Annotated in this window: 207 protein-coding genes, 7 tRNA genes, 6 pseudogenes and 1 riboswitch (1 of these 221 running past the window's edge); of the genes and pseudogenes, 154 read left to right on the top strand and 66 right to left on the bottom strand. The window is 45.7% G+C overall.

What is annotated here, in order from left to right; translation table 11 throughout:
- The first annotated feature begins 41 nt into the window (after window positions 1–41).
- Window positions 42–1,403 carry a YcdB/YcdC domain-containing protein gene (locus AC07VD_RS16970; protein ID WP_494721864.1) on the top strand — a complete coding sequence of 454 codons (1,362 nt, stop codon included), beginning with the start codon at window positions 42–44 and terminating at the stop codon, window positions 1,401–1,403.
- A 7-nt stretch (window positions 1,404–1,410) separates the two neighbouring features.
- Here the strand turns inward: AC07VD_RS16970 and cwlK are convergent, their stop codons facing one another.
- Window positions 1,411–1,914 carry a peptidoglycan L-alanyl-D-glutamate endopeptidase CwlK gene (cwlK, locus tag AC07VD_RS16975; protein WP_042977282.1) on the bottom strand — a complete coding sequence of 168 codons (504 nt, stop codon included), beginning with the start codon at window positions 1,912–1,914 and terminating at the stop codon, window positions 1,411–1,413.
- Between the two features lie 122 nt (window positions 1,915–2,036).
- Here cwlK and rapJ point away from each other — a divergent pair, with 122 nt between their 5' ends.
- The 6 genes from rapJ (at window position 2,037) to znuB (ending at window position 8,445) form a co-directional block, all read left to right on the top strand.
- A complete protein-coding gene (gene rapJ / locus AC07VD_RS16980) occupies window positions 2,037–3,158 on the top strand; it encodes a response regulator aspartate phosphatase RapJ (RefSeq protein WP_185184481.1) in 1,122 nt (373 codons plus the stop codon).
- A 106-nt stretch (window positions 3,159–3,264) separates the two neighbouring features.
- On the top strand, window positions 3,265–4,041 hold the full coding sequence (locus AC07VD_RS16985) for an SDR family oxidoreductase (protein WP_119898971.1): 777 nt from the start codon (window positions 3,265–3,267) through the stop codon (window positions 4,039–4,041).
- A 24-nt stretch (window positions 4,042–4,065) separates the two neighbouring features.
- Complete coding sequence (locus tag AC07VD_RS16990) at window positions 4,066–5,751, top strand: glycoside hydrolase family 13 protein (RefSeq protein ID WP_327826124.1); 1,686 nt, start codon at window positions 4,066–4,068, stop codon at window positions 5,749–5,751.
- A gap of 187 nt (window positions 5,752–5,938) precedes the next feature.
- Complete coding sequence (locus tag AC07VD_RS16995) at window positions 5,939–6,898, top strand: metal ABC transporter substrate-binding protein (RefSeq protein WP_494721865.1); 960 nt, start codon at window positions 5,939–5,941, stop codon at window positions 6,896–6,898.
- 54 nt (window positions 6,899–6,952) lie between these two features.
- Complete coding sequence (gene znuC / locus AC07VD_RS17000; protein WP_014475714.1) at window positions 6,953–7,648, top strand: zinc ABC transporter ATP-binding protein ZnuC; 696 nt, start codon at window positions 6,953–6,955, stop codon at window positions 7,646–7,648.
- The gene (gene znuB, locus AC07VD_RS17005; protein ID WP_101169860.1) at window positions 7,606–8,445 is read left to right on the top strand and encodes a zinc ABC transporter permease ZnuB; all 840 of its coding nucleotides are present in this window, start codon (window positions 7,606–7,608) and stop codon (window positions 8,443–8,445) included. The genes znuC and znuB overlap by 43 nt, the downstream gene beginning before the upstream one ends.
- 40 nt (window positions 8,446–8,485) lie before the next feature.
- Here znuB and AC07VD_RS17010 read toward each other — a convergent pair whose 3' ends face one another.
- Window positions 8,486–9,481, bottom strand: coding sequence for an LLM class flavin-dependent oxidoreductase (locus tag AC07VD_RS17010; RefSeq protein WP_494721866.1), 996 nt, complete (start codon window positions 9,479–9,481; stop codon window positions 8,486–8,488).
- A gap of 283 nt (window positions 9,482–9,764) precedes the next feature.
- Here AC07VD_RS17010 and AC07VD_RS17015 point away from each other — a divergent pair, with 283 nt between their 5' ends.
- The 7 genes from AC07VD_RS17015 to niaP all read left to right on the top strand — a co-directional run bounded on the left by AC07VD_RS17015 (window position 9,765) and on the right by niaP (window position 16,533).
- On the top strand, window positions 9,765–10,364 hold the full coding sequence (locus tag AC07VD_RS17015; protein WP_003234725.1) for a TerD family protein: 600 nt from the start codon (window positions 9,765–9,767) through the stop codon (window positions 10,362–10,364).
- A gap of 21 nt (window positions 10,365–10,385) precedes the next feature.
- Entirely contained in the window at window positions 10,386–10,967 is a 582-nt protein-coding gene (locus AC07VD_RS17020) for a TerD family protein (RefSeq protein WP_003234723.1), read from the top strand.
- A 34-nt stretch (window positions 10,968–11,001) separates the two neighbouring features.
- Window positions 11,002–11,580, top strand: a complete 579-nt coding sequence (locus tag AC07VD_RS17025) for a TerD family protein (protein ID WP_003241242.1) — start codon at window positions 11,002–11,004, stop codon at window positions 11,578–11,580.
- Window positions 11,581–11,631: 51 nt separating this feature from the next.
- Window positions 11,632–12,405: a TerC family protein gene (locus AC07VD_RS17030; RefSeq protein WP_003246458.1), complete on the top strand. Its 774-nt coding sequence runs from the start codon at window positions 11,632–11,634 to the stop codon at window positions 12,403–12,405.
- 83 nt (window positions 12,406–12,488) lie between these two features.
- Complete coding sequence (locus AC07VD_RS17035; RefSeq protein ID WP_494721914.1) at window positions 12,489–14,102, top strand: YceG family protein; 1,614 nt, start codon at window positions 12,489–12,491, stop codon at window positions 14,100–14,102.
- 15 nt (window positions 14,103–14,117) lie between these two features.
- The gene (locus AC07VD_RS17040) at window positions 14,118–15,209 is read left to right on the top strand and encodes a toxic anion resistance protein (RefSeq protein WP_003234715.1); all 1,092 of its coding nucleotides are present in this window, start codon (window positions 14,118–14,120) and stop codon (window positions 15,207–15,209) included.
- A 121-nt stretch (window positions 15,210–15,330) separates the two neighbouring features.
- Window positions 15,331–16,533, top strand: coding sequence for a niacin permease NiaP (gene niaP / locus AC07VD_RS17045; RefSeq protein WP_167559160.1), 1,203 nt, complete (start codon window positions 15,331–15,333; stop codon window positions 16,531–16,533).
- Between the two features lie 286 nt (window positions 16,534–16,819).
- On the opposite strand, the gene AC07VD_RS17050 is transcribed toward niaP, so the two are convergent.
- Window positions 16,820–17,992 carry an MFS transporter gene (locus AC07VD_RS17050; RefSeq protein WP_217018637.1) on the bottom strand — a complete coding sequence of 391 codons (1,173 nt, stop codon included), beginning with the start codon at window positions 17,990–17,992 and terminating at the stop codon, window positions 16,820–16,822.
- Between the two features lie 68 nt (window positions 17,993–18,060).
- Window positions 18,061–18,363 (bottom strand): ArsR/SmtB family transcription factor, encoded by a 303-nt coding sequence (locus AC07VD_RS17055; RefSeq protein WP_076458377.1) that lies wholly within the window; start codon window positions 18,361–18,363, stop codon window positions 18,061–18,063.
- A 289-nt stretch (window positions 18,364–18,652) separates the two neighbouring features.
- Here AC07VD_RS17055 and opuAA point away from each other — a divergent pair, with 289 nt between their 5' ends.
- Genes opuAA through opuAC form a run of 3 tightly spaced genes read left to right on the top strand, consistent with a single transcriptional unit; the run spans window position 18,653 to window position 21,640 of the window.
- On the top strand, window positions 18,653–19,909 hold the full coding sequence (gene opuAA, locus AC07VD_RS17060) for a glycine/proline betaine ABC transporter ATP-binding protein OpuAA (RefSeq protein ID WP_024571578.1): 1,257 nt from the start codon (window positions 18,653–18,655) through the stop codon (window positions 19,907–19,909).
- 1 nt (window position 19,910) lies between these two features.
- Window positions 19,911–20,759: a glycine/proline betaine ABC transporter permease subunit OpuAB gene (gene opuAB / locus AC07VD_RS17065; RefSeq protein WP_003234703.1), complete on the top strand. Its 849-nt coding sequence runs from the start codon at window positions 19,911–19,913 to the stop codon at window positions 20,757–20,759.
- Window positions 20,759–21,640 (top strand): glycine/proline betaine ABC transporter substrate-binding protein OpuAC, encoded by an 882-nt coding sequence (gene opuAC / locus AC07VD_RS17070; protein ID WP_003246462.1) that lies wholly within the window; start codon window positions 20,759–20,761, stop codon window positions 21,638–21,640. Before opuAB ends, opuAC begins: the two co-directional genes overlap by 1 nt.
- Window positions 21,641–21,677: 37 nt before the next feature.
- On the opposite strand, the gene AC07VD_RS17075 is transcribed toward opuAC, so the two are convergent.
- Window positions 21,678–22,829: a M20 peptidase aminoacylase family protein gene (locus AC07VD_RS17075; protein ID WP_032724871.1), complete on the bottom strand. Its 1,152-nt coding sequence runs from the start codon at window positions 22,827–22,829 to the stop codon at window positions 21,678–21,680.
- A 149-nt stretch (window positions 22,830–22,978) separates the two neighbouring features.
- Here AC07VD_RS17075 and AC07VD_RS17080 point away from each other — a divergent pair, with 149 nt between their 5' ends.
- From AC07VD_RS17080 to AC07VD_RS17100, 5 genes and pseudogenes are all read left to right on the top strand, one after another.
- Window positions 22,979–24,412 carry a YfcC family protein gene (locus tag AC07VD_RS17080; RefSeq protein ID WP_217018635.1) on the top strand — a complete coding sequence of 478 codons (1,434 nt, stop codon included), beginning with the start codon at window positions 22,979–22,981 and terminating at the stop codon, window positions 24,410–24,412.
- Between the two features lie 115 nt (window positions 24,413–24,527).
- Window positions 24,528–25,069: pseudogene (locus tag AC07VD_RS17085) on the top strand (DUF6773 family protein).
- 208 nt (window positions 25,070–25,277) lie between these two features.
- Window positions 25,278–27,257 carry an alpha-amylase gene (amyE, locus tag AC07VD_RS17090; RefSeq protein ID WP_494721867.1) on the top strand — a complete coding sequence of 660 codons (1,980 nt, stop codon included), beginning with the start codon at window positions 25,278–25,280 and terminating at the stop codon, window positions 27,255–27,257.
- A 176-nt stretch (window positions 27,258–27,433) separates the two neighbouring features.
- Window positions 27,434–28,399, top strand: coding sequence for an L-lactate dehydrogenase (locus AC07VD_RS17095; protein ID WP_029727056.1), 966 nt, complete (start codon window positions 27,434–27,436; stop codon window positions 28,397–28,399).
- 31 nt (window positions 28,400–28,430) lie between these two features.
- Window positions 28,431–30,056 (top strand): L-lactate permease, encoded by a 1,626-nt coding sequence (locus AC07VD_RS17100; protein WP_003246465.1) that lies wholly within the window; start codon window positions 28,431–28,433, stop codon window positions 30,054–30,056.
- A gap of 44 nt (window positions 30,057–30,100) precedes the next feature.
- Here the strand turns inward: AC07VD_RS17100 and bmr3 are convergent, their stop codons facing one another.
- Window positions 30,101–31,639 (bottom strand): multidrug efflux MFS transporter Bmr3, encoded by a 1,539-nt coding sequence (gene bmr3, locus AC07VD_RS17105; RefSeq protein ID WP_130573387.1) that lies wholly within the window; start codon window positions 31,637–31,639, stop codon window positions 30,101–30,103.
- Between the two features lie 112 nt (window positions 31,640–31,751).
- Here bmr3 and AC07VD_RS17110 point away from each other — a divergent pair, with 112 nt between their 5' ends.
- The 3 genes from AC07VD_RS17110 (at window position 31,752) to AC07VD_RS17120 (ending at window position 33,750) form a co-directional block, all read left to right on the top strand.
- Complete coding sequence (locus tag AC07VD_RS17110; RefSeq protein ID WP_046664293.1) at window positions 31,752–32,216, top strand: MarR family transcriptional regulator; 465 nt, start codon at window positions 31,752–31,754, stop codon at window positions 32,214–32,216.
- Window positions 32,217–32,289: 73 nt separating this feature from the next.
- On the top strand, window positions 32,290–32,919 hold the full coding sequence (locus tag AC07VD_RS17115; protein WP_003246469.1) for a LysE family translocator: 630 nt from the start codon (window positions 32,290–32,292) through the stop codon (window positions 32,917–32,919).
- A 69-nt stretch (window positions 32,920–32,988) separates the two neighbouring features.
- Window positions 32,989–33,750 (top strand): YqcI/YcgG family protein, encoded by a 762-nt coding sequence (locus tag AC07VD_RS17120; protein WP_494721868.1) that lies wholly within the window; start codon window positions 32,989–32,991, stop codon window positions 33,748–33,750.
- Between the two features lies 1 nt (window position 33,751).
- On the opposite strand, the gene AC07VD_RS17125 is transcribed toward AC07VD_RS17120, so the two are convergent.
- Window positions 33,752–35,092, bottom strand: a complete 1,341-nt coding sequence (locus tag AC07VD_RS17125; RefSeq protein ID WP_494721869.1) for an amino acid permease — start codon at window positions 35,090–35,092, stop codon at window positions 33,752–33,754.
- A gap of 129 nt (window positions 35,093–35,221) precedes the next feature.
- Here AC07VD_RS17125 and AC07VD_RS17130 point away from each other — a divergent pair, with 129 nt between their 5' ends.
- A complete protein-coding gene (locus tag AC07VD_RS17130; RefSeq protein ID WP_003246345.1) occupies window positions 35,222–35,818 on the top strand; it encodes a DUF1989 domain-containing protein in 597 nt (198 codons plus the stop codon).
- Window positions 35,819–35,947: 129 nt separating this feature from the next.
- Entirely contained in the window at window positions 35,948–36,766 is an 819-nt protein-coding gene (gene nadE / locus AC07VD_RS17135; protein WP_003246440.1) for an NAD(+) synthase, read from the top strand.
- A 49-nt stretch (window positions 36,767–36,815) separates the two neighbouring features.
- Here the strand turns inward: nadE and tmrB are convergent, their stop codons facing one another.
- Window positions 36,816–37,409 (bottom strand): AAA family ATPase, encoded by a 594-nt coding sequence (gene tmrB, locus AC07VD_RS17140; protein WP_213407958.1) that lies wholly within the window; start codon window positions 37,407–37,409, stop codon window positions 36,816–36,818.
- Between the two features lie 277 nt (window positions 37,410–37,686).
- Here tmrB and AC07VD_RS17145 point away from each other — a divergent pair, with 277 nt between their 5' ends.
- On the top strand, window positions 37,687–38,247 hold the full coding sequence (locus tag AC07VD_RS17145) for a shikimate kinase (RefSeq protein ID WP_019712415.1): 561 nt from the start codon (window positions 37,687–37,689) through the stop codon (window positions 38,245–38,247).
- 27 nt (window positions 38,248–38,274) lie between these two features.
- Here AC07VD_RS17145 and AC07VD_RS17150 read toward each other — a convergent pair whose 3' ends face one another.
- Window positions 38,275–39,036: a class I SAM-dependent methyltransferase gene (locus AC07VD_RS17150; protein ID WP_494721870.1), complete on the bottom strand. Its 762-nt coding sequence runs from the start codon at window positions 39,034–39,036 to the stop codon at window positions 38,275–38,277.
- A 117-nt stretch (window positions 39,037–39,153) separates the two neighbouring features.
- Here AC07VD_RS17150 and AC07VD_RS17155 point away from each other — a divergent pair, with 117 nt between their 5' ends.
- The 7 genes from AC07VD_RS17155 (at window position 39,154) to putR (ending at window position 47,620) form a co-directional block, all read left to right on the top strand.
- Window positions 39,154–40,128, top strand: a complete 975-nt coding sequence (locus tag AC07VD_RS17155) for a LysR family transcriptional regulator (RefSeq protein ID WP_128737481.1) — start codon at window positions 39,154–39,156, stop codon at window positions 40,126–40,128.
- Between the two features lie 71 nt (window positions 40,129–40,199).
- A complete protein-coding gene (gene cah / locus AC07VD_RS17160; protein WP_217018627.1) occupies window positions 40,200–41,156 on the top strand; it encodes a cephalosporin C deacetylase in 957 nt (318 codons plus the stop codon).
- A gap of 83 nt (window positions 41,157–41,239) precedes the next feature.
- Window positions 41,240–42,022: a nucleotidyltransferase domain-containing protein gene (locus tag AC07VD_RS17165; protein WP_015252861.1), complete on the top strand. Its 783-nt coding sequence runs from the start codon at window positions 41,240–41,242 to the stop codon at window positions 42,020–42,022.
- Between the two features lie 189 nt (window positions 42,023–42,211).
- Window positions 42,212–43,123 (top strand): proline dehydrogenase PutB, encoded by a 912-nt coding sequence (gene putB, locus AC07VD_RS17170; protein WP_494721915.1) that lies wholly within the window; start codon window positions 42,212–42,214, stop codon window positions 43,121–43,123.
- Between the two features lie 16 nt (window positions 43,124–43,139).
- Window positions 43,140–44,687, top strand: coding sequence for an L-glutamate gamma-semialdehyde dehydrogenase (gene pruA / locus AC07VD_RS17175; protein ID WP_086343429.1), 1,548 nt, complete (start codon window positions 43,140–43,142; stop codon window positions 44,685–44,687).
- A gap of 90 nt (window positions 44,688–44,777) precedes the next feature.
- On the top strand, window positions 44,778–46,232 hold the full coding sequence (putP, locus tag AC07VD_RS17180) for a sodium/proline symporter PutP (RefSeq protein WP_072173908.1): 1,455 nt from the start codon (window positions 44,778–44,780) through the stop codon (window positions 46,230–46,232).
- 152 nt (window positions 46,233–46,384) lie between these two features.
- Complete coding sequence (gene putR / locus AC07VD_RS17185; protein ID WP_003234651.1) at window positions 46,385–47,620, top strand: proline utilization transcriptional regulator PutR; 1,236 nt, start codon at window positions 46,385–46,387, stop codon at window positions 47,618–47,620.
- A gap of 36 nt (window positions 47,621–47,656) precedes the next feature.
- Here putR and AC07VD_RS17190 read toward each other — a convergent pair whose 3' ends face one another.
- From AC07VD_RS17190 to AC07VD_RS17200, 3 genes are all read right to left on the bottom strand, one after another.
- Complete coding sequence (locus AC07VD_RS17190; protein WP_024572105.1) at window positions 47,657–48,514, bottom strand: TIGR03943 family putative permease subunit; 858 nt, start codon at window positions 48,512–48,514, stop codon at window positions 47,657–47,659.
- 4 nt (window positions 48,515–48,518) lie between these two features.
- Window positions 48,519–49,403 carry a permease gene (locus AC07VD_RS17195; RefSeq protein WP_163189219.1) on the bottom strand — a complete coding sequence of 295 codons (885 nt, stop codon included), beginning with the start codon at window positions 49,401–49,403 and terminating at the stop codon, window positions 48,519–48,521.
- A 99-nt stretch (window positions 49,404–49,502) separates the two neighbouring features.
- On the bottom strand, window positions 49,503–50,357 hold the full coding sequence (locus tag AC07VD_RS17200; protein WP_086343430.1) for an alpha/beta fold hydrolase: 855 nt from the start codon (window positions 50,355–50,357) through the stop codon (window positions 49,503–49,505).
- A 161-nt stretch (window positions 50,358–50,518) separates the two neighbouring features.
- Between AC07VD_RS17200 and ffoR the strand changes: the two genes are divergently transcribed.
- Window positions 50,519–51,529, top strand: coding sequence for a ferredoxin--NADP(+) reductase (gene ffoR, locus AC07VD_RS17205; protein ID WP_217018619.1), 1,011 nt, complete (start codon window positions 50,519–50,521; stop codon window positions 51,527–51,529).
- Window positions 51,530–51,560: 31 nt separating this feature from the next.
- Here the strand turns inward: ffoR and cobA are convergent, their stop codons facing one another.
- From cobA to nasB, 5 genes are all read right to left on the bottom strand, one after another.
- A complete protein-coding gene (gene cobA / locus AC07VD_RS17210) occupies window positions 51,561–53,012 on the bottom strand; it encodes a uroporphyrinogen-III C-methyltransferase (protein ID WP_130573381.1) in 1,452 nt (483 codons plus the stop codon).
- 60 nt (window positions 53,013–53,072) lie between these two features.
- On the bottom strand, window positions 53,073–53,393 hold the full coding sequence (gene nirD / locus AC07VD_RS17215; RefSeq protein WP_003246252.1) for a nitrite reductase small subunit NirD: 321 nt from the start codon (window positions 53,391–53,393) through the stop codon (window positions 53,073–53,075).
- A 31-nt stretch (window positions 53,394–53,424) separates the two neighbouring features.
- Window positions 53,425–55,842 carry an NADPH-nitrite reductase gene (gene nasD / locus AC07VD_RS17220; protein WP_029946275.1) on the bottom strand — a complete coding sequence of 806 codons (2,418 nt, stop codon included), beginning with the start codon at window positions 55,840–55,842 and terminating at the stop codon, window positions 53,425–53,427.
- 120 nt (window positions 55,843–55,962) lie between these two features.
- Window positions 55,963–58,095, bottom strand: a complete 2,133-nt coding sequence (gene nasC / locus AC07VD_RS17225; RefSeq protein WP_494721871.1) for an assimilatory nitrate reductase catalytic subunit NasC — start codon at window positions 58,093–58,095, stop codon at window positions 55,963–55,965.
- Between the two features lie 6 nt (window positions 58,096–58,101).
- A complete protein-coding gene (gene nasB / locus AC07VD_RS17230; protein WP_494721872.1) occupies window positions 58,102–60,417 on the bottom strand; it encodes an assimilatory nitrate reductase electron transfer subunit NasB in 2,316 nt (771 codons plus the stop codon).
- 179 nt (window positions 60,418–60,596) lie between these two features.
- Between nasB and AC07VD_RS17235 the strand changes: the two genes are divergently transcribed.
- The 5 genes and pseudogenes from AC07VD_RS17235 to zinU all read left to right on the top strand — a co-directional run bounded on the left by AC07VD_RS17235 (window position 60,597) and on the right by zinU (window position 64,916).
- Window positions 60,597–61,802 (top strand): MFS transporter, encoded by a 1,206-nt coding sequence (locus tag AC07VD_RS17235; protein ID WP_003246358.1) that lies wholly within the window; start codon window positions 60,597–60,599, stop codon window positions 61,800–61,802.
- A gap of 116 nt (window positions 61,803–61,918) precedes the next feature.
- Window positions 61,919–62,833 carry a GTP cyclohydrolase FolE2 gene (folE2, locus tag AC07VD_RS17240; protein ID WP_086343436.1) on the top strand — a complete coding sequence of 305 codons (915 nt, stop codon included), beginning with the start codon at window positions 61,919–61,921 and terminating at the stop codon, window positions 62,831–62,833.
- Window positions 62,830–63,414, top strand: a complete 585-nt coding sequence (locus AC07VD_RS17245) for a L,D-transpeptidase (RefSeq protein WP_086343437.1) — start codon at window positions 62,830–62,832, stop codon at window positions 63,412–63,414. Before folE2 ends, AC07VD_RS17245 begins: the two co-directional genes overlap by 4 nt.
- Window positions 63,415–63,509: 95 nt before the next feature.
- Window positions 63,510–63,695, top strand: a pseudogene (locus AC07VD_RS17250) (hypothetical protein).
- A gap of 27 nt (window positions 63,696–63,722) precedes the next feature.
- Window positions 63,723–64,916, top strand: a complete 1,194-nt coding sequence (zinU, locus tag AC07VD_RS17255; RefSeq protein ID WP_024572175.1) for a zinc metallochaperone ZinU — start codon at window positions 63,723–63,725, stop codon at window positions 64,914–64,916.
- A 48-nt stretch (window positions 64,917–64,964) separates the two neighbouring features.
- On the opposite strand, the gene AC07VD_RS17260 is transcribed toward zinU, so the two are convergent.
- Both AC07VD_RS17260 and AC07VD_RS17265 read right to left on the bottom strand, forming a co-directional pair.
- The gene (locus AC07VD_RS17260; protein ID WP_024572176.1) at window positions 64,965–65,645 is read right to left on the bottom strand and encodes an amino acid ABC transporter permease; all 681 of its coding nucleotides are present in this window, start codon (window positions 65,643–65,645) and stop codon (window positions 64,965–64,967) included.
- A gap of 9 nt (window positions 65,646–65,654) precedes the next feature.
- On the bottom strand, window positions 65,655–66,518 hold the full coding sequence (locus AC07VD_RS17265) for a transporter substrate-binding domain-containing protein (protein ID WP_494721873.1): 864 nt from the start codon (window positions 66,516–66,518) through the stop codon (window positions 65,655–65,657).
- Window positions 66,519–66,678: 160 nt separating this feature from the next.
- Between AC07VD_RS17265 and AC07VD_RS17270 the strand changes: the two are divergent.
- The 4 genes and pseudogenes from AC07VD_RS17270 (at window position 66,679) to bglC (ending at window position 69,347) form a co-directional block, all read left to right on the top strand.
- Window positions 66,679–66,875 (top strand): annotated as a pseudogene (locus AC07VD_RS17270) (hypothetical protein).
- 18 nt (window positions 66,876–66,893) lie between these two features.
- Window positions 66,894–67,347 (top strand): annotated as a pseudogene (locus tag AC07VD_RS17275) (RDD family protein).
- 81 nt (window positions 67,348–67,428) lie between these two features.
- A complete protein-coding gene (locus AC07VD_RS17280; protein ID WP_494721874.1) occupies window positions 67,429–67,761 on the top strand; it encodes a YckD family protein in 333 nt (110 codons plus the stop codon).
- Between the two features lie 152 nt (window positions 67,762–67,913).
- A complete protein-coding gene (gene bglC / locus AC07VD_RS17285; RefSeq protein ID WP_494721875.1) occupies window positions 67,914–69,347 on the top strand; it encodes a 6-phospho-beta-glucosidase in 1,434 nt (477 codons plus the stop codon).
- A 36-nt stretch (window positions 69,348–69,383) separates the two neighbouring features.
- Here the strand turns inward: bglC and nin are convergent, their stop codons facing one another.
- From nin to hxlA, 5 genes are all read right to left on the bottom strand, one after another.
- Window positions 69,384–69,782, bottom strand: a complete 399-nt coding sequence (nin, locus tag AC07VD_RS17290) for a DNA-entry nuclease inhibitor (RefSeq protein ID WP_015252845.1) — start codon at window positions 69,780–69,782, stop codon at window positions 69,384–69,386.
- 26 nt (window positions 69,783–69,808) lie between these two features.
- A complete protein-coding gene (gene nucA, locus AC07VD_RS17295) occupies window positions 69,809–70,258 on the bottom strand; it encodes a DNA-entry nuclease (protein WP_124060108.1) in 450 nt (149 codons plus the stop codon).
- 167 nt (window positions 70,259–70,425) lie between these two features.
- Complete coding sequence (tlpC, locus tag AC07VD_RS17300) at window positions 70,426–72,147, bottom strand: methyl-accepting chemotaxis protein TlpC (protein WP_494721876.1); 1,722 nt, start codon at window positions 72,145–72,147, stop codon at window positions 70,426–70,428.
- 110 nt (window positions 72,148–72,257) lie between these two features.
- A complete protein-coding gene (hxlB, locus tag AC07VD_RS17305; protein ID WP_338732238.1) occupies window positions 72,258–72,815 on the bottom strand; it encodes a 6-phospho-3-hexuloisomerase in 558 nt (185 codons plus the stop codon).
- Between the two features lie 5 nt (window positions 72,816–72,820).
- Window positions 72,821–73,453 (bottom strand): 3-hexulose-6-phosphate synthase, encoded by a 633-nt coding sequence (gene hxlA / locus AC07VD_RS17310; protein ID WP_003234604.1) that lies wholly within the window; start codon window positions 73,451–73,453, stop codon window positions 72,821–72,823.
- A gap of 231 nt (window positions 73,454–73,684) precedes the next feature.
- Between hxlA and hxlR the strand changes: the two genes are divergently transcribed.
- The 6 genes from hxlR to AC07VD_RS17340 all read left to right on the top strand — a co-directional run bounded on the left by hxlR (window position 73,685) and on the right by AC07VD_RS17340 (window position 102,097).
- Window positions 73,685–74,047: a transcriptional activator HxlR gene (gene hxlR, locus AC07VD_RS17315; RefSeq protein ID WP_003246265.1), complete on the top strand. Its 363-nt coding sequence runs from the start codon at window positions 73,685–73,687 to the stop codon at window positions 74,045–74,047.
- 574 nt (window positions 74,048–74,621) lie between these two features.
- Window positions 74,622–85,385 carry a surfactin non-ribosomal peptide synthetase SrfAA gene (gene srfAA / locus AC07VD_RS17320; protein ID WP_494721877.1) on the top strand — a complete coding sequence of 3,588 codons (10,764 nt, stop codon included), beginning with the start codon at window positions 74,622–74,624 and terminating at the stop codon, window positions 85,383–85,385.
- Between the two features lie 12 nt (window positions 85,386–85,397).
- Window positions 85,398–96,149 carry a surfactin non-ribosomal peptide synthetase SrfAB gene (srfAB, locus tag AC07VD_RS17325; protein ID WP_494721878.1) on the top strand — a complete coding sequence of 3,584 codons (10,752 nt, stop codon included), beginning with the start codon at window positions 85,398–85,400 and terminating at the stop codon, window positions 96,147–96,149.
- Window positions 96,150–96,185: 36 nt separating this feature from the next.
- Complete coding sequence (srfAC, locus tag AC07VD_RS17330) at window positions 96,186–100,013, top strand: surfactin non-ribosomal peptide synthetase SrfAC (protein ID WP_494721879.1); 3,828 nt, start codon at window positions 96,186–96,188, stop codon at window positions 100,011–100,013.
- A 28-nt stretch (window positions 100,014–100,041) separates the two neighbouring features.
- On the top strand, window positions 100,042–100,770 hold the full coding sequence (gene srfAD / locus AC07VD_RS17335; protein WP_185184456.1) for a surfactin biosynthesis thioesterase SrfAD: 729 nt from the start codon (window positions 100,042–100,044) through the stop codon (window positions 100,768–100,770).
- A 100-nt stretch (window positions 100,771–100,870) separates the two neighbouring features.
- Window positions 100,871–102,097 (top strand): MFS transporter, encoded by a 1,227-nt coding sequence (locus AC07VD_RS17340; protein ID WP_494721880.1) that lies wholly within the window; start codon window positions 100,871–100,873, stop codon window positions 102,095–102,097.
- 14 nt (window positions 102,098–102,111) lie between these two features.
- Here AC07VD_RS17340 and AC07VD_RS17345 read toward each other — a convergent pair whose 3' ends face one another.
- Window positions 102,112–102,669 carry a YcxB family protein gene (locus AC07VD_RS17345; protein WP_124060097.1) on the bottom strand — a complete coding sequence of 186 codons (558 nt, stop codon included), beginning with the start codon at window positions 102,667–102,669 and terminating at the stop codon, window positions 102,112–102,114.
- A 53-nt stretch (window positions 102,670–102,722) separates the two neighbouring features.
- A complete protein-coding gene (locus tag AC07VD_RS17350) occupies window positions 102,723–103,661 on the bottom strand; it encodes a DMT family transporter (protein ID WP_494721881.1) in 939 nt (312 codons plus the stop codon).
- 123 nt (window positions 103,662–103,784) lie between these two features.
- Between AC07VD_RS17350 and AC07VD_RS17355 the strand changes: the two genes are divergently transcribed.
- On the top strand, window positions 103,785–105,119 hold the full coding sequence (locus tag AC07VD_RS17355; protein WP_217020458.1) for an aminotransferase-like domain-containing protein: 1,335 nt from the start codon (window positions 103,785–103,787) through the stop codon (window positions 105,117–105,119).
- Here the strand turns inward: AC07VD_RS17355 and AC07VD_RS17360 are convergent.
- The 6 genes from AC07VD_RS17360 to bsdA all read right to left on the bottom strand — a co-directional run bounded on the left by AC07VD_RS17360 (window position 105,114) and on the right by bsdA (window position 110,103).
- Window positions 105,114–105,788, bottom strand: a complete 675-nt coding sequence (locus AC07VD_RS17360) for a 4'-phosphopantetheinyl transferase (protein WP_494721882.1) — start codon at window positions 105,786–105,788, stop codon at window positions 105,114–105,116. The two genes, AC07VD_RS17355 and AC07VD_RS17360, sit on opposite strands and share 6 nt — an antisense overlap.
- A gap of 104 nt (window positions 105,789–105,892) precedes the next feature.
- Entirely contained in the window at window positions 105,893–106,540 is a 648-nt protein-coding gene (locus tag AC07VD_RS17365; protein ID WP_003234545.1) for a YczE/YyaS/YitT family protein, read from the bottom strand.
- 320 nt (window positions 106,541–106,860) lie between these two features.
- Window positions 106,861–107,604: a cystine ABC transporter ATP-binding protein TcyC gene (tcyC, locus tag AC07VD_RS17370; protein ID WP_003234543.1), complete on the bottom strand. Its 744-nt coding sequence runs from the start codon at window positions 107,602–107,604 to the stop codon at window positions 106,861–106,863.
- Window positions 107,605–107,617: 13 nt separating this feature from the next.
- Entirely contained in the window at window positions 107,618–108,322 is a 705-nt protein-coding gene (gene tcyB, locus AC07VD_RS17375) for a cystine ABC transporter permease TcyB (protein WP_003234541.1), read from the bottom strand.
- Window positions 108,309–109,115, bottom strand: a complete 807-nt coding sequence (tcyA, locus tag AC07VD_RS17380) for a cystine ABC transporter substrate-binding lipoprotein TcyA (RefSeq protein ID WP_014475786.1) — start codon at window positions 109,113–109,115, stop codon at window positions 108,309–108,311. Before tcyA ends, tcyB begins: the two co-directional genes overlap by 14 nt.
- Before the next feature lie 115 nt (window positions 109,116–109,230).
- Complete coding sequence (gene bsdA, locus AC07VD_RS17385) at window positions 109,231–110,103, bottom strand: transcriptional regulator BsdA (protein ID WP_003234533.1); 873 nt, start codon at window positions 110,101–110,103, stop codon at window positions 109,231–109,233.
- A gap of 89 nt (window positions 110,104–110,192) precedes the next feature.
- Here bsdA and AC07VD_RS17390 point away from each other — a divergent pair, with 89 nt between their 5' ends.
- From AC07VD_RS17390 to AC07VD_RS17410, 5 genes and pseudogenes are all read left to right on the top strand, one after another.
- Complete coding sequence (locus AC07VD_RS17390; RefSeq protein WP_014478815.1) at window positions 110,193–110,807, top strand: non-oxidative hydroxyarylic acid decarboxylases subunit B; 615 nt, start codon at window positions 110,193–110,195, stop codon at window positions 110,805–110,807.
- Window positions 110,808–110,809: 2 nt separating this feature from the next.
- Window positions 110,810–112,231, top strand: coding sequence for a phenolic acid decarboxylase BsdC (gene bsdC / locus AC07VD_RS17395; RefSeq protein WP_024571633.1), 1,422 nt, complete (start codon window positions 110,810–110,812; stop codon window positions 112,229–112,231).
- 16 nt (window positions 112,232–112,247) lie between these two features.
- On the top strand, window positions 112,248–112,475 hold the full coding sequence (gene bsdD / locus AC07VD_RS17400) for a phenolic acid decarboxylase subunit BsdD (protein WP_024571634.1): 228 nt from the start codon (window positions 112,248–112,250) through the stop codon (window positions 112,473–112,475).
- Window positions 112,472–112,936, top strand: a complete 465-nt coding sequence (locus tag AC07VD_RS17405) for a pyridoxamine 5'-phosphate oxidase family protein (RefSeq protein WP_015715237.1) — start codon at window positions 112,472–112,474, stop codon at window positions 112,934–112,936. Before bsdD ends, AC07VD_RS17405 begins: the two co-directional genes overlap by 4 nt.
- 66 nt (window positions 112,937–113,002) lie before the next feature.
- A pseudogene (locus AC07VD_RS17410) lies at window positions 113,003–113,847 on the top strand (alpha/beta fold hydrolase).
- Window positions 113,848–113,887: 40 nt separating this feature from the next.
- Here AC07VD_RS17410 and AC07VD_RS17415 read toward each other — a convergent pair.
- Window positions 113,888–115,366 carry a peptide MFS transporter gene (locus AC07VD_RS17415; RefSeq protein ID WP_113713029.1) on the bottom strand — a complete coding sequence of 493 codons (1,479 nt, stop codon included), beginning with the start codon at window positions 115,364–115,366 and terminating at the stop codon, window positions 113,888–113,890.
- 279 nt (window positions 115,367–115,645) lie between these two features.
- Here AC07VD_RS17415 and AC07VD_RS17420 point away from each other — a divergent pair, with 279 nt between their 5' ends.
- Entirely contained in the window at window positions 115,646–117,400 is a 1,755-nt protein-coding gene (locus AC07VD_RS17420) for a right-handed parallel beta-helix repeat-containing protein (protein ID WP_124060090.1), read from the top strand.
- A gap of 14 nt (window positions 117,401–117,414) precedes the next feature.
- Here AC07VD_RS17420 and AC07VD_RS17425 read toward each other — a convergent pair whose 3' ends face one another.
- Window positions 117,415–117,636 carry a YczF family membrane protein gene (locus AC07VD_RS17425; protein WP_015715241.1) on the bottom strand — a complete coding sequence of 74 codons (222 nt, stop codon included), beginning with the start codon at window positions 117,634–117,636 and terminating at the stop codon, window positions 117,415–117,417.
- 125 nt (window positions 117,637–117,761) lie between these two features.
- Here AC07VD_RS17425 and gerKA point away from each other — a divergent pair, with 125 nt between their 5' ends.
- From gerKA to gerKB, 3 genes are read left to right on the top strand one after another with little or no spacing between them, the layout of a single operon-like run.
- On the top strand, window positions 117,762–119,396 hold the full coding sequence (gerKA, locus tag AC07VD_RS17430; RefSeq protein ID WP_185184449.1) for a spore germination protein GerKA: 1,635 nt from the start codon (window positions 117,762–117,764) through the stop codon (window positions 119,394–119,396).
- Window positions 119,386–120,609 (top strand): spore germination protein GerKC, encoded by a 1,224-nt coding sequence (gene gerKC, locus AC07VD_RS17435; protein ID WP_032726537.1) that lies wholly within the window; start codon window positions 119,386–119,388, stop codon window positions 120,607–120,609. Before gerKA ends, gerKC begins: the two co-directional genes overlap by 11 nt.
- Window positions 120,610–120,633: 24 nt before the next feature.
- On the top strand, window positions 120,634–121,755 hold the full coding sequence (gene gerKB / locus AC07VD_RS17440) for an endospore germination permease GerKB (RefSeq protein WP_085186764.1): 1,122 nt from the start codon (window positions 120,634–120,636) through the stop codon (window positions 121,753–121,755).
- A 104-nt stretch (window positions 121,756–121,859) separates the two neighbouring features.
- Here the strand turns inward: gerKB and AC07VD_RS17445 are convergent, their stop codons facing one another.
- Together AC07VD_RS17445 and AC07VD_RS17450 are read right to left on the bottom strand one after the other, a co-directional pair.
- Window positions 121,860–122,540, bottom strand: coding sequence for an ABC transporter ATP-binding protein (locus tag AC07VD_RS17445; RefSeq protein ID WP_014662766.1), 681 nt, complete (start codon window positions 122,538–122,540; stop codon window positions 121,860–121,862).
- Window positions 122,541–122,555: 15 nt separating this feature from the next.
- The gene (locus AC07VD_RS17450) at window positions 122,556–124,022 is read right to left on the bottom strand and encodes an ABC transporter permease (protein WP_042977174.1); all 1,467 of its coding nucleotides are present in this window, start codon (window positions 124,020–124,022) and stop codon (window positions 122,556–122,558) included.
- A gap of 212 nt (window positions 124,023–124,234) precedes the next feature.
- Here AC07VD_RS17450 and yclJ point away from each other — a divergent pair, with 212 nt between their 5' ends.
- The 4 genes from yclJ (at window position 124,235) to phrC (ending at window position 127,744) form a co-directional block, all read left to right on the top strand.
- Entirely contained in the window at window positions 124,235–124,918 is a 684-nt protein-coding gene (gene yclJ / locus AC07VD_RS17455) for a two-component system response regulator YclJ (RefSeq protein WP_003246532.1), read from the top strand.
- The gene (gene yclK / locus AC07VD_RS17460) at window positions 124,905–126,326 is read left to right on the top strand and encodes a two-component system sensor histidine kinase YclK (RefSeq protein WP_086343454.1); all 1,422 of its coding nucleotides are present in this window, start codon (window positions 124,905–124,907) and stop codon (window positions 126,324–126,326) included. The genes yclJ and yclK overlap by 14 nt, the downstream gene beginning before the upstream one ends.
- A gap of 163 nt (window positions 126,327–126,489) precedes the next feature.
- A complete protein-coding gene (gene rapC / locus AC07VD_RS17465) occupies window positions 126,490–127,638 on the top strand; it encodes a response regulator aspartate phosphatase RapC (RefSeq protein WP_077671292.1) in 1,149 nt (382 codons plus the stop codon).
- Complete coding sequence (phrC, locus tag AC07VD_RS17470) at window positions 127,622–127,744, top strand: phosphatase RapC inhibitor PhrC (protein ID WP_003224994.1); 123 nt, start codon at window positions 127,622–127,624, stop codon at window positions 127,742–127,744. The genes rapC and phrC overlap by 17 nt, the downstream gene beginning before the upstream one ends.
- Before the next feature lie 97 nt (window positions 127,745–127,841).
- Here phrC and AC07VD_RS17475 read toward each other — a convergent pair whose 3' ends face one another.
- From AC07VD_RS17475 to AC07VD_RS17485, 3 genes are all read right to left on the bottom strand, one after another.
- Window positions 127,842–127,931: a YjcZ family sporulation protein gene (locus tag AC07VD_RS17475; RefSeq protein WP_015482794.1), complete on the bottom strand. Its 90-nt coding sequence runs from the start codon at window positions 127,929–127,931 to the stop codon at window positions 127,842–127,844.
- An 81-nt stretch (window positions 127,932–128,012) separates the two neighbouring features.
- Entirely contained in the window at window positions 128,013–128,126 is a 114-nt protein-coding gene (locus AC07VD_RS17480) for a YjcZ family sporulation protein (protein WP_014478831.1), read from the bottom strand.
- A 152-nt stretch (window positions 128,127–128,278) separates the two neighbouring features.
- A complete protein-coding gene (locus tag AC07VD_RS17485; protein ID WP_124060086.1) occupies window positions 128,279–129,643 on the bottom strand; it encodes an aspartate kinase in 1,365 nt (454 codons plus the stop codon).
- 384 nt (window positions 129,644–130,027) lie between these two features.
- Here AC07VD_RS17485 and yclN point away from each other — a divergent pair, with 384 nt between their 5' ends.
- The 4 genes from yclN to yclQ are packed head-to-tail and all read left to right on the top strand — an operon-like array spanning window position 130,028 to window position 133,645.
- Complete coding sequence (gene yclN, locus AC07VD_RS17490; protein ID WP_014475804.1) at window positions 130,028–130,978, top strand: petrobactin ABC transporter permease YclN; 951 nt, start codon at window positions 130,028–130,030, stop codon at window positions 130,976–130,978.
- A complete protein-coding gene (yclO, locus tag AC07VD_RS17495; protein ID WP_003246705.1) occupies window positions 130,971–131,918 on the top strand; it encodes a petrobactin ABC transporter permease YclO in 948 nt (315 codons plus the stop codon). Before yclN ends, yclO begins: the two co-directional genes overlap by 8 nt.
- Window positions 131,912–132,670 carry a petrobactin ABC transporter ATP-binding protein YclP gene (gene yclP / locus AC07VD_RS17500; protein WP_003234487.1) on the top strand — a complete coding sequence of 253 codons (759 nt, stop codon included), beginning with the start codon at window positions 131,912–131,914 and terminating at the stop codon, window positions 132,668–132,670. Before yclO ends, yclP begins: the two co-directional genes overlap by 7 nt.
- Window positions 132,671–132,691: 21 nt before the next feature.
- Window positions 132,692–133,645: a petrobactin ABC transporter substrate-binding protein YclQ gene (yclQ, locus tag AC07VD_RS17505; RefSeq protein WP_494721883.1), complete on the top strand. Its 954-nt coding sequence runs from the start codon at window positions 132,692–132,694 to the stop codon at window positions 133,643–133,645.
- Between the two features lie 46 nt (window positions 133,646–133,691).
- On the opposite strand, the gene AC07VD_RS17510 is transcribed toward yclQ, so the two are convergent.
- The 4 genes from AC07VD_RS17510 to AC07VD_RS17525 form a co-directional block, all read right to left on the bottom strand.
- Window positions 133,692–135,110: an MDR family MFS transporter gene (locus AC07VD_RS17510; protein ID WP_015382772.1), complete on the bottom strand. Its 1,419-nt coding sequence runs from the start codon at window positions 135,108–135,110 to the stop codon at window positions 133,692–133,694.
- A gap of 19 nt (window positions 135,111–135,129) precedes the next feature.
- Entirely contained in the window at window positions 135,130–136,008 is an 879-nt protein-coding gene (locus tag AC07VD_RS17515; RefSeq protein WP_494721884.1) for a TetR/AcrR family transcriptional regulator, read from the bottom strand.
- Window positions 136,009–136,171: 163 nt separating this feature from the next.
- Entirely contained in the window at window positions 136,172–136,921 is a 750-nt protein-coding gene (gene nfsA, locus AC07VD_RS17520; RefSeq protein ID WP_003234479.1) for an oxygen-insensitive NADPH nitroreductase, read from the bottom strand.
- 16 nt (window positions 136,922–136,937) lie between these two features.
- Window positions 136,938–137,225 (bottom strand): putative quinol monooxygenase, encoded by a 288-nt coding sequence (locus AC07VD_RS17525; RefSeq protein ID WP_003234477.1) that lies wholly within the window; start codon window positions 137,223–137,225, stop codon window positions 136,938–136,940.
- A 139-nt stretch (window positions 137,226–137,364) separates the two neighbouring features.
- Between AC07VD_RS17525 and AC07VD_RS17530 the strand changes: the two genes are divergently transcribed.
- The gene (locus AC07VD_RS17530) at window positions 137,365–137,679 is read left to right on the top strand and encodes an ArsR/SmtB family transcription factor (RefSeq protein WP_003234476.1); all 315 of its coding nucleotides are present in this window, start codon (window positions 137,365–137,367) and stop codon (window positions 137,677–137,679) included.
- 1 nt (window position 137,680) lies between these two features.
- Here the strand turns inward: AC07VD_RS17530 and gabR are convergent, their stop codons facing one another.
- The gene (gene gabR, locus AC07VD_RS17535; protein WP_494721885.1) at window positions 137,681–139,120 is read right to left on the bottom strand and encodes a MocR-like transcriptional regulator GabR; all 1,440 of its coding nucleotides are present in this window, start codon (window positions 139,118–139,120) and stop codon (window positions 137,681–137,683) included.
- A gap of 106 nt (window positions 139,121–139,226) precedes the next feature.
- Here gabR and gabT point away from each other — a divergent pair, with 106 nt between their 5' ends.
- From gabT to gdh, 4 genes are all read left to right on the top strand, one after another.
- Window positions 139,227–140,537 carry a 4-aminobutyrate--2-oxoglutarate transaminase gene (gene gabT / locus AC07VD_RS17540; RefSeq protein WP_494721886.1) on the top strand — a complete coding sequence of 437 codons (1,311 nt, stop codon included), beginning with the start codon at window positions 139,227–139,229 and terminating at the stop codon, window positions 140,535–140,537.
- A 68-nt stretch (window positions 140,538–140,605) separates the two neighbouring features.
- Entirely contained in the window at window positions 140,606–141,994 is a 1,389-nt protein-coding gene (gabD, locus tag AC07VD_RS17545; RefSeq protein ID WP_015382777.1) for a succinate-semialdehyde dehydrogenase, read from the top strand.
- A gap of 122 nt (window positions 141,995–142,116) precedes the next feature.
- Entirely contained in the window at window positions 142,117–142,980 is an 864-nt protein-coding gene (gene glcU, locus AC07VD_RS17550; protein WP_003234455.1) for a glucose uptake protein GlcU, read from the top strand.
- A gap of 19 nt (window positions 142,981–142,999) precedes the next feature.
- Window positions 143,000–143,785: a glucose 1-dehydrogenase gene (gdh, locus tag AC07VD_RS17555; protein ID WP_003246720.1), complete on the top strand. Its 786-nt coding sequence runs from the start codon at window positions 143,000–143,002 to the stop codon at window positions 143,783–143,785.
- A 43-nt stretch (window positions 143,786–143,828) separates the two neighbouring features.
- On the opposite strand, the gene AC07VD_RS17560 is transcribed toward gdh, so the two are convergent.
- From AC07VD_RS17560 to cutR, 3 genes are read right to left on the bottom strand one after another with little or no spacing between them, the layout of a single operon-like run.
- Window positions 143,829–144,443 (bottom strand): YcnI family copper-binding membrane protein, encoded by a 615-nt coding sequence (locus AC07VD_RS17560; RefSeq protein ID WP_494721887.1) that lies wholly within the window; start codon window positions 144,441–144,443, stop codon window positions 143,829–143,831.
- A 12-nt stretch (window positions 144,444–144,455) separates the two neighbouring features.
- Window positions 144,456–146,081: a copper transporter YcnJ gene (gene ycnJ / locus AC07VD_RS17565; RefSeq protein WP_003246637.1), complete on the bottom strand. Its 1,626-nt coding sequence runs from the start codon at window positions 146,079–146,081 to the stop codon at window positions 144,456–144,458.
- A 34-nt stretch (window positions 146,082–146,115) separates the two neighbouring features.
- The gene (gene cutR, locus AC07VD_RS17570) at window positions 146,116–146,688 is read right to left on the bottom strand and encodes a copper uptake transcriptional regulator CutR (RefSeq protein WP_033883689.1); all 573 of its coding nucleotides are present in this window, start codon (window positions 146,686–146,688) and stop codon (window positions 146,116–146,118) included.
- A 164-nt stretch (window positions 146,689–146,852) separates the two neighbouring features.
- On the opposite strand from cutR, the gene AC07VD_RS17575 reads away from it, so the two are divergent.
- The 6 genes from AC07VD_RS17575 (at window position 146,853) to sipU (ending at window position 152,246) form a co-directional block, all read left to right on the top strand.
- Window positions 146,853–147,206: a YcnL family membrane protein gene (locus tag AC07VD_RS17575; protein ID WP_003234445.1), complete on the top strand. Its 354-nt coding sequence runs from the start codon at window positions 146,853–146,855 to the stop codon at window positions 147,204–147,206.
- A gap of 172 nt (window positions 147,207–147,378) precedes the next feature.
- Entirely contained in the window at window positions 147,379–148,815 is a 1,437-nt protein-coding gene (locus AC07VD_RS17580) for a PTS mannitol transporter subunit IIBC (protein WP_124060081.1), read from the top strand.
- 24 nt (window positions 148,816–148,839) lie between these two features.
- Entirely contained in the window at window positions 148,840–149,271 is a 432-nt protein-coding gene (locus AC07VD_RS17585) for a PTS mannitol transporter subunit IIA (RefSeq protein WP_021481745.1), read from the top strand.
- A 1-nt stretch (window position 149,272) separates the two neighbouring features.
- Complete coding sequence (locus AC07VD_RS17590; RefSeq protein ID WP_015252810.1) at window positions 149,273–150,394, top strand: mannitol-1-phosphate 5-dehydrogenase; 1,122 nt, start codon at window positions 149,273–149,275, stop codon at window positions 150,392–150,394.
- A 90-nt stretch (window positions 150,395–150,484) separates the two neighbouring features.
- A complete protein-coding gene (locus AC07VD_RS17595; RefSeq protein WP_494721888.1) occupies window positions 150,485–151,549 on the top strand; it encodes a tartrate dehydrogenase in 1,065 nt (354 codons plus the stop codon).
- 133 nt (window positions 151,550–151,682) lie between these two features.
- Window positions 151,683–152,246: a signal peptidase I sipU gene (gene sipU, locus AC07VD_RS17600; protein ID WP_088467527.1), complete on the top strand. Its 564-nt coding sequence runs from the start codon at window positions 151,683–151,685 to the stop codon at window positions 152,244–152,246.
- Window positions 152,247–152,314: 68 nt separating this feature from the next.
- On the opposite strand, the gene AC07VD_RS17605 is transcribed toward sipU, so the two are convergent.
- A complete protein-coding gene (locus AC07VD_RS17605; RefSeq protein ID WP_494721889.1) occupies window positions 152,315–152,923 on the bottom strand; it encodes a dienelactone hydrolase family protein in 609 nt (202 codons plus the stop codon).
- An 85-nt stretch (window positions 152,924–153,008) separates the two neighbouring features.
- Between AC07VD_RS17605 and AC07VD_RS17610 the strand changes: the two genes are divergently transcribed.
- A complete protein-coding gene (locus tag AC07VD_RS17610; protein WP_003246580.1) occupies window positions 153,009–153,401 on the top strand; it encodes a 3-hydroxyacyl-ACP dehydratase FabZ family protein in 393 nt (130 codons plus the stop codon).
- A gap of 32 nt (window positions 153,402–153,433) precedes the next feature.
- Here AC07VD_RS17610 and AC07VD_RS17615 read toward each other — a convergent pair whose 3' ends face one another.
- Window positions 153,434–153,598, bottom strand: coding sequence for a YczO family protein (locus tag AC07VD_RS17615; RefSeq protein ID WP_032678934.1), 165 nt, complete (start codon window positions 153,596–153,598; stop codon window positions 153,434–153,436).
- A 132-nt stretch (window positions 153,599–153,730) separates the two neighbouring features.
- On the opposite strand from AC07VD_RS17615, the gene AC07VD_RS17620 reads away from it, so the two are divergent.
- The 9 genes from AC07VD_RS17620 to AC07VD_RS17660 all read left to right on the top strand — a co-directional run bounded on the left by AC07VD_RS17620 (window position 153,731) and on the right by AC07VD_RS17660 (window position 161,153).
- Window positions 153,731–154,480, top strand: coding sequence for a phosphoglycolate phosphatase (locus AC07VD_RS17620; protein ID WP_003234424.1), 750 nt, complete (start codon window positions 153,731–153,733; stop codon window positions 154,478–154,480).
- 205 nt (window positions 154,481–154,685) lie between these two features.
- On the top strand, window positions 154,686–155,459 hold the full coding sequence (gene pxpA / locus AC07VD_RS17625; protein ID WP_130573341.1) for a 5-oxoprolinase subunit PpxA: 774 nt from the start codon (window positions 154,686–154,688) through the stop codon (window positions 155,457–155,459).
- A gap of 14 nt (window positions 155,460–155,473) precedes the next feature.
- Window positions 155,474–156,688, top strand: a complete 1,215-nt coding sequence (locus AC07VD_RS17630) for an NRAMP family divalent metal transporter (protein ID WP_024573240.1) — start codon at window positions 155,474–155,476, stop codon at window positions 156,686–156,688.
- Between the two features lie 23 nt (window positions 156,689–156,711).
- The gene (locus AC07VD_RS17635) at window positions 156,712–157,485 is read left to right on the top strand and encodes a putative hydro-lyase (RefSeq protein ID WP_494721916.1); all 774 of its coding nucleotides are present in this window, start codon (window positions 156,712–156,714) and stop codon (window positions 157,483–157,485) included.
- Between the two features lie 44 nt (window positions 157,486–157,529).
- Entirely contained in the window at window positions 157,530–158,252 is a 723-nt protein-coding gene (gene pxpB, locus AC07VD_RS17640) for a 5-oxoprolinase subunit PxpB (RefSeq protein ID WP_086343463.1), read from the top strand.
- Window positions 158,253–158,254: 2 nt separating this feature from the next.
- A complete protein-coding gene (gene pxpC, locus AC07VD_RS17645; RefSeq protein WP_080332310.1) occupies window positions 158,255–159,262 on the top strand; it encodes a 5-oxoprolinase subunit PxpC in 1,008 nt (335 codons plus the stop codon).
- 15 nt (window positions 159,263–159,277) lie between these two features.
- Window positions 159,278–160,030, top strand: coding sequence for an IclR family transcriptional regulator (locus AC07VD_RS17650; protein ID WP_014478857.1), 753 nt, complete (start codon window positions 159,278–159,280; stop codon window positions 160,028–160,030).
- 63 nt (window positions 160,031–160,093) lie between these two features.
- On the top strand, window positions 160,094–160,735 hold the full coding sequence (lipC, locus tag AC07VD_RS17655; RefSeq protein ID WP_024572562.1) for a spore germination lipase LipC: 642 nt from the start codon (window positions 160,094–160,096) through the stop codon (window positions 160,733–160,735).
- Window positions 160,736–160,907: 172 nt separating this feature from the next.
- Window positions 160,908–161,153 (top strand): YczI family protein, encoded by a 246-nt coding sequence (locus AC07VD_RS17660; RefSeq protein WP_003240256.1) that lies wholly within the window; start codon window positions 160,908–160,910, stop codon window positions 161,151–161,153.
- Window positions 161,154–161,158: 5 nt separating this feature from the next.
- Here the strand turns inward: AC07VD_RS17660 and AC07VD_RS17665 are convergent, their stop codons facing one another.
- Window positions 161,159–161,446, bottom strand: coding sequence for an antibiotic biosynthesis monooxygenase family protein (locus AC07VD_RS17665; protein WP_003234413.1), 288 nt, complete (start codon window positions 161,444–161,446; stop codon window positions 161,159–161,161).
- Between the two features lie 150 nt (window positions 161,447–161,596).
- Here AC07VD_RS17665 and pbpC point away from each other — a divergent pair, with 150 nt between their 5' ends.
- The 4 genes from pbpC to AC07VD_RS17685 all read left to right on the top strand — a co-directional run bounded on the left by pbpC (window position 161,597) and on the right by AC07VD_RS17685 (window position 168,599).
- Window positions 161,597–163,603, top strand: a complete 2,007-nt coding sequence (gene pbpC / locus AC07VD_RS17670; RefSeq protein WP_494721890.1) for a penicillin-binding protein 3 — start codon at window positions 161,597–161,599, stop codon at window positions 163,601–163,603.
- Between the two features lie 100 nt (window positions 163,604–163,703).
- Window positions 163,704–164,606, top strand: a complete 903-nt coding sequence (locus AC07VD_RS17675) for an aldo/keto reductase (RefSeq protein ID WP_494721891.1) — start codon at window positions 163,704–163,706, stop codon at window positions 164,604–164,606.
- A gap of 185 nt (window positions 164,607–164,791) precedes the next feature.
- The gene (gene mtlR, locus AC07VD_RS17680; protein WP_101169821.1) at window positions 164,792–166,876 is read left to right on the top strand and encodes a mannitol operon transcriptional activator MtlR; all 2,085 of its coding nucleotides are present in this window, start codon (window positions 164,792–164,794) and stop codon (window positions 166,874–166,876) included.
- 211 nt (window positions 166,877–167,087) lie between these two features.
- The gene (locus AC07VD_RS17685) at window positions 167,088–168,599 is read left to right on the top strand and encodes a class I adenylate-forming enzyme family protein (protein ID WP_494721892.1); all 1,512 of its coding nucleotides are present in this window, start codon (window positions 167,088–167,090) and stop codon (window positions 168,597–168,599) included.
- A gap of 19 nt (window positions 168,600–168,618) precedes the next feature.
- Here the strand turns inward: AC07VD_RS17685 and AC07VD_RS17690 are convergent, their stop codons facing one another.
- A complete protein-coding gene (locus tag AC07VD_RS17690; RefSeq protein WP_216996211.1) occupies window positions 168,619–169,215 on the bottom strand; it encodes a class I SAM-dependent methyltransferase in 597 nt (198 codons plus the stop codon).
- Window positions 169,216–169,369: 154 nt separating this feature from the next.
- Between AC07VD_RS17690 and AC07VD_RS17695 the strand changes: the two genes are divergently transcribed.
- The 5 genes from AC07VD_RS17695 (at window position 169,370) to amj (ending at window position 173,203) form a co-directional block, all read left to right on the top strand.
- Window positions 169,370–170,230, top strand: coding sequence for an SDR family oxidoreductase (locus AC07VD_RS17695; RefSeq protein ID WP_494721893.1), 861 nt, complete (start codon window positions 169,370–169,372; stop codon window positions 170,228–170,230).
- A gap of 15 nt (window positions 170,231–170,245) precedes the next feature.
- Window positions 170,246–170,749, top strand: a complete 504-nt coding sequence (lyxE, locus tag AC07VD_RS17700; RefSeq protein ID WP_003234400.1) for a D-lyxose ketol-isomerase — start codon at window positions 170,246–170,248, stop codon at window positions 170,747–170,749.
- 87 nt (window positions 170,750–170,836) lie between these two features.
- Entirely contained in the window at window positions 170,837–171,388 is a 552-nt protein-coding gene (locus AC07VD_RS17705) for a GNAT family N-acetyltransferase (RefSeq protein WP_326248107.1), read from the top strand.
- 77 nt (window positions 171,389–171,465) lie between these two features.
- Window positions 171,466–171,888, top strand: coding sequence for a pyridoxamine 5'-phosphate oxidase family protein (locus AC07VD_RS17710; RefSeq protein WP_003234396.1), 423 nt, complete (start codon window positions 171,466–171,468; stop codon window positions 171,886–171,888).
- 505 nt (window positions 171,889–172,393) lie between these two features.
- Complete coding sequence (gene amj, locus AC07VD_RS17715) at window positions 172,394–173,203, top strand: lipid II flippase Amj (RefSeq protein ID WP_003234394.1); 810 nt, start codon at window positions 172,394–172,396, stop codon at window positions 173,201–173,203.
- A gap of 44 nt (window positions 173,204–173,247) precedes the next feature.
- Here amj and AC07VD_RS17720 read toward each other — a convergent pair whose 3' ends face one another.
- Window positions 173,248–173,538, bottom strand: coding sequence for a DUF3817 domain-containing protein (locus tag AC07VD_RS17720; RefSeq protein WP_014478869.1), 291 nt, complete (start codon window positions 173,536–173,538; stop codon window positions 173,248–173,250).
- Window positions 173,539–173,722: 184 nt separating this feature from the next.
- On the opposite strand from AC07VD_RS17720, the gene lrpC reads away from it, so the two are divergent.
- The 13 genes from lrpC (at window position 173,723) to AC07VD_RS17785 (ending at window position 190,418) form a co-directional block, all read left to right on the top strand.
- Window positions 173,723–174,157 carry a transcriptional regulator LrpC gene (gene lrpC / locus AC07VD_RS17725; protein ID WP_003246585.1) on the top strand — a complete coding sequence of 145 codons (435 nt, stop codon included), beginning with the start codon at window positions 173,723–173,725 and terminating at the stop codon, window positions 174,155–174,157.
- 64 nt (window positions 174,158–174,221) lie between these two features.
- A complete protein-coding gene (locus AC07VD_RS17730; protein ID WP_494721894.1) occupies window positions 174,222–176,405 on the top strand; it encodes a DNA topoisomerase III in 2,184 nt (727 codons plus the stop codon).
- A gap of 201 nt (window positions 176,406–176,606) precedes the next feature.
- Entirely contained in the window at window positions 176,607–177,695 is a 1,089-nt protein-coding gene (locus AC07VD_RS17735) for a hypothetical protein (RefSeq protein ID WP_029317314.1), read from the top strand.
- Window positions 177,676–178,527 carry a cyclic-di-GMP receptor EpsK gene (gene epsK, locus AC07VD_RS17740; RefSeq protein ID WP_131227128.1) on the top strand — a complete coding sequence of 284 codons (852 nt, stop codon included), beginning with the start codon at window positions 177,676–177,678 and terminating at the stop codon, window positions 178,525–178,527. The genes AC07VD_RS17735 and epsK overlap by 20 nt, the downstream gene beginning before the upstream one ends.
- A gap of 10 nt (window positions 178,528–178,537) precedes the next feature.
- Window positions 178,538–180,244: a DUF2334 domain-containing protein gene (locus tag AC07VD_RS17745; protein WP_494721917.1), complete on the top strand. Its 1,707-nt coding sequence runs from the start codon at window positions 178,538–178,540 to the stop codon at window positions 180,242–180,244.
- Window positions 180,237–181,499: a glycosyltransferase family 2 protein gene (locus AC07VD_RS17750; RefSeq protein ID WP_003246697.1), complete on the top strand. Its 1,263-nt coding sequence runs from the start codon at window positions 180,237–180,239 to the stop codon at window positions 181,497–181,499. Before AC07VD_RS17745 ends, AC07VD_RS17750 begins: the two co-directional genes overlap by 8 nt.
- Window positions 181,500–181,504: 5 nt before the next feature.
- Window positions 181,505–183,616: a cellulose biosynthesis cyclic di-GMP-binding regulatory protein BcsB gene (locus tag AC07VD_RS17755; RefSeq protein WP_494721895.1), complete on the top strand. Its 2,112-nt coding sequence runs from the start codon at window positions 181,505–181,507 to the stop codon at window positions 183,614–183,616.
- A gap of 134 nt (window positions 183,617–183,750) precedes the next feature.
- Window positions 183,751–183,894, top strand: a riboswitch (cyclic di-AMP (ydaO/yuaA leader).
- A gap of 192 nt (window positions 183,895–184,086) precedes the next feature.
- Window positions 184,087–185,910: a potassium transporter KimA gene (kimA, locus tag AC07VD_RS17760; protein ID WP_494721896.1), complete on the top strand. Its 1,824-nt coding sequence runs from the start codon at window positions 184,087–184,089 to the stop codon at window positions 185,908–185,910.
- Window positions 185,911–185,968: 58 nt separating this feature from the next.
- A complete protein-coding gene (locus tag AC07VD_RS17765; protein ID WP_129092251.1) occupies window positions 185,969–186,421 on the top strand; it encodes an NUDIX hydrolase in 453 nt (150 codons plus the stop codon).
- A 63-nt stretch (window positions 186,422–186,484) separates the two neighbouring features.
- On the top strand, window positions 186,485–188,209 hold the full coding sequence (locus AC07VD_RS17770) for a pyruvate oxidase (protein ID WP_494721897.1): 1,725 nt from the start codon (window positions 186,485–186,487) through the stop codon (window positions 188,207–188,209).
- Between the two features lie 234 nt (window positions 188,210–188,443).
- Window positions 188,444–188,809, top strand: coding sequence for a hypothetical protein (locus AC07VD_RS17775; RefSeq protein ID WP_014478873.1), 366 nt, complete (start codon window positions 188,444–188,446; stop codon window positions 188,807–188,809).
- A 44-nt stretch (window positions 188,810–188,853) separates the two neighbouring features.
- Complete coding sequence (locus AC07VD_RS17780; protein WP_014478874.1) at window positions 188,854–189,447, top strand: DUF5819 family protein; 594 nt, start codon at window positions 188,854–188,856, stop codon at window positions 189,445–189,447.
- An 8-nt stretch (window positions 189,448–189,455) separates the two neighbouring features.
- Window positions 189,456–190,418, top strand: coding sequence for an HTTM domain-containing protein (locus tag AC07VD_RS17785; protein ID WP_217018578.1), 963 nt, complete (start codon window positions 189,456–189,458; stop codon window positions 190,416–190,418).
- Between the two features lie 415 nt (window positions 190,419–190,833).
- Here the strand turns inward: AC07VD_RS17785 and AC07VD_RS17790 are convergent, their stop codons facing one another.
- The 4 genes from AC07VD_RS17790 to AC07VD_RS17805 form a co-directional block, all read right to left on the bottom strand.
- Window positions 190,834–191,100, bottom strand: a complete 267-nt coding sequence (locus AC07VD_RS17790; RefSeq protein ID WP_021481716.1) for a hypothetical protein — start codon at window positions 191,098–191,100, stop codon at window positions 190,834–190,836.
- A 103-nt stretch (window positions 191,101–191,203) separates the two neighbouring features.
- Window positions 191,204–192,481, bottom strand: coding sequence for an Nramp family divalent metal transporter (locus AC07VD_RS17795; RefSeq protein WP_217018577.1), 1,278 nt, complete (start codon window positions 192,479–192,481; stop codon window positions 191,204–191,206).
- A 234-nt stretch (window positions 192,482–192,715) separates the two neighbouring features.
- Window positions 192,716–192,973 carry a GlsB/YeaQ/YmgE family stress response membrane protein gene (locus AC07VD_RS17800; RefSeq protein ID WP_003246519.1) on the bottom strand — a complete coding sequence of 86 codons (258 nt, stop codon included), beginning with the start codon at window positions 192,971–192,973 and terminating at the stop codon, window positions 192,716–192,718.
- A gap of 78 nt (window positions 192,974–193,051) precedes the next feature.
- Window positions 193,052–193,504: a DUF2188 domain-containing protein gene (locus AC07VD_RS17805; RefSeq protein WP_003246574.1), complete on the bottom strand. Its 453-nt coding sequence runs from the start codon at window positions 193,502–193,504 to the stop codon at window positions 193,052–193,054.
- Window positions 193,505–193,621: 117 nt separating this feature from the next.
- Between AC07VD_RS17805 and AC07VD_RS17810 the strand changes: the two genes are divergently transcribed.
- From AC07VD_RS17810 to AC07VD_RS17825, 4 genes are all read left to right on the top strand, one after another.
- Window positions 193,622–194,440: an EcsC family protein gene (locus tag AC07VD_RS17810; RefSeq protein WP_494721898.1), complete on the top strand. Its 819-nt coding sequence runs from the start codon at window positions 193,622–193,624 to the stop codon at window positions 194,438–194,440.
- 128 nt (window positions 194,441–194,568) lie between these two features.
- Window positions 194,569–194,940, top strand: a complete 372-nt coding sequence (gene gsiB, locus AC07VD_RS17815; protein WP_003246542.1) for a glucose starvation-inducible protein GsiB — start codon at window positions 194,569–194,571, stop codon at window positions 194,938–194,940.
- Between the two features lie 131 nt (window positions 194,941–195,071).
- Window positions 195,072–195,413, top strand: a complete 342-nt coding sequence (locus AC07VD_RS17820) for a cupin domain-containing protein (protein WP_003246564.1) — start codon at window positions 195,072–195,074, stop codon at window positions 195,411–195,413.
- Window positions 195,407–195,766 (top strand): YdbC family protein, encoded by a 360-nt coding sequence (locus AC07VD_RS17825; protein ID WP_003246730.1) that lies wholly within the window; start codon window positions 195,407–195,409, stop codon window positions 195,764–195,766. The genes AC07VD_RS17820 and AC07VD_RS17825 overlap by 7 nt, the downstream gene beginning before the upstream one ends.
- 36 nt (window positions 195,767–195,802) lie before the next feature.
- Here AC07VD_RS17825 and AC07VD_RS17830 read toward each other — a convergent pair whose 3' ends face one another.
- Both AC07VD_RS17830 and dctB read right to left on the bottom strand, forming a co-directional pair.
- The gene (locus AC07VD_RS17830) at window positions 195,803–196,624 is read right to left on the bottom strand and encodes a manganese catalase (RefSeq protein ID WP_024572055.1); all 822 of its coding nucleotides are present in this window, start codon (window positions 196,622–196,624) and stop codon (window positions 195,803–195,805) included.
- Window positions 196,625–196,707: 83 nt separating this feature from the next.
- A complete protein-coding gene (gene dctB, locus AC07VD_RS17835; protein ID WP_217018574.1) occupies window positions 196,708–197,760 on the bottom strand; it encodes a C4-dicarboxylate TRAP transporter substrate-binding protein DctB in 1,053 nt (350 codons plus the stop codon).
- Between the two features lie 69 nt (window positions 197,761–197,829).
- Between dctB and dctS the strand changes: the two genes are divergently transcribed.
- The 8 genes from dctS (at window position 197,830) to AC07VD_RS17875 (ending at window position 206,362) form a co-directional block, all read left to right on the top strand.
- A complete protein-coding gene (gene dctS, locus AC07VD_RS17840) occupies window positions 197,830–199,437 on the top strand; it encodes a two-component system sensor histidine kinase DctS (RefSeq protein WP_116316429.1) in 1,608 nt (535 codons plus the stop codon).
- Entirely contained in the window at window positions 199,427–200,107 is a 681-nt protein-coding gene (dctR, locus tag AC07VD_RS17845; protein WP_003234347.1) for a two-component system response regulator DctR, read from the top strand. The genes dctS and dctR overlap by 11 nt, the downstream gene beginning before the upstream one ends.
- Before the next feature lie 120 nt (window positions 200,108–200,227).
- On the top strand, window positions 200,228–201,493 hold the full coding sequence (dctP, locus tag AC07VD_RS17850) for a C4-dicarboxylate transporter DctP (protein WP_080478161.1): 1,266 nt from the start codon (window positions 200,228–200,230) through the stop codon (window positions 201,491–201,493).
- Between the two features lie 148 nt (window positions 201,494–201,641).
- Window positions 201,642–202,694, top strand: a complete 1,053-nt coding sequence (locus AC07VD_RS17855; RefSeq protein WP_003246523.1) for an AI-2E family transporter — start codon at window positions 201,642–201,644, stop codon at window positions 202,692–202,694.
- 276 nt (window positions 202,695–202,970) lie between these two features.
- Window positions 202,971–203,897, top strand: coding sequence for an ABC transporter ATP-binding protein (locus AC07VD_RS17860; protein WP_217018571.1), 927 nt, complete (start codon window positions 202,971–202,973; stop codon window positions 203,895–203,897).
- Window positions 203,890–204,657, top strand: a complete 768-nt coding sequence (locus tag AC07VD_RS17865) for a DUF2705 family protein (RefSeq protein ID WP_217018569.1) — start codon at window positions 203,890–203,892, stop codon at window positions 204,655–204,657. The genes AC07VD_RS17860 and AC07VD_RS17865 overlap by 8 nt, the downstream gene beginning before the upstream one ends.
- Before the next feature lie 94 nt (window positions 204,658–204,751).
- Window positions 204,752–205,087, top strand: a complete 336-nt coding sequence (locus AC07VD_RS17870; RefSeq protein ID WP_003225151.1) for a hypothetical protein — start codon at window positions 204,752–204,754, stop codon at window positions 205,085–205,087.
- Window positions 205,088–205,216: 129 nt separating this feature from the next.
- A complete protein-coding gene (locus AC07VD_RS17875; RefSeq protein WP_217018567.1) occupies window positions 205,217–206,362 on the top strand; it encodes an acyl-CoA dehydrogenase family protein in 1,146 nt (381 codons plus the stop codon).
- 24 nt (window positions 206,363–206,386) lie between these two features.
- Here the strand turns inward: AC07VD_RS17875 and fbpB are convergent, their stop codons facing one another.
- On the bottom strand, window positions 206,387–206,566 hold the full coding sequence (gene fbpB / locus AC07VD_RS17880) for a Fur-regulated basic protein FbpB (protein WP_080262603.1): 180 nt from the start codon (window positions 206,564–206,566) through the stop codon (window positions 206,387–206,389).
- On the bottom strand, window positions 206,520–206,684 hold the full coding sequence (locus AC07VD_RS17885; RefSeq protein ID WP_014478893.1) for a Fur-regulated basic protein FbpA: 165 nt from the start codon (window positions 206,682–206,684) through the stop codon (window positions 206,520–206,522). The genes fbpB and AC07VD_RS17885 overlap by 47 nt, the downstream gene beginning before the upstream one ends.
- 247 nt (window positions 206,685–206,931) lie before the next feature.
- On the opposite strand from AC07VD_RS17885, the gene AC07VD_RS17890 reads away from it, so the two are divergent.
- Entirely contained in the window at window positions 206,932–207,804 is an 873-nt protein-coding gene (locus AC07VD_RS17890) for a cation diffusion facilitator family transporter (protein ID WP_014475869.1), read from the top strand.
- A gap of 14 nt (window positions 207,805–207,818) precedes the next feature.
- Here AC07VD_RS17890 and AC07VD_RS17895 read toward each other — a convergent pair whose 3' ends face one another.
- Window positions 207,819–208,139: a thioredoxin family protein gene (locus tag AC07VD_RS17895; RefSeq protein ID WP_003234326.1), complete on the bottom strand. Its 321-nt coding sequence runs from the start codon at window positions 208,137–208,139 to the stop codon at window positions 207,819–207,821.
- Window positions 208,140–208,292: 153 nt separating this feature from the next.
- On the opposite strand from AC07VD_RS17895, the gene AC07VD_RS17900 reads away from it, so the two are divergent.
- The 5 genes from AC07VD_RS17900 (at window position 208,293) to AC07VD_RS17920 (ending at window position 214,830) form a co-directional block, all read left to right on the top strand.
- Window positions 208,293–209,378: a D-alanine--D-alanine ligase gene (locus tag AC07VD_RS17900; RefSeq protein ID WP_014475870.1), complete on the top strand. Its 1,086-nt coding sequence runs from the start codon at window positions 208,293–208,295 to the stop codon at window positions 209,376–209,378.
- A 71-nt stretch (window positions 209,379–209,449) separates the two neighbouring features.
- The gene (locus AC07VD_RS17905; RefSeq protein WP_494721899.1) at window positions 209,450–210,823 is read left to right on the top strand and encodes a UDP-N-acetylmuramoyl-tripeptide--D-alanyl-D-alanine ligase; all 1,374 of its coding nucleotides are present in this window, start codon (window positions 209,450–209,452) and stop codon (window positions 210,821–210,823) included.
- A gap of 399 nt (window positions 210,824–211,222) precedes the next feature.
- Window positions 211,223–212,707 (top strand): degradosome RNA helicase CshA, encoded by a 1,485-nt coding sequence (cshA, locus tag AC07VD_RS17910; RefSeq protein WP_003246685.1) that lies wholly within the window; start codon window positions 211,223–211,225, stop codon window positions 212,705–212,707.
- 172 nt (window positions 212,708–212,879) lie between these two features.
- Complete coding sequence (locus AC07VD_RS17915; protein ID WP_003234318.1) at window positions 212,880–213,359, top strand: PH domain-containing protein; 480 nt, start codon at window positions 212,880–212,882, stop codon at window positions 213,357–213,359.
- Window positions 213,349–214,830: a PH domain-containing protein gene (locus tag AC07VD_RS17920; protein ID WP_041340222.1), complete on the top strand. Its 1,482-nt coding sequence runs from the start codon at window positions 213,349–213,351 to the stop codon at window positions 214,828–214,830. Before AC07VD_RS17915 ends, AC07VD_RS17920 begins: the two co-directional genes overlap by 11 nt.
- Before the next feature lie 196 nt (window positions 214,831–215,026).
- Here the strand turns inward: AC07VD_RS17920 and AC07VD_RS17925 are convergent, their stop codons facing one another.
- Window positions 215,027–215,626, bottom strand: coding sequence for a rhomboid family intramembrane serine protease (locus AC07VD_RS17925; protein ID WP_124060063.1), 600 nt, complete (start codon window positions 215,624–215,626; stop codon window positions 215,027–215,029).
- Window positions 215,627–215,720: 94 nt separating this feature from the next.
- Between AC07VD_RS17925 and acpS the strand changes: the two genes are divergently transcribed.
- From acpS to AC07VD_RS17995, 14 genes are all read left to right on the top strand, one after another.
- The gene (acpS, locus tag AC07VD_RS17930; protein WP_014475874.1) at window positions 215,721–216,086 is read left to right on the top strand and encodes a holo-ACP synthase; all 366 of its coding nucleotides are present in this window, start codon (window positions 215,721–215,723) and stop codon (window positions 216,084–216,086) included.
- A gap of 165 nt (window positions 216,087–216,251) precedes the next feature.
- Complete coding sequence (locus tag AC07VD_RS17935; protein ID WP_003234282.1) at window positions 216,252–217,268, top strand: LolA family protein; 1,017 nt, start codon at window positions 216,252–216,254, stop codon at window positions 217,266–217,268.
- A 114-nt stretch (window positions 217,269–217,382) separates the two neighbouring features.
- On the top strand, window positions 217,383–218,552 hold the full coding sequence (gene alr / locus AC07VD_RS17940) for an alanine racemase (protein WP_015252766.1): 1,170 nt from the start codon (window positions 217,383–217,385) through the stop codon (window positions 218,550–218,552).
- Window positions 218,553–218,667: 115 nt separating this feature from the next.
- Entirely contained in the window at window positions 218,668–218,949 is a 282-nt protein-coding gene (endB, locus tag AC07VD_RS17945; RefSeq protein ID WP_003225183.1) for a type II toxin-antitoxin system antitoxin EndoAI, read from the top strand.
- Between the two features lie 4 nt (window positions 218,950–218,953).
- Window positions 218,954–219,304 carry a type II toxin-antitoxin system endoribonuclease NdoA gene (gene ndoA / locus AC07VD_RS17950; RefSeq protein WP_003156187.1) on the top strand — a complete coding sequence of 117 codons (351 nt, stop codon included), beginning with the start codon at window positions 218,954–218,956 and terminating at the stop codon, window positions 219,302–219,304.
- A gap of 114 nt (window positions 219,305–219,418) precedes the next feature.
- Complete coding sequence (gene rsbRA / locus AC07VD_RS17955; protein WP_009966610.1) at window positions 219,419–220,243, top strand: RsbT co-antagonist protein RsbRA; 825 nt, start codon at window positions 219,419–219,421, stop codon at window positions 220,241–220,243.
- Window positions 220,244–220,247: 4 nt separating this feature from the next.
- Window positions 220,248–220,613 carry an RsbT antagonist protein RsbS gene (gene rsbS, locus AC07VD_RS17960; protein WP_003225190.1) on the top strand — a complete coding sequence of 122 codons (366 nt, stop codon included), beginning with the start codon at window positions 220,248–220,250 and terminating at the stop codon, window positions 220,611–220,613.
- Between the two features lie 3 nt (window positions 220,614–220,616).
- On the top strand, window positions 220,617–221,018 hold the full coding sequence (gene rsbT / locus AC07VD_RS17965) for a serine/threonine-protein kinase RsbT (protein WP_003246640.1): 402 nt from the start codon (window positions 220,617–220,619) through the stop codon (window positions 221,016–221,018).
- Between the two features lie 11 nt (window positions 221,019–221,029).
- On the top strand, window positions 221,030–222,037 hold the full coding sequence (gene rsbU / locus AC07VD_RS17970) for a phosphoserine phosphatase RsbU (RefSeq protein WP_003234295.1): 1,008 nt from the start codon (window positions 221,030–221,032) through the stop codon (window positions 222,035–222,037).
- A gap of 61 nt (window positions 222,038–222,098) precedes the next feature.
- The gene (gene rsbV / locus AC07VD_RS17975; protein WP_003234298.1) at window positions 222,099–222,428 is read left to right on the top strand and encodes an anti-sigma factor antagonist RsbV; all 330 of its coding nucleotides are present in this window, start codon (window positions 222,099–222,101) and stop codon (window positions 222,426–222,428) included.
- Complete coding sequence (gene rsbW, locus AC07VD_RS17980; RefSeq protein ID WP_003234299.1) at window positions 222,425–222,907, top strand: anti-sigma B factor RsbW; 483 nt, start codon at window positions 222,425–222,427, stop codon at window positions 222,905–222,907. The genes rsbV and rsbW overlap by 4 nt, the downstream gene beginning before the upstream one ends.
- The gene (sigB, locus tag AC07VD_RS17985; protein WP_003246715.1) at window positions 222,873–223,661 is read left to right on the top strand and encodes an RNA polymerase sigma factor SigB; all 789 of its coding nucleotides are present in this window, start codon (window positions 222,873–222,875) and stop codon (window positions 223,659–223,661) included. The genes rsbW and sigB overlap by 35 nt, the downstream gene beginning before the upstream one ends.
- Complete coding sequence (gene rsbX, locus AC07VD_RS17990) at window positions 223,661–224,260, top strand: phosphoserine phosphatase RsbX (RefSeq protein WP_003234303.1); 600 nt, start codon at window positions 223,661–223,663, stop codon at window positions 224,258–224,260. Before sigB ends, rsbX begins: the two co-directional genes overlap by 1 nt.
- Before the next feature lie 106 nt (window positions 224,261–224,366).
- The gene (locus AC07VD_RS17995) at window positions 224,367–226,526 is read left to right on the top strand and encodes a Tex family protein (protein WP_124060062.1); all 2,160 of its coding nucleotides are present in this window, start codon (window positions 224,367–224,369) and stop codon (window positions 226,524–226,526) included.
- Window positions 226,527–226,535: 9 nt separating this feature from the next.
- Here the strand turns inward: AC07VD_RS17995 and cmpA are convergent, their stop codons facing one another.
- On the bottom strand, window positions 226,536–226,649 hold the full coding sequence (gene cmpA / locus AC07VD_RS18000) for a cortex morphogenetic protein CmpA (protein ID WP_003225207.1): 114 nt from the start codon (window positions 226,647–226,649) through the stop codon (window positions 226,536–226,538).
- 103 nt (window positions 226,650–226,752) lie between these two features.
- On the opposite strand from cmpA, the gene AC07VD_RS18005 reads away from it, so the two are divergent.
- The 8 genes from AC07VD_RS18005 to AC07VD_RS18040 all read left to right on the top strand — a co-directional run bounded on the left by AC07VD_RS18005 (window position 226,753) and on the right by AC07VD_RS18040 (window position 228,046).
- Window positions 226,753–227,205: a SprT family protein gene (locus AC07VD_RS18005; RefSeq protein WP_003234309.1), complete on the top strand. Its 453-nt coding sequence runs from the start codon at window positions 226,753–226,755 to the stop codon at window positions 227,203–227,205.
- A gap of 122 nt (window positions 227,206–227,327) precedes the next feature.
- Window positions 227,328–227,402 (top strand) — tRNA-Asn (locus tag AC07VD_RS18010).
- A gap of 4 nt (window positions 227,403–227,406) precedes the next feature.
- Window positions 227,407–227,497: transfer RNA gene (locus tag AC07VD_RS18015), tRNA-Ser, on the top strand.
- A 29-nt stretch (window positions 227,498–227,526) separates the two neighbouring features.
- A tRNA-Glu gene (locus AC07VD_RS18020) sits at window positions 227,527–227,598 on the top strand.
- A gap of 11 nt (window positions 227,599–227,609) precedes the next feature.
- Window positions 227,610–227,684, top strand: a tRNA-Gln gene (locus AC07VD_RS18025).
- A 28-nt stretch (window positions 227,685–227,712) separates the two neighbouring features.
- Window positions 227,713–227,788 (top strand) — tRNA-Lys (locus AC07VD_RS18030).
- An 11-nt stretch (window positions 227,789–227,799) separates the two neighbouring features.
- Window positions 227,800–227,881 (top strand) — tRNA-Leu (locus AC07VD_RS18035).
- 81 nt (window positions 227,882–227,962) lie between these two features.
- Window positions 227,963–228,046: transfer RNA gene (locus tag AC07VD_RS18040), tRNA-Leu, on the top strand.
- Window positions 228,047–228,129: 83 nt separating this feature from the next.
- Here AC07VD_RS18040 and AC07VD_RS18045 read toward each other — a convergent pair.
- The 3 genes and pseudogenes from AC07VD_RS18045 to AC07VD_RS18055 form a co-directional block, all read right to left on the bottom strand.
- Window positions 228,130–228,290, bottom strand: a pseudogene (locus AC07VD_RS18045) (tyrosine-type recombinase/integrase); the annotation flags it as partial.
- Window positions 228,291–229,099: 809 nt separating this feature from the next.
- Entirely contained in the window at window positions 229,100–229,222 is a 123-nt protein-coding gene (locus tag AC07VD_RS18050) for a class III lanthipeptide (protein ID WP_187290709.1), read from the bottom strand.
- A 62-nt stretch (window positions 229,223–229,284) separates the two neighbouring features.
- Complete coding sequence (locus tag AC07VD_RS18055; protein ID WP_154304909.1) at window positions 229,285–229,434, bottom strand: hypothetical protein; 150 nt, start codon at window positions 229,432–229,434, stop codon at window positions 229,285–229,287.
- A 182-nt stretch (window positions 229,435–229,616) separates the two neighbouring features.
- On the opposite strand from AC07VD_RS18055, the gene AC07VD_RS18060 reads away from it, so the two are divergent.
- Together AC07VD_RS18060 and lanKC are read left to right on the top strand one after the other, a co-directional pair.
- Window positions 229,617–230,231: a trypsin-like serine peptidase gene (locus tag AC07VD_RS18060; RefSeq protein ID WP_236822440.1), complete on the top strand. Its 615-nt coding sequence runs from the start codon at window positions 229,617–229,619 to the stop codon at window positions 230,229–230,231.
- Between the two features lie 14 nt (window positions 230,232–230,245).
- On the top strand, window positions 230,246–230,686 hold the 5' portion of the coding sequence (lanKC, locus tag AC07VD_RS18065) for a class III lanthionine synthetase LanKC (protein WP_494721900.1). The gene runs 2,247 nt beyond the window's last position; 441 of the gene's 2,688 nt are visible here — the first part of the coding sequence; the start codon lies at window positions 230,246–230,248; its stop codon lies off the right edge, out of view.

Consider the following 230,686-nt stretch of genomic DNA (forward strand, 5'->3'; position numbering starts at 1 on the left):
GGATTCTCTTTGTCGTAGACTCTTTGAAAGGGATGACTTCATTGGTTAATAAACAGCTGAAAAAGAAGGCGCAGGAGATCGGAAATGTACCGACGCATTATGAGCTTGAGATAGAAGATTACGACCAAAAGCAAAAGAAGAACGGGCAGGCATATTTTATCTGGAAGGACCCTAAAGATCCGGAAAAGCACATTACAGTTGAACTTAGAAATGACGGCGCTTTGCTCACCTTTTCAACAACTGTCCGCTCCGAGACAGACAAACAACTTCCAGATGCCGAGCTGAAGCTGACGGCTCTTCAGTTTGCCGCTGCCCATCATCCCGGCACATTTATGAATTTTCATTTTCAAGGCAAGGAAGAACGGGGGCAGCACATCCGGTTTGTCTATACCAAAATGGAGCTGGGGCTTCCGATTCCCAATTCAGGATTTTTAATTGATATGACACGCAGCGGTCAGATTGTCCACTTTCTATATTACGGGGAAGGGCATAAAGCCGAAGTTCCGACGGAATTTGTAGCAAAAGAGAAGGTTGTGTCCCATTACTTAAACACAATGTCTTTTGAGCTGATGTACGATGTCATTGATGGCGAACAGGAACCAAGGCTTGTTTATGAACCGATTCTCCCGGGATACAGCTATCCCGCAGATGTAGACGAAATTGTGCCCGACCAGCATATCGCAGATGAAAGAATAGAAAACACGGCGCCACTGCCGCCGCTTCAGTACAAGGAAGAAGTTGATATATTTGCCTTGCTGGGTTTTACCTCTGATATGCAGAAAGTCAGTGAAAGAGACTTTGGAGAACAAATTGGAAGCACGTGGCGCAGGGGCGCTGCGCCGGAGCGTAAGGATTTAAGCATAGGAAGCTATTTTGAAACGAGAAATAAAAACACAATCAAAATGAAGACGGATAAAAGAACAGGAAAATTAAAAGCAACGCTTTCTTTTATGGAGCGGCCGAACAACCGCCAACGCTCCACGGAAGAATGCCAAGAGATAGCGCTTCAATTTTTGTATGCCCTCTATCCGAGAGCGGCTGAGTTTTTCAGGGTGAATCCCGTCCGAATTGATGAAAGAGGGAGAGTCCGCAACCATTTTTCTGTCTGGTATAAAGGAGTGCCGCTGCGGTTCGGCGCTGCCCGCATCATTGTCAATCCGGAAACTGGGTTGATTGACGCTTTTATGGCGCCTGATATTGAACCTGAACAATTGGAAGCGATAAATCACAGGCCGGATGTTTCCGCTGAAGAAGCGAGAGAAGCGTTTTTAGCCGCTTTTGATGTGAAGCTGGAATGGCAGCCTGACTTTACTGCAGGCAGTGACCAGCACTACAAACTTGTCTATAAGCCGGTTTACCCTTCCTATATTGATGCGCACATAAGGAAAAAGAAAAGGCTGTGAGGGGTGTCTAGTTAGGAATCATCTCCAAGTGGGGGTAGTCCTTGAATCGTTTCCAATCCCCGCCCCATTCAAAACCGAGTGTCTTAGCGATCTCGACAACCTCCAGCCAATCTGATTTTCCGTTTTGATTGCCGTCATATTCCATATCCCATATGATGCTTCCATCCTTTTTTTGAAGGGCGAAATCAATCGCTAAACCATAGTTATGATACGATTCCCCTCCTCTTGCATAGGTGACAATATTCCCTTTTTTTGTACGTCCCTGTTTATATAATTCATCTTGTTCCTTAAAGGACCTGAATCCTTCAGTAATGACGACGGTAATGCCTTTATTCGCTGCAGCGCCTTTGAGTGCATCGGCATTCTGCTTCACAATCGGATGAAGATCCGAGGGGACAGGCATGTCCTGCAGAGCGTTTTGAGAATGCCATTCATGCCGAATATAACTAAAACAAAGATCTAGAAGAAATAGAATACATAAGATAACAAATGTTTTTGCGGGTAACTTCATATCGGTCTCACTTTCTCAAGATGTGCTGAATGTTAACGCTTTTAAGTGATTGACTCTCTCTAAAAGCGAACAGCTATGATAAAATATAACATAAATAGTAGCAGGAGGAAGGAGGCAGACCGATGAGAGCAAAGATTCCATCAGAAGAAGTAGCAGTAAAGCTGAATGAATGGTACAAGCTCATTCGCGCATTTGAAGCAGATCAAGCAGAAGCGTTAAAGCAGGAGATTGAATACGATTTAGAAGATATGGAAGAGAACCAGGACTTGCTTTTATATTTTTCTTTGATGGAATTCCGGCATCGAATCATGCTTGATAAGCTGATGCCGGTGAAAGACAGCGACACCAAGCCTCCGTTCTCTGATATGCTGAACGAAATTGAAAGCAATCAGCAAAAACTCACGGGCTTATTGGAATACTACTTTTATTATTTCAGAGGAATGTACGAATTCAAGCAGAAAAATTTCATATTAGCGATCGACCATTATAAACATGCCGAGGAAAAGCTCGAGTATGTCGAAGATGAGATCGAAAAAGCTGAGTTTCTATTTAAAGTCGCAGAAGTGTATTATCACATCAAACAAACGTATTTTTCCATGAATTATGCGAGCCAGGCGCTTGATATCTATACGAAATATGAACTGTACGGTCGCCGCCGGGTTCAGTGTGAATTTATCATCGCCGGAAATTTGACCGATGTGTATCATCATGAAAAAGCACTGACCCACTTGTGCAGCGCTTTAGATCATGCCAGGCAGCTTGAAGAAGCATACATGATCGCCGCTGCCTATTATAATGTCGGACACTGTAAGTACAGTCTGGGTGATTACAAAGAAGCGGAGGGCTATTTCAAAACAGCCGCCGCCATTTTTGAGGAGCAAAACTTTCAGCAAGCTGTTCAAGCTGTATTTTCACTGACCCATATCTACTGTAAAGAGGGAAAATACGACAAGGCAGTAGAGGCGTATGACCGTGGGATAAAGAGCGCGGCTGAATGGGAGGATGACATGTACTTGACGAAATTCCGCCTCATTCATGAGCTGTATCTTGGAAGCGGCGACCTGAACGTGCTTACAGAATGCTTTGACCTGCTGGAATCAAGGCAGCTTCTTGCCGACGCCGAAGATCTGCTGCATGATACAGCGGAACGTTTCAATCAGCTGGAACATTACGAGTCCGCCGCTTTCTTTTACCGCAGGCTGCTGAATATTAAAAAGAAGCTTGCCGAGCAGCGTTTTCAATAGGAAATGGCAGAGAACTACAGGTTCTCTGCTTTTTTTGTGCTGTTTTCAACTCGGAAAAACAGGGTATTTTCCACTGCATAGTGAGAAACAGAGGAGGATATCAAGTATGTACAAAGATTTAACCGGAAAAACAGCGATTGTGACAGGGTCTTCAAAAGGAATCGGGAAAGCCATTGCGGAACGGTTCGGACAGGAGAAAATGAATGTTGTTGTAAATTACCACAGCGACCCGTCTGGAGCAGATGAAACTCTGGAAATCATTAAGCAGAACGGAGGGAAAGCCGTCTCAGTTGAGGCGGACGTGTCAAAAGAAGAGGGGATTCAGGCGCTCTTGGACACAGCTTTAGAGCATTTCGGCACGCTCGATGTGATGGTAAACAACTCCGGTTTTAACGGCGTTGAGGCGATGCCGCATGAGATGAGTCTTGAAGATTGGCAGAGAGTGATTGATGTCAATGTTACCGGAACCTTTCTGGGAGCGAAAGCAGCACTTAACCACATGATGAAAAACAATATCAAGGGCAATGTGCTGAATATCTCAAGTGTTCATCAGCAGATTCCGCGCCCTGTCAACGTTCAGTATTCCACATCCAAAGGCGGCATCAAGATGATGACGGAAACGCTGGCGCTCAATTATGCGGATAAGGGAATCCGCGTCAATGCGATAGCGCCCGGCACCATTGCCACAGAATCAAATGTTGATACGAAAAAGGAAGAGAGCAGGCAAAAACAATTGAAAAAAATCCCGATGAAAGCCTTCGGAAAGCCTGAAGAAGTGGCGGCAGCAGCGGCTTGGCTCGTATCTGAGGAAGCAAGCTATGTGACCGGCACAACACTTTTCGTCGATGGCGGGATGACACTTTATCCGTCTCAGCTTGAATAGAACACAAAACAGGGGGATTGCGGGATGAAAACAGACTGGTGGAAGGATGCAGTGGTGTACCAAATTTACCCGAGAAGCTTTCAGGACAGCGATGGAGACGGAATTGGGGATTTGCGGGGGATTATTTCCCGTCTTGACTACATAAAGGAGCTCGGGGCAGATGTGATTTGGATTTGCCCGATCTATCCTTCTCCGAATGTTGATTACGGCTATGATGTGACAAACCATAAGGCGATTATGGATTCTTACGGAACAATGGACGATTTTCACGAGCTGCTGGACCAGGTGCATCAGCGGGGATTAAAGCTGGTGATGGACTTTGTGTTAAATCACACCTCGGTCGAGCATCCGTGGTTTAAAGAAGCGGAGCTGGACAAAAACAGCAAATACCGCAGCTATTATTATTGGCGTCCCGGCACAAAGAACGGCCCGCCGACGGACTGGCTTTCAAACTATGGGTGCCCGGTCTGGCAATACGAGGAGCACACCGGAGAATACTATCTCCATATGAATGCCGTCAAACAAGCTGATTTAAACTGGGAAAATCCCGAAGTTCGCCAGGCGGTGTATGACATGATGAAATTTTGGCTCGATAAAGGGGTCGACGGTTTGCGAATTGATCAGCTCCATCTCATTTCTAAGAAAGAATATCTTCCTTCGTATGAGGACTATATCAATCAGCAGGCAGAGCCGAAGCCCTTTCAGCCAAATGGCGAACGAATCCATGACTATTTAAAAGAAATGACAGATGAAGTGTTTTCCCAATATGATGTCATGTCTGTCGGAGAGGTCGGCAGTGTCACACCGGAAGAAGGCCTGAAATATACGGGAACAGATAAGCATGAGCTGAATATGATTTTTCACTTTCAGCATATGGAGCTTGATCAGCAGCCCGGAAAAGAACATTGGGATTTGAAGCCCCTTGAGCTTTCTGATTTAAAATCGGTTTTGACAAAATGGCAAAAGAAGCTTGAACATCAAGGCTGGAATACATTGTTTTGGTGCAACCATGACCAGCCCCGGATTGTGTCCAGATTCGGAGACGATGGGGAATACCGCAAAACATCAGCGAAAATGCTGGCAACCGTACTTTATTTTATGAAGGGCACACCGTATATTTATCAGGGAGAAGAAATCGGGATGACAAACGCGCCGTTTACCCGGATTGAAGACTACAAAGATATCCAAACGATCAATATGTATCATAAACGGGTGTTTGAAAAAGGCTATGATCCAAATGATGTGATGAGATCGATCTTAGCCAAAAGCCGGGATCACGCCCGGACCCCGATGCAGTGGAACAGCGGCAAAAATGCCGGATTTACTGACGGCACGCCTTGGCTGAAGGTCAATCCAAACTTCACCGCAATCAATGTGGAGGAAGCGCAGGGAGATCCTGATTCGGTCTTAATCTATTACAAAAAGCTGATCAGCCTGAGAAAGCAGTACGCTGACCTCATGAAAGGGAGCTTTGATCTTTTGCTTCCGGATGATCCGCAGTTGTTTGTATACATGAGAGAAAACAGTAAACAGCAGCTTTTGTCGGTCAATAATTTTTCAAAAGAGCAGGCTGTTTTTCAGTGGCCCAAGAACTGCGGCAAAGCTCAGGCCTCTCTGCTTCTCAGCAATTATAACAACGATGATCTTGCTGACGAAATGGTGTTCCGGCCTTATGAGAGCAGGGTCTATCTTCTGGACAAAACAAACTAATGATTGAAGTAGCCCGGCATTTTTAGCCGGGTTTTTTTAGTACATATATTCGCTCTGCAGGCGGGAAGAATAAATGAAAATGAAATTTATTCTTGCAAAACGTAATGACTTCGGTTTATTATGATATAGGATTACAAAATCGTTATCATTTTGATTTAAAGTTTCTGAAAAAGAGGGGATATACGATATGTTTAAAAAATGGAGCGGTTTGTTTGTGATTGCAGCGTGCTTTTTATTGGTTGCAGCATGCGGCAACTCATCAACAAAAGGGTCGGCGGATTCAAAGGGTGATAAACTGCACGTTGTCACAACGTTCTACCCGATGTATGAATTCACAAAACAAATTGTAAAAGACAAAGGCGATGTGGATCTGTTAATCCCATCTTCCGTTGAACCGCATGATTGGGAACCGACGCCGAAAGACATTGTCAACATTCAGGATGCTGATTTGTTTGTTTATAATAGTGAATACATGGAGACATGGGTTCCGTCAGCTGAAAAAAGCATGGGCCAAGGCCATGCCGTTTTCGTTAATGCAAGCAAAGGCATTGATTTAATGGAAGGCTCTGAAGAAGAACACGAAGAGCATGATCATGGGGAACATGAGCACAGTCATGCAATGGACCCTCACGTATGGCTCAGCCCTGTTCTGGCACAGAAGGAAGTTAAAAATATTACGGCGCAAATCGTGAAGCAGGACCCGGATAACAAAGAATACTATGAGAAAAATAGTAAAGAATATATTGCAAAACTGCAGGATCTTGATAAACTATATCGTACAACCGCAAAAAAAGCGGAGAAAAAAGAATTTATCACGCAGCATACAGCTTTTGGCTATCTGGCAAAAGAATACGGCTTGAAGCAGGTTCCGATTGCAGGGCTTTCACCTGACCAAGAACCGAGCGCAGCCAGCTTGGCAAAGCTGAAAACATATGCCAAAGAACATAATGTAAAAGTCATTTACTTTGAAGAAATTGCATCCTCAAAGGTCGCAGATACGCTCGCCAGTGAAATCGGCGCGAAGACAGAAGTGCTGAATACACTGGAAGGCTTGAGCAAAGAAAAACAGGATAAAGGTTTAGGGTATATCGACATTATGAAACAAAACCTCGATGCCCTGAAAGATTCACTATTGGTTAAATCATAAGATAGTGTGCGCCGGAGGGTGCACACTATTTCTTTGTGAGAAAGGAAGATTAACATGAATCTCGTCTCATTGAAAGATATCGTTTTCGGCTATTCCCATACGCCTGTTTTAGATAAAGTATCACTTGATATTGAAAGCGGTGAGTTCGTCGGCATCACTGGACCAAACGGCGCCTCTAAATCGACGCTCATAAAGGTAATGCTCGGCATGCTGAAACCGTGGGAAGGCACAGTGACGATCAGTAAAAGGAATACAGAAGGGAAACGCCTGACCATAGGGTACGTCCCGCAGCAAATTTCTTCATTTAATGCCGGCTTTCCGAGCACGGTGCTGGAGCTTGTTCAGTCAGGCCGCTATACAAAAGGGAAATGGTTTAAACGTTTAAATGAAGAAGATCATCTTGAAGTAGAAAAAGCACTGAAAATGGTGGAAATGTGGGAGCTCCGTCATCGTAAAATCGGTGATTTATCAGGCGGACAGAAACAGAAAATCTGTATCGCCAGAATGCTCGCCAGCAACCCGGATCTGCTGATGCTGGACGAACCGACGACAGCTGTTGATTACGACAGCAGAAAAGGATTTTACGAATTTATGCATCACCTCGTGAAAAATCACAACCGCACAGTTGTGATGGTTACTCACGAACAAAACGAAGTACAGCAATTTTTAGATAAAGTGATTCGATTAGAGAGAGGAGAAAAAGGCGGATGGAAATGTTTGACTTGGAATTCATGCGACGAGCTTTTTTAGCAGGCGGCATGATCGCCGTCATGGCTCCGATACTAGGAGTGTATCTCGTTCTCAGAAGACAGGCCTTAATGGCTGACACACTTTCACATATCTCATTGTCAGGTGTTGCCATCGGCTTTTTTCTCAGCACCAATATAACCGCAGCGAGCATAGTCGTCGTGACCATCGGCGCGATCGGAATTGAATACATGCGGCGGGCGTATCGGACTTATTCAGAAGTGTCCATTGCCATCTTAATGGCAGCTGGTTTGTCCTTCGCGATGTTTTTAATCAGCCTTTCCAAAGGCACAGCCAATATGAGCATCGATCAATACCTATTTGGATCGCTTGTGACAGTAAACCAGCAGCAGGTCTATATTATCAGTATTATCACACTGCTGATCCTGCTTTATTTTATCGTACTGAGAAGGCCGCTCTACCTGCTGACGTTTGATGAAGCAACAGCCAAAACGTCGGGAATCAATACAAACGTTCTCTCGTTGTCATTCAGTATTGTCACAGGCCTTGCGATTTCAGTCATTATTCCGATCATCGGGGTCCTTCTTGTATCGGCCCTGCTCGTATTGCCGGCAGCATTCGCCATCAGAATTGCAAAAGGCTTTAACATGGTTTTCATTACAGCCATACTCATTTCGTTATTCAGCGTATTTACGGGACTGACATCATCCTATCAGCTCGGGACGCCGCCAGGTCCGTCTATTACCCTGCTATTGATCGTTTTGCTATTAATCGGATTTGCAGTTCAGGGAGTTTGGACGTTTATCAAAAAAGAAGCTCAGCGCAAAAAAAGGCGCTGATAACATAAAAAGCAGTTTTCCCTAGGAAAAACTGCTTTTTTTATAGAAACAATCCGGCAAGGCGCTCATACGATTCTTTTTTCGCCTCAAAATTAAACACATTGCACAGAACCATGATTTCATTTGTTTCATAGCGGTCTATGAGGTCTAACAGCTGTTGTTTGACAGTGGTTGGAGAACCGATCACCATCCGCTTTCTGTTTTCTTCTATGAGTTTTTTATCGGACGCTGTATAGGGATGGGCTTTAGCCTCCTCGATGCTTGGCACGCGGCTGTCCAAGCCTTTTCCGACGCGAAGAAGCCACAAATCCTGGCTTAATGCGAGTTCTTCTGCCTCTTCATCTGTTTTCGCGCAAATGACAAAAATCGTAAAAAGTGCGGACGGATTCGAAAAATGGGCTGAGGGCCGAAAGCTTTCCCGGTAGATGCGGAATGCATTTTCTCCTCGCTCGGGATTAATGAAATGCCCAAACACATATCCAATCCCCTGGTGCGCCGCGCGTCTTGCGCTGTTTTCACCAAGACCAAGCACCCATAGCTCGGGTGCCGTGCCAATAAGGGGCGCCGCTTTGATTCCGGCATACGGATGGTCGGGAGGAAGGGAATCTGTTAGAAAATAAGAGACATCCTGCAGCTGTCTGTTAAATTCGGTTAAGCTTTTTTTCACCCCGTCCGTTAATGCTAGCCTGGTTTTTGTCGTGCCGCCGGGGGAGCGACCGACGCCGAGGTCAATCCGGTTTGGATACAGGGCCTCAAGCTGGCGAAAGGTTTCAGCCACTTTAAATGGGCTGTATTGGGGCAGAAGCACGCCGCCTGATCCGATACGAATGGTGTTTGTCTGTGCTGCGATGCGGGCGATCATGATTTCAGGCGCTGTGCTTGCCAGTCCTTTCGTGCTGTGATGCTCGGCAAACCAATAACGCTTATAGCCCCACTGTTCGCTTAATTGGGCAAGCTCAACCGAATGCTGAAGAGTTGTCACAGGGCTTTCTCCTTTAGAAACAGGTGCCTGATCAAGTATGCTTAAATGAATCAAAAGGCCGCTTCCTTTCTGTCTGTTTTTAGATGGTGACACAAGAATAGGCAAAATGACTTGCCCGCGTCAAATGGTTTGTTTAAGAAGCGCACTTTATAGCATTTGCAAATCATATATCAAATATGGAAGTTTTTTTTCGAGGTTTTTCGTCAATTATTCTTAACTTTTACGAAACTTTGATATAATAACAAACGTATATATTAGTAATTTACGGCTTATTTTCCTTGTGAGCGTAAAAATAAATGTGACTATCTTCACATTTCGATGAGTAGGAGTGAATCGTGTGGCAATTTCTTTAGAAAAAGGTCAACGAATTGATTTAACAAAAGGAAAAGCCGGTCTGTCAAAATTGATGGTCGGTCTCGGCTGGGACCCAGTGTCCTCAGGCGGAGGATTCTTCAGCAAACTGCTTGGCGGAGGCGGTCCGAATATCGACTGTGACGCTTCAGTGCTGATGCTGGAAAACGGAAAATTCACCGATAAGAAAAACCTGATTTATTTCGGCAACCTGAAAAGCCGCTGCGGCGGTGTACAGCATACAGGCGACAACCTGACGGGTGACGGTGCGGGCGATGACGAGCAAATTATGATAGATTTAGATAAAGTGCCTGGAAACATCGATAAGCTTGTATTTGTAGTGAACATTTACGATTGTGTCAGAAGAAAACAAGATTTCGGCATGATTCAAAATGCGTTTATCCGCGTAGTTGATCAATCTAATCACGAGGAAATGCTCAAGTACAATTTGAGAGACAATTACGCCGGCAGAACAAGCCTGATTACAGCAGAAATCTACCGCAGCGGCAGTGAGTGGAAGTTTGCGGCGATCGGTGAAGGCACAAACGATACGAGATTAGAAGATATTATCAGCCGATACGTATAAAAGAAAAGGAGTGGATGAAACATGACAATTTCATTGGCAAAAGGACAAAAAGTAGATTTAACAAAAACAAATCCGGGTCTTTCAAAGGTTGTTGTCGGTTTAGGCTGGGATACGAACAAGTATGACGGCGGGCACGACTTTGATCTTGACTCAAGTGTGTTTCTGTTAGACGCTGCAGGCAAATGCGCATCTCCAAACGACTTTATTTTCTACAACCAGCTTGAAGGCGGCAACGGTTCAGTCGTTCATTCAGGCGACAACCTGACTGGTGCTGGCGAAGGCGATGATGAGAATGTAAAAGTAAATCTCAGCGCTGTACCGGCAAACATTGATAAAATCTCATTTGTTATTACCATTCACGATGCAGAGGCGCGCAGCCAAAACTTTGGACAAGTATCAAACGCGTTTGTCCGCATCGTAAATGAAGAAACAAATGAAGAGCTCATCCGTTACGATCTTGCAGAAGATTTCTCTATTGAAACGGCAATCATTGCAGGGGAGCTTTACAGACATAACGGCGAGTGGAAATTCTCCGCAATCGGCTCAGGCTACCAAGGGGGCCTTGCCCGCATTGCAACAGACTACGGTTTGCAAGTCGGTTAAGACAAATACGAAGAGCAGAAAGGAGAGAGGCAGTATGGCCATTCAATTATCAAAAGGACAGCGCATTGATTTAACGAAAACAAATCCGGGACTGACAAAAGCGGTGATCGGCTTAGGCTGGGATACAAACAAGTATTCCGGCGGACACGATTTTGACCTGGATGCTTCGGCCTTTTTAGTTGATGCGCATGATAACTGCGTAAATGATCTCGATTTCGTCTTCTATAATAACCTTGAACATCCGAGCGGCGGTGTCATCCATACGGGTGACAACCGCACGGGTGAGGGCGACGGAGATGATGAGCAGATTATCGTTGATTTCTCAAAAATCCCTGCTCACATTGAGAAAATCGGCATCACAGTGACCATTCACGACGCTGAAGCACGCAGCCAAAACTTTGGACAAGTTTCCAATGCATTTGTCCGCGTTGTGGATGAAGAAACGCAGAATGAGCTTCTTCGCTTCGATTTGGGAGAAGACTTCTCCATTGAAACAGCTGTTGTCGTTTGTGAGCTTTACAGACACGGCGGCGAGTGGAAATTCAATGCGATCGGCAGCGGATTTTCCGGCGGGCTGGCTGCATTGTGCCGGAATTACGGTTTGCAAGTGTAAGCGAGTGACAAATAGAGGAGTCACCGTTTCAAATTAATAGGAGGAAAAAACTTGGACTTTTTACATCATATTTTGTCTACGTATGCTTCATTTTTCGATTGGAAAATGTGGGGGGAAGTTCTGACCGATCCTGTTTCCTGGGGTTTGATCGGTTCCCTTGTTGTTTTGGAAGGCCTTTTATCGGCCGATAACGCGCTTGTTCTTGCGGTCATGGTTAAACACCTGCCGGAAAAACAGCGGAAAAAAGCGTTAACGTATGGTTTGTTTGGAGCTTATATTTTCAGGTTTATTTTCATCGGGCTCGGTATGCTTCTCATTAAATTCTGGTGGATCAAGGTGCTTGGCGCGCTTTACCTGGCTTGGCTCGTCATTAAGCACTTCTGGATAGGCGAAAAAGAAGAGGAAGCGGACGGCATGAAGAAAAACTCTTGGATGGTCCGTACGTTCGGGATCTTCTGGGCGACTGTCATTTCAGTAGAATTAATGGATCTTGCCTTCTCTGTGGACAGCATCCTGGCCGCGTTTGCAGTATCTGAAAAAGTATGGGTGCTTCTGATTGGCGGTATGCTTGGTATTTTAATGATGCGTACAGTGGCAAAAGTGTTCCTTGTGCTGATTGATAAAATTCCTGAGCTGGAAAACACAGCATTCGTCTTAATCGGCATTATCGCGCTGAAAATGGCGGGGAGCGCTTTCCATTACGAAATGCCGCACTCTGTATTCTTCATCATCATTATCGCTGCATTTGCGGTAACATTGATCATTCACTACATCAATAAACAAAAGCAGGTGCGCGAACAAACAGCCGCTTCAAAAGAAGAATAAAACAAAACAAGGAGGGAGGTTCAATGTCCTTCCTTTTTTGTTACCGAAATATCGTTCAATGACAAACCGGAAAGGAGGATATGATGAGACAAGAAGAACTAACCATTCATAAAGCACTTCCGGCTGATGGCGATTGGAAAAGCCTGCTGTTTCAGCCATTGCCGGAGCGGGATCACTATAAAACTGCACAAGGCCTTTCTTTTTCTCGTCTTGCCGGACAGATATTGGGCACGCCTATTGATGAGACGGACTACTATAACGAGCTGTATGAGCTGTCTGTAAACGACCGCATAACGATTTTGAGTGAAACGCTTGATAAAACAATCGAACCGGAAACATTTCAAAAGCTTCAGCATATTCATTCCATCAATCAGAAAGAAAAAGGGCTGTCAGTCAGCCGCTTTGTTGCCTTTCTGGACGGGGAAAAGCTGATTGCGAAGCACTCAAATCCCTTGATGCACCGCCATTTAAGAAAAGCGCTGATGACGCTTTTACATACCTTTGCGGACAGTCATGAAAAGGGGCTGAATCATCCTGATTTTCGCAGAGTGCTGCTTGATGTCTCGAAGTTTTCCTTAAACCATCTGAACCCTTGGCTGGAAAAAACCGATATAGAGCGGGAGATGCCGAAGGTTGTTTGGTATGGAGATGCGACGAAAAGCCAGCTCTATTTCTTATATTATCTGATGCTAGTCGGCTGTGATGTACTACTGTTCCATCCGGCGGGAACGGATCAGCTGGCGCTTGTCGACCCGAAGCAGGAGCTCGGTTTTACGGAAAAGCTCCCGGATGTTTCTGAGCTTCAGCCGTTTCCGAAAGAAAAACCTGACCGGAAATCAACAGTGGCTTACCGCTCAACAAAGGAAATTGAACATGTGCTGAATCACGAGGAATCCATGCTGTATAAGCCGTGGCAGTTCAGAGATCACACACCGGTGCCTGTTACGCTGAAAACGACCTATGATGAATTGTTTTTAATCACGAAAGAACGCGCCTTTATTCGGCCGAATTTCAAAGCAGATAAATATTCCATTGAGATTCCGAATGTATTCGCCAAAATTATGGGCGTGTCGAAAGACAATAAGGAATATTGGAACAGGCTTCATACTCTAGCGGATTATCAGGAAACAGAAATTGTCAGAAGCTTTCCATTTACAGAAGAAATAAAGTCGAACTATCAATTTCACTACAGCCACGCACTTGATCAAGAAGGGAACATTGATCCGGACAAGCTGATGGCAAGCAATGTGTGGCAGTACAAACAGCTGCCGGCAGGCGTTCAGACTGCCATTGCCAAAACGATTTCGAGAATGTGCAGGCACCCGCGGCTTAAGGCTTTGCATCAGGAACAAGTCAAGGATGTTCAAATCTATTTGTTTAAACAAACAACAAACCTGCCTGCTAATCTGCTGAAATTGATTCAAATGTTCGACTATGCGCAAACCGTTCCGAAACTCGTTTTATATCATACGGAAATGAGCGGCGGACTCGCGCGTTCGGATGCTGCCGCCCTGCTGTTCCTGAATGAAATCGGAATCGATATCATCATTTATAATCCGCCCGGACACCAAGATATTGAGCAGTTTATTGAAGAGGACCAGTATGATATCCACTGGCTGGATGACATGGTGTTTCAGCAGGACTACAAAGAGCCTTCGCTTGTGAAAAGGCTCTTCAGAACCATTACCCAAAAATAAGGAGAGAAGAAAAGCATGACAACAGAAAATCAAAATCCGCTTGTTCTCGATAAAAATGAAGAGATTTCCCAGCAAAAAGCTGACGATATCCGTCTTCAGCTCCGTCAGGAACCAGAAGTGAAGCGGCTTGCTCAACAAATTGACGTCAAAAACCAAATGGAGCTGCTTGAGTACGGCAAGGAGCCGGCCGTTGAAATATCCAAGTTCTCTGACCGCATCTTAGGGATGATGAAAACAACAAGCGTGACAGACTCCGGCACAATGCTGACTCAGCTTGGGAAAATCATGGACCGCTTCGACAAAAATGATTTTGATGAGCCAAAGGGATTAATGGCGAAAATTTTTAAACGCGGCGGCAGCATGATTGAAAAAATCTTTAAAAAGTATCAGACACTTGGCGGAGAGATTGAAAAAATCCACGTTGAGATTTCAAAATACAAAGATGAGATGACGAAGACGAACTACACGCTCGATGAAATGTATGAAAACAATATCAAATACTATATGGAGCTTGAAAAATACGTCGTTGCCGGGCAGATGAAACTGGAAGAGATGCAGTCGATCCTTCCTTCATATGAGGAAAAAGCGGCAAGCGGAAACCAGCTGGCGCAAATGCAGCTCGATACATTGCGCAACGGCATTCAGGCGCTTGAGGAACGGGTGTATGATCTGGACATGGCACGGATGGTGGCGCTTCAAACCGCACCTCAAATCCGTCTCCTGCAGCGAGGAAATGCAAAGCTGATCGGGAAAATCAACTCCGCGTTTATCATTACCATTCCGATTTTCAAAAACGGCATTATTCAGGCTGTTACGGTAAAGCGGCAAAAGCTTGTGGCTGATTCCATGAGCGAGCTTGACCGCCGGACAAACGAGATGCTGAAACGAAATGCTGAAAACATCTCGAGCCAAAGTGTTGAAATTGCCAGAATGGCCGGCAGACCGAGCATAGATATTGAAACGATCGAATCGTCTTGGAACACGATTGTCAGCGGCATGCAGGAAACAAAACAAATCGAAGAAGAAAACAAGCGCCTCCGCGAAGACGGCGCGAGACGAATTGCACAGCTTCAGGATAATATTAAAAAAGCAGCATTGCAGCAATAATAAAAACCCCGCTTGTGGACCATAAGCGGGGTTTTTCAATTACATCATTTAGTTAATGACAATGTGTAAAGACAGGTGTAAACTTAAACGGTAATCATTTTGCATATCAGAGGTGTTGGCAATGGGAAAACAACAGCCTATATCCCAGCGTAAACTGCTGGGCATCGCCGGTTTGGGGTGGCTGTTTGATGCAATGGATGTCGGAATATTATCGTTTATTATCGCCGCGCTCCATGTAGAGTGGAATCTGTCGCCCGAGGAAATGAAATGGATCGGAAGCGTCAATTCCATCGGCATGGCTGCGGGTGCGTTTTTGTTTGGTTTGCTTGCTGATCGAATTGGCCGCAAAAAAGTGTTTATCATCACCCTTTTATGCTTTTCCATCGGAAGCGGCATTTCCGCTTTTGTGACGAGCTTATCGGCATTTCTAATCCTTCGTTTCGTGATTGGTATGGGACTTGGCGGCGAGCTTCCAGTCGCTTCAACACTCGTTTCGGAAGCGGTTGTGCCTGAAAAGCGAGGCAGAGTGATTGTGCTTTTGGAAAGCTTTTGGGCCGTGGGCTGGCTCGCAGCAGCCTTGATTTCTTACTTTGTGATACCAAGCTTCGGCTGGCAGGCTGCCCTTCTGTTAACTGCGCTGACTGCTTTTTATGCGCTGTACCTGCGGACGAGTCTGCCTGATTCGCCGAAATATGAATCGCTTTCTGCCAAAAAGAGGTCGGTGTGGGAGAATGTAAAAAGCGTCTGGGCAAGACAGTATATACGGCCGACCGTGATGCTGTCGATCGTTTGGTTCTGTGTGGTGTTTTCTTATTACGGCATGTTCCTATGGCTCCCGAGTGTCATGCTGCTGAAAGGCTTCAGCATGATTCAAAGCTTTGAATATGTCCTGCTGATGACGCTTGCTCAGCTACCTGGCTATTTCTCTGCCGCATGGCTGATTGAAAAAGCGGGCCGGAAGTGGATACTCGTCATTTACTTGATTGGCACAGCAGGAAGCGCCTATTTCTTCGGAACGGCGGATTCCTTAAGTCTTCTGCTTACGGCTGGAATGCTGTTATCGTTTTTCAATCTCGGTGCATGGGGCGTGCTGTATGCTTATACCCCGGAGCAATACCCGACTGCGATTCGAGCAACAGGTTCAGGAACGACAGCAGCGTTTGGAAGAATCGGCGGCATCTTCGGGCCTTTGCTCGTCGGAACTCTGGCAGCCCGTCATATTTCGTTTTCGGTCATCTTTTCAATCTTTTGCATTGCAATCTTACTCGCGGTTGCTTGTATTTTGATTATGGGGAAAGAAACGAAACAAACTGAGCTAGAATAGGAAAAGCACCTCTTGAAAGAGGTGCTTTCAGCGTGTCGACAAACCCTCGCATTCGTTGTCAGGACTGCGCTTCGGTGCTCAATGCGAAGTGGATCAACGGCTAAATTCTCAGGCGTCCTGCCTAAACGCCGTCGTCATCACATCCTGTGAATGTCCGCTCCTATGCTCGTCCTTCCTAGACTTCAAGGGTTTTCAATCACGCTGAAAAGATGACAAAATCCTAAAATGAAAACCATTTTAGGATTTTGTCAACAATCTGAGGCACCTCTTGAATGAGGTGCTTTTTTTACAATTGCGCCCGGGCTGCGGATTGGCGTTTCCCGGTTTTACTGATTGCCTGGTAGAGCGTCATAGAAAGTATGAACAAAATGGCAGTAAATCCTGTGACAGCTCCGAAATGCTGTGTGCTTTGATATAAAAAACCTGCAATACTTGTACCGACAGTGGTTCCGGCATACATAGCGGCATTGGAAAGGGAAGCGATGGTTCCTCGCGCATTCGGTGCAATGGATTGAAAGACACCCATCATTAACGGAAAGATGATGCCAGCTGTAAAGAACGTGAGAAAAAAGCCGGCTTCTACTAAAAACAAGTTTGGAAAGAACGGAAGAGCGAAATAGAGAGCGCCCATTAGCAGCATCCCGCTGATCAGTGTTTTAAACATGCCCAGCTTTTCTGAAACCCGGCTGCCGATAAGGCTCCCGAGCATATTTCCCAGTCCGAGTACAAGCATAGCTGCGCCAATTTGTGACACGGTTAAATGATAATCCGCGGAAAGCCAAGTACCCAGAAAGCTGAACGAAGCGAAGTTTCCGGTTTGAAACAGAAAATAGGCAAGCAGAATGACCGATGTTTTCGGCAATGAAAAAAGCTCCCGGTAGGGGTTGACAATTGATGGTCGCGCCAATGGTTCAGAAGGCAGGATATCAGGCATGACCGCCGCCAGGATCAATAGAAGAATAAGCGAGCACGCTGACAAAACGAAAAATGGCGTATGCCATGTAAAGGAAGCGAGAAACCCTCCAATAGGAAGTCCGAGCATTTGTGAAGCGGCCAAACCTGCTGTCGCAATCCCCATGCCTTTTATGATCTGAGAAGGCCGGACAATGACTGGGATGGACGCCCAAATTTGAGGCGTCACAAACGCAGCGCTAACGCCTGCGGCAAAACGGAACAGGCACATGGCGGCAAAAGAGGGAGCGATGCCGCATAAAAACGTGGATACGATAAAGCCTGCAAGTCCCCACAGCATGACTGTTTTCCTGTTCAGCCGGTCTGAGATTGGGCCTGCAATGAAAGCGAAGAGCGCATAACCGAGTGCATAAGCACTGACCATCCAGCCTGACAAATCAGTAGAGACATGAAACTGATTCTGTAAAAGGGGGAGAAGCGGCGAAAGCAAAAAGGTATCCGTGCCAATGACAAACATGACACTGAAGAAAAGCCAAATGCGATTCAAATTTTATCACTCCTATTGTTTTATAACTTTGAAACTATGAAACAGATATGTATAGAGAAAACCCTTTGTTAGAGGGTTTCCAAAAAGCCAGGCAGGTATGTGTGAAAGGTGTCTTCACGCAGACTGACGTATTTTGTCCGCGAATCTTTCCGGGTTGCCGTCAATCCCGCTTCACGCAGCGTTTTAAAATGATAAGATGCCGTGGTTTTGACAATATTGCACTTTTCACCTACTTCACCGCAGCTGAGTTCTTTTCCGCTGACATAAAGCGTACGAATAATGGCAAGCCTTGATTCATCAGACAGTGCTTTAAAAATTTGCGCTCTGATTTGATCATCTGATTGTTTCATAGTCATGAAACTATAATACATAATTGATGTTGAAAAAGCAACTTATTTTTCCAGTAAAGGAGAGGGAAGTCATAAGAGCAAGAAGGAATTCAATTCCAATTAAAGCGTTTTCAACTAAAGATAGGCGAAAAATCACCCGTAAAATACAATCATATAGGAGGATTACAGAGCATTTAGAAGCATAAATAAGATCATGTGGTCACATGGATGTTTATAAAGAAATGGTACAGAATAAAAGAGAATATGCTGTTTGTGTGGGAAGTTACATAAATGTTACGGTAATAAAGATTGCTTAATATGGAGGGAAAATATGAGTGTAGATGAGAAACCAATTAAGATAAAAGTCGAGAAAGTCTCTAAGATTTTTGGGAAACAAACAAAGAAGGCAGTTCAAATGCTTGCCAACGGAAAGACAAAAAAAGAGATCCTGAAAGCAACCGGATCAACCGTTGGGGTTAATCAGGCAGATTTTGAAGTATATGATGGTGAGATATTTGTCATCATGGGTCTATCAGGGAGCGGTAAATCAACTTTAGTACGGATGTTAAACCGGCTTATTGAACCGACTGCCGGAAATATTTACATTGATGGTGACATGATAACAAATATGTCTAAAGACCAGCTCCGGGAAGTCCGCCGGAAGAAAATCAGCATGGTCTTCCAAAAGTTCGCTCTGTTCCCGCACAGAACGATACTTGAAAACACAGAATACGGACTGGAACTTCAAGGTGTAGACAAACAAGAGCGGCAGCAAAAAGCGCTTGAGTCTCTTAAGCTCGTCGGGCTCGAAGGGTTTGAACACCAATATCCAGACCAGCTTTCCGGCGGGATGCAGCAGCGTGTCGGCCTTGCCCGCGCGTTGACAAATGATCCGGACATCCTTCTGATGGACGAAGCGTTCAGTGCGCTTGATCCACTGATTCGTAAAGATATGCAGGATGAGCTTCTTGATCTTCACGATAATGTCGGAAAAACAATTATCTTTATTACGCATGACTTGGACGAAGCGTTGCGGATCGGCGACAGAATTGTCCTAATGAAGGACGGCAATATCGTTCAAATCGGCACACCTGAAGAAATCCTGATGAATCCATCTAACGAATATGTTGAGAAATTCGTCGAAGATGTTGATTTGTCTAAAGTCCTCACAGCAGGCCACATTATGAAACGCGCTGAAACAGTGCGGATTGATAAAGGGCCTCGCGTAGCATTGACACTGATGAAAAACCTTGGAATTTCTTCAATTTATGCAGTGGATAAACAAAAGAAATTATTAGGTGTTATCTATGCGTCTGATGCGAAAAAAGCGGCTGAGTCTGATTTGTCACTTCAAGACATCTTGAATACAGAATTTACGACTGTACCAGAGAATACGTATCTGACTGAGATTTTTGACGTTGTGTCCGATGCGAATATTCCAATTGCGGTTGTGGATGAGAAGCAAAGAATGAAAGGAATTGTCGTAAGAGGCGCGCTGATTGGCGCACTTGCCGGCAATAACGAGTATATCAACGCTGAAGGCACTGGCGAACAAACACAAGATCCTTCTGTACAGGAGGTGAAGTAAGATGGATAGACTGCCTAGAATACCTTTAGCAGATATCATTGACCGTTTTGTTGACTGGATTACGATGACGTTTGGCGGATTCTTCGACGGTATCGCTAACGGATTGGCCGCTTTTGTAAATGGAATTGTCACCGGTCTTGGATTTATTCCATCTATTTTGTTAACGATTATTTTCGCCGCACTTGCGTGGTGGATCAGTACAAGGGGAATTGCGTTATTTACGTTGATTGGATTCCTCCTGATCGATTATTTAGGATATTGGGACCCAATGCTGCAAACATTGGCGCTTGTTTTGACATCTGTGATTATTTCGATTGTGGTCGGGGTTCCGATCGGAATTTGGGCGTCTCAGAAAGAAACGGTTCGCCGTATTGTAACGCCAATTCTTGATTTAATGCAGACAATGCCTGCTTTCGTATATCTATTGCCGGCGATTTTCTTCTTTAACATCGGTGTTGTGCCGGGTGTTGTTGCATCTGTTATCTTCGCGATGCCGCCGACAATCCGCATGACTGTTCTCGGTATTAAACAAGTGCCGGCGGATTTGATTGAAGCGACTGAGGCATTCGGTTCTACAACAGCTCAGCGTTTGTTTAAAGTTCAGCTTCCGCTTGCGACAAAAACGATTTTGGCCGGAATTAACCAGAGCATCATGCTTGCGTTATCAATGGTTGTTATCGCCGCAATGGTCGGTGCACCGGGACTTGGTTCTGAAGTATACAGTGCCGTTACACAGCTGAAAACCGGGGTCGGAGTAGAGGCCGGTATCGCCATCGTTATCGTTGCCATTACCCTGGACCGTATTACTCAAAATATTAAAGTGAAGAAGAAAAGCAGGGGGAATGCCTGATGCTTAAAAAAATCATCGGCATCGGCGTTTCCGCCATGCTGGCGCTCTCACTTGCGGCTTGCGGTTCAGAAAACGATGAAAATGCATCCGCAGCAGAACAGGTGAATAAGACCATCATCGGGATTGACCCCGGTTCAGGGATTATGTCCCTGACTGACAAAGCGATGAAGGATTATGACCTGAATGACTGGACATTGATTTCAGCGTCAAGTGCTGCGATGACCGCTACGCTTAAAAAGTCATACGACCGTAAGAAACCGATTATCATTACAGGATGGACACCGCACTGGATGTTCTCCAGATATAAGCTGAAATATCTCGATGATCCGAAACAATCTTATGGCAGCGCAGAGGAAATCCATACGATCACACGCAAAGGCTTCAGCAAAGAACAGCCGAATGCCGCAAAGCTTCTGAGCCAGTTTAAATGGACGCAAGACGAAATGGGCGAAATCATGATCAAGGTGGAAGAAGGCGAGAAACCTGCCAAAGTTGCTGCCGAGTACGTCAATAAACACAAGGATCAGATTGCCGAATGGACAAAAGGCGTTCAAAAGGTAAAGGGAGACAAAATCAACCTTGCCTATGTGGCGTGGGACAGTGAGATTGCAAGTACAAACGTCATAGGCAAAGTCTTAGAAGACTTGGGCTATGAGGTAACACTTACTCAGGTAGAGGCTGGGCCGATGTGGACTGCAATTGCGACGGGAAGTGCGGATGCATCACTTTCCGCATGGCTGCCGAATACCCATAAAGCATACGCCGCTAAATATAAAGGCAAATATGATGATATTGGCACCAGTATGACTGGTGTGAAGATGGGGCTTGTTGTTCCTCAATATATGAAAAATGTCAACTCAATTGAAGATTTGAAGAAGTAATCTAAAAAGCAGCCTGTGACAGGCTGCTTTTTTTGCGTTATTTTACGTAAGCGGCAGCGGGTGAATCAGCCTTTTGAAAAGTTTTTAATACGGCATTCGCTAAAATGTGAATGCCGTTGAACATCGCATTTCTGTCAAAGGTCATGTGCGGATGATGGAGCCCCGGCTGGAGCCCGCAGCCTAGTCCGAGCATCGTTGTTTTCAGATTCGGCACCTTCACGGCGTAAAAATGGAAATCCTCTCCGCCGGTGGTGACAAGCGGATCATCAAGCCGCTCAGCCCCGATGATATCCGTAATGGCTTCTGCCATGATCGCTTCAGCTTCTTTGTTTTGTGTTGCCGCAGGAAGGCTGTGTTCTTTTTGCAGCTCGATTTTTGCGCCGAATGCAGCGGCGGCCGCTTCACAGGCTCTTTCTGTTTCGGCGATTAACGCCTCCATGGCTTCATTGGTCTGTGCGCGCAAATCAAGGCTGAACGATGCTTTTCCTGGAATGATGTTAGAGCTTTCACCGCCGGCTTGAAGTTTTGTCATTTTGACGGTATGCGGGATTTGCGGGTCAATATGAATGAGTCCGAGCTTATGTACAAGAAATGCCGCAATTTCAATGCTGTTTTTCCCGAGGTGCGGACGGGCGCCATGAGCCTCTTCCCCGATGATCGTTCCCTCAATGTGCTGGCTTGATCCGTGCAGAATAGACGGAGCGCAGCGGCCGTTCTGTGTTTCCTGGATCGGACGGACGTGAACGCCATACAAATAGTCGATATCATCAAGCACGCCTTCTTCTATCATTTTCAAGGCGCCGCCGCCTTTTTCTTCTGCCGGCTGAAAGATAAAACGGATTGTGCCCTTCGGAAGCTCAGGTTGTTTTTTGAGCAGCATTAACGTGCCCAATGCCATTGTCATATGTGAATCGTGTCCGCAGGAATGGTTGGCGCGAAATGTGCCGTTAACCTCCTGCCACAGCGCGTCAATATCAGCGCGTACCGCTACAACAGGTGAGCCTGAGCCGATTTCGCCGACAACCCCGGTGCAGTCTGAAAACGTGCGCGTCCGGCACCCTAAATCCTCAAGCTTTTGTTTCAAAAATGAAGTTGTCTCATATTCCTTCCAGCTGACTTCAGGGTTCGCGTGCAGATGCTCGAAGATGTCCATAATGGTTTGTTTCATGTCTTCTGAAAGCTTTTGCATGGTAAGAAATACCTCCTTCTATCAGAATGAATTTTTACCTTCTTTACTTTATTTATATTGAAACAGGAAGATAGGCTGTATATAATATAGCACATATTGCTACTATTCAGAATAATTAATATTTTCAAACAGAGGGGATGGATCGAAATATGAGTATGCCAGCAGCCGAAACACAGCCTAAGAAAAAACGTATGACATTTAAAATGCCTGACGCCTATGTCCTCTTATTTATGATTGCTTTCATTTGCGCAATCGCTTCATATATTGTGCCGGCAGGTGAATTTGACCGCGTGACAAAGGGGGATGTCACGACCGCTGTTCCGGGAAGCTATCATTCCATTGAACAGTCTCCGGTCAGCTTGATCAGCTTTTTTACTTCTCTACAGGATGGAATGGTTGGATCAGCACCCATCATCTTTCTGATCTTATTCACAGGCGGCACCATTGCTATTCTAGAAAAAACGGGTGCCATCAACGGCCTGATTTACAATGTCATCAGCAAATTCCGCACAAAGCAATTATTATTTATTTGTATTGTCGGCGCATTGTTCTCCATTCTCGGAACAACCGGGATTGTCGTGAATTCAGTTATCGGTTTTATCCCCATCGGCCTCATTGTGGCACGATCCTTAAAATGGGACGCAGTCGCGGGAGCCGCTGTTATTTACATCGGCTGCTACGCTGGATTTAACTCCACCATATTATCACCGTCACCGCTCGGTTTATCACAATCAATCGCGGAGCTCCCTCTTTTTTCTGGAATCGGCCTGCGAGTTGTGATATACATATGCTTTTTGCTGTCTTCTATTATTTATATCTATTTGTATACGAGAAAATTAAAAAAATCCATAGATGCCAGTGTGTTAGGAACAGATTGGTTCCCTGCGGCAGGAATGGGCGAAGCCGGTAAAGAAGAAGATCAGTCAGTGCCGTTTACCGTTCGCCATAAGCTGATTTTGGCTGTGGCGGGACTCTCACTTGTCGGATTTTTATACGGCGCTTTGAAGCTTGGCTGGTCAGATTCCCAAATGGCTGCGACATTTATTTTTATTTCTGTCCTTGCCGGTTTAATAGGCAGGCTTGCGGCGAACGATATTGCCAAAACCTTCATTACGGGCTGCCAAAGTCTTGTATACGGGGCGCTGATTGTCGGGATGGCACGAAGCATTTCCGTTATCCTTGAAAATGGAAAGCTCCTCGATACTGTCGTCAATGCTTTGGCTTCACTTTTGGATGGATTCAGCCCGATTGCCGGGGCAATCGGCATGTATATCGCCAGTGCGCTGCTTCATTTTCTCATCTCTTCAGGGTCTGGCGAAGCCGTTGTATTTATTCCAATCCTGGCACCGCTCGCTGATTTGATGGGAATCACGAGACAGGTTGCGGTGGAGGCAGTTATGCTTGGAGAAGGGGTCGTCAACTGTGTGAATCCGACATCCGGCGTTCTCATGGCGGTGCTTGCCGCCAGCGGTATTCCGTATGTCAAGTGGCTGCGGTTTATGGTGCCGCTTGCTCTGATTTGGTTCTTGATCGGGCTTGTCTTTATCGTGATCGGCGTCATGATCAATTGGGGGCCGTTTTAACGATTGCTGCCCGCCGGCTTGTACGGCGGGCTTTTGAGTTATTCATTGCAGAAGCGCAGGCTGTTATTGTAACATGTAAGCCATAAGCCATTCGTAAAAGTGCGGGAGGAAGGTCATGAATAATCTGCGTAATAGACTTTCAGGCGTGAATGGGAAAAATAAGAGAGTAAAAGAAAAAGAACAAAAAATCTGGTCGGAGATTGGGATGATAGCGGGAGCATTTGCGCTGCTTGATGTGATCATCCGCGGGATTATGTTTGCATTTCCGTTTAAAGAATGGGCTGCAAGCCTTGTGTTTTTGTTCATCATTATCTTATATTACTGCATCAGGGCTGCGGCATCCGGAATGCTCATGCCGAGAATAGACACCAAAGAAGAACTGCAAAAACGGGTGAAGCAGCAGCGAATAGAATCAATTGCGGTCGCCTTTGCGGTAGTGGTGCTTACGATGTACGACAGGGGGATTCCCCATACATTCTTCGCTTGGCTGAAAATGATTCTTCTTTTTATCGTCTGCGGCGGCGTTCTGTTTCTGCTTCGGTATGTGATTGTGAAGCTGGCTTACAGAAGAGCGGTAAAAGAAGAAATAAAAAAGAAATCATCTTGAAAAATAGATGGTTTCTTTTTTTGTTTGGAAAGCGAGGGAAGCGTTCATAGTTTCGGGCAGCTTTTTTTATAGGAACATTGATTTGTATTCACTCTGCCAAGTTGTTTTGATAGAGTGATTGTGATAATTTAAAATGTAAGCGTTGACAAAATTCTCCAGTCTTCACATCGGTTTGAAAGGAGGAAGCGGAAGAATGAAGTAAGAGGGATTTTTGACTCCGAAGTAAGTCTTCAAAAAATCAAATAAGGAGTGTCAAGAATGTTTGCAAAACGATTCAAAACCTCTTTACTGCCGTTATTCGCTGGATTTTTATTGCTGTTTCATTTGGTTCTGGCAGGACCGGCGGCTGCGAGTGCTGAAACGGCGAACAAATCGAATGAGCTTACAGCACCGTCGATCAAAAGCGGAACCATTCTTCATGCATGGAATTGGTCGTTCAATACGTTAAAACACAATATGAAGGATATTCATGATGCAGGATATACAGCCATTCAGACATCTCCGATTAACCAAGTAAAGGAAGGGAATCAAGGAGATAAAAACATGTCGAACTGGTACTGGCTGTATCAGCCGACATCGTACCAAATTGGCAACCGTTACTTAGGTACTGAACAAGAATTTAAAGAAATGTGTGCAGCCGCTGAAGAATATGGCATAAAGGTCATTGTTGACGCGGTCATCAATCATACCACCAGTGATTATGCCGCGATTTCCAATGAGGTTAAGAGTATTCCAAACTGGACACATGGAAACACACAAATTAAAAACTGGTCTGATCGATGGGATGTCACGCAGAATTCATTGCTCGGGCTGTATGACTGGAATACACAAAATACACAAGTACAGTCCTATCTGAAACGGTTCTTAGAAAGGGCATTGAATGACGGGGCAGACGGTTTTCGATTTGATGCCGCCAAACATATAGAGCTTCCGGATGATGGGAGTTACGGCAGTCAATTTTGGCCGAATATCACAAATACATCTGCAGAGTTCCAATACGGAGAAATCCTGCAGGATAGTGCCTCCAGAGATGCTGCATATGCGAATTATATGGATGTGACAGCGTCTAACTATGGGCATTCCATAAGGTCCGCTTTAAAGAATCGTAATCTGGGCGTGTCGAATATCTCCCACTATGCATCTGATGTGTCTGCGGACAAGCTAGTGACATGGGTAGAGTCGCATGATACGTATGCCAATGATGATGAAGAGTCGACATGGATGAGCGATGATGATATCCGTTTAGGCTGGGCGGTGATAGCTTCTCGTTCAGGCAGTACGCCTCTTTTCTTTTCCAGACCTGAGGGAGGCGGAAATGGTGTGAGATTCCCGGGGAAAAGCCAAATAGGCGATCGCGGGAGTGCTTTATTTGAAGATCAGGCTATCACTGCGGTCAATAGATTTCACAATGTGATGGCTGGACAGCCTGAGGAACTCTCGAACCCGAATGGAAACAACCAGATATTTATGAATCAGCGCGGCTCACATGGCGTTGTGCTGGCAAATGCAGGTTCATCCTCTGTCTCTATCAATACGGCAACAAAATTGCCTGATGGCAGGTATGACAATAAAGCTGGAGCGGGTTCATTTCAAGTGAACGATGGTAAACTGACAGGCACGATCAATGCCAGGTCTGTAGCTGTGCTTTATCCTGATGATATTGCAAAAGCGCCTCATGTTTTCCTTGAGAATTACAAAACAGGTGTAACACATTCTTTCAATGATCAACTGACGATTACCTTGCGTGCAGATGCGAATACAACAAAAGCCGTTTATCAAATCAATAATGGACCAGAGACAGCGTTTAAGGATGGAGATCAATTCACAATCGGAAAAGGAGATCCATTTGGCAAAACATACACCATCATGTTAAAAGGAACGAACAGTGATGGTGTAACGAGGACCGAGGAATACAGCTTTGTTAAAAGAGATCCAGCTTCGGCCAAAACCATCGGCTATCAAAATCCGAATCATTGGAGCCAGGTAAATGCTTATATCTATAAACATGATGGGGGCGGGGCAATTGAATTGACCGGACCTTGGCCTGGAAAACCAATGACTAAAAATGCAGATGGAATTTACACGCTGACGCTGCCTGCGGATACGGATACAACCAACGCCAAAGTGATTTTTAATAATGGCAGCGCCCAAGTGCCCGGCCAGAATCAGCCTGGCTTTGATTACGTGCAAAATGGTTTATATAATGACTCGGGCTTAAGCGGTTCTCTTCCCCATTGAGGACAATGCTAGACGGGACTTACCGAAAGAAACCATCTATGATGGTTTCTTTTTTGTTCATAAATCAGACAAAACTTTTCCCTTGCAAAAGTTTGTGAAGTGTTGCACAATATAAATGTGAAATACTTCACAAACAAAAAGACATCAAAGAGAAACATACCCTGGAAGGATGATTAATGATGAACAAACATGTAAATAAAGTAGCTTTAATCGGAGCGGGTTTTGTTGGAAGCAGTTATGCATTTGCGTTAATTAACCAAGGGATCACAGATGAGCTTGTGGTCATTGATGTAAATAAAGAAAAAGCAATGGGCGATGTGATGGATTTAAACCACGGAAAGGCGTTTGCGCCACAACCGGTCAAAACATCTTACGGAACATATGAAGACTGCAAGGATGCTGATATTGTCTGCATTTGCGCCGGAGCAAACCAAAAACCTGGTGAGACACGCCTTGAATTAGTAGAAAAGAACTTGAAGATTTTCAAAGGCATCGTTAGTGAAGTCATGGAGAGCGGATTTGACGGTATTTTCTTAATCGCGACAAATCCGGTTGATATCCTGACTTACGCAACATGGAAATTCAGCGGCCTGCCAAAAGAGCGGGTGATCGGAAGCGGCACAACACTAGATTCTGCGAGATTCCGTTTCATGCTGAGCGAATACTTTGGCGCAGCGCCTCAAAACGTGCACGCGCATATTATCGGAGAGCACGGCGACACAGAGCTTCCTGTTTGGAGCCACGCGAATGTCGGCGGTGTGCCGGTCAGTGAACTCGTTGAGAAAAACGATGCATACAAACAAGAGGAGCTGGACCAAATTGTAGATGATGTGAAAAACGCAGCTTACCATATCATTGAGAAAAAAGGCGCGACTTATTATGGGGTTGCGATGAGTCTTGCTCGCATTACAAAAGCCATTCTTCATAATGAAAACAGCATATTAACTGTCAGCACATATTTGGACGGGCAATACGGTGCAGATGACGTGTACATCGGTGTGCCGGCTGTCGTGAACCGCGGAGGGATCGCAGGTATCACTGAGCTGAACTTAAATGAGAAAGAAAAAGAACAGTTCCTTCACAGCGCCGGCGTCCTTAAAAACATTTTAAAACCTCATTTTGCAGAACAAAAAGTCAACTAACCGCAACTTTAGAGTAAAGGGCTGATTGTCAATGTGGGAGCAGTTGTATGATCCGTTTGGAAACGAGTATGTGAGCGCACTTGTGGCGCTCACTCCGATTCTCTTTTTTCTTTTGGCTTTAACTGTTTTGAAAATGAAAGGCATTCTTGCGGCATTTCTTACCCTAGCCGTCAGTTTCTTCGTCTCCGTTTGGGCATTTCATATGCCGGTTGAAAAAGCGATTTCTTCTGTTTTGTTAGGAATCGGGAGCGGGCTGTGGCCCATTGGCTACATCGTCCTGATGGCGGTGTGGCTGTATAAAATCGCAGTGAAAACCGGGAAATTTACCATTATTCGGTCCAGCATTGCCGGCATTTCGCCTGACCAACGATTACAGCTATTATTAATTGGTTTTTGTTTTAACGCGTTTTTAGAAGGCGCGGCCGGTTTTGGTGTTCCGATTGCGATTAGCGCGGCGCTGCTCGTCGAACTTGGTTTTAAACCGTTAAAAGCGGCAGCGCTCTGCTTGATTGCAAACGCCGCCTCCGGAGCCTTTGGGGCGATCGGGATTCCTGTCATCACAGGGGCGCAGATTGGTGATTTGTCTGCTCTTGAGCTGTCTCGGACATTAATGTGGACACTGCCGATGATCTCATTTTTAATACCATTCCTGCTTGTATTCTTATTAGACCGAATGAAAGGAATCAAACAGACATGGCCCGCTCTTCTGGTTGTGAGCGGTGGGTATACAGCGGTTCAGACACTGACAATGGCGGTGCTCGGGCCGGAATTAGCAAACATTTTGGCGGCCTTATTCAGCATGGGCGGGCTTGCCCTCTTCCTCCGCAAATGGCAGCCGAAAGAGATTTACCGCGAGGAAGGGGCCGGCGATGCTGGTGAGAAAAAGGCATACCGTGCCGCTGACATTGCGAAAGCGTGGTCTCCATTCTACATTTTAACTGCGGCGATCACCATCTGGAGCCTTCCAGCCTTCAAAGCGCTTTTCCAAGAAGGCGGGCTGTTATATCAATCAACGCTCCTGTTCAAAATGCCTTTTCTGCATCAGCAAATTATGAAAATGCCGCCGATTGCGCCATCTGCCATGCCGTTAGATGCAGTCTTTAAAGTTGATCTGCTGTCAGCGACTGGTACAGCGATTTTAGCGGCGGTCATCGTGACAGGGCTGTTCAGCAAAAAGTTCTCCTCTCGGGATGCCTTTGCTTCCCTGAAGGAGACAGGAAAAGAGCTGTGGGTGCCGATTATGACGATCTGCTTCGTGATGGGGTTTGCCAATCTGGCCAACTTCGCAGGGCTCAGCTCTTCAATTGGATTAGCATTGGCGAAAACAGGAGACCTGTTCCCGTTTGTCAGTCCTGTTCTTGGCTGGATTGGCGTGTTCATTACTGGTTCTGTTGTCAGCAATAACGCTTTGTTCGGTCATTTGCAGGTTGTCACCGGAGCGCAGATCGGTGCGGGTTCAGACTTGCTGTTAGCCGCAAATACGGCGGGCGGTGTCATGGCGAAACTTGTTTCTCCTCAATCTATCGCCATCGCTGCCGCAGCGGTCGGCCAAACAGGCAAGGAATCTAAACTGTTTAAAAGGACAGTGGCGTACAGCCTGATTCTGTTATTGATCATTTGTATATGGACGTTTATTCTTGCAAGATTAGGAGTGTAATAGAAAAAAGCAGTACATGCCCAGCATGTACTGCTTTTTTTATGTTAATTTGCTTTCTTTGTCATTTCGGCTGTTGTTTTCACTCTGGCTTTTCCCATAAATAAAATGGTAACCGCCGCGAGGACAATTGGAATCAAAGCGAGCAAAAAGACATACGTAATACTTGATGACATCGCGTCAATAATGCGATTCAGGATCGCATCAGGAATCTGGGAACGTGTTCCCGCTTGGAATATCTCTTGCGGGTCGCCAATTTTTTGCGTAGCACCTGATCCCGCTGAGCCTTTCATACCGCTGAAGGCGTCGCTCAGCTTGTTCGTGAATACGTTTGTTTGCACCGTTCCGAAAATGGTGACGCCTAAGGTCATGCCAAATGATCGCAAAAATGAATTTGTAGAGTTTGCCGTTCCCCGAAAGCGAGGTTCAAGATCATTCATCGATGCCGCCGGCAGCAGGGAGAAGTTAAAGCCTACACCAAAGCCTGAAATCATCATAAAGACTGTCAGCCATACCCGTGCTGTGTCAGGCGTCATATTGGAAAGAAGCAGCATGCCGATAAAGAAAGCTATAACAGATATCAGCATCAAATTGCGGAAGCTTGCCTTCGTTTGGAAGATCCCGCCGATCATGCTTCCGATGACTGATCCAATCATCATCGGCGTCAGAATGAAGCCCGCGCTTGTCGCCGAGCTGCCGTAGACCGCCTGAACGAAAATCGGAATAAATACCGCTAAAATAATAAATGTTCCGCCATACAGGAAAGCGAGAATCTGTGCTGTGGCAAACAAGCGGTTCTTAAACATCCAGAAAGAAATAATCGGCTCTTCTGCTTTTCTCTCCACAATAAAAAAGGCAATGAAGAAAACGGCGAATACAATAAACAGCCCGATGATCTGAATGGAATTCCAATCGTATGTTTTGCCGCCAAGCTCAAGGGCGAACATCAGGCATACAATAGATACGACTAAGGTAATCGCGCCGCCCCAGTCTATTTTCTGCTTTCTGTGCTCCAGAGATTCTTTGTAGTAGCGAATAATGAAAAACAATGACAATGCGCCGATCGGCACATTGATGTAAAACACCCAGTGCCAGCTGATCGAATCTGTAATGATCGCGCCTAAGAGCGGACCAAGAACACTGGATAATCCAAATACAGCACCGAACATGCCGGACATTTTTCCGCGTTTTTCCGGCGGAAACAAATCGAAGATAATGGTAAAGGCAATCGGCAGGAGCGCGCCGCCTCCGATCCCTTGAATGGCCCGGAAGATGATCAGCTGATTCATCGTCTGGGCAATCCCGCATAAAGCAGAACCGATTAAGAAAAAAATAAGTCCAAACAGGAAAAAACGTTTTCGGCCGTACATATCGGAAAGCTTGCCGTAAATCGGCATGCCAGCCATAACCGCCACCATATAGGATGCCGTCACCCAGGCAAATTTATCGAAGCTTCCAAGATCGGCTACGATATTGCCCATCGCGGTGGCAACAATCGTATTGTCCATTGCAGACATCAAGATGCCCAGCAGGAGACCGAGGACCACAAATTTGGTGGAAGCCTGTTTTGCTGTTGTTGTGTCCATTTGTTCTACCTCCTCTTACTTTTCTATGTAAGTTCTGATATCATGATAATAGTTTGATCGTTGAATATCTCGATTATCAAGATAAACTCGATTTTATAGGGAGGACTGTCAGTTGTCAACAAGAAATTCCAGAAGTGAGTTGGAAAGGACTGCTGTTCAGCTTTTTCGAAAACTGGGCACAAGAACGGTCCTGTTTCATCAGGCAGCCGCTCAAGCTCTCGGTCTGTTTCCCACCGATTTGAAATCAGCTGACATCTTAAATGAAGCAGGTCCGATGACGGCCGGAGAGCTGGGGAAAAAAACCGGCCTCAGCACGGGTTCCGTCACGGCGCTTGTTGACCGGCTGGAAAAAGCGGGGTATGTGGCTCGTGAAAAGGACCCGAACGATCGCAGGAGAGTCGTAATCGTCCCTTTGACTGCTTCGAAAAAACATATAAAGGATTTGTTCCGTCCTCTGTCTGAGTCAACGATGGATTTGTGCCGCGAATATACGGAAGAGGAGCTGGAACTCATTTTCAGTTTTGTAGGCAAAGCCGCCGATATTATGGAGGAAGAGCTTGAACGTCTGAAACAGTAAGTGAATTTGTGCATAGCTTGGCCCGTTCCCGAATAAATTGTACAAGTTACATAAGAGAAGGGAGTACGGGCCGGTGAACATTTTTTTGAGCTATATTGTGCTGGGACTGTCCTTGTCTGCGCCTGTGGGGCCAGTGAATGCGGCGCAAATAGACAAAGGAATTAAAAACGGTTTTTGGCATGCATGGATTTTCGGTTTAGGCGCCATGACAGCGGATGGGCTGTACATGCTTTTTATCTATTTCGGGCTATCGCAGTTCTTGACCGCTCCATTTGTGAAAACGTTTTTGTGGCTGTTCGGCTTTTTTGTCCTGACCTATACCGGAATTGAAACGCTGAAAAACGTCAGAGAACCGATGGATGTGCGAAGCTCGCGGGGGAAACCGTCATACAGGAAAACATTCGCATCGGGTTTTCTCATTTCATTGTCAAACCCATTGAGCATCCTTTTTTGGCTTGGAATTTACGGAAGCATTCTTGCGAAAACAGCAGAGGCCTACAATATGAATCAGCTTCTAATCTATAGCTCCGGCATCATGATCGGCATTTTAATCTGGGATTTCTGCATGGCTATCACAGCCAGTACGTTCAGAAACCTGCTTCATGAAAAGCTATTGAGAGGATTGACCGGAATCGCCGGTGTATCCCTCCTCGTGTTTGGCTTTTACTTTGGTTATCAGGGCATCAAACAGTTATTGGGCTGATTCATGAAGGACAGTCACCTGCCGCTTCCAGTTTTAATATAGTATCCAGATGATACTGGAGGTGGATCAATGGTGAATGGGATTTACACCAAAAGTTTTCTGGAACGTATTCAGGAAGAGCTTCCTGAATGGCAAAGAATCGCTTTTGAGCTGCTGGCAGAAACTCTGGCGGACGACGCGGATACGTTTCCGTGCATTCCCGGACGCCAGGCGTTTCTGACTGATCATCTTCGGATTGCTTTTGCCGGAGATCCGCGGGAAAACCGTACAGCGGAGGAACTGGCTCCGTTGCTTGCGGAGTACGGCAAGATATCGCGGGACACGGGAAAATACGCATCCCTCGTTGTGTTGTTTGATACACCGGAAGATTTGGCGGAGCATTATTCGATTGAAGCGTATGAAGAGCTGTTTTGGCGCTTTTTAAATAGACTGAGTCATCAAGACGAAAAAGAATGGCCGGAAGACATTCCGGCCGATCCTGAGCATTATAAATGGGAGTTTTGTTTTGACGGCGAGCCGTATTTCATTCTGTGCGCTACACCGGGGCACGAGGCAAGAAGAAGCCGGAGCTTTCCTTTTTTTATGGTCACGTTTCAGCCAAGGTGGGTGTTTGATGACCTAAATGGATCAACTGCATTTGGCCGTAACATGAGCAGGCTGATCCGATCTCGTTTAGAGGCCTATGATCAGGCTCCGATTCACCCGCAATTAGGCTGGTACGGAGGAAAGGATAATCGTGAATGGAAGCAGTATTTCCTCCGTGATGACGAAAAACAGGTATCGAAGTGCCCGTTTTCTTATTTAAAGAACATGTTCAACAAAATGAAATAAATCAAGGACTGGCAGGGCGATCTTTATGACCCTGCTTTTTTTGATAGATCATGGTCACGATGGCGATGATCACGAGAAAACCTATGCTGACGAAAAAACCGGGCCGGCTTGATTTTTCAAACAATGTACCGGACACAGCCGCAGCAATCAGAACCATCGCTAAATAAATTTGCGTTTTTCCCATGCCCTCGGGATCAGTCAGCTTTTTGCTGGAGAACAGGATAAACAGCCAAGTGTATAAAAGCATAAGCCCCGCAGCTGTTGTCATATGCTCATAAATGTTTTTAGGCAGCACTAACGACAGAATAATGGAGAGGACAAGCCCCGCAAACGTCAGCCCAAGTGCCGGCCAGCATATTTTTTTGCCTTCCTTTAGAGTAAAGCATTTCGGCGCGTCGCCGTCATCAGCCATTGTACAAAGCAATGTCGTAACGGCAAAAAGCGAAGCGACAAGGGTCGAGAACCCGGCGATGATGAAAATCCCGTTAAATATATCAAGGATGATCTCAAGGTTATATCCTTTTAATGATGTAATGAACGGACTGTCCTGTTCAGTAAACGCGTGTAACGGAACCAAAAGCAGAGCAAGCCCGATTGAAATGATATAAATAATCGCCAGCGTCGCCAGCATCAGTTTCCCTGATTTAGACGCTTCCTCAGGTTGTTTTAAGTGAACCGCCATCAGCCCCATGACCTCAATTCCGCCAAAAGCGTAAAACGCGTAGATTAAACCTGTCCACAGCCCCATGGCGCCGTATGGGAAAAACTCACTTGTCTTATTTGGAACATGTATGCCGTGATTTCCGCCGGACAGGATACCGCATAAAGCCAGGATGGCAATGACAATAAACATAAAAATAGCAGCTGTTTTAATGACTGCCAGCACGTTTTCTGTTTTTTCAAAGACGGACAGGCCGGTGAAAATAATAAGGAGCCCCAGTACTGCGTAGATTGAGGCGAACACCCATAGCGGCACTTGAGGAAACCAATGCTTCGTAAATAGCGAAATGGCTGTCAGCTGGCTTCCGGTAATCAGCATTTCTGATGACCAGTACACCCAGCCGTTGCTGAAGCCTGCCCATTTGCCGAATGCTTTTCGGGCATACGCACAAAACGAACCTTTTTCCGGCTGCTTCGCCGATAGCTTGGCGAGCTGTTCAAAGACAAAATACGTACCGATCCCTGCGATCAGAAATGAAAGGAGAACGGAAAAACCGCTTTTTACAATTGCGATGCTGGAACCGAGAAAGAAGCCTGTTCCAATCGTGCAGCCGACTCCGATCAGTGACAGCTGCCACCAAGCCAGATTCCCTTTTGGCTGGTCTTTTTTTGTTTGGCTCATTATTTATTCAACCCCTTTTATCTAAGGTTAGATTGTGATCTGTCCGAAGCTTATATACATCGGATTTTTGCCTCTTTTTACATGGAGAAGGAAGCGGACGCTCATACTAATGAAAAAAGGAGCAAACCAATGACACAGCAATATATTGTGGAGCCTAAAAAAGGGCTGGGGCTGAAGCTGAAAAAGGGGCAGATTTTAAAAGTGGTTGATGTAGAAGGGCAGCAGGTGGCTGATTTTGTCGCATACCATGCCAAGGATTTTTATGAACACCTTGATCAGGGAGCGACGATAGACGCCAATCACTCCATTCATGTGAAGGTCAACGACCATCTCTACTCCAACCTGTATAAGCCGATGTTAACCCTGATTGAAGATACGGTCGGCAAGCATGATCTGCTGCTGCCCGCCTGCCGTCCTGATATGAACAGGCTCTTATATGGGAAGCAAAAGGATGAGTTTCAGGATACGTGCTATGACAATATGAACCGTGCGCTTGAGCAGTTTGGCGTACCGAAGCCTCACATGCATTACCCATTTGCGATTTTTATGAATACTGTCCTTGATGAGAAAGGGAATCTGTCTGTGGAAACGCCGCTTTCGAATGCCGGAGATTATGTAAGGCTCAGGGCGGAGATGGATTTAATTGTCGCGTTTTCTTCCTGCCCGATTGAAAAAGGGAAATGCAATGGCGACAGTGTGACATCCATACGGGTTGAAGTCAGCTGATCTCTCTTGTTCACTGTGAATGAAGACCTGTGCTATATTTAATAGGGATACATAACAGTCATGATTCATTTTCATTGATTTGGGGAAATGATCAGTAATAAGGGAAAATGTACAGGAGGAATGATTGGGATGAGCATGCAGGAAAAGATTATGCGTGAGTTACATGTGAAGCCCTCAATTGATCCAAAGCAAGAAATTGAGGACCGAGTCAATTTTTTAAAACAATATGTAAAGAAAACCGGTGCTAAAGGCTTTGTATTGGGAATCAGCGGGGGCCAGGATTCAACACTTGCGGGAAGACTCGCTCAGCTTGCGGTGGAGAGCATTCGCGAAGAGGGCGGAGACGCTCAATTTATCGCGGTCCGTCTTCCGCATGGCACACAGCAGGATGAAGACGATGCCCAGCTTGCTTTGAAGTTTATTAAGCCGGATAAATCATGGAAGTTTGATATTAAATCGACAGTCAGCGCTTTTTCTGATCAGTATCAGCAGGAAACAGGCGATCAGCTGACTGACTTTAATAAAGGAAACGTAAAAGCAAGAACAAGAATGATCGCGCAATACGCGATCGGCGGCCAGGAAGGCCTGCTTGTGTTAGGAACAGACCATGCTGCTGAAGCAGTGACTGGTTTCTTTACGAAGTACGGTGACGGCGGAGCAGACCTCCTGCCGCTGACAGGCTTGACGAAGCGCCAGGGAAGAACCCTGCTGAAAGAGCTGGGTGCACCGGAACGCTTATACTTAAAAGAACCGACTGCCGATCTGCTCGACGAAAAACCGCAGCAGTCGGATGAAACAGAGCTTGGCATTTCCTACGACGAGATTGACGATTATCTCGAAGGAAAAGAAGTATCAGCGAAAGTATCAGAAGCGCTGGAAAAACGCTACAGCATGACTGAACATAAACGCCAGGTTCCGGCGTCTATGTTTGATGACTGGTGGAAATAAGTTGAAGAAAGCCCGCTCTCGGAGCGGGCTTTTGTCGTGTACAGAAGCTTTATTTGATGCGGATATGATTCAGCTTTACCATTAATCTGTCGGCGAACCTTCGGAGGCTGCCTCTTGTATCAGGATCTAATGGGAGTTCGGCTCTCGCGGCAATGTTCTCTGCCACATCCTGAATCGACAGGTTGTCTGTTTGAATGTGGTCCTCAAAAATAGGTGATGATAAGCCTTCAACGCAGCGGTCAATTTGTTTGGCGGCCCAGGAGTTTTTTCCTTCTGCTCTGGTGCGCAGCCTTTTTAACAAGGTTTCCTTTGAAGCCATTAATGTAAAGTGGTGAACGATCCTCCCTTCATGTCTGAGCCTGCCGATGATCTCATTGAAGTATTCAGGATGTACAATCGTCATGGGCACAATAATGATGCCGCGGTATGTATCTGTCAGAGAAGCTAGCAAACTGTAATTGAACGCCCGCCATAAGGGATAGCTTTGAAAATCGTCCTTTGCGATCTCCTGCGGCACCATGGAGCGCAGCGCAAAACCCATTTTCTCGGGATCATACACGTAAGATGGGTTCAGCCTTCTGTGCAGTTCGAAGGCTGTTTGTGTTTTTCCGGAACCGAATGCCCCGTTTATCCAAATGATCATCGCCATTTCTCCCTTCCTATTTATCATACAGAAAAAGACCCTTCCATCGAAGAGTCAGCTGGAAAAACAATAAAGGCGGAAGGTTTTAATGCTTTTTTGCGTCGAAGTATTAAAATACCTGCAGAAATGTTGTACAATGAATGTCATTCAGGCAAAAATGGCTAAACAACAAAGCGCACTATAAGCTTGACCGGTAAAGCCGGTATCTATATAAATATTCGCTAAATAAGCATATAATGAATATAAAATTTCATTCCTTAGGAGGATTTCGCCGAAGATGAACGCTAAACGAGCCATCCCAGTAAGAGAAAGAAATATCGTCCTGATCGGATTCATGGGTGTAGGAAAAACAACAATCGGCCAATTGGTCGCTAAAAAATTATATAGAGATTTTATTGATATTGACCAAGAGATCGAAAAGGATTTCAATATGACAATTCCTGAGATATTTGAGAAAAAGGGAGAAGACTTTTTCCGGAAAACGGAGAAGGAATATATTTTAGACATCTGCCATCATAAACGATTCAAAATCGTATCTCTGGGCGGGGGCTCTTTTAAACAAGAAGAAATCAGAAATTGCTGTCTGGAAAACTGTCTCGTGCTTCATCTGGACCTGTCATGGGAGAACTGGAAGCAGCGCGCGGATTTATTGATCGAAAGCCGCCCTGTACTGCATAACCGTTCAATGGATGAAATGGAACAGCTGTTTAACGAAAGAAAAGTCATTTATGACAAGCACAATTCAAAAGTGGCAACAGACAACCTTTCCCCGGAAGAGGTTGCCGATTACATTGTTGAGACATTAAAAATTGGCTGGGATCTTTATCAGCCGATGTAAAAAGCCGTGCGCAGCGCACGGCTTTTTTTATCGTTTTATCCCTTGTATCAAAATCGCTTTTAAACAAAAGGAGATGGGCTGTCCGTTTTGGTTCAATGTAATACAGAACGTGTCGCGTGCTTCGTCTGATGCGTGGTTCAAGTGGGCAATGATTTGTTTTTCTCGGTCAGCGGGGGTTCCGCCTCGTTTGATCCAGCTATCGTATTGAATCGGCAAGTTCCACTTTTGGATGTCTTGATAGGCCAGTTGATTGGCGCTGAACATCGACTGCCATTCTGATAATGAGCTTTCTCGAACATGGGAAGGGTCTCGAAGCCGGTTCAAATGATTGACAAACTCATCAAGAATGGGATCTTCAGGCGCGTAATGATCAACTAAGAGAAAACGTCCGTCCTGTTTTAGTACGCGTGCAACCTCGCTGACAGCTTTGCGGACATCTGAAAAATGGTGGGCTGCGTATCGGCAGGTGATGATGTCAAATGAATCGTCGGGGAAGGGGAGTGACTCTGCCGTTCCTTGCTGAAAGCGTACGTTTTCAGCTCCTTTTTCTTGCGCGAAGGAGGACGCAACCTCAACCATCTCTTTCGTCGCATCAACACCGATGCACTCCTGTACATAAGGAGAAAATGCCAGGGCCGTATGGCCGGCGCCCGCTCCTATATCCAGCACTCGATGCTCTGCCCGGCATTCCGCTGTTTTGATCATCAACCCCAAATCTTCCCCCTCGGCAAATACCTTTTCATCCCGATACATCTCGGCGTTTTTAGAAAACGGTGTTTCATTTGTCATTTGAACCAGCTCCTTCTTTTCGTAAATGATGATATGGATTATGTTAGCAATTTCTGTTATGATTCGTCCAAGATATAAAAATGATGAAAATGATAGGTTCAACCTATGGAGGCTGAAATGGATATTAAAGTGATGGAATATGCAGCTGAAATTGCCCGGCGCCAAAGCTTTACAAAGGCGGCGGAACATCTTCATATCGCACAGCCGTCTCTCAGCCAGCAAATCAAAAAGCTTGAGGCTGAGCTGGGGCTTACCCTTTTTCACAGATCCCATAGCTCTGTTACACTGACACCTCACGGCAGGCGTTTCATTGAAAAAGCCGAGGACATCATTCGTTCCAGAGATGATTTGCTTCGGGAAATGCAGGAGCGATCACAGGGAATCGGTCATAAATTATCCATCGGGATTCCTGCTGTAACAGGGAGATATCTCTTTCCCCCGCTGCTGAAGCAGTTTTTGGCGCGCTATCCTCATGTGGAGGTTCAGCTTGTTGAAAAAGATCCGGTTTCATTAGAGGAGATGACGGCAAAGGGAGAAGTTGACCTTTCTGTTTTATCCTTGCCCATCGAGGATGAACGGCTCTCCATTACACCCTTGCTCACGGAACCGGTTGTTCTCGCGGTGCCGAAGGAAAAACAAAGGTGGATGCCGCCGGAATTGGTCGCGCTGATTGAGAAAGCGCTGGAAGAAGATGAGGGACGCCAGCCGTGTGTGCCGATTGACATGGTAAGGAACGTGCCCTTTATTCTGTTAAAAGAAGGCTTCGGCTTTCGCAGGACAGTTCTCGATCTCTGTGCGGAAAGCGGCTTTAAGCCGAATGCTGCCTTTAAGACGAGCCATATTGAAACCGCCCAATCTCTTGTGGCTAATGGATTAGGTGTGACTATGGCACCGAATATGGTCAGAAGGGATAAAGATCCGGGTGTGATCTATTTATCGATTCAATCCGCGCCATCACGAACCCTCGTCTTTGTCTTTTTAAAGAACCGCTATGTCAGTCTGACGGCCCAGGCCTTTATGGAACTAAGCCGGGAAAGTCTTAAACAAACGTTTGATGAAGGCTGTCTGGGAAACAAAGATGAAAATATTTAGAAAACAAAGACGAAACGTGGTAGTATAGGAATACAAACTAAATCTTATAAAACAAAGGGGAATAATCGGAAATGCAACTATTCGATCTGCCGCTCGACCAATTGCAAACATATAAGCCTGAAAAAACAGCACCGCAAGATTTTTCTGAGTTTTGGAAATTGTCTTTGGAGGAACTTGCAAAAGTCCAAGCAGAACCTGATTTACAGCCGGTTGACTATCCTGCTGACGGAGTAAAAGTGTACCGTCTCACATATAAAAGCTTCGGAAACGCCCGCATTACCGGATGGTACGCGGTGCCTGACAAGGAAGGCCCGCATCCGGCGATCGTAAAATATCATGGCTACAATGCAAGCTATGATGGTGAGATTCATGAAATGGTAAACTGGGCACTCCATGGCTACGCCGCATTCGGCATGCTTGTCCGCGGCCAGCAGAGCAGTGAGGATACGAGTATTTCACCGCACGGTCACGCTTTGGGCTGGATGACGAAAGGAATTCTTGATAAAGATACATACTATTACCGCGGTGTTTATTTGGACGCCGTCCGCGCGCTTGAGGTCATCAGCAGCTTCGACGAGGTTGACGAAACAAGGATCGGTGTGACAGGAGGAAGCCAAGGCGGAGGTTTAACCATTGCCGCAGCGGCGCTGTCAGACATTCCAAAAGCCGCGGTTGCCGATTATCCTTATTTAAGCAACTTCGAACGGGCCATTGATGTGGCGCTTGAACAGCCGTATCTTGAAATCAATTCCTTCTTCAGAAGAAATGGCAGTCCGGAAACAGAAGTGCAGGCGATGAAGACACTTTCATATTTCGATATTATGAATCTCGCTGACCGAGTGAAGGTGCCTGTCCTGATGTCAATCGGCCTGATTGACAAGGTCACGCCGCCGTCGACCGTGTTTGCCGCCTACAATCATTTGGAAACAGAGAAAGAGCTGAAGGTGTACCGCTACTTCGGACATGAGTATATCCCTGCTTTTCAAACGGAAAAACTTGCTTTCTTTAAGCAGCATCTTAAAGGCTGATAAATGTGAAAAGCCGCCGCATATCATCAGGCGGTTTTTTTCTGCAAACTGCCGGAATGAGAACAGACTGGAGACGAATAGATATGAAACAAAGAATCATTGATGAATTAAAACGGATCGAGCAGTCATACGGAGTCAAAATCGTGTATGCCGTCGAGTCAGGAAGCCGCGCATGGGGATTTCCCTCGCAGGATAGTGATTACGACGTCCGCTTTATTTATGTGCCGAAAAAGGAGTGGTATTTTTCAATTGAGCAGGAGCGTGATGTCATTGAGGAACCGATTCACGATTTGCTGGATATCAGCGGCTGGGAGCTGAGAAAAACGCTTCGGCTTTTCAAAAAGTCAAACCCTCCGCTCCTCGAATGGCTGTCCTCAGACATTGTGTATTATGAAGCATTTACGACCGCAGAGCAGTTAAGAAAACTGCGCACGGAGGCATTTAAGCCTGAAGCAAGCGTGTATCACTATATCAATATGGCGAGAAGGAACGTCAAGGATTATCTACAAGGACAAGAGGTCAAAATTAAAAAGTACTTCTACGTTCTTCGGCCTATTTTGGCCTGCCAATGGATTGAAAAACACGGAACCATACCGCCAATGGACTTTACTGTTTTGATGAATGAACTTGTTGCTGAACCCGAGCTGAAGGCTGAAATGGAAACCTTGCTTGAACGGAAAAGAAGAGGAGAAGAGCTTGACCTCGAAGCAAGAATCAATGTTATTCACCAATTCATTGAAACGGAAATCGAAAGAATCATGGAAGCGGCAAAAGAACTGAAAGCAGAGAAAAAAGATATGACACCTGAGTTGAACCGTTTGCTTTTGAATACGGTTGAAGAAGTGTGGAAGGATGGAGGAAGCTGATGTTTTTTGTCGCTTCCTTTTCTCCTTTATTCGACAGAATCCCCCCCGACTTTCTAACTATCTGATTGTGGCAAACCCACAAAAATAATCAGAATCTTTGTATTTTGAGAATATTGTGAACGTCGGTTTTGTCCATTTACAATAAACTCATACAAATACTTCTTAGATTGCGGGGTGTTGAGGTTGGAAGTGATCACAAGAGATTTTTTCTTATTTTTATCCAAAAGCGGCTTTCTCAATAAAATGGCGAGGAACTGGGGAAGCCGGGTAGCAGCGGGTAAAATTATCGGCGGGAATGACTTTAACAGTTCAATCCCGACCATTCGACAGCTTAACAGCCAAGGCTTGTCAGTTACTGTCGATCATTTAGGCGAGTTTGTGAACAGCGCCGAGGTCGCACGGGAGCGTACGGAAGAGTGCATTCAAACCATTGCGACCATCGCGGATCAGGAGCTGAACTCACACGTTTCTTTAAAAATGACGTCTTTAGGTTTGGATATAGATATGGATTTGGTGTATGAAAATATGACAAAAATCCTTCAGACGGCCGAGAAACATAAAATCATGGTCACCATTGACATGGAGGACGAAGTCAGATGCCAGAAAACGCTTAATATTTTCAAAGATTTCAGAAAGAAATACGAGCATGTGAGCACAGTGCTGCAAGCCTATCTGTACCGGACGGAAAAAGACATTGACGATTTGGATTCTTTAAACCCGTTCCTTCGCCTTGTAAAAGGAGCTTATAAAGAATCAGAAAAAGTAGCTTTCCCGGAGAAAAGCGATGTCGATGAAAATTACAAAAAAATCATCCGAAAGCAGCTCTTAAACGGTCACTATACAGCGATTGCCACACATGACGACAAAATGATCGACTTTACAAAGCAGCTTGCCAAGGAACATGGCATTGCCAATGACAAGTTTGAATTTCAGATGCTGTACGGCATGCGGTCGCAAACCCAGCTCAGCCTCGTAAAAGAAGGTTATAACATGAGAGTCTACCTGCCATACGGCGAGGATTGGTACGGCTATTTTATGAGACGCCTTGCAGAACGTCCGTCAAACATTGCATTTGCTTTCAAAGGAATGACAAAGAAGTAAAAAAGGAGAGATTATCATGACAACACCTTACAAACACGAGCCATTCACAAATTTCCAAGATCAAAACAACGTGGAAGCGTTTAAAAAAGCGCTTGCGACAGTAAGCGAATATTTAGGAAAAGACTATCCGCTTGTCATTAACGGCGAGAGAGTGGAAACGGAAGCGAAAATCGTTTCAATCAACCCGGCTGATAAAGAAGAAGTCGTCGGCCGAGTGTCAAAAGCGTCTCAAGAGCACGCTGAGCAAGCGATTCAAGCGGCTGCAAAAGCATTTGAAGAGTGGAGATATACGTCTCCTGAAGAGAGAGCGGCTGTCCTGTTCCGCGCTGCTGCCAAAGTCCGCAGAAGAAAACATGAATTCTCAGCTTTGCTTGTGAAAGAAGCAGGAAAGCCTTGGAACGAGGCGGATGCCGATACGGCTGAAGCGATTGACTTCATGGAGTATTATGCACGCCAAATGATCGAACTGGCAAAAGGCAAACCGGTCAACAGCCGTGAAGGCGAGAAAAACCAATATGTATACACGCCGACTGGAGTGACAGTCGTTATCCCGCCTTGGAACTTCTTGTTTGCGATCATGGCAGGCACAACAGTGGCGCCGATCGTTACTGGAAACACAGTGGTTCTGAAACCTGCGAGTGCTACACCTGTTATTGCAGCAAAATTTGTTGAGGTGCTTGAAGAGTCCGGATTGCCAAAAGGCGTAGTCAACTTTGTTCCGGGAAGCGGAGCGGAAGTAGGCGACTATCTTGTTGACCATCCGAAAACAAGCCTTATCACATTTACGGGATCAAGAGAAGTTGGTACGAGAATTTTCGAACGCGCGGCGAAGGTTCAGCAGGGCCAGCAGCATTTAAAGCGTGTCATCGCTGAAATGGGCGGTAAAGATACGGTTGTTGTTGATGAGGATGCGGACATTGAATTAGCGGCTCAATCGATCTTTACTTCAGCATTCGGCTTTGCGGGACAAAAATGCTCTGCAGGTTCACGTGCAGTTGTTCATGAAAAAGTGTATGATCAAGTATTAGAGCGTGTCATTGAAATTACGGAATCAAAAGTAACAGCTAAACCTGACAGTGCAGATGTTTATATGGGACCTGTCATTGACCAAGGTTCTTATGATAAAATTATGAGCTATATTGAGATTGGAAAACAGGAAGGGCGTTTAGTAAGCGGCGGTACTGGTGATGATTCGAAAGGATACTTCATCAAACCGACGATCTTCGCTGACCTTGATCCGAAAGCAAGACTCATGCAGGAAGAAATTTTCGGACCTGTCGTTGCATTTTGTAAAGTGTCAGACTTTGATGAAGCTTTAGAAGTGGCAAACAATACTGAATATGGTTTGACAGGCGCGGTTATCACAAACAACCGCAAGCACATCGAGCGTGCGAAGCAGGAATTCCATGTCGGAAACCTATACTTCAACCGCAACTGTACAGGTGCTATCGTCGGCTACCATCCGTTTGGCGGCTTCAAAATGTCGGGAACGGATTCAAAAGCAGGCGGGCCGGATTACTTGGCTCTGCATATGCAAGCAAAAACAATCAGTGAAATGTTCTAAGCGGGACTAAATGGGCATCCTCCCTGCGGGGGTGTCCATTTCATCCATATACTATAAAAAAGAGGAGGAAGTGCCATAGAAAACACACAGCTGATTATTTCGATTTGTATTTATATGGCGGGAATGCTGCTAATCGGCTACTTTGCTTACAAGCGTACGTCGAATCTGACGGATTACATGCTGGGAGGACGCTCTTTAGGTCCGGCAGTAACCGCTCTCAGTGCCGGCGCTGCCGATATGAGCGGCTGGCTGCTGATGGGGCTTCCGGGTGCCATGTTTTCTACTGGTCTGAGCGGAGTTTGGATTGTGTTCGGACTTTGTCTTGGAGCGTGGGCGAACTGGCTTTACGTCGCACCGCGGCTGAGAACCTATACTGAAAAAGCGGGGAATTCCATTACAATTCCCGGATTCCTGGAAAATCGCTTCGGAGATCAAACAAAGCTTCTCAGACTGTTTTCGGGAATTGTCATTTTAGTCTTTTTCACGTTTTATGTATCGTCCGGCATGGTGTCCGGCGGCGTTTTATTCAACAGCATCTTGGGGATGGATTATCACACCGGCCTGTGGATTGTGACAGGTGTTGTTGTGGCATATACCCTGTTTGGCGGCTTTTTGGCAGTCAGCTGGACAGATTTTGTTCAGGGGATCATTATGTTTGCCGCACTCATTCTTGTGCCGATCGTTACGTTTTTCCACACGGGAGGAGCAGGTGATACAGTTGCTGAAATCCGCTCTGTAGATCCTGATATGTTTAATATTTTCAAAGGAACGAGCGTCCTTGGCATTATTTCTTTGTTTGCCTGGGGGCTGGGATACTTTGGCCAGCCGCATATTATTGTGCGTTTTATGGCGATCACGTCTGTCAAAGAGATCAAAAGAGCGCGCAGAATCGGGATGGGCTGGATGATTTTGTCTGCAGTAGGCGCAGTGCTGACCGGTTTGGGCGGAATCGCTTATTACCATCAGCGGGGCATGACACTGAAGGACCCTGAGACGATTTTTATTCAGTTAGGGAATATCTTGTTCCATCCGATTATCACGGGTTTTCTGATTTCAGCGATTTTGGCCGCGATTATGAGTACAATTTCTTCTCAGCTGCTTGTGACATCAAGCTCTCTGGTAGAAGATTTGTATAAGTCGATGTTCAGACGCTCAGCTTCAGATAAAGAACTGGTGTTTTTAGGCCGTCTGGCTGTTCTGGCTGTTTCAATTGTCGCGTTGGTTCTGGCTTGGGAGAAAAATAACACCATCCTTGGATTGGTCAGCTACGCGTGGGCGGGCTTCGGTGCATCATTCGGGCCGGTTGTACTGCTCAGTCTGTTTTGGAAACGAATGACCAAATGGGGGGCACTCGCCGGCATGATTGTGGGAGCAGCGACTGTAATCATTTGGGCGAATGCCGGTCTTTCGGACTTTCTGTATGAAATGATACCTGGTTTTGCTGCGAGTCTATTATCTGTCTTTTTTGTCAGCATATTGACGCAGGCTCCGTCACAAGCTGTCACAGACCAGTTCAACGACTACCAAGATACAATGTCGCAATAAAGATCGAAAGGAGGAGGAAGGGGCTGTCCCTTTTTCCTCTTTTCTCCTTTTAAGCGGCCATTTTTTTCTTTTGGAAACAAACGTATTTTTTTCTATACAAAAAGACCCCGTATGGATATGATTAAAGTAAAAAAAGTATAGGAGAAAAAGGTATGGAAGAGCTTTTAGAGAGAGTTTTTTCATTTTCAGATGTTGATAAGCTAATTGATTTTATTAGCTATGAACTGCAAAAGCCAGTGATACTGGAAAGCGCGGATTTCTTTTTGTTAGCCTATAATTCTTACTATATTAACCATTTTGATTCTGCCAACCAGCAGACTATTTTTTCGAAAAAGTGTCCGGTCCAGATTTTTGAGAGGTTTCTGAAGGACGGAATTATTGAAAAATTGAAAACAGAGCCTGAGCCTTTTCGCGTCAATAAAATTGAAAGCATCGGGTTAAACCAGAGGGTGGTCGTGAGTGCAAAGCACAAAGGGGAAGTCATGGGCTACATCTGGATTCAGGAGCTGGACCAAAATCTGACGGATGAAGAGCTCGACTTTTTGTACGAGACCTCCTTCCATGTCGGGAAAATCATTTATAAAACGAATAAATTGAAACAGGAAAAGGAAGAAAAAGCAGAGGATCTCATCAAACGGGCGATTTATCAGCAATTTACCTCTGAGAAGGAACTCAGACGGGAAGCTGAAAGGATCAACACCGTGCTGCCTTCCATGTTTTCAGTTGTTATCCTGCACGCCGCAAATGGGGATGGGGAAGCGGTTGAGGATCTAAAGGAAAATATCAGGTCGTACCTGAATTTACGGGATAAGGTCAGTCATGTCTTAACGATCGAATCAAACATTGTCATCGTCGTAGCGAGTTTTTCCCAAAAAAGCTCCGTCTCCTCAGCAGCTTCTGAGTTTATTAACAAGCTGTTAACACATTTTCACTTTCAAAAAATACCTACCCCTATTTATATCGGTATCGGAAACGAATATAATCACCTATTAAAACTTGGCAAGAGCTACACAGAAGCACTTGAAGTCATCAAAGCCGCAGAAATCACCGGCAATCAGGAAAACATTCCATATGAATATGCTAAACTCGGCATTTACCGTTATTTAGAAAGCATCGAACAGAAAAATGAATTTTTAGAATACGAGAATAAAGATTTAGCTTTATTAAAAGCGAAAGACGAAGAAAGCAGCACTGAGCTGCTCAAAACCTTGGAAATCTATCTCCTCAACAACTGCAAAACAAAACCAGCGGCAGAACAGCTGTTTATTCACCAAAATACATTGAATTACCGCATCAAACAGATTACTGAGATGACGTCGATCGATTTAAGCGATTTCAGAACGCGGTGCCAACTCTATCTCGATTTGATGCTGATGAAAAAGAAATAAAAAAGAAACCAGTACTTGTACTGGTTTCGTCTTCACTTAAAATCCTCTGTAAACATACGGATCATCAGGTTTTTTAATGGTATTCCAGTCAGTTACTTTGACGACAGGGAGAGTTGACTTGAATGGCTGGTAATATTCTGAGGCCAGAGTGCCCTTAATGTGAATCCATTCATCATCCTTGATGTCCATGTCCTTCGGAAATTCCACAAGCATCCCGTACACGCCGGAATCAGCGATACAGTGAATGATGCCAAACCTTAATACGAACAGCTGATTTTTGTTAATTGCGTTTCCTTTGTAAGCAAATCCATGGAAATCTATCGTCCGTCCGAGAAATTCACCCGGATAGTTATAGATGGTTTCCATTCCTTTTAGGAAATCGTCATCGGTCAGAGAAATCTCTTTTTTGCTGGAATACTTATTAAACAGCTGTTTCATTTGTTTGTCATAGCTGTCTTGCGCGTAATAAAGGCTGGCATCAGGCCGCAAATACTGTGTTTGGGAGTAGTGATCTCCGCTCTCCATCGCCTTAAACGAGAACCCTTTTGTTTTGACAATGGATGAGTCAAGCGTTGCAATCGGGAAGAAGATGCCTGACACCAAAGGAAAAAGAAAAACAACATAAATCAAATAACGCTGATAAAATGGCTTGTTTTGTTCATGGTCATGCTCGTGATCATGACCGCACCCGCAATCATGGTCATGGTGATGCCCGCTTTTTTCAGGCGACTTGATAAATAGGTACGCTTGGACGGCGGTCAAAATGGCCAGCAGGAAGATCGCAATAAAGGAAAGATAGGAATATTTCATATTGATATATTTTGTTAGATTTCCTGAGGCATGCAGATGATAAAAGAAAAACGTAAATCCCATCAGCACCAATAGACGAAACACCCAATCACCCCTTTACCAGTAGTGATCCCGCTAAAACAATCACGACAATGTATGTAATCAGCAGGAAAACAAATCGTTTTTTGAAGGCCGCAAGCATCATCAATAGATTCTTAATATCCACCATTGCGCCAAAGACGAGAAAGGCGATTAACGATCCTAATGAAAATGTGCTGCTGAAGGAAGACGCGATGAACGCATCAACTTCTGAACAAAGCGACAGGACAAACGCCAGACCCATCATCACGAGGGAAGAGGATACATCATTCTGCCCGATCGCAAGCAGAGTGGATGTTTTGACATACGTCTGCATAGCGGCTGCGATAAAGGCGCCGATGATTAAATATTTCCCCACGGAGAAAAATTCATCAATGGCATGCCGCAAGGTCCCGCCCAGTTTTTGGAGCAAGGTGCCGTGATAATGATGGTGGTGCCCGGGTTCATCAGGCTTTAAAAGCTGGTTATCCTTAAATTGATAGGATAAGATGACCCCGATGATCAGCGAAACGGCGAGAGCCAGTCCGCCTCTGTAAAAGACAACGCTCCATCTATTCCCGAACGCAATATAAGTAGAAAATAAAACGATAGGATTAATGATAGGCGCGGTCAGCATGAAAGCAACCCCCGCATGCAGAGGAACTCCCTTTAACAGAAGCCGCCTCGTAATCGGGATGATGCCGCATTCGCAGGCGGGAAATAAAACGCCGGCCAGCGCACCGAATAAAACGGCGAGAAAACGGTTTTTCGGCATGATTCTTGCAATCATTTCTTCAGAAACAAACATTTGAATGATTCCGGAAAGTATGACGCCAATCAGAATAAACGGAATGGCTTCTATTAAAATGCTGATAAAAATAGAATTCAGCTGAAGAAAAGATGATTGTGCTGTCACAATAAAACCTCCGCTCATGTTAAGCTGCCTTTCTTATGATACCAGAAAAAAAGGCACTGCTTGTTTGACGGAGGAGGGGAAAGGATCGTTTCACTTTGGTTAGGATTCCAAAAAGCCGAGTAAGATACTGTCTGTTTCTGCAGCTTCTTTTCCGAGCCAAATCAGGTGTCCCCATGAGTGAAGCAAACAGAGAGCAGCGCCACGAATGTGCTCTTTTGCATGATGTGCATGTGACAAGTCAACCAATCCATCATAAACACTTTGCATAATCAGCACGGGAGATATGATGGCTTGCAGGTCTTTTAAAGAGACAGCGGCGGTTTGTGACAAGTCAATCAGAAATCCTTCACCCGAGCGCTGCCGGCTGTTCATTTTCCGAAATGCTTCTATGTCTTTTTCATCCATTAAGGACTTGATTCGCTGAAACGGAATCGTGCTGAATTGGGGGCTCATAGCTCGAAACATCAAACGCGGGAAAGCGTTATTCAAAGAAGAAATCAGCTTCCATATCCACTTTTCCACCGGCGGGCGGAAGAGAATTCTCCCCAATTTATATTCAGTGTCTTTTGGGGTGAGCCATTCTTTGGTGACCGCGGATTGCAGGGTCAATGTATTTACTCTTTCTGGATAATGTGAGGCAAAGCATATGCCGCTCGGCCCTCCTGCTGAGATGGCGATCACATGGACACTGTCGATTTGTAAATGATCTAATAATTTCACATAGAAACGGCAGGCGTTGGCAAGACTTTTTCCAATTTCTTTTGACGTTCGTCCATAGCCGGGCCTTGAAGGCGTAATGATGGAATACCCTTGCTCAATCAACGCTGTGTATCCGAATTCCTCGTAACAATTTGAATGCCCGCCATGCATGACAAGGATCGGAGTTCCCTTGCCTGTCACAGAATATTCTAGTGTACTGCCATCGAAGGTGATCGTTTCGACTCGTCTTTTCATCTGTTTCACCCAATTGGTTTTTGCCTATTATAGAGTTTTGAGCAATTGACCACAAGGTAAAAGAAATGAATAAACAAAGGTCCTTGAAATATGATATACTTTGTATTGATATTCATTCTCAATTAAAACTTTGATATAGATGTGAACGGGAGGCAGGACGGATGGCTGAGAATCAAGAGGTATATGACGTTACGATTATAGGCGGGGGGCCGATTGGGCTGTTTACTGCTTTTTACTGCGGGATGCGGGAGCTAAAAACAAAGGTAATCGAATTTTTGCCGAAGCTCGGAGGGAAGGTGTCTTTATTCTTTCCTGAGAAAATCATTCGCGATATCGGCGGCATACCGGGGATTGCGGGAAAGCAGCTGATCGAGCAGCTGAAGGAGCAGGTGGCAACGTTTGATCCTGATATCGTATTGAATCAGCGTGTGACCGGGTTTGAACACCTGGATGACGGCACCATTGTACTGACGGGTTCTGAAGGGGAAAAGCACTATACAAGAACTGTGATTTTGGCTTGCGGCATGGGTACACTTGAGGTCAATGAGTTTGACAGCGAGGATGCGGCCCGTTATGCGGGCAAAAATCTTCATTACGGAGTGGAGAAGCTCGATGCGTTTAAAGATAAGCGCGTGGTGATATCAGGCGGCGGAGATACTGCGGTTGATTGGGCTAATGAGCTTGAACCGATTGCGGCGTCTGTGACTGTCGTTCATCGGCGTGAGGAATTCGGCGGAATGGAAAGCAGCGTGACGAAAATGAAGCAATCATCGGTGCGGGTGCTTACTCCTTATTGTCTAGAGCAGCTGAGCGGAGATGAAGAGCGCATCAAAAGCGTGACGATTTGTCATACTGAATCAGGCCAAAGGGAAGATATAGAGGTTGATGAGCTGATCATTAATCATGGCTTCAAAATTGATCTAGGGCCGATGATGGAGTGGGGGCTGGAGATTGAAGAAGGAAGGGTGAAAGCTGACAGACATATGCGAACGAATCTTCCGGGCGTGTTTGTGGCGGGCGATGCGGCTTTTTATGAAAGCAAGCTGAGATTAATTGCCGGCGGCTTTACCGAAGGCCCGACAGCAGTCAACAGCGCAAAGGCTTATTTGGATCCTAAGGCTGAGAATATGGCGATGTATTCAACCCATCATAAAAAATTGGTACATAAATAAAACAGCCCTTGGGGGAAAGGGCTGTTTGCCATCAGCTGTGAAGGAGTTTTCTTTCCGCTTGTTGATTTTGGATGAAAGCAAACAATTCATCTTGTTCTTGGACGACTGTGAATCCATAAGCTTCGGCAGCTGAGTCATCGCCTATACAGACGATAGGGGGCCGGCTTGCTGACGGTTCCGGCGAAATGCCAATTTGTTCGCCACCATTGATCAATTGCTGAACGGACAGCTTGTTCGGGCAAATGACCATGTGCAGCGGGGATTCACTGATGGTACGCTGAATCATGTGGGTGAACCGATCATCTATGACGTTTTCATGAGTGATATAAAACGAACAGGATTCATGCTTTTGCATGTTTTCCACTGCATGGCGGCTCCCGACAACAAGACGTTTCTCTGAATCAGGCTGAATGGCGGTGACAAGAAAGCCCCGTTTCTCAAGCTCTGTCTTTGCTTGCTCAGATGCTGCACTCAGTTTGGCTGTCAGCTGGCGGATGTCGATTTTCTGAGAAGCCAGTGCTCTGAAAAATTCACAAACCGCCCGGCGCGATGTGAAAAAAATGTCTTCAAAGGTGCCAATCTTTCGAAGAATTTCTTCATTGACAGGCATGTTTTCGGTCCGCCATTTCGGCCACTCGATGACATCGGCGCCGGAATCGCGCAGCTTGTCTGCAAGCTGGTCTTCATCTTCGCCATGAGTCACAACCATCAAATGCCGGCCGATGAGCGGTTTGCTTTCAAACCAGCTGTGTGTTTGAAAGTTGACGATGTCTCCAATGACGATAATCGCAGGGTTTGTAATCTGGTGTTCCTGCACTTTTTGCTGAATGTTCTCAAGTGTTCCTTTCACACTCCGCTGGCGGCCCCACGTTCCCCATTGGATGACAATGACAGGGACAGAAGGCGATTTCCCGTATGAAATAAGCTGCTGGCAAATATAAGACAAGTTCTTGACACCCATGTAAAAAACAAGGGTTTGAACGCTTCGGGCCAGCCCTTCCCAGTCAAGGTTCGGCGTGCCTTTTAATGATTTATCATGCGCTGTAATCATGGCAAAAGACGATGCAAAATCCCGATGCGTGACGGGGATGCCCGCATATAGCGGCGCTGCAATTCCAGAGGTGATTCCCGGCACCATTTCATAGCGAATGCCGTGCTCATGAAGAGCATCTGCTTCCTCGCCGACTCTGCCGAATACGCTCGGATCTCCGCCCTTCAAGCGAACGACGGTTAACCCATTTAATGCTTTTTCAACCAGCAGGGCGTTAATTTCTTTTTGTTTCATAAAATGGCGGTCTGGCAGTTTTCCGCAATAAATAAACTGGCAGTCCGGTGATGCAAATTCGAGCAGCTTCGGGTTGGCGAGCCGGTCATATAAAATCACATCTGCTTCCTCGAGCGCCTGTTTTCCTTTGATGGTGAGCAGGCCTGGGTCGCCGGGTCCGGCTCCCACGAAATATACGATTCCGTTCTTCATGATCATGTCATCCTTCCGTCACTGTAAAAAATGAAGGACCACTAGAAAAGTGATCCGGTCTTTTGATCAATATACGAGATAAACATGTTCTCCTTCGATCAGCGTTTCATATGTTTTGACGCATCCGTGGTCAGGTTCTTGGACGATTCCGTCTTCTAAGGAAATTTTCCAGTCGTGCATCGGGCAGAAAACATATTGACCGCTGACGATGCCTTCTGCCAGGACGCCGCCCTTATGCGGACAGCGGTTTTCAATGGCGCGGATGCTTCCGTCTGAAAGCTTGAAAACCGCGAGCTCCTTATCTTCAATATACACTGTTTTGCCTAATTGTTCAGGCAATTCTTCAATTTTTCCGATACATACTTTTGTTACGTCTTTGTTTACCATGTCCATTCCTCCTCAATGATTGTTTTTGTCATTATGATGTGGTCACGACATTTTCAAATAATTCTTTAGAGGTTTGTTTATCCTCTAAAAAGTCTTTCCACGGATCCTTGTGGACAGAGAGTGTTTCATTCATTCGGCCGTTCAGCTCCTGTCGCTTTTCCGGATCGTTTAACACGGATTGGACATGGGATAAACCGACGCGCTCAAGCCATGCGGACGTACGCTCCAGATAGTTTGCGGTTTCCCTGTAATATTGCAGGTAAGCGCCTGCGTATTCTAAGACTTCTTCATTTGTTTTCACCTTCATCAGCAAATCGCCGGCACGCAAATGGGTTCCGCCGTTTCCGCCGACATAAAGCTCCCAGCCTCCGTCGATGCCGACAACGCCAAGGTCCTTAATGCCGGATTCCGCACAGTTTCGCGGGCAGGCAGACACGGCCATTTTGACTTTGTGAGGCGTGTTCAGCCCTTCGAATTTTTTCTCAAGCGCAATGCCCAGTGCCATGGAGTCTTGTGTGCCGAAGCGGCAGAATTGCTCGCCTACACATGTTTTCACTGTGCGGAGCGTTTTTCCGTACGCGTAGCCCGATGGCATATCAAGATCTTCCCATACCTTCGGAAGGTCTTCTTTTTTCACGCCGATAAGATCAATTCGCTGGCCGCCTGTCATTTTCACGAGCGGGATCTCATATTTGTCAACGACATCGGCGATCTTGCGCAAATCTGTGGAGTTGGTCACGCCGCCGTACATCCGAGGAACGACTGAGTATGTTCCGTCTTTTTGAATATTGGCGTGCATTCGTTCATTAACAAAGCGGGATGTCCGGTCATCCTCGTATTTGGTTGGATTGATCATGCCTAAGTAGTAGTTCAGAGCGGGCCGGCATTTAGAACAGCCTTCTGGCGTTTTCCAGCCGAGCACATTCATGACTTCTCTTGTATGTGACAGCCCTTTGGCTTTGATTTCTTCTACGACTTCATCTCTCGACAATGTGGTGCAGCCGCAAATGGCTTCTTTTTGCGCTGACGCATCAAAGTCTGATCCGAGCGTATGCTGGAGGATTTCTTCTACGAGCGGCTTACAGCCTCCGCATGAGCGGGATGCACCGGTGCATGCTTTGATTTCGTCCGTTGACGAGCAGCCCTTTTCCTGTATGGCTTGAATAATCGCACCTTTTGACACGCCGTTGCAGCCGCAGATGATTTCATCGTCGCTCATCGCTGCGGTTATGCTTGTGCCTGCTTCTTGATTGAGAGGCTGTAAGATTGATATTTTAGAGGTTTCAGAGATATCGGCTTCTTTTTGAATCATAGAAAACAGGCGATTGCCTTCGCTGCTGTCGCCGAATAAAACAGCACCGACAATTTGATTGCCTCTCAGGACGATTTTTTTATAGATGCCGTCCTGCTCATCGAAGACTTTAATCGCTTTTTTCTCCTCTGATTCGTTAAAGTCACCGGCAGAGAAGACCTCGACGCCTGATACCTTTAACTGTGTGGAGAGAACGGAGCCCTCATACGGTTTTGTTTCGATGCCGCAAATATGCTTTGCCAGCACTTTTGCCTGTTCATACAGCGGCGCCACAAGCCCGTAGGCGATTCCTCGGTGCTCGGCACATTCGCCGACCGCGTAAATGTGCGGGATTTCAGTCTGCATATAATCGTTGACGATGATGCCGCGGTTAACCGGAATGCCGCTCTCGGCCCCGAGCGTTGTATTTGGGCGGATGCCGACAGCCATGACGACTAAATCAGCTTCAATGCTTGTGCCATCCTTGAATCGGAGGCCTTCGACACGGTCGTCACCGACAATTTCTTCTGTTTGCTTTTCAAGTAAAAAGGTCATACCTTGTTTTTCTAACTCGTTTTGCAGCAGGCGTCCTGCCGTTGCATCAAGCTGGCGCTCCATCAGGAATGGGGCAAGGTGGATGACGGACACATCCATGCCAAGATTCAGCAGTCCGCGAGCTGCTTCCAAACCAAGAAGTCCTCCGCCAATGACGGCAGCTTTTTTATATTGTTTTGACGCGGCGAGCATTGTGTCTGTATCTTTTATGTCCCGAAAAGCTGTGACGCCTTTTTTGTCTGCGCCCGGAATCGGAAGGATAAAAGGGACCGAGCCTGTCGCCAGGATCAATTCATCGTAAGGCTGGATTCTGTCTGCATCTGTGATGACTGTTTTGTTTTCCGTGTCCACTTTGATGACTGTTTCATTTGTATACAATTGAATGTTGTTTTCTTCGTACCAGTCCCAATCGTTTAACGTAATATCTTTAATATCTGTATCGCCTTGAAGCACTTTTGACAAAAGGATTCGGTTGTAATTGGGATGCGGTTCGGCACCGAAAATTGTGATCTGAAACTCGTCTTTAGCAACACTCAGTATCTCTTCAATGGCCCTTACCCCGGCCATTCCATTACCAACAAGAACTAGCTGTTTTTTTCCCATCAGATGATCCGCTCCTTATCAATGTTTTTTCCAGCGTAGCACAGCAAAAAGGAATATTTAAGATACATGTTATAAAATGTAACAAAATATACGAAAAGTTCTAAAAATTTTATGAAAAATTTAAATAGGTCTGATTCGGACAGCGCATACCTTAAAACCGGGCATTTTACAGGCTGGATCTAAGGCTTCTCCGATTAAATCATTCACATTTTGAGCGTCTGCCCAATGGATGGGAACAAAAACAGTATCTTTTCTGATTTGTTCTGATAATTTGCTGCGGACGGTGATGCTTCCCCGCGGCGATTCTATTTTTACCAGTACACGGTCCTCGATATTGTAGGTCGCTGCTGTTTGCGGATGGATTTCCATAAACGATTCAAAATGTCTCGCGGCAAGGGCGGCGCTTTTTCTTGTTTGGACGCCTGTTAAGTAGTGAGACATGACTCTGCCTGTCGTTAAATAAAGCGGATAATCGGCTGTCGGCTTCTCTTTTGGAACAGATGGTTCGTTTGGAATCACACTTAATGCCGCTTTTTGATCCGGATGAGCAAATGATTCTGTAAACAAGCGCCCAGTTCCGGGATGATCAGATTCCGGACACGGCCAATGAATGCCGCCTTCACGTCTGAGCCTGTCGTATGAGATGCCTGAATAATCGGCAATCCCGCCTCGGCTCGCTTCTCTCAATTCATTAAAAATATCCTCCGCTGACGTATAAGAAAAGTAGCGGCCCTTGCCGAGAGCGGATGCGAGATCACAAATGATCTGCCAATCATGCTTTGCTTCGCCGGGACATGGCCGGCTTGCTTCTCTTAATGTCACGCGTCCTTCTACATTTGTCATGGTGCCTTCATCTTCTAAGTAAGAGGAGGCGGGTAAAATCACATCTGCGTATTTCGCAGTCTCAGAAATAAACAAATCGATTGCAACAAAGAATGTCAGTTTACGTAAAGCCTTTTTTACGAGATTCGCATTTGGACTGGAGACAGCAGGATTGGAGCACATGAGGAACAATCCTTTGAAGTCGCCGTCATTGATTTTTTCCATCATTTCATAGGCTGAGACACCTTTTCGCGGCAGATCATCCTGATGGATTCCCCACACTTGCGCAACATGTGCCCGGTGTTGTTCGTTTTCAATAGATCGATAGCCCGGAAGCTGATCGGCTTTTTGGCCATGCTCTCTTGCACCTTGCCCGTTGCCTTGTCCGGTGATCGCCCCGTAACCTGAGTAAGGCTTGCCGATTTTTCCTGTGATCAGCACCATGTTTAAGAAGCCTTTCACAGCCGCTGTTCCATCGGTTTGCTGTTCAATCCCGCGGGCTGTAAACAGCATGCCGGACGTTTCCTTGGCAAACTTTACAGCCGCTTTTCTTATATCCGCCAGCGGGACACTCGTCTGTTCGGCGATGTCATTCAGGTCCAACGAGTCAGTATGCTGCTTCAGCTCTTCGAATCCATTTGTTCGTGATTGAATGAAATCCTCGTTTATAAGCTGTTCGTCAATGATGATTTTGACGAGGCCGTTGGAAAGGGCGGCGTCTGTGCCGGGTTTGATTTTCAGATGAAGATCGGCGATTTTTGTTGTTGCTGTTTCACGCGGATCAATGGCAATGATGTAAGCTCCGTTTTCTTTCGCTTTTTCAAAATACGGCATAATCGTAGGCTGGCATTCCGCGATATTGGTGCCGGCCAGAATGATCACACGGGTGTGGGGAATGTCTGATAAGGGATTCGTTAAGCCTCTATCGGCTCCGAATGTTTGGTTGGCTGCGGTTGCTGCGGCGGACATACAAAGCCTCCCGTTATAGTCGATGTATTTTGTCTGTAAGCCCACCCGTGCGAATTTCCCTAACAAATACGCCTCTTCATTTGTAATCGAGGCGCTTCCGTATACCGCCATGGCGTCATGGCCGTGTTCTGCTTGGATCATTGTCACTTGGTCTTTAATGTAATTCAATGCTTCTTCCCAGGAAACAGGGATAAACTCGCCGTTTTTCTTCAGCAGAGGGCGGGTGATGCGAGAGGAGTTCAAGGCATGCTGGTGAGCATTCATGCCCTTCATGCATAGCCGACCCTGTGTCGTAGGATTATCAATCCCGATCGCAGTGTACTTTTTGCGCGTGACGATGGTTTGTTCCACGAGCTGCATTTTGCACTGCATGCTGCAAAACGGGCATTGAGTGTCATATGTTTTTTCTGATTGGACGTCTTGCTGTTTATCACGGAAATATCTAAGCAGTCGTTCAGTCAAAATGCCTCATCCTTTCTTATATGCGCCCGTCTCTACAGTCGGGTTTTGAATCAGTGACAGATCTGTTTGGAGGCTTTCCAGAAGCTGTGCCCTTAGGTCTTCTTCGAATAGCACTTCTCTGATATGAACGATCCCGAGACGGTCTATCCACTGATGAACAGCTTCTAAGTAATGAGCCGTTTCCCGATAATACTGGATCAGTCCTTTGATCATGCCGGCAGTGCTGTCTTTGTTCTCAGTCACGCAAAACAGAGCTCCTGAACGGGCATGAGTTCCCCGGACGCCGCCGATGTGAATGTCCCAGCCAGCTTGTGTCCGAATTGCGCCGACATCTTGCAGGGCGGCATCGGTGCAGTCAGTTTCACATGATAAGCTGATAGAAATGGGAGCGGGTAAGGGAAGCGTCTCAAGTTGTCTTTCGATTTGGGCTGCCAGCTGCTGAATCGATCGATTTTGCCCGCATGTACATGCTTTGATGGTTTGCAGCGTGTGTCGGTGTTCATTAGTGTAAACGGGCATTTTCAGGTCTTTTTTCATGTTCGGGAGATCCGCAGGCTTGATCCCGGAAAGCTTCAGCCTTTGGCCGTGAGTGATGGATACGTCGGAAATGCTGTATGCCTCAATGATGTTAGCGATGGTTCTTAGCTGATCCGCGTTTGTCCGCCCCCCGTACATTTGCGGAATCAGGATGCATGTCTCTTCAGTGGCTGGCTCAGGCTGTACAAACCCGGGGTACAGCATTTCCAGATAGTATTGAATCGCAGGAACACAAGTACTGCATCCTTTTTTTGTTTTCCAGTCAAGCTGGTTCATCACTTCTGCCGGATTAGTGAATGGCCTGCGCTGAAGCTCAGCGATGATGTCGTCTTCTGTAAAATCAGTACAGCCGCAAAACGAAAGTGTGCCGGCGGGCTTCGTATATTCGCTGTTGGTCATGTACCTCAAAAGGTCTTCAACGAGCGGTTTGCATCCTCCGCAGGACCCAGAGGCTTTGGTGCAGTGCTTGACTTCCTCAACAGTTGTTAAGCTTTTCGTGTTCACCGCATCTTCAATCGCGCCTTTCGTCACTGTGTTGCATTGGCAAATCGTTTCACTGGAAGGCATGGATTCAAATAAAGTGCTGCTTGTCTCCGGTTCGATGATCTGCTTTTTGACAATGGAGATGTCTCGTTGTTTAAGCAGGCTGTCGAGAAGCCGCTGCTTGTCACGGGTGTCTCCGAATAAAATAACGCCGGCCAGTTTGTCATCTACAAAAAGCGCTTTTTTATAAACGCCTGCTTGTTCGTCGTAGATTTTGATGCTCGTCGTGCGTTCATCCTCTTGGATCTTTCCTGCTGACCACACATCGATTCCAGCTATTTTTAACGCCGCAGATGGTGCTGAGCCTTGATATTCCTCACATGGAACGCCGCAAATATGACTGGCGAGAACTTTTCCCTGCTCATAAAGCGGAGCCACCAATCCGTACACCGTTCCGTTATGCTCAGCGCATTCACCAACGGCGTAGATATTCGGTTCGCTTGTCTGCATGAAGTCATTCACGATGATCCCGCGGTTCACTTTGATTCCAGCAGATACAGCCAATTCAATATTCGGTTTGACGCCGGCCGCCATCACAATCAAGTCTGCTTTTAATGAAGAGCCATCTTTAAAATGGATTCGGTCTGCTTTCGTGGTGCCGGAAATGGAGACGGTGTCTTTCTCCAAAAGAAAGGTTAGGCCTTTTTGTTCCAGCTCTGTTTGCAGCAGCCGCGCCGCTGTTTGATCGAGCTGTTTTTGCATAATGCCGGCGGAGTGGTGAATGACGCTGACATCCATACCGAGATGCTGTAAACCGACTGCAGCTTCCAGTCCTAATAAGCCGGCTCCGATTACCGCAGCCTTTTGAAAGTGCTGGGCCATCCTCATCAGCGCTTGGCAGTCTTCTATTGTCCGAAATCCATAGACACCTTTTTTGTCTGCCCCGGGGATAGGGAGAATATGAGGGGAGGAGCCTGTTGCCACTATTAATTTGTCATACGACAGAGTGCGTTTCCGATCTGTGATGACCTGCTGCTGATCTGTATCAATTTGAATAACCGTTTCGCCTGTGTAAAGCGTGATCCCGTGCTTGTCGTACCAATCCTTGCTGTTCAGTGTAATATCATCGAGTGACGCTTCACCCTGCAATACAGAGGATAAGAGAATGCGATTGTAATTGGGATGCGGCTCGCTTCCGAAAATGACAATCTCAAACATGTGGCGATTCAGCTTTAATACTTCTTCAATACAGCGGATTCCGGCCATGCCGTTTCCCGCTAACACCAATCTTTGTTTCTTCATGTATCAGACCTCCTTTGGCGAAGCTCGTAAGTTTTCTCCTATTAAAAATTATGTCACAATGCACTGTTAACGCATTAAACGTGTCACAAAAACTTACACATGTCTTTTCCAGAAAATAATGGTCCTATATCCTTGATTCAGAAAATGTAAAATAATGAGGGGCTAGAAAGGGGAATCTTATGAAGCTGTCGGAACTGAAAACTAGCGGTCATCCACTCACTTTGCTCTGTTCCTTTTTATACTTTGATGTCAGTTTTATGATATGGGTTATGCTTGGGGCGCTGGGTGTTTATATTTCTCAGGATTTTGGCCTGTCTCCTTTTGAGAAAGGGCTTGTCGTAGCTGTGCCGATTTTATCTGGATCAGTGTTTCGTATCATTCTTGGTATTTTAACGGACAGAATCGGACCGAAAAAAACGGCAGTGATCGGGATGCTGGTGACGATGATTCCGCTGCTTTGGGGGACATTCGGCGGCCGTTCCCTGACTGAGCTGTATGCCATCGGGATTCTGCTTGGCGTGGCGGGGGCAAGCTTTGCTGTAGCGCTGCCTATGGCCAGCCGATGGTATCCGCCTCATTTGCAGGGGCTTGCGATGGGGATTGCCGGAGCGGGGAACAGCGGCACGTTGTTTGCAACCCTGTTTGGCCCTCGTCTGGCAGAGCAGTTCGGCTGGCACATTGTCATGGGAATTGCGCTAATTCCATTATTGATCGTCTTTATTCTTTTTGTATCCATGGCAAAGGATTCTCCTGCACAGCCGTCTCCCCAGCCGCTCAAAAGCTATCTGCATGTGTTCGGGCAAAAGGAAACATGGTTTTTCTGCCTGCTGTACAGCGTCACATTTGGCGGATTTGTCGGGCTCTCAAGCTTTTTATCTATTTTCTTTGTTGATCAATACCAGCTGTCAAAAATTCATGCGGGGGACTTCGTTACATTATGTGTGGCGGCGGGGAGCTTTTTCCGGCCTGTCGGGGGCTTGATTTCGGATCGTGTCGGCGGCACGAAAGTTCTTTCTGTACTGTTTGTCATCGTGGCACTGTGTATGGCCGGAGTCAGCAGCCTGCCATCTCTCTCAATGGTTATTGTTCTATTGTTTGTCGGAATGATGGGGCTCGGAATGGGTAACGGTGCAGTATTCCAGCTCGTGCCGCAGCGTTTTCGCAAAGAAATTGGCATGGTGACGGGAATTGTCGGTGCGGCCGGAGGAATCGGTGGGTTTTTCCTGCCGAACATCTTAGGATCTCTTAAACAGATGACAGGCACATATGCTATCGGTTTTATCACGTTTTCCTGTATCGCCCTACTGGCATTTGCACTTGTGCTTGCCGCAGGCTATTACTGGAGAAAAAGCTGGAGCGCGGAAAGCAGCCCGGCGGATGTTTAGGGTTTTGACGGACACGCGTTTGTGCGTGTCTTTTTTATTTTCTCTTGATTTTCAACAGTGAACCGATCAAAATAAATAGTAATTATTACGATTTGTTAGCGAGAGGAGTTTTCTGAATGAATCAACATACGCTGCTCCCGAAAAAAACGGAGCGTCTTCAATACTTTGGATCGGTCAGTCCGATCAAAGGCGAGAAACCAGTGGAAAAAGAGAAAATGAAGGACCTGCAAAATATCAGGAAGGATTATTTTTTTGACATTCAGCATGTAGGTGTAGCTAATGTGTCCCATCCAGTCACAATCACTTCTGCCATGATGCCTGCCGAGCAAACAACGGCTGCGAACTTTACAATGACTTGTAATTTGCCGAGAAATCAGAAGGGGATTAACATGAGCCGGTTAACAGAGCTGCTGCAAGTCTATCATCAAAATGGCTGGGTTCTCTCATTTTCCTCTCTTCAGCAATTTACGAAAGAGCTTGCAGAAAACATGGACATATCATCTGCCACAGTTGAAGTGAGGTTTCCGTGGTTTTTCGAACGGAAAAGCCCGAAGCTTGAGAAAGCGGGTTTGATGCATGCTGATATATTCATGTCTGTCACCTATCGCAAAGATCAGCCGTTTAAACAGCGTGCCGGCATCTCAGCAAAAGTAACGACTCTGTGCCCTTGCTCCAAGGAAATCAGCGAATACAGTGCCCATAATCAGAGGGGAACGGTCAGCATTTGGGCGGATATTCACCCGGCCGCATCGCTGCCAAGTGATGTTAAAGCTGATTTGCTTCACGCCGCAGAATCAAATGCTTCTGCGAGACTGCATCCGGTATTGAAGCGGCCTGATGAAAAAGCCGTGACAGAAACGGCCTATGAAAACCCGAGATTTGTTGAGGATCTCGTCCGGCTGATTGCTGCTGATTTGTTTGAGCTTGAATGGGTGTCAGCCTTTGAGATTGAATGCCGAAATGAAGAATCGATCCATCTCCACGATGCCTATGCGAAGCTGTGTTTTTCGAAGGAAGTGGATAGAATATGAAACTCTCATTATTCATTGTTGCAGTTCTTATGCCAGCCAGCCTGCTGTCAGCCTGCTCCGATCATGCAGAAGAACACGCAAGTATCAATACAAAGAAAACGGTCGAAAACATAACGGACGTTCGAAAAACAGCAAAAACAAGCATTGATTGGACGAAGCCTTCGGGCGGAGAATACCCGGATATTAAACAGAAGCATGTCTGGATTGATGTGAATGTGAAGGAGCAGAAGGCTTACATCAAGGAAGGAAGCAACACTATCTATACAATGATGATCTCTTCTGGTCTTGATCAAACAAAAGATGATGCTACGCCAAAGGGCACCTTTTATGTAGAGCCTGAACGGGGAGAATGGTTTTTCTCCGAAGGATACCAGGAAGGCGCAGAATACTGGGTATCATGGAAAAACCACGGCGAATTTCTATTTCATAGTGTGCCAATGACAAAGGATCAAAAAGTCATCAAAACGGAAGCAGAAAAACTAGGAACGAAAGCATCTCACGGTTGTATCAGGCTGATCATTCCAGATGCAAAATGGATATATGAAAATATCCCTGAACATACAAAAGTGGTGATCAGCTGAATTGAAAACCGTTGACAAAAAGGAAAAAAGACCATACAATTTAAATCGTAACAATTACGTTTTATGATAAATGGCTTATCATTGTCTGTGCATCTGTGAAAAGCGGAAAGGCATCGATTAAGGATCTTGCTGTCGGCAAGGGCAGGGATTTGCGATGGGGAAAAGGATTAAACGCGGTTGGAGCCTTTACTGATTTATAAATCGGGCGGCAGCGAGAAATGAGCGCGAAAAGCTGCTCTACACCATTGTACATATGGCAAAGTATACAATTTAAATCGTAATCATTCTATTTTAATGGAGGCATTATTATGAAAAAAATTCCGGTTACCGTACTGAGCGGTTATCTCGGTGCGGGAAAAACAACATTGCTGAACAGCATTCTGCAAAATCGCGAAGGCTTGAAAATAGCGGTTATCGTAAACGATATGAGCGAGGTGAACATTGACGCGGGCTTGGTTAAGCAGGAAGGGGGCCTTTCCAGAACAGATGAAAAGCTTGTGGAAATGTCAAACGGCTGCATTTGCTGCACGCTTCGCGAAGACTTATTAATTGAAGTTGAGAAGCTGGCAAAAGACGGACGGTTTGATTATATCGTCATCGAATCGACAGGAATCAGTGAACCGATCCCGGTGGCCCAGACTTTCTCTTATATCGATGAAGAAATGGGAATCGATCTTACAAAATTCTGTCAGCTGGATACGATGGTGACAGTGGTTGATGCCAACCGTTTTTGGCATGATTATCAGTCAGGCGAAAGCCTTCTGGACCGCAAAGAAGCATTGGGGGAAGAGGATGAAAGAGAAATCGCCGACCTCTTGATCGATCAAATTGAGTTTTGCGATGTACTGATCTTAAATAAATGTGATTTGGTCAGCGAGCAAGAGCTCGAACAGCTTGAAAAAGTTCTTCGTAAACTGCAGCCAAGAGCCAAGTTCATTCGTTCCGTCAAAGGAAATGTAAAACCGCAGGAGATTTTGCATACAGGGTTATTTAACTTCGAGGAAGCGAGCGGATCGGCGGGCTGGATTCAAGAGCTGACGGCAGGCCATGCGGAACACACCCCGGAAACAGAAGAATACGGTATCTCTTCATTTGTATATAAGAGACGTTTGCCGTTTCATTCTACACGGTTTTATCAATGGATAGATCAAATGCCAAAGAACGTGGTTCGTGCCAAAGGAATCGTCTGGTGCGCATCTCATAACAACCTCGCTTTGCTGATGTCGCAAGCAGGTCCGTCGGTTACGATTGAGCCTGTATCTTATTGGGTGGCGGCGCTGCCGAAGCTTGAGCAGGAGCAAGTCAAACAGCAGGAGCCGGAAATCCTGGAGGAGTGGGACCCGGAGTTCGGCGACCGCCTAACGCAGCTAGTTTTTATCGGAACTGACCTGGATGAAGAAACGATCACGAAAGAGCTTGATCAATGCCTGTTGACTGAGTATGAATTTGATTCCGACTGGTCGCTGTTTGAGGACCCGTTTAAATGGAAGCTGAATCAATAGAAAAAAAGCCGTCCCATGGGGAACGGCTTTTTTTAATGAAACGTTTGTTTAAACATAATGAGCGTATTTTTTCTCAAGGATATTCTGAAAGACCGCGGCAATGGAGCAGATGGCCCAATAAATGAGAGCGGTCAGAATATACATGGTCATATAATCAAACTCTCTGCCCCCGATGATTTTCGCATGCTGGAGCAATTCCGGCACTGTAATCATCGCAGCGAGAGATGACGCCTTGATTAAGTCGAGCAATACATTGGCAAGCGGAGGCAGCGCAATACGTATCGATTGCGGCAAAATGATGCCCCTCATCGTCTGCCAATAGGAAAGACCCAGCGAGGATGCGGCTTCCCACTGTCCTTTTTCGACGGATGAAATGGCTGAACGGTTAATTTCCGCAATGTAGGCGGCGCTGTTAAGGCTAAAACCGATTAAAGCAGCCGTGACAGCGGAAAATTGAATGCCGATATAAGGAAACCCGAAATAAAGGATAAACAAAATCACTAAAATCGGAACGCCCCGCATAAATGAGATATAGAGCTTCGCCGGCCATCTTAACAAAGCAAGCTTAGACATTCTGGCGAGTGATATGAACAGGCCGATCACAGTTCCTGCAAACATGCTTACAAAAGAGATGAGCAGTGTATACCCAATGCCTTTTATGACATAAGGGAACGATTCAATGGCCAGCTTCGTGTTGAAAATATATTCCCATTGAATGCTATTGATCATGGCGTCCGATTACAAATCAACGTCCTGAACGTCGGCATCAATTTTTTTTGATACATCTGCTTTATTGAAGAATTGTTTCGACAGTTTAGTCAAAGAGCCATCCTTGCTCATCTCTTTCAATGCTTCGTTCATCTTTTTCTGAAGTGCCTCATTGCTTTTTTTCATGACAAGGGCCTGTTTGTTCGGCATGTACTTGATGTCAGGATGAATTGTAATGTTGAGATCCGGGAATGCCGCGAGCGCAAGTGTCTGCAGGTAATAGTCGTTTAAAATGACGTCAGTGCGTCCGTTGGCAACATCTTTTAAATATTGCTCATTCGTCGCATTATCATAAATCACTTCTTTGGCGTCGTATTTTCTCGCGACCTCCATGTAGACGGTTGTAGCCGCGCCAGCCGCTTTCTTCCCTTTTAAATCCTTAAGCGTTTTAATCCCTGATAAATTGTCTTTTCGGACAATTGCCGTACCGTATGAATATTTATATGGAGTAGAAAATGCGAACTTCTTCTCGCGGTCCTTCGTCACATCGATGTCATTCGCGGCTGCGTCAACCTGTCCGCTGTTCACCGCTGTCAGCATCCCGTCAATGCCCATCTCCTTGAACTCAACCTTCAGTCCCAGGCGTTTTGCCGCTTCACGAACGACTTCAACCTCGTAGCCCGTCAGCTTATCGGAGCCAGAGTCGGTATCATGATAAGAAGTGGGATAAAGCGTACCTGATGTAGCGACTACGATTTTCCCTTTGTCCTTGATTTGCTCCCAGCCTGTATCCTTGGAATCGGCTTCATTTTTGCCGGAACAGGCTGCCAATATAAGAAAGAAAGCCATTGTGAAACTGAATATAACGGCTTTGGATTGCTTGAATGATTTCACCTATATTTCCCCCAATCTGTTAATCAACTAAAAAGATAGCATTGAACATAAGGGGTTGCAATATGTTGATCGCGTTTTCAAAAAGTTCGAATTGTGTATACAAAAGGCATAGTGGGTGTTTAATAGCGGCTATGAAGGGAATTGGTGATGAACAAAGGAGTTGTCCAAGGATGAATGCCCGACGTACCAAGGAAACACATGTGGACGTGAAGGATGCAGTAGATCCGTTATTCCTCTATGCCAATACCGTAAGAAATGGTCAGAAGCATGAAATCGATCTTCAGAATAAATTTAAGTCTTGCTGATGCCCCTAAGACATATGATATATCCGATGAGAAAGAAAATGGAAACATTTAAACCATAATGGGGAGTCAAATGAATATTTACAAACCAGCCGGATTTTGGATCAGACTTGGAGCTGCATTGTTAGACTATATTATAGTCTCCGTGCCGCTTTTGCTGATCTATTGGCTGATTACAGGAAAAGACCCAAACGACAGCATGTTCATCAGTTTGGTTGTTCTGCTGTATTCTATTTTGCTGCCGGTGTTTTGGCGCGGTTATCTTATCGGAAAAAGGATCTGCGGAATCAGAATCGTAAAAAAAGACGGATCACAGGTCAGTCTGTTAACAATGTTTTTACGGGTTATTGTAGCCGGCCTGGTTTACGTTATAACCTTCGGACTCGGCTTGATCGCCAGCTTGATTCTGATTGCCGTACGAGAAGACAAACGGACCCTGCATGATTTAATCGCGGGAACATATGTCACTTATGCGACCAGGTGAAGAAGAACTTAATGCTGACGAAGAGATTAGAAAGAGCGAATAATGGTTCGCTCTTTTTATTTTTATGCATAAAAAATACAAGGCAGCAAAACATATGAAAAATAGGATTGGAGGAATAAACTGGATGAAACGAATAACCATCAACATTATCACAATGTTCATTGCAGCGGCTGTCATTTCTCTGACCGGTACAGCTGAGGCCGCTGAAAAACAGCAGCAGTCTCCCGCAAATGTTACACTGACAGATCAGCAAAAGAAAGAGATTGAACAACTGGAAGCAGAGATTCTTAAAAAGCGCAAAGACATGATCTCAAAGTATGTACAATACGGTATCCTGCCTAAAGAAAGAGGAGAACACATCAAAAATCACTTGGACAAACACTTTGAAATGATGAAACAAAACGGCTTTGTTCCAAAGCACCATCCTCATCCGCATAAATTTGAAAAAAGACATTAAGATGGAAAGCATCCAATGGGAATTGGGTGCTTTTGCGTTATTTACAGGTAGGCAATATTAGCTGAGCTGTTCCGCGACTAACATCGAGTTGATATGAAACGCGTTTCATAGCCTATGATAGGTTTATCAATAATTCAGGAGTGATAAACACTATGATCCACCAGCATCCAGAATCTTTTCCGAAACATTTTTTGTGGGGCTCTGCTTCTGCAGCGTACCAGATTGAAGGCGCTTGGAATGAAGATGGCAAAGGCCCTTCTGTTTGGGATGTGTTTACGAAAATACCGGGCAAAACGTTTAAAGGAACCAATGGCGAGATTGCGGTTGACCATTATCACCGATTTAAAGAAGATGTCGCTCTGATGGCTGAGATGGGGTTAAAAGCATATCGATTTTCCGTCAGCTGGCCACGGGTTTTTCCAAAAGGAAAAGGAGAGATCAATGAAGCAGGTCTAGCGTTTTACGATAGTCTGATTGATGAATTGCTTTCTCATCACATCGAGCCGGTTCTGACTATATATCACTGGGATTTGCCTCAAGCGCTTATGGACGAATACGGCGGGTTTGAATCCAGAAACATCATAGAGGATTTTAATCACTACTGTATTACTCTTTATAAACGTTTTGGAGACAGGGTGAAATATTGGGTTACGTTAAACGAACAGAACTACAATTTTAATCACGGATTTATTACAGCCATGCATCCGCCTGGAGTGAAAGACAGAAAACGATTTTACGAAGCAAATCATATTGCGTTTCTGGCTAATGCAAAAGCCATCGAATCATTTAGAGAATATGTGCCTGAAGGCAAAATAGGTCCTAGCTTTGCTTATTCTCCGGCTTACCCTTTATCAAGCCATCCAGAGGATATACTGGCATTTGAAAACGCCGAAGAATTTATGAACAATTGGTGGCTTGACATGTATTGCTGGGGAACCTACCCGCAAATTCCATTCCGCTACTTGGAAAAACAGGGATGGGCGCCGACAATCGAAGCAGGAGATATGGAGCTGCTTGCCAAAGGGAAGCCTGATTTTGTAGGTGTCAATTATTATCAGACGATCACCTATGAACGAAATCCGCTTGATGGTGTGTCTGAAGGGAAAATGAATACGACAGGCCAAAAGGGAACCAATCAGGAGACGGGGATACCCGGAGTGTTCAAAACGAAAAAAAATCCGTATCTGACAACGAGCAACTGGGATTGGACAATTGACCCAATTGGGCTGCGTATCGGTCTTCGCCGAATTACAAGCCGCTATCAGCTTCCAGTGTTTATAACAGAGAACGGTTTGGGTGAATTTGATAAAGTTGAGGACGGCACTGTACAGGATGATTATCGAATTGATTATTTGCGTTCGCATCTTGAGCAATGCAGACAAGCCATCAGTGACGGTGTCGATTTAATCGGCTATTGCAGCTGGTCGTTTACTGATCTGTTAAGCTGGCTGAACGGCTACCAAAAAAGATACGGATTTGTATATGTCAATCGTGATGAAGAAAGCACATACGATTTAAAACGCTTGAAGAAAAAAAGCTTTTATTGGTATCAAGATGTCATCAAGACAAACGGAGAAAGTTTATAAAGAGTCCCTGAGAGTTATTCTCTCAGGGGTTTTTCATTACACAGAAACAGCATCAATAATATAAGTGTCGGCGTGCAAATCTGACATTTCAGCCGGCACAGTCCAGCATGTCAATTGATAGTCTCCTTTAGGCAGATCAAAGGACAGTCTTTTAGACATGATGCTTTCAATATGAATTCCGTTTTCTGTGACATGAAAAGGAACAGTCACTTTTGTTTCGTAGGAGTTTACTGTTTCTGAACTGTTCAGGCGCAAAAGAATAAAGGCCTTTGTATTTCGCTGTGCCTCAAAGGAAATGGCTCCGTCTGCCGCAGCATATCCTTTTTCAATCGCTTCGTCAGTCCAATCCATTACAGGAGGTGTAGAATCCTTTTGAAATACAGTAAATTGATGATATGAAATCGAAAGTTCTTGCGGCTTCCATGATTTGATCAATGTGCTGTTCCTCCTCTATGTACTGTTTACTGAATTGTGAATAAAACCTTTGTGCCGTCTGGGTAATCGGTAAGCTGATGCCCGACCCAAGAGCCTGCTCCGCGGTTGTCAGCGGGAGAAATGTATTCTACAGAAGCTCCCTCACCGCCTTCTTTGCACATGGCCATTGGCCATTCATCTCTGTCATACCCCTTTTTGGAAGGTACGTCCTTTAATGATTGCTCGCGGCGTTCCTCAGCTCCGTCTCTGTCGATAGTGCACACCTCTGAGTGCCCCTCATTTATCGCATCCTTAATATGCTTGGCCGTTTCGGGATAACGGTCAGAAGGGAAGGAGATTGTTTCATCATATTCTTTCGTTTGAGACGTTTTTTGATCAGCTGAGAAAAAGTCTCCTTTTATCAGGCCGACAGCTGCAGCTGCTATTATGACGATGACGAGAAGTATCGTTTTTATGATGTCCGTCGTGATGTTCACCTCCCGCTTTTAAAACTGACACAAGAGTAATCCAGAAAGCATTTGGTGTAAAGGTTTAAATTTTATGTTTTACGCTCAGTTTATTGCAGAAATCGTAATTTTAGCAGATCGAAATATTTGTTTTCAGCAAAATACGATTGCCAATTTACAATAATGATAGTAAGTCATCAGCCGTTTTCGGCTTGATTAATCATTTTAAATTGGCTTATGATACCGGTAAGCTCCTCAGCTAATTGAGACAGCGTTTCAGAAGCTGCGGTAATCTCCTCCATTGCAGCAAATTGCTCCTCTGTTAATGCAGCCGCTTGCCGGGTATTTTTAGTAGATTCTTTAATGTCGGCCGTATTGGCTGCAAAGGAATCATTTATTTGATGTGCACTGGCTGAAATGTTTGTTACAGATGCTGATAAATCACTAATCTCGGCACTGATTTCACCTGTTGCAGCTGCAATTTCCTTAAATGCATCTCTGGTGCGCTGGATCATGGTGACTCCTTCTGCAGCTTCTGTTTTCACATGCTCAACAGATCTTGCAGACCGGTTCATATCCTTTTGTATTTCTATGATCAGTTTTGAAATCTGCCCCGCAGACTGTTGAGACTCTTCTGCTAATTTCCGTACTTCATCAGCAACAACAGCAAAGCCTTTTCCTTGTTCACCGGCTCTGGCAGCTTCAATTGCTGCATTCAGCGCAAGCAGGTTTGTCTGATCGGCAATTTGGGTGATGACCGATAAAATTTGCTCAATTTGTTTAGAGCGGCCGTCTAACTGGTGTATGATTTCTCCGCTTTTCTGAATTGACTGGTGAATCGCATCCATTTGCGCCTGTACATTTGCAATTTCCTTTTGCCCAATGTCTGCTTTTGATTGCGCGAGCTGCCCTTTGTCAGCGATAGCGGCAGTATTTGCAGAAATATCCCGGATGTCTGCTGAAGCTTGTTTTAATGAGCTTTCACTGTTTTCAATTCGGGTGATCTGATCTTGGGCTCCATTTGCAATCTGCTGTACAGCTTCTGTGATCTTTTCTGAAGCTTGATTTGTTTCCTCTGCTCCGGCTGAGAGCTGCTGAGAGGCTGACGCAAGCTGAAGGGCTGATTGTTGTACGGTTTGTATGGTATCGTTCAGCTTCATTCTCATCTTATTATAATAGACGCTTAGTTCTGATAGCTCGTCACCGGTTTTGTCTGACACCTCTATTGTCATATCTCCGTTTCCGGCACTTTCAAAGGCGCTTTTTAAAGCGTTCAGCCGCTTGTTGATTTTTCTGGTGAAAACCAAGACAAGGATGACTGATACCATAATGACGATAACAAGAACGGTAGCGAATTGAGTGAAAAGTGATTGTGTAAGTGATGCTAAAATACTTTGATTAGCTCCGGTATACAGCATGCCGATGATGTTCCCATTTTGATCTTTTAACGGCATGTATGCAGTCTGATAAGAAGAACCTGCTACATCTGCTTGTCCGTAAAAACGCTTTCCTTTCTTTAAAACAGCGGCAATAACTTCAGAAGAAGCCTGGGTGCCGACAGCTCTTTCGCCATTCTTCATGACATTGGTTGCAACACGAGTATCGCCTTGGAAAATGGTAATGGTATCACCTGTTTTTTCGCCAAGCAGATCAACGATATCTTCATTTCCATTGATTTGTGTTTGCCCTTTATAGAGCTTATTGTTTTTCACCTGCCAGTCGCCTGTCATGACATCATCAATATAAGCGCTGCTTAAAGCGAGATCACCTTTCGCTTTTTCAGTTGCCATTTGTTTCATGCTTTCTGTAATTTCCTTAAGCATCACAGTGCCAACTGATGCGGAAAACAAAAGAATCACCACGAAAACCAGGCAAAGAATTTTAGTTCCTAGCTTCATCTCAAGTCGTTTTATCAACATAATTCCTCCCTTTATGATTTGTAGGTCATATTACTTATCGGGTTTTTGGGTTTAAAGTTTTATTTTAGAAAAAATAAAACCGGCCTGATCTTCAGGCCGGTTGTGTGATGCTATTCAAGGTTTGCGTGGTGAGTGAACATAGTTTCAGAATCGAGTCCTTTTTTCTCCATGAGTTTTAAAATCACTGCATCATAGAATAGCAGCAAAGTTTGTTCAAATAATGATCCCATTGGCTGAATGGTTTTATAGCTTCCGTTTGACTGGTCTTTAGGAGAACCAGGCATTCTGATGATGAGGTCCGCTTGTTTTCCGATGCTTGATTCCGGATTGATGGTTAAAGCGGCAACAATTCCGTGTAAGCTTTTTGCTTTTGCTGCGGTATGAATCAAGCTTTTTGTCTCGCCTGATCCTGAGCCGATAATAACTAGATCTCCTTTGGCGAGCGGCGGAGTGAGAATCTCACCTACAATATGGGCGTTGAAGCCCATGTGCATCAATCTCATCGCGAAGGATTTTGTCATCAGGCCAGACCGCCCCGCACCCGCGGTGAAAATTTGGTGGGATGAAAGAATGTGATCGGCAAGCTGGTCAGCCTCTTCATTAGAAATATAAGCTGCTGAACGGTGTAACTCATTGAGAATTTCCGCTACGTATTCAGTCGTTTTCATCGGAGTTATCCTTGGACAATCAGCTGCTTCATTTTTGAAGCTGTTTCCGCCTTATCAGCTGCGCTTGTAATTCCGCCCCCAACAATGACAAGGTCAGGGTTTTGCTTGATCACTTCTGGCAGTGTATCAAGTTTGATGCCGCCCGCGATTGCGGTTTTTGCGTTTTTTACGGTATTTTTGATTGTCGTTAATTCTTCGAAAGAGTTTTTGCCCTCTGCTTGAAGATCATAGCCAGTGTGGACGCAGATGTAGTCAACGCCTAGTGCGTCAATTTCTTTCGCACGGGATTCGATATCTTTCACGTTAATCATGTCCACTAAGATTTTCTTCTTTTGTTTTTTGGCTTCTTCTACTGCGCCTTTAATCGTTGCATCGTCTGTAGCCCCTAAAACGGTGATGATGTCAGCGCCTGCTTCCGACGCTTTCATAATTTCGTAGCCTCCGGCATCCATGATTTTCAGGTCTGCAAGAACCTTCAATTGAGGAAATGCTTCTTTTATTTCTTTAACGGCTCTTAGGCCTTCATTAATGACGACCGGTGTTCCGATTTCAACTACGTCGATGTATTGTTCTACCTCTTTGACGAGCTCAATGGCTTCCGGGATGTTGACGAGGTCTAATGCAAGCTGTAATTCCATTGTTGATCCACTCCCTTTTTCGAATTATTTTTCATTCTATAGGTTCTCTTATTTGATGAGAAGTAGGCACTTTGAAGTCAACAAGTTACTTGGAGGATACTGTGAGGAGAGACAATCAGATTTCTTTCGCTTGATTTTATGAGTGAGTATAATGAAAAAAGAGTCTGCAAAAAAGTAAGTAAGTGATGATACGTATCTAACATACAAAAAGGTTACTAAGGGGGGATTCAATTGAGCCGGATGGACGACAAAAGGTTTAATTGTGAGAAGGAATTAACGCTTGCAGTGATTGGTGGTAAATGGAAGATGCTCATTTTATGGCATTTAGGAAAAGAAGGCACAAAACGGTTCAATGAATTAAAAACATTGATTCCTGATATTACGCAGAAGATCCTCGTGAATCAGCTGAGAGAGCTTGAGCAGGATATGATTGTTCACAGGGAAGTGTATCCGGTTGTCCCGCCGAAGGTTGAGTATTCTCTGACCCCGCATGGAGAAAGCCTCATGCCTATTCTTGAAGCCATGTATGAGTGGGGGAAAGGCTATATGGAATTGATTGATATCGACAAAAATGTCATGAAAGAATCGTTGTAAGACGCTCTTCGCAAGGGTGTCTTTTTTTTGCCTTTTTTCGGTTTTTGCGCGGTACACATAGTCATGTAAAGATTGTAAATTGCATTCAGCAATAAAAAAAAATTGAAAGCAGCAGTTTGGTTTAAAAATTTTTATTTTTCTGTAAATAATGTTTAGTGGAAATGATTGCGGCATCCCGCAAAAATATCCCTGTAAATAAACTGGAATCTTTCGGCATCCCGCATGAAACTTTTCACCCATTTTTCGGTGATAAAAACATTTTTTTCATTTAAAGTGAACGGTAGTAAGATAAAAAATATTGAAAACAATGAATAAATAGCCAAAATTGTTTCCTATTAGGATAGGGGATCTTGCGGTCTTTATCCACTTATGTTAAACGCCGCAATGCTGACTGACGGCTGCCCGTTTTAATAGCGGCAATCTGTTTTTTTGTTTGGAAGCTCTGCTTTTTAAGTGTAGTACTTTGGGCTATTTCGGCTGTTAGTTCATAAGAATTAAAAGCTGATATGGATAAGAAAGAGAAAATGCGTTGCACATGTTCACTGCTTATAAAGATTAGGGGAGGTATGACAATATGGAAATAACTTTTTACCCTTTAACGGATGCACAAAAACGAATTTGGTATACAGAAAAATTTTATCCTCACACGAGCATTTCAAATCTTGCGGGGATTGGTAAGCTGGTTTCAGCTGATGCGATTGATTATGTACTTGTTGAGCAGGCGATTCAAGAGTTTATTCGCAGAAATGAAGCCATGCGCCTTCGGTTGCGGCTAGATGAAAACGGGGAGCCTGTTCAATATATTAGCGAGTATCGGCCTGTTGATATAAAACATACTGACACTACTGAAGATCCGAATGCGATAGAGTTTATTTCACAATGGAGCCGGGAGGAAACGAAGAAACCGTTGCCGCTGTACGATTGTGATTTATTTCGTTTTTCCTTGTTCACCATAAAGGAAAATGAAGTGTGGTTTTACGCAAATGTTCATCACGTGATTTCTGATGGTATCTCCATGAATATTCTCGGGAATGCGATCATGCACATTTATTTAGAATTAGCCAGCGGCTCAGAGACAAAAGAAGGAATCTCGCATTCATTTATCGATCATGTTTTATCTGAACAGGACTATGCTCAATCGAAGCGGTTTGAAAAGGACAAGACGTTTTGGAACAAACAATTTGAATCGGTGCCTGAACTTGTTTCCTTGAAACGGAATGCTTCCGCAGGAGGAAGTTTAGATGCTGAGAGGTTCTCTAAAGATGTGCCTGAAGCGCTTCATCAGCAGATTCTGTCATTTTGTGAGGCGAATAAAGTCAGTGTTCTTTCGGTATTTCAATCGTTGCTCGCCGCCTATTTGTACAGGGTCAGCGGCCAGAATGATGTTGTGACGGGAACCTTTATGGGCAACCGGACAAATGCGAAAGAGAAGCAGATGCTTGGCATGTTTGTTTCTACGGTTCCGCTTCGGACAAACATTGACGGCGGGCAGGCGTTTTTAGAATTTGTCAAAGACCGGATGAAGGATCTCATGAAGACACTCCGCCACCAAAAGTACCCGTATAATCTCCTGATCAACGATTTGCGTGAAACAAAGAGCTCTCTGACCAAGCTGTTTACTGTTTCTCTTGAATATCAGGTGATGCAGTGGCAGAAAGAAGAGGATCTTGCCTTTTTGACTGAGCCGATTTTCAGCGGCAGCGGATTAAATGATGTCTCGATCCATGTGAAGGATCGATGGGATACTGGGAAACTCACCATAGATTTTGATTACCGCACTGATTTATTTTCACGTGAAGAAATCAACATTATTTGTGAGCGCATGATTACAATGCTGGAGAACGCGTTAACGCATCCAGAACATACAATTGATGAATTAACGATGATTTCTGATGCGGAGAAAGAAAAGCTGCTTGCGAGGGCCGGCGGTAAATCTGTGAGCTACCGTAAGGACATGACGATCCCGGAACTGTTCCAAGAAAAGGCTGAGCAGCTTTCAGATCATCCGGCGGTTGTATTTGAAGATCGTACATTGTCCTATCGAACGTTACATGAACAATCGGCACGCATCGCCAATGTGCTGAAACAGAAAGGGGTTGGCCCGGACAGTCCTGTCGCGGTTTTGATTGAACGCTCTGAACGGATGATTACAGCTATCATGGGGATTTTAAAAGCCGGCGGAGCCTATGTGCCGATTGATCCGGGTTTTCCTGCTGAGCGCATTCAATATATTTTGGAGGACTGCGGGGCGGACTTCATCCTAACTGAATCGAAGGTTGCGGCGCCTGAAGCCGGTGCTGAGCTGATTGATTTAGATCAGGCAATTGCAGAAGGTGCAGAAGAAAGCCTGAATGCAGATGTGAACGCACGGAACCTTGCCTACATTATTTACACATCGGGAACAACCGGACGTCCGAAAGGCGTTATGATCGAGCATCGCCAAGTTCATCATTTGGTTGAATCTCTGCAGCAGACGATTTATCAAAGCGGCAGCCAAACCCTGCGGATGGCATTGCTTGCGCCGTTCCACTTCGATGCGTCAGTGAAGCAGATCTTCGCGTCGCTTCTTTTGGGACAAACCCTTTATATCGTACCGAAGAAAACAGTGACGAACGGGGCCGCCCTTGCTGCATATTATCGGAGAAACAGCATTGAGGCGACGGATGGAACACCGGCTCATTTGCAAATGCTGGTAGCAGCGGGCGATTTTGAAGGCCTAACACTGAAACACATGCTGATCGGAGGAGAAGGCCTGTCATCTGTTGTTGCGGACAAGCTGCTGAAGCTGTTTAAAGAAGCCGGCACAGCGCCGCGTTTGACCAATGTGTACGGACCGACTGAAACATGCGTTGACGCGTCTGTTCATCCGGTTATCCCTGAGAATGCAGTTCAATCAGCGTATGTGCCGATCGGGAAAGCGCTGGGGAATAACCGCTTATATATTTTGGATCAAAAAGGCCGGCTGCAGCCTGAAGGCGTGGCGGGCGAGCTTTATATCGCGGGAGACGGTGTGGGCCGAGGCTATTTACATTTGCCTGAATTAACGGAAGAGAAGTTTTTACAAGATCCATTCGTGCCGGGCGATCGCATGTACCGGACCGGGGATGTGGTACGCTGGCTTCCAGATGGAACAATCGAATATTTAGGCAGAGAGGATGACCAGGTCAAAGTCCGCGGATACCGGATTGAGCTTGGGGAAATTGAAGCCGTGATTCAGCAGGCGCCAGACGTTGCAAAAGCCGTTGTTTTGGCACGCCCTGACGAACAGGGAAATCTTGAGGTTTGCGCATATGTTGTGCAGAAGCCTGAAAGCGAATTTGCGCCAGCCGACTTGAGGGCGTATGCGGCCAGACAGCTTCCTGACTATATGGTGCCGGCTTACTTTACAGAAGTGACAGAAATTCCGCTTACGCCAAGCGGCAAAGTCGACCGCCGCAAGCTGTTTGCACTAGAGGTGAAGGCTGTCAGCGGCACCGCCTATACAGCGCCGCGAAATGAGACTGAAAAAGCAATCGCAGCCATTTGGCAGGACGTACTGAATGTTGAGAAGGCGGGGATCTTTGACAATTTCTTTGAAACTGGCGGGCATTCATTGAAAGCCATGACCCTTTTAACAAAGATTCATAAGCAAACAGGCGTCGAGATTCCGCTTCAATATTTGTTTGAGCATCCGACGATTGCGGCTCTTGCAGAGGAGGCTGATCACAGAGAAAGCCGGGCATTTTCGGTGATTGAACCTGCTGAAAAACAGGAGCATTACCCGCTTTCCCTGGCACAGCAGCGAACATATATCGTCAGCCAGTTCGAGGATGCGGGAGTCGGCTACAACATGCCGGCAGCAGCAATTCTGGAAGGGCCTTTAGATATTCAAAAGCTGGAGTGCGCATTTCAGGCGTTAATCCGACGCCACGAGTCATTGAGAACATCATTTGTTCTTGAAAACAGCACGCCGAGACAGAACATTCACGATAGCGTTGATTTCAACATCGAAATGATTGAAAGAGGCGGCCGCTCAGATGAGGCAATTATGGCTTCATTCGTTCGGAAATTTGATTTGGCGAAAGCTCCGCTATTCAGAATCGGTTTGCTGGGGCTTGAAGAGAACCGTCATATGCTGCTGTTTGACATGCACCATTTGATTTCTGATGGTGTATCCATTGGCATTATGCTGGAGGAGTTAGCACGCATTTATAAAGGCGAACAGCTTCCTGAACTTCGTCTCCAGTATAAGGACTACGCTGTATGGCAAAGCAGGCAGGCTGCTGAAGGGTACAAGAAGGACCAGGCTTATTGGAAGGAAGTCTTTGCAGGCGAGCTCCCGGTGCTTCAACTTCTGTCCGATTACCCAAGACCGCCTGTTCAAAGCTTTGAAGGGGATCGGGTGTCAATCAAGCTGGATGCGGGGGTAAAGGATCGCCTCAATCGTTTGGCTGAACAAAACGGCGCCACTTTATATATGGTGATGCTGTCCGCTTACTATACGCTTTTGTCAAAGTATACGGGACAGGATGACATCATTGTCGGGACACCGTCAGCCGGCAGAAATCATTCCGATACAGAGGGCATTGTCGGGATGTTCGTCAATACGCTTGCGATTCGCAGTGAGGTCAAGCAGGATGAGACGTTTACCCAATTGATCTCGCGTGTTCGTAAACAGGTGCTGAATGCCTTTTCTCATCAGGACTATCCGTTTGAGTGGCTTGTTGAAGATTTGAACATCCCGCGTGATGTTAGCAGGCATCCGCTGTTTGACACGATGTTCAGCCTTCAAAACGCGACAGAGGGTATTCCGGCTGTCGGCGATCTGTCCTTGTCTGTTCATGAGACCAATTTCAAGATTGCCAAATTTGATTTGACGGTGCAGGCGAGAGAAATCGATGAAGGCATTGAGCTTGATTTGGATTATAGCACGAAGCTGTTTAAACAAAGCACGGCAAACAGGCTGCTTACGCATTTTGCGCGTTTGCTTGAAGATGCTGCGGCTGATCCGGAGAAGCCGATTTCTGAGTATAAGCTTCTTTCTGAAGAGGCGGCTGCTTCGCAAATTCAGCAGTTTAACCCGGGCAGAACACCTTATCCGAAAGACAAAACAATTGTTCAGCTGTTTGAGGAGCAAGCGGCGAATACGCCAGACCATACTGCGCTTCAATATGAAGGCGAATCACTCACTTATCGTGAGCTGAATGAACGGGCCAATCGTTTAGCCCGCGGCATTCTTTCTCTTGGAGCTGGCGAAGGCAGGACAGCGGCTGTCTTATGTGAGCGGTCAATAGATATGATTGTGTCGATCTTGGCAGTATTAAAATCAGGTTCGGCTTATGTTCCGATTGATCCGGAACATCCGATGCAGCGGATGCAGCATTTCTTCCGTGACAGCGGAGCAAAGGTGCTTCTCACTCAGAGAAAATTAAAGGCTTTAGCGGAAGAAGCGGAATTTAAGGGCGTTATCGTGCTAGCCGATGAGGAAGAGAGCTATCATGCCGATGCGCGCAATCTCGCACTGCCTCTTGATTCTGAAGCAATGGCCAACCTGACGTATACCTCTGGAACGACTGGAACACCTAAGGGGAATATCGTGACACATGCCAATATTCTCCGCACGGTGAAGGAAACGAATTATCTCAGCATTACAGAACAGGATACGATTCTCGGTCTTTCCAATTACGTGTTTGACGCGTTTATGTTCGATATGTTCGGCTCTTTGTTAAACGGAGCCAAGCTGGTGCTGATACCGAAGGAAACCGTTTTGGACATGGCTCGCCTGTCCCGCGTCATTGAACGGGAGAACATCAGCATTCTCATGATTACAACCGCTTTGTTCCACTTGCTTGTGGACTTGAATCCGGCGTGCTTGTCAACGCTTCGCAAGATTATGTTTGGCGGGGAACGGGCTTCGGTTGAGCATGTCAGAAAAGCTTTGCAAACGGTTGGAAAGGGCAAGCTCCTTCACATGTATGGGCCGTCTGAAAGCACGGTTTTCGCGACGTATCATCCGGTTGATGAATTGGAGGAGCACACGCTGTCTGTTCCGATTGGAAAACCGGTTAGCAATACGGAAGTATACATTCTTGACCGTACGGGACACGTGCAGCCTGCCGGGATTGCCGGAGAGCTTTGCGTCAGCGGCGAAGGACTCGTGAAAGGCTATTACAACCGTCCAGAACTGACTGAGGAGAAATTTGTTCCCCATCCGTTTACATCCGGCGAACGCATGTATAAAACGGGAGACCTTGCGAGATGGCTGCCGAATGGCGACATCGAATTTATCGGGCGAATCGACCATCAGGTGAAGATTCGCGGACAGCGCATCGAGCTTGGAGAAATCGAACATCAGCTGCAAACCCATGATCGTGTTCAGGAGAGTGTTGTGCTTGCCGTTGATCAAGGAGCGGGAGATAAACTGCTTTGCGCTTACTATGTCGGAGCGGGAGACATCTCATCACAAGAGATGAGAGAGCATGCTGCGAAGGACTTGCCGGCATATATGGTTCCTGCGGTGTTTATCCAAATGGACGAGCTGCCGCTGACAGGGAACGGAAAAATTGACCGGAGAGCGCTGCCGATTCCTGATGCCAACGTTTCAAGAGGTGTTTCATATGTTGCGCCACGCAATGAAACGGAACAAAAAGTCGCAGACATTTGGGCACAGGTGCTTCAGGCTGAACAAGTCGGCGCTTATGACCACTTCTTTGACATTGGCGGACATTCATTAGCAGGCATGAAGATGCTTGCCTTGGTTCATCAGGAACTGGGCGTTGAGCTGTCACTCAAGGATCTCTTCCAGTCACCGACGGTTGAGGGCTTAGCACAGGTGATTGCCTCTGCTGAAAAAGGGACAGCCGCAAGTATCAGCCCGGCAGAGAAACAAGATACGTATCCTGTTTCTTCACCGCAAAAACGGATGTACGTGCTTCAGCAGCTTGAGGATGCGCAAACGAGCTATAACATGCCGGCGGTTCTGCGCCTGACAGGTGAGCTTGATGTTGAAAGGCTTAACAGCGTCATGCAGCAGTTAATGCAGCGTCATGAAGCCTTGAGAACCACGTTTGAAATAAAAGATGGAGAAACGGTGCAGCGGATCTGGGAAGAGGCTGAGTGTGAGATAGCCTATTTCGAAGCCCCGGAAGAAGAGAGAGAGCGGATCGTTTCTGAGTTTATTAAGCCTTTCAAAATCGACCAACTTCCACTGTTCAGAATAGGGCTTATCAAGCATTCAGACACTGAGCATGTGCTGCTGTTCGATATGCATCACATTATTTCTGACGGTGCGTCTGTCGGTGTGCTGATTGAAGAACTTTCAAAGCTGTATGACGGAGAAACCCTTGAGCCGCTCCGTATTCAATATAAGGATTATGCCGTGTGGCAGCAGCAGTTCATTCAGTCTGAGCTTTACAAGAAGCAAGAAGAGCATTGGCTGAAGGAGCTGGACGGAGAGCTGCCGGTGCTGACGCTTCCGACTGATTACAGTCGGCCTGCCGTTCAAACATTTGAGGGAGACCGCATTGCATTTTCATTAGAAGCAGGCAAAGCTGATGCTCTGCGCAGGCTTGCAAAAGAAACGGATTCCACGCTTTACATGGTGCTTCTGGCTTCATACAGTGCATTTTTATCAAAACTTAGCGGGCAAGACGATATCATCGTCGGTTCACCTGTCGCCGGACGATCTCAAGCGGACGTCAGCCGCGTCATCGGAATGTTCGTCAATACATTGGCGCTTCGCACGTATCCGAAGGGTGAAAAGACCTTTGCTGACTATCTTAACGAAGTGAAAGAAACGGCACTCAGCGCTTTTGATGCGCAGGATTACCCGCTTGAGGATTTGATCGGAAATGTTCAAGTTCAGCGTGACACAAGCAGAAACCCGTTATTCGATGCAGTTTTTTCAATGCAAAATGCGAATATAAAGGATTTAACAATGAAAGGGATTCAGCTTGAGCCGCATCCGTTTGAACGGAAAACAGCCAAGTTTGACCTCACGCTGACGGCTGACGAAACCGACGGAGGGCTTACATTCGTACTCGAATACAATACAGCTCTGTTTAAGCAGGAAACGATTGAACGATGGAAGCAATATTGGATGGAGCTTTTAGATGCAGTTACTGGGAACCCGAACCAGCCGCTTTCCAGCCTGTCACTGGTCACCGAGACAGAAAAGCAAGCGCTTCTTGAGGCATGGAAGGGCAAGGCGCTGCCTGTGCCGACAGACAAAACAGTTCATCAGCTATTCGAAGAGAATGTCCAGCGCCACAAAGACCGCCCGGCTGTCACATACAACGGCCAGTCTTGGACGTACGGCGAGCTGAATGCGAAGGCAAACCGTCTCGCGCGGATTCTGATGGACTGCGGCATCAGCCCGGATGACCGCGTCGGCATTCTCACGAAGCCGTCGCTTGAAATGTCCGCCGCGGTGCTCGGCGTCTTGAAAGCCGGAGCGGCGTTTGTGCCGATTGATCCTGACTACCCGGATCAGCGGATTGAGTATATTTTACAGGACAGCGGCGCGAAGCTCCTCTTGAAACAGGAAGGCATTTCAGTGCCGGACAGCTATACGGGAGATGTCATTCTTCTCGACGGAAGCCGCACGATTCTAAGCCTGCCGCTTGATGAAAACGACGAGGGAAATCCAGAGACGGCTGTAACCGCGGAGAACTTGGCGTACATGATTTACACGTCTGGAACGACCGGACAGCCGAAGGGTGTCATGGTCGAGCACCATGCGCTTGTGAACCTGTGCTTCTGGCACCACGACGCGTTCAGCATGACAGCGGAGGACCGCAGTGCGAAGTACGCGGGCTTCGGGTTCGACGCTTCCATTTGGGAGATGTTCCCGACCTGGACGATCGGTGCTGAACTTCACGTCATTGATGAAGCGATCCGCCTCGATATCGTCCGCCTGAACGATTATTTTGAAACGAACGGCGTAACGATCACGTTCCTGCCGACACAGCTTGCGGAACAGTTCATGGAGCTTGAGAACACATCACTTCGCGTCCTCTTGACCGGAGGAGACAAGCTGAAGCGCGCAGTGAAAAAGCCGTACACACTCGTCAACAACTACGGGCCGACAGAAAATACGGTCGTTGCCACAAGCGCAGAAATCCATCCGGAGGAAGGCTCGCTTTCCATCGGAAGGGCCATTGCCAATACGAGAGTATACATTCTCGGCGAGGGCAATCAGGTGCAGCCGGAAGGCGTAGCCGGAGAGCTTTGCGTGGCGGGGCGCGGACTGGCACGCGGCTATCTGAATCGAGAAGGCGAAACCGCGAAGCGGTTTGTCGCTGATCCGTTTGTGCCGGGTGAGCGCATGTACCGCACCGGCGATTTGGTGAAATGGACGGGCGGCGGCATCGAATACATCGGCCGGATCGACCAGCAGGTCAAGGTCCGCGGCTACCGGATCGAGCTTTCAGAAATTGAAGTCCAGCTCGCCCAGCTTTCTGAGGTGCAGGATGCGGCAGTGACAGCTGTCAAGGATAAAGGCGGCAATACAGCAATCGCGGCGTATGTCACACCGGAAACAGCTGACATAGAAGCACTAAAATCAGCACTAAAGGAAACCCTGCCGGATTACATGATCCCGGCGTTCTGGGTGACGCTGAACGAGCTTCCGGTTACGGCAAACGGCAAAGTGGACCGCAAAGCCTTGCCTGACCCGGACATCGAAGCGGGAAGCGGAGAATACAAAGCGCCGACGACCGACATGGAAGAGCTGCTTGCCGGCATCTGGCAGGACGTGCTTGGAATGTCTGAAGTCGGTGTCACCGACAATTTCTTCTCGCTTGGCGGAGATTCCATCAAAGGAATTCAAATGGCGAGCCGCTTGAACCAGCACGGCTGGAAGCTGGAAATGAAAGATCTCTTCCAGCATCCGACGATCGAGGAGCTTACCCAATATGTAGAGCGTGCCGAAGGCAAACAGGCAGACCAAGGCCCGGTGGAGGGCGAAGTCATCCTGACGCCGATCCAGCGCTGGTTCTTTGAAAAGAACTTCACGAACAAGCACCACTGGAACCAATCGGTGATGCTTCACGCCAAGAAGGGCTTTGATCCTGAACGGGTGGAGAAAACATTGCAGGCGCTGATCGAGCATCATGACGCGCTCCGCATGGTCTATCGTGAGGGACAGGAAGACGTCATTCAATACAACAGAGGTCTTGAAGCTGCTTCAGCTCAATTGGAGGTCATCCAGATTGAGGGCCAAGCTGCAGATTACGAAGACCGTATAGAGAGAGATGCGGAGCGTTTGCAAAGCAGCATCGACTTGCAGGAAGGCGGCTTGTTAAAAGCAGGCTTGTTCCAAGCGGAAGACGGAGACCACTTGCTTCTTGCCATTCACCACTTAGTGGTTGACGGCGTGTCGTGGCGGATTTTACTGGAGGATTTCGCCGCGGTATATACACAGCTTGAGCAAGGCAATGAACCGGTTCTCCCGCAGAAAACACATTCATTTGCAGAGTATGCAGAGAGATTGCAAGACTTCGCGAACTCCAAAGCCTTTTTGAAAGAAAAAGAGTATTGGAGACAGCTTGAAGAACAAGCTGTTGCGGCAAAGCTTCCGAAAGACCGCGAATCTGGTGATCAGCGAATGAAACATACAAAGACAATTGAATTCTCGCTGACTGCTGAAGAGACAGAACAGCTCACCACAAAGGTGCATGAGGCATATCACACAGAAATGAATGATATTTTGCTGACGGCATTCGGATTGGCAATGAAGGAGTGGACGGGTCAAGATCGAGTAAGTGTTCATTTAGAGGGGCATGGACGTGAAGAAATCATAGAAGACCTGACCATTTCTCGCACAGTCGGCTGGTTTACAAGTATGTACCCAATGGTGCTCGATATGAAGCATGCGGATGATCTGGGCTACCAGCTGAAGCAAATGAAAGAAGATATCAGACATGTGCCGAATAAGGGAGTCGGATACGGCATTCTGCGCTATCTGACGGCACCGGAACATAAAGAAGATGTGGCGTTCTCGATTCAGCCGGATGTCAGCTTCAACTATTTAGGTCAGTTTGACGAAATGTCGGATGCAGGTTTGTTTACGAGATCAGAGCTGCCATCAGGACAGTCATTAAGCCCTGAAACAGAAAAACCGAATGCGCTGGATGTTGTCGGATATATCGAAAACGGAAAACTGACGATGTCACTGGCCTATCATTCTCTTGAATTTCATGAAAAAACAGTACAAACATTCAGTGACAGCTTTAAAGCGCATCTTCTCAGAATCATTGAACATTGCCTATCTCAAGACGGTACGGAACTGACCCCGAGTGATCTTGGTGACGACGATTTGACGCTGGATGAGCTGGATAAATTAATGGAAATTTTCTAATAGAGGTGGCATATGAGCAAAAAATCGATTCAAAAGGTGTACGCACTGACACCAATGCAGGAGGGAATGCTGTATCATGCGATGCTTGATCCGCATTCTTCCTCGTACTTCACACAATTAGAGCTTGGGATTCACGGCGCTTTTGATCTTGAAATCTTTGAGAAAAGCGTCAATGAACTGATTCGGTCATACGATATTCTCCGTACGGTATTTGTGCATCAGCAGCTGCAAAAACCGCGTCAGGTCGTGTTAGCGGAACGCAAAACAAAGGTGCATTATGAGGATATCAGTCATGCAGACGAGAACCGCCAGAAAGAGCACATTGAGCGTTACAAACAAGACGTTCAGCGCCAAGGCTTTAACCTGGCAAAAGACATTTTGTTCAAGGTAGCGGTTTTCCGCCTTGCTGCAGATCAGCTGTATCTTGTCTGGAGCAATCATCATATTATGATGGACGGCTGGAGCATGGGCGTCCTCATGAAAAGCCTGTTCCAAAACTATGAAGCGCTCAGAGCAGGAAGGACACCTGCAAACGGTCAAGGCAAGCCTTACTCCGACTACATCAAATGGCTTGGAAAACAGGACAATGAAGAAGCGGAGAGCTACTGGAGCGAGCGCTTGGCGGGTTTTGAACAGCCAAGCGTGCTCCTGGGCCGCCTGCCTGTAAAAAAAGACGAATACGTCAATAAAGAATATTCCTTTACATGGGATGAAACACTGGTTGCCCGCATTCAGAAAACCGCAAACCTCCATCAAGTGACAGGGCCTAACCTATTTCAGGCCGTTTGGGGCATTGTTCTCAGCAAATACAACTTTACGGATGATGTTGTCTTCGGAACGGTCGTCTCAGGAAGGCCGTCTGAAATCAACGGAATTGAAACGATGGCGGGGCTGTTTATCAACACTATTCCGGTGCGGGTGAAAGTTGAACGAGATGCTGCATTCGCTGATATTTTCACAGCTGTTCAGCAGCATGCAGTAGAGGCAGAGCGTTACGATTACGTGCCGCTCTATGAGATTCAAAAACGCTCAGCCCTTGATGGCAATCTCTTAAACCATCTGGTCGCGTTTGAAAATTATCCGCTTGATCAAGAGCTTGAAAACGGCAGCATGGAAGACCGCCTCGGGTTTTCGATTAAGGTAGAAAGCGCATTTGAACAAACGAGCTTCGATTTCAACCTGATTGTGTATCCAGGCAAAACATGGACCGTCAAAATTAAATATAACGGAGCCGCCTTTGATTCCGCTTTTATCGAACGGACAGCGGAGCACCTTACCCGCATGATGGAAGCAGCTGTCGATCAGCCGGCCGCTTTTGTGCGTGAGTACGGGCTTGTTGGAGACGAAGAGCACCGGCAAATTGTCGAGGTGTTTAACAGCACGAAAGCCGAACTCCCTGAAGGAATGGCTGTTCATCAGGTGTTTGAAGAGCAAGCGAAACGGACGCCGGCGAGCACTGCCGTCGTATATGAAGGAACCGAGCTGACGTACCGCGAGCTGAATGCAGCGGCTAACCGTCTGGCGAGAAAGCTTGTCGAACAAGGGCTTCAAAAAGGGGAAACAGCAGCGATTATGAACGACCGCTCAGTAGAAACCGTTGTCGGCATGCTGGCTGTTTTAAAAGCAGGCGCCGCATATGTGCCGCTTGATCCAGCGCTTCCTGGGGATCGTCTTCGTTTCATGGCAGAGGACAGCTCCGTTCGAATGGTTTTGACCGGAAATTCTTATACAGGGCAGGCACATCAGCTGCAAGTGCCGGTTCTTACACTGGACATAGGCTTTGAAGAGAGTGAAGCGGCTGACAATCTCAACCTGCCATCCGCCCCGTCTGATTTGGCGTACATCATGTACACATCCGGTTCAACGGGCAAACCGAAAGGCGTCATGATCGAACATAAAAGCATTCTGCGCCTCGTCAAAAATGCCGGGTACGTTCCTGTTACTGAAGAGGACCGCATGGCGCAAACGGGAGCTGTCAGCTTTGATGCCGGAACGTTTGAGGTATTCGGCGCACTGCTGAATGGCGCAGCGCTTTATCCGGTCAAAAAAGAGACGCTGCTTGATGCGAAACAATTTGCTGCATTTCTGCGTGAGCAAAGAATCTCGACGATGTGGCTGACATCACCTTTATTCAACCAGCTTGCCGCAAAGGATGCGGGTATGTTCGGCAACCTGCGCCATTTAATCATCGGCGGAGATGCCCTTGTCCCGCATATTGTCAGCAAAGTAAAACAGGCATCGCCGTCGCTTTCATTGTGGAACGGATACGGCCCGACAGAAAACACGACGTTTTCAACCAGTTTTCTGATCGACCACGAGTATGGCGGCTCTATCCCAATCGGGAAGCCGATCGGAAATTCCACTGCCTACATCATGGATGAGCAGCAATGCCTGCAGCCAATCGGCGCGCCTGGTGAGCTTTGCGTAGGCGGAATCGGTGTAGCGCGTGGGTATGTCAATCTCACTGAGCTGACAGAAAAGCAATTTCTCGAAGACCCGTTCAGACCGGGTGAGAGAATTTACCGCACTGGTGACTTGGCAAGATGGCTGCCGGACGGCAATATCGAATTTTTAGGCAGAATCGACAACCAAGTAAAGGTGCGCGGCTTCCGAATTGAGCTTGGCGAAATTGAAACAAAACTGAACATGGCTGAGCATGTGACAGAGGCTGCGGTGATCATCCGCAAGAACAAAGCGGATGAAAATGAAATTTGCGCGTACTTCACAGCGGATCGTGAAGTGGCTGTGAGTGAGCTGAGAAAAACACTGTCTCAGTCTTTGCCTGACTATATGGTCCCTGCCCACCTGATTCAAATGGACAGCCTGCCGCTTACGCCAAACGGGAAAATCAACAAAAAGGAACTGCCTGCACCGCAATCAGAAGCCGTGCAGCCGGAATACGCAGCACCAGAAACAGAGAGTGAAAAGAAATTAGCGGAGATCTGGGAAGGAATACTCGGCGTCAAAGCAGGCGTTACCGATAACTTCTTTATGATCGGCGGCCATTCTTTGAAAGCGATGATGATGACGGCGAAAATTCAAGAGCATTTTCATAAGGAAGTTCCGATAAAAGTGCTTTTTGAAAAGCCGACTATTCAAGAACTGGCACTGTATTTGGAAGAGAACGAAAGCAAGGAGGAGCAGACGTTTGAATCGATCAGGCAAGCATCTTATCAGCAGCATTATCCTGTATCCCCGGCCCAGCGGAGAATGTATATTCTCAATCAGCTTGGACAAGCAAACACAAGCTACAACGTCCCCGCTGTACTTCTGCTGGAGGGAGAAGTAGATAAAGACCGGCTTGAAAACGCGATTCAGCAATTAATCAACCGGCACGAAATCCTCCGTACATCGTTTGACATAATCGACGGAGAGGTTGTGCAAACCGTTCATAAAAACATATCGTTCCAGCTGGAGGCTGCCAAGGGACGGGAAGAAGACGCGGAAGAGATAATCAAAGAATTTGTTCAGCCGTTTGAATTAAACCGCGCGCCGCTCGTCCGTTCGAAGCTTGTCCAGCTGGAAGAAAAACGCTACCTGCTGCTCATTGATATGCATCATATTATTACTGACGGAAGTTCAACAGGCATTCTAATCGGTGATCTTGCCAAAATATATCAAGGCGCAGATCTGGAACTGCCACAAATTCACTATAAAGATTACGCAGTTTGGCACAAAGAACAAACTGATTATCAAAAAGATGAGGAATACTGGCTCGATGTCTTTAAAGGCGAACTGCCAATACTGGATCTTCCCGCGGATTTCGAGCGGCCTGCTGAACGGAGCTTTGCGGGAGAGCGCGTGATGTTTGGGCTTGATAAGCAAATCACGGCTCAAATCAAATCGCTCATGGCAGAAACAGATACGACAATGTACATGTTTTTGCTGGCGGCGTTCAATGTACTCCTTTCCAAGTACGCGTCACAGGATGATATCATTGTCGGCTCGCCGACAGCTGGCAGAACACATCCTGATCTGCAAGGTGTGCCGGGTATGTTTGTCAACACGGTGGCACTCAGAACGGCACCAGCGGGAGATAAAACCTTCGCGCAATTCCTTGAAGAGGTCAAAACAGCCAGCCTTCAAGCATTCGAGCACCAGAGCTATCCGCTTGAGGAGCTGATTGAAAAGCTTCCGCTTACAAGGGATACAAGCAGAAGTCCGCTGTTCAGCGTGATGTTCAACATGCAGAATATGGAGATTCCTTCATTAAGATTAGGAGATTTGAAGATTTCCTCGTATTCCATGCTTCATCATGTTGCGAAATTTGATCTTTCCTTGGAAGCGGTCGAGCGTGAAGAGGATATCGGCCTAAGCTTTGACTATGCGACTGCCTTGTTTAAGGACGAGACGATCCGCCGCTGGAGCCGCCACTTTGTCAATATCATCAAAGCGGCTGCGGCTAATCCAAACGTTCGGCTGTCTGATGTAGATCTGCTTTCATCTGCAGAAACGGCTGCTTTGCTAGAAGAAAGACATATGACTCAAATTACCGAAGCAACCTTTGCAGCACTTTTTGAAAAACAGGCCCAGCAAACACCTGACCATCCTGCGGTGAAGGCTGGCGGAAATCTGCTGACCTATCGCGAGCTTGATGAACAGGCGAACCAGCTGGCGCATCATCTTCGTGCCCAAGGGGCAGGAAATGAAGACATTGTCGCGATTGTTATGGACCGGTCAGCTGAAGTCATGGTATCGATTCTCGGTGTCATGAAGGCGGGGGCAGCTTTCCTTCCGATTGATCCTGATACACCTGAAGAACGAATCCGTTATTCATTAGAGGACAGCGGAGCAAAATTTGCGGTCGTGAATGAAAGAAACATGACGGCTATTGGGCAATATGAAGGGACAATCGTCAGCCTTGATGACGGTAAATGGAGAAATGAAAGCAAGGAGCGCCCATCATCCATTTCCGGGTCTCGCAATCTTGCATACGTCATTTATACGTCCGGTACGACCGGAAAGCCAAAGGGCGTGCAGATTGAGCATCGCAATCTGACAAACTATGTCTCTTGGTTTAGTGAAGAGGCGAGCCTGACGGAAAATGATAAGACTGTATTGCTTTCATCTTACGCATTTGACCTTGGCTATACGAGCATGTTCCCTGTACTTCTGGGCGGGGGCGAGCTCCATATCGTCCAGAAGGAAACCTATACGGCGCCGGATGAAATAGCGCACTATATCAAGGAGCATGGGATCACTTATATCAAACTGACACCGTCTCTGTTCCATACAATAGTGAACACCGCCAGTTTTGCAAAAGATGCGAACTTTGAATCCTTGCGCTTGATCGTCTTGGGAGGAGAAAAAATCATCCCGACTGATGTTCTCGCCTTCCGTAAGATGTATGGACATACCGAATTTATCAATCACTACGGCCCGACAGAAGCAACGATCGGCGCCATCGCCGGGCGGGTTGATCTGTCTGAACCGGATGCATTTGCGAAACGCCCGACAATCGGACGGCCGATTACGAATGCCGGCGCGCTTGTCTTAAATGAAGCATTGAAGCTTGTGCCGCCGGGAGCGAGCGGACAGCTCTATATCACGGGACAGGGGCTTGCGAGAGGGTATCTCAACAGGCCTCAGCTGACAGCCGAGAGATTTGTAGAAAATCCATATTCGCGGGGAAGCCTCATGTACAAAACCGGAGATGTCGTACGAAGACTTTCTGACGGTACGCTTGCATTTATCGGCCGGGCTGATGATCAGGTGAAAATCCGCGGCTACCGCATTGAGCCGAAAGAAATTGAAACGGTCATGCTCAGCCTCAGCGTAATTCAAGAAGCGGTTGTACTAGCAGTTTCCGAGGGCGGTCTTCAAGAGCTTTGCGCGTATTATACGTCGGATCAAGCTATTGAAAAAGCAGAGCTCCGGAACCAGCTTTCCCTAACACTGCCGTCTCATATGATTCCTGCTTTCTTTGTGCAGGTTGACGCGATTCCGCTGACGGCAAACGGAAAAACCGACAGAAACGCTTTGCCGAAGCCGAACGCGGCACAATCCGGAGGCAAGGCCTTGGCCGCACCGGAGACAGCGCTTGAAGAAAGCTTATGCCGCATTTGGCAGAAAACGCTTGGCATAGAAGCCATCGGCATTGACGACAATTTTTTCGATTTAGGCGGCCATTCATTAAAAGGGATGATGCTGATTGCCAACATTCAGGCGGAATTGGAGAAAAGCGTACCGCTTAAAGCACTGTTCGAGCAGCCGACTGTTCGCCAGCTGGCGGCTTATATGGAGGCGTCTGCCGTTTCAGGCGGCCATCAAGTACTCAAACCGGCTGACAAGCAGGCTATGTATCCATTGTCATCCGCACAGAAACGGATGTACGTGCTCAATCAGCTTGACCGCCAGACGATAAGCTACAACATGCCATCTGTTCTTCTAATGGAAGGAGAGCTTGATATTTCGCGCCTGCGCGATTCACTCAATCAGCTTGTGAACCGTCACGAATCATTGCGGACGTCATTTATGGAAGCTAATGGTGAGCCTGTTCAGCGCATCATTGAGAAGGCGGAGGTTGATCTTCATGTGTTTGAAGCTAAAGAAGACGAAGCGGACCAAAAGATTAAGGAATTTATCCGGCCATTCGACTTAAACGACGCACCGCTCATTCGCGCAGCTTTGCTTCGAATAGAAGCGAAAAAACATTTGCTGCTTTTAGATATGCATCATATCATCGCAGACGGCGTCTCAAGAGGCATCTTTGTAAAAGAATTGGCGCTGCTTTACAAAGGAGAGCAGCTTCCGGAGCCGGCGCTTCATTATAAAGATTTCGCCGTTTGGCAACATGAAGCTGAGCAAAAAGAACGGATGAAGGAGCATGAGGCGTACTGGATGTCAGTTCTTTCAGGCGAGCTGCCAGAGCTTGATCTCCCGCTCGATTACGCCCGTCCGCCTGTGCAAAGCTTTAAAGGAGATACGATCCGTTTCCGTACGGGAAGTGAGACGGCAAAGGCGGTAGAAAAACTGCTTGCGGAAACCGGAACGACCTTGCACATGGTGCTCCATGCTGTTTTCCACGTCTTTTTAAGCAAAATTTCCGGACAGCGGGATATCGTCATCGGCTCCGTTACTGCCGGCCGGACGAATGCTGATGTTCAGGACATGCCGGGAATGTTCGTCAATACACTTGCCCTGAGAATGGAAGCGAAAGAACAGCAAACATTTGCGGAGCTTTTGGAGCAAGCAAAGCAGACGAACCTGTCAGCGCTTGAGCATCAGGAGTATCCGTTTGAAGATCTGGTTAATCAGCTTGATCTCCCTCGGGATATGAGCCGAAACCCATTGTTTAATGTGATGGTGACGACAGAAAACCCTGATAAAGAACAGCTTACATTGCAAAATCTGAGCATTTCACCTTATGAGGCTCATCAGGGAACTTCTAAGTTTGATCTGACACTGGGCGGATTTACTGATGAAAATGGCATTGGCTTGCAGCTCGAATATGCGACAGATCTGTTCGCAAAAGAAACAGCTGAAAAATGGAGCGAATACGTTCTGCGGCTACTAAAGGCTGTTGCGGATAACCCGAACCAGCCGCTTTCCAGCCTGTCACTCGTCACCGAGACAGAAAAGCAAGCGCTTCTTGAGGCATGGAAGGGCAAATCGCTGCCTGTGCCGACAGACAAAACGGTTCATCAGCTATTCGAAGAGACTGTCCAGCGCCACAAAGACCGCCCGGCTGTCACATACAACGGCCAGTCTTGGACGTACGGCGAGCTGAATGCGAAGGCAAACCGTCTCGCGCGGATTCTGATGGACTGCGGCATCAGCCCGGATGACCGCGTCGGCGTTCTCACGAAGCCGTCGCTTGAAATGTCCGCCGCGGTGCTCGGCGTCTTGAAAGCCGGAGCGGCGTTTGTGCCGATTGATCCTGACTATCCGGATCAGCGGATTGAGTATATTTTACAGGACAGCGGCGCGAGACTTCTCTTGAAACAGGAAGGCATTTCAGTGCCGGACAGCTATACGGGAGATGTCATTCTTCTCGACGGAAGCCGCACGATTCTAAGCCTGCCGCTTGATGAAAACGACGAGGGAAATCCAGAGACGGCTGTAACCGCGGAGAACTTGGCGTACATGATTTACACGTCTGGAACGACCGGACAGCCGAAGGGTGTCATGGTCGAGCACCATGCGCTTGTGAACCTGTGCTTCTGGCACCACGACGCGTTCGGTATGACAGCGGAGGACCGCAGTGCGAAGTACGCAGGCTTTGGATTTGACGCTTCCATTTGGGAGATGTTCCCGACCTGGACGATCGGCGCTGAGCTTCACGTCATTGATGAAGCGATCCGCCTCGATATCGTCCGCCTGAACGATTATTTTGAAACGAACGGCGTAACGATCACGTTCCTGCCGACACAGCTTGCGGAACAGTTCATGGAGCTTGAGAACACATCACTTCGCGTCCTCTTGACCGGAGGAGACAAGCTGAAGCGCGCAGTGAAAAAGCCGTACACACTCGTCAATAACTACGGGCCGACAGAAAATACGGTCGTTGCCACAAGCGCAGAAATCCATCCGGAGGAAGGCTCGCTTTCCATCGGAAGGGCCATTGCCAATACGAGAGTATACATTCTCGGAGAGGGCAATCAGGTGCAGCCGGAAGGCGTAGCCGGAGAGCTTTGCGTGGCGGGGCGCGGACTGGCACGCGGCTATCTGAATCGAGAAGACGAAACCGCGAAGCGGTTTGTCGCTGATCCGTTTGTGCCGGGTGAGCGCATGTACCGCACCGGCGATTTGGTGAAATGGACGGGCGGCGGCATCGAATACATCGGCCGGATCGACCAGCAGGTCAAGGTCCGCGGCTACCGGATCGAGCTCTCAGAAATTGAAGTCCAGCTCGCACAGCTTTCTGAGGTGCAGGATGCGGCGGTGACAGCTGTCAAGGATAAAGGAGGCAACACAGCGATCGCGGCGTATGTCACACCGGAAACAGCTGACATAGAAGCACTGAAATCAGCACTGAAGGAAACCCTGCCGGATTACATGATCCCGGCGTTCTGGGTGACGCTGAACGAGCTTCCGGTTACGGCAAACGGCAAAGTGGACCGCAAAGCCTTACCTGACCCGGACATCGAATCGGGAAGCGGAGAATACAAAGCGCCGACGACCGACATGGAAGAGCTGCTTGCCGGCATCTGGCAGGACGTGCTTGGATTGTCTGAAGTCGGTGTCACCGACAATTTCTTCTCGCTTGGCGGAGATTCCATCAAAGGAATTCAAATGGCGAGCCGCTTGAACCAGCACGGCTGGAAGCTGGAAATGAAAGATCTCTTCCAGCATCCGACGATCGAGGAGCTTACCCAATATGTAGAGCGTGCCGAAGGCAAACAGGCAGACCAAGGCCCGGTGGAGGGCGAAGTCATCCTGACGCCGATCCAGCGCTGGTTCTTTGAAAAGAACTTCACGAACAAGCACCACTGGAACCAATCGGTGATGCTTCACGCCAAGAAGGGCTTTGATCCTGAACGGGTGGAGAAAACATTGCAGGCGCTGATCGAGCATCATGACGCGCTCCGCATGGTCTATCGTGAGGAGAACGGAGAGATCCTGCAAGCATATAAACCAATCAGCGAAAGCAAAGTCAGCTTTGAAATCGTGGATCTGTACGGCTCCGATGAAGAGATGCTGAGAAGCCAGATTAAAATTCTCGCGAACAAGCTGCAAAGCAGTCTCGATCTGCGAAACGGGCCGCTTTTAAAGGCGGAGCAATATCGCACAGAAGCTGGGGATCACCTGCTCATTGCTGTACACCATCTGGTGGTCGACGGTGTGTCATGGCGGATTTTGCTTGAAGACTTTGCTTCAGGCTACATGCAGGCTGAGAAAGAAGAGAGCCTTGTCTTCCCGCAAAAAACAAACTCCTTCAAGGATTGGGCGGAAGAACTGGCGGCATTCAGCCAATCAGCGCATCTTTTACAGCAGGCTGAATACTGGTCGCAAATTGCCGCTGAACAGGTTTCTCCTTTACCGAAGGATTGTGAAACTGTGCAGCGGATCGTCAAGGATACATCATCCGTCCTATGTGAATTAACGGAAGAAGACACTAAGCATCTTTTAACAGATGTTCATCAGCCATATGGAACTGAAATCAACGATATTCTTCTCAGCGCGCTCGGTTTGACAATGAAAGAATGGACAAAGGGGGCCAAAATTGGCATTAACCTTGAGGGACACGGCCGGGAGGACATCATCCCGAATGTGAATATCTCCAGAACGGTCGGCTGGTTTACGGCACAATACCCTGTTGTGCTCGACATATCTGAAGCAGATGCCTCAGCTGTGATCAAAACAGTCAAAGAAAACCTGCGCCGCATTCCGGACAAAGGTGTTGGCTACGGCATTCTTCGTTATTTCACAGAAACAGCGGAAACAAAGGGCTTCACACCGGAGATCAGCTTCAACTATTTGGGCCAATTCGACAGTGAAGTCAAAACCGATTTCTTTGAACCGTCCGCTTTCGATATGGGGCGCCAAGTAAGCGGAGAATCAGAGGCGCTGTACGCTTTAAGCTTCAGCGGCATGATCAGAAACGGCCGGTTTGTGCTTTCCTGCTCCTACAATGAGAAGGAGTTTGAAAGAGCTACAGTCGAGGAGCAAATGGAACGGTTTAAAGAAAACCTCCTGATGCTAATCCGCCATTGCACGGAAAAAGAAGACAAGGAATTCACACCAAGCGACTTTAGCACCGAAGACCTTGAAATGGACGAGATGGGAGATATCTTTGACATGCTTGAGGAGAATTTAAAATAAAACGCAAGGGAATTACAGAAGGCGGGAGCGAAACATATGAGTCAATTTAGCAAGGATCAGGTTCAAGATATGTATTACCTATCGCCGATGCAGGAAGGGATGCTTTTTCATGCCATCCTGAATCCCGGCCAAAGCTTTTACCTTGAACAAATCACGATGAAAGTAAAAGGCAGCTTGAATATCAAATGTCTTGAAGAAAGCATGAATGTGATCATGGACCGGTACGATGTATTTCGTACCGTGTTCATTCACGAAAAAGTAAAAAGGCCTGTCCAAGTCGTATTGAAAAAACGGCAGTTCCATATAGAAGAAATCGATCTGACACACTTAACGGGCAGCGAGCAAACAGCCAAAATCAATGAGTACAAAGAACAGGATAAGATCAGGGGTTTTGATTTGACGCGGGATATTCCGATGCGGGCAGCCATTTTCAAGAAAGCTGAAGAAAGCTTTGAATGGGTGTGGAGCTACCACCACATTATTTTGGACGGATGGTGCTTCGGCATCGTCGTACAGGATCTATTTAAGGTATACAATGCTCTGCGCGAACAAAAGCCGTACAGCCTGCCGCCCGTCAAACCGTATAAAGACTACATCAAGTGGCTTGAAAAGCAGGATAAACAAGCATCACTGCGTTACTGGCGCGAATATTTAGAGGACTTTGAAGGACAAACGACGTTTGCGGAGCAAAGAAAGAAACAAAAGGACGGCTATGAGCCGAAAGAGCTGCTCTTTTCACTGCCGGAGGCGGAAACAAAGGCCTTTACCGAGCTTGCAAAATCGCAGCATACCACTTTAAGTACAGCGCTGCAGGCAGTCTGGAGCGTATTGATCAGCCGCTATCAGCAGTCTGGCGATTTGGCCTTCGGTACAGTTGTTTCAGGGCGTCCCGCGGAAATCAAAGGCGTTGAACATATGGTCGGGCTGTTTATCAACGTTGTCCCGAGACGTGTGAAGCTGTCTGAGGGTATCACATTTAACGGCTTGCTCAAGCAGCTGCAGGAGCAATCGCTGCAGTCTGAGCCGCATCAATATGTGCCGCTTTATGACATCCAAAGCCAGGCCGATCAGCCGAAACTGATTGACCACATCATTGTTTTTGAGAACTATCCGCTTCAGGATGCGAAAAATGAAGAAAGCAGTGAAAACGGCTTTGATATGGTGGATGTTCATGTTTTTGAGAAGTCGAATTATGATCTCAACCTGATGGCTTCCCCGGGAGATGAGATGCTGATTAAGCTTGCCTATAATGAGAATGTGTTTGATGAGGCGTTTATCCTGCGCTTGAAATCTCAGCTTCTCACAGCAATTCAGCAGCTCATCCAGAATCCGGATCAGCCTGTCAGCACGATCAACCTCGTTGACGACAGGGAGAGAGAATTTTTGCTAACCGGCTTAAACCCGCCGGCTCAAGCTCATGAAACAAAGCCTCTGACGGATTGGTTCAAGGAATCAGTGAACGTCAATCCGGATGCGCCGGCGCTTACGTATGCCGGCCAGACCCTGTCTTATCGCGAATTAGATGAGGAAGCGAACCGCCTTGCACGCCGGCTGCAAAAACACGGTGCGGGCAAAGGCTCTGTTGTAGCGCTGTACACGAAGCGCTCACTTGAATTGGTGATCGGCATTCTCGGTGTATTAAAGGCGGGAGCAGCCTATCTGCCGGTTGATCCGAAGCTGCCAGAGGACCGAATCTCGTATATGCTGGCTGACAGTGCGGCAGCCTGTCTTCTGACGCATCAGGAGATGAAAGAACAAGCGGCTGAGCTGCCGTATACAGGCACAACGCTCTTCATTGATGATCAAACACGGTTTGAAGAACAGGCAAGCGATCCTGCAACCGCGATTGATCCTAATGATCCGGCATATATCATGTACACGTCCGGCACAACCGGAAAGCCAAAGGGCAATATGACCACTCATGCCAATATTCAGGGTTTGGTCAAGCATGTAGACTACATGGCATTTTCTGATCAGGATACGTTCTTGTCTGTTTCGAATTACGCCTTTGACGCATTTACTTTTGATTTCTATGCTTCTATGCTGAATGCGGCACGGCTCATTATCGCAGATGAACATACGCTGCTTGATACAGAACGGCTCACAGATCTGATCCTGCAAGAGAATGTCAATGTCATGTTTGCGACAACCGCACTATTTAATCTTCTCACAGATGCGGGAGAGGATTGGATGAAGGGGCTTCGCTGCGTGTTATTCGGCGGAGAGCGCGCCTCAGTGCCTCATGTCAGAAAAGCGCTGCGGGTCATGGGGCCGGGCAAGCTGATTAACTGCTACGGGCCGACTGAGGGAACAGTGTTTGCGACAGCTCACGTCGTGCATGATCTGCCGGATTCCATCTCCTCATTGCCGATTGGAAAGCCGATCAGCAATGCCAGTGTTTATATTCTGAACGAGCAAAGCCAGCTCCAGCCATTCGGGGCGGTCGGTGAACTGTGCATCAGCGGAATGGGCGTGTCAAAAGGGTATGTAAATCGTGCTGACCTCACGAAGGAAAAGTTTATTAACAACCCGTTCAAGCCGGGAGAAACGCTTTACCGCACAGGGGATTTAGCGCGCTGGCTGCCGGATGGAACGATTGAATACGCCGGCCGTATTGACGACCAGGTCAAAATACGGGGACACCGGATTGAGCTTGAAGAAATCGAAAAGCAGCTGCAGGAATACCCAGGTGTGAAAGATGCGGTCGTTGTGGCGGACCGCCCTGAGTCTGGCGATGCATCAATCAATGCCTACCTTGTGAACCGAACGCAGCTTTCAGCTGAAGACGTGAAGGCGCACCTGAAAAAACAGCTTCCTGCTTACATGGTGCCGCAAACCTTTACCTTCTTGGATGAGCTTCCTTTAACGACGAACGGGAAAGTCAATAAACGGCTGCTCCCAAAACCTGATCAGGATCAGCTGGCGGAAGAATGGATCGGACCGCGGAACGAGATGGAAGAAATAATCGCACAAATCTGGTCTGAGGTTCTCGGCAGAAAGCAAATTGGCATTCATGACGATTTCTTTGCGCTCGGAGGGCATTCCTTGAAGGCCATGACCGCCGCTTCCCGCATCAAGAAAGAGCTCGGGATTGATCTTCCAGTAAAGCTTTTGTTTGAAGCGCCGACGATCGCCGGTATTTCAGCGTATTTGAAAAACGGGGGCCCTGATGGCTTGCAGGATGTAACGATAATGAATCAGGATCAGGAGCAGATCATTTTCGCATTTCCGCCGGTCTTGGGCTATGGCCTTATGTACCAAAATCTGTCCAGCCGCTTGCCGTCATACAAGCTGTGCGCCTTTGATTTTATTGAGGAGGAAGACCGGCTTGACCGCTATGCGGATTTGATCCAGAAGCTGCAGCCGGAAGGGCCTTTAACATTGTTTGGATATTCAGCGGGATGCAGCCTGGCGTTTGAAGCTGCGAAAAAGCTTGAGGAACAAGGCCGTATTGTTCAGCGGATCATCATGGTCGATTCCTATAAAAAACAAGGTGTCAGTGATCTGGACGGACGCACGGTTGAAAGTGATGTCGAAGCGTTGATGAATGTCAATCGGGACAATGAAGCGCTCAACAGCGAAGCCGTCAAACAAGGCCTCAAGCAAAAAACACATGCCTTTTACTCATACTACGTCAACCTGATCAGCACAGGCCAGGTGAAAGCAGATATTGATCTGTTGACTTCCGGCGCTGATTTTGACATGCCGGAATGGCTTGCATCATGGGAAGAAGCTACAACAGGTGCTTACCGTGTGAAAAGAGGCTTCGGAACACACGCAGAAATGCTGCAGGGCGAAACGCTAGATAGGAATGCCGGGATTTTGCTCGAATTTCTTAATACACAAACCGTAACGGTTTCATAAATGAAGTGATGAAAGGAGGAGACAGCCAATGAGCCAACTCTTCAAATCATTTGATGCGTCGGAAAAAACACAGCTCATCTGTTTTCCGTTTGCCGGCGGCTATTCGGCGTCGTTTCGTCCTCTCCATGCTTTTTTGCAGGGGGAGTGCGAGATGCTCGCTGCCGAGCCGCCGGGACACGGCACGAATCAAACGTCAGCCATTGAGGATCTCGAAGAGCTGACGGATTTGTACAAGCAAGAACTGAACCTTCGCCCTGATCGGCCGTTTGTGCTGTTCGGACACAGTATGGGCGGAATGATCACCTTCAGGCTGGCGCAAAAGCTTGAGCGTGAAGGCGTCTTTCCGCAGGCGGTTATCATTTCTGCAATCCAGCCGCCTCATATTCAGCGGAAGAAAGTGTCCCACCTGCCTGATGATCAGTTTCTCGATCATATTATCCAATTAGGCGGAATGCCCGCAGAGCTTGTTGAAAATAAGGAGGTCATGTCCTTTTTCCTGCCTTCTTTCCGATCAGATTACCGGGCTCTTGAACAATTTGAGCTTTACGATCTGGCCCAGATTCAGTCGCCTGTTCATGTCTTTAACGGGCTTGATGATAAAAACTGCATACGAGATGCGGAAGGCTGGAAGAAGTGGGCAAAAGACATCACATTCCATCAATTTGACGGCGGGCACATGTTCCTGCTGTCACAAACGGAAGAAGTCGCAGAACGGATTTTTGCGATCTTGAATCAGCATCCGATCATTCAACCGTGATCAAAAGCGGACAGCTTCGGCTGTTCCGCTTTTTTTGTGTTGAATGCCAATTTTTGCATGATATAATAGTCGAAATACTCAAATAAAGGAAGGTCGAAACATGCGCACGTCTCCCAGGATGAAATGGTTTGTATTGCTGTTTACGTTTGTTTTCGCCATCGGAATGAACTCATTCAGAAATTCCTTTCAATTTTTTATGCTGCCAATGGCGGATGCCTTCCATGCCGACAGGTCGCTGATCTCGGTTTCTGTCAGCATTTTTATGATCACAACCGGCATCGTCCAGTTTTTTGTCGGTTTTTTTATCGACCGTTTCAGTGTCAGAAAAATTATGGCGCTTGGAGCTGTCTGCATCAGCGCAAGCTTTTTGGTGCTTCCTTATTCACCGAATGTTCATGTGTTTTCCGCCATTTACGGTGTGCTTGGCGGAAGCGGCTATTCCTGCGCGGTCGGCGTGACGACCCAGTATTTCATCAGCCGTTGGTTTGACATACACAAAGGTCTGGCGCTTGCTATTTTGACCAATGCCAACTCTGCGGGCCTGCTGCTTCTCTCGCCCATTTGGGCTGCGGCTCCGTATCATGCCGGCTGGCAGAGCACCTATACGATTTTGGGAATCGTCATGGCGGCTGTTCTGCTGCCGCTCCTCGTCTTTGGGATGAAGCACCCGCCGTATGCGCAAGCGGAGTCTGTGAAAAAATCTTATGATTGGCGGGGGTTTTGGAACGTGATGAAGCAATCCCGCCTCATTCATATCCTGTACTTCGGCGTGTTTACTTGCGGATTTACAATGGGAATTATTGATGCTCACCTCGTCCCGATACTTAAGGATGCGCATGTCTCTCATGTCAACGGAATGATGGCCGCGTTCGGGGCGTTTATCATCATTGGCGGATTATTGGCAGGCTGGCTGTCTGATCTCCTCGGGAGCAGAAGCGTCATGCTATCCATCTTATTTTTCATTCGGCTGCTCAGCCTCATTTGCCTGCTCATTCCCATTCTCGGAATTCATCAAAGCGACCTTTGGTACTTCGGGTTTATCCTGTTATTCGGGCTCAGTTACACAGGCGTGATCCCGCTGACCGCGGCGTCAATTTCGGAAAGCTATCAAACAGGATTGATCGGATCGCTGTTAGGCATCAATTTCTTTATCCATCAGGTTGCCGGAGCTCTCAGCGTGTATGCGGGCGGTTTGTTTTTTGACATGACTCATGGTTATTTGCTGATTGTCGCTGTGTGCATCGTGTTTGTGGGTTTATCGGCTGTAATAGAGCTGGTGCCGTTTTTAGATAAACAAAAGGCAAAAGAAACCCACCAATCAATATAAAAGGATCAGCACTGTCAATGCTGATCCTTTTTAAATTTGAGTTTTTTTGTTTCGGTATTTTTAAGGATAATCTCCTTGAATCTGTTCATCTCCACTTCGGAATGAAAAAAATGTTTTGGGATCGCAATATATTGGCTGCTGGATGTATTGATGCGGAAGATATTCTTATATTCGAAAACAGCTGTGATTTCATTCCAATTGAAAATGAGGTCATATTTTTTAGAACATATACGAATTCCTTCTTGGTTCAGAGTATATGTTCTTTTGGATTTCATCCGTTCGTTCTTCTTGTATGCTCTGGAAAACTTCACATATAGAAGAAGGAGGAGCAGCAGTGTAAACAGAACGGACATCACGATAATCAACATACTGTTCATAAACAAGTTAAGCGCGTCACTTCCATAAACGATACGGGGCCATCCGTTAATGAAGTTAACTGCAGCAAATATGGCGCAAAACAATAGAAAGTAAAAGCATGATATTTTTGCGATTTGATAAAAAAAGATTTCTCTTACATCCTTAAAAGTGATTTCTCCTGGAAGATTGATACTTTCACTAGCATATTGAATCATACGGTAAACCTACACCTCTAACCATGTTTTTCCTTTTAGTCTAGCATAATTTCTCATTTTTTTGCAGGCATACCAGGGCGCTTTGTTTTTTTCTCCAGATTGATATTGCTCCCCACCACGCCAATCATAATACAAACAGCCCCGGCAAGATGATACCAGGCCAGGCTTTCGTTGAGAATCACAACTCCTGCAATCATCGTCACAATGGTAGATACATGATTAAAAGCGCTCATTTTAAACGCCTCAATTCGCGACAGCGTATAGTTAGACAGAAATGAAGTGACAAGTGAAGACAGCACGCCCAAATACACAATGGCGAGAACGAAGCCGGGCTCCCGGAACGGCAGAAAATAAGTGCCGACTGTTCCCGCCGCTCCGTGACGCACAAGGGCGATGGCGTTGAAGACGACAAAGCCGATGGCTGACATGATGTAGGTGAGCTCGGTCAGCTTGAACCGCTGCGTCATTTTTCTGGCAGCAGTATTGTACATCGCTGAAGACAAAGCGGACAATAGGATCAGCAAAGACCCTTTTAAGCTGGCTGATTCCACGTCAACGCCTTTCATCACAAAAATAAACATGACGCCGGCAACGGATAAAACCGTGAACCCCTTTTGCGTCCACGTTGGGCGTTCCTTTAAAACATAAGCGGCAAAGACCATCGTGAAAATCGGAATGGCTGCCTGAATAATTCCCGCTTCAGAGGAGGACGAGTACACAAGGCCGAATGCCTGAAAGCTGAAAAATAACGCGGGATACAGCAGGGCGAGCGGCAAAATGTCAATGACGTCCTTTATGCGGATTGATAGCTTTACCCAGCCGAATAAGATCGGTATAGTGGCCGCAGCAAACGCAATGGTGAACCGATGCGCCAAAATATCAAACGGCTCTGCTGTTTGCAGTGCGATTTTTACGAATAGAAAGGATAAACCGATAATGAACGAATATAAAATAGCCGCTATATAAGCGGAGGCTTGCTGATGTTTAACCATAATGGGAAGGGCTCCTTTACCTGAATTGCAGCGCCGGTCGCTCCCTTTATTGTATGGCCGCGGTCAGAACGGTACAATGAGAAAAACAATGAACTGTACCGGTACAAAACAGGGGGAGAAGGCATGGAGAAATATATGAGTCTATTAACGAGGATAGAGGAGATGATGCAAAGCACCGCCTATCAAGAAGGAGACAGGCTTCCATCTATCCGTCAGCTGTCCGCCCGCTACCAAGTCAGCAAAAGCACAGTGATCCGCGCGCTGCAGGAGCTGGAAAAGCGCCACCTTATCTATTCTGTTCCGAAAAGCGGCTATTATATTGTGAAAAAGACAGGGAAATCAAGAAGCGGGCAGCCTGGCCCCATCGACTTTGCCACATCTGCGCCGGACCCAGATGTGTTTCCGTATCTTGATTTTCAGCACTGCATCAACAAAGCGATTGATACATACAAAAACGATTTGTTTATTTATGGGACGCCAAAGGGGCTTCCCTCACTCATCCGCGTACTCCGAAAGCTCTTGGCCAATCAACAGGTATTTGCGGATGAAAGGCATATTTTCATTACATCAGGTGTCCAGCAGGCGTTATCCTTGCTTTGTGCCATGCCGTTCCCAAATGGGAAAGAGAAGATCGCCATTGAACAGCCGGGCTACCATTTGATGGTCGAACAGCTTGAGACGCTTGGGATTCCCGCCATCGGGGTGAAACGAACGGAAGAAGGGCTTGATATAGCCGAGGTTGAGCGGTTATTTCAAACAGAATCGATTAAATTTTTTTATACGATGCCCCGCTTCCATAACCCGCTTGGCTGCTCTTTGTCAGAGCGTGATAAACAGGAGCTTGTGAGACTGGCAGAAGCGTATGATGTCTACCTCGTTGAGGATGATTACCTCGGTGATCTGGAGGAAAATAAAAAGGCAGATCCGCTGTACGCATATGATCTGTCCTCACATGTCATCTATTTGAAAAGCTTCTCGAAAATGATGTTCCCCGGCCTTCGCGTGGGGGCGGCTGTTTTGCCCGAAGCGCTGACTGACACGTTCTATGCGTACAAAAAGCTGAACGACATCGACTGTTCGATGATTTCTCAAGCGGCATTGGAGATTTACCTGAAAAGCGGTATGTACGGCAGGCATAAGGAGAAAATCAGAAATTCTTATAAAGAGCGGTCGCTGAGGCTACATCAAGCCATTCAAACACACAGGCAGCTGGGAAGCGGCCGCTTTACGTTCTCCAGCGGGCAGGCACCCTGTATGCACACCCATCTGGTGCTTCCTCAGGATCTGCCCGCCTCAAGAGTGATTCATAGGCTGAAAAAACAAGGGGTGATCCTTGAGGCGATAGACCGTCATTATTTATCAGATTATCAGAAAGAAAATCTATTAAAAATCAATATTTCCAATGTGAAAACGGAAGATATTGAGCGCGGTGTCAAGCTGTTGATGAGCCATTTATAAAAGCTCTTCGTACGAGACCATTGTGATATCCTCGGGGAAATCAGGGTGTGCGGCGCATACAGCCATTTTGTAGCCGGGATCGACCTCATACGTTTTGATATAGCATGGGGAATGGCTGTCCGGAAGCTCAATGGATACTTGTCCGTCCTGATGCAGGCGCACTGAAAAGGAATCAAGCGGAAGCGATAAGCCTTTGCCTTCCTGTTTGATAAAGCTTTCTTTCATTGACCATAGATGATAAAAATAGTCTGTCTGCTCGTCCTTGTCTTTTGCTAAAAGGTCGCTGTACTCTGTTTTTGAAAAGAAGCGCTTGGCGATCTCAAGACTGATCGGTTTCGTTTTTTCGATATCTATGCCGATCGGCTGTGAATCAAACGCGCAAATGACCCAGCGGCCGGAGTGAGAAATATTGAAATGAGCGTCGGGAAGATCAGGGATGCACGGCTTCCCGTATTCCTGCATGCTAAAGCGGATATCGGATTTGTCCAACTGATACTGCCTGCTTATGACTGAGCGAACGAGCACATCTCCCAGCAGGGTGCGGTGAGCATCTTCTTTATGATAAAATCTCCGGCATTTCTCCCGTTTTTCAGGTGATATGAAAGACATGAACCGTTCATTTTCTTCCTGTGAAAGCGGGCGGTCCATATAAATTCCGTAAATCTTCATTCTAGATCCTCCGTCTGCAAAAGATTGTCAAAACCATCCTATCATACTTCCACAAGACTCATATAGAGGAGAAAATAAAAAAACAAAGCCAAGGCGGCTTTGTTTTAGTGTACAGGCGGAGATGCTTTCACAGCGGCTGTCCGCCTTGCCACAGCATAATTCAGCAACTGGATTGACTGGGGCAATGAAAAACGCAAAATAAGTCCGGTGAGGATGGCGGTCAAAATGGTGCCAAAACCGATCGGTCCGCCCATGCCCCATGCCGCAAACAAAATGGTTAATTCCATGCCGTTCCGCACCCATTGCACATTCCAGCCGGTTTTTTCTGTAATCAGCATCATCAGTGAATCACGCGGCCCCGCGCCAAGGCCTGCTGATACATAAACACCGACGCCGTAACCAATCAGCACCACGCCTAGAGAGAAGACGATGATCGAGCCTGTGTAGGTCGAGGGGGCAGGCAGAATGAAATTGAAAAAATCTATAAATACACCAATGAGCACCATATTCAGGAGGGCCCCAATTTTCGGCCAAGCTCTCGTAAACAATGACGTGAATCCGACGATGAGCGCTCCAATAATGATGGACCACTGGCCGACGGTAAGCCCGAAGTGCTGAAACAGGCTGTAATGAAATGCATCCCACGGACTAATGCCGAGTGCTTTTCCTTCTATCGTCAGGGATACACCAAAAGCCAAAATGATCAAACCGGCAAAATAAAATGTCCAGCGCAGAACAAGTTCTTGCTTCACGTGAGGTCCCTTCTTTCGTAAAAATCAGTCGATTGTCATTGTAGCACATCTGACAGAAGGGCGGAATAGGCGAAAGGGGCTCAACAAAAAAACAGGGCCGCCGCAGGCGCCCTGTTTCAGCGTGTTGGCAAACCCTTGCATTCGTTGTCAGGCCTGTGCTTCGGTGCTCACGAATTTAACATTCGCTGTGCTCCAATGCTCGCCCTTCCTAGACTTCAAAGGTTTTCAATCACGCTGAAAATCACAAAATCCTAAAACGAAAATCGTTTTAGGATTTTGTCAATAATCTGAAACAGGGCGCTGACGCCCTGTTTTTCTTATTACAGCGGGTTCAAAATCCGGTTTAAGAACCGCTGTGTCCGTTCTTCTTTTGGTGCGGAAAAAATTTGCTCCGGCGGTCCTTGCTCCACGATAACGCCGCCGTCGATGAAGATGACTTCATCCGCAACTTCCTGCGCGAACTTGATTTCGTGGGTCACGACGACCATGGTCCAGCCTTCATTGGCCAAGTCCTTGATAACCTTCAGCACCTCTCCGACAAGCTCGGGATCAAGCGCTGAGGTCGGTTCGTCAAACAGCATGAGCTCAGGCTGAATCGCCAGTGCGCGGGCGATGCCGACGCGCTGCTGCTGGCCGCCGGAAAGCTGGAACGGATATAAATCCATTTTGTCCTTCAATCCGACTTTATCAAGAAGCTGAATCGCTTCTTTTCTGACTTCCTCTTTGTTCCGTTTTTGCACCTGAATAGGGCCCTCCATCACGTTTTCGAGGGCTGTGCGGTGCGGGAACAGGTGATACGCCTGAAACACCATTCCAGATTTTCGGCGAAGCTTTAGGATATCCGCCTGTTTCACCTTTTTAGAGAAATCGATGGAGAAATCATCAAATGCAAGCTCTCCGCGATTCGGGATCTCCAGAGCGTTCAGGCAGCGGAGCAGCGTCGTTTTCCCTGAACCTGAAGGCCCAAGTATGGCGATGACTTTTCCTTTTTCAATCTTCATATCTATCTTTTTTAAAATTTCATTTTCACCGAATGATTTGTTTAATCCTTTAACGGTAAGCATACTCGGAACCTCCTTATTTGGCCACGTAGCGGTCAAGACGCCGTTCGATGACATGCTGGACGAGTGAGAGCAGGAAGCAGATAATCCAATAAATAAAGGCTGCTTCAATATAGATCACTAAAATTTGATCAAGATTCCGCGCGCCGATTTCCTGGGCTTTTCTGAACAGCTCAGCGACCAGAATTTGAGAGGCGAGGGATGTATCTTTAATCAGGCTGATAAAGGTATTGGATAATGGCGGGATCGACACACGAAACGCCTGCGGCAAAATGACGCGGAACAGCGTTTTTTGATGTGTCATGCCAATTGTGTAGCCGGCTTCCCATTGCCCTTTCGGCACGGATAAAATAGATGCCCGAATGATTTCAGATGCATAGGCGCCGACGTTTAATGAAAAGGCGATAACTGCGCTTGGAAATGGATCTAATGTGACGTTAAAGGCCGGGAACAGATAGAAAATGATGAACAATTGAACGAGAAGAGGAGTGCCGCGTATTGCGGATACGTATACGCTGAACACCCATCTCAAAGGTCTCACTTTCGACATTCTGGCAAGCGCCGTAATCAGCGCCAGGATCATTCCGAATATAAAGGAAAGAATCGTAAGGGGAATCGTATAGTAGATTCCCCCTGAAAGTATCGGCCAGAATGACTGCTGCACCAGATCCCACGGGATCGCCGTGCCTAGCGTCAATGCCGGCAGATTATTTAGAAACATCTTCGCCGAACCATTTTTTAGAAATTTTAGAAAGAGTCCCGTCCTCTTTCATTTCTTTTAATGCTTTGTTGACTTGATCAACAACCTCGCCGCTTCCTTTACGGAACGTGAAATATGTTGACTGAGGCTCACCTGTTTCAAACGCGATTTTCACGTTTTTATTGCCAGATGTTTTTAAGTAGTTCAATACGGCAAGCTTATCGTTGTATGTCATATCGACGCGGCCTTGCTGGATCATTTGAAGGGCCTGCGCCATACCTTCAACGCCTTCTACTTTAGCGCCGGCGTTTGTAGCTAATTTGTTGTAGTTGCTTGTCAGTGATTGAGCTGACGTTTTTCCTTTTACATCTGCTTCAGACTTAATATCGTTGTTGTCTTTTTTCGTTACGACAACGGCTCTTGATGTTGTGTATTTATCTGAGAAATCATATTGATTTTCACGATCTGTTTTTCCGACTTGGTTGGCAACAACGTCAAACCGTTTGGAATTCAGGCCGGCAAACATACTGTCCCACTGTGTTTCCTTAAAGTCGACTTTAAGCCCGAGGCGTTTTGCGACTTCTGTGATAACTTCGACATCATAGCCAGTCAGTTTATCAGTGTCTTTGTCGTGGTAAGTGAACGGCTCATATGTTCCTTCCGTTCCGACTGTGAGCACACCTTTTTTCTTAATTGAAGCCCAAAGATCGCCATCTTTGGCATTATCTTTTGACTGATTGTCATTTCCTGCTCCGCAAGCTGCAAGAGCTGCAATACTTACGACCATGAATAAAGCCAATAATGCTTTTTTCATCTTATTCCCCACTTTTCTGGTTGATTTTATTGAAATAAAAAATTAGCTTACAAATCTAAAGGATAACTTTTTTTTAGTATGAGTCAAGTAATTGGTTTTCATAAGGCAAAATCTTTTAAAATAAATCCAAAAATTGCTGTGCCGGTTTAGGCAAATAACTGTCCGTTCTCCACATGACAGCTGGTGTCATAATGAAGGGATTATTTTCGATATGGACGGTGTGAACGTGATTTCTCATATGAACGGGAATCATTGTGACAGGCAAAATAGACGCGCCGAATCCGGATGACACGAGGCTGAGCAAAGTTGCAGAGTCGTGGCATTCACAAACAATGCGCGGCTCCAGGTTCAAACGATGAAATTCATTCATGACCTGATTATAGACGCCTTTTCCGTTGACAGGCCGCAGCAGGATCAGCGGAAATGAAGGAATGTCCTCCATCTTAATGGTGTCTCCGCACGGATATCCGGCTTCATCTGAAAGCACGAGCACACATGGAATGTCATCAAGCTGTTTGAATTGTACTGTGTCACTTTTGATCAGTGTTGTCGTGACCGCCGCATCGATTTGCCGGCTTTCCAGCAGTTCCAACAGTGTCGCGGGTTCATTTTCCCAAATATTAAAGGTGAGATGGGGGTATCTCTCTTTGATCTGTGTTACTTTTTCAAGCATCAGAGCCGCGCAATAAATCGTTGATCCCACGGCAAGTGTGCCGGCTACTTCCTCCTTCAGCTCCTGTACCTCAATGACTGCATCTTCAAACCTATGCAGAATCTCTTTTGCTCTTTTTAGAAAAACAGCTCCTTCATATGTAAGAGTCATTTGTTTTTTCTTGTTACGGTCAAACAGAACAACACCAAGTTCGTCCTCCAGCTGTTTGAGCTGCCTGCTTAAAGGCGGCTGCGCCATGTGAAGCTTTTTGGCTGCGGACGTAATTTTCTGTTCTTGGGCAATGGTAATGAAGTATCGAAGCTGGCGAATATCCAAAAGAAAGCGCCTCCTTATCATACCTTATAGGTATTAATTATAGATTTAATAGATATTTTTCATATGGATATATCAGGAGTATGATTGAAATGAAAGCAGAATTCAAGCGTAAAGGAGGGGGCAAAGTGAAACTCGTTGTCGGAATGACAGGGGCAACAGGGGCCATTTTCGGGGTCAGGCTGCTGCAGTGGCTGAAGGCCGCCGGAGTGGAAACCCATCTCGTTGTGTCTCCTTGGGCAAACGTCACGATCAAACACGAAACAGGCTATACGTTACAAGAAGTAGAACAACTGGCCACATACACTTACTCACATAAGGATCAGGCGGCAGCCATTTCAAGCGGGTCGTTTGATACCGATGGAATGATTGTTGCGCCGTGCAGCATGAAGTCTCTCGCAAGCATTCGCACCGGAATGGCGGATAATCTGCTGACACGTGCGGCGGATGTCATGCTCAAGGAGAGAAAAAAACTCGTCCTCTTAACGAGAGAGACGCCTTTGAACCAAATTCATCTCGAAAATATGCTAGCGCTTACGAAAATGGGCACCATCATTCTTCCTCCGATGCCGGCATTTTATAATCAGCCGAGCAGCTTAGAGGAAATGGTTGACCATATTGTTTTTAGAACGTTGGACCAATTCGGCATTCGGCTTCCTGAAGCGAAGCGCTGGAATGGGATTGAAAAACAAAAAGGAGGAGCTTGATCATGGCTTATCAAGATTTCAGAGAATTTCTCGCTGCCCTTGAAAAAGAAGGACAGCTGCTTACAGTGAATGAAGAGGTAAAGCCGGAACCGGATTTAGGGGCCGCCGCACGGGCAGCCAGCAATCTTGGCGATAAAAGCCCTGCGCTCTTATTTAACAACATTTACGGCTATCATAACGCGCGAATTGCGATGAATGTCATCGGCTCTTGGCCAAACCATGCCATGATGCTGGGCATGCCGAAAGACACACCGGTAAAAGAACAGTTTTTTGAATTCGCAAAGCGTTATGACCAGTTTCCGATGCAGGTCAAACGTGAGGAAACAGCGCCATTTCATGAAAATGAAATCACAGAAGATATCAATTTGTTCGATATACTGCCTCTTTTCAGAATTAACCAAGGTGATGGAGGCTACTATTTAGACAAAGCATGTGTCATTTCCCGTGATCTTGAAGACCCTGACAACTTCGGCAAACAAAATGTCGGCATTTACAGAATGCAGGTCAAAGGAAAAGACCGTCTCGGCATTCAGCCTGTCCCGCAGCACGATATTGCAATCCATCTGCGCCAAGCTGAAGAACGCGGCATCAATCTTCCGGTCACTATTGCGCTTGGCTGCGAGCCGGTCATTACAACGGCGGCATCGACTCCGCTTCTCTATGATCAATCAGAATACGAAATGGCAGGTGCGATTCAAGGCGAACCATATCGCATCGTCAAATCAAAGCTGTCTGATCTGGATGTTCCGTGGGGCGCTGAAGTGGTGCTTGAAGGTGAGATTATTGCCGGAGAGCGCGAATATGAAGGGCCGTTCGGTGAATTCACAGGCCATTATTCCGGCGGACGCAGCATGCCGATTATCAAAATTAAACGCGTCTATCACAGAAACAATCCGATCTTTGAACATTTATACTTAGGCATGCCTTGGACAGAATGCGATTACATGATCGGCATTAACACATGCGTGCCGCTTTATCAGCAGTTAAAAGAAGCGTACCCGAACGAAATTGTGGCAGTGAACGCCATGTACACACACGGTTTAATCGCGATTGTTTCCACAAAAACCCGCTATGGCGGATTTGCGAAAGCGGTCGGCATGCGCGCACTCACAACGCCGCACGGACTCGGCTACTGCAAAATGGTCATTGTCGTTGATGAGGATGTCGATCCATTCAACCTTCCGCAGGTCATGTGGGCGCTTTCGACCAAAATGCATCCGAAACACGATGCGGTCATCATTCCGGACTTATCTGTCCTGCCGCTTGATCCGGGATCCAATCCATCAGGAATCACTCACAAAATGATTCTTGACGCCACTACACCGGTTGCGCCGGAAACAAGAGGCCATTATTCACAGCCGCTTGATTCTCCGCTAACAACGAAAGAATGGGAACAAAAACTAATGGACTTAATGAATAAATAAGGAAAGGATGTTCGAAATGCATACATGTCCTCGATGCGACTCAAAAAAGGGAGAAGTCATGAGCAAATCGCCTGTAGAAGGCGCATGGGAAGTTTATCAGTGCCAAACATGCTTTTTTACATGGAGATCTTGTGAGCCGGAAAGCATTACAAATCCCAAAAAATACAATCCAGCGTTTAAAATTGATCCAAAGGAAACAGAAACAGCAATTGAAGTTCCGGCGGTGCCGGAACGAAAGGCTTGATCGGCGTGAACAGTATGTCAGACCGTCTCTTTGAGCTGCTTGACGGGAGATGCCTGAATGAGAAGCAGCATGAGGCCTTCGTTCTGCAAACAGTATCAGAGGATGGCTGGCCGCATGCCGCTATGATCAGTGCGGGTGAAATTATCGCGCTGAGCCGAACTGATATCCGAATCGCTCTGTGGAAAAACACAATGACTTCGGCCAACATCCTTCGCACAGGAAAAGCACAGTTCACGGCGTGGTGGAAGGGAGCGGCCTATTATGTAAAGCTTGAATGCGCGCCTTTACCGCCTTTGAAAGATGCCGAATATGATAGAGACCGTTTTTCCTGCCGCATCGTTTCAGTGAAGGAGGACGTTGCGAAATACGCTGATTTGACTTCAGGTGTCCGTATACAGCTTCACAGCCCTGAAGAGGTGCTGGGCAGATGGGAAAAGACCCTGGAAGATTTAAAACGGTAATAGCGATAGCCTGACGCCATGCGTCAGGCTTTTTTTATATAATGAAAACAAAAGGGGGCGTGAGAAATGGAACGTGCGGGGATCTGTCACTCGGACGGCTTTGATTTAGCTTATCGAATTGAGGGCGAGGGCGCACCCATCCTTGTGATCGGGAGTGCGGTTTACTATCCGCGCCTTTTTTCCTCAGATATTAAACAGAAATATCAATGGGTCTTTGTCGACCATAGGGGATTTGCTAGCCTAAGCGGGAGCTTCGTGCGGAGGATTCGAGGCTTGATGCCGTCTTGGCTGATATCGAAAGGATGAGAACATTTCTTCAGCTTGAGGATGTTACTATTCTGGGACATTCTGGGCACGCTTTTATGGCTTTAGAGTATGCCAGGACATATCCCAAACAAGTTCGGAAGGTGGCGCTCTTCAATACTGCGCCTGATAACAGTGAAGAAAGACAGCGGAAAAGCGAATCATTTTTCATGGAAACAGCCAGTCTTGAGAGAAAGAAACGCTTTGAAAAAGACATCGCGAATTTGCCGCAGGACATCGACAAAGATCCTAAAAGGCGCTTTGTGCACATGTGTATTCGCGCTGAAGCGAAAAGCTTTTATCAAGAGCGGCCGCATGCTGCGGCCTTATGGGACGGTGTATTCACGAATATGCCGATCATGGATGAATTATGGGGCAAAACATTTGCCCGGCTTGACCTTATTCAGCGGTTAGCTGATGTTCGTATGCCGGTGTATATCGGATTAGGGAGATATGATTATTTGGTTGCGCCTGTTGCGCTATGGGATGCTGTTGACGGTTTATATCCCCATGTGGATAAGGTTATTTTTGAAAAGAGCGGCCATCAGCCGATGCTGGAAGAACCGGAAGCCTTTGATCAAAGCTTCAGCAAATGGCTGGATCAATAAAAAAACAGCCCGCAGATCAAAATCCGCGGGCTGTTTCTGATTATAAGACCCCTTTCATCGCGCGTTTGATAACCGGCGAGAGCAGCAGGAGAATGCCGCCAAGAACGATAGAAATCAAACCGATGGTGCCGAAGTACATTGTTTCAGGAATTTTATCAAACAATCCGGCTACTTGGGCATTGATCGCTTGGGCTGCTGCGTTCGTCAGAAACCACATACTCATTGTCTGTGCAGAGAAGGCAGCTGGGGCCAGTTTCGTTGTCACGGATAAACCGACTGGAGACAGGCACAGCTCTCCAAGCACGACAAGCAGGAAGCTGAGAACGAGCCAAAGCGGGCTTACGAGTGCTTCTTTTCCTTGCATAGCAGGGAATACCATAATGATAAATGACAATCCGGCTAAAATAATTCCGATTGAGAATTTAACTGGTGTAGACGGCTGGCGTTTGCCAAGCTTCATCCAGAGCCATGCGAATATTGGCGCAAAAATGACGACAAACAATGGATTTAATGATTGGAACCAAGATGACTGAAGTTCGAATCCGCCCAATGAAAGTCTTATGCGTTCATCAGCGTATACCGCAAGAATGGTCGCTCCCTGTTCCTGAATGGCCCAGAACATGACAGCACCGATAAACAAAGGAATGTAAGCGGCAAGACGGGATTTTTCTGTGCTGTCCGCTTTTTTGCTTGTAAACATGATGATGAAATAAATGACAGGAATCAAAATACCGAGAATACTTACAAGGTCGATAAAACGATTGATCGTCAGCACGCCTGTTTGTACAGAGATAATCACTGCGATCGCCACGATGATAACACCGATTCCGGTGCCAATCGCAGATTTTTTAGACAGCGGATTCGGCACATTGGAACCTGCAAGCCCGAGGTTTTTCTTTCTTGTCAAAGCAAAAACGATAAGTCCGAGAAGCATTCCGACCGCGGCAGCTCCGAAGCCGAGATGATAGTTGTACTTCTGTCCGAGTGTTCCGACAATTAACGGCGCAAGTAAACCACCGAGGTTAATCCCCATGTAGAAAATACTGAAACCTGAGTCGCGGCGCGGGTCTTCTTTCGTGTAAAGATCCCCAACCACGCTTGAAACATTTGGTTTTAATAAGCCTGTTCCGACAATGATAAGCACCATGCTGATATAGAATGCGATCGCGCTGCCCGGATAGGCGAGTGCAATGTGGCCGAACATAATGAATATGCCGCCGTAAAAAACGGTGTTTGCGGTACCGAATACCCGGTCAGCGAGCCATCCGCCAATAATGGTGGACATGTATACGAGTGATCCGTAAATCGACATAATGGCAACCGCAGTGCCCTTGTCAAAGCCGAGCCCTCCGTTTACCGTCTCTGTATACAAATAGTAAAGTAAGATTGCTCTCATTCCATAGTAAGAGAAACGCTCCCAAAATTCGGTGAAAAATAGTGTAAATAGTCCTCGCGGGTGACCAAAGAACCCTTTTTGCGGGACGCTTTTAATGATACTTTCGTTATCAATCGAAGCCATGTCAGCCAAACCCTTTCTAAAAAAAGTGTATTATAAAAATCATATTCTTATATAATACTTGTGTCAATATAATTTATACTCATTTCAAATAGTTCCATATTGGAAAAATTATAAATACCTAAAAATAGTGATTTCCTCCTAATTTTTAAACTTTTTATCGTGAGATTTTCTTACACAACTATTCCTTTATATTTTTTTAATAAAATTTTAGAGAAATGTACAAGCAGATCGGGCCTTTGTGAGTAACATGATAGTAATCATAGAGAAGGAGGCTCGCAATTGGCTGAATTCATATTAAATGCAGCGGATTTCGGTGTTCCTGGAGATGGTAAAACGGATTCGACAGAACGGATTAATCAGTGCCTCAGTACAGCTGTTTCGAAAGGCTATCATACTGTCTGGTTTCCAAAGGGAACATATTTAATAGACGCAACGCTTGGCGGAGATCTTAATCAGAGGTTTCGAAACGCGGGGATCATTGTTCCCGGCAACCTTGAGATTATGATGGACCCCGAATGTATCATGAAAGTGATACCGAATAGTTCGTGGGGTTATTCCGCATTTTATGTAGGCAAGCAAGAGAATATAACCATTTCCGGAGGACAAATTATCGGCGAACGGGATGAGCATACGTATGCCTCGGCGGGGATAAGGTCAACTCATGAATGGGGCTTTGGCATATGTATTGAAGGATGCTCGAATGTTGTCATTGATGATGTGAAAATTTCTGATTTTACCGGCGATGGGATCATAGTCAGCCCAAGGGGATTAAAGACCAATCAAGATTATCGAACGTCAGAGCAAATTATCATCCGCCGCTGTGAGGTTCGGCGGTCAAGGAGAAATAACATTTCCATTACCGGATGTGACATGGTCACGGTGGAGGAATGCTTGATTGAAGATGCCGGAACGGGGAATGGAACAGCCCCGAAATTCGGAATTGACATTGAAGGATATGGCGAAGGTGACGTTGATTATGAGGAACCGATTAATGTATCAATTCGCAATAACCACTTTGTTGGAAACGTTTCAAGTTCTGTGACCAATTTTAACGGGTATGGCATTTTAATAGAAGGAAATCACTCAGACAATACAATCAGCTACGGATATGGGACGCAAACAGTGATCAAGGGCAATATTCTGAGACGCCCTGAAGACGCGGCGGCTGCGCCAAGAGTCGGGATAACCGGACTCGGTGTATCACAAGGAAAAGAGACCAGTGATGCAGTGATCGCTGGCAACCTCATTACCGGATTTTCAACTGGAATTGATGTCAGGGGAAAGAGCGTTCTTGTGACGAACAACAAAATCAGCAACTTTGAAAACACAGGGATATTGGTTTATCAGTCTTCCGACGTAAAGGTAGACGGAAACCAAATTCAAAACGGACTGTCTGAAACAAGGCGCAGCATCGGTCTTCGCGCAGTGCTGTCAGATGACATCGCTTTTCTGAATAACTGTCTCATTCAAGTCGTTGACGGTGTGAACGTTTCCGGCGGAAATATGATCATTAAAGATAATCTCCTGAGAAAATTCAGCCGGGGCATTTGGATTGCTCAAGGGAACGCGGTGATTGAAGGGAATACACTGAATCCTGACGCGTTTGAAGCAGTGCCGGAATCATATTCTGTTTCCGTCACAAACAATGCCGGCGCCATCATCAAAAACAATACATTTAAAGAGTTCAAAAATTACCCCATTTATTGCTCCACAAGTGCAAAAACCTCAATTATCGGCAACCACTTAGAGAGATCTCCGCTTTTGGTCACCATCTATATCAGCGCCGGTGTGCATGAGATTTTTGATAATACCATTTCAGTCAACAGAACAATCGGGAATCCGATTGTGATTTATATTAATGGCTCTGCAGGCTCTATCATCTCTGGAAACACCATCAATAACCTCTCCACGGGCACTGCGATAGCTATTCAAACAAACACGGCAACCAATTCCAAAATCATTGGCAACCGCATTTTTAAAGGGACAATCAACAAACACAGCAGTGATACAATAGACGGCAATATGATTGTCTGAAAAAAGCGCCCCCTCTAGGGGTTCTTTTTTTTCGATTTATAGATCACGTACATTTCTCTCACAAGTACTAAAACAAAAAATAAAAGCACGACCCATTCCGCAAATGTTGTCATCTTAAAGCTGGACATATTGTTATAAACGGCTTTTGTTAAACTGAACCCTTGAAGCATGTCCATCAACACAGAAATAGCTAATAAACAAATTAATATGACTCCGGTCACGCCCAATATCTTCATGCTTCATCATCCTCCGCTTTTAGTGTCTATCTTTGACGGAGAAGTTATACCGCATCTAACCCTAATGCATAATCTCAATTTTAAAAGGAAGAATATGAGAAAACGACAAGGAAAGGTATTTGTGTATGCCTTTATTTTCTAAGCGAAAGAACAATACCGATTCAAAAGACAAGCAGAATACAGACGAAAGGAATCAGGAACAGCAGCAAGAAAAAGAAAGGCCGGTTCTCATTTCTCCAAGTTTGGCAAAGAATATAGCGGAAACGAAAAAGGAAGTCGGAAGCAGCTCTGACGTCATCATTCGCGAGATTAAAATCGGGGAGCAGGATCGTGTCCATCTAGCTGTTATTTATATTGCTGGGCTGGTCGATAATAACACGATCCATGAGTCGTTAATCGATCCATTGGTACAGGATGAGTCTATCCAGAATTCCCATGCGATCCAGCAAATTCTTGAAAAAACGCTCCCGCTGGGCGGAGTGAAAGCGGAAAAGAGCTGGGACAAGCTTTTTTCCGAGTTAATGCTCGGCAATGCGCTCATTTTTGCTGATGGCTATGATGAAGCGCTGATTTGCAGCACTCAAGGGGGAGAGCAGCGCTCCATCCAAGAGCCGAGCACCCAGGTGTCATTCCGCGGCCCGCGCCAAGGGTTTACAGAGTCTCTGCAAACCAATATTTCCATGATCCGGCGATACATTAAAAATCCGAATTTATGGGTTGAAAAAATGAAAAAAGGTTCTGTTACGAATACGGATATCGCTCTCATGTACATTCAAGGAATATGTGATGAGAAGGTGCTGAAGGAAGTGAAGCAGCGCCTGGAAAAAATAGATATTGACAGTATTTTGGAATCTGGATATATTGAGCAGCTGATTGAAGATGAAACCTTTACGACGTTTCCGACTATGTATCATACAGAACGCCCTGATGTTGTAGCGGGTAATCTGTTAGAAGGAAGATTCGCAATTATTGTGGACGGAACACCGTTTGTGCTTATTGCCCCGGCCTTATTTGTCCAGTTTTTTCAGTCTGTTGAGGATTATTATTCGCGTTTTGACATTGCGACAAGCATAAGAATTCTTCGTGTTTTAGTCTTTTTCATTTCGCTTGTGGCTCCGGCCGTATACGTGGCAGCCACGACGTTTCATCAAGAAATGATACCGACTCAGCTGTTAGTGGTCATTGCGGCCCAGCGGGAAATTGTCCCGTTTCCGGCTGTTGTGGAGGCGCTGACGATGGAGGTTGCTTTTGAGATTCTGAGGGAAGCGGGAGTCAGGCTGCCCCGGGTTGTCGGCTCGGCAGTGTCAATCGTAGGCGCGCTCGTAATCGGCCAGGCTGCCGTACAGGCTGGTATCGTCTCTCCGGCAATGGTGATTATCGTGGCACTCACCGCGATTGCGAGCTTCGCAACACCGGCGTTTGCAATGGCGATTTCAGCTCGGCTTATTCGGTTTATCTTTATTATTGCCTCAGCTGTTATGGGTTTTTACGGGCTGATTTTAGGGATCATTATGATGTTTGTCCACTTATGCAGTCTTCGTTCATTCGGCGTTCCATATATGTCGCCGCTTGCACCCTTTTCTTCACAAGGCGTAAAGGACGCGCTTTTCAGGGTTCCGTGGTGGGCCGATGAAAAAAGGCCGGAATCGGTCAGTAAGGAAGATAAGGTGCGGCAGGGGCAAGATCAACGCCCAGAGCCGGCCGCTTCACGAGGAATGGTGAACAAAGATTTGGAAGAAGGGGATCAGAATGGTACGTAAATGTCTATTAGCCGTTCTCATGCTTTTGAGCGTCATTGTGCTGCCCGGCTGCTGGGATAAGCGGGAGCTGACGGATCTTGCGATTATCTCGGCGATTGGCATCGATCGGACAAACGACAGCAACTACGTGCTGCATCTTCAAATTATCAATCCAGGAAATGTTGCCGGCGGCCTTCAGGGAGGCGGTGCTGGAGACAGGCCGCCTGTATCTGTCTATTCGATTGAAGGTAACAATATAACGGAAGCACTCAGAAAAGCCTCAATGAAGGTATCACGGCGGCTTTATTTTGCCCATACCAATCTAGTCGTGATCAATGAAAAGCTGGCAAAAGAAGAAGGTTTGGATTTTGTATTAGATAATCTTGACCGGGACACAGAATTCAGGACAACAGCAACATTCGTCGTTGCCCATAAAACAAAAGCAGAAAATATTGTGAAAATCTTGACGCCAATTGATAAAATTCCATCAAATAAAGTCAATAAAACCCTGGATTTCACGGAGGCGCAATACGGCCGGGTGGTCAAAACCAATATTCAGGACGTTTTGAAAACACTTGCCGCCAACACTATGGCACCGGTTATCCCGGGATATATGATGATTGGTGACGATAAAAAAGGAGTCAGCATGGAAAACACGCAGGCGACTGACCCGAAAGCCATTCTCCAGGCAGATGGTTTGGCGGTTTTTGATAAGGCAGGTTATTTAAAATATTGGCTGGAAGATGATGAAAGCGTGGGGGCAGTCTGGCTTATGAATAAGATCCAGCATACGTTTATTAATGCTGACTGGGGCAAGACGAAGGATGCGGTCAGCTTGCAGGTTACCCATCAAGATACAAAACTGGTACCGAAAATGCGGAACGGACGTCCGTACATCCATGTGAAAGTGTCGGTTGAAGGTATTATAGATGCTGTCAAATACCCTTTCCAATTGTCTGATCCCAAGGTGCTGGCCGCTATTGAAAAAGCGCTCAACAAAGAGCTGGAAAGGGAAATCAGCCAAACTGTGAAAAAGATTAAGAAGAATAAAATAGATTTTATCGGTTTTGGTGACACGATATATAGAAAGTATCCGAAGCAGTGGGAGAAAATGAAGGACACATGGGACAAAGAGTATTTGCCTGAACTGCCCATCGATGTGAAGGCCGAGACGTATATCAGAAGGACGGGATTGCGAAACAATCCGATCAAACACCAGTTTAAAGATGATTAGGTCTGAAGAAAGGGGAAGTGACAGATGGAAAAAGCCAGAATAAGCATAAGGCAGCTGTTTGTCATGATTATCATTTTTGAACTGGGCAGCTCCTTATTGATTACACCGGGATCAATGGCGGGCAGGGATGCTTGGATAGCAGTTTTATTAGGCTGTGCGATCGGACTGTTTCTTTTCTATTTGTATCAAGGCATTTATCAATGTTATCCGAATTCTTCTCCGAAAGAATATATGGATGATATGCTGGGAACCAAGCTGAGCTGGCTGTTTTCATTTCTCTATATCTTGTACTTTGCCTATATTGCCGCAAGGGTGCTGCGTGACTTTGGAGAAATGCTGCTGACGTTTGCTTATCATGATACACCTATCATTATTGTAAATGCTTTATTAATGGTAGTAAGCATATATGCCGTAAGAAAAGGAATTGAAGTGCTCGCACGCGCGGCCGAACTTCTTTTCGGGGCCATGTATTTACTGGGCGCGATCGGCCTCGTGCTGATTATTGTCTCAGGCACTATAGACCCGCACAATTTAAAGCCGGTTTTGGCAAACGGCATTTCTCCTATTCTTCACTCTGTTTTCACACAGACCATGTACGTCCCATTTGGTGAAGTTGTTTTATTTGTGATGATTTTCCCTAACCTGAATGACAGAAAAGATGTGAAAAAAATGGGGATGATCGCCATGGCTATCAGCGGATTGATTGTGGCGCTCACCGTGGCGATTAATATCAGCGTGCTTGATGTTGATCTTACACTCAGATCCCAGTTTCCGCTTTTAAGCACGATCCAGACAATCAAGGTCGAAGAATTTTTAGACCGGCTCGATGTCTTTTTTATGCTGGCGCTGATCATCGGCGGCTTCTTTAAGGTCAGCCTCTACTTATATGCCACTGTGGTTGGGACATCTACGCTCTTTAAGGAAAAGAATCCCTCTCAATTGGCTTATCCGATGGGATTGGGCATCTTAATCCTTTCTATAACGATCGCGACTAACTTTTCGGAGCACTTGAATGAAGGCCTGAATGTGGTGCCGCTGTATATTCATTTGCCTTTTCAATTATTGTTTCCGCTCTTTCTGTTTATTGTGGCTGTTTGGAAAAAGAAACGAAGAGAGAAGTCAAAAGGGGCGGAAGCAAAAAAATGATAAAAAGAGCGGGGGGATGCAGCCGCCGCTCTTTTTATGTTCACTTCTATATAAAAGGGGGATATAGGGTGCGCCCCTGTCTGCACTGGCAGAGGCGCGTTTTGTTATACGACTGCGACGTTTTCCTTCACAGTAAAACTTCCTCTTGAAAGTCTGATATTGATGTCTGACACTTTTGCAATTTGTTCATCGTGCGTCACCATAATGACGCATTTATCTTCCTTGTGCGCCAGATCCTGAAAGAGCCGTACGATCTCTTTTGATGTGTCCTCATCAAGGTTTCCGGTCGGTTCATCGGCTACGATAAGATCCGTGTCACAGCAGAAAGCCCTTGTAATTGATACCCGCTGCTGCTGTCCGCCGCTCAGTGTGAGCACTTTTTGCCGGGCTTGTTTTTCGTTGATGCCAACCTTCTGCAGCATGTCAAGCGCATATGATTCTTTGTTCTTTTCTTTAGAACCTGTGATTTCCATAGCGGTTGTGACGTTCTGCAAAGCCGTCATATACGGGAGCAGGTTGTACGCCTGAAAGACGATTGATACATATTGATTTCTGAAATTGGTTAAGCCGATTTTAGAAACCGCTTTTCCGTCGTAAAGGATGTTTCCTTCTTTTGGTGCGTCAAGTCCGCCTGCCAGAGACAGGAAAGTGGTTTTCCCCGTCCCTGATGTGCCGACGATTGTGTAGAATTTGCCTTTTTGAAAGCTGATGTTAATATCCTGAAACAATGGCTGGCTTTTGTCTTTATACCAGTAGCCGACTTGCTGAAATTCTAATAAGCTCATAGGTTCCGCCTCTTTCTATTCCTGTTTTGTCAATATCGTTTTCGGATGAAGCCGCAGTACTGAAATTGACGGCAGCAATGTTGCAATGATTGCGATTAGGATGCCGATCCCGCCAAGAATAAGCATGTCGTTCATAGAAACCGCGACGTTCAGTGAATCGATAACGTCCACGTTTGATGAACTGTGGCCGAACATTCCGCCGCCCATGCCGCCACCGCCGCCGGGCATTTGTCCGCTTGCGGTTTGCGTTGAATCGGTTGATGAACTGATCTGCTGGGATAAAAGCTGATTTCCAAGCTGATTCGCGACGAGATTCCCCGTCACAGATGCAAGGCCGATAGCGATAACGGCCACAATCAGAATCTCAGTCAAGAACTGTCCAATCAATTTCCATCGTTTTTCACCGATGGCCATTAACACGCCCATTTCGTATTTGCGCTCCCTGATTGACATCATGACAATCAGGCCAAGGATGACGGCGCCTGCTACTGATACAAGATACACGACGTTTTTAGAGAAAGAAGCCACATTTTCAATCGGGCCGACCATTTGCTGGTAAAGCTGATCGTTTGTATTCAGTGTGTACGTATCGAAGTCAATTGATGTTTTCTTCGCTGCTTTTACGAAAGCATCCATATTTTTCGCGTCGTCCATATAGTAAACAGCTGAGTCAATCGTATTTTTATAGTCGTCGCCTTTCAGCGCCGCTGTCGCTGTATAAGGTGTATAAAGCTTGTTATAAGGATTTAAGAAAGAGAAATTTTGGGCTTGGTCATCACCTGAAGATGTTGTTTTATAAATACCGACGATCTTCAGCTTTACTGTTGTATCCTCATCCGTTGCTGATTCAATTGTGATCGAATCGCCAACGCTTAAATCATTTTCTTCCGCTAATGTTTCATTGATCACTGTTACTTTTTTGCCGACATCTGATTTTGTAATCGCGCGTCCGTCTGTGATTTTTGAATCTCCGTCAGAGAAATCATCGACTAACGCTGTGCTGATGACACCTTCAATCGAAAGATCGGCTTGCACCATTTGCGGTCCGCCTTGTCCGCCGCCTTGACTGTTTTTAGCATTTGAGTTTGAACTGCTTGAGCTGGAGTCGCTTGAACTAGAGCTTGAGCTTTCAATCGCATCAAAGTTTCCCGCGTTGGCTGAAGCTGATGTGGTGTAATTGTAGCTCTTCACATGATCAAGCGCTGCAAGCTTATTCGCATCAGACACTTTGATCGGTGTGGATTCGAAGCTGCGCTTTTCACCGCTGTCCTGCTGTTTTTCCATTTGCTTTTGGCGGTCAACCTGAAGTGTCACGCTTCCGCCGAGTTCCTGTCTGGCCAGTTCGCTTGACTTTTGTGCTGCCGACTGGATGGTGAGGCCTGATAGAACAAAGACACATATGACTGTAAACACAAATAATTGCAATAACGTTTTTCCCTTTTTAGCCTTCATATTCCAAAAGGCCCGTTTGATAAAGTTCATTTATGTTCCTCCGTATAGGTACTTTGATTGATAAGGCCGCCTCTGGGGCGGGCTTGCTTGTTGATAAATTAATAGTAGTCCAAAGGTATGAAAAAAATATGAACAATCTATTTCTAGTTGATGAAATAAAAACTAACAATTGTGAAACGCAAAACCTTCTGTTTAAAATGGTGCTATTATATAAAAAAGCATCAAAACAATCGGAGGATATAATGAAAATATTAATGATAGAAGATAATGTTAGTGTATGTACGATGACGGAGATGTTCTTTTTTAAAGAAGGTTTTGAAGCGGAATTCGTTCATGACGGGTTAGAAGGGTACCAGCGTTTTACGGAAGAAAATTGGGATCTGATCATTTTGGATATCATGCTTCCATCTATGGACGGCGTGACCATCTGCAGAAAAATAAGAGAGACAAGCACGGTGCCGATTATCATGCTGACTGCCAAAGACACTGAATCAGATCAGGTCATCGGCTTTGAGATGGGGGCGGACGATTATGTCACAAAGCCGTTCAGCCCGCTGACATTGGTTGCCCGCATCAAAGCCGTCATCAGAAGATATAAGGCGACAGGCAAAGCGGTTATTGATGAAGATATGATCGAAACGGAATGCTTTACCATTAATAAGAAGACGAGAGAAGTATTATTAAACGGAGAGCCTGTAGAAAATCTCACGCCGAAGGAATTCGATCTGCTTTATTACCTTGTCCAAAATCCGCGGCAGGTGTTCTCAAGAGAACAGCTGCTTGAGCAGGTATGGGGCTATCAATTTTATGGAGATGAGCGAACGGTTGACGTTCATATCAAACGGCTGCGGAAAAAGCTTGCCAGCGAAGACAAGCCTTTCTTGTATACTGTGTGGGGAGTAGGGTATAAATTTGATGAAGATTAAATATTTATATCAGCTGCTGCTAAGCCACATCAGCATTTTGATTTTAGCGTTTGTCATTATCATTTCTCTGTTTTCCCACTTTGTGAAAGAATTTGCCTATCAAAACAAAGTAGAGGAATTGACGTCATATGCGGTGCAGATCGCAAATGAATTCCAAGCCGGCCAGGTGGACATGCGCAGGCTCTATCCTTATCAGGACATTTTAAGCACAAGAAAGACGCAATTTATCATCTTTAATGAAGAGCAGCAGCCTTATTTTCTTCCTGAAGGCTTTCATCACCCACCAAGGGAACAGCTGAAGAAATCAGAATGGAATAAGCTGAAAAAAGGGCAGACTGTCATGATCAGGGCAGATGGCCGTTTTGATGATGAAGTGTCCCTTGTGGCGCAGCCTATATTTGTTCAGAACGAATTTAAAGGCGCCGTTCTGCTGATTTCTCCGATCAGCGGTGTTGAACAGATGGTCAATCAGGTCAACCTCTATATGTTTTACGCTGTGATCAGCACGCTTGTGATTACGATTCTTGTGAGCTGGCTTCTGTCCAAATTCCATGTCAAGCGGATTCAAAAGCTGAGAGAAGCGACAGATAAAGTGGCTTCCGGCGATTATGACATCCATTTGGAAAACAGCTACGGGGACGAAATCGGCGTACTGGCGTCTGACTTTAATATCATGGCGAAAAAACTAAAGCAGTCAAGGGATGAAATCAATCGCCTTGAGAAGCGGAGAAGGCAGTTTATCGCTGACGTGTCACATGAATTAAAAACACCGCTGACGACGATCAACGGTTTGGTTGAAGGGCTGAACAGCCATACGATTCCTGAGGATAAGAAGGATAAATGCTTCTCGCTGATCAGTGAGGAAACGAAGCGCATGCTGCGGCTCGTAAAAGAAAATCTGGATTATGAAAAAATCAGATCCCAGCAAATTACCTTGAACAAGCTAAACGTTCCTCTGATCGAGGTGTTTGAAATCGTGAAAGAGCACTTGCAGCAGCAGGCGGAAGAAAAACAAAACAAGCTGATGATCCAGGTAGAGGATCACGTCATCGTACATGCCGATTATGACCGGTTCATTCAAATTCTCGTCAACATTACGAAAAACAGCATCCAATTTACGAAAAACGGTGACATTTGGCTGCGCGGAATGGAAGGTTATAAAGAGACGATTATTGAAATTGAAGACACGGGTATCGGCATTCCAAAAGAGGATATTGAGCATATTTGGGAGCGGTTCTATAAAGCAGATATTTCAAGAACGAACACGGCATACGGTGAATACGGACTCGGTCTCTCGATCGTCAAGCAGCTTGTTGAAATGCACCAGGGCACAGTAGAAATCAAGAGTGAAGAAGGGAAAGGCACAAAGTTCATCATCCGCCTTCCTTTAACGGCAAAACAGCAATAGCATACAGGGCGGCGGCATCATCTGATGGAGCCGCCTTTTTTGCACACCGCTTCGGTTTATTGCGTGCTCCCGAAAACAAAGATTGCGTGTTTTTCGGGTTGGGACGGTCTATAAACATGATAAAATATGACATAAACAGTTTTTGATGGGAGAGGGTGAAGGAATGAAGAGCGGGGTAATTCCTTCTTCAGCGGTCGGTCAAAAAATTAACGAGTGGTACAGATATATCCGGACATTCAGCGTGCCGGATGCCGAAGTGTTAAAAGCTGAAATCCAGCAGGAACTGAAACACATGCAGCATGATTCCAACTTGCTGCTTTATTATTCACTAATGGAATTCCGGCACCAGCTTATGCTGGATTATCTTGAGCCGTTAGAGAAATTAAATATCGAAGACCAGCCAAGCCTGTCTGAATTATCAAGAAACATTGACAGCAACCAGGCAGATCTCAAAGGGCTGCTCGACTATTACGTGAATTTTTTTCGCGGAATGTATGAGTTTGATAAGCGGGAATTTATTTCTGCCATTACATACTATAAACAGGCGGAGAAAAAGCTCTCCTTTGTCGCAGACCATATTGAACGGGCTGAATTCTATTTTAAAATCGCGGAAGCTTATTATTATATGAAGCAAACGTATTTTTCATTGATTAATATAAAAAACGCCTATGAAATTTACGTGGAGCAGGAAACCTATAATGTGAGAATCATTCAATGCCATTTCGTGTTCGGGGTCAACCTGATGGATGAAAGAAATTTCGAACAAGCCGCACGCCATTTCAAATTGGCGCTCAATATGGCCCAAGCGGAACAAAAAGCCCAGCTGGTCGGAAGAGCATACTACAATCTCGGATTATGCTATTACAATCAAGACCTTCTAGGCCCTGCCATTGATTACTTTGAAAAAGCGGTCTCCACGTTTGAAAGCAGCAGGATCGTCAATTCTCTCCCGCAAGCCTATTTTTTAATCACCCTGATTTATTATAAACAGGGAAAACATGATAAAGCTTCGGAATATCACAAGCGGGGCTATGAATATGCTAAAGAAACAGACGATGCAGACTATGCCGTAAAATTTGAGTTTTTGAAATCCCTATATCAGGATCAGCCCAATGAAGAAGGAATCGAACGATGTTTCCAATACTTAAAAAATAAAAATATGTACGCTGATATAGAGGATTTAGCCCTAGAAGTAGCAAAATATTACTATGAACAGAAATGGTTTAAACTGTCTGCTTCCTACTTTCTACAAGTTGAAGAGGCAAGAAAACAAATACAAAGGAGTGAAGGTTTGTATGAAATTGAAATCTAAGTTGTTTGTTATTTGTTTGGCCGCAGCCGCGATTTTTACAGCGGCTGGCGTTTCTGCTAATGCGGAAGCACTCGACTTTCATGTGACAGAAAGAGGAATGACGTAAGAACAAGCCCCTTCTCATTAGCGAGAAGGGGTTTTTCTTTTCAAAAACACCGCAAGACATAGTCTTGCGGTGCCGCCTTCATGGAGATTACGTTTATTTAGTAGCCTCCTACAAATGCAGTTCCCACAATGATCAAGAGGATAAATAACACAACAATCAAAGCGAAAGAAGTTCCGTAACCTGACATTTTGTGCACCTCCTTGCGAGATTGCTTCAGCAAATGCTGCAAAACTGTGGCGGACAGGGTTCCGCAGAGACGGTCAGCAGCTTAGTAGCCGCCAACAAACGCAGTCCCTACGATAATTAAAAGAATAAACAATACAACGATTAAAGCGAAAGAACTGATGCCGCCGTAACCGCCGCCGTTAGAGTATCCTGACATAAGGTTTCACCTCCCTATGAAGGATACTATAAGATATGCTGAACCGATCCATTTGGCAGGGATAATAGTGGACAAGAGAAAAAATGAACAATTCGGCTATATGAAGGTGATATAAAAAATAGCGGGCGCTGCCGCCCGCTATTTATGTACGATTAAGAGATTAATACGCCCGCGAAAAATTCCTGGTATAACGCTTGAACGGCTTTTCTTTCTTCGGCTTCTTTTACGCCAAACATCATGCTCACTTCAGAAGACCCCTGATTGATCATTTCGATATTCACCTGTGCCTCTGATAATGCTTTGGCGGCTCTTGCCGTTGTACCGACATTGTGGCGCATCGCTTCCCCTACAACCATAATCAGGGCGAGATGATGCTCCACGATGACTTCATCGGCATGCAAATCCTCTTCGATCCGTTTGATGACGCTGCGTTCAGTGGCGGCATCCATTTGCCCCTGCCGTAAAATGATCGTCATGTCATCGATTCCCGAGGGAACATGCTCATACGTCAAACCATGCTCCTCCAGGATTTGAAGGGCTCTGCGGCCAAAACCGATTTCTCTGTTCATGAGATATTTGCTGATATAAATGCTGCAAAAACCGGTGTCGCTGGCAATGCCGACGACAGGCCCGTTTGTGTTATCCCGCTTGCTGACGACGCGGGTGCCTTCGGCTGAGGGGTTGTTCGTATTTTTGATCTGAACAGGAATCCCCGCTCTGAATGCCGGAATGAGCGCTTCATCATGAAACACTGAAAAACCCGCGTAGGACAGCTCCCGCATCTCTCTATATGTCAGCTCGCTGATTTCCTTTGGATTCTCAACGAAGGACGGATTGACAGAATACACAGCGTCTACGTCTGTAAAGTTTTCGTACAAATCGGCTTGTAGTCCGTTGGCAAGAATCGAACCGGTAATATCAGAACCGCTCCGTGAGAATGTGATCACATCGTCATCCTTGCTGAATCCGAAAAAACCGGGAAAAATGATGAGTCCGTCACGTTCCCGAAGACGATAGAGGTTTTGATAGGATTCAGGAAGAACTTGCGCGTTGCCGGGTTCATTTGTCACAAAGAGGCCGGCATCCTTCGGGTTTACATACTCCGCTTTGACGCCTTTATAGCGGAAATAAGCGGCGATCAGCTTGGCATTGTTATCCTCTCCGCTGGCCTTGACTGCGTCAAGGTATTGTTCGGGATTGCTTTTATCTCCTTCTAAAAGCGTAAACAGATCATCTCTGATTTTTTCGATAATGCCTTGCCCCAGCTGAAGCTCAGTGGCGATGAGAGCGTACCGTTCCACAACCGCTTCCGCCAGTTCAGGTGCGCTGCCTGATGCCAAATATTGTTCTGCACATGCGATTAAGAGATCAGTCACTTTCGTATCCTCGGCATAGCGTTTTCCCGGAGCTGAAACGACTACAGCTTTCCGTGCCGGGTCTGAGGTAACGATGTGAAACACCTTGTCAAGCTGGGCGCCTGAAGCAAGTGAGCTGCCTCCGAATTTAACGACCTTCATGTTTACATCTCCTAATGTTTAAAATTTTCACACAAATTTAGTATTTATTATCTCTCTTTCAGTACTGTAAATCAAGGGGTAATTTCTTTCTGGAGAGAACATTTGTATTTTTCACGAGGAATAATGTCAGGTTTGCTGACCGTATACCTGCGTTATAAAGATAAATATGGTAAACAGCCTAACGTTTTGGGATGGAAAATGGTTAGAATGATTAGTAAAATGGATAAATGACTAGGTTAATATTTTTAAAGAATATTGACTAACCCTAGAAAAATGGTAATATGTAAATGATAATGATAATCAATTACTATATGGCCATATTGTTTTGAGTCCTTGCGGAGTAGGAGATACGTTCTTTTTGCTGTAAGGATGTAAGGAGGCAGCATGAAGCTACGTTACTTATTTATTCTACTTATCATATTAGCAGTCACATCTGTATTTATCGGTGTAGAAGATCTGTCGCCGCTTGATCTCTTCGATTTAAGCAAACAAGAGGCGTCAACGCTGTTTGCAAGCCGTTTGCCGCGATTGATCAGCATTGTCATCGCGGGATTAAGCATGAGCATCTGTGGTTTGATTATGCAGCAGATCAGCAGAAATAAATTCGTGTCACCGACGACGGCGGGCACGATGGATTGGGCGAGGCTCGGCATTTTAATTTCCTTGCTGCTGTTTACATCCGCCAGTCCTTTAATCAAAATGCTGGTCGCGTTTGTCTTTGCCCTTGCAGGAAATTTTCTGTTTATGAAAATCCTTGAAAGAATCAAGTTTAACGACACCATCTTTATTCCGCTTGTCGGTTTAATGCTCGGGAATATCGTCAGTTCAATCGCGACATTTATCGCATATAAATATGACTTGATCCAGAATGTGTCATCATGGCTGCAGGGAGACTTCTCTTTAGTCGTGAAAGGAAGATACGAGCTTCTTTATCTGAGTATTCCGCTCGTCATCATTGCCTATGTGTATGCGGATAAATTCACATTGGCCGGTATGGGTGAAAGCTTTTCTGTCAACCTCGGCCTCAAGTATAAACGGGTTGTGAACATCGGGCTCATTATCGTGTCCCTGATCACGTCTCTTGTCATTTTGACTGTCGGTATGCTGCCGTTTCTCGGTTTAATCATCCCGAATATTGTATCGATTTACAGAGGAGACAATCTGAAGAGCAGCCTGCCGCATACTGCGCTGTTGGGAGCGGTTTTTGTGCTGTTTTGCGATATACTGGGCAGAATCATTATCTTCCCTTATGAAATCTCGATTGGCCTGATGGTCGGAATCATCGGCAGCGGCATTTTCCTGTTTATGCTGTTAAGGAGAAAAGCCTATGCGTAACCAGATGAAAATAGCTTTGCTCGTTGGTTTAGCCATTGTATGTATAGGCTTGTTTTTGTTTTATGACTTAGGCAATTGGGATTACACCCTGCCGAGACGAATCAAAAAAGTCGCTGCCATTGTGCTGACGGGGGGAGCGATTGCGTTTTCGACCATGATCTTTCAAACGATTACGAACAACCGCATCCTGACGCCGAGCATTTTGGGCCTTGATTCTCTCTACATGCTGATTCAGACTGGCATTATCTTTTTGTTCGGTTCTGCGAATATGGTCATCATGAATAAAAACATCAACTTTATCATCTCTGTTCTGCTGATGATACTGTTTTCTCTTGTTTTGTATCAGATCATGTTCAAGGGTGAGGGGAGAAATATCTTTTTCCTTCTGCTTATCGGAATCGTGTTTGGCACGCTGTTCAGCAGCCTGTCTTCTTTTATGCAGATGCTGATTGATCCGAACGAGTTCCAAGTTGTGCAGGACAAGATGTTTGCCAGCTTTAACAATATCAATACGGATTTGTTATGGCTCGCGTTCATCATCTTCCTGCTGACAGGCGTTTATGTCTGGCGTTTTACAAAATTTTTCGATGTGCTGTCGCTCGGACGCGAGCACGCCGTGAATTTGGGCATTGACTACGACAAAGTGGTGAAGCAGATGCTGATCGTGGTTGCGATTTTGGTTTCTGTTTCAACAGCGCTAGTCGGGCCGATTATGTTTTTAGGCCTTCTGGTCGTCAACCTGGCGAGAGAATTCCTGAAAACATATAAGCATTCATACTTAATCGCAGGCTCCGTTTTCATCAGCATCATTGCGCTGGTCGGAGGGCAGTTTGTGGTTGAGAAAGTGTTTACCTTCTCAACGACGCTGAGCGTCATTATTAATTTTGCCGGCGGGATTTATTTTATCTACTTGCTGTTAAAGGAGAATAAATCATGGTAGAGGTCAGAAATGTAAGCAAACAATATGGCGGGAAAGTTGTTCTTGAAGAGACGTCAGTCACGATTCAAAAGGGCAAAATCACCTCGTTTATCGGTCCTAACGGCGCCGGCAAAAGTACGCTGCTGTCTATCATGAGCCGCCTGATCAAAAAGGATTCCGGCGAGATTTACATAGACGGACAAGAGATTGGAGCATGTGACAGCAAAGAGCTTGCCAAGAAAATGAGCATTTTGAAGCAGGCGAACCAAATCAATATCAGGCTCACGATCAAAGACCTCGTCAGTTTTGGCAGGTTTCCGTACTCACAGGGCCGGCTGACAGAGGAAGACTGGGTTCATATCAACCAGGCGCTTAGCTATATGAAGCTGGAAGACATTCAAGACAAATACTTGGATCAGCTGAGCGGCGGACAGTGCCAAAGGGCATTTATCGCCATGGTCATTGCCCAGGACACAGATTATATCTTTCTGGATGAACCGCTGAACAATCTGGATATGAAACACTCAGTTGAAATTATGAAACTGCTGAAACGGCTGGTAGAGGAGCTTGGAAAAACGATCGTGATCGTCATTCACGATATCAATTTTGCTTCAGTCTATTCTGACTATATCGTCGCTTTGAAAAACGGCCGAATCGTTAAAGAAGGACCGCCTGAAGAAATGATAGAAACATCAGTGCTTGAGGAAATCTACGATATGACCATCCCGATTCAGACGATTGATAATCAAAGAATAGGTGTCTATTTTTCTTAATATATAGAAGAGGTGAAGAGCATGAAAAAGTTCGCATTACTATTCATCGCTTTGGTGACGGCAGTTGTGATTTCTGCATGCGGAAACCAAAGCACAAGCAGCAAAGGTTCTGATTCTAAGGAAGAACAAATCACGGTGAAACACCAGCTGGACAAAAACGGAACAAAAGTACCGAAGAGCCCTAAAAAAGTTGTCGTATTTGACTTTGGAAGCTTAGATACATTAGATAAACTTGGACTTGATGATAAAGTAGTGGGACTGCCGAAACAAGCCCTTCCTAAATATCTGTCCAAATTCAAGGATGACAAATATGCTGATGTCGGAAGCTTAAAAGAGCCAGACTTCGAGAAAGTGGCAGATTTAGACCCTGACTTGATCATTATCTCAGGAAGACAATCTGAGTCTTACAAAGAATTTTCTAAAATTGCGCCGACAATTTACCTTGGCGTAGACACAGCGAAGTATATGGAATCATTTAAGTCTGACGCAGAAACAATCGGTAAGATCTTCGATAAAGAAGATGAAGTGAAGGATGAACTCTCAAAAATCGATCATTCAATCGCAGATGTAAAGAAAACGGCTGAAAAGCTTAACAAAAACGGTCTCGTCATCATGGCGAATGACGGGAAGATCAGCGCATTCGGTTCTAAATCAAGATATGGCCTGATCCATGACGTGTTCGGCGTGACACCGGCTGATAAAAACATCAAAGCGTCTACTCACGGACAAAGCGTTTCTTACGAGTACATTTCAAAAACAAACCCGGATTACCTGTTTGTCATTGACCGCGGTACAGCGATCGGTGAAACATCATCTACTAAACAAGTCGTTGAAAATGATTATGTGAAAAATGTAAACGCAGTGAAAAATGATCATGTCGTCTACCTTGATTCTGCTACTTGGTACTTATCAGGAGGCGGTCTTGAATCTATGGCGCAAATGATCAAAGAAGTGAAAGACGGTTTAGAAAAGTAAAACCAAAAAGAGCCTCCGCTAAATAGCGGGGCTCTTTTTTTGTTAATCAGCGTGCCGGCTGCTGTTCGGCAGGGCGCTGAGGTTTCTTTAATGTGAATGAGAGAAGGAAGCCGACAAGTGCAATGACGGCAGCCACTATAAAAGCGGCGTTCATGCCGTGCAGGGCGGCGTGCTTCACATTTGTCGTGCCTGCATGTGCGGCCTGGTTGCTCATCACGGAAACCAATAGTGCGGTTCCGATCGAGCCGCCGACTTGGCGAATCGTGTTGTTCATCGCAGTTCCGTGCGGAATCAAGTGGCGCGGCAGCGCGTTGATTCCGGCTGTTGTCACTGGCATCATGATCATGGCGGTGCCTAAGAGACGAACGGTGTATAAAACGACAATCCAAGCGAGTGACGTATGGTCAGTCAGCTGCATAAACGGCAGAGATGTCAGGAAGATGATGCAGAAACCGGCAATCGCCAGCCCTCTTCCGCCGACACGGTCAAAAATTCTGCCGATAATCGGCGACATAAAGCCCATCACAACGGCTCCCGGAAGGAGCATAAGCCCTGTATCAAAAGCTGTGACGTCTCTGACATTTTGTGTATAAAGCGGCAGGATGGTTTCCGTACCGATCAATAATGCAAAGACGAGGGTTCCCAGCAGTGTTGTTAAACTGAAAACGCCAAACGTGAAGACGCGGAATTCCAGCATCGGTTTTTCAAGCTTCATTTGTCTTGTGATAAACAAGAGCAGCGCGATGACACCCACCAGCAGTGAAATCAAGACGGTTGAACTGGACCAGCCATAAGAGCCGACGCTTGAGAAGCCGTACAGAAGGCCGCCGAACCCAAATGTTGAAAGGATGACTGATAAAATATCAATCTGTGTTTTTCTTAAAGTCGTCACGTTTTTCATCAGGATGCTGGCAAGAATCAAATCAATCACAGCAAACGGAAGAATAATATAAAACAATGATCTCCAAGAGAAAGCTTCGACAGCCCATCCGGAAAGAGTCGGTCCGATCGCAGGCGCGAATGAGATGACCAATCCGACCATACCCATAGCCTGGCCGCGTTTTTCAATCGGAAAGATTGTCAGGAATACAGTCTGCATGAGCGGCATCATAATGCCGGCTCCGGCCGCTTGAATGATACGTGCTGTCAGCAGAACCGGGAAGTTCGGCGCGAACGCTCCGACGACTGTTCCGACAGTGAAAATGCTCATTGCTGTGATGAGCAGCGCCCGGCTTGTGAATTTCTCAATTAAAAACGCGGTAATCGGAATTAAAATCCCGTTGGTTAACATAAATGATGTGGTCAGCCATTGTGCTTGGTTGGCATCGACATTGAAATCCCTCATGATATGGGGAAGTGCGGTAATCAACAATGTCTGGTTCAAAATCGCCACAAACGCTCCGGCTAACAAAATGCCGACAATGACAGAACGGTTAAAAGGTTTTTGTTCAATACTTGTGTTCAATACATATCCCTTCTTTTCTCTAAGTAATTAACAGTGTTTTTAACATGGAAACGGGCTGTGTTAAAACACCGGTTTGTTCCAGATAGCCAATCAGTGATTTGAGTAAAAAAGCGCGGGGTTCTTCCTTCTTCGCTTCTTCCTCCAGCATAGCGGCTGCGGAAGTCAGTTCATCTACGTCATAGTCCGCGGCGGACAGGGAAGAGATGCATTTATGTAATTCCTTCAGGCTTTCCGATATTAGGACTGACTTATCCTTTGGCTTGTAGGAGGATGCTGAATGAATATAAAGCTCGATGGCTTCGGGCGGAAGAAGAGACTGGCGGGTTTCCCTGTTTTTGATAATCTGATTGAGGGTGCTGATGATAAACTCTGCGATCGGGTCAAGCTCAAGCGGTTTTTCCTCGATTTTGATCAGCATTAAAAACTCACGCATCATGCCGTGAAGAATGATGACCAAATCCCACACAAACGGGAGAATGGTTTCTCCATACGCCTGGATCAGCGAATCGCGGTGCCAGCAGATAATCGTCGATCTGGTCTGATGGATATGCTGTTTGACCCGGTCATTATGCAGCTTGGGGTTTCCGTAGGTCAGCATATTGAAAAACTGCTGATTCCGCCTGAAGCCCTCCAGTTCCATTTTGACCTTTTGCGTCAAACGCTCCTCCGGTGTAAGTGCGGTATTTTCCTGAAGTCTTGAGGCTGCGGCCACCATTTGCTTCTGGTTAAATGACAGCAGCTCCAAAAGCAGATCTTCTTTAGATTGGAACAGCTTATATATCGAAGCTTTTGACATCTTACATTCTTCTGCGATCGCCTGCATGGAAACCGACGTAAAATCCTTTTCCGAAAAAAGCTTTCGCGCGGCTAACAAGATATCTGTTTTTTTATCAAGCATCTCATGGCTTCCTTCTTTCTTGAACATTAGAAAACCCATTGGTTCACAGAAAACCAATGAGTAACTATGAAAAAATTTTACCAAATAAACAAAATAGAAGTCAATGGATTTTAACCGGGTAAATGAAAGGCCTGCCGGAAAATCCGACAGGCCGAATAAGAGCTTATTTTTCAACTTTAAATCCTTGTTTTTCAAGCATTTCACGGATGTGCGGATAGTACAGGCGCTCATAGTAGGAAGCGATGCTCTGTGACCAATTTCTTGTTTCTTTTCCGTTTGTCCGTTTATTCATGTATTCAGACATCTGTTCGTCGTATGCCTGAATGTGAGACGTCAGCTCATCCTGATTCAAATAAGTTTCCTGATGATTGACAGCTTCCTGCGGCAAGCGCGGTTTTTTCGCTGAACGGTCGGCAGGATGCCCAATGACAAGGCCGGATAAAGGGAACACGTATTTTGGAAGCTCAAGCAGTTCGATCAGCTCTTGAGGGTTTCCGCGAACCGCACCGATCGGAACTGTGCCAAGTCCGAGTGACTCAGCCGCTGCTGTTGCTGTGCCGAGGGCAATACCAGCGTCTACTGCGCCGACAAGAACAGATTCCAATCCATTTGTGATTTCCATTTTGAAATCATGCAGATCTTCAAGCGCAATTTTGGCCCGATTGAAATCTGCGCAGAACAGCAGGAAAACAGGAGCTTGATCGATCCATGGCTGGCCGCCTGCCAGCTCGGAGATTTTCTTTTTGCGCTCTTTATCCTGGACTGTGATCACAGTCACTTGCTGTCCGTTGATAGAAGAAGGGGCTGATTGCACCGCTTCAATGATTTGGTCCAATTGCTCCTGAGCTACAGGCTCATCTGTGTAGCTGCGAATCGAGCGGTGGTCTGTTAAAGATTTAATCACTTCATTCATATGGGACACCCTTTCTTTACTCGCTAAGCTCTGTGCGGACAACATCAAGAGGGGCGCTCAGCAGTTCTTTTCCTTTTGCGACAAACCCTTGGAAATGCGCAGTTTCGTTATGGAATTTCATTGCCGCTTCATCTTTCCATTTTTCAAGCATGACAAATGTATTTTCTTCGCCTACTTTTTCGAATAGGTCGTATTGCGCGTTGCCTTCCTCAGCTCTTGAATGCTGAACAAGTGATTGAGCCTCGCTCAAAAATTCCTCGCGTTTTTCTGGTTTTACTTTGATGTAAGCTTGTAATACGATCATTTAAATCTCCTCCGTCGTTATGCGAATTTATTGTTCGAATTTCATCGAACTAAATGTAACATGTATTCTAAATGAGGTAAAGGAAAAACCCTTATATAGTAAAATTGTCATTCTAATTGTTGTGTGATACATTTGTGTCATGAACATTCCAAACCATCCAGAAACAGAAACATTGCAGCTGACAAAGGTTCTTCATGCACTTAGTGATCCGCTTCGTTTAGAGCTCGTCAAGCAATTAGCTGAAGCAAAAGAAAAAACGTGCAGCACCTGTGCAGATGTGCAGGTTGCCAAATCGACTTTGTCGCATCATTTTAAAGTTTTGAGAGAATCAGGCATCGCTCAAGTTCGGATAGAAGGAAAGCGCCGGTATTATTCGCTTCGCGCTGAAGACCTTGAAAAGGCATTTCCGGGCCTGCTTGAAGCCGTGCTGAATGTAGACCAGGACCGCTGGTGAATCAATCCCCTGTAACGGGGATTTTTTTATGTCCGTAAACAGCTTTGAAAAGCCGCTGCACACCCTTCTGAATATCTTCTTCCTTCAGCCGTGCAAAGCCGATAATGAGAGCGGGCCTGCCCGTTTGCCGCTTGTCTTCCTTCAAGTTAAATCGGCTCATTCCGAATATTTCAAGCTGCAGCCCGGCAGCATGTGACAGGATGTCTTGTTCGGTGCGCCTAGTATCAAATTCGGTAACAAAATGCAGCCCCGCATTTGCCCCTTTTACGGTAACCTCTTCGCTGAACTCTGCTTCTAAAGCGGTGATCAGGCGTTCTCTCTTTTCTTTATAATGCTGCTTCATTTTTTTTATATGCTTCTGATATTCACCAGACTCAATAAATTCCTGCAGGGTGAGCTGTGTAAGTGATGAGCAAGTCTGCAGATCATAGCCCCGCTGTTTGTATGTCCTCAACAGCTCAGGCGGCAACACCATATAGCTGATCCGCAAGCCGGGGAGAAGGGACTTTGAAAAGGTTCCCATATAGATGACATTTTGAAAACGGTCGAGGCTTTGCAACGCCGGAATACTGTCTACATCATATGTGAATTCACTATCATAATCGTCCTCAATGATATATCGGCGCGGCTCCTCGGCTGCCCAGTTCAGCAGCTGAATTCTTCTGGATACAGGCATAATCGTTCCGGACGGAAACTGATGCGACGGGGTGGTCACCAGCACATCTGGCTGCTGTCTGGTGATTTCAGCAATCGACATGCCCTTTTCATCCAGCATGATCGTCTTGACTTGTTTTCCGGCATTCTTCAAAAGCTGATACATGCGCCTGTAGCCAGGCTCCTCCATCGCATACACGGCTTCCTTGGGTAAAAGCTCAGTCAACAGCTGCATGAGCACCTGTGTGCCTGCCCCTATGATCATTTGTTCGGGCCTGCATTTTACACCCCTCGTCAGGGAAATGAGCCTCGTAATGGCCGCTCTCACTTCATATATCCCTTGCGGATGTGACATATCGCCGAGCGTGCGGTATGAGCGGGAGGCCGCTTTTTGCTCGCAGCGGAACCAGCTTTTGATCGGAAAATGGTCTGTATCGGAACTCATGTGTGAAAACGATATCCAATCGCTCTGGTCGATGTGAATCTCTTTTAGATCATCCGGCAGTGCAAATGGAGGGTGCTCCTCGGCGGAAAACATGTCTAGTTCCTCCACGAAGAAACCCTTTCGTTCAATGGCGTACAAATACCCCTCAGCCAGCAGCTGCTGATAGGCTGAATTCACTGAATTTACGCTGACCTTGAGATTTTCAGCCAGCTCCCGCTTGGAGGGAACCTTCGAGTGCGGCAGCAGATTGCGGCTGAGGATTTCTTTTTTCAGCTTTTGATAAATTTGCTGATAGATATAATCGGCTTGTTCTGAACGATCGAGTGTAATTGTGATATCCATTTTGTAGTTTCTCCTTCTGATACCATCAAAAAGTTATAATTGGTACTTTTCATCATACCAAAGAGAAGTCAGAATGATAAGAAAATACCGACAGGGGGATATTCACATGAGTCAAACAACAGTAAGCATCACAACTGCACAATGGCAGCAAAAACGGGATCAATTTGTGTCAAAAGGTGTGAGCAACGGCAACCGCAGTCTGGCGGTCAAAGGAGAAGGGGCCGAGCTGTACGATCTGGATGGCCGGAGATTTATTGATTTTGCAGGCGCCATCGGCACGTTAAATGTCGGACACTCGCATCCGAAGGTGGTTGAGGCTGTGAAGCGGCAGGCGGAGGAGCTGATTCATCCTGGTTTTAATGTCATGATGTACCCGACTTATATCGAGTTAGCCGAAAAACTGTGTGGCATTGCACCGGGCAGCCATGAGAAAAAAGCGATTTTTCTTAACTCAGGGGCGGAAGCGGTCGAAAACGCTGTGAAAATCGCCAGAAAGTATACAAAGCGCCAAGGCGTTGTCTCGTTTACACGCGGGTTTCACGGGCGCACGAATATGACGATGAGCATGACAAGCAAGGTAAAACCTTATAAATTCGGTTTCGGGCCTTTTGCGCCAGAGGTTTATCAAGCGCCGTTCCCTTATTATTATCAGAAGCCGGCCGGCATGAGTGATGAAAGCTATGACGATATGGTCATTCAAGCATTCAATGATTTCTTTATCGCTTCAGTGGCGCCTGAAACGGTGGCGTGTGTCGTGATGGAGCCAGTGCAGGGAGAAGGCGGATTTATTATTCCTTCGAAACGGTTCGTACAGCACGTCGCTTCATTCTGCAAAGAACACGGCATTGTTTTTGTTGCTGATGAAATCCAAACCGGCTTTGCCAGAACTGGCACTTATTTCGCAATTGAGCACTTTGATGTAGTGCCCGATCTGATCACGGTTTCTAAATCGCTTGCGGCAGGCCTGCCATTAAGCGGTGTGATCGGGCGTGCGGAAATGCTTGATGCGGCAGCGCCAGGGGAGCTGGGCGGCACGTATGCCGGCAGCCCGCTCGGCTGCGCGGCGGCTTTGGCAGTCTTGGATATTATCGAAGAAGAAGGACTGAATGAGCGATCTGAAGAAATTGGCAAAATCATTGAAGACAAGGCGTATGAGTGGAAACAAGAATTCCCATTCATCGGTGACATCCGCAGACTCGGGGCGATGGCCGGAATCGAAATCGTCAAGGATCCAGACACGCGTGAGCCTGATAAAGCAAAAGCAGCAGCGATCGCGGCCTATGCGAATCAAAACGGATTACTTTTGCTGACAGCGGGAATTAACGGTAATATCATCCGCTTTTTGACACCGCTCGTCATCTCAGACAGCCTTTTAAATGAAGGGCTCAGCATCTTGGGGGCTGGCCTGCGAGCTTAATCATTGGAAAGAAAACGGCTGGGTCTGCTATCATTTTAAGTAATCATGAAAAGAAAGGAATGTTCAATATGCCAGATCAATTAACGGTCTACAACCCGGCTACGGGCGAGGAGATCAAAACGATTCCTCAGCAATCAGCCACAGAGGTAGAAGAAGCCATTGAACGTTCACATCAAGCGTTTAAAACGTGGTCTAAAACATCAGCGAACGAAAGAGCGTCTCTTTTGAAAAAATGGTATGAGCTGATTGTTGAACATAAAGAAGAGCTTGCAGATTTAATTACAAAGGAAAACGGAAAACCATACCAGGAAGCAGTCGGCGAGGTACTTTACGGCGCAGGCTATATCGAATGGTTCGCAGAGGAAGCGAAGCGTGTGTACGGAAGAACGGTCCCGGCCCCGACAACTGGTAAACGAATTGTTGTCACACGCCAGCCGGTCGGCCCCGTTGCTGCTATCACGCCCTGGAATTTCCCGAATGCGATGATTACACGCAAAGCGGCGCCTGCTCTTGCCGCCGGCTGTACATTTATCATCAAGCCAGCGCCGGACACACCGCTGTCTGCTTATGAACTAGCGCGCCTCGCATATGAAGCGGGCATTCCGAAGGATGTTCTTCAGGTTGTGATCGGCGATGGAGAAGAAATCGGAAATGTGTTCACAAGCAGTCCGAAAATCCGCAAAATCACGTTCACAGGCTCAACACCTGTAGGGAAAATCCTTATGAAAAACAGCGCTGACACCGTAAAGCACGTCTCAATGGAGCTCGGCGGACACGCCCCGCTGATCGTAGATGAAGATGCGGACATTGACCTTGCCGTTGAACAGGCGATGGCGTCCAAATACCGAAACGCCGGCCAAACCTGCGTATGTGCCAACCGCCTGATCGTTCATGAATCCATTAAAGATGAATTTGCTGCGAAACTGAGCGAGCAAGTGTCTAAGCTGAAAGTCGGAAATGGACTTGAGGAAGGCGTCAATGTCGGCCCGATTATCAACAAACGAGGCTTCGAAAAAATCGTCAGCCAAATAGATGATGCGGTTGAAAAAGGCGCGAAAGTGATTGCTGGGGGCACATATGACCGAAACGATGACAAAGGGTGCTACTTTGTGAATCCGACAGTGCTCACCGATGTCGATACGTCCATGAACATCATGCATGAGGAAACATTCGGCCCGGTCGCCCCGATCGTCACGTTTTCTGATATTGATGAAGCGATTCAGCTTGCCAACGATACACCGTATGGCTTGGCTGCTTACTTCTTCACAGAAAACTACCGCCGCGGCATCTATATTTCCGAGAATCTAGAGTATGGCATTATCGGCTGGAATGACGGCGGACCGTCAGCGGTTCAAGCGCCATTCGGCGGAATGAAAGAAAGCGGCATCGGCCGTGAAGGCGGTTCAGAAGGTATCGAGCCGTACCTTGAAACAAAATATTTGTCCATCGGTTTATAAAAGAATGCACGCTCCTGAGAGCTGCCGGATTTTCCGGCAGCTCTTTTTGTGTTCCGGCGAATAATCACAACAATTCCAGCCAAAATAACAGCAAATACATTTTGAAAGAAGGTTCCCCAACAATGGATTTATTATTGGCTCTTCTCCCGGCTTTGTTTTGGGGGAGCATTGTTCTCTTCAATGTGAAATTAGGCGGCGGGCCGTACAGCCAGACACTGGGAACGACGATCGGGGCACTCATTGTTTCTATCGTTATTTACTTTTTTGTTCAGCCCGTTCTGTCCCTTCGCATTTTTATTGTTGGAATCGTATCCGGCTTATTTTGGTCACTTGGACAGGCCAACCAGTTGAAAAGCATTCAATTGATGGGCGTGTCGAAAACAATGCCGATTTCCACAGGAATGCAGCTCGTTTCCACCTCGCTGTTCGGTGTGATCGTGTTCCGCGAATGGTCAACACCGATTGCGATTACGCTTGGCGTTCTCGCTTTGATCTTTATCATTGTGGGAATCATTCTCACGTCCTTGGAAGATAAGAATGATAAAAAAGAGGGCGAGCCAAGCAATTTGAAAAAGGGCATTTTGATTCTCCTTGTTTCGACTCTTGGTTATTTGGTTTATGTAGTCGTGGCTAGATTATTCAATGTGTCCGGCTGGTCCGCGCTGCTGCCACAGGCAATTGGCATGGTGGTCGGGGGGTTAGTTTTAACCTATAGGCACAAACCCTTTAACAAGTATGCGATCAGAAATATTCTCCCAGGGTTAATCTGGGCAGGCGGAAATATGTTTTTGTTTATTTCTCAGCCGCGAGTCGGCGTTGCAACGAGCTTTTCCCTTTCACAAATGGGAATTGTCATTTCTACGCTCGGCGGTATTTTCATCCTGCGTGAAAAGAAAACGAAACGTCAGCTAATAGCAATTGCGATCGGGATTATCCTGATTATTGCTGCCGCCGTATTCTTAGGAATCGCCAAAACAAATTCATAACAAATGGAGGAAGATGTATATGTATCCGGACTTAAAAGGAAAAGTCGTCGCTATTACAGGAGCTGCTTCAGGGCTCGGAAAGGCAATGGCCATTCGCTTCGGCAAGGAGCAGGCAAAAGTGGTTATCAACTATTATAGTAATAAACAAGATCCGAACGAGGTAAAAGAAGAGGTCATCAAGGCGGGCGGTGAAGCTGTTGTCGTCCAAGGAGATGTCACGAAAGAGGAAGATGTAAAAAATATCGTGCAAACGGCAATTAAAGAGTTCGGCACACTCGATATTATGATTAATAATGCCGGTCTTGAAAATCCTGTGCCATCTCACGAAATGCCGCTTAAGGATTGGGATAAAGTCATCGGCACAAACTTAACAGGTGCCTTTTTAGGAAGCCGTGAAGCGATTAAATATTTCGTAGAAAACGATATCAAGGGAAATGTCATCAACATGTCCAGTGTGCACGAAGTGATTCCTTGGCCGTTATTTGTTCACTACGCGGCAAGTAAAGGCGGGATAAAGCTGATGACAGAAACATTGGCGTTGGAATACGCGCCGAAGGGCATTCGCGTGAACAATATCGGGCCAGGTGCGATCAATACGCCAATCAATGCTGAAAAATTTGCTGACCCTAAACAGAAAGCAGATGTAGAAAGCATGATTCCGATGGGCTATATCGGCGAACCGGAGGAGATCGCCGCAGTGGCAGCCTGGCTTGCTTCGAAGGAAGCCAGCTACGTCACAGGCATCACGTTATTCGCGGACGGCGGCATGACACAATATCCTTCATTCCAGGCAGGACGCGGTTAAATAAAAAAGCGACCCAGACATGACATCTGGATCGCTTTCTTTATTAGGCGCGTTTTTTCTTAACAAGCGCTGCTACAGATAAAATAATGGCAGCCGCAGATAGCACAATCGCTGTAATGTCTAGAGCTGAAGAACCTGAGTTTTCGAAATCGTCTTCTGTTTTCGTGGCGCCGTGCTCATCTGTCACTTGTTTTGCAGACGTGATGTTTGTAATGGAATGAGGTGTATCGGCATCCTCGTCACCTGTCCACTCAACAATGCTGCCGTCTTTGTAATATTGGTATGCGTCCCAAGCAGCTTCCTCCGCTTTGTCAGGGTTTTTGGCAACAAAGGTAAACTGCTGGAACTGTCCTTCCTGAATGCCTCCGTCAGTCGCCTCCCATGTCACGGACACTGATTTGTCATCATGTTTTTGAGTGGAAACCTTCCAGCCCGGAATTGGCTCATATTGCTGGAATTCAACATCCTTCGGCATTTTGAGGACAACCTTCGTTGTCGGCAGATTTTTCTCAGAAGGAACCTTCATTGTATACGTTTCCCAAGAGCCTGCAGCAGACTCAGCCGGTTTTACAGAAACATGCGCGCTGGCAGGGGCCGTAAAGAATAAGAGGGAGCCGACAATAGCCGGACATAGTGTCAATGCGATTTTTTTCAACAACGTAAACACTCCTTAATTGGTCTTTGTAAACATGATATTGATTTCGTTAAAGTCGCCGGTCAGGCCGTGGACTTTGATCTTCCAGTTTCCTTTTTCATTAATCGACAGGTTTTGATCTTGGAAGACGCCTTTTGTTTTTTCTTTTAATGTAAAGGTGCTTTTGTTTTCGCTGCCTGACAGGCCTGTTTTATAAACGGTTAACGTGATTTGCTGGATGTTTTTCACGGGATCTCCGTTATGGTCGGTGACACGCAGCTCAAAAACATTTTTTCCGGGCTGGTTTGGGCTGATGCTGAGAGAAACGCTTTGTCCGTTCTCAATCGCTTTGGTTTGGTAGAACGGTTCCGGCGCTGGCTCAGGCGGGCTTGGCAGGCTTGTAAACACGGCAGCTGTGATCAATACAGCGATGCCGATTGCCCACTCCGCTTTCAACGTTCGGCTGATTCCTGTGCGGCGCTGCTTTCTGGTAAGCAGAAAATGAATTGCGCCTAAGACCAGCATGAAAACAAACAGCCCGCTTTTCACTAAAAGAGCTTGGCCGTACGCTGTATGGAACAGTGAATCCATTGAACGAATGATGAAAAATCCATTGAGCAAGCCTGAAAACAAAATGACGCCGACTGCAGTGAGCGCCCATGGGGAGAACCGTCTGACCGTCTCCCACGCGAGCGTTTTGTCAGGCTGCCTCCATTCTTTTGAGAGCAGCAAAACGAGTGCCGCTATTCCGCCGACCCAGATGGAAGCGGAAGTTAAATGAAGGAAATCCATCAAAATGCCGACCGTTTTTTCTTCAACGACAGCAGCATGCCCGGTAAACGCCTTGGCAAGCAGGAGACCGAAAAAGAAAATGAGCGGCGCTGTCCAATAGCCAAAGGATGAAAAGCGGTTTTTCCGTATCGCAGGGATGACAGACAGTGCGAGCAGCACGAACAGCGCAGCCTGTATGATCCAAATGGAGCCGCCTGCTGTCTCAAACAGTGTTTCTCTGATGTAGCCCGGCTGGAATGCGCTGCCCCAGCCGCCGCCTGCGTTCGCTTTTGTCTGAATCGGAAGCTGAAGCAAAAGCGCCAGCCCCAATGCTGCGATCGAGCCGGTCAGGATTCGTCTCGTCCGTTTGACGAGCTGTTCTGATTTCCCTTTATACCAGAAAAGATGGAAGAAAACTGTTCCGATAAACAGAGATAGGGCTGTATACAGAATCGCGCGATCTGCTGCTGTTCCCGGATTCAGCGCTGAATCGGCTGCTTTTTGGCTGCTGAATCCGCCATCCGCTTTCCCGATACTGAACGGGATGACGCCGGAAACAGGATGCCCGTCCGCGGATACGGCATTCCATTCCGCTCTGTACACATCTTTAGGCAGATTCTTCTTCAGCTTCACTGTCATGATGTGATGATTATCTTTTTTGATTTCAGTCTTGTCCGTATCCACACGGTCGCCGTTTGAATTATAGACTTTAATGTAATGAAACCCTTCTTCAACCGGTTCATTAAATTCGATTTCCACCTGCGCAGGGGCGCTTTTTAATTCGCTGTTTTCCCCAGGTGAAGATTTGACAATATAGGCGTGAGCAAAGCTTGTTTTCGGCAGGAAAACAAGAAAAAGCAGAAGGATGATCCACCATCTGTTTCGCTTCATCACTCAGACACCACCTTCCGCTGTATGTGTTGTGTTATTTCTTGGTGCAGGTGCAGCGTTTCTTTCGGTCTTGAAGCATGTCTTCCAGCGCTTGGTCGAAAGTGCGGACGGCTCCGCCGAATCCTTTTTGAAATCGTTCGGCATGGTCAAGTGTCGCAAACGGAATGGCCTGCGGCTGGCAGCAGTGCAGGTTTAATTCAGCATTTACGACGAAATAAGCCGAACCGGCACTGACGGTTGTCTGTAACAGAAAATCTCTGCAAATCAAGTGTGAAACCTCTTCCGTTTTATCCGCGTAACGCAAAAACGCACAATGTGCGCAGCATAGCTGTTCAATGTCTTGGTTTACCGTAATCAGCTGAACCGAATGAGCTTGATTGACGGGCTTCAAGCAATAGCTGCACATATGATCCGTTTGAGGTGTTTGGGCGGGGAGCGTGATGCCGCCGGCCGTTTTAATGACCTCATTTGACTGAACCAGCTGATTGACATCTCTGTATACCGTCATTTCCGAAACGCCAAACCTTGCGCTGATGTCAGAAATTCTGAGCGCGCCTTCTTCTTTCAGCCACTTCAGTATGTGTTGTTGTCTATTAATCGGAAGCATTCATACACCCTCTTCATTAAGATCTATTTAAGCGTAGAGGATTTTAGAGACAGAGACAAGTAAGCTGATGATAAAAAATGTGAAAATATGTTGAACAGCAACAAAACGAAACAGAAGGGACTCTGGTATAATAGACATATGGAATAGAAAGTGAGGAATACCCTATGAAAGAAACACCATGCCCGAACTGCGGCAAACCTTTGACAGGCGACATGGTCAGATCATCAAATGTGCCTTGTCAATTTCGCTGCGGACACTGCCGGGAACGGCTTTATGAATATAAAGTATCAGCTCCGATTATGCTGGTATCATTAGCGGCCATCGTGCTGCTCATTTATCTTTTGCTGCTCCTCCGCAATGCGGCAGGTTCAATGCTGCCGGCTGTACAGCACGTGCCAATGGCTGTTTTTGCGCTTGTGTGCGCCTATCCCGTTTTTATTGTGAGTGAGCGGATGATCGCAAAGTACGTGATTCAAAACGGCAACATTATTTATAGAGGAAAGAGAAAAGGCTCCTGAAACCAGGAGCCTTTTTATTTTTAAAAAAATGTCACAGTCATGTGCCAAAGTCCTCTTTACTTTCAATTGTATAGGGACTGTAAGCGTTTTAACATAGAGTCAAAGGGAAGCATCATTCTCTGAACATATTTTTGCACCTTACAGCGACAAACAAAACAGGGAGGGTTTATATATGCAGCAGCAAGAACAGCAGCAAGGCGGCATGAAAGTGAAAGTGCAGCGCTTTGGGAGTTATTTGAGCGGAATGATCATGCCGAATATCGGCGCGTTCATCGCGTGGGGTATCATTACCGCGCTGTTTATTCCGGCAGGGTGGTTTCCGAATGAACAGCTGAACACGCTGGTCAGCCCGATGATTACGTATTTATTGCCGCTTTTGATAGCGTATACAGGCGGAAAAATGATCTACGACCACCGCGGCGGAGTTGTCGGAGCGACAGCGGCAATTGGGGTGATTGTCGGATCGGATATTCCAATGTTTTTAGGCGCAATGATTATGGGTCCGCTTGGCGGATACCTCATTAAACAGACTGATAAATTATTCAAGGATAAAGTCAAGCAAGGCTTTGAAATGCTGATCAACAACTTTACGGCAGGGATTGTCGGCGCGGCTTTAACGATTCTCGCGTTTTACGCCATCGGCCCGGTTGTCCTGACGCTAAATAAATTGCTGGCGGCTGGTGTGGAAGTCATTGTACACGCTAATTTACTGCCGGTAGCCAGTGTTTTTGTAGAACCGGCGAAAGTGTTGTTCCTCAACAACGCCATTAACCACGGAATCTTAAGCCCGATCGGAATCGAGCAAGCATCCCAAACAGGAAAATCAATTCTGTTTTTAGTAGAAGCAAACCCTGGACCGGGGCTCGGCATTTTGCTGGCGTACATGTTCTTTGGCAAAGGATCTTCAAAATCAACGGCTCCCGGTGCGGCGATCATCCATTTCTTCGGCGGGATTCACGAGATTTACTTCCCGTACATTCTGATGAAACCGGCCCTGATTCTCGCAGCCATTGCCGGCGGAGCAAGCGGACTCTTAACGTTTACGATCTTTAATGCCGGACTTGTCGCGGCAGCGTCACCGGGAAGCATTATCGCATTGATGGCGATGACGCCAAGAGGAGGCTATTTCGGGGTATTGGCGGGTGTATTGGTCGCTGCAGCTGTATCGTTCATCGTTTCAGCAGTGATCCTGAAATCCTCTAAAGCTAGTGAAGAAGACCTGGCTGCCGCAACAGAAAAAATGCAGTCCATGAAGGGGAAGAAAAGCCAAGCAGCAGCTGCTTTAGAGGCGGAACAAGACAAAGCAGAAGAAGCGTCTGAGCTGTCTCCTGAAAGCGTGAACAAAATTATCTTTGCGTGTGATGCGGGAATGGGATCAAGTGCCATGGGGGCATCCATCTTAAGAAACAAAGTGAAAAAAGCGGAGCTTGACATCAGTGTGACCAACACGGCCATTAATAATCTGCCAAGCGATGCGGATATTGTCATCACCCACAAAGATTTAACAGACCGCGCGAAAGCAAAGCTGCCGAACGCGACGCACATATCAGTGGATAACTTCTTAAACAGCCCGAAATACGACGAGCTGATTGAAAAGCTGAAAAAGTAATCTTATAGAAAGAGAGTGATACTCATGCAAGTACTCGCAAAGGAAAATATTAAACTCAATCAAACGGTATCATCAAAAGAAGAGGCCATCAAATTGGCAGGCCAGACGCTGATTGACAACGGCTACGTGACAGAGGATTACATTAGCAAAATGTTTGAACGTGAAGAAACGTCTTCTACGTTTATGGGGAATTTCATTGCCATTCCACACGGCACAGAAGAAGCGAAAAGCGAGGTGCTTCACTCTGGAATTTCAATCATACAGATTCCAGAGGGCGTTGAGTACGGAGAAGGCAACACGGCAAAAGTGGTATTCGGCATTGCGGGTAAAAATAATGAGCATTTAGACATTTTGTCTAACATCGCCATTATCTGCTCAGAAGAAGAAAATATTGAACGCCTGATCTCCGCTAAAAGAGAAGAAGATTTGATCGCCATTTTCAACGAGGTGAACTGACATGATCGCCTTACATTTCGGTGCGGGAAATATCGGGAGAGGATTTATCGGCGCGCTGCTTCACCATTCCGGCTATGATGTGGTGTTTGCGGATGTGAACGACACGATGGTCAGCCTCCTCAATGAAAAAAAAGAATACACAGTGGAACTGGCGGAAGAGGGACGTTCATCGGAGATCATTGGCCCGGTGAGGGCTATTAACAGCGGCAGTCAGCCCGAGGAGCTGTATCGGCTGATGAATGAGGCGGCGCTCATCACAACAGCTGTCGGCCCGAACGTGCTGAAGCTGATTGCTCCGTCTATCGCAGAAGGTTTAAGACGGAGAAACGCTGGAAACACACTGAATATCATTGCCTGCGAAAATATGATTGGCGGAAGCAGCTTCTTAAAGAAAGAGATATACAGCCATTTAACGGAAGCAGAGCAGAAATCCGTCAGTGAAACGGTAGGTTTTCCGAATTCTGCCGTTGACCGGATCGTCCCGATTCAGCATCATGAAGACCCGCTGAAAGTATCGGTTGAACCATTTTTCGAATGGGTCATTGATGAATCAGGCTTTAAAGGGAAAACACCAGTCATAAACGGCGCACTGTTTGTTGATGATTTAACGCCGTACATCGAACGGAAGCTGTTTACGGTCAATACCGGACACGCGGTCACAGCGTATGTCGGCTATCAGCGCGGACTCAAAACGGTCAAAGAAGCAATTGATCATCCGGAAATCCGCCGTGTTGTTCATTCGGCGCTGCTTGAAACTGGTGACTATCTCGTCAAATCGTATGGCTTTAAGCAAACTGAACACGAACAATATATCAAAAAAATCATCGGTCGCTTTGAAAATCCTTTCATTTCGGACGATGTGACCCGCGTAGCGAGGTCACCTCTCAGAAAACTGGGAGAAAATGATAGACTTGTAGGCCCGGCAAAGAAAATAAAAGAACCGAATGCATTGGCGGAAGGAATTGCCGCAGCACTGCGCTTCGATTTCACCGGTGACCCTGAAGCGGTTGAACTGCAAGCGCTGATCGAAGAAAAAGGATACAGCGGCGTACTTCAAGAGGTGTGCGGCATTCAGTCCCATGAACCGTTGCACGCCATCATTTTAAAGAAACTTAATCAATAACCGATCACCCGTGACACAATGTCACGGGCTTTTTTTACTATCTCGCAATCTAGTATAATAGAAAGCGCTTACGAAAACAGGGGAAGGAGAATGACGATGAAACAATTCGAGATTGCGGCAATACCGGGAGACGGAGTAGGAAAAGAGGTTGTAGCGGCTGCTGAGAAAGTGCTTCATACAGCCGCTGAGGTACACGGAGGTTTGTCATTCTCATTCACGGCTTTTCCATGGAGCTGTGATTATTACTTGGAGCACGGCAAAATGATGCCCGAAGATGGAATACATACGCTTACTCAATTTGAAGCGGTTTTTTTGGGAGCCGTCGGAAATCCGAAGCTGGTTCCCGATCATATATCGTTATGGGGACTGCTGCTGAAAATTCGGAGGGAGCTTGAGCTTTCCATTAATATGAGACCCGCCAAACAAATGGCGGGCATTACGTCGCCGCTTCTGCATCCAAATGATTTTGACCTCGTGGTGATTCGCGAGAACAGTGAAGGTGAATACAGTGAAGTCGGCGGGCGCATTCACAGAGGCGATGATGAAATCGCCATCCAGAATGCCGTGTTTACGAGAAAAGCGACAGAACGTGTCATGCGCTTTGCCTTCGAATTGGCGAAAAAACGGCGCAGCCATGTGACAAGCGCCACAAAGTCTAACGGCATTTATCACGCGATGCCGTTTTGGGATGAAGTCTTTCAGCAGACAGCCGCTGATTATAGCGGAATCGAAACATCATCTCAGCATATTGATGCGCTGGCCGCTTTTTTTGTGACGCGTCCGGAAACGTTTGATGTCATTGTGGCGAGCAACTTGTTCGGTGATATTTTAACCGACATCAGCTCAAGCCTGATGGGAAGCATCGGCATTGCGTCTTCTGCGAACATCAATCCATCTGGCAAATATCCGTCCATGTTTGAACCGGTTCACGGCTCAGCTCCTGACATTGCCGGACAGGGCCTTGCCAATCCGATCGGCCAGATTTGGACAGCGAAGCTGATGCTCGACCACTTCGGAGAGGAAGAATTGGGGGCGAAAATTCTGGATGTAATGGAGCAAGTGACTGCCGACGGCATCAAAACACGCGACATTGGGGGACAAAGCACAACGGCTGAGGTCACTGATGAAATCTGTTCGCGCTTAAGAAAGCTCTGATGAATCAGGCCGGGGCAGATGGCTGCCCCGGCCTGTCCATTTCCTTACGAAAATTTCCACGAAAGTCTAACCAAGCAGTTCCAAATGCTGTATAATAATTTGGAATTCTTAGGAAAGCATCGGGTGAAGGAAGTTGAATGCAAAAACAATCACGTTAAAGAAAAAAAGAAAAATCAAAACGATCGTTGTACTCAGTATTATTATGATCACAGCTCTCATTTTTACGATCAGATTGGTGTTTTACAAGCCTTTTCTTATTGAAGGATCATCAATGGCCCCAACGCTTAAAGACTCAGAAAGAATTCTGGTTGATAAAGCAGTCAAATGGACTGGCGGGTTTCACAGAGGCGACATCATAGTCATTCATGACAAAAAGAGCGGCCGCTCATTTGTCAAACGTTTAATCGGTTTGCCTGGTGACAGCATTAAAATGAAAAATGATCAGCTATACATAAATGATAAAAAGGTGGAAGAACCATACTTAAAGGAATATAAACAGGAGGTCAAAGAGTCGGGTGTAACCTTAACAGGTGACTTCGAAGTTGAGGTTCCTTCCGGTAAATATTTTGTGATGGGAGATAACCGTCTCAATTCACTGGATAGCAGAAACGGAATGGGCATGCCTTCTGAGGACGATATCATCGGTACTGAATCTCTCGTCTTTTATCCATTCGGTGAGATGAGACAGGCAAAATAAAACGCAATGCAACAAAGAACATGGAACGTACGGAACCAAAACACGCGATAATAAAGCACTGTAAGCGTTTAAAAAATTTCTGATGAAACTGGGCGGAGCCGTTTTTCCGCCCCGTTTTTTATGATAGAGAGCGTTTTGAAGAAAAGGGCCCTGTTGAAATAAATAGAATCAGGATTGGCGAAGCCGTGAAGCGCATCGAATTGATAAATCTCAAGATGGGTATGCTGTTTTTCCCGCAGTTTTTTGATAAGAAGCGCTACGTCAAACGACGGCTCATAATTAGGGAAAAACAATAGGACCGGGCAGGCTGGCACGTGATGAAGAGAGTCGCGTATCCGGGAACCGTAATAACAAACCGATCCGCTCACCTCAGGCATACTGCTGCATTTCCATGCGATAGTAGCCCCCACGCTGAATCCAATCACAAAGATGTGCCGTCCGGCGTTTTGCCTGATCACATTCTGGATGATGGTTTCTCCCGTTTTCAGCCGTTCGTGTTTTGTAAATTGTTCGTATGCCGTTTTTTCTTCTTGCAGTGTGTAGACTTCATCCTCGCCGAGCAGGTTGGGCGTCAACACATCATATCCAGCCATTTTGATCAGCCGGCCCATCTTTTTCATATGGCTGTTTACACCGTATATTTCGTGTACGAGAATGACAAGCGGTTTTGGGGACATAACGGCCTCCTTTTGTGTTTTTTCCATTATATCCTATCGTTTCACTTTAGGCTGAGATATAATGGTCAAAAAAAGGAGATATAAAATGAACTCATTATCTTTGCCTCACCGCTATCCATTTTTGTTTATTGATGGCGTGACGGATAGCGAGCCCGGCAAACATGCGGCAGCTTATAAGCTGATTAGTGAGAACGACTGGTTTATCACTGATACGCAAACAGAAATGCCGTTTTCACTTGTGATTGAAGCGCTTGCGCAAACCGCGGCTTTTACAGGAATTACAGATGAGAACAGCTTGGGATTATTGTCTTCGGTGAAGAAAGCGGAAAAGCTGGGAGAAGCTGTGCCTGGTGACCGGCTTGATCTTACGTTTGAAGTCACGCGCAATCGGCGCGGGTTTGTGTTCGGACATGCCAAGGCATCAGTTGGAGAGCAGCCTGTTGCTGAAGCTGAAATCGGCATCTATATTGAAAAATGAAAAAAACCCTTCACAACATTTTGTGAGGGGTTCTATTTTGTGTCGTAATCCCGTTCGCTTTGAGAGTTATCTCTTTGCTGGCGTTTGTGTTTTTCATCATTCATATTTTCCTTCAGCTCTTCATTAGGAATCGGATCGGTTAAGTCGTTGTGCTCGGGGTTTTCATTTGGTTTGTTTTGCTGTTTTCTTTCTGTCATGTTTGATCACCTCACCGTTTGTTTTCCTCTTATCCGTTCTCCTCAAACATAGGAAATCGCTTTTTTGTCCCGCTGGGTATAATGTATTAGAATAGAGAGAAGCACAACAAAAAGATAAAGAGAGGTACATATATGTCTGTTCAAAGAGAAGATGTAGATATCAAGCTGATCGCAATTGATATGGATGGTACACTGCTGAACGACGAGCAGCTGATCTCGGATGAAAACCGCAAAGCCATTCGTGAAGCGGAGGATAAAGGTGTGTATGTGGTGATCAGCACGGGCCGGACGCTGATGACGTGCCGGGAGCTGGCGGAATCGCTAAAGCTGTCATCCTTTCTAATCACGGCAAACGGCAGTGAAATTTGGGATTCGAATTTTAATTTGGTGGAACGGAAGCTGCTTCATACGGACCATATTCAAATGATGTGGGATTTGCGGAATAAGCACAACACTAATTTCTGGGCTTCTACGGTGAATAAAGTATGGAGAGGCGAGTTTCCGGAAAACATAACGGATCATGAATGGCTCAAATTCGGCTTTGACATTGAGGATGACGATATCCGAAACGAAGTGCTTGAGGAGCTGAGAAAAAACAAAGAGCTCGAAATCACAAATTCAAGTCCGACAAACATTGAAGTCAACGCGCTTGGCATCAACAAAGCTGCAGCCCTTGCCAAGGTTACGGAAAAACTCGGCTTTACAATGGAGAATGTGATGGCGATGGGCGACAGCCTTAATGACATTGCGATGATCAAAGAAGCGGGTCTTGGCGTCGCAATGGGCAATGCGCAAGACATCGTAAAAGAAACGGCTGATTATATCACGGATACAAATATTGAGGATGGTGTCGCTAAAGCGATTCGCCATTGGGTACTATAAAAAAAGAGAGTCCTAAGATGGACTCTCTTTTTTAGTTTGGCAGGTTTTCTTCTGGGACCATGGTAGGTTTTCTGACAAAAGTATTTCACAAACTGATATGATTCACTTATAATGAAATAAAGTTCAAAAATTCGGAATAGTCGTTCCGAATTTCGGGACAATAAATGACATAAAGCATATCGTTTGCTTTGGCAGGAGGGATTCTGTGTTTCAGATTGATTTAAACTGTGATTTAGGAGAAAGCTTCGGAGCCTACAAGATAGGCCTTGACCAAGATATTTTAGAGTATGTGACATCAGCGAATATCGCATGCGGATTTCATGCAGGAGATCCTAGTGTTATGCGAAAAACCGTCGCGCTTGCAGCAGAAAGAGGCGTGAAAATGGGTGCGCATCCGGGCTTGCCGGATTTACTCGGTTTTGGGCGCCGCAATATGGCGATTTCTCCTGAGGAAGCGTATGATCTTGTCGTTTATCAAATTGGCGCGCTCTCTGGCTTTCTAAAAGCAGAGGGACTTCACATGCAGCACGTCAAGCCACATGGCGCTTTATACAATATGGCGGCAGTCGATCAAAAACTGTCGGATGCTATCGCGAAAGCTGTCTATAAGGTTGATCCCGGCCTGATTCTTTTCGGTCTTGCTGAGAGCGAGCTTGTAAAAGCGGGAGAACGGATCGGACTACAGACCGCAAATGAAGTGTTCGCCGACAGAACATACCAATCGGACGGCACGCTGACACCGCGCTCCCAGCCGGACGCACTCATTGAAAGTGATGATGCCGCCGTCACCCAGGTCATCAAAATGGTGAAAGAAGGGGCGGTCAAATCTCAGCAAGGACATGATGTGTCATTAAAAGCAGATACAGTCTGCATTCATGGAGATGGAGCCCATGCGCTGACATTTGCGCAAAAAATCAGAAAACATCTCAAAGCGGCTGGAATTGAAGTGACAGCTATTTCAGAACAGAAGTCAACATAAAGGAGGAACAATAGATGGAGCAGCAGAAAAAGACAGCAGGAAAAAAAGCGGGCAGCTGGTCATTGCTGATGGGCGCCGCCTTTTTAATGGCGACATCAGCAATCGGACCGGGTTTCCTCACCCAAACCGCAACATTCACAAACACACTCGCAGCAAGCTTCGGTTTTGTCATCTTAATCTCTATTATTTTAGATATTTTCGCCCAAACCAATGTGTGGCGCATCATCGCAGTTTCTGGAAAACGAGGTCAGGAAATTGCGAATATGGTGCTTCCCGGATTGGGGTATTTCATCGCCATTCTCGTCGTGCTTGGCGGACTAGCTTTTAATATTGGGAATATCGGAGGGGCTGGGCTGGGGCTTCAGGTGCTGTTCGGCATTACACCTGAAACAGGCGCTTTAATCAGTGCCGTTATTGCCATTTTGATTTTTGTCATCAAGGAAGCAGGAAAAGCGATGGACCGTTTTACGCAAATCGCGGGGTTCGTGATGATTATTTTAACGGTCTACGTTGCGGCGACGACAGCTCCTCCGGTCGGACAGGCAGTCGCAAATACATTCGTCCCGGAACACATCAGCATATTTGCCATTGTCACCCTAGTGGGCGGAACCGTCGGCGGTTATATCACATTTGCCGGAGGACACCGTTTGCTTGATGCCGGAATTAAAGGGAAGGAATCCATTCCGCAGGTGACAAAAAGCTCGGTTGTCGGCATTTTAATTACATCTGTCATGCGTATCGCTCTTTTTCTTGCGGTTCTAGGCGTTGTATCGAAAGGCCTGCACATCGATGAAAGCAACCCGGCGGCTTCTGTCTTCAAGCTGGCTGCTGGAAATGTCGGTTATAAAATTTTCGGATTGATCATGTGGTCTGCGGCGATTACGTCTGTTATTGGAGCAGCCTATACATCTGTTTCGTTTTTCAAAACCTTTTCTCCAAAAATTGAAAAGAATTCACGCGGTATTATTATCGGATTTATTGTGATTTCTACGTTAGCTTTTATCACAATCGGCCAGCCTGCGAAGATCCTCGTCCTTGTCGGTTCACTGAACGGCTTAATTCTGCCGATTGCACTCGGAACGCTGCTTGTTGCCGCCTACAAGAAAAACATTGTCGGTGATTATAAGCATCCGCTTTGGCTGACAAGCACAGGCGCGCTTGTAGTGATTGTAATGGCAGTTATGGGAATCTACACGTTAATCACACAACTTCCTCAATTGTGGAGCTGATATAAGTGGAGCAATTAAACAAAATGGCGCCAAAGGATGTACGCGCCCTGATACGAGAGGGGAAAATAAACGGGCCGACCGCAGGCATGTCCGGCGGCTACGCCCAAGCGAATCTTGTGGTTTTGAAAAAGGACCTTGCGTTTGACTTTCTGCTGTTTTGCCAGCGAAATCCAAAGCCCTGCCCCGTGCTGGATGTGACTGAAGCAGGTTCGCCTGTGCCGTCTCTGGCTGCGCCTGATGCTGATATCAGAACGGACTTTCCGAAATACCGTATTTACAGGCACGGTATCTTAACGGAAGAAGTATCTGATATTACGCCATACTGGGAGGACGAATTTGTCGGCTTTCTGATCGGATGCAGCTTCTCCTTTGAACAGGCACTGATCAATAATGGGATAGCTGTCCGGCATATTGATGAGGGGACAAACGTCTCGATGTATAAAACGAATATCGATTGTGTTCCGGCGGGGGCGTTTCACGGACAGATGGTTGTCAGCATGAGGCCGGTTCCTGAACGGCTGGCTGTACGTGCCGCACAAGTGACCTCGCGTTTTCCGGCTGTGCACGGAGGGCCGATCCATATCGGTAATCCGGGAGCAATCGGGATTCGCGATCTCGGGAAACCGGATTTCGGAGATGCCGTTTCCATTCGTGACGGCGAGGTTCCTGTTTTTTGGGCATGCGGGGTGACCCCGCAAGCCGTGGCTATGAATGTAAAGCCTGAAATGGTCATCACACATGCGCCGGGGCATATGCTCATCACAGATATTCGAGACGAGTCGCTTGCGGTGCTGTAACCTCTCGTCATCCTGATGAACGAGAAATAAAAGAGGTGAGAAAGATGACTGTACGATATCAAATCGAACAGCTCGGTGATTCTGCAATGATGATCCGATTCGGAGAAGAAATCAATGAACAGGTTAACGGCATTGTCCATGCCGCGGCCGCTTATATAGAAGAACAGCCATTTCCGGGATTCATTGAATGTATCCCGGCTTTTACAAGTCTAACCGTATTTTATGATATGTATGAAGTGTACAAGCATTTGCCTCAAGGCATAAGCTCACCTTTTGAGAAGGTCAAGCGCGATGTCGAAGAGCGGCTGGTTGAAATAGCCGAAGACTATGAGGTCAACCGCCGCATTGTAGAAATTCCCGTCTGCTATGGCGGTGAATTCGGTCCGGATTTAGAAGAGGTGGCGAAGGTCAATCAGCTGTCACCGGAGGAAGTAATCGACATTCATACAAACGGTGAATATGTGGTATATATGCTTGGCTTCGCGCCCGGTTTTCCTTTTCTAGGCGGGATGTCAAAACGCATTGCAGCTCCGAGAAAATCATCACCAAGACCGTCGATTCCCGCAGGTTCGGTCGGTATTGCGGGATTGCAGACAGGCGTTTATCCGATTTCAACGCCGGGCGGCTGGCAGCTGATCGGCAAAACGCCGCTGGCTCTTTTCCGGCCGCAGGAAAACCCGCCGACATTGCTGCGGGCGGGAGATACTGTGAAATTCGTTCGCATCTCAGAAAAAGACTATCACGCCTATAAGGAGGAGTCCAATTGAGCATGAAAGTATTAAAGCCCGGACTGCTCACAACGGTTCAGGATATAGGCAGAACGGGTTACCAAAAATACGGCGTTCTGGCCAGCGGTGCTATGGACACGGTTTCACTGCGCATTGCCAATCTGTTGATAGGAAACGGCGAAAATGAAGCAGGTCTCGAAATAACGATGATGGGGCCCGGTCCGTCGTTTCATTTTTCAAAACAGACACTGATTGCTGTGACAGGGGCGGACTTCACGCTGCGTATTAATGACGAGGAAGCGCCTTTATGGAAGCCTGTGCTCATCAAGGAAAACAGCACGGTCAGCTTCGGCCCCTGCAAACTCGGCAGCCGTGCTTATTTGGCGGCAGCCGGCGGCATCGAGGTGCCTGCCGTCATGGAAAGTAAAAGCACATACGTCAGAGCAGGCATCGGCGGACTTCATGGCAGAGCGCTTCAAAAAGAAGATGAACTGAACATTGGAGAGATGTCAGCTCTTTCGCAAACCATCCTTTCCCGCTTAAGTTCGCAGCTTGGAAAACAGGGATTTGCAGCACCGAAGTGGTCAGTCAGCCGCAGCAGATTTCTGCCATTGAAGAAGAATCCCGTCATTCGGGTGCTGGAAGGAAAGCAATTTGCCTTTTTCACAGAAGAATCAAAAACGCGTTTTTATCAAGAAGCATTTCGTGTCACGCCGCAGTCTGACCGTATGGGCTACAGGCTCAAAGGAGAACCGCTCGAACTGAAGGCGCCGCTTGAGATGGTGTCGGAAGCGGTTTCATTCGGAACAGTTCAGGTGCCGCCTGACGGCAACCCGATTATCCTGCTTGCAGACCGGCAGACGACTGGCGGCTATCCGAGGATCGCGCACATCATATCCGCTGATCTGCCGATTGTTTCCCAAATCATGCCGGGCGAGCACGTCCAGTTTGAACCTGTGTCCCTTCAGGAGGCAGAAGCGCTTGCGGTAGAACGGGAACAGCATATAAAAGAACTGAAAACGAGAATGAAGATGGAATGGCTGACATAGCAAAGGGGATGCATGATGCAGAATAAAAACAAAACCGTAGTCAAATCTATGGCGCTGCTTAATTTGTTTTTGCACAAACCAAGCCTAACCTTAAGTGAACTGGTGTCGCTGACGGGAATGCCGAAGACCTCTGTTCACCGGATGGTCAGCTCCTTGGAGGAAATGGGGTTCCTCAGTCGGGATGCGTCCGGCGCTTATTCGCTGGGATTGGTGTTTTTGGAATTCGGACAGCTTGTCGCTGACAGGCTGGATATCAGAAAAATAGCGAAACCGGTGATGGAAGAGCTGTGCCGGGAAGTGGATGAGGCCGTGCAGTTGATCATGAGGGACGGCAATGAAGCGATATACGTTGAGAAAATAGAAGGGACACAGACTGTGCGGCTGTATACGGCGATCGGCAGGCGTTCCCCCCTATACGCGGGAGCGTGCGCCAGAAGCATTCTGTCCTTTCTTCCCCGTGAAGAAATCGAAGCATACATCAAACAAACCGAGCTCATTTCGATTGGCTCCGGAACGATTACCGATCCCGAAAAACTGCTTCAGGAGATTGATGCCTCTGTGCAAAATGGCTATACTGTCAGCTATTCAGAGCTCGAAAACTATACGGCGGCGATCGGCGCCCCGATCTTTAACCATAAGCGTCAGGTGGCAGCCGGCATTAGCATTGCAGGCTTTGAAGCGAGATTTACAGAAGACAGGCTGCCCTATTTAACAGAAAAGGTGAAGGACGCCGCTTTACAGATTTCAAGAAAAATAGGATATACATAAGTAGCCAATCTTTTCTCTGCTGCGTACATTAACGTATCGACGTTCAAGAGTGGAGGAAAGAACATGATGCTTCGATATACAGCTCTGGGCGATTCCTTGACGACAGGGAGAGGCTCCGGGCTGTTTTCACCCGGCTTCGTCCAGCGTTTTGGGGACATGATGGAAGCTGACTTGAAAACAAGAACGGCAATAAACATATTTGCCAGATCAGGCCTGAATACAGAAGAGATTTTGGGACTCCTGTCATATCCCTATGTGCAAAAATGCATTCGAGATGCTGATATGATAACGATCACAGGGTGCGGAAACGATCTCATCGATTCGGTCTTAGCCTACCAAACCTCTAAGGATGAAACGATTTTCAGCCGTGTATCCGCCCATTGCCATGAGAATTTTGAAAAGATGATTGCCAAAATCGCCGAGATTAAAGGAGAAAATCCTTCCCCGTACGCCATCCGAGTGTTCAACTTATACAATCCGTTTCCCGGCATTGAAATCGCCGGCAAATGGATCACATCCTTTAATTCACATTTAGAAACACTTGCATCAGCACCCCATGTCAAAATCGCGGATGCCTATAGCATCTTCAAAGGCAAGGAGCGGGAATATCTGTCCTTTGACGGTGTCCATCCGAACTGCAAAGGCTATCAAGCGATGGCTGAAGCCGTTCACAAGCTAGGCTATAAAGAATTATCAGTTTCATAAAAAACGCGCCTAATGACAGGCGCGTTTTTTATGTGTGATCGAAATATTAAAAGAAACTTAAAATTCTCTGTCTTCTGTTCTACAGACAAACAAAGTGCGCTAGAATAATGGAGGGCGTAGGCAAATATAGCCATAACGTTCAATATTTCGTATATAAGGAAGGATGGTCCTTTTGTTTCGGATTTTTAAAATGTCTTTTGCGGTTATCATTATTATACTGGCGCTTATTGCTTTTAACTATACGGAACACACCTCTGTTATCCAATCAGTCATGCTCGTCTTTCTTGGTGCGGTCATGTTTATGCAGGGGCTTGAAGAACGCAAAAAAGAAAATGACGGCTCAGGCGCTTTTAATATTTATACCGCCGTTTTTGTATGGTCTGTCTCCCTTATCGGTTTTACACTTCATATTATATAAATCTATTACACATCCTGAAAATGCTCGACCGTCGGGAACGGGGTATAGAACCGATGAAGCAAGGCTTTCCACTCTTGATACTCTGAAGAACCGCGAAAGCCTTCCGTATGGTCCTCAAGTGTTTCCCACTCCACAAGAAGCAGATATTTATGCGTTTCCTCCATGCATTTTGATAACGAGTGAGTGATATAGCCCTTCATGCCGGAAATAATCGGCGCCGCTTGCCGGAATGCATCCTCAAACTCTTGTTCAAGGCCTTCTTTAATGTGAAGCATTGCTGCCTCCCTGACCATGCTATCCCTTCTTTCTGTCTTTTCAAATAGTCTACAGCAAACGATAGGAGATTTCTGCAAAATCGGTGAACTTTTCCTTCATTTTCAAAAAAATCTTGCACGCACCAATTCAATTAAGAGAAAATAACAAGTGGAAGGCAGGGGAAAGTCATGTTAAAAAAGTGTATTCTACTAGTATTTCTATGCGTCGGATTGATTGGGTTAATCGGATGCTCCAAAACAGATTCACCAGAGGATCGCATGGAAGCATTCGTGAAACAGTGGAACGATCAGCAATTCGATGACATGTATCAAAGCCTGACTAAAGATGTCAAAAAAGAAATCTCCAAAAAAGATTTCGTCAACAGGTATAAAGCCATCTATGAGCAGGCCGGCGTAAAAAATTTGAAAGTCACTGCGGGAGAAGTAGATAAGGACGATCAAGACAACAAGACAATGAAACATATCCCGTATAAAGTCAGCATGAACACAAATGCCGGCAAAGTCAGCTTCAAGAATACTGCTGTGCTGAAATTAGAAAAAACAGATGACGAGGAGTCATGGAATATAGATTGGGACCCATCGTTTATTTTCAAGCAGCTGGCTGACGACAAAACCGTGCAAATTATGAGCATTGAACCGAAACGAGGCCAAATTTACGATAAAAATGGAAAAGGTTTAGCTGTCAATACAGATGTTCCGGAAATTGGAATTGTTCCCGGAGAGCTTGGCGATAAAAAAGAGAAAGTTATAAAAGAACTCGCCAAAAAACTTGATTTGACTGAAGACGACATCAAGAAAAAGCTGGATCAAGGCTGGGTAAAAGACGATTCGTTTGTGCCGCTCAAAAAGGTCAAGCCTGACAAGGAGAAATTAGTTTCTGAAGCGACGTCATTACAAGGCGTAACAAGAACGAATGTCAGCTCCCGCTACTATCCGTATGGCGAAAAGACAGCCCATTTGACAGGCTATGTCCGCGCCATTACAGCGGAAGAACTGAAGAAAAAGAAAGAAGGAACGTACAGCGATACGTCTAACATCGGTATCGCCGGACTTGAAAATGTGTATGAAGACAAGCTAAGAGGCACAACTGGCTGGAAAATCTACGTGCCGCAAACCGGGGAAGTCATCGCTGAAAAGAAAGCAAAGGACGGCGAGGATCTTCACCTCACAATTGATATCAAAACGCAAACGAAGCTGTATGATGAACTGAAGGATGACAGCGGGGCGGCAGTCGCGCTGCAGCCGAAGACAGGCGAAACACTAGCCCTTGTCAGTGCGCCTTCCTACGATCCAAACGGATTTATTTTCGGCTGGAGCGATAAGGAATGGAAAAAGCTAAACAAAGATAAAAACAATCCGTTTTCAGCGAAATTCAATAAGACATACGCGCCAGGTTCTACCATTAAACCGATTGCGGCTGCTATTGGAATCAAAAACGGCACCCTTAAAGCCGATGAGAAGAAAACAATTAAAGGCAAGGAGTGGCAAAAAGATTCGAGCTGGGGCGGCTATTCAGTGACACGTGTGTCTGAGAGACTTCAACAAGTCGATTTGGAAAACGCCCTTATTACGTCAGACAATATTTATTTTGCCCAGAATGCGCTTGATATGGGAGCGGATACCTTCACAAAAGGCTTAAAAACATTCGGTTTTTCAGAGGACGTTCCGTATGAATTCCCGATCCAGAAATCGTCTATTGCAAATGACAAGCTTGATTCAGACATTTTGCTTGCGGATACAGGCTACGGACAAGGGCAAATGCAAATGTCTCCGCTTCACTTGGCAACTGCTTACACGCCATTTGTTGACAATGGAGATCTTGTCAAACCGACGCTGATCAAAAAAGATTCACAAACAGCTGATGTTTGGCACAAGCAAGTGGTCACGAAGGAAGGAGCGGCAGACATTACAAAAGGTCTGAAAGGCGTTGTGGAAGATGAGCGCGGATCAGCGTATCAGCCTGTCGTAAAAGGAATCACAGTGGCCGGGAAAACAGGAACAGCCGAGCTGAAAACATCAAAAGATGATAAAGACGGCACGGAAAATGGCTGGTTTGTCGGCTACGATTACAAAAACAAAGACCTGCTTGTAGCCATGATGATCCAAAATGTGCAGGACCGCGGCGGCAGCCACTATGTCGTTGAGAAAGCGAAAAAGCAATTTCAATCGAATTAAAATGTCTTTTTAAAAGGAGCGAAAGGAAAAAGGGGATCTGAGGCCGAATGAACTAGTAAGGGGCAAAACCCGGTTTATACAAAGAAAAGAGGGATTTTGCATGCAGCGTATTCAATTGGCGGAGGATCTTCAATTTTCAAGAGTCATACACGGGCTTTGGCGGCTGAATGAATGGAACTATTCAGATGCTGAACTTCTGAGTCTCATTGAATGGTGTATCGATCATGGCATCACGACCTTTGATCATGCGGATATTTATGGAGGCTATACGTGCGAAAAGCTGTTTGGAAACGCCCTTGCCATTTCGCCTGGATTAAGAGAAAACATAGAGCTGGTCACAAAATGCGGTATCGTTCTTGAATCGCCTGAACGGCCCGCTCACAGATCGCATCATTATAACACAAGCAAATCGCATATTTTGGCATCCGTTGAGCAATCGCTTATGAACTTAAGGACGGATTATATTGATGTGCTGTTGATTCACAGACCGGACCCGCTCATGGATCCGGAGGGGGTAGCAGAGGCGTTTCAGGCCTTGAAATGCTCTGGCAAGGTCAGGTACTTTGGCGTTTCAAATTTTAAAGATCACCAGTATCGGATGCTGGAATCGTATTTGCCTGAGAAGCTTGTGACCAACCAGATTGAGCTTTCCGCATACGAATTAGAAAATATGCTCGACGGCACTTTGAACCTGTGCCAGGAAAAACGGATTCCGCCGATGGCTTGGTCGCCTCTGGCAGGCGGCAAAGTATTCACTGAAAACACGGATAAAGACCGGCGTGTCCGCACGGCGCTTGAATCCGTCCAAGCAGAGATTGGCGCCGCTTCATTGGACGAGGTGATGTACGCATGGCTGTATACGCATCCGGCCGACATCATGCCGATTGTCGGAAGCGGAAAGCGCGAGCGGATTTCCGCCGCGATAAATGCGTTGTCATACAAGCTTGACCAGGATCAATGGTTCCGCATTTTTACAGCCGTACAGGGTTACGATATTCCATAAAAAGCATCAGCTTACCAGCTGATGCTTTTTCAATATTGTCACACCGCTTAGTGCCAAATTACCATTTATAAGTGATTGATTCTTTCTTGAAAGCGTTTTATATTAAAAGGAAACCTCTCTATATCCTCTACTGCATCTCCTTGCGACTTCATCCGCACATCAAGATTGTCTAGGAGGTCTTTTTTATGTATATGACTGCCAGAGAACAAAAGCTGTTAAAGCACTTATTATTACAAAACAGATATATAACCGTAACTGAGCTTGCTGAGCTGATGCAAGTCAGCACGAGAACCATTCACAGGGAACTCAAATCAATTAAACCGCTGATGGAAACCGTGGGGCTTACGTTAGATAAACAGCCCGGTAAAGGGTTGAAAGCAGTGGGAAGTCCCGAGGATAAACAAAAGCTGCTTACTGATTTATCATATGAACAGCATGAATACAGCGCCGACGAACGGAAACTGCTCATTCTTTGTTCGTTATTAGAGTCTCAGGAGCCCGTCAAACTATACACGCTTGCTCATGATCTCCAGGTGACGAATGCCACGGTCAGCTATGACTTAGATGAGCTCGAGAAGTGGATTTCCCCCTTCGGACTGACACTGATCCGCAAAAGAGGTTTTGGCATCCAGCTCATAGGGCCGGAGAATGCGAAACGGAAAATTGTCGGCAACTTGATTGTGAACCGTCTCGACATCCAAATGTTTTTGGAAGCGGTTGAATTAAACATCAAAGGAAAAGCTGATTCTTCAGAGAAAATGTTCGGGGTTGTCAGCAAAGGCGAGCTGCTAAAAATGGAGCGCATCTTATTTCAGCTCAAAGAAAAAATCGCTTTTTCATTGTCCGACAGCTCCTATATAGCGCTCGTCGTCCATCTGACGTATGCGATCGAACGAATTAAGCTTGGGGAAACCATCACCATGGAGCAAAATGAGCTTGAGGAACTGAAGAACGCGAAAGAATACAGTTCGGCTCTTGAAATCGCGGGCGAGCTTGAACGTGCCTTCGGCGTGACGATCCCAGAGGCAGAGGTCGGCTATATTACAATCCACCTTCGAAGCGCCAATCGAAAATACAAAACAGAATACAAAGCGCAGGAAATTGAGCTGGAAACAGCCCTGCAAACAAAGCGGCTCATTGCTTTTATTTCAGACAAAATCAGAATGGATCTGACGAAAAACTACTCTTTATATGAAGGCTTGATTGCCCATTTGGAGCCGGCCGTCAGCCGCATAAAAGAAAATATTGAGATATACAATCCGATGAAGGAACAGATCAAGCGCGATTATTTTCTGCTTTATATGGCGATCGAAGAAGGTGTCGAAAAGTATTTTCCGGGCATGTCCTTTTCTGATGATGAAATCGCTTTTATCGTTCTTCACTTTGGCTCGGCTCTTGAAATCAAAAAAGAAGAAGCAAAAGTGAAAGCGCTTGTCGTCTGCTCAAGCGGGATCGGCTCCTCGAAAATGCTTGCCTCCAGACTGAAAAAAGAGCTGCCGGAAATTGAATCGTTTGATATGTCATCTCTGATCGAGCTAAAGGGGAAGGATGTTCAAGCCTATGATATGATTGTGTCCACTGTACCGATTCCTTATGAAAACATTGATTACATCATGGTCAGCCCGCTATTAAATGAGGAAGACGCAAACCAGGTCAAGCAGTATATCAAGCGGAAGATTCCCCTTATTCTTAACAAAAAAAGAAGCCCGAAGGAAGAGGCGCAGCAAGCTGATGTACCTGACATGCTAGAGGCGGCGGAAAGCATAGGGCGGTATATGGAAGTTATCCAAGATGTTCTGCGCCATTTTACGCTAGCTCAACTCAAAACAAACCCGGACCATAGCATGCTTCTGCTAGAGCTTTTTCAACAGCTGAAGAAGGATGGCCTGATCCGTGATCCGGAAAAAGCCGCGGTTTGCCTGGCTGAGCGGGAGAAACAAGGGGGATTGGGAATCCCCGGAACAAACATGGCGCTTTATCATCTCAAAAATGATGAAATCGTCCTGCCTTTTTTCAAAATGTTTGATCTCAGCACCTCCTATGAAGTGGATGGCATGGACGGAAATACCCTCAGGATGACACGCATTCTCGTCATGATGGCGCCTGGCTCATTATCTGCTGAAGGCTCGGAGATTTTAAGCGCGATCAGCTCGGCAATTATCGAGAGCGGAGAAAGCATGGCGGGGTTTCAGGAAGAAGGAGAACAAGAATTGTATCAGCGGTTAAACCGCATATTTTTCACATGGATGAAAGAAAAAAACATACTGTAAACCTGCATGGCACACGTCAAAAATTTGGCGTGTGTTTTTCTGTGGATGGGGAACAAAATAAGAAAATGTGGGACTATTTTATCATTCAGTATTGGAATAATTCCAAAATGAAATAGTTTTACAAGTTATCTTTTTTGGGTTAAAATGGGTGAGGTAAGGAAGAAAATCTAACAAATTATTGAAGATTCAAGAGAATATAGGAGATGACGATATGGAAACATTACAGCATCTGATTCTGCATGACATGCCGAATAGCGAAGAAATAGAGGCTGTAAAAAGCGGAGACCATACACTGACATATAAAGGTTACCGTAAACGGATTAATCAGCTGGCGAATGCCATGCTTCAAAAAGGAATTCAAAAGGGTGACCGTGTTGCATTGCTTTGCAAAAACGGCCATCCCGCATCAACTGTTATGTTCGCCGCGCTTGAAATAGGTGCTGTTGTCGTACCTGTCAGCTGGCAGCTGAAACCATATGAAATGACAGGCATTTTAAAAGCAAGTGAACCGAAAGCGATGTTTTACGGAGCGGAGTTTAAAGAGATACTGGATGAAGTTCTTCCTGAATTGTCCTCACTGTGTGTAACAATGGAAACAGGAACAGCTTACGAAACATCTGCTGAATTTGAAGCGCTGTTTGCAGGTCCTGATCATTTGCCAGAGACGGAAATGGTTTCCCCTGATGATACAGCACTTCTGATGTTTACATCTGGAACAACGGGAAACCCGAAAAGATGCATGATTACACATGGCGGCATATACAGATACGTTAAAAAATCCAACAGCTCAATAGCACGTATGAAGGGCCTTCGTTTTCTCGCGTGCCATCCGATTTATCATACGAGTGCGCTCATTTGCATCATGCTTGGAACGTTTGCAGAAACAACCTTTGTGTTTACAAAGGATCAAGATCCTGTTCACATGCTGAAGGTCATTGAAGAAGAGAAAATTCAGACCGTGATGGCTCTTCCTGTGTTTTACACGTATTTGCTTGAGGCGTGGGAAAAGCACCAAACTGACTTATCTTCACTTGTTATTTTAATGACAGGCGGAACAAAAGTGCCGAGCAGCCTAATCCGCCGCTATCTTGATATTGGCATTCCGCTCGCGCATGGCTATGGAAGCACTGAGGCTTGGGGCATCAGCACATGGACGCCTGATATGGGAATGGATAAAGCGGCATCTGCAGGAAAACCTGTGGCAGGTGTTAAAGTCAAAGTGGAAGATCCTCTGACCGGAGAAGAACTTCCTCAAGGTGAAATCGGCGAAATCGTTGTTCACACGCCATTCTTATTTAAAGGCTATGAAGACAACCCTGAAGCAACAGCGAAAGTGCTGCAAAATGGATGGTTTAAAACCGGAGATTCAGGATATGTGGATGAAGATGGCTTTATTTTCATCACGGGACGCTACAAGGATGTCATTATTTACGGAGGCGATAACGTCTATCCTGATCAGGTTGAAGAAGTTATCCAGCAGATCCCGGGAATCCTTGAAACGGCTGTGGTCGGTATTCCTGACCCGCTTTACGGTGAAAAACCGAAAGCTTTTATCGTGAAAAATGGCGGCCAGCGCATCACGGCAGAAGATGTCATCGCATTTTGTAAAGAACGCCTGTCCGCTTACAAAATACCTGAAGTTGAATTTGTTAACGAACTGCCGAAAAACAACCTTGGCAAGGTGAAAAAAGACGTCCTGCGCAATCAGGCTGTACATTCATAAAAGAAGAAGCCCGCCCACTTTATGTGGCGGGCTTCTTTGCAGTTGCACAGACGGAAAGCTCAGGCTTAATGTTCTTAAATTCTATATCAATGTCTTCGAAGCCGGCTGCTTTAAAGTCAGCAATCATCTGTCTTCCAAATGATTTGGTTTTCTCAGGACTGGCATCCGCTTCCCGCGGCTGCATCGTAATGGCTGCTTTGCCGCCTGGCTTTAATGCCCGATAAATCTGTTTCATGCCTTTTGTTTGGTCATTCCAAATGGTGTAGTTGTTAACGGAAATCACTTTATCATAAAACGAGGCGGGGAGAGGAAATGTCTCGATGCTTCCTTGTATCAGGCGCACACCCTTGGATTTCACTCTGCGGGCGGCCATCTTCAGCATGGCCTCTGACACATCAATCCCATGAAGCTGAACATCCTTCTCGCGTTTCAGCACCTGCTCTATGCAGTATCCCGGGCCAAACCCGACTTCTAAAATGCTGTCCCCGCGCGTGATACCCAGCTGATTGATTGTCCACTGATTCAGTGTTTGATTTTCAGCAGCCATGATGTACCCGGCAATCATGCCGATGACGCCCTTTGGCCTGCTGAATCTTCTAGAAAGCATGTTAATCATTCAGCAACCAACCCCCTTTTTGAGTTATTTCCTCCAAGCGTTCCATGTGAAACATTTTTCTGATAAAGCAATGCGAAGGTGCCAAGCCATGTTTATCCAAAGAGTGTGTGAGGTACACAACAAATAGACATGAAAACAAAGGAGGAGAATCATCATGGCAAATTATCCAAAAGAACTGCCGGCACAAACTCAAAGTCGCCAGCCGGGAATTGAAAGCGAAATGAATCCAAGTCCGGTGTATGAGTACGAGGATTATAAAGGAGCAGACAAATTAAAAGGAAAAGTAGCTCTTATTACAGGCGGCGACAGCGGGATCGGACGCGCGGTTTCCGTCGCTTATGCAAAGGAAGGCGCAGACATCGCCATTGTGTATAAGGATGAGCATGAAGACGCTGAGGAGACGAAGAAACGTGTTGAACAAGAAGGCGTAAAATGCCTGCTGATTGCTGGTGACGTAGGTGAAGAGGAATTCTGCAATGAAGCGGTTGAAAAAACGGTCAAGGAACTAGGCGGCCTTGACATCCTTGTCAACAATGCAGGTGAACAGCATCCGAAGGAAAGCATCAAAGAGATTACGAGCGAACAGCTTCACCGCACATTCAAAACAAACTTTTATTCTCAATTTTATTTGACTAAAAAAGCAATTGATTACCTGAAACCGGGCAGCGCCATCATCAATACGACATCCATCAACCCGTACGTAGGGAACCCGACACTGATTGATTATACAGCGACAAAAGGGGCGATCAACGCCTTTACAAGAACAATGGCGCAGGCGCTTGTCAAAGACGGCATCCGTGTAAATGCAGTCGCGCCGGGTCCAATCTGGACGCCACTAATCCCAGCTACGTTCCCTGAAGAAACAGTTGATCAATTTGGGCAAGATACGCCGATGGGCCGTCCTGGACAGCCTGTTGAGCACGTCGGCTGTTATGTGCTTCTGGCATCAGATGAGTCCTCTTACATGACAGGTCAGACCCTGCATGTCAACGGCGGAAACTTTGTGACGACATAAGAGGGAGTGAGACATATGGGCATCACGAAAGAAGAAGTGAACAGCTACTATCAAAAAGCAGGGATTGTATTAACGGACGAGGAAGTAGACCAAATCCAGCTGATGGATTACGGCTTAGGAAAAGAAAGAAAAGTCGGGCTCCAGCTCTTCGTCTACGTCAATACAGACCGTTATTGTTCAAAGGAATTGGTGCTGTTTCCGGGACAGACTTGCCCGGAACACCGCCATCCGCCGGTCGACGGCCAGGAAGGCAAGCAGGAGACCTTCCGCTGCCGCTACGGAAAAGTGTATCTTTACGTAGAAGGAGAAAAAACGCCGCTTCCAAAAGTTCTCCCTCCTCAGGAAGACAGAGAACACTATACGGTCTGGCACGAAATTGAGCTAGAACCGGGCGGGCAATATACAATCCCCCCGAATACAAAGCATTGGTTCCAGGCCGGGGAAGAAGGTGCCGTCGTGACGGAAATGTCATCGACGAGCACGGATAAACATGATATCTTTACCGATCCAAGGATATAAGGATGAGGCTTAGCAGCCCATCCTTTTTTGTATTGAAAAAAACGGAATCATCGCTATAATGGGTAAAAAAGGAAAGAGGGAGAGGCAATGTTCACTTGCAAGGTAAATGAGCACATCACCATCCGATTATTGGAGCCGAAGGATGCGGAGCGGCTGGCCGAACTCATTATCCAAAATCAGCAGCGGCTTGGCAAGTGGCTGTTTTGGGCGGAAAATCCAAGCAGCGCTGAAACGTACAGAGAAACGATCATTCCAAATTGGCGGTGGGAATATGCTGATCTGACCAGCATTGAAGCGGGGATCCTTTATGACGGCAGCCTATGCGGCATGATCGGACTGCATAACCTTGATCAAGTGAATCGAAAAGCGGAAATCGGATACTGGATTGCCAAAGAATTTGAAGGGAAAGGCATTATTACAGCTGCCTGCCGAAAACTCATTACGTATGCTTTTGAAGAGCTTGAGCTGAATCGTGTGGCGATCTGTGCGGCTGTCGGAAACGAAAAAAGCAGAGCGCTTCCGGAGCGGCTCGGGTTTCTAGAGGAAGGAAGGGCACGGGATGGCTTATACGTAAACGGCAGGCATCACGACCTCGTCTACTACAGTCTGTTAAAGCGTGAATGGGAAGGTGAAAAATAAAGAGCACACTTTCTTGTTTAAATCTTCCCCGGATGTGGAAAAGTAACAGCGGAGACGTTAAAAAGGAGTGATTAGAGATGAATCAGCAAGACATTAAACAAAAAGTGCTTGATGTTCTAGATCACCATAAAGTAGGTTCGCTCGCAACAGTTCAAAAGGGCAAACCGCATTCCCGCTACATGACTTTTTTCCATGACGGGCTGACGATTTACACACCGACAAGCAAGGAAACTCATAAAGCGGAAGAAATTGAGAACAACCCCAATGTCCACATTTTATTAGGCTATGATTGTGAAGGTTTTGGCGACGCATATGTCGAAGTTGCCGGAAAAGCCAAAATCAACAATTCGGCAGAACTCAAGGACAAAATATGGAGTTCCAAATTAGAGCGCTGGTTTGACGGCAAGGATGATCCGAATCTGGTGATTCTTGAAATTGAACCGGAGGATATCAGATTGATGAATGCCGGGGAGAAAACACCGGTCTCACTCGAACTATAAAAAATTTGTGTTTTCAGGGGCGATATGTTATTATGAATAGCTAGTAAGAAAAATAAGCAAATAAAAAAGAAAGTAAACTTCTTTTTTCTGTTTTGAGAGAGAAGCTTACCGCTTCCCAAGCAGCATAACCAGCTGCCCTTATTCTTTTCCTTCATAACAAATCGCCCCTAACGATGAGATGGAAAAAAGACTTTTTTGTTTTACAATTCACACCGGCGCGGCTTCGGAGCCGCAGTGACGATTGAGAGGTAGGGCTTTCGTTGTCTTGTGTTCAAGAAATTTCCATGGTGTTTACTTTCCAGAATGATTCTTCGGAACAATGCTTTATGAATCTAACCCGCCTGACTTGGCGGATGATATAATCTTTATTTGCGTATAGAAAAGAATAAGACAAACCGCCCGGCGTACGCCGGACGGTTTTTTTATTGCAAAAAACACATCGTACTGAAACCTCCTTGTCTTCTTTCCAGTCTTATCTCTAGGATGAAATTGGAGGAAGAATAACGTGCATGTCATTACAACACAAGTACTTTTTATTTTTTGTTTTTTATTGCTGATTCACTCGATAGAAACTTTAGCCTATGCCACAAGGCTTTCCGGGGCCCGCGTTGGATTTATTGCGTCCGCGCTTTCTCTGTTTAATGTCATGGTCATCGTATCCAGAATGTCGAACATGGTGCAGCAGCCCTTTACCGGGCATTTAATTGATGATGCTGGAAAAAACGCACTGGCGATTGTAGGGGAGCAGTTCCGCTTTTTAATTTTCGGATCGACAGTCGGCACCATTTTGGGCATTATCCTGCTCCCGTCTTTTGTCGCTCTTTTTTCACGGGCGATTATTCACTTGGCGGGCGGCGGCGGCTCCGTTTTTCAAGTTTTCCGAAAGGGATTCTCGAAACAAGGATTCAAAAATGCCCTTTCCTATTTGCGTCTGCCGTCTATTTCATATGTAAAAGGATTTCATATGCGCTTGATTCCGAAGCGTTTGTTTGTCATCAACATGCTGATTACATCGATTTATACGATTGGCGTGCTTTCGGCTTTATACGCAGGCCTTCTGGCGCCGGAGCGCAGTACGACAGCCGTCATGGCTTCGGGTTTGATCAACGGAATTGCGACGATGCTACTGGCCATTTTTGTTGATCCTAAGGTATCCGTTCTAGCTGATGATGTGGCAAAAGGAAAACGAAGCTATATCTATTTAAAATGGACCTCTGTCACAATGGTCACATCAAGGGTGGCGGGCACACTCCTCGCCCAGCTCATGTTTATTCCGGGGGCCTACTATATCGCGTGGCTGACAAAGTGGTTTTAATAAAAAAGGCTGGATCATAAAAATCCAGCCTTTTTTGCGTTCCCTTATTTATATTTCCTTAATCCGCGGTCGTACAAAAAATTTCCGAATGGGACGAAAGCGGCGACGAAGCCGGCAGCTGACCATTTCAGCGGCCATTTGACAGAGAAGGTTGCATAAGCCAAGACAAGCAAATACAAAATGAACAACCCGCCGTGAACCGAACCGACAATTGTCACCGCAAGCGGAAGGCCTGCCCAATATTTAAGCGGCATAGCGATGAACAACAGGATTAAGAGTGACATTCCTTCAATAAAACCCATCGTGCGAAGTCTTCCGATCGGCGTTTGCAGCATAAATCGCCCTCCTTGTGGACACGTTTTCATTTTATACTATAAACAATCTGGGGGGGTATATGACAGCTTTTAAAAAATGTTCGGAAAACATTCATTTTTACATGCCTTTTCTAGGGAACTGTACTTGTCATTTACAAAAATACCCGAGATAATGTGTACAAAATCAAAAAAGAAGGATGTTGAAATGAAACTTGACCAGATTGATCTGAATATCATTGAGGAGCTGAAGAAGGACAGCCGTTTGTCGATGAGGGAATTAGGCAGAAAAATTAAGCTGTCTCCACCATCTGTAACAGAACGGGTAAGACAGCTTGAATCGTTTGGCATCATCAAGCAATACACGCTGGAGGTCGACCAGAAAAAACTGGGGCTTCCCGTTTCCTGCATTGTGGAAGCAACCGTTAAAAACGCGGATTACGAGCGGTTCAAAAGCTATATTCAAACATTGCCGAATATTGAATTTTGCTACCGGATTGCGGGTGCAGCCTGCTATATGCTGAAAATCAATGCCGAAAGCCTCGAAGCGGTAGAAGATTTCATTAACAAAACATCGCCCTACGCGCAAACCGTCACTCACGTCATTTTCTCAGAAATTGACACGAAAAACGGGCGCGGTTAGAGAGTGCCGCGCGAAGTCTGTTATAATAACAGGATGAGCGTGAAAGAAAGAGAAGTGATCAAGCATGTCAAAAACAGTTGTATTAGCTGAAAAACCTTCAGTCGGCCGGGATTTAGCCCGGGTACTGAAGTGCCATAAAAAAGGAAACGGTTATCTCGAAGGCGATCAATATATTGTGACCTGGGCTTTAGGCCATTTGGTGACGCTTGCTGATCCGGAAGGCTACGGAAAAGAATTTCAATCATGGCGCCTAGAGGATCTGCCGATTATCCCAGAACCCTTGAAGCTTGTGGTGATAAAAAAAACCGGAAAGCAGTTCAATGCAGTCAAATCCCAGCTTACCCGTAAAGACGTCAATCAGATTGTCATCGCGACTGACGCAGGCCGGGAAGGTGAGCTTGTTGCGCGCTGGATCATTGAGAAAGCGAATGTCCGAAAACCAATCAAGCGGCTGTGGATTTCATCTGTGACGGATAAAGCGATCAAGGAAGGTTTTCAAAAGCTGCGCAGCGGCAAAGAATATGAAAACCTGTACCATTCTGCCGTCGCCAGAGCGGAAGCGGATTGGATTGTGGGGATCAATGCCACCCGTGCACTTACCACAAAATTCAATGCCCAGCTCTCATGCGGGCGTGTGCAGACTCCGACGCTTGCCATGATTGCAAAGCGCGAGGCAGACATTCAAGCGTTTACGCCCGTTCCGTATTACGGCATCCGTGCTGCAGTCGACGGCATGACGCTGACGTGGCAGGATAAGAAATCAAAGCAGACGAGAACGTTCAATCAAGATGTAACAAGCCGTCTGCTAAAAAATCTCCAAGGAAAGCAAGCGGTCGTAGCTGAGCTGAAAAAAACAGCGAAAAAAAGCTTTGCGCCTGCGCTTTATGATTTAACGGAGCTGCAGCGTGACGCCCACAAGCGCTTCGGTTTTTCTGCTAAAGAAACGCTTTCTGTACTGCAGAAGCTATATGAGCAGCATAAGCTCGTCACATATCCGCGGACGGACTCTAGATTTTTATCCAGTGACATCGTCCCGACGTTAAAAGACCGTCTGGAAGGCATGGAAGTAAAACCGTATGCCCAATATGTCAGCCAAATTAAAAAACGCGGCATTAAATCTCATAAAGGATATGTCAATGACGCGAAGGTGTCAGACCACCACGCGATTATCCCGACCGAAGAACCGCTCGTTCTCAGCAGTCTGAGTGATAAAGAACGAAAGCTGTATGACCTGATTGCGAAACGTTTCCTGGCTGTATTAATGCCTGCATTCGAATATGAGGAAACAAAGGTCATCGCAGAAATCGGCGGAGAAACCTTTACGGCGAAAGGCAAAACCGTGCAATCGCAAGGGTGGAAAGCCGTTTATGATATGGCGGATGAGGATGATGAGCAGGAGGATGACAGAGACCAGACACTTCCTGCGCTTCAAAAAGACGACACACTTGCCGTCCGTACGTTAACGGAAACAAGCGGCCAAACGAAGCCGCCTTCCCGCTTTAATGAAGGGACCTTGCTGTCTGCGATGGAAAACCCAAGCGCATTTATGCAAGGAGAAGAAAAAGGCCTCGTCAAAACGCTTGGAGAAACAGGCGGCCTCGGCACGGTGGCAACGCGTGCCGACATTATTGAAAAACTGTTCAACAGCTTTTTAATCGAGAAAAAAAACCAAGATATTTTTATCACTTCTAAAGGAAAACAGCTCCTGCAGCTTGTTCCGGAGGATCTGAAATCACCGGCCTTAACAGCAGAATGGGAGCAAAAGCTGTCTGCGATCGCGACCGGCAAATTGAAATCGGCTGTTTTTATTAAAGATATGAAGGCTTACGCTCACCAAACGGTAAAAGAAATCAAAAACAGCAGCCAAACCTTCCGACATGACAACATTACGGGAACGGCATGTCCGGAATGCGGCAAAATGATGCTGAAAGTAAACGGCAAACGCGGGACGATGCTCGTGTGCCAAGATCGTGAATGCGGAAGCAGAAAAACGATTGCCCGAAAAACAAACGCACGCTGCCCGAACTGCCATAAAAGAATGGAGCTTCGCGGCCAAGGCGAGGGCCAAACCTTTGCGTGTGTGTGCGGTCACCGTGAAAAGCTCTCTGTATTTGAAAAACGAAAAAACAAAGACAAAGCGCGTGCTACCAAACGGGACGTATCCTCTTATATGAAAAAACAAAATAAAGATGAGCCGATTAACAACGCGCTGGCAGAACAGCTGAAAAAACTCGGTTTGGATAAATAATAAAAAAACCTGTGCCTATCGCACAGGTTTTTTATTGGACTTAGGTCCTGTTTTCTTAATGTTCAAAAAGGGGAAAAAAAGCTAGCAATCTGCATTTTTTTCTTTTATAGTAAATGTACTTTGTAACATGGCAGTCATATTTTCGTCTATAACTATTTGTGAGCGTCTGATTTGCTTCAGGCGACAAAGGGGGATTTGCCTGTGAGGCATGTACTAATTGCTGTCATCTTATTCTTCTTATCTATCGGACTTTCCGCAGGGTGTGCTGAAGCTGGAAACAAGACCCAAAATCAGTCGGCGACAGAAGTGAATGCCAGCCCGCTCCAGCCGGCGGAATATTTCATCTATCACAATTTAATGAATGACAAAGGGCTGATCAAAACCGATTTTTCAGACCAGCCTTCTTACTTGTCGGAATCTCTCGGACTGTGGATGGAGTTTCTGCTCAGCAAAAATGACGCACCACATTTCCAGGATCAATATCAGCATCTGACTGATTCATTTCTGATGAGCAATCACTTGGTGACGTGGAAGATTCAAAATGGCCAAGCGAGCGGGACGAATGCGCTGATAGATGATATGAGAATTATGCTGTCTCTTGACCAAGCCGCCGCAAAATGGGGCCGCAGCGACTACGCGCAAACGGCTAGGGATATCGGCACGTCTTTGAAGACATACAATATGAACAACGGGTTTTTTACAGACTTTTACGACTCACAGGCCGCTTCAAAGGATGTGACGCTTTCATACGTCATGCCTGATGCCTTAGCTGTCTTAAAGAAGAATGGAATCATAGACGAAGAAACAGAACAGCGGAATGCCAATGTTCTCTATTCAGCTCCTTTAAAAAATGGCTTTCTGCCGAAGACATACAGCTCGGAGACGAAGGAATACACATATGATAGTGAAATCAACCTGATTGATCAGCTTTACGCTGCTTGGCATTTGCCGGAAGGGGATGAAAAAGCATCTGTTTTAGCGGACTGGATCAAGCAGGAATTTCAGAAAAACGGAAAGCTGTACGGGCGGTATTCGGCAGATACGAAGGAGCCTGCCGTCCAATATGAGTCTCCATCCGTATATGCCTTAGCCGTATTGTTTTTGACAAAACAGCATGAAAACAGTTCTGTCATCAAAGCCATATATGACAGAATGAATGACTTTGAAATTCATGATCCGGTGAAATCGTATTATGGAGGCTATATGAGCGGCACTCAGACGCATTCATTTGACAATCTGCTGCCGCTGTTAGCCGAAAGGAAGCTTTTTAATGAAAATATCATTCAGTGAATCACAAAAATTATTTGCTTATTTTTCAGGGCTCATCGCGGCCCTGTCTTTGTTTATTTATTATGTGTCAGCCCAGCAATCAGAAGGTGCTCTGATCCTTTGCATCACATTTGGCGTCATCGCCGCAGGCATCTGGTTCGGCCCGATTTACGCGCTGGCAGTGACCTTAATCGTACTCTTTGTTCTCGGCACCTTAATGATGTTTTTCCAGACTGGACAGACATCGCTCTTTCCGGCTGAGGAAGGGCTGCGAATGCTTGTCGTGTGGGGAATCGCGCTTTTGCTGTTTTCTTTTATTTCTGGAAGAATCCACGATATTACAGCAGAGCTTCGGCGCTCAATAACACGGCTTCAATCCGAAATCAAAAGCTATGTTGCTGTTGACAGAGTGACTGGTTTTGATAACAAGCAAAGGATGAATCTGGAACTTTCAGAAGAAATCAAGCGGGCGGAGCGCTACGGCAATTCTTTTGTGTTTTTGCTGCTCCATATGCATTATTTCAAAGAGTTTAAGTCTTTGTACGGTGAAAAAGAAACGGACCGCCTCTTCCAATATGTCAGTCAGCAAATCAGGACAAGCGTTCGGGAAACGGATAAGAAATTCCGTCCCTCTGATGAGCGTATCGGGATCGTGCTGACGCACACGCCTGCTGAACATATGCCGGCCGTTCTGACTAAGCTGAAGAAACAATTGGATACATATCAGCTGGAAAATGGAAAGTATGTGTCGCTTACGTTCCACGTTTGCTATTTGCCCTACCGCAACGATATCAAAACAGCTGATCAATTTTTAGAAGAACTGGAAAACGAGATGATGATGAATGAACTATAAAGGAATCACATTGCTATGCGTCATGCTTCTATTTTCAGCTATTGCGTCTTTTCCCGTTTCTGCGCAAGCGAAAGATCAAGATGCCGGCATTCTCATCATCTATTCAACCTTGGATGGCAAAGAGTCGTCACAAGTCAAAATGCTCGATTTGCTTGCGGGCCACTTTACATCCCATGTGACAGTCAAAAAAGATTCAGACGTTGAAGCGTCGGATCTCAAAGGGAAAGACCATGTGATTTATTACGGCCAAACGAAAAGAAAGCTCAGCAAAAAATTGCTGTCTCTTATCAGCGGCGTAAAAAAACCGGTTGTCGCCATTGGCTATAACGCAGGCCAAATCAGCCAATTTTCCGGTCTTTCATTAGCCCGCAAAGAAAATGTGTTTCAGGTTCACAGCAGGTCGGAAAAGGCCGATGTGTCTCTGGAAAGCGGGCTTAACGTGCTGAGTGTATCAGGCCTGAAAGGAACGGCGCTTTACACCTTCAAAGCCGATGACGGCACAACGCATTCTTTTATATGGAAAACCAAAAAAGGGAATGTGTACATTGGATTAACAAATTTGTTAAATGACAATTTGATCGTGGCGAAACAGCTCAGAGAAGCTTTCGGAGAGAAGGCGGGGACGACGTTATTGTATTTGCGTCTCGAGGATATCAGCCCGATGTCTGATGAAAAATTGCTGCTTCAAGCCGGTACATACCTGCATAAGCGGCATATTCCTTTTATCCTGGCGGTCATTCCGGTTTATTTGAATCCGGAAACAGGCGACAAAGTGTATTTGTCTGATCAACCGAAGATGGTCAAGGTGCTGAAGAAGCTGCAAAGCATGGGCGGCAGTATCATTGTTCACGGCTATACTCACGCTTATCGCTACAGTGAAACAGGAGAGGGCTTTGAATTTTGGGATGCAAAGGCGGATCAGCCGATTACATCCGGAAATGCCGAAGACCCCCCGTCCATTTTGGAGAAAGAACAGGACTTCCCGAACGAACAAGCCTATCACAGCTATCTCGAACCATTTCGGGAAAAGGAAGAAACGTATACAAAACAAAAACTGACGCGTGCCATTGAGGATTTGACATCATCGGGTCTTTACCCGCTGGCGTTTGAAGCGCCGCATTACACGATGTCCGATTATGGCTATCAAATCGCCTCGCAGTATTTTACAAGCATTTTCGGCCAGGTCCAGCTCAGCAGCACAACATGGAAAACATCCGGTGCACCTCCGTTTGTGACTGCTCCTTCGATGTTGCACGGAATGACGCTTTATCCGGAAACGATCGGCTTTGTCGACACATCAAAGCAAAACCCGATCGGTGAGATGGAGGAGCACATCTCCCAGATGATTGATTTTGAAGGCGGAGTAGCCGGAGGATTTTATCACCCGTACCTTGGGATGAAATATCTGCCGGAGCTGGTTGATCAGATGGAACGCATTCCAGACAGTGAATGGCTTGATTTAAAGAAAACGGAACAAACCGTCAAAACAGATAAAGTGGAAATTCATACAAGCGGTGACGGAACGATTCAGGTGAAAAACGGCGTAAGCGCCATTGACGAGTTTTTCGATCATCATCGCCAAACCCCTCTGGAAAAGGCGTTATGGATTCTCTCCGCTGTTGTGCTCTTATTTGTCATCATGTTTGTCAGTTATACGTTTTACTTGAGAGCCACATTGAAAAAACGAATTTTTAAGGAGAGAAGAAGCCTTGGGTAATACGCTGTTCTTTATCTCGCTAAGTTTAATATGGGTTATGCTTCTCTACCACATGTTCCTCATGCAGGGCGGGTTTCGCCACTATATGACCTTCGAACGGAATATCCCGAAGTGGAGAGAAAATATGAAGGAACTGCCGAAGGTCAGCGTCCTCATCCCGGCGCATAACGAAGAGGTTGTGATTCGGCAGACGCTGAAGGCCATGGTCAACCTTTATTATCCGAAGGACCGGCTGGAGATTATCGTCGTTAATGATAATTCATCAGACCGGACGGGTGATATCGTCAATGAATTTTCCGAGAAATACGATTTCATCAAAATGGTGATTACGAAGCCGCCAAATGCAGGAAAAGGAAAATCCTCTGCACTTAACTCGGGTTTTGCCGAATCGAACGGCGATGTGATCTGTGTGTATGACGCCGACAACACGCCTGAGAAAATGGCTGTGTATTACCTCGTGCTCGGTCTGATGAATGACGAAAAGGCAGGCGCCGTGGTAGGGAAATTCCGCGTCATCAATGCGGCAAAGACGCTGCTGACGAGGTTTATTAATATCGAAACGATCTGTTTTCAGTGGATGGCCCAGGGAGGCAGATGGAAGTGGTTCAAAATCGCCACGATCCCAGGCACCAACTTCGCGATCCGCAGAAGCATTATCGAAAAGCTCGGAGGCTGGGATGACAAAGCGCTCGCTGAGGATACTGAGCTGACCATCCGGGTATATAATCTCGGCTATCACATCCGCTTTTTCCCTGCCGCCATCACGTGGGAGCAGGAACCGGAAACATGGAAGGTATGGTGGCGCCAGCGCACCCGATGGGCGCGCGGCAATCAATATGTCGTGCTCAAATTTTTGGCGCAGTTTTTTAAGCTGAAACGAAAACGGATTATCTTTGATTTGTTTTATTTTTTCTTTACGTACTTCCTGTTTTTCTTTGGCGTGATCATGTCAAATGCGATTTTTGTAGTGAATTTGTTTTATGATTTGCATTTGTCTGTTGGATTTTTGGCAATGATTCTCTGGATTTTGGCGTTTTTCTTATTTATGACAGAGGTCATGATTACGTTGAGCATTGAAAAAACAGAAATGAACAAGCAAAACTTTTTTATCGTATTTCTCATGTACTTCACATACTCGCAGGCATGGATTGTGCTTGTTATCTACTCTTTATTCGTAGAAATCAAGCACCGTTTATTCAAGCAAGAGGTCAAATGGTACAAGACAGAACGATACAATCAACATAAAAGCGGGTGACCTTTTTGAAACAAATAATGATTTTTCTCACAAGCTTCATGCTGCTGGCGATGACTGGACAAACGGCTCTTGCCAAAGACGTACAGGTCAGCGGTTCGCTCCTCGGGAAAAGCAGCCAAGAACAAGCCAAACAGCAGGTGCTGACAAGCGAGCTGATTACACTGTATGGATCAAAAGACAGCGCAGAGCTGACGTATCAGATCCCGGCAGGCGCCTCTTCGGGCAATCAGCAATTGGTAATCGAATACGAGGCATCAAATCTTTTAATTTCTCCATCATCGTTAACGGTTGTCATTGATGATGAACCGGTCAAGACGTTAAAGCTTGATGGTGATTCCAAACGGAAAACAGTGAAGCTGAATCTGAATAAAAGCCAGTCTGCGCAAGGCTATCACAACGTAACGCTGAAATTCTACGGCGTAATGAAAGAGGGCGTGTGCGTCAGACAGGATACATCAGGCAACTGGATCAAAATTTATCCGGACAGCCGGCTGACACTTGCTGACAGCAGTGAAGCGAAGGGAACGTCGCTGGACCATTATCCGTATCCTTTCGCCCAATCTGGAAATACAGCGGAAGAAACAGCTATCGTCATTCCGGATAACCCAAGTTCAGCAGAAATAGAAGCTGCTGTTAAAACAGAAGGCTATTTGAAAACGGTGGACAGCAGTGTCAGTATTGCGTATGTCACGGAATCTGAACTGAAAAAAATCGATAAGCCGACGATTGTTATCGGCGTGGACAAGCATTGGAACGGCAAAGTGAAAAAACTGTTGAAACAAGCCGGGCTACAGGCAAAAGGAGAAAACCTTCTGCTTGCGGAGCGGGTGCTGAAAGCAGAGGGCAAACAGCAGCCGGTTCTGTTTGCGCAAGCGGCGTCCGAGGACGCGCTCACTAAAAAAATCAGCGTGATGACAGATCAGACATATACAGGCCAGCTCAGCGGCGATACACTTTCAATCAGCAAGCTTCAGCAGACTGAAAAAAAAGAAAGCGATAAGCTGACCCTTGAGAATTTTGGAGCGGGTGATATCACAATTGGAGCCGACAAAACATCTTCAGCACATTATTTTTATCCGGCTTCGGCTGTTTTAGATGAAAACCAATCGGCGAAGCTGTCGCTTAAACTGAAAAAGTCTGAAACGATTCAGGTCTCAACGGCTGAAAACGAGTCAGCCTCTCAGGCTGCAGAACTGAAAGTGATGATCAACGGCCAGCCGCACTCGGTCCGGCTTGATGAATTAGGAAAAGAAGATAAAAACGGATTCTATCATGTCACAGTGAAAGTGGACCCTAAGCTGCTGCAAAAAAACCGCTACATTGATATTCAGTTCGTCACGACCGGTTTAAAGGAAAACAACCCTTGTAACACCACTGATGAAGAAAAGTGGGTTTTTATCGATAAAAACAGTACATTATCATACGCCATCAAAGGCATGTCTCCGTCAGCGGATTTTCAAGAGTGGCCGCTGCCTTACGCCGGAAACCAGGATCAAACAACGTTAATCGTGCTTCCTGACACCGTAAGCCAATCGAAGCTAGAGGAGCTTTCTCTCGTAACAGAATCCTTTGGCAGCGAAGCACAGCATTCATATACGGTAAAGAAATCATCTGACGTTACAGCAAAGGATGCGAAAGGACGAAACCTCATTTTCATAGGGGGGATCAATCAATTTTCTCTTCTGAAGGAGAAATCATCAGATCTGCTTGTGCCGCAGGAAAAGAACGGCTCGTTTGATGTATCTAGTTTCGAGATGCTAAATGAGACGACAAAACAAGTGGTATTTACCCAAGCATCGGTTTGGGATTCACGCTATACAATGGCTGTCTTTGCACCGTCAAAAGGAGATGGCGCGGCTGTCACAAAAGAGATCATCAGTTATCTGAACAGCAACGATGAGTCGGCAACCGTCCTTAATGAAACAAATAGCCAGCAGGTGTTTACAAACCACCAGCAGCTCAAATCGGAAACAAACAGTTCCGATGCAGAACAACCAACACAGGATCATAGCCAAAAATGGATGTATATTGGTGTGCTGGCACTCATTATGGTGATTGCGGCAGTGTTCATTTGGATTGCCGTAAGACGCAGAAAAAGAAAGACAGATACAGAATAAAACAGAGGCGATTTTAGCCTCTGTTTTTTATTTTTGGTAAGTAAATTCCATTTGTGGAACCTGTCATTTTATTTTTTTCTCTCAGCCAATAAGCCTCTTTACAACGTGCGGGAACGGGAGTATGATCTCTTTTAGAAAACAAATCGCTTAATCTGAAATCAGAGCGGGGGACCCAATAGAACGGCTTTTTGCCGTTGGGGTGAATCCTTTTTAGGTAGGGCTAACTCTCATATGCCCGAATCCGTCAGCTAACCTCGTAAGCGTTCGTGAGAGGAGATGAATGAAACCTGTGTTCGATGTTATGGCACAGGGGCATCCGTTTGCCTCTGTGTTTTTTGTTGTTCATTTTTGAATGCAAATCGCATACAGAGACATCATAGCAGAAAGGACTATCATCAACATGTGAGAGCAAGACACTGATGTTTTATTGTTTTAATTGAAAAATGAGAAATTAAAAGGGGAAGACATCGATGTATCATTCAATCAAACGTTTTTTGATTGGGAAACCACTAAAATCCCAAGCAGCTGGAGAGCAAAAACTGACGAAATTAAAAGCCTTGGCTATGCTTTCCTCAGATGCGCTGTCATCTGTCGCATATGGGACAGAACAAATTCTAATCATTTTGGCAACAATCAGTGCAACCGCATTTTGGTACTCCATTCCGATTGCGGTTGGCGTTCTCATCTTGCTGCTCGCACTGATTCTTTCATACAGGCAAATTATTTACGCTTATCCGCAGGGCGGCGGGGCGTATATCGTTTCTAAAGAAAATCTCGGTGAAAAACCGGGATTGATTGCGGGCGGTTCATTGCTTGTTGATTATATTTTAACAGTAGCGGTAAGTATTTCCGCAGGCACGGATGCCATCACGTCAGCCTTTCCTGCATTGCATGATTATCATGTGCCGATCGCTATTTTTCTCGTGTTAGTGATTATGATTTTGAACCTGCGCGGGCTATCGGAATCGGCATCGATTCTTGCCTATCCGGTTTACCTGTTTGTGGTGGCGCTTTTGGTTCTCATTGCAGTCGGGTTGTTTAAACTCATGACGGGGCAAATTGACCAGCCAGCCCATCATACACCGCTCGGCACACCTGTAGCCGGCATTACGCTGTTTTTGCTGCTTAAGGCTTTTTCCTCCGGATGCTCAGCGTTGACCGGGGTTGAGGCCATTTCTAATGCGATTCCTGCATTCAAAAACCCGCCTGCGCGAAACGCGGCAAGAACGCTTGCGATGATGGGGATTTTGCTGGCGATTCTGTTTTCCGGCATCACGGTTCTCGCGTACGGGTATGGTACGGCGCCGAAACCTGATGAAACAGTGGTTTCACAAATTGCGTCCGAAACCTTCGGGCGGAATGTGTTCTATTATGTCATCCAAGGTGTCACATCGCTTATTTTGGTCCTTGCGGCAAATACGGGATTTTCAGCCTTCCCGCAGCTTGCCTTCAACCTGGCGAGAGACCAGTATATGCCGCGAATGTTTACTGTCAGGGGCGACCGCTTAGGCTTCTCAAATGGGATTATCTTTTTAGGCTTTGCCTCCATTGTTCTCATTATCTTATTCGGAGGACAGACGGAGCATTTAATCCCGTTATATGCTGTGGGCGTATTTATTCCATTTACGCTTTCACAAACCGGCATGTGCATGAAATGGATCAAGCAAAAACCAAAAGGCTGGATCGGAAAAATGCTGATCAACTCCTGCGGCGCTCTGATTTCGTTTATGGTTCTATCCATTCTGTTTGTGACGAAGTTTAATGTCGTATGGCCTGTGTTAATCTTTATGCCTATCGTTGTTTTGCTGTTTTTTGCGATTAAAAATCACTATACAGCAGTTGGCGAACAGCTTCGCATCGTAGACAAAGAGCCGGAAGAAATCAAAGGCACCGTTGTGATTGTGCCTGTGGCCGGTGTCACCACTGTCGTGCAAAAATCGATTCACTATGCGAAATCACTGTCCGATCAGGTGATCGCCGTTCACGTGTCATTTGACAGAGAACAGGAAAAGAAATTCGAAAAACGCTGGGAAGAGCTTAATAACGGAGTGCGTCTCGTTACGCTTCACTCCTCGTACAGAAGCCTTGTCCATCCGTTTGATAAGTTTTTGGAAACAGTTGAGGCAAAAGCGAAGAAGGAGCAGTTTTCCGTTATGGTGCTGTTTCCGCAATTTATAACGAAAAAACGCTGGCACACCATCCTTCACAACCAATCGGCCTTCCTCCTCAGAGTCCGGCTGTTCTGGAAAAAGGACATAATGGTTGCCACACTGCCGTATCATTTTAAAAAGTAAAGCTCTAGGACCAAGGGAATCACCTTGGTCCTTTTTTTCGGGCAAAGGAGGTATGGCGGTGTATACACAAGGTGCTTTTGTGATCGTATTGAACGAAAGTCAGCAAATTCTGCTGGTGAAACGAAAAGATGTCCCTCTATGGGATTTGCCGGGCGGCAGGGTTGATCCCGGGGAATCGGCTGAGGAAGCGGCAGTGCGGGAGGTATTGGAAGAAACGGGATACAATGCAGCGCTTTCTGCGAAAATAGGTGTTTACCAAAGGCCAAAGTTTCAAGATGAACAGCATCTGTTTTTCGGAAGCATAACAGGCGGACAAGCAGTGGCTGACGGCATAGAGACAGCGGGATTAAAGTGGGTTTCCCCGGAGCGTTTGCCGCTTTTTATGGTGCCGAACCGAAAAAGGCAGATCAATGATTTCAAGAATGGCGCTCAAGATGTAAATGTCACCGTCAAGGATAGAGGGTTGCTCGCGGCGATCGACCTGTTGAAAAGAAGACTTGGCAAGCGATAAAGGTCTCCGGGTTTTAAAGCCTTTCTCCTGTGGTATTGAAAAAAGGAAAAAGGAGGATACGTTATGGCACACAAAACTGCAGGACAAGCAATGACAGAGCTGCTTGAGCAATGGGGAGTTGATCACGTATACGGCATCCCCGGAGACAGTATAAATGAGTTTATTGAAGAATTAAGACACGAAAGAAATCAACTGAAGTTCATTCAAACTCGCCATGAAGAGGTAGCGGCACTGGCAGCCGCGGCTGAAGCAAAACTCACCGGCAAGATCGGAGTCTGTCTGTCAATCGCAGGGCCGGGAGCGGTGCACTTATTAAATGGTTTATATGATGCAAAAGCGGACGGCGCCCCTGTGCTGGCGATTGCAGGACAGGTTTCTTCTGGTGAAGTCGGACGGGACTATTTCCAGGAGATTAAGCTGGAGCAAATGTTTGAGGACGTGGCTGTGTTCAACAGAGAGGTACATAGCGCAGAATCACTTCCGGATCTCTTAAATCAGGCGATCAGGACCGCCTACAGCAAAAAAGGCGTTGCGGTATTGAGCGTGTCAGATGATTTGTTTGCGGAGAAAATCAAACGGGAGCCCGTGTATACTTCACCAGTGTATATTGAAGGGAACCTTGAACCGAAAAAAGAACAGCTCGTCACCTGCGCCCAATATATTAATAACGCTAAGAAGCCGATTATCCTGGCAGGGCAGGGAATGAAAAAGGCGAAACGGGAGCTCTTAGAATTTGCGGACAAAGCCGCCGCTCCGATCGTTGTTACACTCCCGGCAAAAGGTGTCGTTCCCGATAAGCACCCGCATTTTCTCGGCAACCTCGGGCAGATCGGAACAAAGCCGTCTTACGAGGCAATGGAGGAATGTGATTTATTAATCATGCTCGGAACGTCATTCCCATACCGTGATTATTTGCCTGATGACACGCCGGCGATACAGCTCGATTCAGACCCGGCGAAAATCGGAAAACGGTATCCGGTGACAGCGGGCCTTGTCTGCGATTCGGCTCTCGGCCTGCGCGAATTGACAGAGTATATTGAACGCAAGGAAGACAGAAGATTCCTGAATGCCTGCACAGAACATATGCAGCATTGGTGGAACGAAATTGAAAAAGATGAGACAGAGGCCACAACACCGCTTAAACCTCAGCAGGTCGTGGCACGTCTTCAGGAAGCGGCAGCCGATGATGCGGTGCTCTCTGTAGATGTCGGCACTGTGACAGTCTGGATGGCGCGTCATTTCAAAATGAACGCGAACCAGGATTTCATCGTTTCCAGCTGGCTTGCGACAATGGGCTGCGGCCTGCCGGGAGCGATTGCAGCAAGCTTGTCCGAACCGGAACGCCAGGCGATCGCCGTCTGCGGTGACGGGGGATTTTCCATGGTCATGCAGGACCTTCCGACCGCCGTCAAATATAAGCTCCCGATCACAGTCGTCATTTTAAACAACGAAAATCTCGGCATGATTGAGTACGAGCAGCAGGTCAAAGGCAATATCGACTATGTCACAAAACTTCAAAATGTCGATAATGCCGCATTTGCAGAAAGCTGCGGAGCAAAGGGCATCAAAGTGACCAAAGCGGAAGAGCTTGCGCCGGCTTTCCATGAGGCGCTGCACTCTGACCAACCGGTCGTAGTGGATGTCATGATTGGAAACGAACCGCCGCTTCCTGGCAAAATCACCTACGGGCAGGCGAAAGGCTTTAGCAAGTACATGCTGAAAAACTTCTTCGAAAACCAAAAATTTGAAATGCCGTCACTGAAGAAAAGTTTGAAACGGTTATTTTAGTGAATATAACTAAGGGTTATTGGGATAACTCCCAATAACCCTTTTAATTAAATTGAAAAACCTATTTTTAGATTTAGATGTCGACTCATAGGATCATAGATGTATTGTAAGAAAGTGTTTACATATAAAAAAATGATATGTTATTATGTCCTTGTATTTCCAATTTTTTAAAAAGGAGGAACTATAAGGCTAAGTGTTTCGGTCGATAAAAATAAGTATAAGGGGAATTAGATTATGAAAAAAAAGTTATTTAGTACAATTTCAATAGGGGTATTAGGAGTAACATTTTTTGCGAATTCTTATACAACGCAAGCTGCACCAGAGCATATTAAACAGGTAAAACATATTGAATTAAATACTGGTGAAGATGAATACACAACAAAAAATGCATTTGCTGCTGGAGTTGCTGCCGGTATTGTTAGTGCAGCAGTTTATGATGGCATTAAAGCCGCTGGAAATTGGTTGGGAAAACAAGCAAACAAAGCTAATGCACAATCTATATATAGTGCAGCTCCTGCTAGAAAATATGCATGTTATATAGTGAATCCTCAAGATCACAAGGATATTGATATTTCAGAAGTTGCGGAATTTGGTAGGTAAAAAGGAAGGGGCCTCCCTTCCTTTTCAAATGGAGGTTGTATAATTTGAAGACAAAGAGGAAATATAATTTACTTGTTTTGTTCCTTTCTTTATTAGTAGTATTCCATACAATAATAATGATAATGTATAACTTGCCGTTAAATCCTGTTAACTTTAAGCATGAGAAATTAATTTCAACGTATATGAATCCATTATTTACTCAAAACTGGCAATTATTTGCCCCAGATCCGGTAAGCACAAATAACAATATTATCTGCAGGGGGGTCTTTACAAATAATAAAGGACAAAAAGAATATACTGAGTGGATAGATATTACAGAAAGTTATAATGCAGATATTAAAAACAATTTATTTTCACCAAACAGATTAATGAAAACTGCGCTTTCTGGTGCTGTCTTTGAGGTTCAACCGTATCTAAAGCTGAATGATAAAAAGAAGAATAAACAATTAATTGAGAACGAGTACATCCAAATTATATCTAGTATAGCTGTGAAAAAAATAGAGAGAAGTAAGAAAGTAAAATTAGAATCATTAGATGTTAAGTTGTCTATAGAATCGTTTCCTGAGTATGGAAAGAAGGGGAAGTCAAAATTTAATGTACAGCAGTTCCCCCATATCAATTTACTAACAAAGGAATGAGATTTAATTTGAAAATTATTTTAAGTAAGTTCAGAAATTTTAATCATTTAATGTCAAATAAAATGCATTATTTAATAGGTTCAAGCATCTTAAGGATATTTATTGGATTACATATTATGTTTACTTATTTAATTCACTTTGCTCAAAGGAATGAAATATGGGGACCTAATGCTTTTTATTCATTTGAAAAATGCTTTGAAGCTTATGGTTTTACTTCTCTATATCTTTTTAGTGACTCACAGTTATATTTTGAGTTTATTTTTATAAGTGGAATAGTCATTAATACTCTGTATATATTAGGGTATAAAATGAGAATAGTCAGCATCATAAATTTTATTTGGGTTTGGTCTTTATATCAAAGGAATCCTTATATACATGACGGTGGTAATAATATTCTTATTCTTATTATGTTGTATCTTATTTTTGCATCCTTAGGTGAGTTTTTTACTATTCATACTGAATCCCGTTCGAAAGAAAAGTCTAAAGTTACTATTATTATTCACAATTTCTCAGTGATGATTTCAATGATTCAAGTGTCTTTACTTTATTTTTTTGCGGGCTTTAACAAAGCGCAAGGAAAAATGTGGACCCATGGGACCGCACTTTACTATATACTACAGGTTGATGAATATAGTATAAACAAAGGGTTTACAAATCTCGTTATTGATAACCCTTATCTTCTAGTATTAGGAACATACTCAGCATTGTTTCTCCAGCTAATGTTTCCAATATTAGTTTGGAATAGGTATTTTAAAATTCCCCTGCTTATAGGTTCAATTCTTTTTCATTTATCTATAATTATATTTATGGGTCTTCTTCAATTTGGTGTTATAATGATAGCCCTTGATTTATTGTTTATAACGGATACGGAGTATAGGAAATTGTACAAGTTTTTATCACGAATTTATGATAAGTTTAAACTGAAGTTTAGGAATATTTTCAACCAAAAGTTAAGAAATCCCACCATTTAAAATATCGTTTAAATGTTAATGTCAGACTGTTATAATTATTATGTCTTTTCAATCCAATTTAGGGGGAAGGGGTTTTATGTTTGATTACATTAAGATTATTATTTATTTAATCGGATCAATTGGAATGATCTACGCTTGTTATCACGATTATAACTATGCAAAAAAAGGACAAAATGACAAGTGCATATTTTTCAAAAATAAACGATTAAGTGGAGTAGTGCTATTTTGTTATTTGTTTTTATTTTTAGCTAATCTTAAGGACTTCTTGTTTTTGTTAATTAACACGAAATAAATACAATTGTATAGTTAAAAGACTGTCGATGTGAGTCGGCAGTCTTAATTTTACCTAGTCAATTATTTTCGTCCTTGTATGTTTATTCTTATCAAATCTTACAGACCTCTTCTCATAATAGGGTTATTTTTCTTTTTTCTTCAGCCCGAAGAAGAAAGGAAAAGCAGAACCGACCAAGAAGGTGCCGAATAAAAACATGCCGCCGATAAACACGTGGAAATTTGTGTGTCCGGCCGTAAACGCCGTGATTAGGGAAATAATACTGAGCACGATCATGGCAATGCCGGGCGCGACTCTCATTTTTCCCTTGGATCTATGGGCAGCAACAGAACATAAAATGCCGATAACAATAGGAACAATCCACAAATAAAACAGAATAAATACTGACATCATCAAAACTCCGATTTTTCTTCTATCATAACAAATTTCTGTCAAAAAGGGTATCAATGAGCTTTTGCGAAAAAATAAAAACCGGCTTTAGAAGCCGGTTTTTTTATCGAAACGTATCTACAATTAAAAACACATTCAAAGCAACGATCAATACAGCAATCAGCCAAGACACCACTGTGACCCATTTGGCGTTGATCAGAGATCCCATGATCCGTTTATTGCTTGTAAACATAATAAGCGGAATGAGGGCAAAGGCGATCCCGAAGGACAGCACGACCTGGCTCAGTACGAGAGCGGTCGTCGGATTAACACCTGCCGCGATGATCAAGATCGGCGGAATGATCGTGATAAAACGCCGTACATACAGCGGAATGCGGTAGTTGATAAATCCTTGCATAATCACGTCGCCTGAAAGTGTGCCGACAGACGAACTGGATAGACCGGCAACGAGCAGCCCGATCCCGAACAAAGCCGCAGACATAGGGCTGACAAGATGTCCGAATTGCTGAAATGCGACGTCGAGATCCTCAACAAACAGGCCGTTTTTGAAGAATAATGCGGCAGCCACAATCAGCATACTTGCATTAATAGCCCCTGCAATCAGCATCGCTATTAAAATATCAATAAATTCAAACCTAAAGATTTTTTTCCGTTCTGCATCAGTTTTGCCAACCACCCGCCGCTGTGTAAGGGCAGAGTGTAAATAAATGGCGTGCGGCATAACAGTTGCGCCAAGAATACCCGCTGCAAGAAGCACACTGTCGGTGCCATGAAACGCCGGGACAAAAAGGCCCTTCATCACTGACACGGCATCAGGTTTTGCGAAAAAGGTCTGCAGCGCAAAGGCGATCACGACCACAAACAGCATACCGGCAATACCGGCTTCAAGTGAGCGATAACCGCGGCGCTGAAGCTCCAATATCGCGAAAGAACCGATCGCCGCTATAATAGACGCTTCAAGCATCGGAATGCCGAACAGCAAATACAGTCCCAGAGCAGCTCCGATAAATTCCGCCAGATCAGTTGCGATAATGACAAGCTCGCCCTGAATCCATAATCCGATCGAGACAGGCTTCGGGAATTCTTCACGGGCAACCTCAGGCAGATTTTTGCCTGTCGCAATACCGAGTTTGGCGGATAGGGATTGAATCAAAAGCGCCATGATATTAGAAAATAAGATCACCCATAAGAGCATATATCCGTATTTAGAACCCGCCGAAATATTCGTTGCGAAGTTGCCGGGATCAATATAGGCAATGGCTGCTATAAATGCAGGGCCGAGAAAAGGGAGCAGCCCTCTGAATCCTCTGATTTTCCCGTCAAGCGCATCTTGGACGGCTTTGGAACGGGGAGATTGTGCTGTGATGTCCTTGTTCATCATGTCTCACCTGAATTCTGTTTGTTTTTGCCGTACAACAAAGAGTTTCCTTAAGGCAAATTATTTTATCTACATCATATGACCATCCCGGTTTCTTGTCAACCGAAAATGTTCAAAATACACTTCTGAATTTTTCCCTGTTATGTAACATGATATGTAGGGATTCGGGATAAGGTCCCATATAAAAAGACATCGTTTCAGTTCGAAACGATGCCTCCTGTATCTAATGAGTCGAGTCTAGGCTTCCTTCCGCAGCCCGCGGAATATAAGGCCCAGCAAGAACACGAAGATGGCTGCCCCGATGATGGCCGGGAAAATAGCAAAGCCGGCGAGGCTCGGTCCCCATGTGCCAAGAAGTCCGTGCCCAATCCAAGCGCCGATCAGCCCGGCAATCATAGAGCCGAAAATTCCTCCCGGCAGCCGGTTTCCTACAATGGCGCTCCCAATTAATCCGATAACAATTGCAACAACTAATGAAACCAAAAAGCTAAGCATCATGATCACCTCTCATAAATGATTTACCAATCAATAACCGCTCCTGATCATTTCGAAACACCTAAAAGCATATTTCCTTTATGATCCTGTTTTAATCTTTCTCTGCACACTGCCGTCAGCTAAATGAACAATGACCTCAGTGCCTTTATGCGCCGCGATTTCCTTTGCCCGTTCAATCGCTTCTTTCTTTGTATCCTTGATTTCAGACACACGTTTGGCGCCCTCGGCTTTGACTGCCCAGCCTTTTTTATGCTTAATAACATGCTCTGCTTTATTCATGAGCTCGGGGCCGCTGCCGCTGCTTGGATCAGCATCGCGTTCTGTCTCATCATCATGCGTCAGGAAATCATCAATTTCATCTGTAGAGGCGTTTTCCGCCCATTCCTTCGCTTTGCTTGTCGCAATTGGAATCGCGCGCCCTTCCTCATAGCCTTCATCAATCATCGCATTCGCAATGTCTATCGCCTTTTTTCTCACCGGCTTCTCAAGATTTTTTAATGAAGCAGGATAATCCTTCATCGACCAAGGCATGTCCATCACTCCTTTTCCTTTTATAAAAATGGTACCCGCAGGTGAAAAATAAAAACGCATCCGAAAAAATGAAGGTATACTATATAGTAGAAAAAACGGAAGGGAAGTGCGGTTTGGGTGACAACGGAACGAAAAGAAGACTTACATCAGCAATTAAAAGAGATAGAGAAATGGGAAAAAGATCAGCAAAAAGTCTGGTTTTGGGAAAAGCTCAGCCGTCTCCCGTTTCAGCTGCTGGACAAGCTGACACCGGAATTCATCCAGAAAAAGATCGGCAAGCTCTTGGATGAGGTCGGCAGCTTTGTTCAAACAGGCGGACAGTACCTGACATCTGAAAAACAGATTATCAGGATATTTCAAAAGAAACTGCCGGAGGAGATCTTTGAATCGCTGGAGGACGTCCGGAAAGCGCCTCTTTCTGTCATGGATGAAATTGCAGAAGGAATGGGCAAAAACAGAACCAACGCAGCAACCGTTCAAGGCGCGACAACCGGTGTGGGTGGCGTGTTTACGCTGGCGGCAGACATTCCGGCAGTGCTTGGCTTATCACTAAAAACATTACAGGATATCGCAGTCGCATACGGCTATGACCCAAAGGAGAAAAAAGAACGCGTCTTCATTGTGAAATGCCTGCAGCTGACGTCGGCTGATGTTGTCGGCAAAAGATCGATTTTGCAGGAATTAAAACACTACGATCAAGACCGTACATATAAGAATGTCGCTTCTCAAATCCAAGGCTGGCGAGAAGTCGTTTTGGGCTATCGAGACACGTTTGGCTGGAAAAAACTTTTCCAGATGGTGCCGGTTGCCGGAATGGTTTTTGGCGCCGCTGCCAATCGCTCAACATTAAACGACATTACCGAGACAGGCATGATGCTGTACAAAAAGAGGCGCATTCTTGAACGACTGAAAGAAACAGAACGAGAGATAGAATAGCAGAAAGCAGACGGACACCGCGATCCGCCTGCTTTTTTTAGTGGAAACATACCCAATGTGTTTTGTTTGTTTAAAAGAATTGTGAGCGGGAATACAACAACCAACACCAATTAAAGGAGGAATTCAAAATGGCAGACAATAACAAAATGAGCAGAGAAGAAGCAGGTAGAAAAGGCGGAGAAACAACAAGCAAGAACCATGACAAAGAATTCTATCAAGAGATTGGTCAAAAAGGCGGAGAAGCCACCAGCAAAAACCATGACAAAGAATTCTATCAGGAAATCGGCGAAAAAGGCGGAGAAGCCACTAGCAAGAACCATGACAAAGAATTCTATCAGGAAATCGGCGAAAAAGGCGGAGAAGCCACTAGCGAAAATCATGATAAAGAATTCTATCAAGAAATCGGCCGAAAAGGCGGAGAGGCAACAAGTAAAAATCATGATAAAGAATTCTACCAAGAAATTGGCTCAAAAGGCGGAAACGCCCGCAACAACGACTAATCAAAAGCATAAAGGCAGACAACCTGTAAATAAAAAAGCGATCCGGCACATCAGCTGGATCGCTTTTTTTGGGAATCTTCTCAATTTATGCCACTATTGCGATACAATAAGTGAAAAAGGGGTTTTCGCTAATGTCCAAGATGCAAAACTTGCTCGCCATCGCAAATGAAGTCAAAGAAAAGCACGCCAATTTTTCAATCTCAGAGGTCAACGACCACTGCGTGCGCCTTGCGGTGTTTACGGGAGAATATGACTGGCACCATCACCCTGACTCAGACGAATTGTTTATTGTTCTTGAAGGGGAGCTGCTGATCGATTTTAAGGACAAAGAAACCGCGGTGCTCAAAGCAAATGACAGCCTGCTGATCCCGAAAGGCACGGTTCACCGCACACGCTCTTACGTCAGAACGGTAAATCTCTGTGTGGAGCATAAACAAGCCGAAACCGTCATCATAGAGGAGCAGCCATGCTAATCAAAAAGATGATATGTGAAGTAGACGCTGCAAACGCTGAAGCATTTGCAAAAGCGCAGTCACAGTGGGAAGCATTATCGCATATAAGCGGCTTTATCAAACAGGCCGGCGGCTGGCGAAAAACGATAGACGAGCCGCTCACCGCAGAAATCATCAGTGTATGGGAAAACAGAGAAGCCTATGATCATTTTATGGAGAACGAACATGACAGCATATACGAGGAAAACGATCAGAAGGCTGTAATTCTTTCGATAGAGGTGACGGTGTACGAAGAGGATAAACCGTTCGTTCACGATCTGTTACATAACCCCGATATCCGGTACGAACCAAACTGGACGGTTCTGAAGGCATAATCAAAGCCCAAAACATCATGTTTTGGGCTTGTCTCTTTACTCGCGTCCCGGAAGTGTATTATGAACATAAGGCGGTGCTGGTTTTAACTCCGGTTTTTCTCCAAACGTTTTTGCCTCTTTCACATATTCAAAGGCTTCTCCGTCCGGCGCTTTTTCATTCAGCCAGTTTTGCTTGGCGCTTTCTTCGCCTTCAGAGAAATTGATAAGCTGATGTGAAAACTCTTGTTTTTCGAGCGCTTTCGGGAAGGTACCCGGCACAACCGGACCTTCCTGTGCTTCTAATTCTTTAATGGCGGCAAGCCATTGGTTCTGGTGCATTGTGTCACGCGCCAGCAGGAAGCTGAGCATATCTTTGACGCCTTTGTCATCCGTCATTTCAAACAGGCGTGCGACCTGCAGACGGCCCTGTGATTCTGCATTCAGGTTGGCGCGGAAGTCTGCCAGCAGGTTTCCGCTTGCTACGATATAACCGCCGCTCCAAGGTACGCCTGTACTGCTTTCCGGCATGGCGCCAAGTCCTGATACAATCGCATGGTGAGGGTTCATGCCGCCTAGGATGGAGCCGATGACCGGATCTTCAGCAGCTTTTTCCTGCTGATCAAGAGGGGCATCCTCAAGAAGTCTGGCAATCATCGTTGCGATCATTTCAACATGCCCGAGCTCCTCAGTTGCCGTATCCATCAGCAAGTCCTTGTATTTTTCATTTCCTCTTGTGTTCCAGCCTTGAAATAAGTACTGCATGGCAACTGAAATTTCTCCGAATTGCCCGCCTAAAATTTCTTGCATTTTTTTAGCGAATAATGGATCTGGACGATCTGGTTTAGCAGGATGCTGCAGCATTTTTGTGTGCTTAAACATGTACCCATCTCCTTTTCGTTTATCTCTTTTTATATTTCCGATCGATAGAAAGATAAACGAAAAACAGCGTATCGAGATAGGAACTATGAATCTATTCGCAGCTCCAACAGTTCCCGGATCAGCTCCCGGCCAAAGATTGGCTCATACTGCCGGTAAACAGGGTCAAGACGCTTCATCCATTCTTTTTTCTCTTTATCTGACAGCTCATAAATATGTATAGCAGAATTCTTTTTGATTTCTTCCAGCTGCTCCTTGTTCATTTGTTCGGCATACGTTTCATTCCACTCGGTCGTCTCCTTCATCGCTTCAGTCAAAATGCGTCTTGTTTCTGGTGTTTGCGCCTTCCAGAAGTGTTCATCAGTCATGACAGCGTAGCCGAGGTAACCGTGGCTGCTTATTGTCAAATAGTCCTGAACATTATAAAATTTTTTAGAATAGATGTTTGAAATTGTATTTTCTTCGCCATCGACTACATTGTTTTCTAACAGCTGAAAGGTAGAATTGAAGGATTCCTGATGAGGTGTTGCGCCAAGCAGCTTGAACTGATCCTCAATCACATCGCTTTGCATAATGCGCAGATCCTGCCCTTTTAAATCATCCGGTGTTTTGACCGGCCCTTGATTTGTTGTGATTTGCTTAAAGCCGTTCGTCCAATAGGCCAGTCCTCTTAATTGGTTTTTCTTTAGAGAATCAAACAGCTGTGTGCCGATGCTTCCGTTCAACCCTTTTTTGACGGCGTTGTAATCTGTAAAGGCATACGGCAGATCCAGCACTCCCCATTCAGGCGAGAGCATGCCGAGCTTCGATGTGGAGGGGGCGATAAATTGAACATCGCCGTTTTGCAATGCTTCAATTTCTTCAATGTCCGAGTACAGGCTTCCATTCGGAAATACTTCTATTTTTATTTTCCCGCCTGATTTTTCGTTCACCAGATCAGCGAATTTATTGGCGGCCAGCCCTTTTGGCGTATTTTCAGCAACCACGTGGCTGAATTTAAATACGATTTGATCCTGCAGGCCTTCTTGGTCGTCATCATAAACAGCCTTTTTATTGCCTGTATGATCATGGAATCCGATAAATAAAGCGGTTGCAATTCCAGCGATCATCAGTGCGAGACATGCAAGCAAACTCTTCATGAAAAGCCCTCCCCTATGTTAAGGATAATGGGGGCAATGACATTCGTAAAGACCTGAAAGGAGAAGCTGATGAACAAAAAGAAGCTCTCAATCCGTTGGAAAATCACGATCTTATCCTATATACTCGTCATTTTCTCCTTTTTGATCGGCGGCATTGTGCTCATCGGCAACATTCAGCATACAGAGGAGCGGGAGCTGAAAAAGCGGCTGATGAATACGGCCCGGACGGTGTCAGAGATGACAGAAGTGAAAGAAGCCTTGGCGCGAAAAAAACAAACAGAAGCTGTTCGCCATGCGGTTGAAGAAATCAGGATGATTAATGAAGCAGACTATATTGTCGTCATGGATATGAATCACATCCGATATACGCATCCTGTCAGCACAAGCATCGGCAAGAAATCAGAAGGTGCAGACGAGGAGGCAGCGTTTGCGGAGCACATTTATTTCTCTGAAGCAAAGGGCGAGATCGGCACGGCGGTTCGCGCTTTTTATCCGGTTAAGGATCAAGACCTGAACCAAATAGGCGTGGTGCTTGTCGGAAAAACGCTGCCGGGGATCGCTGACATCCTGCTTCATTTAAAGCGTGATATCGCCTTCATCGTTGTGCTGACACTCGGCTTCGGCCTTGCTGGTTCCTTTTTGCTGGCCCGCCATATCAAAAAACAAATGTTTCAGCTTGAACCCCATGAGATTGTCCGAATGTATGAAGAACGGACAGCGACGTTTCACTCGATGAATGAAGGGGTGATCGCCATTGACAATCGGCTCGTCATTACGATTTTCAATGAAAAAGCGAAACAGATCTTTGAAGTGCATGGGGATCTGATCGGCAAGGTGATTTGGGAGGTTCTCAAGGATTCGCGCCTGCCCGAAATCGTGGAGCGGAACAAAGCGGTTTATAATGAAGAAATTCGTGTCAGCGGAAAAGTCATCATGAGCAGCAGAATTCCGATCGTCATGAAGAAAAAAGTGATCGGCGCCGTTGCGATTTTTCAGGACAGAACGGAAGCGGCCAAGATGGCAGAGGAATTGACTGGTGTCAGAAACTTTGTGGAGGCGCTCCGTGTCCAAAACCATGAGCATATGAATAAGCTGCACACGATCGCCGGTCTCATCCAGCTGGGGAAATCTGAAAAAGCCTTGCAGCTTGCATTCCAGGCATCAACTGAGCAGGAAAATGTGACTGAATTTCTGCACCGCTCGATTCAAAATGACGCTGCGGCAGGCCTTCTTTTAAGTAAAATCAGAAGGGGAAGAGAGCTCGGCATTGCTGTTCATATAGATGAAAACAGCAGTCTTCAGCAATTTCCCGAGCATGTTGATCAGCATGATATTGTGGTGCTTTTGGGGAATCTGATTGAAAATGCCTTCGGCTCATTTGAAACCGTTCAATCTGAAGACAAACGAATTGACATTAGTATCGAACAAACAGATGATATCCTCGCTATTTTAATAGAAGATAACGGCTGCGGAATTGATCCGGCACATATGCCTCGCCTTTACGACAAAGGTTTTACGGTCAATAAAACTGGCGGCACAGGCTATGGCCTGTATCTAGTGAAACAAATCATAGACAAAGGATCGGGCACGATAGAAGTTGATTCACATGCGGGGCAGGGGACATCTTTTTCTATCGTTTTTCCAATGAAGGGGGAGGAAGCACAGCATGGCTCGTAAAGAATGGAAGGTTCTGCTCATTGAAGACGATCCGATGGTTCAAGAGGTCAATAAGGATTTCATTACAACTGTTAAAGGCGTTACTGTCTGTGCAACGGCAGGAAACGGAGAGGAAGGCATGAAGCTGATTAAAGAAGAACAGCCGGATCTCGTCATTCTCGATGTGTACATGCCGAAAAAAGACGGCATCAAGACCTTGCAGGAGATCAGAAAGCAAAAGCTTGAAGTGGATGTCATTGTCGTCTCCGCTGCAAAAGACAAGGAAACGATCTCACTCATGCTGCAAAACGGGGCGGTTGACTATATCTTAAAGCCGTTTAAGCTTGAGCGAATGAGACAGGCACTCGAAAAGTACAAGCAATATAAACAAAAAATCGAAGCGAATGATACGCTGTCCCAGGAACAGCTCGATGCGATCCTGAATATTCCGCAGCAGGCCGTACAGGATCTGCCGAAAGGGTTGAATCATTTCACGATGAATGAAGTCACTGCTTTTTTGAAACAGCAAACCGCATCCCTTTCTGCTGAAGAGGTCGCCAAGGCGCTCGGCATCGCCAGAGTGACAGCCAGACGATATCTTGATTACTTAGAAAAAACCGGGATCATCAAATTGGACGTTCAATACGGCGGAGTCGGCCGGCCGGTCAACCGCTACGTGTTAAAAGGATAAACCTGAGACCAAAAAGACCAAAATGTCCGTTATGATCATAAACTTCCCCAGACGTTATGAAAACGCTATCATTCTAGTAAGAAAGACACAAAAGGCGAATAGGACAGGGGGATGAAGGATATGAAACTGTTTAAAAATTTAACAGTTCAGGTCATAACCGCGGTCATCATCGGGGTCATTGTCGGGCTGGTCTGGCCGAATGTCGGCAAAGAAATGAAACCGCTTGGCGATACATTTATCAACGCTGTTAAAATGGTGATCGCACCAATTATTTTCTTCACAATCGTTCTCGGGATTGCAAAAATGGGCGATATGAAGAAGGTTGGAAAAGTAGGGGGAAAAGCGTTTATCTATTTCGAGGTTGTCACCACCCTCGCACTCATTATCGGTTTATTTGTCGTCAATATTATGAAGCCGGGTGCGGGTCTTGATTACAGCAAGCTTGAAAAGGGAGATGTATCACAATACACGCAAAATGGCGGTCAGGGAATCGACTGGATTGAATTTGTTACACACATTGTTCCATCCAACATGGTTGATGCCTTCGCAAAAGGGGACATTTTGCAGGTCTTATTCTTTTCTATTCTTTTCGGAGTGGGTCTTGCGGCATTAGGCGAAAAAGGAAAAAGCGTCATTGATTTCTTCGACAAGGTTTCTCACGTTTTTTTCAAAATTATCGGCTATATTATGCGTGCCGCGCCAATCGGGGCATTCGGGGCGATGGCGTATACAATCGGACACTTCGGGCTCGATTCCATCAAACCGCTGGCAAGCTTAATGATGTCTGTTTATATTACGATGTTCCTGTTCGTATTTGTTGCTTTAAATATCATCTGCAAGCTTTACGGATTCAGCCTGTGGAATTACCTTCGCTTCATTAAGGATGAGCTTTTGATCGTGCTTGGCACAAGCTCTTCCGAATCGGTGCTTCCGCGTATGATGGATAAAATGGAGCGCTACGGCTGTTCCAAATCCGTTGTCGGGCTTGTTATTCCGACGGGCTATTCGTTTAACCTCGACGGCACATCCATTTATTTATCAATGGCGACTGTCTTTCTGGCACAGGTGTTTGGAGTAGACCTCAGCATCGGCCAGCAAATTACGATTATCCTCGTTCTGATGCTGACATCGAAGGGAGCGGCAGGTGTGACGGGAAGCGGATTTATCGTCCTTGCCTCAACGCTGTCAGCGCTGCAGGTCATTCCGCTGGAGGGGCTTGCACTCCTGCTCGGGGTCGACCGTTTCATGAGTGAAGGAAGAGCCATTGTGAACCTGATCGGAAACGGAATCGCCACGATCATTGTTGCCAAAAGCGAAAATGAATTTGATGAAGCAAAAAGCGTAGAGGCTGTGGAAGGCATGAAAAAAATGAAAACAGCAGTCTGAAAAAAGAACGGCCCATCCATGGGGCCGTTTTTTTAATTGTTTAAGAATTATTAAGGTAAGGACAGAGACCTCAGCATTTTTTTGTTATATAATTTACAAATGGATACTATATTGAATGAAGGACGTTTGTCCTAACAGGAGTGTATAAATGGCCGCTTTAGTTAAATTTTTTCAGCACCCGGGAGTAAGGCGTTTCTCCATCTTTGTCGTGTTAACTGGTGTGTTATATCTATTTAAGAGCATGATCAACTTAATATTGCTTACCTTCATTTTCACATTTCTAATGGATCGTTTGGAGCTTGTCGTGCGGCAGTTTGTAAGCCAGTTCTTCCGCGTGAGCCAGCGGGTTGTCATTACGTTTCTTTACATGTTGCTGGCTGTGCTGCTTACAGTCGGGGGCTTTGTGTTTTATCCGGTCGTCGCGGCGCAGATCCAGCAGCTGGTAAAGCAGATTAAACATATTGCGTATCACCCTGACAGCATCCCTTTCTTTGATGAGATCACCAGTGTTTTCGGAGATATTAACATCAGTTCATATGTCAAAGAGGGCTTCAATGTAGTGTATACGTATCTGGCCGATATCAGCACATTCGGCTTGCAGGTCGTGATGGCGCTCATTCTCAGCATGTTTTTCTTATTTGAGAAAAAACGGCTTTCTGAATTCATGGCGAAATTTAAAACGAGCAAACTGAGGGTCTTTTATGAGGAAATTGCTTTTTTCGGAAGCAAATTTGCAAGAACGTTCGGCAAGGTGCTCGAGGCTCAATTTATCATTGCACTCGTCAACTGTATTCTGACGTTTATCGCGCTTTGGATTATGCATTTTCCGCAGCTGTTTGGGCTTTCGATTATGGTGTTCTTCCTTGGATTGATCCCTGTAGCAGGCGTCGTCATTTCCCTGATTCCGCTCAGCATTATCGCCTACAGCACTGGCGGCGGAATGTATGTGCTCTACATTGTTCTTGTCATATTCGCCATTCATGCGATCGAAACATATTTCTTAAACCCGAAGCTGATGTCGGCGAAAACAGAGCTGCCAATCTTTTTTACCTTCACAGTACTCATTTTCTCTGAACACTTCTTCGGCATTTGGGGTTTAATTATCGGGATTCCGATCTTTGTGTTTCTCCTTGATATTCTGGATGTCACCAACAAGGAAGATAGGTCTAAAGGACCCCGAGAGAATAGCGATAAAAAGTAGTTTAAAATCGAATAATGAGTGTGCCTCAATCTGCCGGCCTGCCTGTTCGGTGCATGGAATTAAGACTCGGAATCGGAGCTTGGCATTGCTTCGCACAGTGGTGAACACAACAGGTGACAATGCCTGTCATCATTACAGAAACTGAAAAGAACAAACAGTCGGAGCAAACGCTCATCATCGGTTTAACCAAACATTTGGAAGCAACAAATGCTATAATACAAACAGTGCCTAATGTTAGGCACTGTTTATTTTTTGTCGAAAAAGGAGGAAGGCTTTATGGCTGAGCCGATTTTACATATTGAAGGCCTCGATAAAAAGATTGGGTCTAAACAGATTTTAAAACAGATCAGCATGGACGTCATGGAGGGTGAAATCATCGGCCTTCTCGGTCCGAATGGTTCCGGAAAAACAACACTCATCCGTATCATCGTCGGGCTGCTGAAACAAAACAGCGGAAGCGTGACAATCAGCGGATTCCAGCATGATACAGAGTTTGAAAAAGCGATGGAAGCGGTTGGAGCGATCGTTGAGAACCCTGAGTTCTATCCGTACCTGACAGGCTGGGAAAACCTCAAGCACTTTGCGAATATGTACAAAAAAATAGCGGATGAACGGCTTGATGAAGTGGTGGAGCGTGTCGGGCTGACGTCAGCGATTCATGATAAGGTGAAAACCTATTCCCTTGGGATGCGCCAGCGTCTGGGAATCGCCCAGGCAATTCTTCACCGGCCGAAGCTTCTTATTCTAGATGAACCGACAAACGGCCTCGATCCTGCGGGGATGAAGGATTTTCGCGATCATATTAAGGAACTCGCAGAAATGGAAGGAACAGCTGTCCTGTTCGCCACTCATTTATTGCGGGAGGTTGAAGACTTGTGCGACCGTGTCATCATCATTCAAAAAGGTGAGATCAAAGCGGAAGTCAGCTTACAAGGAACTGATCAAACCACAGAAAAAGCGATTATAGAAGTGCAGCCGCAAGAAAAAGCGCTCAATTGGCTGACAGGCAATCAATATCAAGCTGAGAGCCAAGACGGGACGATTGTAGTTGAGGTGGCAAAAGAAAACATACCGGAGCTGAACCGATCACTTGTCGGACAAGATCTGAATGTATTTTCCATTACGCCTTACACGCAGTCACTGGAAGACGAATTTATAAAAGCGACAACAGCTCATCAAGAGGAGGGAGAAGAGCTTGTCTAAATTAATTTGGAATGAACATATGAAACTTTTTAATCGGAAGGTCACTTTGGTTTCTCTTATCCTGATGGCTGTCTTTCAATTCTTCATGGCATTGATCATTAAACGGATTGTCATCAGTGCCGGAACAGATGAAAACTTCATCGGCTATTTATCGTATACACCGAGCCTGAACATTTTGCTGCAGGCTTTAACGATCGTAATTGCAGCAACAATTGTTTCGATGGAATTTGATAAAAAGACGATCAAATTTTTGCTCATTCGTCCGGTTAAACGCCAAAAGGTCTTTTGGTCAAAATTAATCACAGTCGTGATGGTCAGCTTCTATTTGTATTTGGCATACTACATTCTGGCATTATTATTCGGTCTCGTGTTTTTTGGCACATCGGTGACTGCGGAATCAAAGACATTGCTGGTCAACACCTTGGCGCTGATCGGGTCAAACTGGCTTGAAGCTGTAATGATGGGATTATTTGGGCTGCTTTGTTCTTCGCTGTTCCGCAACAGCGCGGTAGCAGTTGTTGTTTCTTTTGTCGTTTTATACGGAGCGAGTACACTTGTTCAGCTCATGAAGTTGTTTGAAAACAAGTGGGGCAGCTTTTTGCTTTTTGCGAACACTGACTTTACGCAATACAGAAGCGGAGAGACAGCGTTGTTTTCAGGCATGACGCCATTGTTTTCAATTGGAATTCTCATCATACATGCCATATTCTTCATCGCCGTTGGCTGGTGGTGCTTCTGTAAACGGGATGTTCGGGTCTAAAGGCAAGGAATGACATTTTTGTGAAAAAGCTCACGTAAATCAATATCAAGTGATGTTTTGGTTTATACTAAAGGTACTGACGGAGGTGTCTCGATTGAGGAACTTTATTACCGCTTTACCGATTGTATTGCTGCTTGGATTCTCATTTGTGTCATTCATGTTTCAGTTTGAACATCTTGTTTATTTCAGGCTCGCGCTTGGGTTGTTTTCTCTCGTGGGACTGTACATGATATATAAAATGAAGACGGGCATCCGCTATTTTATCATCTATCTGTATGCCAGCTGGATTGTGTTGGCCGCAGTGACCGCTTTTGAAGAGCCGATTTTCTCAAGCTTTTTCTTTGGCGGCCTGGTGATGACGATGGGTTACCTGACATATATGCTGATTTATCTCGGCATGAAACAAGACCGGGATGCAAATCCTGTGTAATCGCGCTGTTCCCTTGGGGAACGGCGTGTTTTTCTATACTGGACAAAAAGATTAACAGTTGCGGAAAAAGGGCAGGAAATCTATAATACATATTAAATTTATCGGAATTAAAACTTGGGGGGCTGCCGGATGTCATTATTTATACAAAACGATCAACAGCGGCAATGGATGGAGAAAATCGGACGGATTGCGGATGAATTTCAGCAAACAGCTGCTGAAGATGACGAACAGGGACGTTTTCCTGCAGAGAAAATACAAAAACTGCGTGATGCTGGGTATACAGCATTAACATTGCCGGCATCTCATGGCGGAGGGGGCATTTCTGTTTACGATATGCTCCTGTTTCAAGAACGGCTTGCACGGGGAGATGCTCCGACGGCTCTTAGTATCGGCTGGCATTTGAGCGTGATCGGGGAGCTTGGAGAAGGCAACAGCTGGGATGAAGACGTATTTGCATTTGTTGCCAAGGAAGTCCAGAACGGAGCTGTCATTAACAGGGCGGCGACTGAAGCGAAAACCGGAAGCCCGACAAGAGGAGGGCGTCCCGGTACACACGCCGTCAAAAAGGATGGCAAATGGGCTGTGAACGGGAGAAAAACCTTTACGACGATGTCTCAAGCACTGGATTATTTTTTAGTAACCGCATGGATTGAAGACAAACAAACAACAGGCGTGTTTCTCATTCATAAAGATGATCCCGGCTTGTCGATTGCAGAAACGTGGGATATGATGGCGATGCGGGCGACTGGGAGCCATGACCTTGTACTGAACGAAGTCATGGTTGATGAGAATAAGCTGGTGGAACTGCTTCAAGGGCCTCGCGGAGCTAAGCCGAATGGCTGGCTGCTTCACATTCCAGCGATCTATCTTGGTGTTGCTCAAGCTGCTCGTGACTATGCAGTGCAATTTGCATCTGAGTATTCTCCAAATAGCTTGAATGGACCGATCAAGAATGTCCCGGCCGTACAGCAAAGAACAGGCGAGATGGAGCTTGAACTGCTCAATGCCAGACACTTTCTTTTCCATATCGCTCAATTGTATGACGATCCGGAGCGGCGTCCACACTTGACAAGCGAGCTCGGTGCGGCTAAGCATATCGTCACAAACGCTGCGCTGTCTGTTGTTGATAAAGCGATGAGAATTGTCGGGGCCAAAAGCCTGGAACGAACCAACCCGCTTCAGCGCTATTACCGTGATGTGCGCGCTGGTCTTCACAACCCGCCGATGGATGACGCCGTGATACACAAGCTGGCGGCTGAAGCGTTTAAGTCATAAAAAAAAGAGCCTTACCGGCTCTTTTTATGTATTGTTTTGCTCTTGCAGATTTTTTTGATGCTTGCGGTCGATCCTGTCATAAATAACGTTCATCAGCTTTGGATTGCCCATAATCGCCTCTTTGTTTTCCTGGATCAGCTGTTGGTAAGTTTTCACTTTACGCTTCGGCATGCTCCGGTGCCCTCCTGACATGGTTGTATTCACTTTCTAACTCCGTCAGCGACAATTCATACAGATGACGCTTTGACTTTTTGTATATACCATTCTGTATTAACAGATGAATGAGCTGTTTTTTTCTGATTTCTGCAGACTGAGGTGTCATTGAGTCACCAACCTCCAATCAAACGATATTGATAATCATTATCAATTAACTTCAGTATACAATGTCCGCGATAGCCTGTAAAGGTGAAAACAGTCCTATTCTTTCGCCAATTTACAAACATTCAACTAATCGACAAAAAGTTTCCCGGGCAATAATTTGCTGTCGAAATATTCCGCTTCATTGAACGCGTCCTGCTATTTTTCATGTTTTGAACCATACTATGTAATAGAATGGAGGCTGGTATTCAATGGAGCGGACAGAAAATCTGAAAAAGGGAGAAAAAGGGGCGCTCCTCAATATTTTTGCATATGTCATCCTTGCTGTTGTAAAGCTAGTCATCGGGATTCTATATCATTCTGAAGCGCTGAGAGCAGACGGGTTAAATAATGGAACAGATATTGTTGCGTCAGTAGCAGTGCTGATAGGATTGCGGATTTCTCAAAGACCGGCTGACAGCGATCATCCATACGGCCATTATCGGGCTGAAACAATTTCGTCTCTTGTTGCGTCTTTTATTATGATGGCAGTCGGCATTGAAGTGTTAATCGGCGGAGGAAAAGCGATTGCGGGCGGCACAACGGAAACGCCAAATCTTATCGCGGCATGGACGGCGTTAGGCAGTGCTGTGTTTATGTATGGCATCTATTTATATAACAAAAGGCTGGCAGCGTCCATTAAAAGCTCTGCCCTGATGGCAGCGGCAAAGGACAGCAGGTCAGACGCTTTTGTAAGCGCCGGCGCGTTTATCGGTGTTTTTTCGTCCCAGCTGAAGCTGCCGTGGATTGATCCGGTAACGGCTTTTATCATCGGCATCATCATTTGCAAAACTGCGTGGGATATCTTTAAAGACGCTTCACATTCCTTAACAGACGGCTTCCATTTAAAAGATCTTGAGCCTTACAAACAGACCGTCGGCAGGATCGAAAATGTGCATCGCCTAAAGGATGTGAAAGCGAGGTATTTAGGCAGTACAGTTCATATCGAGATGGTGATTACGGTTGATCCGAAGCTTACAGTAGAAGAAGGCCATGGAGTGGCGGATGAAGTAGAAGACAAAATAAAACATGAACACGATGTCACTCATGTTCATGTTCATGTAGAGCCTGACGACATAAAATAAGGCTGTTTAACGAATTAGCTTATATGTTCAGATAAAAATTCAGTCACTTCTTCAGGTGTTTTGGCATTGGCGCTGTGAAGGTGAGCTGTTTTTTCACCATTTTTGAAAATAAGCAGGCTGGGAATGCCCATTACTTGGTATTTTTCAGCCAGGTCAGGAAGCTCGTCCTTATTCAGCTCATACCAATCGTTTTGGTTGTACTCTTCCAAAATATCGCCGATGAACATATTCATGCGTGTGCAGTCTGGGCACCAATCAGCATAAAACTTTACAATGATTTCTTTATCAGATTGAATCAGTTCATTAAATTGTTCGTTTGTCGTGATTTTTTTCATATGTCACATCTCCTTTTCAATGCCATTTTAATATAAAATAAAAAGGAATTACATACAAATGCATTCAACATCAGCATGCCCAAAAATAATTAGATCATTTTCCGGTGAAAATGATAAGATAGTAAAGATGAATTGTAGTGGGGGGAGTATCCATTGAAAACAAGTCTAGGATTAGTGTACGGAGGAAAGTCGGCAGAACATAATGTTTCCCTGCAGACGGCTCTGGCTGTAATCAAAGCGCTAAATACTGAGAAGTTTGATATACATCCGATTTATATAACAGAAAAAGGCGAATGGGTAAGAGGCGCCCGTTTAACTGAGCCTGTTTCAAATGTGAAAATGCTTCAATTTGAGCAAGGAGGCAGTGCTTTTTCTCCAGCTGCCTTGAACCAGGAGATGTTTCCGCAGGAAGCGTCACAGCAAAATGAAGCCATCGACGTCGTATTCCCGCTCCTCCACGGACCGAACGGAGAAGACGGTACGATCCAGGGAATGCTCGAGCTGTTGAACATTCCTTATGTCGGCAACGGAGTGCTTGCTTCCTCAGCTGGCATGGATAAAGTTGTCATGAAACATTTATTTGCGCAGGCTGGCCTTGCTCAGGCTAAATACGCAGCTTTCCTTAAGAAAGACTGGACTCGTTCTCCGAAAGAAAGCTGTGAGCAGGTTGAACAGGAATTAGGCTACCCTTGCTTCGTAAAACCGGCGAACCTCGGCTCAAGTGTCGGAATCAGCAAATGCCGAAACCGTGAAGAACTGCAAAAAGCGTTTGAGCTTGCTTTCCAATATGACCGCAAAGTCGTCGTTGAAGAAGGAATTAACGGCCGCGAGATCGAAATCGGCGTTCTTGGAAATGACGATCCTAAATGCTCTGTTGTGGGAGAAATCGCACCGAAGACAGATTTCTACGATTACAAAGCGAAATATGAGGATGGAGATACTGATCTGATGATTCCGGCGATTGTGACTGATGAGGAATACGCAACAATCAGTGATATGGCGATCAAAGCGTTTAAAGCGATCGATGGTTCAGGACTCGTCAGAGCGGACTTTTTCCTGACAGCCGACGGCGAAGTTCTGATCAATGAAGTCAACACAATGCCTGGCTTTACACCTTTCAGCATGTTCCCGCTGCTCTGGAAAGAAGCCGGAGTGGAATATGCTGACCTGATTGAACAGCTTGTGGAGCTTGCAAAAGAACGCCACGCTGAAAAACAATTGATTAAGCATACATTCTAATGAAGAAGGACACTGCCGGTAAAAGGGCAGTGTTTTTTCCCGTATATACAAAAGAAAGAGAGGGACCTTACTTGATTAAGCGAACAGTAAAAAACATTGCCGAAATGGTTAAAGGCACACTAACAAATCCGCAATATGAACAAACAGTCATTCATGGAGTGGCGACCGATACAAGAAAACTGGAACAACATCAGCTCTTCATTCCGCTGAAAGGGGAACGTTTTGACGGCCACACTTTTGTGGAGCAGGCTTTTGAAGCTGGTGTAGCGGCTGTTCTTTGGGATCGGTCAGAACCAAATCCGCCCGAGAATCACGCCGTCATTTTAGTGGACGATACCCTTACCGCACTTCAGCAGCTTGCAAAAGCCTATTTGCAGGAGCTTGGCACACGTGTCATCGGAGTAACCGGAAGCAATGGCAAAACGACAACAAAAGATATGATTCACGCCGTACTGGGGACCAAGTACCGTGTCCACAAAACAGGAGGAAACTTCAATAATCATATCGGTTTGCCGCTGACGGTTTTAGCGATGCCTGAAAATACGGAGATCGCCGTATTGGAGATGGGAATGAGCGCCAAAGGAGAAATTGACCTCTTGAGCCGACTGGCAAACCCGGATGCGGCAGTGATTACGAATATCGGCGAATCGCATATGCAAGACCTTGGCTCTAGAGAGGGCATCGCGGAGGCGAAGCTTGAAATCATTAACGGGCTTAAAGAAGACGGAGTGCTGATTTATATCGGGGACGAACCGCTTCTTCAAAATGCATACAGCTGCCAGACGAAAACGTACGGTACGGGAGCGCATAATGATTATCAGCTTCAGGATGTCAGCCAGAGTGAGGAAGGAACCCATTTTACAATCAAAGGGATAGAAAACACGTTTTTTATTCCGATACTCGGCAAGCACAATGTGATGAACGCCATGGCTGCAATTGCTGCAGGAGCTTATTTTGGCATCGCGCCTGAGGATGCGGCAAAAGGACTGAGCGGCCTAAAGGTAACCGGGATGAGACTTGAACTCATCAAAACAGACAGCGGCCTTTCGATAATCAATGACGCTTATAATGCGAGCCCGACTTCCATGAAAGCTGCAATTCAATTGACAGAAAGCCTCGAAGGTTACGGCAAAAAAATGCTCGTGCTCGGTGATATGCTTGAGCTCGGCGATCTTGAAGAAACGTTCCATAAAGAGTGCGGCGCTGTGATCAGCCCTGAGAAAATTGACCGCGTCTTTACGTACGGAAAACTGGGAGCTTTTATCGCGGAAGGCGCCCTGAAACACTTTGAGAAAGACCGCGTCAGCCATTACACTGAGAAAAAAGATCTCCTCCAAGCTGTGAAGGAAAACGCATCAAAAGGCGATTTGATTTTATTCAAAGCGTCCAGAGGTATGAAGCTTGAAGAAATCGTTAAAGATTTAATAGAGAGCCCGCTTTCATAAGAAAATATTTTGCGAAAAAACGCATATTGCATCATAAAATAACATGATATGCAAACACTAATGTATGCCGGCCGAAAATTATGTATATCTGGCCGGCTGCGGCTATGATACAATATATATAGGTTATTTCGCGATACGAACATATTCGTCCGGACTTTTCATCGTGACCCGAAGTTCTCCGCTGGATTCTTGGGAGCGGATGGAGCAGCAGCCGGCATATTCGAGATGCCGATCTGCTTCTCATCTTATTGAAAAACAAATAGTGTAATGGTAAGATAAAACTTAAAGTAATTCGGGCTTTGTATACGGATGGATCCTGTCCTTCTTGTCTAAAGGGCAGTTTTATAAGTGGTAAATCACGACATTACTGAAACAGCAATTAGAAGGAGTTTGAATAATTTGACTATAACGTTTCAAGATTTTAATTTAAGTTCTGATCTCATGAAAGCAATTAATCGTATGGGATTTGAAGAAGCAACACCGATTCAGGCACAAACGATACCGCTCGGACTTTCAAATAAAGACGTCATTGGACAAGCGCAAACAGGTACAGGTAAAACAGCTGCGTTTGGTATACCCCTTGTTGAAAAAATTAACCCCGAGTCTCCTAATATTCAAGCAATCGTAATCGCGCCAACCCGTGAATTAGCCATTCAAGTATCTGAAGAATTGTATAAAATCGGACAAGATAAACGTGCGAAGGTTCTTCCTATTTACGGCGGACAGGATATTGGACGGCAAATCCGGGCGTTAAAGAAGAATCCGAATATTATTGTCGGAACACCTGGCCGTCTTCTTGACCACATCAACCGCCGCACAATTCGTTTAAACAACGTAAATACCGTTGTAATGGATGAAGCGGATGAAATGCTGAACATGGGATTCATTGACGATATTGAATCTATCCTTTCAAACGTGCCAAGCGAGCATCAGACACTTCTGTTCTCTGCCACAATGCCTGCGCCGATCAAACGCATTGCAGAGCGCTTCATGACTGAGCCGGAACACGTAAAAGTAAAAGCGAAAGAAATGACGGTTTCTAACATTCAGCAGTTCTATTTGGAAGTGCAAGAACGCAAAAAATTCGATACACTGACTCGTCTTCTTGACATTCAGTCTCCTGAGCTTGCGATCGTATTCGGACGTACAAAACGCCGTGTCGATGAACTGGCTGAAGCCCTGAACCTTCGCGGATATGCAGCTGAAGGTATTCACGGTGACTTAACGCAGGCGAAACGTATGGTTGCGCTTCGTAAATTTAAAGAAGGCGCAATCGAAGTTCTAGTCGCAACTGATGTTGCAGCTCGCGGACTTGATATCTCAGGTGTTACACACGTATACAACTTCGACGTGCCTCAAGATCCTGAAAGCTACGTTCACCGTATCGGAAGAACGGGCCGTGCAGGAAAAACAGGTATGGCGATGACGTTCATTACACCGCGTGAGAAAAGCATGCTTCGCGCAATTGAACAAACAACAAAACGCAAAATGGACCGCATGAAGGAGCCTACACTTGATGAAGCGTTAGAAGGCCAGCAGCAGGTTACTGTTGAACGTCTTCGCACAACAATCAGTGAAAACAACCTGAACTTCTACATGACAGCGGCAGCTGAGCTGCTTGAAGATCATGATGCAGTAACAGTGGTTGCGGCGGCTATCAAAATGGCTACAAAAGAGCCAGACGACACACCGGTTCGCTTAACAGACGAAGCGCCGATGGTCAGCAAACGCTACAAGAACCAGCGCTCTTCTAAACGCAGAGACGGTCAAGGCGGCGGCTACCGCGGCGGAAAAGGGAAAAGCAACAACCGTTCTTCCTACGATAAAAAGCGTTCAAACGATCGCCGTTCTTCAGGTGACAGACGCCAGAAAAAATCTTACTAATTTGATCGATTCAGAGCCCAAAACATGATGTTTTGGGTTTTTTTATGTTCGCGATTTGTTATTCAGCAAACTTTCAGCTGACGGAAGCCATTTTTCTCTGTATGCTTAAGAATGAAACCTTTCTGTAAAAGAGACGTATAAGTAACGACGAAAAAAAGGGAGGTAGGTATTTTTGAGAGAGCAGCCAAAAAACCAAATCAGTCCAGACGGATTAAAGGTTTGGCGACTTCAAGAGATCATCATATCCGCTGTTTGCTTGCTTATTGTCATTGCAGTTGCAGTGTTAAGCTATTATTTTCATTGGCCGTACTGGATCAGCGGCGTGCTCGGCGCAGTTTGGCTGCTGGGATCGATTGTGACGGTCTTTATCATTCCGAAGGTCCGTCATAAGGTGTGGCGATATGAAGTCCATGAACATGAAATAGATATTCAGTCAGGTATTTTTGTGGTGACACGTGTGATTGTTCCGATGGTCAGAGTTCAGCACGTCGATACGTCACAAGGGCCATTATTAAAAAAATACAACCTGGCAACCGTGAAAATTTCCACGGCCGCGACCGTTCATTCGATCCCCGCTTTAGAGATGGAGGAAGCGGATCGGCTGAGAGACTCCATTTCCCGTCTGGCGAGGGTGACTGACGATGATGTCTGAACCGAAACGCCTGCACCCGGCAGCAGTCATTTTGAATTTATGCCATACCATTATTCAAACAATAAAAAATATCATTCTGCCATTCTTTTTTGTGTATATTGTCAATTCAAACCATACTGTCCGTTTTTACGGAGCCATTGCGCTCGGTGTGCTATTCATCTGGCTTGTAGCGGCAAGCATTATCAAATGGAGAAGGTTTACCTATCGAATTGAAGATGATGAATTTAGAATCGAGGAAGGCTTATTTGTTACGAAAAAGCGATACATATCGATTGATCGGATTCAAACGATGAATACGAGCGCGGGCCTTGTCCAGCAAATCTTTAAGCTTGTGAAGCTGCAAATTGAAACAGCAGGCGGAGGCAAGGAGGCAGAAGCCGTTCTTTCTGCTATTTCTGTTGAAGAAGCCGAACGCATCAAAGAAGCTGTCTTTAAGAAAAAAGCGCAAAGACGAGAAAATGAACTTGATGAAGAACGGCTTGAAGCTGAAGAGGAGTTGGTTCCGGCCGTTGAGGTGCAAGAGCACTATCGCATGAACGCGAAAGAATTGCTCATGGCCGCTTCTACCTCCGGCGGAATCGGAGTCATTATCTCCGCTGTATTTGCACTTATTTCCCAGCTTGATGAAGTGCTGCCAATGGATTGGTTATTTGATAAATTTTCCTTCCTTCAGCACGCCAGCATCGGTATTTACGCGGTACTGATTTTTATCGGTTTATTTATCGCCTGGATTTTCAGCATCGCGGGCATGATGTTTAGATACGCGAACTTTCAAATCATAAAAAAAGAGCAGGAACTGGTGATTTCAAGGGGAATTATTGAAAAACATCAAGTCACGATTCCGTTGCGAAAAATACAAGCCATTAAAATCAAAGAAAATATCATTCGCCAGCTTTTCGGCTTTGTAACGGTGTCCATCGTCAGCGCAGGAGGCGGCGACCGGGAAAAAGAAGAAGGCGCTTTGACCATTCTCTTTCCAATGATTCATAAAAAAAAGCTTCCGTACATGCTCCGAACATTTACGCCGGAATATACGCTGGAAGAAAACTGCCGACGCCTGCCGCGGCGCGCGTTGAAACGCTATTTGTTCCGTTCTGTCATTTTTTCACTCTTTTTGATCATTCCGTTATGTATCTTCTTTCAGCCATGGGGCTATCTGTCAGTCATCCTGCTGCCGATAGAGTTGCTCTTCGGCTATCTCGCGTATAAAGAGGCTGCATGGACGATCAACGGGGACCGTCTTCAGCTGACGTCTAGATTTATAGGCAGAACAACCGCCATTGTACTGAAAAAACGAATGCAGGTCTGCAAGTTCAGCCAATCCTATTTCCAAAAGAAAGGCCGCTTGTATACCATTTCTACTTCAGTGAAATCATCGAGCCATATGGAAGAATTAACGGTGAGGGATGTAGGTGAAGAGGATGCAGCCTTCATTTTAAACTGGTACTCATATGAAAAAGCGGACGGTTAATACCGCCGCTCCAGCGTGTCGACAAACCCTCGCATTCGTTGTCAGGACTGCGCTTCGGTGCTCACGAATGAGAACATTCGCTCCGCTCCTATGCTCGTCCTTCCTAGACTTCAAGGGTTTTCAATCACGCTGAAAAGATGACAAAATCCTAAAATGAAAACCATTTTAGGATTTTGTCAACAATCTGAAGCGACGGTTAATACCGCCGCTCTTTTTTTTGCACGAATAAAAACGAAAGAAGAAACCCGCCGCATAGTCCAAACAGATGGGCCATCATGTTAATATTGGAGTTGATAAACGACATGAGAACGGCAAATGCGAGCAGTGTGATGATCATTTTGGAATGCTCCTGCCCTATTAGCTCATTGCGAAAAAGAACCATAAACAGGTACACGCCGAATAGCCCGAAAATGGCGCCTGAAGCACCGACATGCACGTAATCAAGCGGCTCTGTAATATAAGTGCCGATATTGCCGATGATGCCGGAGCCGGCGTATACAAGAAGGAAACGCGCTTTTCCCAGCATGCGTTCCAAAGCCGGGGCAAATAAAAAGATGGACATGGAATTAAACAGCAGATGTGTGAAACCGGCGTGCAGCAAAATCGGTGTGATCAGCCGCCACCATTCACCGTTTGCGACACCTAGATTATAGCCTGTGACGGTATCCCTCCATAACACGACTGAATGGGCAGGAAGTGAAAAAAACAGCCAGAGAACAGCTTGCAAAGCCAATATAAAGGTGACAACGGGGTAAAGCCTGATAAACGTTTGAAAATTTTCAGTCCGTATAAACATTCCGAGCCCCTTTTCTTCATTTTGGTATATCTATAGTAACACGTTTATGAGACAAACCATTTAAATAGTACGTACGCAAAGGAGGTTATCATACATGATTTACGGCATTGGGCTGGACATTACCGAGCTTAAACGGATCGCCTCTATGGCTGGACGCCAGAAAAGGTTTGCCGAGCGGATTTTGACGCGAAGCGAGCTTGACCAATACCATGAGCTTTCTGAGAAAAGAAAAATCGAATTTCTCGCGGGCAGATTCGCGGCAAAAGAAGCTTTCTCAAAAGCATTTGGCACCGGTATTGGGAGGCAGCTCAGCTTTCAGGACATTGAAATTAGGAAAGACCAAAATGGCAAGCCCTATATCATTTGCACGAAACTGAGCCAGGCCGCTGTTCACGTATCGATCACTCATACAAAAGAGTACGCTGCCGCGCAGGTTGTGATTGAAAGGTTGTCAAGCTAGTCTGCATATTAGGGAAACCCCACTCATATATTTGATAGTGCATTAAGGGAGACAAGTTGTTTGAGGCTTTTATGGTACGCATCTGTTCTGCCTAAACGTGTACCGAGCGTACCGTTAAAGTCAAACAAGCGATTTCTTCCTTTTACATCAATTGAGAAAAAGGGGTTGAAAAAGGTGAGAAAAAGCTTTGTTTTGCTTTTAACGGGACTGCTTGCTGTTCTTATTCTTTCTGCCTGCGGGCAAAAAACACAGCAAGATATTGTGGCCGGGTTAGATGAAAAGGCGAAAGAATACACCTCGTACAAAGCAAAAGCGAAAATGACCATCGAGACAGGGAGTGAGCCTCAAGTATACAATGTGGAAATCTGGCACAAAAAGCCGTCTCTGTACAGGGTTTATTTAGAAAATCCGAAAAAGGACCAAAATCAAGTCATTTTACGAAATGAAAACGGAGTATTCGTTCTCACGCCGTCTTTAAATAAGAGCTTCAGATTTCAAAGCGATTGGCCAAACAACAGCAGCCAGGTTTATCTGTTTGAATCGCTCGTAAAGGATGTTCAAAACGATTCGGATGCAGTTTTCACAGCGAAAGAAAAGAAATACGTATTCGAAACAAAAACAAACTATCAGCATAACAAAATGCTGCCGACGCAAGAAATCACATTTAACAAAAAAGATATGAGCCCGTCATCTGTCAAAGTGATGGATACCGACCGGAAAGTGATGGTCAAAGTAGAATTCAGCAGCTTTGAATTTAATAAACAATTTGATAAAGAATCATTTGATGAAAAGAAAAATATGACCCTTTCTCAAATGGATGTCGCCACAAGCGCGAAGCCTTCCGATACATTTGCGGTCAAAACGCCGCTGGAACTGCCGCTGGGCGTCAAGCTGCTTGAAGAAAAAGATATATCTACTGAAGACGGGAAGCGCATCATCATGACGTACGGAGGAGAAAAATCATTTACGTTAATTCAGGAAAAAGCCCAGATTGCCAAGGCTTCCTCCTCCGTTACGCTGAACGGCGAACCGGTAAATCTCGGCTACACCATCGGCGCCCTGTCGGATGCATCATTATCATGGACATATGACGGCGTAGATTACCTTCTCTCTTCTAAAGATCTTTCTAAAGAGGAAATGGTGACAGTAGCGAAAAGCATGCAGGGACAATCATCGAAATAACCGCCAAAGGCCAAACATGATTTGGCCTTTTTTTCGTTAGACATCGTTTCCCTTTAGCCTTTAATTTTAGTATGATATGTAAATGATATTGAATAAAAGCTAGGAAGTGTCGTAATGAGCACAAAACCTTTTTACAGAGATACGTGGGCGGAAATTGACTTGTCCGCGATAAAGGAAAATGTCAGCAATATGAAAAAACATATCGGTGAACATGTCCACTTGATGGCAGTTGTGAAAGCAAACGCCTACGGGCATGGTGATGCAGAAACAGCAAAGGCTGCTCTTGACGCAGGTGCTTCATGCTTGGCGGTGGCCATTTTGGATGAAGCGATTTCACTGCGCAAAAAGGGCTTGAAGGCGCCTATTTTGGTGCTTGGCGCGGTTCCCCCGGAGTATGTGGCAATCGCTGCTGAGTATGACGTGACCTTAACAGGTTATTCTGTTGAATGGCTTCAGGAGGCAGCCCGCCACACGAAAAAAGGTTCTCTTCATTTTCATCTAAAGGTCGATACGGGGATGAACAGGCTTGGTGTAAAAACAGAGGAAGAAGTTCAGAACGTGATGGCCATTCTTGACCGCAACCCTCGTTTAAAGTGCAAAGGGGTATTTACCCATTTTGCGACAGCGGATGAAAAAGAAAGAGGCTATTTCTTAATGCAGTTTGAGCGCTTTAAAGAGCTGATTGCTCCGCTGCCGTTAAAGAATCTGATGGTCCACTGCGCGAACAGCGCCGCCGGACTCCGGCTGAAAAAAGGCTTTTTTAATGCAGTAAGATTCGGCATCGGCATGTATGGCCTTCGCCCGTCTGCTGACATTTCGGACGAGATACCGTTTCAGCTGCGTCCGGCATTTACCCTGCATTCGACGCTGTCACATGTCAAACTGATCAGAAAAGGCGAGAGCGTCAGCTACGGAGCCGAGTACACAGCAGAAAAAGACACATGGATCGGGACGGTGCCTGTAGGCTATGCGGACGGCTGGCTCCGAAAATTGAAAGGGACTGACATCCTTGTGAAGGGAAAACGCTTGAAAATTGCCGGCAGAATTTGCATGGACCAATTTATGGTGGAGCTGGATCAGGAATATCCGCCGGGCACAAAAGTCACATTAATAGGCCGGCAGGGGGATGAATATATTTCCATGGATGAGATTGCAGGAAGGCTCGAAACCATTAACTATGAGGTGGCCTGTACAATAAGTTCCCGTGTTCCCCGTATGTTTTTGGAAAATGGGAGTATAATGGAAGTAAGAAATCCTTTATTGCAGGTAAATACAAGCAATTAACTTACCTAAATGGAGAATTCATAAAACAGCTTTGCTTGAAGAGTGAATAATGGTATCATTATCACTGGATGGATAAAAGAGTCGTATCCGTAAGTTTGGTGGAGGTGTATGTTTTTTGTCTGAATCCAGCGCAAGAACCGAAATGAAAATCAGCTTGCCCGAAAACCTAGTAGCTGAATTGGATGGTGTAGCGATGCGGGAGAAACGAAGCAGAAACGAACTGATATCACAAGCAGTGAGAGCGTATGTCAGCGAACGAACAACTCGTCACAACCGTGATTTGATGAGACGCGGCTATATGGAAATGGCGAAAATCAACCTGAATATTTCTTCTGAGGCTCACTTTGCGGAGTGCGAGGCTGAAACGACAGTTGAGCGCTTAGTCAGCGGAGGATAATCATTTGATTGTGAAACGCGGCGATGTTTATTTTGCTGATTTATCTCCTGTTGTTGGCTCAGAGCAAGGCGGGGTGCGCCCGGTTTTAGTGATCCAAAATGACATCGGAAATCGCTTCAGCCCAACTGCTATTGTTGCAGCCATAACAGCACAAATACAGAAAGCGAAATTACCAACCCACGTCGAAATCGATGCAAAACGCTACGGTTTTGAAAGAGATTCCGTTATTTTGCTGGAGCAAATTCGGACGATTGACAAGCAAAGGTTAACGGATAAGATTACTCATCTGGATGATGAAATGATGGATAAGGTTGATGAAGCCTTACAAATCAGTTTGGCACTCATTGATTTTTAGACATATTTGCAGGTTGCTCAAATAGAGCAACTTTTTTTGTTTTCAAAAAACATAAACGATATAATAGTGAAATAACGAAAAAATATGTTGTTTTTTATTGGGAGGTAAGCGAATTTGATGTCGAATCAGACTGTATACCAGTTCATTGCCGAAAATCAAAATGAACTGCTCCAACTGTGGACTGACACACTAAAAGAATTAAGCGAGCAAGAATCCTATCAGCTGACTGACCAAGTGTATGAAAATATATCTAAAGAATATATCGACATTCTGCTGCTGTCTGTTAAGGACGAAAACGCTGCTGAAAGCCAAATCAGCGAACTGGCGCTTCGAGCGGTCCAAATCGGACTGTCTATGAAGTTTTTGGCTACTGCACTTGCTGAATTCTGGAAGCGTCTCTACACGAAAATGAATGATAAGAGATTGCCAGATCAAGAGAGCACGGAATTAATCTGGCAGATTGATCGCTTTTTCAGCCCGATTAACACAGAAATTTTTAATCAATACTCAATCTCATGGGAAAAAACAGTATCTCTGCAAAAAATCGCGCTGCAAGAGCTGTCTGCGCCGCTTATCCCGGTGTTTGAAAATATCACTGTGATGCCTCTTGTCGGAACAATTGATACTGAACGCGCGAAACGAATTATGGAAAATCTTCTTAATGGCGTTGTCAAACACCGTTCCCAAGTCGTGCTGATTGACATTACAGGTGTCCCTGTCGTCGATACGATGGTTGCCCATCATATTATTCAGGCATCAGAAGCAGTAAGGCTTGTCGGAGCAAAATGCCTGCTGGCCGGAATCCGCCCGGAAATTGCTCAAACCATCGTCAATTTGGGGATTGATTTATCCCAAGTTATAACTAAGAATACCCTGCAAAAAGGAATTCAAACAGCATTGGAAATGACGGATCGAAAAATCGTTTCATTGGGGGAATAACATTTTGAGACATCCGAAAATCCCGATCTTGAAACTGTATAATTGCTTATTAGTATCCATTCAGTGGGAACTTGATGACCAAACAGCATTAACCTTTCAAGAAGACTTATTAAATAAAATATACGAAACAGGTGCTAACGGAGTCGTCATTGACCTGACATCTGTGGATATGATTGATTCATTTATCGCAAAAGTGCTGGGCGACGTCATTACAATGTCTAAGTTAATGGGGGCAAAAGTTGTCTTGACCGGCATTCAGCCCGCTGTGGCAGTGACGCTGATTGAACTTGGAATCGCACTTGAGGAAATCGAAACTGCGCTCGACTTAGAGCAGGGGCTTGAGACATTGAAGCGGGAATTGGGGGAATAGCGAATGAACGACCAATCCTGTGTAAGAATCATGACAGAATGGGATATTGTGGCCGCCAGACAGTTGGGACGAAACGTTGCGAAAGAACTGGGTTTCGGCACGGTAGACCAGGCTAGAATTACAACGGCTATTTCAGAATTAGCCAGGAATATTTATTTATATGCCGGTAAAGGGCAGATTGGAATTGAACAGGTCGCAGACAGAGGAAAAAAAGGCCTGAAAATTATAGCGGAAGACCAAGGGCCGGGAATTCCTGATATCCGAAAAGTCATGGAAGACGGGTTTTCAACGTCTGGAGGACTTGGTGCAGGACTTCCCGGGGTCAAAAGGCTGATGGATGAATTCAGCTTAAATTCCGTAGCGGGGGAAGGAACAGAGATACAAGCCATCAAATGGCTTCGGTAGGAGGTAAGAACGTGGATTTTAGGGAGGTTATTGAGCAGCGGTATCATCAGCTGCTTAGTCGATATATAGCCGAATTAACAGAAACATCTTTATATCAAGCCCAAAAATTCAGCCGAAAAACAATCGAGCACCAAATTCCTCCGGAAGAAATCATCAGCATTCACAGAAAAGTGCTGAAGGAGCTGTATCCAAGTCTCCCGGAAGATGTGTTTCATTCGCTGGATTTTTTAATAGAAGTCATGATTGGTTATGGAATGGCTTATCAGGAGCATCAAACCCTTAGAGGGATACAGCAGGAAATCAAATCAGAAATTGAAATCGCGGCAAATGTCCAGCAGACGCTGCTCGGAACTAAAGTTCCTCAGGAAGAAGCGCTGGATATCGGCGCCATCAGTGTTCCCGCTAAACAGATGAGCGGTGATTACTACCACTTTGTCAAAGACAAGGAATCCATCAATATCGCAATCGCGGACGTGATCGGAAAAGGCATTCCAGCGGCTTTATGCATGTCCATGATTAAATACGCGATGGACTCTTTGCCGGAAACGGGCATACACCCTTCTCAAGTGCTGAAAAATTTGAATCGTGTTGTTGAACAAAACGTTGATGCCAGTATGTTTATTACGATGTTTTATGCGAATTACAATATGGACAAGCATCAATTTACATATGCTTCAGCGGGACATGAACCGGGATTCTATTATTCTCAAAAAGACAACACGTTTTACGATTTAGAGGCCAAAGGACTCGTTCTCGGCATCTCGCAGGACTATGACTACAAACAATTCGATCAGCATCTGGAAAAGGGCGATATGATTGTTTTATTTTCTGACGGCGTCACAGAATGCAGAACGGAAAACGGTTTCTTGGAGCGTCCTGATCTGCAGAAGCTCATTGAGGAACATATGTGTTCCTCCGCGCAGGAAATGGTCAAAAACATTTATGACAGCCTCCTCAAATTGCAGGATTTTCAGCTTCACGATGATTTTACGTTAATTGTTTTGCGGAGAAAGGTTTAACGTCTGTCAGACCAGGGTATAAAGCAACTAGTGATTTGAAGGAAAATTTGAGGTGATACGAATGAATATAAATGTTGATGTGAAGCAAAACGAGAATGATATACAAGTAAACATTGCAGGAGAAATTGATGTATACTCAGCCCCGGTGCTTAGAGAGAAGCTCGTTCCTCTGGCAGAACAAGGAGCTGACTTAAGAATTTGCCTGAAAGATGTCAGCTACATGGACAGTACCGGATTGGGCGTTTTTGTAGGGACCTTTAAAATGGTGAAAAAACAAGGCGGTTCGCTGAAACTTGAAAATCTTTCTGAACGGCTGATCCGACTGTTTGACATTACAGGCTTGAAGGACATCATTGATATTTCTGCAAAGTCAGAAGGTGGAGTGCAATGAAGAATAACGCTGATTACATCGAAATGAAAGTGCCGGCCCAACCTGAATATGTGGGAATTATAAGACTGACGCTGTCAGGGGTCGCAAGCAGAATGGGCTATACGTACGATGAAATTGAAGACTTGAAAATCGCAGTCAGCGAGGCGTGCACAAATGCGGTCCAGCACGCTTACAAAGAAGATAAAAATGGGGAAGTGTCAATACGATTCGGTGTGTTTGAAGACCGTTTAGAGGTTATTGTGGCGGATGAAGGAGACAGCTTTGACTTTGATCAAAAGCAGCAGGATCTAGGGCCGTACACACCTTCGCACACAGTTGATCAATTATCAGAAGGAGGGCTCGGTCTATATTTAATGGAAACGCTCATGGATGAAGTCAGAGTGCAAAACCACTCCGGCGTCACCGTAGCGATGACAAAGTATTTAAATGGGGAGCGAGTTGATCATGACACAACCATCAAAAACTACGAAACTAACTAAAGATGAAGTCGATCGGCTCATAAGCGATTACCAAACAAAGCAAGATGAACAGGCGCAGGAAACGCTTGTGCGGGTGTATACAAATCTGGTTGATATGCTTGCGAAAAAATATTCAAAAGGCAAAAGCTTCCACGAGGATCTCCGCCAGGTCGGCATGATCGGGTTGCTAGGCGCGATTAAGCGATACGATCCTGTTGTCGGCAAATCGTTTGAAGCTTTTGCAATTCCGACAATCATCGGTGAAATTAAACGTTTCCTCAGAGATAAAACATGGAGCGTTCATGTGCCGAGACGAATTAAAGAACTGGGTCCAAGAATCAAAATGGCGGTTGATCAGCTGACCACTGAAACACAAAGATCGCCGAAAGTCGAAGAGATTGCCGAATTCCTCGATGTTTCTGAAGAAGAGGTTCTTGAAACGATGGAAATGGGCAAAAGCTATCAAGCTTTATCCGTTGACCACAGCATTGAAGCGGATTCGGACGGAAGCACCGTCACGATTCTTGATATCGTCGGATCACAGGAGGACGGATATGAGCGGGTCAACCAGCAATTGATGCTGCAAAGCGTGCTTCATGTCCTTTCAGATCGTGAAAAACAAATCATAGACCTTACGTATATTCAAAACAAAAGCCAAAAAGAAACTGGGGACATTCTCGGTATATCTCAAATGCACGTCTCGCGCTTGCAACGCAAAGCTGTGAAGAAGCTCAGAGAGGCCTTGATTGAAGATCCCTCGATGGAGTTAATGTAATGATCCAGGTTGAAGAAAACGAGCATATTCAAACTCTAGTATATCAACTGAATAAAGAAGGGAAATCGATTTGCGGTGACAGCTTTTTTATGAAAGCTGATGATAAGGAGTTAATTTGCGCGGTTGCTGACGGACTGGGAAGTGGATCACTTGCTAACGAATCTTCTGCAGCCATCAAAGACTTAGTGGAAAACTATGCGAATGAAGACGTAGAAAGCATTATCGAACGCTGTAATCAGGCGATGAAAAACAAAAGAGGCGCTACAGCATCTATCCTGAAAATCAATTTTGAGCAAAGGCAGTTTACGTACTGCTCTGTCGGAAATGTACGGTTTATTCTGCATTCCCCGTCTGGTGAAAGCTTTTATCCTCTGCCGATTTCGGGCTATTTATCAGGCAAGCCGCAAAAATACAAAACGCACACCGCCACCTATGAAAAGGGTTCAAAGTTCATTATACATACAGATGGACTCAACGTACCTGATATCCGCTCCCACTTGAAAAAAGGCCAATCGGTAGAAGAAATATCGAATTCGCTGAAAATGTATACGACATCGAGAAAAGATGACCTGACCTATATTCTCGGACAGCTGTCCTAGAGAATAAGAACAAGAAGAAGCCGGAATACCGGCTTCTTTTTTTATGTGTTTTTTTCGGTTTTTGATACACTAGAGAAAGAACGACAAAATTGGAGGCTTAGGTTACATGGAAACGTCAGCCCTTTTAAAACAGCAAATTGCGAAAGAAATAGGTTTATCACAAAAACACGTTGAAAGTGTCATCCGCTTGCTTGAGGACGGCAATACAGTCCCGTTTATTGCCCGGTATCGAAAAGAGCAGACGGGTTCAATGGATGAGGTTCAGATTCAGACGATTTCTGAACGCTGGCAATACATACAAAACCTGAATCAGCGAAAAGAAGAAGTCATCAGGCTGATTGCAGAGCAGGATAAACTGACAGATGATCTAAAACGTAAAATCGAGAAATCGGTGAAGCTTCAGGAAGTGGAAGACCTTTACCGCCCTTATAAGCAAAAGCGTAAAACAAAGGCGACAGTCGCCAAAAGCAAAGGCCTTGAGCCGCTTGCCGACTATATCCTGACACTTCCCCAAGATGATCGTCTGGCAGCAACTGCAGACCAATACATCAGCGAAGAAAAAGAAGTGTTCACACGAGAAGAAGCGATTGAAGGCGCCAAGCACATTATTGCGGAACAAATCTCAGACGAGCCGACCTTCAGAAAGTGGATTCGCCAGGAAACCTTCAAAAGAGGAACCATTAAGTCTGCAGCCGGAAAGTCGGCAGACACCGATGAGAAAAATGTGTATGAAATGTATTACGAGTATGAAGAGCCAATTGCAAAAGTTGTTCCGCATAGGGTGCTGGCAATGAACCGCGGCGAAAAAGAAGACATTTTAAAGGTAGCGATTGAACCGCCTGCGGATCACATTAAGGCGTATTTAGAAAAACAAATCTTCAAAAATCGCTCAACATCCGTAAGAGAGATTTTGCAGGAGACAATTGAAGACAGCTATAAAAGGCTGATCCAGCCGGCAATCGAGCGTGAAATCAGGAAAGAGCTCTCAGAAAAAGCTGATGAACAGGCGATTCATATTTTCTCAGAGAACTTGAGAAAGCTTCTTTTGCAGCCGCCGATGAAAGGCAAAACTGTTCTCGGTGTTGACCCAGCCTTTCGAACTGGCTGTAAGCTCGCTGTATCAGATGAGACCGGAAAAGTCTTGAAAATTGATGTGATCTATCCGCATGCGCCAGTCAACAAAACAAAAGAAGCCCATGAAAAAGTGAAAAAGATTCTTGAGCAGTATCAAGTCGAGATGGTGGCGATCGGAAACGGCACAGCATCCAGAGAAACAGAGCAATTCATCATCAATGTACTCAAAGACATGCCGCGCAAAATTTATTATGTGATCGTCAATGAAGCGGGAGCAAGCGTCTATTCGGCTTCAGAGCTTGCCAGAGAAGAATTCCCTGACCTTAAGGTTGAAGAGCGCAGTGCCGTATCTATTGCGCGAAGGCTTCAAGACCCGCTCGCGGAGCTCGTTAAGATCGATCCGAAGTCTGTTGGTGTCGGACAGTATCAGCATGACGTCAGCCAAAAACACTTAAATGAATCTCTGCGGTTTGTCGTCGAAACGGTCGTAAACCAGGTTGGAGTAAACGTCAACACAGCCTCCGCCGCGCTGCTTCAATATGTAGCTGGATTATCGAAGTCTGTAGCAGGCAACGTTGTCAAAAAACGCGAGGAAATCGGAAAGTTTTCAAATCGAAAAGAACTGAAGGACATCCCAAGGCTCGGTGCGAAAACCTATGAACAATGTATCGGTTTCTTAAGAGTGCAGGAAGGGACAGAGCCTTTGGATAGAACTGGCATTCACCCGGAAAGCTATAAAGAAACAAAAGCGCTTTTGAAAAAACTCGGACTTTCAACAGAACATATCGGCACGGCGGAATTGAAGGACAAAATCAATCAGCTGGCGCTTTCTGAAACGGCAAAAGAGCTGGGAATCGGCGAAATCACTCTGAAAGACATTTGTGAACAGCTGACAAGGCCGGAACGCGATCCGCGCGATGAGGTGCCTAAGCCTTTGCTGAAAACAGACGTCCTTCAGCTGGAAGATTTGAAAGAGGGAATGGAACTGCAGGGCACCGTGCGCAATGTAGTGGACTTCGGAGCGTTTGTTGATATTGGAGTCAAACAAGACGGGCTTGTGCATATCTCAAAACTGAGCAATCAATTCGTCAAGCATCCTCTTGATGTCGTATCTGTGGGCGATATCGTGACAGTTTGGGTTGACGGCGTAGATGTACAAAAAGGCAGAGTATCGCTGTCTATGGTAAAATAAAAGCACTGCTTACGAGCAGTGTTTTTTCCTATAGAAATACCAGCATTGATTCAGCAGTTTAATTTGGTAATTATCTTTTTCAAGGAACGCTTTTTGCATCTGCTTTTTAAGCCAATTTGGCATAGGCTCATTCCTCCTCAGCTTTTATCATAAGAGGGACGGTGATTACCATATTGTATGCGAACGGTGAATTGTCCCGTTCAATGTTTTTTAAGTGAGGTGCACTATGGATAATATAGAGCTTCAAAAGCTGACAGAGGATATTTCTAAAACGTATTTTAAAAAGCCGTTCCGCCATCAGGCGCTTTTTAATGACAGGCTTAAAACCACGGGCGGAAGGTACCTGTTAACCTCTCATAACATTGAATTGAACAGAAAATATCTGATTGAACACGGCAGGGAGGAGCTGATCGGCATCATCAAGCACGAGCTCTGCCATTATCATCTTCACCTTGAAGGAAAAGGGTACAAGCACAGAGACAGAGATTTTAGAATGCTTTTGCAGCAAGTCAACGCGCCGAGGTTCTGTACACCCCTTAAGAAAAAAGCGGAAAACAAAAAAACTTATATGTATATCTGTACGGCCTGCGGCCAACAGTATATAAAGAAGCGCGCCATGAACCCTGACAGATACAGGTGCGGAAAATGCCGCGGAAAAATAAAAAGAATTTTTTCGTGAAAAAGGTTGACGAATATGGCAAGCCTATGTTACATTATAAAAGTCGTTACGAGAGATAAATAAAAACATTTACCTCTTGACACTGTAAATCAAGGCTGATATAATAAGTCTTGTCTCATTATTCCACAGTAGCTCAGTGGTAGAGCTATCGGCTGTTAACCGATCGGTCGCAGGTTCGAATCCTGCCTGTGGAGCCATATTGGAGAAGTACTCAAGTGGCTGAAGAGGCGCCCCTGCTAAGGGTGTAGGTCGCGTAAGCGGCGCGAGGGTTCAAATCCCTCCTTCTCCGCCATAAGATTTCGATATAAGTTCTCAACCATCGGCCCGTTGGTCAAGCGGTTAAGACACCGCCCTTTCACGGCGGTAACACGGGTTCGAATCCCGTACGGGTCATTCCATTTCGTTGGGCTATAGCCAAGCGGTAAGGCAACGGACTTTGACTCCGTCATGCGTTGGTTCGAATCCAGCTAGCCCAGCCATTTTTATTTTTTTGAAATCTAATAGTAAGAGCCATTAGCTCAGTTGGTAGAGCATCTGACTTTTAATCAGAGGGTCGAAGGTTCGAGTCCTTCATGGCTCACCATTTGTCTTTTTGCGGGTGTGGCGGAATTGGCAGACGCGCTAGACTTAGGATCTAGTGTCTTACGACGTGGGGGTTCGAGTCCCTTCACCCGCACTTTATTTACAAAGTGCACGCAAATCGGTTTTACTAGGTTAAGAGCCTACTAAACCAGCACAAACACAATTTAATGATCACGCGGTCGTGGCGGAATGGCAGACGCGCTAGGTTGAGGGCCTAGTGGGTGAATAACCCGTGGAGGTTCAAGTCCTCTCGGCCGCATCAATGATACCAAGGGTTGTAGACCTTTGGTATTTTTTTATGCTCTCTTATAATTTTAAGGTTTACTCCTTTTTACCCACTTGTTAGAATAATGCATCCAGCTTATCAGCAGTTTCTTTTTGTTTATTGGAAAAGAGATGCAAGAAAAATCAGTTGTTGTTCTGATGGGAGCATGTCCAAGTCGTTCTTTTATTGTGATATAATCTTCTCTTTGATCAATTAACAATTTGACATGGGAATACTTTAGCTGTGAAGTCAGGTTGGTTAAACTCCTTCTCAATTTAAGAACCGCTACTATAAAATCATGTGAATAGCAAAGAGGGACTTGTTTATTAAAGAGAGAATGTGAAGGGAACGAATAGGAAAACATCTATTCATTTGATAGGTAATTATGAAAAAAGAGATTATCTTAATTACTGAGTACTAGGAAAATACATGATGTAAATATATGTCAATGAGCTATATAGAATGGTTCCAAGTTACGATGCGATTGTCGTCCATATAAGGTCACTAAAATTAGAGAAAGTCTATACAAACTCTAAAAAGATTCAAAGGTGATTGTGTAAAGTTTAAAATCTTTTTGTGGGGAGATCTTTTGCGTTTTCCACCCGTACTTGTTTATTTAGCTTTCTATCCCCCTAAACTAGATATTCTTAGTCCAATATTGATAAAAAGAATGGGCGATCTTCCTCTATAACTTCCTTAAACGGACACCATTCTCGTAACTCTACCTTCTATCAGTCGCGTTCCCAATAACCTGGTTAGATGAGCAGGTTATTTTATTTCAACTGATGAATTAATGAAGCTGTACTTTGCTCTCTTTTTTTCTTTTGAATAGATTGCACAGAGTAAAACCTATACCATTAACCCCTGCATATGGTAGCAATTCACTTTTCTGCTCCATATTCATACACCTGGGTTAATTACGGCTACTTTGGTACGCCTCCAAACCTCTGATCTAATTTGTACGATATAACCTAAATAAAAATGGCTATAAAGAAGCTGCCCTTAAAAATTTTAAGGACAGCAAGATGATATAAACTTCACTATAAATTAACAAATAAACAAACTTATGTTACTTCTGCCTAAACAGCCAATACTCACATTGGATTGAATTTTATTACTCTTAGGTATATCGGTGTCATAAAGTTTCTGAAGTGAAAGAACTTTTTTCATAATGCTATACCTCCAGTTTATTCATTTGATTGTGAAATAGTAAAACCTAATGGAAATCTTCATTAAAAACCACCTACGGAAGTACAAGCGTATAGACTTACTGAGCTGCCTTGACCACCCTCACAAATAAAAATACTGAGAACTGACTTTTTATCAGGGCTGTCACTTTTTTTCGTTGATAATTTTTGAAGTGCCAAAATTTTATCAGACATTATAACACCTCCTTTTTGATTATGATTTTGTAAAAAAAGTGAAAATTTTCACTTTTATCCATTGTAATATTTCCCATAGGGTATTACAATATAAATAACTTAAATTTCCTAAAAAAGAAATAGAAAGGTAATGAGTCATGGATAATATATGTAAACTTAGTTTTCAATTAGGAAAATCAAAAGTGAATTCATTAGGTAGCGCATCTATTATCATATACAAAGATGAATTCTTTGTTGCTACTGCAGCTCATTGCCTATACGATGTAGGCAGTAATGAAATAGCTAAAAACATATCAATAGAAGTAGAGAACTGTGGAATGAAAGAATCATATGATGTACTAAATATAGTAATACCTGAAAAATGGATTAGTACTCATAGGTTAACTTATGACTATGCTTTTGGATGGATTAAATTGCCTGAAAGCATGAGGAATGTTGCTTTTATTCCTAACTTTGATTTAAGTGGGATGATAGAAGAGCATAATAAAGCGGTTACATTAGCAGGCTACCCAATTTCATTTTTTAAATCTCAGAAGAAATACTCTAAAGGAGATTTAGATTTAACTCTTTTTAAAGAAGAGCAGCTTATTGGAATGAGATCCAAACTTAAACATGGGATATCTGGCGGTCCTTGGTTTTTTGAAAGTAATAATGAAAAATTCCAGATTGGTGTTACATCTGCTAGGATTAAAAGTTTCAAAAATATGGTTTGGGCGTCTATTTGGACTAAAGATACAGAAAGAATACTAAACAAGTTATTGACAAGTGAGATGCAAGAAAAAATTATTCTAGCCTAAAGTGAGGGATTTTGATGGATTTAAGATATGTTGAGTTTTTGAGCCCAGGCAATTTATTTTATGAATTGGTAACACCGAATAAAATAGTAAACAATTATCGTATCCCTAGCTTAAATTCTGAAGAGTGGCAACAAAACACGGATATTAATTGGAGTTATTGTATTAACACAAAGAAAAAGATGCCCAAACAAGGATGGAAAATACATATCACTACAGATATTGATGAGGCACAAAAGACTTTAGATATTGTCCTTCCATATCTCATAGAAAATGAAATATCCTTTAAATTTGTTCCTAATGAAAGGCAATTATTATTCAAAAACTCTAAAAACGGAGACAGAGCATCTTCGGGTAAATTCATTACAATCTATCCTTATGATAACAAGACTTTTCTAACATTACTTTCAGATTTAGATAATCTGACTAAAGCTTTAAAAAAAGGTCCTTATATATTG

It is taken from the genome of Bacillus sp. GW821-FHT01G09, assembly GCF_059422205.1.

Coding starts and splice junctions, on each gene's coding strand:
- cwlK (WP_042977282.1), bottom strand. CDS start 1,914: ATGAAGTTACCCGCAAAAACATTTGTTATCTTATGTATTCTATTTCTT.
- rapJ (WP_185184481.1), top strand. CDS start 2,037: ATGAGAGCAAAGATTCCATCAGAAGAAGTAGCAGTAAAGCTGAATGAA.
- AC07VD_RS16985 (WP_119898971.1), top strand. CDS start 3,265: ATGTACAAAGATTTAACCGGAAAAACAGCGATTGTGACAGGGTCTTCA.
- AC07VD_RS16990 (WP_327826124.1), top strand. CDS start 4,066: ATGAAAACAGACTGGTGGAAGGATGCAGTGGTGTACCAAATTTACCCG.
- AC07VD_RS16995 (WP_494721865.1), top strand. CDS start 5,939: ATGTTTAAAAAATGGAGCGGTTTGTTTGTGATTGCAGCGTGCTTTTTA.
- znuC (WP_014475714.1), top strand. CDS start 6,953: ATGAATCTCGTCTCATTGAAAGATATCGTTTTCGGCTATTCCCATACG.
- znuB (WP_101169860.1), top strand. CDS start 7,606: ATGGAAATGTTTGACTTGGAATTCATGCGACGAGCTTTTTTAGCAGGC.
- AC07VD_RS17020 (WP_003234723.1), top strand. CDS start 10,386: ATGACAATTTCATTGGCAAAAGGACAAAAAGTAGATTTAACAAAAACA.
- AC07VD_RS17025 (WP_003241242.1), top strand. CDS start 11,002: ATGGCCATTCAATTATCAAAAGGACAGCGCATTGATTTAACGAAAACA.
- AC07VD_RS17035 (WP_494721914.1), top strand. CDS start 12,489: ATGAGACAAGAAGAACTAACCATTCATAAAGCACTTCCGGCTGATGGC.
- AC07VD_RS17040 (WP_003234715.1), top strand. CDS start 14,118: ATGACAACAGAAAATCAAAATCCGCTTGTTCTCGATAAAAATGAAGAG.
- niaP (WP_167559160.1), top strand. CDS start 15,331: ATGGGAAAACAACAGCCTATATCCCAGCGTAAACTGCTGGGCATCGCC.
- AC07VD_RS17055 (WP_076458377.1), bottom strand. CDS start 18,363: ATGTATTATAGTTTCATGACTATGAAACAATCAGATGATCAAATCAGA.
- opuAA (WP_024571578.1), top strand. CDS start 18,653: ATGAGTGTAGATGAGAAACCAATTAAGATAAAAGTCGAGAAAGTCTCT.
- opuAB (WP_003234703.1), top strand. CDS start 19,911: ATGGATAGACTGCCTAGAATACCTTTAGCAGATATCATTGACCGTTTT.
- opuAC (WP_003246462.1), top strand. CDS start 20,759: ATGCTTAAAAAAATCATCGGCATCGGCGTTTCCGCCATGCTGGCGCTC.
- AC07VD_RS17075 (WP_032724871.1), bottom strand. CDS start 22,829: ATGCAAAAGCTTTCAGAAGACATGAAACAAACCATTATGGACATCTTC.
- AC07VD_RS17080 (WP_217018635.1), top strand. CDS start 22,979: ATGAGTATGCCAGCAGCCGAAACACAGCCTAAGAAAAAACGTATGACA.
- amyE (WP_494721867.1), top strand. CDS start 25,278: ATGTTTGCAAAACGATTCAAAACCTCTTTACTGCCGTTATTCGCTGGA.
- AC07VD_RS17095 (WP_029727056.1), top strand. CDS start 27,434: ATGATGAACAAACATGTAAATAAAGTAGCTTTAATCGGAGCGGGTTTT.
- AC07VD_RS17100 (WP_003246465.1), top strand. CDS start 28,431: ATGTGGGAGCAGTTGTATGATCCGTTTGGAAACGAGTATGTGAGCGCA.
- bmr3 (WP_130573387.1), bottom strand. CDS start 31,639: ATGGACACAACAACAGCAAAACAGGCTTCCACCAAATTTGTGGTCCTC.
- AC07VD_RS17120 (WP_494721868.1), top strand. CDS start 32,989: ATGGTGAATGGGATTTACACCAAAAGTTTTCTGGAACGTATTCAGGAA.
- AC07VD_RS17125 (WP_494721869.1), bottom strand. CDS start 35,092: ATGAGCCAAACAAAAAAAGACCAGCCAAAAGGGAATCTGGCTTGGTGG.
- AC07VD_RS17130 (WP_003246345.1), top strand. CDS start 35,222: ATGACACAGCAATATATTGTGGAGCCTAAAAAAGGGCTGGGGCTGAAG.
- nadE (WP_003246440.1), top strand. CDS start 35,948: ATGAGCATGCAGGAAAAGATTATGCGTGAGTTACATGTGAAGCCCTCA.
- tmrB (WP_213407958.1), bottom strand. CDS start 37,409: ATGATCATTTGGATAAACGGGGCATTCGGTTCCGGAAAAACACAAACA.
- AC07VD_RS17145 (WP_019712415.1), top strand. CDS start 37,687: ATGAACGCTAAACGAGCCATCCCAGTAAGAGAAAGAAATATCGTCCTG.
- AC07VD_RS17150 (WP_494721870.1), bottom strand. CDS start 39,036: ATGACAAATGAAACACCGTTTTCTAAAAACGCCGAGATGTATCGGGAT.
- AC07VD_RS17155 (WP_128737481.1), top strand. CDS start 39,154: ATGGATATTAAAGTGATGGAATATGCAGCTGAAATTGCCCGGCGCCAA.
- cah (WP_217018627.1), top strand. CDS start 40,200: ATGCAACTATTCGATCTGCCGCTCGACCAATTGCAAACATATAAGCCT.
- AC07VD_RS17165 (WP_015252861.1), top strand. CDS start 41,240: ATGAAACAAAGAATCATTGATGAATTAAAACGGATCGAGCAGTCATAC.
- pruA (WP_086343429.1), top strand. CDS start 43,140: ATGACAACACCTTACAAACACGAGCCATTCACAAATTTCCAAGATCAA.
- putR (WP_003234651.1), top strand. CDS start 46,385: ATGGAAGAGCTTTTAGAGAGAGTTTTTTCATTTTCAGATGTTGATAAG.
- AC07VD_RS17200 (WP_086343430.1), bottom strand. CDS start 50,357: ATGAAAAGACGAGTCGAAACGATCACCTTCGATGGCAGTACACTAGAA.
- ffoR (WP_217018619.1), top strand. CDS start 50,519: ATGGCTGAGAATCAAGAGGTATATGACGTTACGATTATAGGCGGGGGG.
- cobA (WP_130573381.1), bottom strand. CDS start 53,012: ATGATCATGAAGAACGGAATCGTATATTTCGTGGGAGCCGGACCCGGC.
- nirD (WP_003246252.1), bottom strand. CDS start 53,393: ATGGTAAACAAAGACGTAACAAAAGTATGTATCGGAAAAATTGAAGAA.
- nasD (WP_029946275.1), bottom strand. CDS start 55,842: ATGGGAAAAAAACAGCTAGTTCTTGTTGGTAATGGAATGGCCGGGGTA.
- nasB (WP_494721872.1), bottom strand. CDS start 60,417: ATGAAGAAACAAAGATTGGTGTTAGCGGGAAACGGCATGGCCGGAATC.
- AC07VD_RS17235 (WP_003246358.1), top strand. CDS start 60,597: ATGAAGCTGTCGGAACTGAAAACTAGCGGTCATCCACTCACTTTGCTC.
- folE2 (WP_086343436.1), top strand. CDS start 61,919: ATGAATCAACATACGCTGCTCCCGAAAAAAACGGAGCGTCTTCAATAC.
- AC07VD_RS17245 (WP_086343437.1), top strand. CDS start 62,830: ATGAAACTCTCATTATTCATTGTTGCAGTTCTTATGCCAGCCAGCCTG.
- zinU (WP_024572175.1), top strand. CDS start 63,723: ATGAAAAAAATTCCGGTTACCGTACTGAGCGGTTATCTCGGTGCGGGA.
- AC07VD_RS17260 (WP_024572176.1), bottom strand. CDS start 65,645: ATGATCAATAGCATTCAATGGGAATATATTTTCAACACGAAGCTGGCC.
- AC07VD_RS17280 (WP_494721874.1), top strand. CDS start 67,429: ATGAAACGAATAACCATCAACATTATCACAATGTTCATTGCAGCGGCT.
- bglC (WP_494721875.1), top strand. CDS start 67,914: ATGATCCACCAGCATCCAGAATCTTTTCCGAAACATTTTTTGTGGGGC.
- tlpC (WP_494721876.1), bottom strand. CDS start 72,147: ATGTTGATAAAACGACTTGAGATGAAGCTAGGAACTAAAATTCTTTGC.
- hxlB (WP_338732238.1), bottom strand. CDS start 72,815: ATGAAAACGACTGAATACGTAGCGGAAATTCTCAATGAGTTACACCGT.
- hxlA (WP_003234604.1), bottom strand. CDS start 73,453: ATGGAATTACAGCTTGCATTAGACCTCGTCAACATCCCGGAAGCCATT.
- srfAA (WP_494721877.1), top strand. CDS start 74,622: ATGGAAATAACTTTTTACCCTTTAACGGATGCACAAAAACGAATTTGG.
- srfAB (WP_494721878.1), top strand. CDS start 85,398: ATGAGCAAAAAATCGATTCAAAAGGTGTACGCACTGACACCAATGCAG.
- srfAC (WP_494721879.1), top strand. CDS start 96,186: ATGAGTCAATTTAGCAAGGATCAGGTTCAAGATATGTATTACCTATCG.
- srfAD (WP_185184456.1), top strand. CDS start 100,042: ATGAGCCAACTCTTCAAATCATTTGATGCGTCGGAAAAAACACAGCTC.
- AC07VD_RS17340 (WP_494721880.1), top strand. CDS start 100,871: ATGCGCACGTCTCCCAGGATGAAATGGTTTGTATTGCTGTTTACGTTT.
- AC07VD_RS17345 (WP_124060097.1), bottom strand. CDS start 102,669: ATGATTCAATATGCTAGTGAAAGTATCAATCTTCCAGGAGAAATCACT.
- AC07VD_RS17350 (WP_494721881.1), bottom strand. CDS start 103,661: ATGGTTAAACATCAGCAAGCCTCCGCTTATATAGCGGCTATTTTATAT.
- AC07VD_RS17355 (WP_217020458.1), top strand. CDS start 103,785: ATGGAGAAATATATGAGTCTATTAACGAGGATAGAGGAGATGATGCAA.
- AC07VD_RS17360 (WP_494721882.1), bottom strand. CDS start 105,788: ATGAAGATTTACGGAATTTATATGGACCGCCCGCTTTCACAGGAAGAA.
- tcyC (WP_003234543.1), bottom strand. CDS start 107,604: ATGCTTACCGTTAAAGGATTAAACAAATCATTCGGTGAAAATGAAATT.
- tcyB (WP_003234541.1), bottom strand. CDS start 108,322: ATGTTTCTAAATAATCTGCCGGCATTGACGCTAGGCACGGCGATCCCG.
- tcyA (WP_014475786.1), bottom strand. CDS start 109,115: ATGAAAAAAGCATTATTGGCTTTATTCATGGTCGTAAGTATTGCAGCT.
- AC07VD_RS17390 (WP_014478815.1), top strand. CDS start 110,193: ATGAAAGCAGAATTCAAGCGTAAAGGAGGGGGCAAAGTGAAACTCGTT.
- bsdC (WP_024571633.1), top strand. CDS start 110,810: ATGGCTTATCAAGATTTCAGAGAATTTCTCGCTGCCCTTGAAAAAGAA.
- bsdD (WP_024571634.1), top strand. CDS start 112,248: ATGCATACATGTCCTCGATGCGACTCAAAAAAGGGAGAAGTCATGAGC.
- AC07VD_RS17415 (WP_113713029.1), bottom strand. CDS start 115,366: ATGGCTTCGATTGATAACGAAAGTATCATTAAAAGCGTCCCGCAAAAA.
- AC07VD_RS17425 (WP_015715241.1), bottom strand. CDS start 117,636: ATGAAGATATTGGGCGTGACCGGAGTCATATTAATTTGTTTATTAGCT.
- gerKA (WP_185184449.1), top strand. CDS start 117,762: ATGCCTTTATTTTCTAAGCGAAAGAACAATACCGATTCAAAAGACAAG.
- gerKC (WP_032726537.1), top strand. CDS start 119,386: ATGGTACGTAAATGTCTATTAGCCGTTCTCATGCTTTTGAGCGTCATT.
- gerKB (WP_085186764.1), top strand. CDS start 120,634: ATGGAAAAAGCCAGAATAAGCATAAGGCAGCTGTTTGTCATGATTATC.
- AC07VD_RS17445 (WP_014662766.1), bottom strand. CDS start 122,540: ATGAGCTTATTAGAATTTCAGCAAGTCGGCTACTGGTATAAAGACAAA.
- AC07VD_RS17450 (WP_042977174.1), bottom strand. CDS start 124,022: ATGAACTTTATCAAACGGGCCTTTTGGAATATGAAGGCTAAAAAGGGA.
- yclJ (WP_003246532.1), top strand. CDS start 124,235: ATGAAAATATTAATGATAGAAGATAATGTTAGTGTATGTACGATGACG.
- rapC (WP_077671292.1), top strand. CDS start 126,490: ATGAAGAGCGGGGTAATTCCTTCTTCAGCGGTCGGTCAAAAAATTAAC.
- phrC (WP_003224994.1), top strand. CDS start 127,622: ATGAAATTGAAATCTAAGTTGTTTGTTATTTGTTTGGCCGCAGCCGCG.
- AC07VD_RS17475 (WP_015482794.1), bottom strand. CDS start 127,931: ATGTCAGGTTACGGAACTTCTTTCGCTTTGATTGTTGTGTTATTTATC.
- AC07VD_RS17480 (WP_014478831.1), bottom strand. CDS start 128,126: ATGTCAGGATACTCTAACGGCGGCGGTTACGGCGGCATCAGTTCTTTC.
- AC07VD_RS17485 (WP_124060086.1), bottom strand. CDS start 129,643: ATGAAGGTCGTTAAATTCGGAGGCAGCTCACTTGCTTCAGGCGCCCAG.
- yclN (WP_014475804.1), top strand. CDS start 130,028: ATGAAGCTACGTTACTTATTTATTCTACTTATCATATTAGCAGTCACA.
- yclO (WP_003246705.1), top strand. CDS start 130,971: ATGCGTAACCAGATGAAAATAGCTTTGCTCGTTGGTTTAGCCATTGTA.
- yclP (WP_003234487.1), top strand. CDS start 131,912: ATGGTAGAGGTCAGAAATGTAAGCAAACAATATGGCGGGAAAGTTGTT.
- yclQ (WP_494721883.1), top strand. CDS start 132,692: ATGAAAAAGTTCGCATTACTATTCATCGCTTTGGTGACGGCAGTTGTG.
- AC07VD_RS17515 (WP_494721884.1), bottom strand. CDS start 136,008: ATGCTTGATAAAAAAACAGATATCTTGTTAGCCGCGCGAAAGCTTTTT.
- nfsA (WP_003234479.1), bottom strand. CDS start 136,921: ATGAATGAAGTGATTAAATCTTTAACAGACCACCGCTCGATTCGCAGC.
- AC07VD_RS17525 (WP_003234477.1), bottom strand. CDS start 137,225: ATGATCGTATTACAAGCTTACATCAAAGTAAAACCAGAAAAACGCGAG.
- AC07VD_RS17530 (WP_003234476.1), top strand. CDS start 137,365: ATGAACATTCCAAACCATCCAGAAACAGAAACATTGCAGCTGACAAAG.
- gabR (WP_494721885.1), bottom strand. CDS start 139,120: ATGGATATCACAATTACACTCGATCGTTCAGAACAAGCCGATTATATC.
- gabT (WP_494721886.1), top strand. CDS start 139,227: ATGAGTCAAACAACAGTAAGCATCACAACTGCACAATGGCAGCAAAAA.
- gabD (WP_015382777.1), top strand. CDS start 140,606: ATGCCAGATCAATTAACGGTCTACAACCCGGCTACGGGCGAGGAGATC.
- glcU (WP_003234455.1), top strand. CDS start 142,117: ATGGATTTATTATTGGCTCTTCTCCCGGCTTTGTTTTGGGGGAGCATT.
- gdh (WP_003246720.1), top strand. CDS start 143,000: ATGTATCCGGACTTAAAAGGAAAAGTCGTCGCTATTACAGGAGCTGCT.
- ycnJ (WP_003246637.1), bottom strand. CDS start 146,081: ATGAAGCGAAACAGATGGTGGATCATCCTTCTGCTTTTTCTTGTTTTC.
- cutR (WP_033883689.1), bottom strand. CDS start 146,688: ATGCTTCCGATTAATAGACAACAACACATACTGAAGTGGCTGAAAGAA.
- AC07VD_RS17575 (WP_003234445.1), top strand. CDS start 146,853: ATGAAAGAAACACCATGCCCGAACTGCGGCAAACCTTTGACAGGCGAC.
- AC07VD_RS17580 (WP_124060081.1), top strand. CDS start 147,379: ATGCAGCAGCAAGAACAGCAGCAAGGCGGCATGAAAGTGAAAGTGCAG.
- AC07VD_RS17585 (WP_021481745.1), top strand. CDS start 148,840: ATGCAAGTACTCGCAAAGGAAAATATTAAACTCAATCAAACGGTATCA.
- AC07VD_RS17590 (WP_015252810.1), top strand. CDS start 149,273: ATGATCGCCTTACATTTCGGTGCGGGAAATATCGGGAGAGGATTTATC.
- AC07VD_RS17595 (WP_494721888.1), top strand. CDS start 150,485: ATGACGATGAAACAATTCGAGATTGCGGCAATACCGGGAGACGGAGTA.
- AC07VD_RS17605 (WP_494721889.1), bottom strand. CDS start 152,923: ATGTCCCCAAAACCGCTTGTCATTCTCGTACACGAAATATACGGTGTA.
- AC07VD_RS17610 (WP_003246580.1), top strand. CDS start 153,009: ATGAACTCATTATCTTTGCCTCACCGCTATCCATTTTTGTTTATTGAT.
- AC07VD_RS17615 (WP_032678934.1), bottom strand. CDS start 153,598: ATGACAGAAAGAAAACAGCAAAACAAACCAAATGAAAACCCCGAGCAC.
- AC07VD_RS17620 (WP_003234424.1), top strand. CDS start 153,731: ATGTCTGTTCAAAGAGAAGATGTAGATATCAAGCTGATCGCAATTGAT.
- AC07VD_RS17630 (WP_024573240.1), top strand. CDS start 155,474: ATGGAGCAGCAGAAAAAGACAGCAGGAAAAAAAGCGGGCAGCTGGTCA.
- AC07VD_RS17635 (WP_494721916.1), top strand. CDS start 156,712: ATGGCGCCAAAGGATGTACGCGCCCTGATACGAGAGGGGAAAATAAAC.
- pxpB (WP_086343463.1), top strand. CDS start 157,530: ATGACTGTACGATATCAAATCGAACAGCTCGGTGATTCTGCAATGATG.
- pxpC (WP_080332310.1), top strand. CDS start 158,255: ATGAAAGTATTAAAGCCCGGACTGCTCACAACGGTTCAGGATATAGGC.
- AC07VD_RS17650 (WP_014478857.1), top strand. CDS start 159,278: ATGCAGAATAAAAACAAAACCGTAGTCAAATCTATGGCGCTGCTTAAT.
- lipC (WP_024572562.1), top strand. CDS start 160,094: ATGATGCTTCGATATACAGCTCTGGGCGATTCCTTGACGACAGGGAGA.
- AC07VD_RS17665 (WP_003234413.1), bottom strand. CDS start 161,446: ATGGTCAGGGAGGCAGCAATGCTTCACATTAAAGAAGGCCTTGAACAA.
- pbpC (WP_494721890.1), top strand. CDS start 161,597: ATGTTAAAAAAGTGTATTCTACTAGTATTTCTATGCGTCGGATTGATT.
- AC07VD_RS17675 (WP_494721891.1), top strand. CDS start 163,704: ATGCAGCGTATTCAATTGGCGGAGGATCTTCAATTTTCAAGAGTCATA.
- mtlR (WP_101169821.1), top strand. CDS start 164,792: ATGTATATGACTGCCAGAGAACAAAAGCTGTTAAAGCACTTATTATTA.
- AC07VD_RS17685 (WP_494721892.1), top strand. CDS start 167,088: ATGGAAACATTACAGCATCTGATTCTGCATGACATGCCGAATAGCGAA.
- AC07VD_RS17690 (WP_216996211.1), bottom strand. CDS start 169,215: ATGATTAACATGCTTTCTAGAAGATTCAGCAGGCCAAAGGGCGTCATC.
- AC07VD_RS17695 (WP_494721893.1), top strand. CDS start 169,370: ATGGCAAATTATCCAAAAGAACTGCCGGCACAAACTCAAAGTCGCCAG.
- lyxE (WP_003234400.1), top strand. CDS start 170,246: ATGGGCATCACGAAAGAAGAAGTGAACAGCTACTATCAAAAAGCAGGG.
- AC07VD_RS17705 (WP_326248107.1), top strand. CDS start 170,837: ATGTTCACTTGCAAGGTAAATGAGCACATCACCATCCGATTATTGGAG.
- AC07VD_RS17710 (WP_003234396.1), top strand. CDS start 171,466: ATGAATCAGCAAGACATTAAACAAAAAGTGCTTGATGTTCTAGATCAC.
- AC07VD_RS17720 (WP_014478869.1), bottom strand. CDS start 173,538: ATGCTGCAAACGCCGATCGGAAGACTTCGCACGATGGGTTTTATTGAA.
- lrpC (WP_003246585.1), top strand. CDS start 173,723: ATGAAACTTGACCAGATTGATCTGAATATCATTGAGGAGCTGAAGAAG.
- AC07VD_RS17730 (WP_494721894.1), top strand. CDS start 174,222: ATGTCAAAAACAGTTGTATTAGCTGAAAAACCTTCAGTCGGCCGGGAT.
- epsK (WP_131227128.1), top strand. CDS start 177,676: ATGAAAATATCATTCAGTGAATCACAAAAATTATTTGCTTATTTTTCA.
- kimA (WP_494721896.1), top strand. CDS start 184,087: ATGTATCATTCAATCAAACGTTTTTTGATTGGGAAACCACTAAAATCC.
- AC07VD_RS17770 (WP_494721897.1), top strand. CDS start 186,485: ATGGCACACAAAACTGCAGGACAAGCAATGACAGAGCTGCTTGAGCAA.
- AC07VD_RS17775 (WP_014478873.1), top strand. CDS start 188,444: ATGAAAAAAAAGTTATTTAGTACAATTTCAATAGGGGTATTAGGAGTA.
- AC07VD_RS17790 (WP_021481716.1), bottom strand. CDS start 191,100: ATGTCAGTATTTATTCTGTTTTATTTGTGGATTGTTCCTATTGTTATC.
- AC07VD_RS17795 (WP_217018577.1), bottom strand. CDS start 192,481: ATGATGAACAAGGACATCACAGCACAATCTCCCCGTTCCAAAGCCGTC.
- AC07VD_RS17800 (WP_003246519.1), bottom strand. CDS start 192,973: ATGCTTAGCTTTTTGGTTTCATTAGTTGTTGCAATTGTTATCGGATTA.
- AC07VD_RS17805 (WP_003246574.1), bottom strand. CDS start 193,504: ATGCCTTGGTCGATGAAGGATTATCCTGCTTCATTAAAAAATCTTGAG.
- gsiB (WP_003246542.1), top strand. CDS start 194,569: ATGGCAGACAATAACAAAATGAGCAGAGAAGAAGCAGGTAGAAAAGGC.
- AC07VD_RS17820 (WP_003246564.1), top strand. CDS start 195,072: ATGTCCAAGATGCAAAACTTGCTCGCCATCGCAAATGAAGTCAAAGAA.
- AC07VD_RS17825 (WP_003246730.1), top strand. CDS start 195,407: ATGCTAATCAAAAAGATGATATGTGAAGTAGACGCTGCAAACGCTGAA.
- AC07VD_RS17830 (WP_024572055.1), bottom strand. CDS start 196,624: ATGTTTAAGCACACAAAAATGCTGCAGCATCCTGCTAAACCAGATCGT.
- dctB (WP_217018574.1), bottom strand. CDS start 197,760: ATGAAGAGTTTGCTTGCATGTCTCGCACTGATGATCGCTGGAATTGCA.
- dctS (WP_116316429.1), top strand. CDS start 197,830: ATGAACAAAAAGAAGCTCTCAATCCGTTGGAAAATCACGATCTTATCC.
- dctR (WP_003234347.1), top strand. CDS start 199,427: ATGGCTCGTAAAGAATGGAAGGTTCTGCTCATTGAAGACGATCCGATG.
- dctP (WP_080478161.1), top strand. CDS start 200,228: ATGAAACTGTTTAAAAATTTAACAGTTCAGGTCATAACCGCGGTCATC.
- AC07VD_RS17855 (WP_003246523.1), top strand. CDS start 201,642: ATGGCCGCTTTAGTTAAATTTTTTCAGCACCCGGGAGTAAGGCGTTTC.
- AC07VD_RS17860 (WP_217018571.1), top strand. CDS start 202,971: ATGGCTGAGCCGATTTTACATATTGAAGGCCTCGATAAAAAGATTGGG.
- AC07VD_RS17875 (WP_217018567.1), top strand. CDS start 205,217: ATGTCATTATTTATACAAAACGATCAACAGCGGCAATGGATGGAGAAA.
- AC07VD_RS17885 (WP_014478893.1), bottom strand. CDS start 206,684: ATGACACCTCAGTCTGCAGAAATCAGAAAAAAACAGCTCATTCATCTG.
- AC07VD_RS17890 (WP_014475869.1), top strand. CDS start 206,932: ATGGAGCGGACAGAAAATCTGAAAAAGGGAGAAAAAGGGGCGCTCCTC.
- AC07VD_RS17895 (WP_003234326.1), bottom strand. CDS start 208,139: ATGAAAAAAATCACGACAAACGAACAATTTAATGAACTGATTCAATCT.
- AC07VD_RS17920 (WP_041340222.1), top strand. CDS start 213,349: ATGATGTCTGAACCGAAACGCCTGCACCCGGCAGCAGTCATTTTGAAT.
- AC07VD_RS17925 (WP_124060063.1), bottom strand. CDS start 215,626: ATGTTTATACGGACTGAAAATTTTCAAACGTTTATCAGGCTTTACCCC.
- acpS (WP_014475874.1), top strand. CDS start 215,721: ATGATTTACGGCATTGGGCTGGACATTACCGAGCTTAAACGGATCGCC.
- alr (WP_015252766.1), top strand. CDS start 217,383: ATGAGCACAAAACCTTTTTACAGAGATACGTGGGCGGAAATTGACTTG.
- rsbT (WP_003246640.1), top strand. CDS start 220,617: ATGAACGACCAATCCTGTGTAAGAATCATGACAGAATGGGATATTGTG.
- rsbV (WP_003234298.1), top strand. CDS start 222,099: ATGAATATAAATGTTGATGTGAAGCAAAACGAGAATGATATACAAGTA.
- rsbW (WP_003234299.1), top strand. CDS start 222,425: ATGAAGAATAACGCTGATTACATCGAAATGAAAGTGCCGGCCCAACCT.
- sigB (WP_003246715.1), top strand. CDS start 222,873: ATGACACAACCATCAAAAACTACGAAACTAACTAAAGATGAAGTCGAT.
- rsbX (WP_003234303.1), top strand. CDS start 223,661: ATGATCCAGGTTGAAGAAAACGAGCATATTCAAACTCTAGTATATCAA.
- AC07VD_RS17995 (WP_124060062.1), top strand. CDS start 224,367: ATGGAAACGTCAGCCCTTTTAAAACAGCAAATTGCGAAAGAAATAGGT.
- cmpA (WP_003225207.1), bottom strand. CDS start 226,649: ATGCCAAATTGGCTTAAAAAGCAGATGCAAAAAGCGTTCCTTGAAAAA.
- AC07VD_RS18005 (WP_003234309.1), top strand. CDS start 226,753: ATGGATAATATAGAGCTTCAAAAGCTGACAGAGGATATTTCTAAAACG.
- AC07VD_RS18050 (WP_187290709.1), bottom strand. CDS start 229,222: ATGAAAAAAGTTCTTTCACTTCAGAAACTTTATGACACCGATATACCT.
- AC07VD_RS18055 (WP_154304909.1), bottom strand. CDS start 229,434: ATGTCTGATAAAATTTTGGCACTTCAAAAATTATCAACGAAAAAAAGT.